Annotated in this window: 168 protein-coding genes, 1 other RNA gene and 1 pseudogene; 57 read left to right on the top strand and 113 right to left on the bottom strand. The window is 48.4% G+C overall.

Features of this window, described 5'->3' with window-relative positions; all coding sequences use genetic code 11:
* Positions 1-484: 484 nt before the first annotated feature.
* On the bottom strand, positions 485-1,351 hold the full coding sequence (pssA, locus tag DU002_RS15015; RefSeq protein ID WP_114339214.1) for a CDP-diacylglycerol--serine O-phosphatidyltransferase: 867 nt from the start codon (positions 1,349-1,351) through the stop codon (positions 485-487).
* A 94-nt stretch (positions 1,352-1,445) separates the two neighbouring features.
* Here pssA and DU002_RS15010 point away from each other — a divergent pair, with 94 nt between their 5' ends.
* Positions 1,446-1,901, top strand: a complete 456-nt coding sequence (locus DU002_RS15010) for a hypothetical protein (RefSeq protein ID WP_114339213.1) — start codon at positions 1,446-1,448, stop codon at positions 1,899-1,901.
* Between the two features lie 87 nt (positions 1,902-1,988).
* Here the strand turns inward: DU002_RS15010 and clpB are convergent, their stop codons facing one another.
* From clpB to rluD, 3 genes are all read right to left on the bottom strand, one after another.
* Entirely contained in the window at positions 1,989-4,562 is a 2,574-nt protein-coding gene (clpB, locus tag DU002_RS15005) for an ATP-dependent chaperone ClpB (protein ID WP_114339212.1), read from the bottom strand.
* A gap of 91 nt (positions 4,563-4,653) precedes the next feature.
* The gene (gene pgeF, locus DU002_RS15000; RefSeq protein ID WP_114339211.1) at positions 4,654-5,394 is read right to left on the bottom strand and encodes a peptidoglycan editing factor PgeF; all 741 of its coding nucleotides are present in this window, start codon (positions 5,392-5,394) and stop codon (positions 4,654-4,656) included.
* Positions 5,388-6,362, bottom strand: a complete 975-nt coding sequence (rluD, locus tag DU002_RS14995; protein ID WP_114339210.1) for a 23S rRNA pseudouridine(1911/1915/1917) synthase RluD — start codon at positions 6,360-6,362, stop codon at positions 5,388-5,390. The genes pgeF and rluD overlap by 7 nt, the downstream gene beginning before the upstream one ends.
* Before the next feature lie 121 nt (positions 6,363-6,483).
* Here rluD and DU002_RS14990 point away from each other — a divergent pair, with 121 nt between their 5' ends.
* Together DU002_RS14990 and DU002_RS14985 are read left to right on the top strand one after the other, a co-directional pair.
* Positions 6,484-7,239: an outer membrane protein assembly factor BamD gene (locus DU002_RS14990; protein ID WP_114339209.1), complete on the top strand. Its 756-nt coding sequence runs from the start codon at positions 6,484-6,486 to the stop codon at positions 7,237-7,239.
* A gap of 189 nt (positions 7,240-7,428) precedes the next feature.
* Positions 7,429-8,019 carry a PEP-CTERM sorting domain-containing protein gene (locus DU002_RS14985; RefSeq protein WP_114339208.1) on the top strand — a complete coding sequence of 197 codons (591 nt, stop codon included), beginning with the start codon at positions 7,429-7,431 and terminating at the stop codon, positions 8,017-8,019.
* A gap of 72 nt (positions 8,020-8,091) precedes the next feature.
* Here DU002_RS14985 and DU002_RS14980 read toward each other — a convergent pair whose 3' ends face one another.
* Entirely contained in the window at positions 8,092-8,430 is a 339-nt protein-coding gene (locus DU002_RS14980) for a P-II family nitrogen regulator (protein WP_114339207.1), read from the bottom strand.
* 531 nt (positions 8,431-8,961) lie between these two features.
* Between DU002_RS14980 and DU002_RS14975 the strand changes: the two genes are divergently transcribed.
* On the top strand, positions 8,962-9,468 hold the full coding sequence (locus DU002_RS14975; protein ID WP_114339206.1) for a GspH/FimT family pseudopilin: 507 nt from the start codon (positions 8,962-8,964) through the stop codon (positions 9,466-9,468).
* Positions 9,469-9,611: 143 nt separating this feature from the next.
* Here DU002_RS14975 and DU002_RS14970 read toward each other — a convergent pair.
* From DU002_RS14970 to murJ, 13 genes and pseudogenes are all read right to left on the bottom strand, one after another.
* Positions 9,612-10,763: pseudogene (locus DU002_RS14970) on the bottom strand (IS3 family transposase).
* A gap of 474 nt (positions 10,764-11,237) precedes the next feature.
* Positions 11,238-11,543: a TapY2 family type IVa secretion system protein gene (locus tag DU002_RS19295; RefSeq protein ID WP_147271877.1), complete on the bottom strand. Its 306-nt coding sequence runs from the start codon at positions 11,541-11,543 to the stop codon at positions 11,238-11,240.
* 7 nt (positions 11,544-11,550) lie between these two features.
* Positions 11,551-11,964, bottom strand: coding sequence for a type IV pilin protein (locus DU002_RS14955; protein ID WP_233496511.1), 414 nt, complete (start codon positions 11,962-11,964; stop codon positions 11,551-11,553).
* Complete coding sequence (locus DU002_RS14950) at positions 11,961-15,494, bottom strand: pilus assembly protein (RefSeq protein ID WP_114339202.1); 3,534 nt, start codon at positions 15,492-15,494, stop codon at positions 11,961-11,963. The genes DU002_RS14955 and DU002_RS14950 overlap by 4 nt, the downstream gene beginning before the upstream one ends.
* A 12-nt stretch (positions 15,495-15,506) precedes the next feature.
* Positions 15,507-15,998 (bottom strand): hypothetical protein, encoded by a 492-nt coding sequence (locus tag DU002_RS14945; RefSeq protein ID WP_114339201.1) that lies wholly within the window; start codon positions 15,996-15,998, stop codon positions 15,507-15,509.
* Positions 15,995-16,999, bottom strand: coding sequence for a PilW family protein (locus DU002_RS14940; protein WP_158538077.1), 1,005 nt, complete (start codon positions 16,997-16,999; stop codon positions 15,995-15,997). Before DU002_RS14940 ends, DU002_RS14945 begins: the two co-directional genes overlap by 4 nt.
* 11 nt (positions 17,000-17,010) lie before the next feature.
* The gene (gene pilV / locus DU002_RS14935) at positions 17,011-17,580 is read right to left on the bottom strand and encodes a type IV pilus modification protein PilV (RefSeq protein ID WP_158538076.1); all 570 of its coding nucleotides are present in this window, start codon (positions 17,578-17,580) and stop codon (positions 17,011-17,013) included.
* Between the two features lie 255 nt (positions 17,581-17,835).
* Positions 17,836-18,786, bottom strand: coding sequence for a 4-hydroxy-3-methylbut-2-enyl diphosphate reductase (ispH, locus tag DU002_RS14930; RefSeq protein WP_114339199.1), 951 nt, complete (start codon positions 18,784-18,786; stop codon positions 17,836-17,838).
* Positions 18,783-19,238 (bottom strand): FKBP-type peptidyl-prolyl cis-trans isomerase, encoded by a 456-nt coding sequence (fkpB, locus tag DU002_RS14925; RefSeq protein ID WP_114339198.1) that lies wholly within the window; start codon positions 19,236-19,238, stop codon positions 18,783-18,785. The genes ispH and fkpB overlap by 4 nt, the downstream gene beginning before the upstream one ends.
* A complete protein-coding gene (gene lspA / locus DU002_RS14920) occupies positions 19,235-19,753 on the bottom strand; it encodes a signal peptidase II (RefSeq protein WP_233496510.1) in 519 nt (172 codons plus the stop codon). The genes fkpB and lspA overlap by 4 nt, the downstream gene beginning before the upstream one ends.
* The gene (gene ileS / locus DU002_RS14915) at positions 19,740-22,574 is read right to left on the bottom strand and encodes an isoleucine--tRNA ligase (protein ID WP_114339197.1); all 2,835 of its coding nucleotides are present in this window, start codon (positions 22,572-22,574) and stop codon (positions 19,740-19,742) included. The genes lspA and ileS overlap by 14 nt, the downstream gene beginning before the upstream one ends.
* A 45-nt stretch (positions 22,575-22,619) precedes the next feature.
* Positions 22,620-23,567, bottom strand: coding sequence for a bifunctional riboflavin kinase/FAD synthetase (gene ribF / locus DU002_RS14910; RefSeq protein WP_114339196.1), 948 nt, complete (start codon positions 23,565-23,567; stop codon positions 22,620-22,622).
* A 60-nt stretch (positions 23,568-23,627) separates the two neighbouring features.
* Positions 23,628-25,190, bottom strand: a complete 1,563-nt coding sequence (murJ, locus tag DU002_RS14905; RefSeq protein WP_114339195.1) for a murein biosynthesis integral membrane protein MurJ — start codon at positions 25,188-25,190, stop codon at positions 23,628-23,630.
* Positions 25,191-25,392: 202 nt separating this feature from the next.
* Here murJ and rpsT point away from each other — a divergent pair, with 202 nt between their 5' ends.
* Entirely contained in the window at positions 25,393-25,653 is a 261-nt protein-coding gene (gene rpsT / locus DU002_RS14900) for a 30S ribosomal protein S20 (RefSeq protein ID WP_114339194.1), read from the top strand.
* A gap of 236 nt (positions 25,654-25,889) precedes the next feature.
* On the opposite strand, the gene DU002_RS14895 is transcribed toward rpsT, so the two are convergent.
* Positions 25,890-26,207 carry an ArsR/SmtB family transcription factor gene (locus DU002_RS14895; RefSeq protein ID WP_114339193.1) on the bottom strand — a complete coding sequence of 106 codons (318 nt, stop codon included), beginning with the start codon at positions 26,205-26,207 and terminating at the stop codon, positions 25,890-25,892.
* A 221-nt stretch (positions 26,208-26,428) separates the two neighbouring features.
* Between DU002_RS14895 and DU002_RS14890 the strand changes: the two genes are divergently transcribed.
* Positions 26,429-27,223: a UDP-2,3-diacylglucosamine diphosphatase gene (locus DU002_RS14890; protein WP_114339192.1), complete on the top strand. Its 795-nt coding sequence runs from the start codon at positions 26,429-26,431 to the stop codon at positions 27,221-27,223.
* A 110-nt stretch (positions 27,224-27,333) separates the two neighbouring features.
* Positions 27,334-29,094: a lysophospholipid acyltransferase family protein gene (locus tag DU002_RS14885; RefSeq protein WP_114339191.1), complete on the top strand. Its 1,761-nt coding sequence runs from the start codon at positions 27,334-27,336 to the stop codon at positions 29,092-29,094.
* Between the two features lie 56 nt (positions 29,095-29,150).
* On the opposite strand, the gene DU002_RS14880 is transcribed toward DU002_RS14885, so the two are convergent.
* The 6 genes from DU002_RS14880 to rppH are packed head-to-tail and all read right to left on the bottom strand — an operon-like array spanning position 29,151 to position 35,091.
* Complete coding sequence (locus tag DU002_RS14880; RefSeq protein WP_114339190.1) at positions 29,151-29,819, bottom strand: response regulator; 669 nt, start codon at positions 29,817-29,819, stop codon at positions 29,151-29,153.
* A 21-nt stretch (positions 29,820-29,840) separates the two neighbouring features.
* Positions 29,841-30,635, bottom strand: coding sequence for a thymidylate synthase (gene thyA / locus DU002_RS14875; RefSeq protein ID WP_114339189.1), 795 nt, complete (start codon positions 30,633-30,635; stop codon positions 29,841-29,843).
* 11 nt (positions 30,636-30,646) lie between these two features.
* A complete protein-coding gene (lgt, locus tag DU002_RS14870; RefSeq protein ID WP_114339188.1) occupies positions 30,647-31,450 on the bottom strand; it encodes a prolipoprotein diacylglyceryl transferase in 804 nt (267 codons plus the stop codon).
* 15 nt (positions 31,451-31,465) lie between these two features.
* Positions 31,466-32,272 carry a sulfite exporter TauE/SafE family protein gene (locus DU002_RS14865; protein WP_158538075.1) on the bottom strand — a complete coding sequence of 269 codons (807 nt, stop codon included), beginning with the start codon at positions 32,270-32,272 and terminating at the stop codon, positions 31,466-31,468.
* Positions 32,273-32,277: 5 nt separating this feature from the next.
* On the bottom strand, positions 32,278-34,560 hold the full coding sequence (gene ptsP / locus DU002_RS14860) for a phosphoenolpyruvate--protein phosphotransferase (protein ID WP_114339224.1): 2,283 nt from the start codon (positions 34,558-34,560) through the stop codon (positions 32,278-32,280).
* 21 nt (positions 34,561-34,581) lie between these two features.
* Complete coding sequence (rppH, locus tag DU002_RS14855) at positions 34,582-35,091, bottom strand: RNA pyrophosphohydrolase (RefSeq protein ID WP_114339186.1); 510 nt, start codon at positions 35,089-35,091, stop codon at positions 34,582-34,584.
* 720 nt (positions 35,092-35,811) lie between these two features.
* On the opposite strand from rppH, the gene mutH reads away from it, so the two are divergent.
* Positions 35,812-36,492 carry a DNA mismatch repair endonuclease MutH gene (mutH, locus tag DU002_RS14845; protein WP_114339184.1) on the top strand — a complete coding sequence of 227 codons (681 nt, stop codon included), beginning with the start codon at positions 35,812-35,814 and terminating at the stop codon, positions 36,490-36,492.
* A 145-nt stretch (positions 36,493-36,637) separates the two neighbouring features.
* A complete protein-coding gene (locus DU002_RS14840) occupies positions 36,638-36,961 on the top strand; it encodes an isoamylase early set domain-containing protein (RefSeq protein ID WP_114339183.1) in 324 nt (107 codons plus the stop codon).
* A 142-nt stretch (positions 36,962-37,103) separates the two neighbouring features.
* Here the strand turns inward: DU002_RS14840 and yfbR are convergent, their stop codons facing one another.
* A complete protein-coding gene (gene yfbR, locus DU002_RS14835) occupies positions 37,104-37,757 on the bottom strand; it encodes a 5'-deoxynucleotidase (protein WP_114339182.1) in 654 nt (217 codons plus the stop codon).
* A gap of 209 nt (positions 37,758-37,966) precedes the next feature.
* Between yfbR and DU002_RS14830 the strand changes: the two genes are divergently transcribed.
* A complete protein-coding gene (locus DU002_RS14830; protein ID WP_114339181.1) occupies positions 37,967-39,220 on the top strand; it encodes a valine--pyruvate transaminase in 1,254 nt (417 codons plus the stop codon).
* 5 nt (positions 39,221-39,225) lie between these two features.
* Here the strand turns inward: DU002_RS14830 and DU002_RS14825 are convergent, their stop codons facing one another.
* Together DU002_RS14825 and DU002_RS14820 are read right to left on the bottom strand one after the other, a co-directional pair.
* The gene (locus tag DU002_RS14825) at positions 39,226-39,975 is read right to left on the bottom strand and encodes a lipocalin family protein (protein WP_114339180.1); all 750 of its coding nucleotides are present in this window, start codon (positions 39,973-39,975) and stop codon (positions 39,226-39,228) included.
* 19 nt (positions 39,976-39,994) lie between these two features.
* Positions 39,995-40,888 carry a Dyp-type peroxidase gene (locus DU002_RS14820; protein WP_114339179.1) on the bottom strand — a complete coding sequence of 298 codons (894 nt, stop codon included), beginning with the start codon at positions 40,886-40,888 and terminating at the stop codon, positions 39,995-39,997.
* 257 nt (positions 40,889-41,145) lie between these two features.
* Here DU002_RS14820 and DU002_RS14815 point away from each other — a divergent pair, with 257 nt between their 5' ends.
* The gene (locus DU002_RS14815; protein ID WP_114339178.1) at positions 41,146-41,499 is read left to right on the top strand and encodes a hypothetical protein; all 354 of its coding nucleotides are present in this window, start codon (positions 41,146-41,148) and stop codon (positions 41,497-41,499) included.
* Between the two features lie 27 nt (positions 41,500-41,526).
* Here DU002_RS14815 and DU002_RS14810 read toward each other — a convergent pair whose 3' ends face one another.
* Together DU002_RS14810 and DU002_RS14805 are read right to left on the bottom strand one after the other, a co-directional pair.
* A complete protein-coding gene (locus DU002_RS14810; RefSeq protein WP_114339177.1) occupies positions 41,527-44,889 on the bottom strand; it encodes a CHASE domain-containing protein in 3,363 nt (1,120 codons plus the stop codon).
* A 261-nt stretch (positions 44,890-45,150) separates the two neighbouring features.
* Positions 45,151-45,453, bottom strand: a complete 303-nt coding sequence (locus DU002_RS14805) for an ArsR/SmtB family transcription factor (RefSeq protein ID WP_114339223.1) — start codon at positions 45,451-45,453, stop codon at positions 45,151-45,153.
* Positions 45,454-45,616: 163 nt separating this feature from the next.
* On the opposite strand from DU002_RS14805, the gene DU002_RS14800 reads away from it, so the two are divergent.
* Positions 45,617-46,531 (top strand): permease, encoded by a 915-nt coding sequence (locus DU002_RS14800; protein WP_114339176.1) that lies wholly within the window; start codon positions 45,617-45,619, stop codon positions 46,529-46,531.
* Between the two features lie 95 nt (positions 46,532-46,626).
* On the opposite strand, the gene DU002_RS14795 is transcribed toward DU002_RS14800, so the two are convergent.
* From DU002_RS14795 to DU002_RS14780, 4 genes are all read right to left on the bottom strand, one after another.
* Positions 46,627-47,400, bottom strand: coding sequence for a hypothetical protein (locus DU002_RS14795; protein ID WP_114339175.1), 774 nt, complete (start codon positions 47,398-47,400; stop codon positions 46,627-46,629).
* Positions 47,401-47,597: 197 nt separating this feature from the next.
* On the bottom strand, positions 47,598-48,398 hold the full coding sequence (locus tag DU002_RS14790) for a hypothetical protein (RefSeq protein WP_114339174.1): 801 nt from the start codon (positions 48,396-48,398) through the stop codon (positions 47,598-47,600).
* Positions 48,399-48,505: 107 nt separating this feature from the next.
* Positions 48,506-48,769 carry a hypothetical protein gene (locus DU002_RS14785; protein ID WP_147271876.1) on the bottom strand — a complete coding sequence of 88 codons (264 nt, stop codon included), beginning with the start codon at positions 48,767-48,769 and terminating at the stop codon, positions 48,506-48,508.
* A 252-nt stretch (positions 48,770-49,021) separates the two neighbouring features.
* Positions 49,022-49,471, bottom strand: a complete 450-nt coding sequence (locus tag DU002_RS14780) for an aldo/keto reductase (protein ID WP_199405255.1) — start codon at positions 49,469-49,471, stop codon at positions 49,022-49,024.
* Position 49,472: 1 nt separating this feature from the next.
* On the opposite strand from DU002_RS14780, the gene DU002_RS14775 reads away from it, so the two are divergent.
* Positions 49,473-49,697, top strand: coding sequence for a helix-turn-helix transcriptional regulator (locus tag DU002_RS14775; protein WP_233496509.1), 225 nt, complete (start codon positions 49,473-49,475; stop codon positions 49,695-49,697).
* Positions 49,698-49,909: 212 nt separating this feature from the next.
* Here DU002_RS14775 and DU002_RS14770 read toward each other — a convergent pair whose 3' ends face one another.
* Complete coding sequence (locus tag DU002_RS14770; protein ID WP_114339170.1) at positions 49,910-50,497, bottom strand: TetR/AcrR family transcriptional regulator; 588 nt, start codon at positions 50,495-50,497, stop codon at positions 49,910-49,912.
* Between the two features lie 133 nt (positions 50,498-50,630).
* On the opposite strand from DU002_RS14770, the gene DU002_RS14765 reads away from it, so the two are divergent.
* Complete coding sequence (locus DU002_RS14765; RefSeq protein WP_114339169.1) at positions 50,631-51,674, top strand: alkene reductase; 1,044 nt, start codon at positions 50,631-50,633, stop codon at positions 51,672-51,674.
* 143 nt (positions 51,675-51,817) lie between these two features.
* On the opposite strand, the gene fusA is transcribed toward DU002_RS14765, so the two are convergent.
* Positions 51,818-53,848, bottom strand: a complete 2,031-nt coding sequence (fusA, locus tag DU002_RS14760) for an elongation factor G (protein ID WP_114339168.1) — start codon at positions 53,846-53,848, stop codon at positions 51,818-51,820.
* Between the two features lie 293 nt (positions 53,849-54,141).
* Positions 54,142-54,732, bottom strand: a complete 591-nt coding sequence (locus DU002_RS14755) for a hypothetical protein (protein ID WP_114339167.1) — start codon at positions 54,730-54,732, stop codon at positions 54,142-54,144.
* A 526-nt stretch (positions 54,733-55,258) separates the two neighbouring features.
* On the opposite strand from DU002_RS14755, the gene DU002_RS14750 reads away from it, so the two are divergent.
* A complete protein-coding gene (locus DU002_RS14750; RefSeq protein ID WP_158538074.1) occupies positions 55,259-57,805 on the top strand; it encodes a PKD domain-containing protein in 2,547 nt (848 codons plus the stop codon).
* A 144-nt stretch (positions 57,806-57,949) separates the two neighbouring features.
* On the opposite strand, the gene DU002_RS14745 is transcribed toward DU002_RS14750, so the two are convergent.
* The gene (locus DU002_RS14745; protein ID WP_114339165.1) at positions 57,950-60,244 is read right to left on the bottom strand and encodes a hypothetical protein; all 2,295 of its coding nucleotides are present in this window, start codon (positions 60,242-60,244) and stop codon (positions 57,950-57,952) included.
* Positions 60,245-60,551: 307 nt separating this feature from the next.
* Entirely contained in the window at positions 60,552-61,538 is a 987-nt protein-coding gene (locus tag DU002_RS14740) for a zinc-dependent alcohol dehydrogenase family protein (protein ID WP_114339164.1), read from the bottom strand.
* A gap of 131 nt (positions 61,539-61,669) precedes the next feature.
* Between DU002_RS14740 and DU002_RS14735 the strand changes: the two genes are divergently transcribed.
* Complete coding sequence (locus DU002_RS14735) at positions 61,670-62,566, top strand: LysR family transcriptional regulator (protein ID WP_114339163.1); 897 nt, start codon at positions 61,670-61,672, stop codon at positions 62,564-62,566.
* Positions 62,567-62,666: 100 nt separating this feature from the next.
* Here DU002_RS14735 and DU002_RS14730 read toward each other — a convergent pair whose 3' ends face one another.
* The 7 genes from DU002_RS14730 to DU002_RS14700 all read right to left on the bottom strand — a co-directional run bounded on the left by DU002_RS14730 (position 62,667) and on the right by DU002_RS14700 (position 72,982).
* A complete protein-coding gene (locus DU002_RS14730; protein ID WP_114339162.1) occupies positions 62,667-63,290 on the bottom strand; it encodes a 3'-5' exonuclease in 624 nt (207 codons plus the stop codon).
* A gap of 130 nt (positions 63,291-63,420) precedes the next feature.
* Positions 63,421-65,391: a putative bifunctional diguanylate cyclase/phosphodiesterase gene (locus DU002_RS14725; RefSeq protein WP_158538073.1), complete on the bottom strand. Its 1,971-nt coding sequence runs from the start codon at positions 65,389-65,391 to the stop codon at positions 63,421-63,423.
* Positions 65,388-65,672, bottom strand: coding sequence for a hypothetical protein (locus DU002_RS14720; protein WP_114339160.1), 285 nt, complete (start codon positions 65,670-65,672; stop codon positions 65,388-65,390). Before DU002_RS14720 ends, DU002_RS14725 begins: the two co-directional genes overlap by 4 nt.
* Positions 65,673-65,898: 226 nt before the next feature.
* On the bottom strand, positions 65,899-68,493 hold the full coding sequence (locus tag DU002_RS14715; protein WP_114339159.1) for a TIM-barrel domain-containing protein: 2,595 nt from the start codon (positions 68,491-68,493) through the stop codon (positions 65,899-65,901).
* Positions 68,494-68,654: 161 nt separating this feature from the next.
* Positions 68,655-69,506 carry a hypothetical protein gene (locus DU002_RS14710; RefSeq protein WP_147271875.1) on the bottom strand — a complete coding sequence of 284 codons (852 nt, stop codon included), beginning with the start codon at positions 69,504-69,506 and terminating at the stop codon, positions 68,655-68,657.
* 238 nt (positions 69,507-69,744) lie between these two features.
* Positions 69,745-70,788 (bottom strand): ribosome small subunit-dependent GTPase A, encoded by a 1,044-nt coding sequence (gene rsgA, locus DU002_RS14705; protein ID WP_114339157.1) that lies wholly within the window; start codon positions 70,786-70,788, stop codon positions 69,745-69,747.
* 361 nt (positions 70,789-71,149) lie between these two features.
* A complete protein-coding gene (locus tag DU002_RS14700; RefSeq protein ID WP_114339156.1) occupies positions 71,150-72,982 on the bottom strand; it encodes a metallophosphoesterase in 1,833 nt (610 codons plus the stop codon).
* 265 nt (positions 72,983-73,247) lie between these two features.
* Between DU002_RS14700 and DU002_RS14695 the strand changes: the two genes are divergently transcribed.
* From DU002_RS14695 to DU002_RS14685, 3 genes are all read left to right on the top strand, one after another.
* Positions 73,248-73,955: a hypothetical protein gene (locus tag DU002_RS14695; RefSeq protein ID WP_114339155.1), complete on the top strand. Its 708-nt coding sequence runs from the start codon at positions 73,248-73,250 to the stop codon at positions 73,953-73,955.
* Positions 73,956-74,013: 58 nt separating this feature from the next.
* Positions 74,014-75,867 (top strand): biofilm-associated metzincin protease Mep72, encoded by a 1,854-nt coding sequence (mep72, locus tag DU002_RS14690; RefSeq protein ID WP_114339154.1) that lies wholly within the window; start codon positions 74,014-74,016, stop codon positions 75,865-75,867.
* Between the two features lie 155 nt (positions 75,868-76,022).
* The gene (locus DU002_RS14685; RefSeq protein ID WP_114339153.1) at positions 76,023-76,226 is read left to right on the top strand and encodes a hypothetical protein; all 204 of its coding nucleotides are present in this window, start codon (positions 76,023-76,025) and stop codon (positions 76,224-76,226) included.
* A 69-nt stretch (positions 76,227-76,295) separates the two neighbouring features.
* Here the strand turns inward: DU002_RS14685 and DU002_RS14680 are convergent, their stop codons facing one another.
* The 5 genes from DU002_RS14680 to DU002_RS14660 all read right to left on the bottom strand — a co-directional run bounded on the left by DU002_RS14680 (position 76,296) and on the right by DU002_RS14660 (position 83,898).
* Positions 76,296-76,859, bottom strand: a complete 564-nt coding sequence (locus tag DU002_RS14680) for an N-acyl amino acid synthase FeeM domain-containing protein (RefSeq protein WP_147271874.1) — start codon at positions 76,857-76,859, stop codon at positions 76,296-76,298.
* Between the two features lie 167 nt (positions 76,860-77,026).
* Positions 77,027-77,758, bottom strand: coding sequence for a carbohydrate-binding protein (locus DU002_RS14675; RefSeq protein WP_114339151.1), 732 nt, complete (start codon positions 77,756-77,758; stop codon positions 77,027-77,029).
* Positions 77,759-78,345: 587 nt separating this feature from the next.
* A complete protein-coding gene (locus tag DU002_RS14670) occupies positions 78,346-79,524 on the bottom strand; it encodes a N(5)-(carboxyethyl)ornithine synthase (RefSeq protein WP_114339150.1) in 1,179 nt (392 codons plus the stop codon).
* Positions 79,525-80,024: 500 nt separating this feature from the next.
* Positions 80,025-80,300, bottom strand: coding sequence for a hypothetical protein (locus DU002_RS14665; protein ID WP_114339149.1), 276 nt, complete (start codon positions 80,298-80,300; stop codon positions 80,025-80,027).
* A 202-nt stretch (positions 80,301-80,502) separates the two neighbouring features.
* Entirely contained in the window at positions 80,503-83,898 is a 3,396-nt protein-coding gene (locus tag DU002_RS14660) for a DUF5060 domain-containing protein (RefSeq protein WP_199405254.1), read from the bottom strand.
* A gap of 390 nt (positions 83,899-84,288) precedes the next feature.
* Here DU002_RS14660 and DU002_RS14655 point away from each other — a divergent pair, with 390 nt between their 5' ends.
* From DU002_RS14655 to DU002_RS14645, 3 genes are all read left to right on the top strand, one after another.
* Positions 84,289-84,696: a hypothetical protein gene (locus DU002_RS14655; protein ID WP_114339148.1), complete on the top strand. Its 408-nt coding sequence runs from the start codon at positions 84,289-84,291 to the stop codon at positions 84,694-84,696.
* A gap of 160 nt (positions 84,697-84,856) precedes the next feature.
* Complete coding sequence (locus tag DU002_RS14650; RefSeq protein ID WP_114339147.1) at positions 84,857-85,279, top strand: hypothetical protein; 423 nt, start codon at positions 84,857-84,859, stop codon at positions 85,277-85,279.
* A 330-nt stretch (positions 85,280-85,609) separates the two neighbouring features.
* Positions 85,610-86,017 carry a hypothetical protein gene (locus DU002_RS14645; protein ID WP_114339146.1) on the top strand — a complete coding sequence of 136 codons (408 nt, stop codon included), beginning with the start codon at positions 85,610-85,612 and terminating at the stop codon, positions 86,015-86,017.
* A 276-nt stretch (positions 86,018-86,293) separates the two neighbouring features.
* Here DU002_RS14645 and DU002_RS14640 read toward each other — a convergent pair whose 3' ends face one another.
* From DU002_RS14640 to DU002_RS14600, 9 genes are all read right to left on the bottom strand, one after another.
* A complete protein-coding gene (locus DU002_RS14640; protein ID WP_114339145.1) occupies positions 86,294-86,716 on the bottom strand; it encodes an SEL1-like repeat protein in 423 nt (140 codons plus the stop codon).
* Between the two features lie 243 nt (positions 86,717-86,959).
* Complete coding sequence (locus tag DU002_RS14635; protein WP_114339144.1) at positions 86,960-87,181, bottom strand: hypothetical protein; 222 nt, start codon at positions 87,179-87,181, stop codon at positions 86,960-86,962.
* Positions 87,182-87,255: 74 nt separating this feature from the next.
* Positions 87,256-87,873, bottom strand: a complete 618-nt coding sequence (locus DU002_RS14630; protein WP_114339143.1) for a tetratricopeptide repeat protein — start codon at positions 87,871-87,873, stop codon at positions 87,256-87,258.
* A gap of 2 nt (positions 87,874-87,875) precedes the next feature.
* A complete protein-coding gene (locus DU002_RS14625; RefSeq protein ID WP_114339142.1) occupies positions 87,876-88,649 on the bottom strand; it encodes a hypothetical protein in 774 nt (257 codons plus the stop codon).
* A gap of 348 nt (positions 88,650-88,997) precedes the next feature.
* Entirely contained in the window at positions 88,998-89,381 is a 384-nt protein-coding gene (locus tag DU002_RS14620) for a hypothetical protein (RefSeq protein ID WP_114339141.1), read from the bottom strand.
* Positions 89,382-89,837: 456 nt separating this feature from the next.
* Complete coding sequence (locus DU002_RS14615) at positions 89,838-90,128, bottom strand: hypothetical protein (RefSeq protein WP_114339140.1); 291 nt, start codon at positions 90,126-90,128, stop codon at positions 89,838-89,840.
* Positions 90,129-90,156: 28 nt separating this feature from the next.
* Positions 90,157-90,603, bottom strand: a complete 447-nt coding sequence (locus DU002_RS14610) for an MbcA/ParS/Xre antitoxin family protein (RefSeq protein ID WP_158538072.1) — start codon at positions 90,601-90,603, stop codon at positions 90,157-90,159.
* Positions 90,600-90,827, bottom strand: coding sequence for a hypothetical protein (locus DU002_RS14605; protein ID WP_114339139.1), 228 nt, complete (start codon positions 90,825-90,827; stop codon positions 90,600-90,602). The genes DU002_RS14610 and DU002_RS14605 overlap by 4 nt, the downstream gene beginning before the upstream one ends.
* Complete coding sequence (locus DU002_RS14600; protein ID WP_114339138.1) at positions 90,824-91,135, bottom strand: hypothetical protein; 312 nt, start codon at positions 91,133-91,135, stop codon at positions 90,824-90,826. The genes DU002_RS14605 and DU002_RS14600 overlap by 4 nt, the downstream gene beginning before the upstream one ends.
* 464 nt (positions 91,136-91,599) lie before the next feature.
* On the opposite strand from DU002_RS14600, the gene DU002_RS14595 reads away from it, so the two are divergent.
* Entirely contained in the window at positions 91,600-92,070 is a 471-nt protein-coding gene (locus DU002_RS14595) for a hypothetical protein (RefSeq protein ID WP_114339137.1), read from the top strand.
* Between the two features lie 112 nt (positions 92,071-92,182).
* On the top strand, positions 92,183-92,587 hold the full coding sequence (locus DU002_RS14590; protein WP_114339136.1) for a hypothetical protein: 405 nt from the start codon (positions 92,183-92,185) through the stop codon (positions 92,585-92,587).
* Positions 92,588-92,696: 109 nt separating this feature from the next.
* Here the strand turns inward: DU002_RS14590 and DU002_RS14585 are convergent, their stop codons facing one another.
* Genes DU002_RS14585 through DU002_RS14565 form a run of 5 tightly spaced genes read right to left on the bottom strand, consistent with a single transcriptional unit; the run spans position 92,697 to position 99,811 of the window.
* Positions 92,697-94,304, bottom strand: coding sequence for a TnsD family Tn7-like transposition protein (locus DU002_RS14585; protein WP_158538071.1), 1,608 nt, complete (start codon positions 94,302-94,304; stop codon positions 92,697-92,699).
* The gene (locus DU002_RS14580; protein WP_114339134.1) at positions 94,267-95,229 is read right to left on the bottom strand and encodes a TniQ family protein; all 963 of its coding nucleotides are present in this window, start codon (positions 95,227-95,229) and stop codon (positions 94,267-94,269) included. Before DU002_RS14580 ends, DU002_RS14585 begins: the two co-directional genes overlap by 38 nt.
* The gene (locus DU002_RS14575; RefSeq protein ID WP_114339133.1) at positions 95,226-96,701 is read right to left on the bottom strand and encodes an ATP-binding protein; all 1,476 of its coding nucleotides are present in this window, start codon (positions 96,699-96,701) and stop codon (positions 95,226-95,228) included. The genes DU002_RS14580 and DU002_RS14575 overlap by 4 nt, the downstream gene beginning before the upstream one ends.
* Positions 96,694-98,955: a transposase gene (locus DU002_RS14570; RefSeq protein WP_114339132.1), complete on the bottom strand. Its 2,262-nt coding sequence runs from the start codon at positions 98,953-98,955 to the stop codon at positions 96,694-96,696. Before DU002_RS14570 ends, DU002_RS14575 begins: the two co-directional genes overlap by 8 nt.
* Complete coding sequence (locus tag DU002_RS14565; protein ID WP_114339131.1) at positions 98,945-99,811, bottom strand: TnsA endonuclease N-terminal domain-containing protein; 867 nt, start codon at positions 99,809-99,811, stop codon at positions 98,945-98,947. The genes DU002_RS14570 and DU002_RS14565 overlap by 11 nt, the downstream gene beginning before the upstream one ends.
* A 383-nt stretch (positions 99,812-100,194) precedes the next feature.
* On the opposite strand from DU002_RS14565, the gene DU002_RS14560 reads away from it, so the two are divergent.
* Both DU002_RS14560 and DU002_RS14555 read left to right on the top strand, forming a co-directional pair.
* Entirely contained in the window at positions 100,195-100,797 is a 603-nt protein-coding gene (locus tag DU002_RS14560; protein ID WP_114339130.1) for a hypothetical protein, read from the top strand.
* Positions 100,797-101,885 carry an XRE family transcriptional regulator gene (locus DU002_RS14555; RefSeq protein ID WP_114339129.1) on the top strand — a complete coding sequence of 363 codons (1,089 nt, stop codon included), beginning with the start codon at positions 100,797-100,799 and terminating at the stop codon, positions 101,883-101,885. Before DU002_RS14560 ends, DU002_RS14555 begins: the two co-directional genes overlap by 1 nt.
* 93 nt (positions 101,886-101,978) lie before the next feature.
* On the opposite strand, the gene DU002_RS14550 is transcribed toward DU002_RS14555, so the two are convergent.
* The 12 genes from DU002_RS14550 to DU002_RS14500 all read right to left on the bottom strand — a co-directional run bounded on the left by DU002_RS14550 (position 101,979) and on the right by DU002_RS14500 (position 117,084).
* On the bottom strand, positions 101,979-105,026 hold the full coding sequence (locus DU002_RS14550; protein ID WP_114339128.1) for a DEAD/DEAH box helicase: 3,048 nt from the start codon (positions 105,024-105,026) through the stop codon (positions 101,979-101,981).
* A gap of 73 nt (positions 105,027-105,099) precedes the next feature.
* Complete coding sequence (locus DU002_RS14545; RefSeq protein WP_114339127.1) at positions 105,100-105,870, bottom strand: hypothetical protein; 771 nt, start codon at positions 105,868-105,870, stop codon at positions 105,100-105,102.
* Entirely contained in the window at positions 105,863-105,997 is a 135-nt protein-coding gene (locus DU002_RS19555) for a hypothetical protein (protein WP_267897009.1), read from the bottom strand. The genes DU002_RS14545 and DU002_RS19555 overlap by 8 nt, the downstream gene beginning before the upstream one ends.
* A gap of 388 nt (positions 105,998-106,385) precedes the next feature.
* Positions 106,386-109,271: an aminomethyl-transferring glycine dehydrogenase gene (gene gcvP, locus DU002_RS14540; RefSeq protein ID WP_114339126.1), complete on the bottom strand. Its 2,886-nt coding sequence runs from the start codon at positions 109,269-109,271 to the stop codon at positions 106,386-106,388.
* Between the two features lie 88 nt (positions 109,272-109,359).
* Positions 109,360-109,749: a glycine cleavage system protein GcvH gene (gene gcvH / locus DU002_RS14535; protein WP_114339125.1), complete on the bottom strand. Its 390-nt coding sequence runs from the start codon at positions 109,747-109,749 to the stop codon at positions 109,360-109,362.
* Positions 109,750-109,796: 47 nt separating this feature from the next.
* The gene (gene gcvT, locus DU002_RS14530; RefSeq protein ID WP_114339124.1) at positions 109,797-110,891 is read right to left on the bottom strand and encodes a glycine cleavage system aminomethyltransferase GcvT; all 1,095 of its coding nucleotides are present in this window, start codon (positions 110,889-110,891) and stop codon (positions 109,797-109,799) included.
* Between the two features lie 235 nt (positions 110,892-111,126).
* Entirely contained in the window at positions 111,127-111,672 is a 546-nt protein-coding gene (locus tag DU002_RS14525) for an acyloxyacyl hydrolase (protein WP_158538070.1), read from the bottom strand.
* Positions 111,673-111,937: 265 nt separating this feature from the next.
* Positions 111,938-112,483: an acyloxyacyl hydrolase gene (locus DU002_RS14520; RefSeq protein ID WP_158538069.1), complete on the bottom strand. Its 546-nt coding sequence runs from the start codon at positions 112,481-112,483 to the stop codon at positions 111,938-111,940.
* Between the two features lie 173 nt (positions 112,484-112,656).
* Positions 112,657-113,841 carry an FAD-dependent oxidoreductase gene (locus DU002_RS14515; protein WP_114339121.1) on the bottom strand — a complete coding sequence of 395 codons (1,185 nt, stop codon included), beginning with the start codon at positions 113,839-113,841 and terminating at the stop codon, positions 112,657-112,659.
* A 22-nt stretch (positions 113,842-113,863) separates the two neighbouring features.
* Complete coding sequence (gene ubiH / locus DU002_RS14510; protein WP_114339120.1) at positions 113,864-115,102, bottom strand: 2-octaprenyl-6-methoxyphenyl hydroxylase; 1,239 nt, start codon at positions 115,100-115,102, stop codon at positions 113,864-113,866.
* A gap of 12 nt (positions 115,103-115,114) precedes the next feature.
* Positions 115,115-116,449 (bottom strand): Xaa-Pro aminopeptidase, encoded by a 1,335-nt coding sequence (gene pepP / locus DU002_RS14505; protein WP_267897008.1) that lies wholly within the window; start codon positions 116,447-116,449, stop codon positions 115,115-115,117.
* A gap of 59 nt (positions 116,450-116,508) precedes the next feature.
* Entirely contained in the window at positions 116,509-117,084 is a 576-nt protein-coding gene (locus DU002_RS14500; RefSeq protein ID WP_114339119.1) for a UPF0149 family protein, read from the bottom strand.
* A 169-nt stretch (positions 117,085-117,253) separates the two neighbouring features.
* Here DU002_RS14500 and ssrS point away from each other — a divergent pair.
* The 4 genes from ssrS to serA all read left to right on the top strand — a co-directional run bounded on the left by ssrS (position 117,254) and on the right by serA (position 120,091).
* Positions 117,254-117,434, top strand: a non-coding RNA gene (gene ssrS / locus DU002_RS14495) — 6S RNA.
* 23 nt (positions 117,435-117,457) lie between these two features.
* Positions 117,458-118,060, top strand: coding sequence for a 5-formyltetrahydrofolate cyclo-ligase (locus DU002_RS14490; protein ID WP_114339118.1), 603 nt, complete (start codon positions 117,458-117,460; stop codon positions 118,058-118,060).
* Between the two features lie 78 nt (positions 118,061-118,138).
* Positions 118,139-118,801: a ribose-5-phosphate isomerase RpiA gene (rpiA, locus tag DU002_RS14485; protein WP_114339117.1), complete on the top strand. Its 663-nt coding sequence runs from the start codon at positions 118,139-118,141 to the stop codon at positions 118,799-118,801.
* A gap of 60 nt (positions 118,802-118,861) precedes the next feature.
* Positions 118,862-120,091 carry a phosphoglycerate dehydrogenase gene (gene serA / locus DU002_RS14480; protein WP_114339116.1) on the top strand — a complete coding sequence of 410 codons (1,230 nt, stop codon included), beginning with the start codon at positions 118,862-118,864 and terminating at the stop codon, positions 120,089-120,091.
* A gap of 291 nt (positions 120,092-120,382) precedes the next feature.
* On the opposite strand, the gene DU002_RS14475 is transcribed toward serA, so the two are convergent.
* The 7 genes from DU002_RS14475 to tkt form a co-directional block, all read right to left on the bottom strand.
* Positions 120,383-121,156 (bottom strand): DUF481 domain-containing protein, encoded by a 774-nt coding sequence (locus DU002_RS14475; RefSeq protein WP_158538068.1) that lies wholly within the window; start codon positions 121,154-121,156, stop codon positions 120,383-120,385.
* 121 nt (positions 121,157-121,277) lie between these two features.
* Entirely contained in the window at positions 121,278-122,027 is a 750-nt protein-coding gene (locus tag DU002_RS14470) for a DUF481 domain-containing protein (RefSeq protein WP_114339114.1), read from the bottom strand.
* Between the two features lie 182 nt (positions 122,028-122,209).
* Complete coding sequence (locus DU002_RS14465; RefSeq protein WP_114339113.1) at positions 122,210-123,022, bottom strand: mechanosensitive ion channel family protein; 813 nt, start codon at positions 123,020-123,022, stop codon at positions 122,210-122,212.
* 156 nt (positions 123,023-123,178) lie between these two features.
* Positions 123,179-124,255, bottom strand: coding sequence for a class II fructose-bisphosphate aldolase (gene fbaA, locus DU002_RS14460; RefSeq protein ID WP_114339112.1), 1,077 nt, complete (start codon positions 124,253-124,255; stop codon positions 123,179-123,181).
* A gap of 130 nt (positions 124,256-124,385) precedes the next feature.
* Complete coding sequence (locus DU002_RS14455) at positions 124,386-125,549, bottom strand: phosphoglycerate kinase (protein ID WP_114339111.1); 1,164 nt, start codon at positions 125,547-125,549, stop codon at positions 124,386-124,388.
* Positions 125,550-125,559: 10 nt separating this feature from the next.
* Positions 125,560-126,615, bottom strand: coding sequence for an erythrose-4-phosphate dehydrogenase (epd, locus tag DU002_RS14450; protein ID WP_114339110.1), 1,056 nt, complete (start codon positions 126,613-126,615; stop codon positions 125,560-125,562).
* A 77-nt stretch (positions 126,616-126,692) separates the two neighbouring features.
* Positions 126,693-128,690, bottom strand: coding sequence for a transketolase (gene tkt / locus DU002_RS14445; protein ID WP_114339109.1), 1,998 nt, complete (start codon positions 128,688-128,690; stop codon positions 126,693-126,695).
* Between the two features lie 246 nt (positions 128,691-128,936).
* Here tkt and metK point away from each other — a divergent pair, with 246 nt between their 5' ends.
* The 6 genes from metK to DU002_RS14415 all read left to right on the top strand — a co-directional run bounded on the left by metK (position 128,937) and on the right by DU002_RS14415 (position 133,650).
* Complete coding sequence (metK, locus tag DU002_RS14440; protein ID WP_114339108.1) at positions 128,937-130,088, top strand: methionine adenosyltransferase; 1,152 nt, start codon at positions 128,937-128,939, stop codon at positions 130,086-130,088.
* A 239-nt stretch (positions 130,089-130,327) separates the two neighbouring features.
* Entirely contained in the window at positions 130,328-131,059 is a 732-nt protein-coding gene (rsmE, locus tag DU002_RS14435; protein WP_114339107.1) for a 16S rRNA (uracil(1498)-N(3))-methyltransferase, read from the top strand.
* A 4-nt stretch (positions 131,060-131,063) separates the two neighbouring features.
* Positions 131,064-132,014: a glutathione synthase gene (gshB, locus tag DU002_RS14430; RefSeq protein WP_114339106.1), complete on the top strand. Its 951-nt coding sequence runs from the start codon at positions 131,064-131,066 to the stop codon at positions 132,012-132,014.
* A 101-nt stretch (positions 132,015-132,115) separates the two neighbouring features.
* Positions 132,116-132,679, top strand: a complete 564-nt coding sequence (locus DU002_RS14425) for a YqgE/AlgH family protein (protein WP_114339219.1) — start codon at positions 132,116-132,118, stop codon at positions 132,677-132,679.
* Complete coding sequence (gene ruvX / locus DU002_RS14420; RefSeq protein ID WP_114339105.1) at positions 132,679-133,113, top strand: Holliday junction resolvase RuvX; 435 nt, start codon at positions 132,679-132,681, stop codon at positions 133,111-133,113. The genes DU002_RS14425 and ruvX overlap by 1 nt, the downstream gene beginning before the upstream one ends.
* Positions 133,114-133,251: 138 nt before the next feature.
* On the top strand, positions 133,252-133,650 hold the full coding sequence (locus tag DU002_RS14415; RefSeq protein ID WP_114339104.1) for a hypothetical protein: 399 nt from the start codon (positions 133,252-133,254) through the stop codon (positions 133,648-133,650).
* Position 133,651: 1 nt separating this feature from the next.
* Here the strand turns inward: DU002_RS14415 and DU002_RS14410 are convergent, their stop codons facing one another.
* The 3 genes from DU002_RS14410 to DU002_RS14400 form a co-directional block, all read right to left on the bottom strand.
* Positions 133,652-134,773 carry a transporter substrate-binding domain-containing protein gene (locus DU002_RS14410; protein WP_114339103.1) on the bottom strand — a complete coding sequence of 374 codons (1,122 nt, stop codon included), beginning with the start codon at positions 134,771-134,773 and terminating at the stop codon, positions 133,652-133,654.
* Between the two features lie 179 nt (positions 134,774-134,952).
* Complete coding sequence (locus DU002_RS14405) at positions 134,953-136,080, bottom strand: PilT/PilU family type 4a pilus ATPase (RefSeq protein ID WP_114339102.1); 1,128 nt, start codon at positions 136,078-136,080, stop codon at positions 134,953-134,955.
* 13 nt (positions 136,081-136,093) lie between these two features.
* On the bottom strand, positions 136,094-137,128 hold the full coding sequence (locus tag DU002_RS14400) for a type IV pilus twitching motility protein PilT (RefSeq protein ID WP_114339101.1): 1,035 nt from the start codon (positions 137,126-137,128) through the stop codon (positions 136,094-136,096).
* Positions 137,129-137,164: 36 nt separating this feature from the next.
* Between DU002_RS14400 and DU002_RS14395 the strand changes: the two genes are divergently transcribed.
* The 16 genes from DU002_RS14395 to DU002_RS14320 all read left to right on the top strand — a co-directional run bounded on the left by DU002_RS14395 (position 137,165) and on the right by DU002_RS14320 (position 158,542).
* The gene (locus tag DU002_RS14395; protein WP_114339100.1) at positions 137,165-137,854 is read left to right on the top strand and encodes a YggS family pyridoxal phosphate-dependent enzyme; all 690 of its coding nucleotides are present in this window, start codon (positions 137,165-137,167) and stop codon (positions 137,852-137,854) included.
* Positions 137,855-137,914: 60 nt separating this feature from the next.
* The gene (gene proC, locus DU002_RS14390; RefSeq protein WP_114339099.1) at positions 137,915-138,742 is read left to right on the top strand and encodes a pyrroline-5-carboxylate reductase; all 828 of its coding nucleotides are present in this window, start codon (positions 137,915-137,917) and stop codon (positions 138,740-138,742) included.
* 83 nt (positions 138,743-138,825) lie between these two features.
* Entirely contained in the window at positions 138,826-139,371 is a 546-nt protein-coding gene (locus tag DU002_RS14385) for a YggT family protein (protein WP_114339098.1), read from the top strand.
* A complete protein-coding gene (yggU, locus tag DU002_RS14380) occupies positions 139,371-139,673 on the top strand; it encodes a DUF167 family protein YggU (protein WP_114339097.1) in 303 nt (100 codons plus the stop codon). The genes DU002_RS14385 and yggU overlap by 1 nt, the downstream gene beginning before the upstream one ends.
* A gap of 65 nt (positions 139,674-139,738) precedes the next feature.
* Positions 139,739-140,188: a DUF4426 domain-containing protein gene (locus DU002_RS14375; RefSeq protein ID WP_114339096.1), complete on the top strand. Its 450-nt coding sequence runs from the start codon at positions 139,739-139,741 to the stop codon at positions 140,186-140,188.
* A gap of 99 nt (positions 140,189-140,287) precedes the next feature.
* Positions 140,288-140,881: an XTP/dITP diphosphatase gene (locus DU002_RS14370; RefSeq protein WP_114339095.1), complete on the top strand. Its 594-nt coding sequence runs from the start codon at positions 140,288-140,290 to the stop codon at positions 140,879-140,881.
* A 25-nt stretch (positions 140,882-140,906) separates the two neighbouring features.
* Positions 140,907-142,064 (top strand): radical SAM family heme chaperone HemW, encoded by a 1,158-nt coding sequence (gene hemW / locus DU002_RS14365; RefSeq protein WP_114339094.1) that lies wholly within the window; start codon positions 140,907-140,909, stop codon positions 142,062-142,064.
* Positions 142,065-142,195: 131 nt separating this feature from the next.
* Positions 142,196-144,058, top strand: coding sequence for a DUF885 domain-containing protein (locus DU002_RS14360; protein ID WP_407642954.1), 1,863 nt, complete (start codon positions 142,196-142,198; stop codon positions 144,056-144,058).
* A gap of 70 nt (positions 144,059-144,128) precedes the next feature.
* A complete protein-coding gene (locus DU002_RS14355) occupies positions 144,129-145,298 on the top strand; it encodes a GGDEF domain-containing protein (RefSeq protein ID WP_114339093.1) in 1,170 nt (389 codons plus the stop codon).
* 81 nt (positions 145,299-145,379) lie between these two features.
* Positions 145,380-147,617 (top strand): S9 family peptidase, encoded by a 2,238-nt coding sequence (locus DU002_RS14350; protein ID WP_114339092.1) that lies wholly within the window; start codon positions 145,380-145,382, stop codon positions 147,615-147,617.
* Between the two features lie 266 nt (positions 147,618-147,883).
* Positions 147,884-149,944: a methyl-accepting chemotaxis protein gene (locus tag DU002_RS14345; RefSeq protein ID WP_114339091.1), complete on the top strand. Its 2,061-nt coding sequence runs from the start codon at positions 147,884-147,886 to the stop codon at positions 149,942-149,944.
* Between the two features lie 210 nt (positions 149,945-150,154).
* On the top strand, positions 150,155-152,503 hold the full coding sequence (locus tag DU002_RS14340) for a M1 family metallopeptidase (protein ID WP_199405253.1): 2,349 nt from the start codon (positions 150,155-150,157) through the stop codon (positions 152,501-152,503).
* Positions 152,504-152,533: 30 nt separating this feature from the next.
* Positions 152,534-153,082 (top strand): DUF6702 family protein, encoded by a 549-nt coding sequence (locus DU002_RS14335; protein WP_114339090.1) that lies wholly within the window; start codon positions 152,534-152,536, stop codon positions 153,080-153,082.
* 156 nt (positions 153,083-153,238) lie between these two features.
* The gene (locus tag DU002_RS14330) at positions 153,239-154,627 is read left to right on the top strand and encodes an HTTM domain-containing protein (protein ID WP_114339089.1); all 1,389 of its coding nucleotides are present in this window, start codon (positions 153,239-153,241) and stop codon (positions 154,625-154,627) included.
* A 126-nt stretch (positions 154,628-154,753) separates the two neighbouring features.
* Positions 154,754-157,138 (top strand): MalT transcriptional regulator family protein, encoded by a 2,385-nt coding sequence (locus DU002_RS14325; RefSeq protein ID WP_114339088.1) that lies wholly within the window; start codon positions 154,754-154,756, stop codon positions 157,136-157,138.
* 297 nt (positions 157,139-157,435) lie between these two features.
* Entirely contained in the window at positions 157,436-158,542 is a 1,107-nt protein-coding gene (locus DU002_RS14320) for an LbtU family siderophore porin (protein ID WP_114339087.1), read from the top strand.
* Positions 158,543-158,587: 45 nt separating this feature from the next.
* Here DU002_RS14320 and DU002_RS14315 read toward each other — a convergent pair whose 3' ends face one another.
* The 26 genes from DU002_RS14315 to DU002_RS14190 all read right to left on the bottom strand — a co-directional run bounded on the left by DU002_RS14315 (position 158,588) and on the right by DU002_RS14190 (position 180,967).
* Positions 158,588-158,830, bottom strand: coding sequence for a hypothetical protein (locus DU002_RS14315; RefSeq protein ID WP_199405252.1), 243 nt, complete (start codon positions 158,828-158,830; stop codon positions 158,588-158,590).
* A 13-nt stretch (positions 158,831-158,843) separates the two neighbouring features.
* Positions 158,844-159,275: a GFA family protein gene (locus tag DU002_RS14310; protein ID WP_114339086.1), complete on the bottom strand. Its 432-nt coding sequence runs from the start codon at positions 159,273-159,275 to the stop codon at positions 158,844-158,846.
* Positions 159,276-159,388: 113 nt separating this feature from the next.
* Complete coding sequence (locus DU002_RS14305) at positions 159,389-159,604, bottom strand: DUF6500 family protein (protein ID WP_114339085.1); 216 nt, start codon at positions 159,602-159,604, stop codon at positions 159,389-159,391.
* Positions 159,605-159,826: 222 nt separating this feature from the next.
* Positions 159,827-161,065: an alpha/beta hydrolase gene (locus DU002_RS14300; protein WP_158538067.1), complete on the bottom strand. Its 1,239-nt coding sequence runs from the start codon at positions 161,063-161,065 to the stop codon at positions 159,827-159,829.
* 232 nt (positions 161,066-161,297) lie between these two features.
* Positions 161,298-161,540, bottom strand: a complete 243-nt coding sequence (locus DU002_RS14295) for a hypothetical protein (RefSeq protein WP_114339083.1) — start codon at positions 161,538-161,540, stop codon at positions 161,298-161,300.
* A 190-nt stretch (positions 161,541-161,730) separates the two neighbouring features.
* Entirely contained in the window at positions 161,731-162,201 is a 471-nt protein-coding gene (locus DU002_RS14290) for a hypothetical protein (protein ID WP_114339082.1), read from the bottom strand.
* Positions 162,198-162,737: a gamma-glutamylcyclotransferase family protein gene (locus DU002_RS14285; RefSeq protein WP_158538066.1), complete on the bottom strand. Its 540-nt coding sequence runs from the start codon at positions 162,735-162,737 to the stop codon at positions 162,198-162,200. The genes DU002_RS14290 and DU002_RS14285 overlap by 4 nt, the downstream gene beginning before the upstream one ends.
* Positions 162,738-162,974: 237 nt before the next feature.
* Entirely contained in the window at positions 162,975-163,742 is a 768-nt protein-coding gene (locus DU002_RS14280; protein WP_114339080.1) for a hypothetical protein, read from the bottom strand.
* A gap of 163 nt (positions 163,743-163,905) precedes the next feature.
* Positions 163,906-164,526 carry a DUF1294 domain-containing protein gene (locus tag DU002_RS14275; protein WP_114339079.1) on the bottom strand — a complete coding sequence of 207 codons (621 nt, stop codon included), beginning with the start codon at positions 164,524-164,526 and terminating at the stop codon, positions 163,906-163,908.
* Between the two features lie 889 nt (positions 164,527-165,415).
* Entirely contained in the window at positions 165,416-165,718 is a 303-nt protein-coding gene (locus DU002_RS14265; RefSeq protein WP_147271871.1) for a hypothetical protein, read from the bottom strand.
* A 122-nt stretch (positions 165,719-165,840) separates the two neighbouring features.
* Complete coding sequence (locus DU002_RS14260) at positions 165,841-166,518, bottom strand: hypothetical protein (RefSeq protein WP_114339076.1); 678 nt, start codon at positions 166,516-166,518, stop codon at positions 165,841-165,843.
* Positions 166,519-166,799: 281 nt separating this feature from the next.
* Entirely contained in the window at positions 166,800-168,326 is a 1,527-nt protein-coding gene (locus DU002_RS14255) for a PQQ-binding-like beta-propeller repeat protein (protein WP_114339075.1), read from the bottom strand.
* 497 nt (positions 168,327-168,823) lie between these two features.
* Complete coding sequence (locus tag DU002_RS14250; protein ID WP_114339074.1) at positions 168,824-169,720, bottom strand: hypothetical protein; 897 nt, start codon at positions 169,718-169,720, stop codon at positions 168,824-168,826.
* A 32-nt stretch (positions 169,721-169,752) separates the two neighbouring features.
* Entirely contained in the window at positions 169,753-169,953 is a 201-nt protein-coding gene (locus tag DU002_RS19290; RefSeq protein WP_147271870.1) for a hypothetical protein, read from the bottom strand.
* A gap of 194 nt (positions 169,954-170,147) precedes the next feature.
* Positions 170,148-170,651: a peptide deformylase gene (gene def, locus DU002_RS14245; RefSeq protein WP_114339073.1), complete on the bottom strand. Its 504-nt coding sequence runs from the start codon at positions 170,649-170,651 to the stop codon at positions 170,148-170,150.
* 164 nt (positions 170,652-170,815) lie between these two features.
* Positions 170,816-171,379, bottom strand: a complete 564-nt coding sequence (locus DU002_RS14240; protein WP_114339072.1) for a hypothetical protein — start codon at positions 171,377-171,379, stop codon at positions 170,816-170,818.
* Positions 171,379-171,768, bottom strand: coding sequence for an AHH domain-containing protein (locus DU002_RS14235; RefSeq protein ID WP_158538065.1), 390 nt, complete (start codon positions 171,766-171,768; stop codon positions 171,379-171,381). The genes DU002_RS14240 and DU002_RS14235 overlap by 1 nt, the downstream gene beginning before the upstream one ends.
* Before the next feature lie 378 nt (positions 171,769-172,146).
* A complete protein-coding gene (locus tag DU002_RS14230) occupies positions 172,147-173,997 on the bottom strand; it encodes an alpha-amylase family glycosyl hydrolase (protein WP_114339070.1) in 1,851 nt (616 codons plus the stop codon).
* A gap of 441 nt (positions 173,998-174,438) precedes the next feature.
* Complete coding sequence (locus tag DU002_RS14225; protein ID WP_114339069.1) at positions 174,439-175,722, bottom strand: hypothetical protein; 1,284 nt, start codon at positions 175,720-175,722, stop codon at positions 174,439-174,441.
* 174 nt (positions 175,723-175,896) lie between these two features.
* Positions 175,897-176,157, bottom strand: a complete 261-nt coding sequence (locus DU002_RS14220; RefSeq protein ID WP_114339068.1) for a hypothetical protein — start codon at positions 176,155-176,157, stop codon at positions 175,897-175,899.
* A gap of 140 nt (positions 176,158-176,297) precedes the next feature.
* On the bottom strand, positions 176,298-177,056 hold the full coding sequence (locus DU002_RS14215; RefSeq protein ID WP_114339067.1) for a heme ABC transporter ATP-binding protein: 759 nt from the start codon (positions 177,054-177,056) through the stop codon (positions 176,298-176,300).
* 2 nt (positions 177,057-177,058) lie between these two features.
* Positions 177,059-178,045: a FecCD family ABC transporter permease gene (locus DU002_RS14210; RefSeq protein ID WP_114339215.1), complete on the bottom strand. Its 987-nt coding sequence runs from the start codon at positions 178,043-178,045 to the stop codon at positions 177,059-177,061.
* A 47-nt stretch (positions 178,046-178,092) separates the two neighbouring features.
* Positions 178,093-178,974 (bottom strand): heme/hemin ABC transporter substrate-binding protein, encoded by an 882-nt coding sequence (locus DU002_RS14205; protein ID WP_114339066.1) that lies wholly within the window; start codon positions 178,972-178,974, stop codon positions 178,093-178,095.
* Positions 178,971-179,387, bottom strand: a complete 417-nt coding sequence (locus DU002_RS14200; RefSeq protein WP_114339065.1) for an ExbD/TolR family protein — start codon at positions 179,385-179,387, stop codon at positions 178,971-178,973. The genes DU002_RS14205 and DU002_RS14200 overlap by 4 nt, the downstream gene beginning before the upstream one ends.
* Before the next feature lie 81 nt (positions 179,388-179,468).
* A complete protein-coding gene (locus DU002_RS14195; RefSeq protein WP_114339064.1) occupies positions 179,469-180,029 on the bottom strand; it encodes a MotA/TolQ/ExbB proton channel family protein in 561 nt (186 codons plus the stop codon).
* Positions 180,030-180,082: 53 nt separating this feature from the next.
* Entirely contained in the window at positions 180,083-180,967 is an 885-nt protein-coding gene (locus DU002_RS14190) for an energy transducer TonB (RefSeq protein ID WP_147271869.1), read from the bottom strand.
* Positions 180,968-181,284: 317 nt separating this feature from the next.
* Between DU002_RS14190 and DU002_RS14185 the strand changes: the two genes are divergently transcribed.
* From DU002_RS14185 to DU002_RS14160, 5 genes are all read left to right on the top strand, one after another.
* A complete protein-coding gene (locus DU002_RS14185; protein WP_114339062.1) occupies positions 181,285-183,330 on the top strand; it encodes a TonB-dependent hemoglobin/transferrin/lactoferrin family receptor in 2,046 nt (681 codons plus the stop codon).
* Positions 183,331-183,340: 10 nt separating this feature from the next.
* Positions 183,341-183,802, top strand: coding sequence for a heme utilization cystosolic carrier protein HutX (gene hutX, locus DU002_RS14180; RefSeq protein ID WP_114339061.1), 462 nt, complete (start codon positions 183,341-183,343; stop codon positions 183,800-183,802).
* A gap of 4 nt (positions 183,803-183,806) precedes the next feature.
* On the top strand, positions 183,807-184,364 hold the full coding sequence (locus tag DU002_RS14175; protein ID WP_114339060.1) for a HugZ family pyridoxamine 5'-phosphate oxidase: 558 nt from the start codon (positions 183,807-183,809) through the stop codon (positions 184,362-184,364).
* 182 nt (positions 184,365-184,546) lie between these two features.
* Positions 184,547-185,923, top strand: coding sequence for a heme anaerobic degradation radical SAM methyltransferase ChuW/HutW (gene hutW / locus DU002_RS14170; RefSeq protein ID WP_114339059.1), 1,377 nt, complete (start codon positions 184,547-184,549; stop codon positions 185,921-185,923).
* Positions 185,924-186,448: 525 nt separating this feature from the next.
* Entirely contained in the window at positions 186,449-186,844 is a 396-nt protein-coding gene (locus DU002_RS14160) for a DUF6896 domain-containing protein (protein ID WP_147271868.1), read from the top strand.
* Positions 186,845-187,035 lie beyond the last annotated feature (191 nt).

Below are 187,035 nucleotides of genomic sequence, written 5' to 3'. Positions count from 1 at the left end.
ACTCAACTTATTACTTACATGTATTTCTACATGGTCGCTTACGTTTCGTTGAATAATCTTTGATTACTTCAACACCCGTGAGCGCCCACACAGATTGTCTGACCAAATTGTTAAAGAACGATGCTGTCGCATCTCGCCAAACCTTAGCTTGGCTGCCCGGTCAACTCATTCGTTGTCCGCGGCAAGGGCTGCGCATTCTACGCTTCTCTGCCCCGCTGTCAACCCAGTAAAAACATCTTTTTTACCAAGTGACCAGAAAGAAGATAAAAACTTAAACCGTTCGTTTCTTCCCGCTGCCTCGCCCTGAGCGAGTGAGGCGGCATTATAGGCACCTTAATCCTACCGTCAACGCTTTTTTTATGTGATCTAGTTCAAGTGGTCAGTATTCAACCAAATATAACTCTAAGCCCCTGAAAAACGTAAAACGCCCTCGAAATAGAGGGCGTTACGGCAATAAAAACTGTCCAGGGTAAATACAGCCGAACTATTTTTCCGTCTTTTCTTCTTTGTTCACTGCATCCGCTACGTCAGAGCTGTCTTTATCTTCCTGTTCTTTGTTTGAACTGGCCGCGGCCTGCGTTTCAAAGTCAGCGTCTTCTCCATCGCCAACGACATGCTCCATCTTTAGTTCTCGTACGCTACGTAACGTCACCACAGGGCCTGAAGCCGCATATAAGAAGAAAATAGCAAATAGCACCAATGCCGGATTGGTCGCGACGACGACAAAAATCAGTACAACCGCAAGAATAGCAACGAAAGAGACCTTCCCTTTCCAATCAACATCCTTAAAGCTGTGATAGCGGAAGTTACTCACCATCAATAAACCAGACGCTACAGTTATAACAGCGACTATCAAGCTAACATCTGCGCCAGCGATACCATAGTCACTACCTACCCAGACCATACCTGCAATAATGGCTGCTGCTGCCGGACTCGCGAGCCCTTGGAAGAAGCGCTTATCAGCGATCCCGACTTGAGTATTAAAGCGCGCCAAACGCAACGCAGCCCCAGCAACAAAGATAAACGCACTTAACCAACCAATCTTTCCTAAGTCTGCTAAGCCCCAATTATAAGCAACCAGAGCGGGCGCAATACCGAAAGACACCATGTCTGCCATGCTGTCATATTCCGCCCCGAACGCACTTTGAGTGTTAGTCATTCGCGCAACGCGACCATCGAGACCATCCATAATCATCGCAATAAAGATAGCCACAGCGGCGGCTTCGAAGCGCCCATTCATAGAGGCGACAACCGCATAGAAGCCAGAAAACAGCCCTGCGGTTGTTAATAAATTAGGCAGTAAATAAATACCACGATGCTTATGAGATTCTTTTGTCGTATGCTGATTCATATAAGAGTTTGAGACATTTAACAGTTCTTAATTAAGACACAAGATAGCATAGAGTGCTTTCTTTCCGCAGTGGTTATATAACAGGAAATAGTTGATGCAAACCAAGTTTCGCCAGAATAGCTTCGTGATAGCCGGGTTAATTACCTTGTTGTTTTCAGTTTATGCGGAAGCTAAAAACCTAGTGTATTTTTGGTACGACGAAGCTGGCGTTATTCATTTTGCCGAACAGCGCCCTACAGGGAAACGGGTTTACGCAGTTGAGATGCTTGACGCTCCCGCCGAAAAGAAAGAGAAAAAATACAGCTATGAATCGCTGTTTCAAGACGAAGCTGACGAGCAAGCAACAGAGACAGAATTAGAGAAAGCACAGCAAGAACGCGAGATGGCAGCACAGCGCTGTGATGCAGCAAAGCACTCGCTGTGGATACTAGAGAATAAGCATTTTGTGCGTCAAGAAAACGAAGATGGCACGCAAACCATGCTGTCTTATGAAGAGAAACAGGGAATTAAAAAACGTTCGCAACAGGAAGTCGATAAATTTTGCAACTAGTAGGCGCTGGCGCGCCTTGAGCAGCAATTAAAAACAGGAGCATAAGCTCCTGTTTTTAATTGCTGCTTTTTCTCTCTACAACATCATTCAATGCGAAAAGGTTAATTCACCATCCTGAGTGCCAATTTTTATCTCGGTTCCCGGTATATAGTCACCCTGTAACAGTTTCTGCGCCAATGGGTTTTCCAGCTCAGTCTGTATTGCACGCTTTAAGGGCCTTGCGCCATAAACAGGGTCAAAACCAGCTTCAGAAAGTAGCCCCAACGCCGCATCATCTATATCTAAGGACAGCTCTTTCAATTGCAAACGCTGTTTCAGGCGCTCGATCTGAATATGGGCAATGTTCTTAATTTGCTCCAACCCCAATGGATGAAACACCACAGTATCATCGATTCGATTAATGAACTCAGGTCGGAAATGATGACCAACGACATCCATGACTTGCGCTTTCATCTCTTCATACTGAGCATCTTGATGCTTATCCTGAATCAGATCCGAACCGAGATTCGATGTCATGATGACCACTGAGTTTCTAAAATCAACGGTACGACCTTGGCCGTCAGTTAAGCGCCCATCATCTAGCACTTGCAAAAGAATGTTGAAAACATCCGGGTGAGCTTTTTCGATCTCATCAAGCAAAATAACTGAATAGGGTCGACGGCGAACAGCTTCGGTCAGATAGCCCCCCTCTTCATACCCCACATACCCGGGAGGCGCGCCGACCAATCGAGCAACAGAGTGTTTCTCCATAAACTCCGACATATCAATACGCACCATGGCTTCATCGGTATCAAACAAAAATTGTGCTAACGCCTTACACAGTTCCGTTTTCCCTACCCCCGTTGGTCCGAGAAAAAGAAATGAGCCAATAGGTCTTGCGGGATCAGAAAGTCCTGCTCGTGAACGCCGAATCGCGTTGGCCACAGCCACCACCGCTTCATGCTGGCCAATCACACGTTTATGTAGGCCTTGCTCCATATTGAGTAACTTAGTTCGTTCCCCCTCAAGCATCTTGGCAACAGGGATCCCTGTCCAGCGGGAAAGCACTTCGGCTATCTCATTCTCTGTCACGCGATTACGCAGCAGTTTCATGTCCTGCATTTCGGCCTGGCTGGCAAGATCCAACTGCTTCTCTAACGCTGGAATGCGCCCATATTGCAATTCTGACATTCGGTTAAGATCGCTAGCGCGACGAGCCGTATCCAGCTCCATTCTTGCCTGTTCTAATTCAGCCTTAATGTTTTGCGTACCAGATAACGCCGCTTTTTCTGAAGTCCATACCTCTTCAAGCTCGTTATAACGAAATTCGCCCTCTTTCAGCTCCTCATCGAGCTTATTCAGGCGCTTTTTACTGGCATCATCCGCTTCTTTTTCCAGCGCCTGACGTTCCAACTTCAATTGAATAATTCGACGCTCTAAACGGTCAAGCTCTTCCGGTTTAGAATCAATCTGTATACGAATGCGTGAAGCGGCCTCATCAATCAAGTCGATCGCTTTATCTGGCAACTGGCGATCGGATATATAACGGTGAGACAAATTAGCAGCGGCCACAATAGCCGGATCAGTGATCTCTACCGCGTGGTGTAGCTCATAACGTTCCTTTAACCCGCGCAAGATGGCGATAGTGTCTTCCACGGATGGCTGATCCACGAGAACTTTCTGGAAACGACGCTCTAACGCCGCATCTTTTTCAACGTACTGACGGTACTCATCCAGCGTGGTGGCGCCAACACAATGCAGTTCGCCACGTGCCAATGCGGGTTTGAGCATATTCCCCGCATCCATAGCACCTTCACCTTTACCTGCCCCAACCATGGTATGGAGTTCATCGATAAACAGGACGACTTGACCTTCCTCTTTCGAAAGCTCATTAAGTACAGCTTTTAAACGTTCTTCGAACTCGCCACGATACTTGGCCCCAGCAAGTAGACTCCCCATATCTAATGAAAGCACACGTTTGTTTTTAAGGCCTTCAGGGACTTCACCGTTTATAATCCGTTGCGCCAACCCTTCCACAATAGCGGTTTTCCCCACCCCAGGTTCACCAATGAGTACAGGGTTGTTTTTTGTGCGCCGCTGGAGCACCTGGATGGTTCGCCGGATCTCTTCATCCCGGCCAATCACAGGATCCAATTTGCCCTGCTCGGCTCGTTCGGTCAGATCAACAGTATATTTATCGAGCGCTTGACGCTGATCCTCGGCATTTTGATCATCGACTTTTTGACCACCGCGGACTTGCTCTATTGCCTTTTCGACGGATTCTTTAGTCAGACCCAGCTCTCGTAACTGCTGACCAAGTTCGCCTTTGTCGTCAACCGCCGCTAATACAAATAGCTCACTAGAGATAAACTTATCTTTACGTTGCTGAGCCAATTTGTCGCATAGATTAAAAAGCGAGATAAGCGCCGACGACAATTGTACATCGCCACCGATCCCTTCAACTTTTGGAAAGCGATCAAGTGATGCGCCTAACTTACTACGCAATGCATTGACATCTGCACCGGCACTCTGAAGCAAGTGACGACCACTGCCACCTTCCTGATTAAGCAAAGACATCATTAAGTGGGCAGGCTCAATAAATTGGTGGTCACGACCTAAAGCCATCGACTGAGCGTCAGATATCGCGAGCTGGAACTTACTGGTCAACTTATCAATACGCATATTTGCCTCGACGGAGTAGCGACGTTTGACTTAGTAATTGGTATCTACAGAGGGATATTTCAAGTATAGAAGTCTGAAAAGCTGATCAAACTCAATCGCTCAGCCAAATAATAGAGGCCATACGACCTGTCACGCCATCTCGGCGATAGGAGAAGAAAGAAGCGGCATCCGTATAGGTGCATAAGTGGCTAAATGTGACATTCATAACGCCGATTGACGCCAATCTTTGTTGTGCCAGTAACGGCAGGTTTGCCAGATATTTTTCGCGATATTCAACAAACGCTGAGGCAGCCTCGGGGGACGCATCTAAAAATTGACTACGCACATCCTTGCCGACTTCAAATGCCTCAGGGCCAATACAAGGACCTAACCAGGCGACAAGAGATGCTGGGTCACCAGGATACTTCGCCACGGTCTTTTCAATGATGCCATCAACCAGTCCGCGCCAGCCAGCATGTATCGCTGCGATCCAATCGCCCTGCTGATCACAAAGCAATACAGGTAAACAATCTGCAGTCATGATGGCCAATGGCATCGACAGCGCTCGGCTGGTCATAGCATCGGCGGTTGGTGTTTCTCTATCAGAAGTACAAGAAACGTCCAAGATAGTAGTGCTGTGCACTTGATTCAACCAATACGGCGACTGGGGCAATTTAGCCGCCCCTTGCAGCATGGCTCTATTCGTTAGAACGGCATCGGGATTATCAGAAACATGCAAGCCTAGATTAAGGGAATCGAATGGTGGCTGGCTTATCCCACCTTGGCGTAAGGAATAGATAGCCCGCACTCGTTTCGGTGCAGGCCAATCAACTGGCTGCCACAACTTTACCACTGCGGTACCGGGTTCTCTTTAAAGTCAGCTTTAAACGCCGCCACCATATCAAGCATATCTTCAGGTACAGGAGCCTCCCAGCTCATAAACTCGCCGGTGATAGGGTGAACCAACTCAAGCTTGGCTGCGTGCAGCGCTTGCCGACGAAACCCTCTCAATACGCTTAACAACTCCTCTGATGCACCTCGCGGCGGCCTTGGACGACCACCGTATGTAAAATCACCAACGAGGGGATGCTTGATGTGAGACATATGAACACGGATCTGGTGGGTACGTCCGGTTTCTAGACGCAAGCGCAGTCGACAATGGGCGCGATACTTCTCCATCACCCGATAATGCGTCACAGACTCCCGTCCACCATGGACAACCGCCATATGAGTACGCTGCGTGGGATGTCGGCCAATTGGCGCATCAACCCGCCCACCAGCCGTAAGCAAGCCGTTAACCAAAGCCTCATACTCACGGGTTATCTCACGCGCCTGCAGCTGCTCGACAAGATGCGTTTGAGCGGGCACAGACTTCGCTACCACCATCAGCCCCGTCGTATCTTTATCTAAACGATGAACGATACCAGCGCGAGGCACTTCAGCAATACCAGGACAATGATGCAACAGCGCGTTCAACACCGTTCCGGCAGGATTGCCCGCGCCTGGATGAACTACCAAACCAGCCGGCTTATTAATAACCAGGATGTGCTCATCTTCAAATACGATATCCAGAGGAATATCTTCCGCTTCCCACTCCCCCTGCTCTTCCAGCTGAGTCTCAACGGTCACGCGCTCCCCGCCAACTAACTTAAACTTCGGAACAGTATGGACAGTTCCGTCGACACATACGTGCCCATCAAGTATCCACTGCTTGATACGACTACGAGAATAGTCAGGGAACAATTCGGCAACGATCTGATCCAAACGCTTGCCATTAAGCTCAAACGGCACTTCGCCATTCAAAGAGATTTTTTGCGCCATGAGCGACCTTATTAACACTATCAATAGCTCTTATTGTACAGTGCTATCCTGACTGGGGTACAATCCTTGCCCGAGAAAAAGCCTGTTCTAGGCGGTCAATTGGCATGATAACGATTAAATAATGAAAAAAGCCCTATTAACTTACGCACTTATCTCGCTATTAAGTGCTTGCTCGAGCAGTAACGACACCATTGAGCGTGTTCCAGAAAAATCGCCTGCCGCACTATTCGAAGATGCGCAAGAACTACTTGAAGTCGGCAACTTCTCTGGCTCAGTGAATACACTCGAGGCTCTTTCATCACGTTACCCTTTCGGCCCTCATGCGAATCAGGTGCAGTTGGATTTGATATATGCCTATTACAAACTAGGGCAGACAGCTCAGGCATTGGCAACCGCCGACCGTTTTATTCGCTTGAATCCAACCCATCCTGATAACGATTATGTGCTCTATATGCGGGGGTTAACAAATCTTGACGCCGATGACGAAATGCTACAAAGCCTGCTTGGTATAGACCGCTCCGATCGCGATCCAAATCTAGCACAACAAGCATTTGAAGATTTTTCTAAAGTACTGGGACGCTACCCGAACAGTAAATACGCTCCGGATGCACGCCAGCGGATGATTTATATTAAGGAACGCTTAGCCAAACATGAGCTCTCCGTCGCGCGCTACTACATCAAGCGTCAGGCCTATATTGCCGCAGCAAATCGTGGTCGATACATAATCGAAACTTTCTCCGATTCTAGTTCCACGGAAGGCGCATTAGAGGTAATGGTTCAAGCCTACGATAAGTTAGGCTTGCAAGATCTGAAAGCAGATGCACAAGCAACGCTACGCTTAAACTTCCCTGATAACCCTCTCGCTCAAAACAGCTAAAAATATAAGGCTCTCGGTAATTGGGAGCCTCAAAACAAACCAATACTTCACCGCCAGCATAATTTACACTGCAACCCAACACTCAACACACTTAAACTATTAACGACATGATTTTAAGGAGATTTATTTAATAGGCCTAAATTTTGCAAAGGTGCATTTTCTTTATTTAATTCTAATGGAATAGCTAAAATGCTACGCATCAAACAACTTTCAGTTAAAACTCTTTTTTTCCTCACTAGCTTATTACTGGCACAAACTGCAAATGCAGGCATTATCGTCGACCTAATCGGTGACAAAGACGGCTTTGGCATCGGCGTTCAAGATGGCGAAGGCTTCAGCTACAGCGATGTAGGTCCGGGCGATGGGGATGGCACAGATGTTTGGCGCAATGGCGACTACATCTTTTCACATACCTTTGACCTGACCAGTTTCGGTAGCATTGTTGACGCAACATTAGAAATATTCACTGGTGGTCAAGGGCTAAATGGCCAAAGCACAGTTTACTTGGATGGGGTTAATGTAGGTCTGCTAACTGATGGTGATAACACAGGGCCAGAGTATAACTACGCGACGCTAGATATCTTTCAGTTAACAGACTTTGCTGCTTTACTCGACAATGCTGCAGAAATACGTATTGATACTGTATCAAGTGGCGACGGTTGGGTTCTCGATTATTCAGAGTTAACCATCTACACAGCTGATGCAGAGGTTCCAGCACCAGCCTCAGTGTTACTCCTCGGTTTGGCTGCGCTAGGTTTCGTAGGCTATCGTCGTAAATAGTTAATAATAACGTAAGTAAAAAGGGAGCCGTCGGCTCCCTTTTTTTAATTCATTAAGCAACTACCGTTTAATTTAAACGGCGTCGGTACCCTCTTCACCTGTACGAATTCGCACAACACGAGACACATCAGAAACGAAAATCTTACCGTCGCCGATCTTGCCTGATTTTGCCGTATTGGCAATTGACTCAATGACACGATCCACATCTTCATCGTTAACAATCAAATCAATCTTCATCTTCGGCAAAAAATCCACCATATACTCGGCACCACGATATAGTTCAGTGTGCCCTTTCTGGCGGCCAAAACCTTTCACCTCGGTGACAGTCATACCCGTGATACCGATTTCCGCTAGGGCTTCGCGAACATCGTCAAGCTTGAACGGCTTGATTATCGCTTCAACCTTTTTCATTCTGAATTCCTCTTTACTTACCAATTAGTTCGACCAAATCCTGAGCAAATAGGATAACGACGACCTTTGCCAATATTTCGCTATATAATTTTGAGCCAACGACAGATTGACGCCCCTTGCGCACATAAAACCCACCAAACGCACAACATGACGAGCCACCCTTTCACTGTAACCAGCTGAAACAATTTCTGCTACTGATTTGTCCTGTTAGAGATAGTATTCGAGAATCAGATCAAGTTGATCGATTAGAGGTAACCAGCTCTTGCCGTTTTGCGCAGCAGAATTGTGCCTAAACAAACAGAATATAAGTGTTACCTTACGCTATTGCATAACGAAATACGCACTTCGTTTGGTGTGCGAAGGACCTGAGAAAAACACTAAAGAGAGGATTATTACCCTTGTGCTTACGGATCAGACTTACTTCACAGAACTTAATGTGAAATGGTAATAGAACTGTATTTATCACTAAAACGCTGGGCTCTGGTGTAATATAGGGTGCTGCAAAAAACATCTTAATGGTACGGGAATATCATGCGTAGTAAAGAGATTGGATTTACCCTCGTTGAGCTTTTAGTAACAGTCGCTATTGCAGTCATTTTGACAGCAGTAGCCGCGCCCTCGTTTGTTTCTACCTTGGAAAGTTCGCGAGCCAAAAGTACCATCAACAATCTCCATAACGCTGCCTTACTTGCCAGAGGTCAAGCTGTGACGAGAAAAATGCCCGCAACCTTATGCCCAATGACGGCTAACAACTGCGTTAATGACTGGAGCCAAGACATCGTCGTTTTTATCGATGCCAATGGTAATGGCACGCTGGACAACGCTACAGATACTTTACTGAAAAGAATGAATTCAATCTCGAACCAAGACAGTATCAACACTACTGTCACCAGAATCACGTTCACGGCACAAGGCACAACAAGCAATGTATCGACTATCAACTTCTGCCCAAACAAAGAAGCTACTAACGGTCGAGGCCTAGTCTTATCTATGTCAGGTAGAGCAAGAGTGATAAAAAATGGTATTAGTTGTATTTAGTGTATCGAAATAGAAGGAGAACTTGCTTCAAAACGAAAACCTCTTTCACACGATTATGTATACAAAAAGATATGTGAACACTCCAAAATTTATTACTAGTAGCACTTAGAAAGTGATCAGCCCCAGTAAAAGTGGACACCTGATTAAGCTACATTTTTCGTTTCAAAATTCTCTGGGCTGAGATAGCCAAGCGCGCTGTGCCTTCTCGTTTTGTTGTAATCAACTTCAATATAATCAAATACCACCTGGCGCATCGTTTCTCGATCCTTCATGAGTTCGTATTGAACCACTTCAACTTTCATTGAATGAAAGAAGCTCTCCACACAGGCGTTGCCCCAGCAGTTCCCTTTTAGGCTCATGCTTTGCTTAAAACCGTAACGTGCTAATAACTCACGATGAGCTGCGGATCAGTACTGGCTACCGCGATCGCTATGTACAATAACATCCCTGGGCAAGCCGCGTCGGAACAATGCCATTGTCAGCGCATTACACACCAGCTCTGCGGCCATTCGCGTAACCATTGACCATCCAATAACGGTACGGGAGTACAAGTGGATGACGACGGCCAAATACCAGCAACCTTCGCTAGTCATCAGATACCTGATATCTCCCGCCCATTTCTGGTTCGGATCACCACTGGCGCTAAAGTCCTGCTCTAACAAGTTAGGTGCCACAGGCAGCTAGTCACGGCTGTCCGTCGTGCATCTAAACTTGCGGGCAGCCTTGGACACGAGGCGCTGACGGCCCATGCTTTCAGCGATAATTTTGACGTTGACCCGGTCACCATTTTCAGCAAGCTCTACCTGTATGCGACGGGCGCCATCGCGTTCCTTGCCGGCGTCAAAAGCCTTCTTGATTTTAACGTCCCTGGAATCACGTTTAACTTGCCTAAAACTAGGCTGGTCGCCGTATTTACGTCAGATGTAATACGCACTTCGCGATACGCCTAGCACTTTCGCCATGCCCGTAGCTTGAATTGATACTGATGCTCAAGCATGAATTCGAACCGGTTTACTTTTGGTTTTTCGCGAAGTAGGTAGCCGCCTTTTTTAGGATGGCTAAATCCTCTGTTTGCTCTGCGAGTTGTCGTTTGAGTTTAGCTACCTCGCCGGCTAGCTCTGCTTATCGCTGGCTGGTGCTGGCGTTCTGTTGTCGTGCTGGCACGCCAGCCGTAATTTGTGAGCCATGGATCTTGAGCTTTTTAGCGGCGGCTGAGACGCCAATGTTACTGTCGAGTTTAAGTGCTTCGCCTTTAATTCAGCCGTGTGCACCTTATGTTTCTTCTTGGTTGCCACTGTTCACCTCGTTAAGCGATTTTACTCGCATAATGCGGTGCCCAATACTACCGGTGCAGATCAGCGTTATCAGCACCTCATCAAAAGATCGCTTAATAAAATAATCAGCAACCGAAACAAAAAAGAAGCTGATTGGCGATTTGTATGTTTGATCTAATTCAAACATACAGCAGAGATAACTTAGAAAAAGTCAAATCCCCATCTTCAATAACAGCAGAGCAGCATTGCTGTCAAAAACAAAGAAAGAGCAATAAGTACATGTAGATATGTTAATTGTCTGTCAACAATGCATAGCCACTATATTGTCACCACTGACAGGATGAAAATCATAAAATTAAATAAGCTTTTTAGTATAAACATCAACTAATCTCAGGAAAAATCGATAAAGTAAGGCAACCTATTAGCTGCCAACATCAGCAATATCCTGCTCAATCAATCGGAGAGGCTACTTTAGAGCTTATTAAAATAACCCATCTATTTCGGCGTCATCCCCTCTAACTCTCGCGCCGCAAGATTACTAAACGGTTCATCTTCCAGTTTACACTCAAGCTGTTTTTTTACTTTCAACTTAGTCACACCATCCTCAGCAAACACCACCATCGAAGCCAAGCGCTGCTCAATTCGCTCGTTCTCATTAAGAGAAACTGTGTAGCGAGCAATATGCATTACACCATTCTTTAATTGGAGATAGCACTTCCAATCCTGCAACGCTTGGTCAGCGTATACATGGCTTGGGACAATACCTATTAACGCAAAAAGTAAAAATAAATATCTTTTCATAATTACATCACCAACAATCAACAGGCCCTTTAGAGCCTAAATAATCTAATGTTAGAGTCGTGCAGCCACTATCACGCGCCGCTTGAGCTCCCTGCGCAGTCGCAACCAAGCGAAAATCGGTTGCGATACTACTCACAGGAACCGCATCAATTTTATAGTGTCCATTTTCAGTTTCGAATGGGTCGACGCTCATACCCAAATCGGTCATATCCTCCGTGTAGGAACGGTGGTCCAAGAAATACTGTTCCATCAACTGAGATAAACGTATTAATTCACGTTGACCTTCTGAGCGTGTATTCATCGCCACCTGTGCAGTATAAGAAGGGTACACAATCGCAGCCAAAATCCCCACGACAGCCACGGCAATCATCAACTCAATCAACGTAAAGCCTGCTAGCCTCTTAACTGAATAGAGCATCATTCAACTCCCTCTCGATAAGCAGACTGTGCCTTTATTACGGCATCAAAAGGCAAGTCCTGTGGTTCACCACTACAGTTTTGAACCGCAGGGTCACATGGACAATCGACTTCACAGGTTGGCGGATCCTCTTTAGGAACCTGAGGAAGTTCAGGAACAGGTTCGACTCCCCCAGCTGTTATTAACTTCACAGCCCCATCCTGAATAAAAATCGGTGGTGGATTGTAAGGTGGTAGATTTGTCGCAGGGAAAGCCACCCCAGCTTCAGTAATATCGCACAAGCTGTCTGCGTAGAGCACATTTGCGCCAAGACTTGGTTCGCACTGGCTATCTGTGCTATCTCCAGCAGGCGTAAAACCGCTATGAAACACGACACCACTTATAATACGTGCGGAAGAAAGCACTTTCTCACCTTGTGACGGATAATCAATAAAGCACCCTCGCTTTGCGTCTGCATCAGCTCTTAGCTCCAGCAAAGCGGAGTCATCTGCAGCTTCAGCTTCTAAGTTTCCATCCTTGAGGTCGAAAAGATCACTTATAGTGAGTGGCACTTTCTTTGCTGCATCATTCTTGCTCAATGGCAGCACATCTAAATCCCTCAGCATAAAGAACATATCTTGTGTAGTAACATCAAGTGGGTGGGAAACATTACCAGATCCAATAGTGACGTAATCAACGGGGATCTGTGCTTCGCTGTATATCTTGTTATTTTCTGCATCAGTAGTTTCGATGACTTTTCCACTTAAAGATCTTGCTACTACGGGACGAACGAAAAAGCGACGATCGTTCGTACTTAAATCACCACTCAACGTCGCAAACTTAAAAGCTCCGGCATCAGCTAGTGAATCACCAGGCATATCAATTCGCCAAATATTACCTCCTGTATCAGAGGCATAAATGCGATCAGCGAAGCCATCATAGTCACTATCCATTACTGATAAATCCGAAGGAATACTATCTGCAAGACCCGATATCTGAGTATTCTTACCACCAGTTTCTGACGATGTGAACTTCCATATCAGATGCCCAGTTTCTGCATCCACAAGGAAAACACCACGTCCCACATTATCGTCGGTGCCCACTCCAGGGTTGTCTTTATTAATATCATAGCCGGCACCGAAAACAAGCACAGGTTTGTCAGCACCATGGCTACGCAGATAAGTAATTGTTGGCTTAGACCAAGTTTGTGCTAACTCAACAAAGTCACCTTCTCCCCCTTCTATCTGCCACATTTTTTTAGGGGAACTAGGGACGGTCAAATCAAGTGCATAATAAAAGTGACCACCACGACGCATGCCAATAAAGGCCCAGACTTTTTCACCTGAATCAATCAACCCATCAAGATCGGTATCTTCAATGTAAACGCTTGCTGTACCATCCATGCCATAGATCTTACCGCTGGAGCGGCTATTGTGACGTAATGGCTTGTAGTTACCAATTAATTCGCTAGGAGCAAACGCCCAATCTTCATCGACTTCATCATCACCTAAATCTTTAAACAGATGAACAAAACCATAATTAGTTCCAATTAAAATTCGTAGATCCTGAGTTCCAGGCTTGTCCCCACCATAGTTAATAACGACAGGACGTGAATGCATAGGATCACCAAATTGGTATAGGTGACGATCTGAATTTGGCTCCTCATCATTAACATCAAGACCGCGCATCCAGTTAATATTCTCTGTCACTTCATCGTTGTCGGCACCAATAAGAGCCAACTGAGCCGCAGATGCGTTCGCCAGTACATTGGCGGCGGTGAACTCAATTAAGTCTGCGCCTCCAATATCAGTGAGTATGGTACGATCAGACTTTCCTTCCAGCATCTGAACAACTCCACCTTTAGAGGCATCAGGTCCATCTTTATCTCCTCCCCAATAGCTAGATGCCTCTTTCAAAATACCGCCTGAATTTGATAAGGCCAGCTCTTCATTCGCATCGATAACTTGCGTTCCGTCTGCATTTAACTTTAGCTTCTTAAGGTTGCCCAGCCAGCGAGCGCTTTGTGACGGTTTAAAGATTGAGTAATAGAGAACGTCAAGTACCTCTGTGCGATCAAAACTATTGGTGGCGACAGCTGGCGATGTGAGGCTGGCATTAACTTGCAAGATCTTCATGATGGCATCTTGCAATGCCGCAGTTAACTGAATGGCATCTTGCGCGGTGTAGTAATCACCACCTCCATTTTCGGCCGCAGCAGAAAGAATTTTTACTCCTTTAGAGTCTGCATCTTCAAATACGTCACCAAATCCAACGGTGTAAACAGAGGCTGTCTGCTTGCCACTGGCAGCGGTGTTAATATCCTGCGTATTCATCCAACCTGTTAATACAGGTAGATAGCTACGTTCAACGGCGGAAAAACGAGGATCAGTAGACTTGGCATAAGGAAGGTTTGTAACCAAAGAGTTGGCATGATTGTCCTCGGTAGGTAAACCATCAGTAACTAATATGACGCTGACACTGCCATCACAATTACCAAAAGGAGCGGTATAATTCCCCCCATTCCATATTGATGTATCAGCGTATGGCTGCTTTTTTTGGTTGGAAGGGACGTCACTATAAACCACCTTTTCGCCACCAAAATAACGTTTCACCTCATACATTGTTTCACACAAAGGTGTATTGGTGTTTGCGTCCAAGTCTTCGATTGTATCGGTGAGAGTCGATCGCTGAGCTTCTGTCATGTTTTCAGGTATACCCTTAACAATCCTTCCTCCCTGCGGGGTCGAATAATTTCGATTGAAAATAGTAAGACCAAAATCTGCAATTAACGTAGACGATATGACATCATTAATAGATTCTTTAGCTATGGCTAACTTAGTTCGATTCTCTTTTTGAATATCTTCGTTGTGATACCACTTAAGATAGTTAGCCATGTAGAGCGTAACAGGTTCACCTCCAGAAATTGCATTCTCATCTCTAAAGTCGCTGTAATAATCAGGGCTTTTTTTACTGCCCTGCCCATTGACAGGATACCCTTGTTCATAGCCAAGTTTACCGTTATTGGCGTTATCGCTCATTAGAATATCTTCAAGGCAATCGATAGGAAACTTAGTATCGGCGCTATTATTCTCTTTTAACTCTTCCCAGCTTCCACTATTCCCGCTAAATGTATACTGACGAATATAACCAGTGAAATACCCTTTTGTTCGTAGGCTTATTTCTGCCTGATTACAGTTGAAAATATCGAAATTAAAGCGACTTTGGTCAGCGGGTCCACCAGGCACAGGGGCTTGACCACCATCTAGAGAGCCCTTTACCCAATAAATGAAGTCATTTTTAAAATCATCCTCATCAAAACGCAAACTATGATCAGAACCTTCTGTTGAATAGGTAGAACTTGGATCGTAGGCTTGCTTAACCTCAATAGTCCCCCTCATACTGCCGCTGTTATCAAAGATAATCATAACCTTGGGCTTATAACCAGTTCGGGCACTCACCTCTTTCAAAAACAGCTCGGTATCATCCGCGACCGCTACCGAAGTCGCTATAGTGAGGGCAGAACCGAGCAGAATTCCTAACTGCTTAATCTTCATTATTTGGCGCTCCTAGTTCTGATTTGGATCGGGATAATACTGATAAATCAGAACATCCATGCCGCTGTCACGTGCAGCTTGCGTTGTATTAAACTTATGCTCAGCCAACACGCGAGCATAACGACATTTAATTAACTCTACTTCACTAGGCTTATGCCTTGGCCTACAACTATCAATGACTTGGCCACTTTCATCATCTGTAACTACGTTCAAATTTGCAGTTGTATGGTCCAGTGATGTATCAATATTAAGCTCGGTGTTAGTCGCAATATTAGTAAGCTTTCTATTACCGTCTAAGCGGCCTTCGAAGGCTTTCACTACTACATCGTCAACGCCGCCAGCTACAATTTGCCGAGATTCACTCTGAGCACTGGCAGCACCTGCTAACTTCAGATCAAACTGGCTATTTGATACCAAAACGACAGCCGTACTAGTAATTGCCACCAGCAGCAACAAGCCGATAATCAACACCGCACCAGACTGTCTAGTCATTGCGTTGTTCATAACAGATTCCTCAATGTAACCGTAGTGGATAATAATAAACGCCTGTGCCTATCAGTCTCAGGAATAACAATACTTCGCCCTCCCATTTGATAGGTAATGGGTTCATGCATATAGGTAGGATCAGGTTCTAGCGAGCGAGCTAAAACAAAGACCCTAACAGCAACAATGCGCTCACCAAGAACATCAGCACTATCCCATTGTTCGGCAGTTACATCGTCGGTATCAACAAAACCATTCGGGTGACCATCACCATTACTGTCTATGCCAAACTGGAAATGAATATTTTCAATGCCAGGCACCAACCCGCCGTCGGCTAAATCCATCTGTGGCGTGCCACCGACGATAATTAAGTTTCGCCTCTGGAGATAAGGCGCAGTTATCCCATCGTTGGTCACATCATCAATGTAGTAAACATGATGCTGATATTCATATCGCATGCCATTGGGAACATCTGCTGTTGTTGGCGTATCGGGGGTTCGGTAGAGTATCAAACGAGAGAAGTTAGTCATTCCATAAAAACGGTTAGCATCCTCGTTACCTGCAACAACTTCACTGGCTATCAATCGCTTTATCTGCAGTACGTCAGTTCCCACATTTGGAGAGTCACATGAAGAGGTCAATAGTGAATTGCCTGAAACCGAATGACCGGCCCATAAAGTTCGGAACTTAAGCCCATCTCCAATAGGGAAAGTACCGTTACGTCCTCCAGATTGAACACACTCTGGACTGGGGGTTACGACCCCCACAAAGCGCTCGACTGTAGGGGAGGAACTGTTAACATTAATGCCAGTGAAGTCACCATAAAAACCTGATTGGGCAATGTCCTCAGATAGTAGGTTCAATGCCAAACGAGCATTCTCCTGAATCTCACTAAAGGCACTAGTTTGATTTTCTAGTCGAGATTGACTGCTGATAAAGGCTATCACTCCACCCATCAAAAAAAGTCCAAGCACCATTGCAACCATTAGTTCAACTAATGAAAAGCCTCGTATGTTTTGCATATCTATTCCAATCATCGGCTGATAAAGGTTTCCACAATTAGCTGACGCCGAAAGGCATCGGCAGTACCGCATGCTTTTGCAAAACTGGATTTATTACTAGCTGCGTCTGATAATTCGGCCAAACCATGCCAAGCAATGACAACCGTTACAGTTCCATTAGACTGGGCAATACATCCTTTTGCCTGCGTTAAACCGCCAATGTTGACAGTTCCCTCTGTGACAGATGCACCGTCAAGCATTAGCTCCCACTGATAGAGGTCGTAATCTGCAGTTTCTGCGTCAGAACAAGAGGCGGCAAACCCGGCACAATCCCTTGGCACAGCCAATGTGCCGCCCCCAAAGACTCCATCATAACTACCTAATAAAGCTTGTGAAGGATTGGTTCGCATCCGTTCAAGTACATCGTTAGCCAATACTGTTGCCAGCGTACGTTGAGAAGATTCAAAAACCCCACGCTTCGCCACTGATTGCAGCATGCCAACCCCTAGAATACCAACTACTAACACCAATATTGCGATGAGCAATTCAAGCATGCTAAAGCCTGAAGCTCTTCGCTTGGAGTAATGCATCCGTTTATTCATAATCCTAATATTCACTGCCTTGTCGCCATACCTTGCAACGAAATGTAAAACTGACCCCATCAGTTTAACGCAAAAGTGTCAGCTTTTTTTACACGCTGTCACAAATCTTCAATGTATATGAGGTTTTTTTATTCAATTATTTACTAAAAAAACACAAAGCAAGATCGATTGACTATACCCCCGATAAACAAATGCCTTCAATAAATGAAGGCATTTGCGTGATCTACGTCCAGTATTTCTTTACTAAACAAATGATTAATCCGTAACGGTGTCAATCCTAAGTTCAGGAGGCACAGAAAAGGTAATGGTTTCTTCCCGCCCAGGGTTCTCTTCCACTTGCTCGCCACCCCAGGATTGCAGCTTTTCGATCACTTGTTTCACTAGCACTTCAGGGGCCGACGCTCCGGCTGTCACGCCAACACACACGACATCATCGGTCAGCCACGACTGCTGAATATTCTCTGCCGTATCGATCAGATAAGCAGGGGTATCATGCTTTTCAGCCAACTCGCGCAGACGATTGGAATTTGAGCTGTTCTTCGCGCCAACCACCAGCATTAACTGACATTTGGCTGCCAGATCACGCACTGCATCTTGACGGTTCTGGGTCGCATAACAGATATCGTCTTTCCGTGGCCCTTCAATATTCGGGAAGCGCACACGTAAAGCATCTATCACCTCGGCGGTATCATCGACGCTCAATGTAGTTTGGGTGACGTAGCACAGATGAGTTTCATTTTTCACAGGCAAGGAGGCTACGTCAGCAGGCGACTCTACTAAATGGATCGCACCATCAGCATTACTGTACTGCCCCATGGTGCCTTCCACTTCCGGATGTCCTGCATGACCAATCAGCACGCACTCATGGCCTTTACGGCTAGCGCGGGTGACTTCCATATGCACTTTAGTCACCAGCGGACAGGTGGCATCAAATATCTTCAGGCCACGTGATTTAGCTTCCTGCCGCACCGCCTGACTTACTCCATGGGCACTAAAGATGACAATACTGTCATCGGGGATTTCAGACAGTTCTTCGACAAAAACAGCACCGCGATCGCGCAAGCCATCAACTACATATCGGTTATGCACCACTTCATGGCGCACATATATAGGCGGCTGAAAGATATCTAAAGCACGCTCAACAATGCTGATGGCGCGATCAACACCAGCGCAAAAACCGCGGGGATTGGCGAGTAAGATCTTCATGATTTAGCCTCTGGCTGAGCCACAGTAATAACTTCGACATCAAAGGTAATCGTTTGACCAGCCAATGGGTGATTAAAGTCCACGGTGATCGACTCACCCGCCACGGCGCGAATAATGCCGGGAAGTTCAGCTCCGTTCGGCTGTGAGAAAGTCATTATCGCTCCCTCTTCTGGCGCCAAATCTGCGGGAAATTTACTGCGTTCAACATGATGTATCAGATCGGGGTTTGACAAGCCAAAAGCATCTTCCGGCTTAAGCTCAAACGCTTTTTGTTCGCCAGCACTCATACCAAGCAGACATTGCTCAAATGCAGGCGTTAGCGAGCCATCGCCCATCACCAGCTTGGCTGGTTGCTGGTTCAACTTGGTTGTTTCTGCAACCGAGCCATCGGCCAGTTTTAAGGTAAAATGCATCACTACTTCAGAATGTGGATCAATCACAGCCTTACTCATGACTTGCCTTTTGCTTCTTCATGTCTTGATTCACCTTTCAGCGCATCCAGGATCAACAATACAGCACCGATGCAGATGGCACTGTCGGCAATATTAAATGCAGGCCAATGCCAGTTGCCGATATAGAAATCGATAAAATCGATAACATAGCCGAGATACACCCGATCGATCAGGTTACCTATCGCACCACCCAGCACCAGTGAAAAGCTCACGCTTTGCAGCAGCATGTGACGGGAAATACCTTTGAGCCAATAGAGCAGTACTCCACTGATGGCAAAAGCGATAAATGCAAAAAACCAACGTTGCCAACCTCCCGCATCACTTAAAAAGCTAAACGCAGCACCTTCGTTATGAACATAAGTCCACTGTAGATAGGGAATAAACTCTACTGTTTCGCGATAAGTAAAGGTGTTGGCCACCCACAATTTAGTGGCCTGATCGGCGATCACGATGACAAGCGCCAGCCAGAGCCAGCGCAAACCAGTTTCCTGCCATGCTAACTTAGGCGAATTCACGAACTTCCCCTTCTCCAGTCACGTTGGTGATACAACGAGAGCAGATAGTCGGATGCTCAACGCTCTCTCCGACATCCTCACGGTGATGCCAGCAACGCTCACATTTCTCTCCGGCAGAACGGGCAACACCCACTTTCAGGCCTTCAACCTCACAATCGACGGCATCCGCCGGAGCGTCAGCCAATGGCATGACCGCAGCCTTTGAGGTCAACAACACAAAGCGCAACTCATCGCCAAGCTTGTCTAGTTCTCCCGCCAATGCTTCGTTGGCGTACAAAGTCACTTCAGCTTGCAGAGCGCCACCGATAGTCTCTTCGCGGCGTGCAGCTTCCAGCGCCTTGTTGACGTCATTACGGATCTCGATGATCTGTTGCCAGAAAGTATTATCCATCGCGATCCCTGAAGCAGGTAAACTCGCTAAATCATCGAACCAGGTATCAGTGAAAACAAACTCACCGCGCTCGCCTGGCAACAATGCCCAGATCTCATCAGCGGTAAAACTCATGATCGGAGCCATCCACCGCACCAAGCCTTCAGCGATCAAGTAGAGTGCTGTTTGACAGGAGCGACGAGCAACGCTGTCTGCTTTCGCGGTATATTGACGATCTTTAATCACATCCAGATAGAGGCTACCCAACTCGATTGAGCAGAAATGCATCAGCTTCTGTACCACTAGGTGGAACTGATAGCTGTCATAAGCTTCCAGGATCTCGGCTTGCAGATCAGCAGCTCGCCCCACGACCCAGCGGTCGAGCGCCACCATATCTTCTAAAGCGACCTGATCTTTCTTCGGATCAAAGCCATTTAGATTAGATAGCAAGAAGCGGGCGGTATTACGGATACGACGATAAGAATCAGCGGAACGCATCAGGATCTCATCGGAAACCGTCATCTCAGCAGAATAGTTAGCAGAGGCGACCCACAAGCGCAGAATATCCGCTCCCAGCTTGTTCACCACTTTTTGTGGCGACATCACGTTACCGAGAGACTTAGACATTTTGCGTCCCTGACCATCAACGGTAAACCCGTGCGTCAGCACTTGACGATAAGGCGCATGCCCTTTCATCGCTACAGAGGTCTTCAGTGACGACTGAAACCAACCGCGATGTTGATCTGAGCCTTCCAGATACAGATCGGCAGGCCCGCCTAAATAATCACGGTCATCGACGACTGCCGCATGGGTTACACCAGAGTCAAACCAAACGTCTAACGTGTCAGTCACTTTGCGATACTGTTCTGCACCCTCTTCACCGAGTAGTTCAGCAGGATCTAAATCGAACCAGGCTTGGATCCCCTCTTTCTCGACACGTTCAGCCACTTCGCCCATCAAACGAATAGCGTCTGGGTGCAGCTCGTTAGTGTCTTTATCAACAAACAGGGCAATTGGCACCCCCCAGGTACGCTGGCGTGAGATACACCAGTCAGGGCTGCCCTCAACCATTCCTTCGATACGACTCTGGCCCCAATCTGGTAACCATTCCGTCTTCTTGATCTCATTCAAGGCGGCGGCACGCAAACCCGCCTGCTCCATGCTGATAAACCACTGTGGTGTAGCACGGAAGATAATCGGTGTTTTGTGACGCCAGCAGTGTGGATAACTGTGCTCATACGCATGGTGATGCAACAGCGCATTACGTTCACTCAGCACATCAACCACATCGGCGTTAGCTTTAAACACATGCTTGCCAGCAAAAAATTCTGTATCAGGTAGGAACACGCCATTACCGCCCACCGGATTAACCACCTCGAGGTCATACTTTTTACCGACCACGAAGTCATCCTGACCGTGCCCTGGCGCGGTATGCACGCAGCCAGTACCGGAATCAGTAGTCACATGATCGCCAAGGATCAGCGGCACTTGACGATCATTGAAAGGGTGTTGTAACGACAACAATTCCAGATCGGCCCCTTTGGCATAACCCAAAGCATGAAAATGTTGGATGCCATAGCGATCCATGGCTGACTGCAACAGGTCATGGGCGAGGATTAACCGCTCTTTACCCTGCTCACCTTCAATCTGCACCAGGACATATTCAAGATCAGGATGCACAGCTACCGCTTGGTTAGCCGGCAAAGTCCATGGGGTGGTCGTCCAGATAACAGCTGAGATGGTACCTTCACCCACATGACCTTCAGGGTGATCAAATTTTGCTTCCACTGCCGCAGTATCAATCACAGCAAACTTCACATCGATGGCAGGCGACTGCTTATCTTTGTATTCCACTTCCGCTTCAGCCAGTGCTGAGCCACAGTCTGTACACCAGTGCACAGGCTTCGAGCCTTGCTGCAGATGACCGTTCTCGATGATCTTACTCAACGACCGAATGATATTGGCTTCAAAGCGGAAATCCATGGTCAAGTAGGGGTTCTGCCATTCGCCCAAAACGCCTAGGCGGATAAAGTCTTCACGCTGACCATCCACCTGCTTTTTGGCGTATTCACGGCATTTTTGACGAAACTCAGCGGCGCTCACTTTTACGCCCGGCTTACCGACCTTTTTCTCTACCTGCAGCTCAATAGGCAAACCGTGACAATCCCACCCCGGTACGTATGGCGCATCAAAGCCGGACAGAGTTTTCGACTTCACAATAATATCTTTGAGGATCTTATTAACTGAGTGACCAATATGAATATCGCCGTTGGCATATGGAGGGCCATCATGAAGAATAAACTTCTTGTGGCCAGCACGGGCTTCGCGGATCGCTTGATATAAGCCTTTTTGCTGCCATTGCTGCAAAGTTTTTGGCTCACGCTGTGCCAGGTTACCCCGCATCGGAAAAGCCGTTTCAGGCAAATTCAGTGTCGCTTTATAGTCAGTCATCTAAGTTCCGATCCCTCATGCAAGAGGCTTTCTGTGTTCGCAGTATTAAATCCGAGTGCCCAAACCATCGGCAAAACAAGCTTTGGCCTGTTTGACATCTAACTTGATTTGAGCTGTTAACTGTTCAAATGCTTCAAATTTTATTTCATCGCGCAACTTGCTTAGAAGTTGCACTTCAATCCTTTGGCCGTAAAGATCACCTGCATAATCAAACAGGTGCACCTCTAGCCGAGCCTGCTGTCCATTCATTGTTGGACGATAGCCAATATTAGCGACACCATCGCAATCAGGCTCTCCATTAAACAACCTAACCTTGACGGCAAATACGCCAGAAAGCGCAGCTTTATGCCGCTTCAAAGCCAGATTGGCTGTAGGAAAACCGAGTAAGCGGCCTTTCTTGTCACCATGACTGACACGGCCACTGATACTGTAGGGGCGGCCAAGCATGGTAGCTGCTTTATCCAATTGGCCATCGGCTAACGCCTGACGGATCAATGTGCTGCTTATTCGCTGTTGCTGCAAACGAAAGCTTTGTGTGCTTTCCACGCCAAAGCCGTAACGCTGTCCGGCCTCAACCAGCATTTTAAAATCACCGCGGCGTGCTTTGCCGAAACAAAAGTCATCCCCCACAACCAAATGCCTTACCCCCAGCTTTTCGACCAGTAGTTCACGTACAAATTGCTCTGGTTCCATACTCGCCAAACGACGAGAAAAGGTAATGCAGAGAATACGTGCCACAGCCAATTCGCTGAGCTGAACCACTTTCTCAGTCAGGCTGCACAAGCGAGGCGGTGCCAGATCTGGTTGAAACAGTTCCTGAGGTTGCGGTTCAAAGGTCATCACGGTCACAGGTAGCGACAACTCTCTTCCCTTATCCGCAAGGGACTGAATAACTGCCTGATGCCCTAAGTGCACACCGTCGAAGTTACCGATAGTTAGTACACAGCCATGATGCTGCGGCAATATATTATGCGCACCGCGGATCAGCTCCATTACTGCCCTAACCTTCTAACGACCCAAACCGCGGGATTATATACCACTCTTCCCATAGGATCAGCTTCCATGGGCAGCCAAGTGCCGAGGACGTATACCAAGCAACAGTAAAGCCAAGAGATAAACCACACCACCGCCAACGATAAGACCCGCTAGAGTCATCACTCGAGCCCCAAAATCCATCGCTATCCATTCCGCTTCAACCGGTTTCATCCAGTTAATCAGTACTGCCATCAACACCGCGGAGAGAATCATTTTGCTAAGAATGATTAGTGTTGCTGGTTGTAATTGAAAAACATCCAGCTGTTTCAGGCCGCGATAGAGTAACCCGGCATTCAACGTTGCCGAAAGACTGGTGGCGATAGCCAGACCAACATAACCAAATGGGATGGCAAAAATCAGATTAAAGAGCATGTTGCTAGCCATAGCGATGATGCCGTAACGTACCGGAGTTTTAGTATCCTGGCGGGCGTAGTAACCCGGAGCCAACACTTTCACGAGCATAAAGCTGACTAAACCGCTGCCATAGGCGATTAAGCTGTAACTGGCCATACGGCTGTCATTGACATCAAAAGCCCCGTGCATAAACAGCACCATAAGCATCGGTTGTGCCAGCACGATTAAACCAAAAGCGGCAGGAAAGCCGAGGCAGCACACCGTCCGCACGCCCCAATCAACGGTTGCCGCAAATGCCTCTTTGCCGGCAGAGACATGGCGCGAAGAGAGGTGCGGCAAGATAACCGTGGCGATAGCAATACCAAATAAACCCAATGGGAACTCAAGCAAACGGTCCGAGTAGTAGAGCCAACTGATCGAGCCGGTCATCAGAAATGACGCGATCAAGGTATCAAATAGCAGATTAATTTGGCTGACAGAAACACCGAACAGCGCCGGGATCATCAGAGTTCGGATCTTTACCACCCCAGGCGTATTCCATCCCCATGAAGGCCGAACCAACATTTTGGCTCTAATCAGAAACGGGATCTGAAAAGCAAACTGCACCATACCGCCGAAAAATACACCCCAAGCCAATCCCATTTCGGGTTGCTCTAACGAAGGAGACACCCAAAGTGCAAAACTGATAATAACGACGTTAAGAAACACTGGCGTAAATGCCGCCACGGCAAACTTACCCAAACTATTGAGCACCGCGCCCGACAACGCAGTAAAGGTAATAAACCAGAGATAGGGAAAAGTGATCTGCAGCAGCAGCGAAGCTCGCTCAAACTTCCCCGCGTTGGGGCCATCATTTACCCAGTCGAGAAACCAGCCGGTACCAAAGATCGCGGTCACCACTGGCGCACCAATCACACCGCACAAGGTTACTATGGTTACCAATACACCGAGCGTACCAGACACTTTAGCAACCAAGGCTTGCACATCACTGAGCTCCCCCTTCTCTTTGGTCTCAGTGAATACAGGCACAAAAGCTTGAGCAAACGCGCCTTCAGCAAATAGACGGCGAAGAAAATTGGGGATCTTATTGGCAAAGAAAAATACATCCGCCTCAGCCTTTGCCCCCAGCAGATTTGCAATCACAACATCACGTACCAAGCCAAGCACACGGCTGACTAATGTCATTGCACTAACGATGGCGCCAGAACGCAGCAAACTCTTACCCACGAACACTCCCTGAACGAAACTAGAACTTCAGCTACCCAGCGGCAAAGATTGCTGATAGAATTCCGCGCCATCTTAGCGCTGCTTTGCAAAGGAAACCAATACTGATTTCCTCAGCAAAAAGTGTTGATTGACTTTTGGTCGAAAAAGGAATACCCTCCTCGGCCTTTTGATAAACCCTCTGAACAAGTTTTAGGAGTCAACTTTGGCTAACATCAAGTCAGCTAAAAAGCGCGCAGTGCAGTCGGAGAAGAACCGTAAGCACAATGCTAGCCGTCGTTCAATGCTTCGTACTTACCTGAAGAAGGTAATTGTTGCAATTGAAGCTGGTGACAAAGCAGCTGCTCAAACAGCATTCGTAAGCGCACAACCTATTCTGGACCGTGCAGCAGCTAAAGGCCTGGTACATAAGAATAAAGCAGCCCGTCACAAGGCTCGCCTGAATTCTAAAATCCAAGCGCTGTAAGCGAAAAGAATTCGTCATTAAAAAAACCGGCCTCGGCCGGTTTTTTTATATCTGCAGATCCCTACCTTGTACATTACCACTTAACTCAACTTGCCACCTCAAACCGCCGTGGCCAGATCTGGCAAATTGGTGTCTCGATGAGCTGATCACAAAATTCAGGCATTAAAAAATCGGCCTTAGCCGATTTTTTTTAACAGGATGCGTATGCTCTCCTGCTGGCACACTAAGCAGCTTATTTAGGCTGCAGCAGCCTCTACAGGCTGTTCACAGTACATGCTATGCAACAGTGAAATCATCTGGCCAACTTCTATACTTGCCAGAGAATAATAGACTGTCTGTGCTTCTTTGCGCGTCTTCACCAAACCATCCCGGCGAAGCCATGCCAAGTGCTGCGATAACGCAGACTGACTCAAGTCTACTAATCTTGCGAGCTCTCCAACTGATAATTCACCATCATGTAGATGACACAGTATGTAGAGGCGCCGTTCATTTGCCATTGCCTTCAGCAGCTTCACCGCGGGTGCCGAATTGGTTCTTATTTGATCCAGGTTCATCTCCCTTCCCAGTACCTTATTTGCCGAAAAAGTGACACTATTCTATCAAGGAATCGTCAAAAAAACAGGAAAAAGCGTCATTTTTTTGTCGCATCGGTCACGTTAGCATCAAGTAAATCAAAATATCAGCGTCTAGTCATTTAACCGTCACCTCAATGTCACTACTTTTTCACATCCACTTTCTATCTTTCGATCAGCTTCCGAAAGAGAGGAAAAGTGACATGACAACACGAACGGTGCTCCATCACTACAGGGCGATTTGGTTATCAGATATTCATCTGGGTAGTCGAGATTGCCAGGCCAGTTACCTGCTCTCTTTTCTTCGTAGCATGAAAACTGACACACTATTTTTAGTCGGTGATGTCATTGATTTGTGGGCACTTAAAAAAAGGAGCTACTGGCCGGAGTCTCACCAAGCAGTACTCCATGAACTCGCCAAGCTAGCAAAAAATGGTACCCGAGTGATCTACATACCCGGGAATCATGATGAAGACCTAAGAGCCTTCACTCAGCTTCCCTTACTAGGTTTAGAGCTACACCTGCAATATGACTACACGACTCATCAGGGCAAAAAATTGTTACTGGTACATGGTGACCAATTTGACGCAGCGGTGAAATGTGGCCCTTTAACCACTTGGTTTGGTGATCGGGCCTATGACTTTTTGTTATGGCTAAATCGTAAAACTAATCAACAGCGCCGGAATTTTGGCTTTAGCTACTTTTCCCTCGCCAGTTATCTAAAACAGAAAAGTCGTAAAGCTGCACAAGCCATTGCGCGATTTGAGCAAGCAGCTATCCACGAAGCTAAGCGCCGCGGCTATGATGGCATTGTCTGCGGTCACATCCATGTGCCCCGTTTGCGCCATGAAGATGGCATCATCTATATGAATGATGGTGACTGGGTTGAAAGCTGCACAGCTTTAGTGGAGCAGCGCAATGGCGATCTTGAGCTATTACATTGGAGTGACCAGACACAGCAATTGGCTGAACTACCCATAAATCATCAAGCAGCTTAGTCTGTCGCCATGAGTCGCCAACACTGACATATTACTGCAAGAAAAACGCATCATTTCCGTCATCAACAGCAATTAACTTGTGAGCAGGAGATACCAACGGAAATAACGCTATGTTGTCAGTCGAAAAGCTGATCAATGAACACTACCCGAAACTGCAAGATAAACCCTGGCTGCATAAACCGGTCAAGGCGATGCTGCGCACTCTACTCAACGAACAAGAGTTCATCCGTTTCTCCGATGACTATCCGCATCTGCGAGGATTGGCGCTAATTGAGCAGATATTTGAACACTTTAACTTCACTTACACGGTCAAAGAGAATGAGCGGATCCGTATCCCCTCTTCCGGCCGAGTCGTTATCATTGCTAACCATCCCATTGGCTCTCTTGATGGTTTGGCATTGCTCCACTTAGTGAGCACCATACGTCAGGACGTAAAAGCGGTCGCTAACGAACTACTTTATAGTCTAGAGCCGCTTAGGGATCTGCTATTACCTGTTAACGCTATGGGTGGGGGCAGTAAACAAGCCCAACTGCGTTCAATCAGTGAATACCTCGACAACGAGGGCGCCATAATTATCTTCCCGGCGGGGGAAGTATCGCGGCTTAGGCCACAAGGGGTCAGAGACACACGTTGGCAAGGCGGTTTCTTGCGGATCGCCAGCCAAACTCAGTCACCCGTCGTTCCTGTGTTTATCAAAGGCAGAAACTCCGCGCTATTTTATGGCACCTCAATGCTATACAAGCCGCTTTCGACCCTATTGTTAGCAAAAGAGATGTTTCGCCAATCCAGTGGCTCTTTGTCATTAGTTATCGGAGATCCTATCCCTTTCGATGCGTACAAGGGTGATCAACTTGCTCGCCGGGCGAAGGTAAAACTGTTTAAACGTCATCTTTACCGCATCGGTAAGAACCAAAGCCCGCTATTTCGCACTGAAACAGCCATTGGTCACCCTGAGAATAGGAGCTACCTGCAGCAAGCCTTAAAAGCCTGTGAACTCTTGGGAGCCACACCTGACGGCAAGCAGATCTTACTTTACAAGGCTGGGGTTAATTCGACCATCATGCGGGAGCTAGGACGGTTAAGAGAAATCGCCTTTCGCGCTGTCGGTGAAGGAACAGGTCGCAAGCGGGATCTGGATAAATATGACAACTACTATGAGCACCTATTACTTTGGGATCCTAATGATCTAGAGATCGCCGGTGCCTACCGCCTTGCACCGACGGCAAAAATCGTTGCTGAACAAGGTATCAAGGGGTTGTATACCAGTTCGCTGTTCAGCTTTGACAAAGAGATGAGCCCCTATCTCGCCAAAGGGTTGGAGTTAGGCCGTAGCTTTGTCCAGCCTCGCTACTGGGGCAGACGTTCTTTGGACTATCTATGGCACGGCATTGGCGCATATATCAGCCGCTATCCCGAATGCCGTTATCTGTTTGGCCCTGTCTCTATCAGCAAAGAGATGCCAACCGCAGCACGGGATCTGATGATCCAGTTTTACCTGCAATACTTCGGCTCAGCATCGCAAATAGCAAGATCCCACCATCCCTATCGCGTTGCCGAAAATAGTCAGCTAGGAGTGACATTTTCCGGTGAAAACTACATCGAAGAGTTTGCTCTACTCAAAAACATGCTAGCGAACATGGGGTGCAGCGTACCGACCCTCTATAAACAGTACAGCGAAGTATGCGAGCCGGGTGGCGTGCGGTTCCTAGACTTTGGTATCGATCCTGAGTTCGCCGCCTGCATTGATGGCCTGGTGTTGGTAGATACCCATCTATTGAAAGAGAAGCGGCGTCAACGCTATATGCCAGATGCAGCGTTGGCCGAGCCAGCAACGCCTAACTCACCCAAAACGGCATTACCGATGCAATAGCGCATTAAAAAAGGCTCCAACCATGGAGCCTTTTAGCAAGCGGCTTGTGCAACAAACTAATCGGCGATCACCTCAAACATAGGTTGGTCATCCAGTAAGGCAACAACCTCTGCGATACGCTGGATCGTATTGCTGTTCAGACGAATGCCTTGATTAAGCATGATCTTCCCTTCTTTGGTTGTCACAGGCGCAGCCAATACCATGCCCTCTTCGAGGTGCTCCAGAGTAACCTTTTGTGGCTGCCCAACAGGTAGCTCATCGGCCTCTAGCGGCTCAACCACATCGGTACGGATCACCTCGTAACCTATCCTTGGGCGAGCCTTAAATTCGGCATTAATCGCTTCTGAGATCTTGTGAACCAGCTGCTCAGGTTTTGCCGGTTTAGCAACTATGCCATTCACATCCAGCGCGATAGCCGTGCCCAATACACTCGCCTCGGTATGGCTGGTCACCACTAACACCGGTGTTGCACTGGACAAGCCGGTCTGGTTACAACGGATACGTTTGACCAACTCAAGGCCATTCATACCGTCCATCTCAATATCAACCAATACCAGATCGATATTGCCCGCTTCCAGCATCGCCAGCGCTATCTCTGCACTTTGCGCAGTTTCAACATGGTGCAGCCCCAGCTGATTTAACACCCCAGCCATCATGTGAAGAATAATCGGTTGATCATCAACCGCTAATACTCTCAGTTCACTTAACGTCTTGTTTAAGCTCATGACAACTCCTACGCCGGCGCTTTAAATAGCGACGGGGGCTTTAATATGGGGATGGGATTCGTAACCAACAATCTCAAAATCGTCAAACTTATAGTCAAATATCGACGCTGGACGGCGTTTAATATTCAACTTAGGCAACGCTAACGGCTGCCGTGTCAACTGCAGCTTCGTCTGTTCGATATGATTAGAATAGAGGTGCGTATCCCCTCCAGTCCAAACAAAATCGCCCACCTCTAAGTCGCACTGTTGCGCCACCATATGGGTCAGCAAAGCATAACTGGCAATATTAAACGGTAGGCCGAGGAAGACATCACAACTACGTTGGTAAAGCTGACAGGAGAGTTTGCCGTCTGCCACGTAAAACTGAAACAGCGCATGGCATGGTGCCAAAGCCATCTTATCCAACTCTCCGACATTCCACGCCGACACGATGATACGGCGAGAATCAGGATCTTGCTTTATCTGCTCAATCACTCGACTGATCTGATCAACATGGCCACCATCAGGTGTTGGCCAACTGCGCCATTGCGCACCGTAAACAGGCCCAAGGTTACCCTCATCATCAGCCCACTCATCCCAAATAGAAACACCGTTTTCTTTTAAATAAGCGGTATTCGTGTCGCCTTGTAAGAACCAAAGCAACTCATGAATAATTGAGCGAAGGTGCAGTTTTTTGGTTGTAACCAAAGGAAAACCATCAGCCAAATTAAAACGCATCTGGTGGCCAAAGATAGAGAACGTACCGGTACCAGTGCGGTCATCTTTACGAGTTCCCTGCGCCAGCAGAGTCTGCATCAAATCTAAATACTGTTTCATAAATCCTACGTCTATGACTTAGCGGCTGCAGGAGCAGCACGTAACATCAGGTATGCGCCATATATTATCATGGGAAGCGAGAGCAATTGTCCCATCGTGATCATATTCATCAACACTCCCAAGTGTGCATCCGGCTCACGCACATATTCAACCAGGAAGCGGAAGCTGCCGTAGCCCAGCAGAAATAAACCTGCGACAGCGCCAGGCTTCCGAGTTTTCGATGAAAACCACCAAAGCAGCGTAAATAGCACCACACCTTCCAGGGCGAATTGATACAGCTGCGAAGGATGGCGCGGTACCCCGCCAGACGCAGGATCAGGAAAGATAATCGCCCATGCCACGTCACTCTGACGCCCCCATAGTTCGCTGTTAATAAAGTTACCCAGGCGCCCCAACCCTAAACCGATAGGGATCAATGGTGCGACAAAGTCAGCCACCTGCCAAAAGGTTTTCTGCTCTTTTCGGGCACGCCAAAACATCGCGGCTATAACCCCTAATAAGCCACCATGGAAAGACATACCGCCTTCCCAGATACGGAACAAATAGAGCGGGTTATCCAAAAACAGATCGAAATGATAAAACAACACATAGCCAATCCGCCCACCAAGGATCACCCCGAGAAAGCCATAAAAGAGTAAGTCACCAACCTGCTCTTTCGTCCACACGGAACCAGGCTTTTGCGCACGATAATTGGCCAATAGCATGGCGGCAGCAAATCCCAGCAGGTACATCATCCCATACCAACGTATAGACAGTGGCCCAATAGAAAAAATCACTGGGTCAATCTTAGCTAACACCATAAACTCATCGGCCATGTAACGATCCAATCTCTAAAACAGGAGTAATTTAACAGCAACCAAGAGCAACATGATTGCGACGATCTTTTTTAACCTACGTGTTGGCCAACGACTCGCCAACTTGGCACCTAACGGAGCACTAAACAACGCAGTGATAGCAATACCTAACACTGCGGGCAGATATACATAGCCAATACTGAATTCAGGCAAGTGGCTCACCTGCAATCCACTACTTATGTAACCCAGCGTACCCGCAGCGGCGACGATAATACCACAGCATGCCGAAGCGCCTATTGCGCGTTTCATGATCATACCGTGACTGCTCAAGTAGGGAACCAATAGCGTACCACCAGCGATCCCCAACAGTGCCGAAACACCACCAATGATCGTTGTTGCAACAAGCACATGGAACTTCCGATAGGGCTTACTCTGTTCACTCTTAGCTTGGCGTTGATCCAGCCACATGCGAATACTCATAGCGCCCGCAAACAGGGCAAACGCGAGCTCCAAAAACCAAGCAGGGATAAGTGCAGCCAAATAGCCAGCCATTAAGGCACCGCTGGCTAAACCAGACAACAGCAGCGGAATATTTTGCCACGGCACGTTACCCAATCGAGCATGGGCCAGGCAGGAAGAGAGTGAGGTGATAATGACCGCTGCGAGTGAACTGGCCAATGACATTGTCATCAGGTAGTCAGGCTGCACGCCCGCAAGTGGTAGAAGCAGATAAAAAACCGGCACTAATACCAGCCCACCACCAATACCCAGCAGGCCTGAGATAGCGCCCACTAAAACGCCCACAGGTAGCGAGCAGAGCAAAATAAATAATGCAGAAGACACTGGGACTATTTACCCGCGCGAACCAAACCACCCAGCCCTAATGTCTCAAGATGTTGTGACATGACACGCCTCACATCATTGGGAGACTCTAATGCCAGCACTTGATCTAAAACTTGTTTCGACTGGTCAAGGCGCGCTTTACGGATCACCCACTTAATTTTAGGAATGTTGTGAATGTTCATACTCAGTTGGCGATAGCCCATTGCCATCAAAAGCAATGCGCCGGCAGGCTCACCAGCCAATTCACCACACAAGCTCACTGGAATTCCGCACTTATGCGCTTGATCAAAAATATGCTTCAGTGCCAGCAATACCGCTGGGTGGTAGGAATCATAAAGCTCGGCTACACGGGAGTTATTCCGATCGACCGCCAACAGATATTGGGTCAAATCGTTAGATCCAACAGAAATGAAATCTACGCGAGACGCCAACGCTGGCAGTTGATAAATAATCCCAGGCACTTCGATCATCACACCGATTTTAGGCCGAGCTAACAGTTGATCGTTACCCTGCGCAGCGATCTCTTCGCTCACCTCACGGTAAGCTTGCCGAGTTAAGCGCAATGCTTCATCGACTTCACTGATACTGGTGATCATGGGGAACATGATATTCAGGCTATCCATACCCAAGTTAGCCCGCAGCATGGCGCGGATCTGCACCAGAAAGATCTCCGGATGATCCAGCGTCATTCGGATCCCACGCCACCCCAAGAAAGGGTTATCCTCATTGATAGGGAAATAAGGTAACGATTTATCCCCCCCCACATCTAAGGTGCGCATGGTGACAGGGCGGCCACAGTAACTTTGCAGCACTTTACGGTAGATATTGAACTGCGCCTCTTCCGATGGAAAACGATCCTCCATCATAAATGGGATCTCGGTACGATAGAGGCCAACACCATCGGCGCCAGAACTGTGTGCAATATCGGTATCAGCACTTAAACCCGCATTCAGATGAATACGGACTTCAAAACCATCAGGGGTGGTGGCGCTCAGATCGGCTTGCTTGGTATAGACGCTGCGCAGTTCATCTTCTTCGCCAATCAGCCGGCGATATTCACTCAGAACAGCTTCATTCGGCGAGACATAAAGTTCGCCGCTATAGCCATCAATAATAAGCTCTAAACCATCCAATTGCGCAACGGGGACTTCTTCAATACCCAGCAGCGCCGGTACCCCCATCGCTCGCGCCAAGATAGCTGCGTGGGAGTTATTCGAACCACGCATCGACAGTAAACCGGCAAGCTTACGCCTTGGGATCTCGGCTAACATCGACGCAGTGACCTCTTCTGCCACCAGGATCACTTCATCTTCAAGTTGCCGTTGATCGCGTTTATTCGGGTTAAGCTGCGCCAGCAGCCGCTGTCCCAGATCTCTAACATCACTGGCACGCTCACGAATATAAGGATCTGTCATCGCTTCAAACTGATCCACGAAACCTAGCAGCACCTTCTTCACAGCCGATTGCGCAGCCAGCCCTTGCTCGATCTCCGCTTCGACAGCATCGGCAATTGAGGCATCTTGCAGCATCTGCTGGTACATCTCGAAGATGGCAGCGACTTCAGGACTCACCAGTTCGGTCATACGATTGGCCAGCACCCGCAACTCCTGCCGAGTGGATGCCAACGCATGTATAAAGCGTTTGAGTTCAGCGTCTTTATCTTCTGCTTGAACAATGGGTACAGATTCCAAGCGATAGCTTGGCTCAGCAACAAACGCACGGCCAATAACCACACCAGGCGAGCCGGGTACCCCTTTAAGGGTTTTCACCCAACGCCGCTGACGTCCACTCGCCCGTTCAAGCACCCCACGCGCTTCTGCATGGGCAATAACCGTCGCCAACTGCGCCGCTAGGGTAACAAGAAATGACTCTTCGTTAGCACTGAACTGGCGGGCATCTGCATGCTGTACCACCAAGACACCCAACACTTTGCGGTGATGAATAATCGGTGTACCGAGGAATGCACAGAGCGTATCTTCTTTTGCTTCCGGGAAGAATTTAAAGCGAGGGTGTTGTTGCGCATTTGCCACGTTAATCGGCTCTTCTCGCTGTCCGACTAACCCAACTAAGCCTTCAGAGAATCCGATAGTGACTTGACCAACCGCAGCCTGTTCAAGTCCATCGGTGGCCATCAAGAGAAATTGTTGCTGCTCATAATCCGCTAAGTAGACAGAACAACAATCAACCGACATGGCGGCTTTGGTTTCAGCCGCCAACAGGTCTAGCGCATGCTCAAGATCGGAGGTTTGATTAACCTGCTGAACAATTCTTCGCAGCGTGGTCAACATCTCCATAGCAAAAACGCTCCTCTATCTATTCCGTCTACGTGGCCGCCGCTTATGCGAAGGCGGCTGAGCAGCAATGGCGAACTCTTTCATTGCGCGGCGATACACTTCCCGCTTAAAAGAGACGACCTGTCGAACCGGATACCAAAAACTCACCCAACGCCAACCATCAAATTCGGGGTGATGGCTTGCCTTGAGGTTAACGGCATCCTCTTTAGATTCCAGTCGAAGTAAAAACCAGCGTTGCTTCTGGCCAATACACATTGGAGATGAATCTCGCCTGATTAACCGCTTGGGTAGTTTGTAACGCAACCAGTTTTTGGTTGTCGCAATAATCTTAACGTCTTGCGGCTTTAACCCTACTTCTTCGTAGAGTTCTCGAAACATCGCCTGTTCAGCGGTTTCCCCTTCGTTTATACCACCTTGAGGAAACTGCCAGGAGTGTTGTCCAAAGCGACGCGCCCAAAACACTTGACCCAATCGGTTACAGATGACGATACCGACATTCGCGCGGTAGCCTTCTGAATCGATCACAATTCGCTGTATCCAGCTAAAAAACTTACATGTTTCGATTGTTCCACAATCAGTGGGTGGCGGCAATCATCCATTTCTGCAATAAGACCTGAGTCTCAGTGGATAAAATCAAGGCAAAAGGAAAGTTGTTCACAGAAGCAACGAATGCGATGAGAACTAATACACAATTTCTGTGAGTAAAACTGTGTTCTATCCTGTGGATAAAAATATCTGATGAAATTAAACGACAGGCAACAAAACTCAAACCACAAACTGGAAAGTATATTTTTTCCTTTAATATCAGAAACAAAAAAGCAGTTGAATGATCTTTTTTGACGATCAAAGATCGTTTCGAGGTGATCGAATCAGATCGAAAAGTTGCCCACAAAAAGATCAGAACAAAAATCAACCACAGTTGGTTTATCCACAAGCCATCTGGTTAGATAGTGAACCAAGAACCAGAGTTTGCTGCGCAACAGCAAATGTTGCGCAAGTATATCGTTGAGATATGGCGTTAATCTCGAGTTATCCAGAATTACTGTGGATAATCATGTGAGCAACTTACCTAAACTAAGTGAATAGTCTTTATAACTCGCAGTGAAAGCCATAACAAACACTAATAAAACAACACAAAATCAGCCAGTTAAAAAGATACTTGCCAGTTCAAACATAACCGCTGGTGAAGAAACAGCCATAGTTTTATGCTACCCTACTGCTTCACTTTTAACGTGAGTATCCACAGTGCAACCTCGTCCATCCGCGCCAACATCCCTTGATATATTAATTGCTCGCGCCGAAGCCATCGCTGGGCTTTCCTTGGCAGAGCTCGCGGAGCACTACAGCATCCAAATGCCGAAAAACCTGACCAGAGAAAAGGGCTGGGTCGGGCAACTAATTGAGTACGCTTTAGGCGCCGACGCAGGCTCCAGGCCGGAACCTGACTTCACCAAGCTCGGAGTCGAATTAAAGACCCTGCCAGTGAGTCACTTAGGTGAGCCGCTGGAAACCACCTATATCTGTGTCGCGCCGAGATTAGGACAAAGCGGTGTGTGCTGGCGACAATCACTCGTCTATAAAAAGCTAGCTCACGTGCTTTGGGTGCCAGTTGAAGCTGAACGACAACAGCCGTTACATGAACGCCGCATCGGCACGCCACTATTGTGGCAACCCACAGAACAACAGGAAGCCTTGCTGCAAGCGGACTGGGAAGAATTAATGGAGCTGATCGCGCTTGGACATTCAATCAGTGCACGCCATGGAGAATATTTGCAGCTCAGACCAAAAGCCGCTGACGGTTCAGTGACCACCAAAGCTTTTGATGATCAGGGCAAACCGATCCAGGCTCAACCGAAAGGGTTCTATTTGAAGAAAACCTTTACGCGCATGTTATTACAGCAAGCTTTTGTCACTGTTCCGATTTGAGTTTTGGCACGAATGATGAATAATTACACTAAAATGATGGGAATTTGACCGGTGTAATGAAAAATTCAATATTTGTACTTACACTGTTGCTAAGTCATTTTGCCGAGAAATGGATCCTAAGTTAGCTAAATGGAGGGGCATCACTATGTCCGTTAAGAAGCAGTTCCTAAAATCAAAGCCTGTAGTAAAGGTAACCTTTGAAGTAAGCAAAGAGGCCGCTCAAGACGCCAAAGATGTTTACTTACTTTGTGAACACAACGGTTGGCAGCGCGAACCGATGAAAGGCTTGAAAGCAGGTCATTTCAAGGCAACCGTCAATCTGCCAACAGATGAAAAAGCAGACTATGAATACCGCTTCTGCTTGGTTAAAGAAGACGGTACGGAAGTATTTGATAACGATTGGGAAGCTGAAAGTTATCGTCCTAGCCCCATGGGTGGAGATAACTCGGTCATCAGTGTTTCTGAGTAGATCACTGAGTACCACCTCAGGATAGAAACCGCCTTAATGGCGGTTTTTTTATCCTGTGGCACATACTGCTACAAAACAGCAGTGCCGCACCACCATTGTGCGCCAGCACCAAAGTGGTCGCTATTCAGGTTACAAAGTGAAGTTAAATAACTCGGCGTCGATGCAACGCTTTCTGCTCTCCATCACTGGGCATAAACGCCGCATCCACTAAATCATCAATAGTCAGCATAAAAGAAGGCATAAATTTCTCCATAAAGTAGCCAACCTCCGGCAGACGTTCACAATAGTCAGCCAACACCTTATCGAGCTTCTCTTTCGTTCCTTTGAATTCAGTATTGTTTGCCCGTAATTCTGACAATGCCTTAGCATAAGCAGACAAAATATCGGCCGCCTTAACAAATAGCCCCTCTTCACTGCCCTGCTCATGCTGTTGAATTAGCGGTCGATAGATATCAGCCATCTCCTCCGGCACCGTGTTTACCATCATGTCGCAAGCGATATGTTCCATTTCGCGGCATAGATTTAGCATTCTGTTATCACTGTACTTAATCAGGCTATTCACATCTTCGGTCAACACTTCCGGGCCATCGTGAAACAAGGCCAGGGTCGCTAATTTGTCTTCATTTACCTGAGGGCGGTCTGTGTAAACTGTATTGCGGATCACTCCTAGGCAATGCGCAAACATCGCAACCTGTAAACTGTGTTCAGCAACATTTTCAGAGCGGGTAGGATTCGATTTACTCCAGCGTTGGATGTTTTGCATGCGGGACATCAGAGCAAAAAACACATTTCGCATAACATACTTCCTTTAATCTCGAGCTAACTCAGACGAATGGTCTGCCACATAAAAGGCAGAAAAAGAGCGGCATTGGTAACATCATCTGTTCTCACTGCTGCATTAAAGACTAGAACAGCCATGGCTATCACTCCACCGAAACGTCGGACTAATCATCGATTTAGCCAACAATAACCACTAAGCTGTAGTTTTAACTACTCAGATCAGCCATGCCCAGTCACTTCGAAAAGAAATTTAGCCAGCCCTCTGCCATCTCATCGTTAATGGAAGACCTCAATCAAGGGGTGCAAAACGACCAGATGTTGATGCTAGGTGGTGGTAATCCGGCACAAATACCCGCCGTTAAGGCACTTTTTCAACGCCAAATCGAAGCGGCTGCCGAAGATCAAACTCTGCTGGAAGGACTAAGTAATTATGCCGGGCCGCTCGGTAAAGATAGCTTTCGCCAACATCTGGCAGAGTTACTTTCTAGTGTGTTCGACAGCGAGATACAGCCACAGCATATTGCCCTGACCAACGGTTCACAGAGCGCTTTCTTTGCCCTGGCCAACCTGTTCGCTGGACAGCGTGAGGATGGCTCGCTGAAAAAGATCCTGTTACCTATGTCACCGGAATATATTGGTTACAGCGATCTCGGGGTTAAAGATGACATTTTCACCAGCATTAAGCCGCAAATTAATCTTTTAGATAACCGCGAATTCAAATACCAGATCGATTTTGAACAGCTAGATATTACAGAAGATATCGGATTGGTGGTCACATCATGTCCAACGAATCCATCAGGCAATGTCCTAACCGAAACAGAACTTTCAGAGCTGGATCGTAGATGTCAGGCTGCCAACACGCCCCTGCTACTTGATTGCGCCTATGGTGCGCCATTTCCCAACATTGTGTTTTCAGAGCTTAAACTGCCCTTTAATGACAATGTGATCCTCTGTCTCAGCTTATCTAAACTCGGACTGCCTGGGGCGCGCTGCGGTATCATAGTCGCCGCTCCCAACATCATCAAAACATTAGCCAATCTTTCTGGCGTAATGAGTTTGGCGCCTGGCAATATCGGTCCTGTCATCGCCGAATCGATGGTAAGCAGTGGCGAGATAGTGAAAGTCAGTAATGAGTTAATACAGCCCTACTATCATGATAAAGCATGTTATTTGGCGGCAAAGCTTAAACAGGCGATTGACGATCCACGATTCCGGATCCACAAACCAGAAGGCGCTATCTTTCTCTGGTTGTGGTTCAAAGATCTGCCCATCAGTTCACAAGCACTTTACCTGCGCCTCAAAGAGAAGCGCTTAGTCGTGGTGGCAGGACAACATTTCTTTCCAGGTTTGCAGAGTGACTGGCGCCATCAGCAGGAGTGTGTTCGCCTCTCTTACGCCCAGTCAGAAGAGGTACTCGATGAAGCCGTCACAATCCTCGCCGCTGAGATCAAAGCCATCTACGCTGAGCATGACAAATAACGCGGTTATCCTTGTGATTTCACCTCAACAGGTACCAAATTAACCAACAGTTCTGGATCGGGATCGCCGTTGCGATTGATCGCGGCAGAATGCTTGGCGTGATGATGATGTCGCCCGCCAGCGTCTGCCAACTCAACCACAAGTTGGTAGTCATACCCTTGCTGCAGATCCGCATTCACAAAATAGAGCGAAAACGGCACAGTGCCGTCAGCTTGTTTGCTATGAATGCGGAGTTTATGCGACAGCAAACGATGGGACTCAGCCCCCACGGCACCATCACTTTCTAATGTAAACGTTAGCGTTGAATCGTTCTCCAGCTGCGCCACCGGCAACACCACTCGCCCAACAATACGGCTAACCGCATCATCGCGACGCAAATAGACACCTGAAAAGTAATCAGATTGGGTTTCTAACGTCATGGTGTGACGATCTAACTCCACCACCATCATCCGCTTAACCGTTGTGGTCAACTCAACGGCCGTATTGTCTTCATAGACAGCCAACAATATAGAGCCATTCTCCCAATCCCAATGCGCCGCTTGCACCGAGCCTATACCGAGGACGGATGCACGACCGTCAGCTTCTAATACAATCCCCTCGTAACCATCGCCTGCGGGTTGGGTACGCAACCATGCACCGACCAACGATGACTTATCTGGCGGCAACTCGAACTTAGAGGATGGCTCACAGCCAACGATTGCAAACAGCGCAATAAGCAAGCCGCCAATAATTGAGGCGCAACGGGAGAAAGGCATTGCTGGTTCCGCGAACGAATTACAAAGCCAACGCAGTCAAATCGAGACCACCTTGATTCGACTTTGGCGGACACCAGAAGTAAGCGGTGCCTTGAGGTTGGCTAAAGTTAAACAATCCATCAACAATGCCATCTTCCAACCCCAGCATCCGTTTCATTTGCGCTTCAAAGGGATAAAAGCTGTTAGCAAAGCAGACAAACATCAAACCACTGCCATGGGGATCTGACCATGGCATTGAGCGACGGGACATAAAGGCTTCCGGGGTGAAGCTTTCCTGCGCGGTGCGCTTCACATGTGCCGAAGGGGGCGCCTCAGAAAACTCAACGTTATCGCTCTGCCGACGGCCAATACAATCATCTTTAGCCCCCTGCGTCATCTGATCAAATTCACGCCAGTTATGCCGCCACAATTGTGCAGTCACGAAACTACTGCCCGCCAGTCCAGGTTGCTCACTGGCCAGTAAAGTTGCAGCCACAGCAGCCTCTCCCTCAGGGTTCTCTGTGCCATCTTCGTAGCCGGTCAGGTCCCGCCCCTCTTTATGTTTAAAGCCGTCGATTTTTTGCTGCAACTCAAAGCTACCGGCAAGCATCGTTTCGATCTCACGGGCGCGGTGCAACAGCTCGCCACGTTCGTCACCACGCAACCAGCACCACAAGGCGGCAGGTGTCGCAGGAGAGGAGACTCCAACCCCCGTCAACGCAGCCACCTCTTTCATGCCATCAACCGTGACGTTCAGCGCATTCAGCGTAGCCAAACCTATACCCACCACACAAGCTTCGCCATCGGCTGACGCCGCCAGCGCTTGTAGATCCGTGCAAAGCGTCTCCGTACTCCGTAGAGAAAAAGTCAGATAACAGCCAGCTGCAGGAACGGCGGCTAAGATGCCCGCTTGGGCCAAAGAAGATACGGTCATGCATCACTCCATAGTGATCAAAAAGAGAAAGAAGACTGATTTAAAAGCATAGCAAGCTCAAACAACAGGGCTTTTGATATAACAACTAATTCGAGCCATTTTGACCGCCAAGAGGCAGCGAAGTTCGACGCTCGCGGGCTGTCAATCAATGACTGCCCTATATTTAACTATGCTGTTAGACAGCACATGCATTTTCAAATAGCGATTCACGTTGGCAGTTCATCAACCTGGCAACAGCTAACCGCAGGAGAATAGCCATGGAACTAGACCATAAATATGTCGCGCGACTCAAGCATTGGACCATCTTTGAACTAACCGACATTAATGATGCCATGCTGCAACAGCAGATGGACGACCCATCACTTCACCATTATTTGTTAGTAGGGGAAGTCGAGTCAGACAACAGCGGACAATGGCAACCGGGAAGCATAGTGAAGTCAGGCTGGTTGCGGACTTGGGATCTTGAAGCTCACGAGGTTGAAGCGTTGACCGGGCGATTTCAGTTGGCTGGCGCGGCACTGCAGCAAAACCCACTGATTAAAGCGAGTACTAAACAGCTGTTAGAACAATTAGGCTTGAGACAAACAGCCACAGAGCCAGTAAGACACTGAGACCGATCGTCCGAAAAAATTATCTCGTTACGTTGCAGCTACTATTTCATCCAGTAGCTGCAACGCCAACGTTTCATCCATGTGCGTAATGGCGGTCAATAGTGCACTGCCATCAATATTATTAGCGGCCAATGCTAATGACACCTGCTGCAACATATCTTCATCAATATATTCCGATTGCTGTAATGATTGGCGCAGCTCGGAAAGCAGTGTCTCCAGGGGTTGAACCGAAGTATCGACAACCTCCTCCTGTTTAACCGTAAGCAGGTACTCCTCAACCGCAGCAAATGCACGCTGTAAAGCGTTACACAAGCGTTGCACCTCATCGTCATCCAGTTCGCCGTCATCTAAATAACGCTGCTCAAATGCCGCACTGAGCGCTGCGACTTCCTCCACACACAGATTGCCACTCACCCCTTTCAAACGATGCAAAAGATTGATCATCTCTTCTCTGTTCTGAACGCGATACTGCTGCTGTAGTTGCACCGAGAAGTCACAGAAGTCATCAACGAACATCGCTAGCAAACGTTGGTACAGCGCTTCATTTCCGGCGCGCACGCTTCCTGCTTCAGCATCAAGAGCTGCCATAGCTTGCCCTGCAGCGAGGTCGATCGGCGACGACTCTTCCCGCTCTGGCTCTACCAATGTTTCAGCCAGATGAATTTTGTCGCTGGGCTCACCTTCTAACCAGTAGGCCAATGTTGGGTACAAACGGTCGCCTTCAATCGGCTTAGTAATATAGTCATTAAAGCCCTGTTGATAGGCCTGCTCCCGATGGGCCTTCATGACATTAGCACTCACAGCAATCACAGGTAGCTCTGTCAATCTCGGGTTCAATCGGATCTGTCGGCACACTTCATAACCATCCATACCTGGCATCTGAATATCTAACAATACGGCGTCGAAGCGTTGTTGATGGAGTGCAGCCAATGCGGCAGGCCCATCCTCAGCCTGATACACCCGCACCTGTTGCGCCTGTAGTTGCGACTCCAGGATCTCTCGATTGACACCATTATCATCGACAATCAAAACATCTTTATCGGCGAGTACTGACAGATCAACGCTGGCAGGTGTCACCCCGGCAGCATCATTCGCTTGATCGTCTGCTGCCAGCAACGCTAGGCTGAATCGAAAACAGCTGCCTTTACCCTGCTGGGAATCGATCTCTATCGCTCCCCCCATCAGGTTCACCAAGCGCTGGCTTATACTCAACCCCAAGCCACTGCCACCGTACAATCTTGCCATAGACGCATCAGCCTGCGTAAAGGGCTGAAACAAATTTGCTATCGCCTCGTCAGCAATGCCAATGCCTGTATCCGTCACAGCAAACGTCAGCTGCCAACGTTCATCGGCTAACGCTCGGCCGCTCACCTGTAACTTGATCTCTCCCTGTTCAGTAAATTTCAAGGCGTTGGAAACCAGGTTAAACAACACCTGCGCCAGTCTTAATGGATCTCCCACCAAATTCGCTGGCACATCGTCAATCTCGATCGAAAACTGAATGCCTTTCTGTTGCGCTGCACTACTAAACAGCGCATCGACTTTGAGCATCACATCATCTAATGAAAAGGATACCTGCTCTATTTCTAGCTGCTCAGAGAGTATCTTCTCCATATCCAACAACTCATTTAGCAACTGAAGTAAGGTATCGGCAGAAACTTTAACCTGACCTAAACGCTTGCGTTGGTTCGATGACAGCTTATCGCTGAGCAACAGCTCAGTTAAACCGATAATGGCATTCATCGGCGTGCGGATCTCATGACTCATGTTGGCAAGGAACTGTGATTTGGCGGCATTTGCCCGCTCAGCCTCCTCCTTCGCCATGCGCATCTGCTCGGTACGCTCCACCACGGTTTTGCTGATCACTGCGTTGGTTCCCGTCATCACAAATGCGAATAGCTGCAATAAGCCTGTAAACAGCATCCCCAAAACCAGAGTGGACCAGCTGAACCAATCATCTTTTGCAGTAACAGCAGACGTTCTAGGAAAATAACTTAACTGCCACTGCCGATTATGGATAGGTATCACTTGTTGAAAAATGGGCAGTTCATCAACTCCAGCCCTCGCCACCAACGGCGCTCTTTGTTCCCCATCAGTAATGTCATCGACGTTGAAAACATAGCCGAGCTGTTCGGCCTGCACAGTTAAGTCAGCAAACAGATCGTTGGCACGAAAGACCGCTTCAACCAAGCCATCTGCAAACTCGCCCTGCTCCTCACCATGCAGCCACACAGGATAAAGTAATAAGAAGCCATAACTTGTACCTGTCTCTTGCACCAGCTGAATTGGCGGTGTAATGCTAAGTTCAGATTGCTGGATAGTTCGACTCACCACCCCCCTCGTCAGCGGGTGAAACAGCAGATCCAAACCCAATGCCTTTTCGTTGCCAATATATGGCTCGTTATAAAATATCGGGTAGTAAACATCAGCCGGCTGTCGACGCACCATCACACCGTTATCATTAAGCTGGGTAAACTGATAATCCTTAAAACCCGCCTGGATCGCCTGCGATTCATACGCCTGACGCTGAGCATGAGTGACTCTAGGCACCCAGGATATCGCCTTTATTGCCGGTAAGTTGCGACGGATCACGGTAACAAAATGAACAAACTCTTCTCGACGAACTTTTTCTGAAAATTGAAAAAAGGCAGTGAGAGACAACAAAGGCTCGGCACTTATTTCCAACATTTTTACCACTTCAGCATGTAACTGCTGAAAAGCAGCTTCACGTTCCAAAGTCAGCTTTTCTTGGTGGGCTTGCCGGCTCAGATTAAAACTCCAGGTCACCAACAAGAAGGTAATCAGTGTCGGTAACACCACCAAGAGCCGCCGGTGACGACCAAAGACTTTCTCGCCACCCAAAACCAGCAAGGTGAACGGCGCAAATAGCAAAGCACCGATACAATCACCGGTGTACCAGGTCAACCAGCTGCTGCGCCACGCTTCAGCGGGGATCACATCAAACCCAGTCAAAGCGGTCGCGCCGATCAGCGACGATATAAGGGTACTTACCGGCCCAACTAACAGGGTAAACAGAATGATTTTGCTTTGCTTAAGCAAGGGATCTGGAAAACCAACAAAACGGCGAACCAGCGCAGCACCAACAGCTGCGTGTAAGGTCGCCCCCAGCGACATAGTAGCGGGGAGAAGGAAACTCCCCCAACTGAGCGCACCCCAATTAATCTGCTGAGTAACGTAGAAGGAACCCAGCCAAATAGCAGGCCAAGCAATCCGGCCGAATAGCAGAACAGTGGCCAGAGCAAAACCTGCTGCAGGCCATATTGCACTGGCGGGGCTGGGTGGTATAGCAAAGTACGAGCCCAAGTTAGCCAGTAGTATGTAACCGAGACAAACCACGACAAAATGGGTCGCCTTTATGCTGATCCGCATGCCCTCTCCAATCAACCAACCTCCGCATATAGGATGCTAGTTTCAAACACCACCCTTGGGGACTTTGAGCCACCCAAAACGCAGCAGATAATTCAGCACTGAGTATAGTTGTTTGGTAGTTAGGTAAACCAATAAATCACTGGGATAAGCGCACTAACTCACAGATTTTTTTGAGGTTATTATCTGGCTCAGAGCCGAGCATCAGCCTCGAAAGAGCGTATGGGCGTTAACCGTACGCTAAACAAGCGCCCACACCGCACGCTATTTAGATTGCTCATACTCACCGATACAGCACTCATCTTGTAAGAAATCGATGACCGACTGCAATTGTTGATATTCCGCAACACAGTACAAGGTTCGCCCTTCTCGACGCTGAAAAATAAGCCCTGCAGAGCCCAAACTAGAGATATGGTGGGACAAAGTGGACCCCGGTACCCCTAACGCCTCCTGCAATACACCAACAGCAACTCCCTGTTCACCCGCTCTAACCACTCCTTTATAAATAGCAAGACGTGTTGGATGCCCGAGCTCTTTTAGCGCCTTAGCGACTTGTTCTATGGTCATCAGGATCTCCTCAAATACAGCGGTCATTGTGGCACTATTCACAAGCGTAATTGGCATACTTCGCCATATCTTATTTCGATATTACTAGAAATATCTTGACCTGACCATGTTGATATAATTATATTTCCATTATTCTAGAAATATAGATTGAGATGCATACCCGATGCTAAACTTTTCAATAGACCAAACCATGTTGATGGATACGCTCAACATGTTTCTGTTCCTTAGTCTGGAACTGACCTTACTGTTCCTAGTCATCAGCTATGCTGTCGGCGCTTTACAGACCGTGATCCCACCACAACGGATCCAAAGCATTCTCAGCAGCCGCAATGGCAAAGGTTTCTTAATTGCAGGATTTCTTGGAGCCATCACGCCGTTTTGCTCCTGCTCCACCATCCCTTTTCTGAAAGGGCTACTCAGGGCCAAAGCAGGATTTGGCACCATGATGGTCTTTCTATTTGCCAGCCCTCTACTCAATCCAATCATCATTGGCTTATTCGCCGTGACCTTTGGGGTCAAAGTGGCCCTTTTCTACTTCATCATTGCGATGGCTGTTTCTATCATCGCTGGCGTAGCGTTAGAGCAGTTGGGATTTGAAAAATATGTCAAACCAGAAGCGTATGACACCCCTAAGACATCTAAAGCATGCTGCGGAAAAGCGAAGTCGGAAAGTAAGTGGCTAACTATTTGGCGTTCGACCTGGAGCGACTTTAAAAAAGTCCTGCCCTACCTGATGGGAGGTATTGCGATTGGCTCAGCGATCTATGGTTTTATGCCTGCAGAACTCATTGCTAGCGTCGCCAGTGACAGTAACCCTTTTGCTATTCCAGTTGCCGCGGTGATTGGTATTCCACTCTATGTTCGGGCTGAAGCCGTGATCCCTTTAAGCGCAGCACTTGCTGCAAAGGGCATGGGGCTTGGGGCAGTTATGGCGCTTATTATTGGCAGTGCCGGAGCAAGCTTAACTGAAGTAGTATTGCTAAAATCACTGTTTAAGAATCAAATGATTATAGCCTTTCTGGTGGTCGTATTAGGCATGGCTGTCAGTGCAGGTCTGCTCTATCAAGCGATTTTCTAAATGGGTGCTCTATAACAAATAGAACATCAACGAATAAGCTGAGCATCGTCAACAAGATGCTCAGCTAAAACAGTATCACTGTCAGATCCCGGTAACTAAGCTGTTTCCCGTAACCGCTGCTCAATCATCCGCAAATCATATAAGTATTTAATAAGTTTTCGCTCTCCGCCGAGATAATGCATTTGTAATTCGTCATTACGCGCAGCCAACTCGGGTGACTGACGCTTTAACTTACCTGCATTTAATTCATCGTAAAGGATCTTTTCAATGGTAAAGCTCTTTACATAACGATGGATCGAGGTGACGTTTTGTACAAACTGAGTAGTCAGTTCCCGGACTTGCTGCCACTGAGCCGAAACGATGATTTCACCATTAAATTTTTGCTCTGCGATATCCAATAAACGATATTGGATTAGCAAACTCGCGCCGAGCATATAAATAGGCAAATTGTACTCAACATTACCGAAGTCATTGGGATTACGCTCATCGTAAAGCATTGCTAAACCTTGGGTCAGCCCCGAGCTTGGACCAATCGCATCGTTAATGGCGCTGGCCAGCGTATCTAAATCTCGGGCCGAAAACTCCTCCCCGCCTTCAGCTCGATTAACGTAACTCTCATAGTAGGTGTATGCAGGTTTAATCTTTGACCAAGCGATCCGCGCATTATTTAGTACGAAGTGCTCACTAACGGTTTTATCAATTACCTCTTCAATAGGTGGACCCTGGTCCTCCTCTTTTCCACCATAAAGGTTTAACACTGTTCCGATAGAAGCTGCCAGCAAGAACATCGGGACCCCTGCTGGTCCCATTGCCGCAGCAGCCCCTGAGAGCACTATAAATGCAGCGGATGCAATATCGTTTCTTTCCATGATTACTTTTCCCTAATCAAATAGGCGTGTGAAATAAAAGCGTAGTTGAGGATCATTCGTAATCTGAGAAATATTTACGCTCAAGCTTGGCCGCATTGTGTGCAAATACATTCAACTAAGCGATTATGTGGGTAAGCGTTATATTGGGTTGTAGAAGTCTAAAGGGCGGAGCATTGGATTAGGATCAACGCTGTAAATCACTTCACCAAGGGTTGATAGTGCTGTACCCGCTCTTGATACAGTTTGTCTAACGCATCGGCGATCGAGAGTTCAGCGTCTTTATCCAGATAACGCTCTATCTCATTGACCACGAAACGATGAGATTGCTTATGCTGCTTGGCAAATGCGGCGCACTGTTTTCTGAGTTCACGCTGAAACATGGCGTGTTCTTGTTGTTGCTGCCACGCCATCACGACCGCTTCAAGGTTATTGTCATGTTTTGCCATCCCTTCAACCAGTTTGGCCTGATTGATACGGTAGCTTTTACTGACCGCCACCAGTGCGTCTTTAACACTGGCATACTGCTCACCAAACACCTTGATCGGTGCGGCAGTTGGCACTAAGCCGGTCGCTTTGGCACCGTCAATTTCATAGGCAAATCCGACATAATTACTGCGCCGATGAGACTCTTCCCCCAGCTTTAATCCGGCAGCGATGCTGTGATGCAGAGAGAAATCCAGTTCCTCCAATTCATCTTCATTCCAGCGTAAAAACACACCGATCGCCTTTTTGTATTTACTGGCAATTTTGGTATGCACTAATTCACGACGCTGCTGTACCAATCCCATCGTGCAGCCTTTGAGCAACTTAATGCACTCCATACACGAGGGGACTTGCAGGTTATCTGCTGACAATTGCCGATATTGAAACGACTGCCAATGAGCTTTGGGCGGCGCAAAATCAAATTCAGTCGCGATACAACCACAGTAAAAGCAGGTGTGGAAGTCATTGGCATCGATGGCGCGTAACTGGCGATAGCGTTGATCTAACAGGCTCATACCGATTGACTGTGTGTCCGAAAAAGCAAGAATGCAGGCTCGTGATATTAACTCAGAACGCTCGCCACAGCGATGCTAAGTTAGATTAGCGAGCCACCTTGACATCGTCACAGCACGGCATAGATGAACAACGCCCCAGAGACACAGATAACCACGGTCGTCGGCAGGGCGGGAATGGCGACCTTGGTTCGTGGAACTCCGCTGATGACCCCGTGTAACAGGGTCATGACAAAAAATGTCAGCAGCAGCCAAATACCGATGGAAGCTGCAACTGCTTGCGCACTGTTACCATGGATGAGGACAGACCAGCCCAACAACGACAATGAGATCAGGAAAAAACCAAACAGCACCAATTTGTCGAATTTAGTCAACTTATCACCTTCCTGCCACAGGACGTATCCGCGAGCAGGCACGGACATATGCCACAGAGAGACCTATCGCGCTTTCACTACCGGCCCGAGCCGGTGTAACTGTCTGATTATAATATCTTTAAATTGTCTATCAGCAAAAATATTCTAAAGTAGGAACTAACTGCCAGAAGCAGATAGAAAGCAGACGTATCCAACACACGCGCTTTCTATCTTGTCACTCCCCTCTAGGCCTAAGCCCTAGGTGACAGCCCGTTAGGCCGTTGCAGCCTGCGCTGGCGTATCACCAAACAGCAGTGCCGAGGCTTGCTCAGGATACCTTGTACCTTGCACATTAAAGCGATTCAGGATCCCTTTGATCGCGTCGAGATCTGCCTGCGATAATACAATGCTCTCAGCCGTGGCATTCTGCTCCAGCCTCACCACACTGCGCGTTCCTGGTATCGGGGCGATGTGAGGGTGCTGCGCCAATAGCCACGCCAATGCCAGTTGCGCGCTCGTACAATGGTGTTGCGCTGCTAATGATTCAAGTTGCGTCACCAACTGCAGGTTCAATGTGAAGTTCTGCTCCGAAAACCTGGGATTAGCCAAACGCCAATCCCCCGCGGCCAAGTCACTCCGCTGCTTGATAGCTCCGGTTAGAAAACCCCGCCCCAACGGAGAGTAAGGCACAAAGCCGATGTTAAGTTCAGTACACAGTGCCAATATGAGTCCCAGCTCACTACACCAGCACTTTAAAGCGGTCACCAATGCATCACCACTGCAATACATCAAGACCATACGGTTGCATCACGCCCATCAGTTAGTGGCGGTGCAACAAACCAGTATCAGCCAAGCGGCCTATCAAGTTGGTTACCAAAGCGTGTCGCAATTCAGCCGCGAATATAAGCGCCTATTTGGCCAAATACCCAGCGAAGCTAAGGCTGGCTAAAGCCAATAGCGTAATGCCTTAGGTTACGGGACGAGGGCGAAAACAAGGTTCGCTTCCAGAAATATTAGGAACGAATGTTCCACATTGAAGATCGTCGCATTCACTTAAAAATTTACTTTTGCCTCAATAGCCAACGTAAATAACTCCCTGTTTTAGAGCCGATAACGGTACAGCTTGGCTTTAGGGAGTGGTTCTCGTTCTTCAAAAACATTTTAAGCTGCCCCACACACATCTTGATAGAGCTTATCAGCCAAGCGCTGCAGTACCTCGGCTTCGGGGTGGGTTTGCGCAAAGGTGCGCAAGCCGTAAATGCCCATAACGAAATAGCGGGCTAAGTGGGCACAATCTTGATCGGCACTAAGTTCGCCGTTGGTTTGGGCTTTTCGTAGCACATACTCAATCCCCTCCTGCCAGCTTGCCAAACTAGCCGAGGTAATGCTTTGGATCTCATCGTCCTGTTCAGCCAGCTCATTCAGCGCTTTAATAAGCAAACATGCCTGTTCTGACTCACAACTCAGACATTCCTGAACGATATGATCAAGATAGGTTTTTAACTGCGTCAGTACAGCTTGGTCGTCAGTGAAGAAAGCATCGAACTCTTTTCCGCGGTCCTGTATGTACTGTTCAATTGCAGCCAATAACAGGCCACGCTTATTGTCGAACGCACAGTAGATGGAGCCGGGGTGCAGACCTGTGGCCTTGGTAAGATCCTGCATACTGGTTTTGCCATAGCCTTTCGCCATAAACGCGCTCATGGCAGATCTCAGTACTTTCTCTCTATCGAATTCAGCATTACGCATCAGCAGGCCTTCACTCTCTGTGAGTCACATCTATTATCATTGTACTTATTTTTGAATGTTTGCTCAAAAACATTCTTGAATAAACATTCAAAACATTCTATCTTGAACAAACATTCAAGATTCAGAGGTCGTTATGACGGATATCCTTTTTCAACCCTATACCCTGAACCCTACCCTAACACTGAAAAATCGCATCCTGATGGCGCCACTGACCCGCTGCATGGCTGACGCAGACCTGGTACCGACCCAAGCGATGACTGAATACTATGGCCGCCGGGCTGAGGCAGGTCTGATTATCTCTGAAGCGACAATTATTCGTGCAGACGGCCAAGGCTATCCCAATACCCCCGGTCTATTTACCCCGGAGCAAATTGCTGGATGGCGCAAAGTCACAGATACAGTGCATGCCAACGGCGGCAAAATGTTCGCTCAACTTTGGCATACCGGCCGCGTTGCTCATCCCCACTTTTACCATGGTGAGCATGTGCTGGCACCTTCCGCTGAAGCAGTCGAAGGCAGCGTACCAAGAATGCGTGAACTGACTTACCAAGTGCCTAAGCCAGTGACAAAGCAAGAGATAGAGCAGCTGGTAGCGGACTATGCGCAGGCAGCAGCGAACGCCATAGATGCTGGCTTTGATGGTGTTGAGATCCACGGAGCCAACGGCTATTTGATAGACCAGTTCCTGCACCATGACAGCAACAAGCGCACGGATCAGTATGGCGGTAGTCCAGAAAATATGGCGCGCTTTGCACTGGAAGTGGTAGACGCCGTGATCGACCGCATCGGCAACGACAGAACCGCCTTGCGTGTTTCCCCTGGCGCCTACTTTAATATGGCCGCCGACGACCGCGACCGTGACGTATTTGACTACCTGTTACCGGCACTGGAACAACGTGACTTAGCCTTTCTTCACGTCGGGATCTTTGATGATGCGATGGAGTTCGGGTATTTAGGTGGCCGTGCTTCCAGCTACATCCGTAGTGTTTACCACAACACATTAGTGGGTGTCGGCAGCTACACCGCCGAGACCGGCAGTGAAGCAATAACAGCGAATAAGTTCGATCTGCTCGCGATCGGCCGGCCGTTTATCGCTAATCCCGACTATGTAGCGAAGGTGAAATCAAAAGCCCCGCTGGTAGCCTACAGCGACGAGATGCTTACCAGTTTGGTATAAGTTTTTTTACCGCGACCAAATCACCAATAAACAGAAAAAATCATCAAGGCTAACTGAAGGGTTAGCCTTGTTTTTGCCGTTGTCTGGTCGCGTTACAGATAAGTGGCACGGCTACCGCAAAACAGCGCACCACTTATCATCACTTAAGCGAGCTCTTGCGAACGATAGCCCTGACAGAGTGCTTTTTGTTGCGACACCGGCACCGGCTCAAAGTGACTCAGCGCCAAGGTGAAGTGCCCTTCGCCCTTGGTGATCGACTTTAGCCGTTGTGAGTAATCACTTACCTCGCTGAGTGGTGATTTACAGTGCACCGTGGTACGCCCGCTATTGCCGACATGGGTGTCAGTGATGACACCACGGTGACTGGCCATATCGGCTGATACATCACCCATGGCATCCGCAGGTACCGTAACAGCTAGATCCACAATCGGCTCAAGTACCACCGGCTTAGCTTTCGCCACCGCCTCAATAAACGCTTTTCTGCCAGCAGCGACGAAGGCGATCTCTTTCGAGTCTACCGAGTGATGTTTGCCATCGATCACCGTTACCTGCAGATCTTGCATCGGATACCCGGCAATAGCGCCCTCTTCCAAAATCTGCCGTACGCCCTTTTCAACAGCAGGAATAAACTGCCCGGGGATCGCCCCACCCACGACCTTGTCGACAAACCTGAATCCCTCACCTCTAGACAACGGTTTAACCGACAAGTGCACTTCACCAAACTGACCGGCACCACCGGTCTGCTTTTTGTGGCGATAATGCCCATCAGCTGCGACAGTGATGGTCTCGCGGTAGTCGATACTGGGCGTACTGGTTTCTACCGCTAACTTGTACTGGTTGCGCATCTTGTTAATCGCAGTTTTCAGGTGAAATTCACCTACCCCGGTCAGCAGGGTCTCGTTCAGACTGGCTTTATGAGACACACTCAGGCTGGGATCTTCGGCGGTTATTTTGTCGAGCGTTTCCCACAGTTTTTGCTCCTCACCTCGACGACTCGGCTTGATTGCCATACTAAACATCGGTGGCGGCAGGGTCAGACTCTGCAGATGAAAATGGTCTTCATCATGGGAATCATGAATGACCGAGTCGAAAACCAGCGCATCGATCTTAGCTATCGCCACCCAATCCCCCGGATCCGCCTGGCTAACCTCTACGCGCTCCTTCCCTTGCAGGCGAAACAGGTGGCCAGGTTTGAACGGTTTGCGGCCATCACCAATAAACAACGCGCTATCAGGCTTTAACCGTCCTTGGTGCACTCGCGCCAAGGCCAAACGTCCCATAAACGGATCGATAACCACTTTAAACACATGGGCAATAGCATGACTACCCGGCTCTGGAGATAAAGTGACCGGATTGTCGTAATTCATAAATAGTGGCGGATTGCCTTCAAGCGGGGTGGGCATTAACTCAGCTAACACTTGCAGCAAGGCATCCACACCGGCACCAGTGCGCGCAGACACAAAGCAGACCGGCACCAGATGCTGCTGGCGCAAGGCCTTTTCAAATGGATCATGCAACTGCTCGGGCTTAAGCTCGCTGCCCTGCTCCAGATAGAGCTCCATTAACGCTTCATCGAGTTCAACCACTTGGTCAATCAAAGCATCGTGGGCGCTTTCGACACTGCTAAACGCCGGTGTGCGATCGTATTGGGGATCAAAGTAACAATCGATGACATCATCACCGCTGGCCACAGGCAAGTTGATCGGCAACAAGGTGGGCCCCAACCGGGTTTGCAACTCATCCAATAAAGTCGCCAGATGTTCAGCATCACTGTCAATCTTGTTAATGATCACCATGCGACATTTCTTTCGCTCGCCAGCCGTTTGAAACAGCTTCTCGGCCACATTGCTCACCCCTTCGGTGGCGTCTACCACCAGCGCACAACTTTCCACCGCTGGCAACACGCTAATAGCACGGCCAATAAAGTCGGCTGATCCTGGGGTATCCAGCACATTGACCTGGTGGCCTTGATGCTCAAAATGCAGCCAACTGGTATCTATCGATTTTTGTAGCGCGCGTTCTTCAGCGTCGAAGTCACTCACTGTTGTGCCTCGGCTTAATTCACCGAGAGTATTGATGGTGCCTGTGTGAAATAGCAACTGCTCGCTCAGGGTGGTTTTACCAGCGCCGCTTTGGCCAAGCAGGGCAATATTTCGGATGTTATCTATGCTCATGTGGGCGTCTCCGTAGGCGTTATTTTTATATCGGAAATGCAATTAAAGAAGGGTAGCCCTCATCGGGGCCAGTTGTGGCTATGGGTCATGCGCCGTCTGGGAAGGAACCCGGAACACGGCGCGGCCGTTTTTGTCATAGGCAGCGTCCTCGGAACGAGTTAACACAAGTGTGCGCCCGAGACTCACTGAGATCGTTGACATTGATCAGCCATTAAAGCGAATAGTGCGGTGCAGATTATCCTCCGCGGCAACTTTAGCGCCCTACCTATATCGGCGGAGACAAATCGCACCGCTTAGCGAAACACCTTATCGAGAAAAGGCATGAAATAGCCCTTTTTATGGCTAGTAAATGCCGAATAATAGGTATGTTCCCCAAGTAGGTAGCGGTTTACTTCCCAGCGCATCGTTTTTGCCATCATTAAGGACTGAAACGTATAAAATAACTGGAAGCACAGATATCCGAGCAGCACTACGCCGAACCAGTCAGCCATGCCGAAACCTTGCTTTGTAACATTCTGATAGAGAGGTTGTATCGTCGAGAAAGTTAACAGAGAAATAAGTATAAACTTTGGCAACAGTAACGTCTGATACCGACGAACCATCATATCTTCGCTAGTAAAGTGAAGATTTTTAAGCGCATTTGAGACCTCCTTTACAGGGATACCGTGCAGGTTCGCCATCCAACGATTCTCTTCTGACTCCACTAGCACATCAGACGACTCTCGCCATCGATGAATTATCATGGACACAACAACCGAATAAACCAGCTTTATCAGTAGCAGGTAGCCAACGGCCGCAGGGTAACCTGCGATAGTGATAGCACCACAAGCTATAACCATCACCAAATATAGTGTTGGCCCGTAGTAATCTTCTGCATGACTCATGCCTAACTCCCTTCATTCACTTCTTCCAACCAAACAGCGCTGTCAGTATATCCTGTAATATCTCGTAAATTCAGTTAATTAGATCCTAATTATTGACTCCTGTAAGCACCAAGTTTCACCCGATGAGTGACTACTAGGCGCCTGTATCAAATGAGCTCTCCCACAGGCAAGCAACAACGGAGAAAACGGAGAATTCATAGCTCATAGAACACTAAACATACCGCCACAAAAGATACAGCTAACATTGACTAACAGTTGAACCCCTCTTGTTCTGGGCTCAATTCAGCACCTGCAAAGGTTATATTAAGCATCGGCACAACGCTGACGATGACCACATAAACAAAACCTAATACACCCTTGTTTTAAATGAATTTAATTTAACTTAGCGCAAAAACAGATCGATTTTTCCGCTGTTTATTTGCTCTACCTCTCGTATTTGGCTGAGTAAAAAAACAGCAAAAACTATCCATGCTAGCCTGCAGAACTCGGTGCGCAGATGCGCAAGGATAGATCCAAGGAACGCAAAATGATATCGGTACCCAAGCAGGCAGAATGCCGCCTCTGGCGGACAGTGTTAGGCCTCTTTTTACTGTTCAGCATGTCCAGTGTATATGCTGATAGCTGGCAGTTTAGAGGCACACCAAATAGCTGGGGCACAACCCCAATGGTAGCCAGCGGCAACAATGACTATGTCACCTGCCAGCAGTTCAGCGGCAGCAATCCGCGCTTTAAGATTGATCACTACGGTGATTGGAGTGAAAACTATCCCGATAGTGACTATCTGATAGAGAACAGCGGCAGTTACCAGATCACTTTTAACAGCGGTTCAAAGCAGGTTGATGCCACTGCCGTGGCTAAATGTGATGATGGGGATGACGGTGATAACGATACAAGTAACTTGGTGTTCTATTTCGACGCCAATGACTTCTCATCAGCCCCCACCATTTGGGCCTGGATCCCCAACGGTAGTGCGATCTCTGAACTAGAAGGTTATGGCTGGAATGCCCAGCAGGTTTTAACCATAGATGCTGACAGTGGCTATTACGTCTGGTCACTACCTGGTAAATACCAAGGGGAAATCGATTCAGGGCTTCAACTGAACTTTATTATCGACAAAGCCGATGAATTCAGCCGCAGCACCACCGGTTGCTACAGCGATAACCGCTGGTTCGACAATCTCGTAGATTGCCTTGAGCAGCCTTTCTCTCCATATATTGGCCCCTACCTCACACTGATCCAACCGACAACCACGGGCGCGTACAACACGGCAACCGTCCTTAATCCTGCCAGCAATATGGTGATCAATTATGAGCTGGCAGGCAGTCACAGCAACTTTACTGCCCAAGCCTACTTCCGCAAAGCGGGTGATACAGAATGGCAAGTACAGGCAGAGGACAACGTTGCCGATCTCGCACCGGGCTGGGGGAAGGTGCATCACATTACCCTAAGCAATTTGCAGGCGGATACGGAGTATGAGTACAAAGTCACCAGTCCTGCCGGCGAATTCTCCAGCCAATATGCCTTTATCACCGCCAAAAATGAGATGGACTACAGTCGCTTCCTCGTGGTTGGTGACATGCAAGATGAACAAGGCCAACAACGCTGGCATGACGTCGCCCAGGCGATCGTCAATGAGCATATGGATGACTTTGATTTCATCATCACCGTCGGCGACATGGTAAAAGATGATATTCCACAAAACGGCGAGCGTTTCTATTGGTGGAAGGTGTTCTTTGATAAAGGTCAGACACTGTTTGCTTCCAAAGCCATGCTGCCAGCCATGGGCAACCATGACACCCCAGGCAACAGCAACGTCAGCGACTCTGAACAGTATTGGAGTAACGCTGAGGACACTCGCTCATTTAGAAAATACTTCTATCTCACCCCGGATATGAGTTATCCCGATTACTACAGCTTCCAATACGGTAATGCCTGTTTTATGAGCGTGAACTCAGAGATCCCTGTGTTCTATGGCCGCTATCCTGAGCGCGACCACGGCAACAATGCAGCGGCCCAAGGCAACTGGCTGCAAGATGAAGTCAATCAAGCGCAATCATGTCCTTGGAGTTTTGCGTACTGGCATGTACCGGCGATCAACCCGGCTGGCGGTAAGGATGAGGTCAAATATCTACGCCCTTATGTGAACTACTTTAATCAAAAACTCGATTGGGCGATTACCGGCCATGTGCATGAGTACCAGCGCTTGAAGCCTGTCACAGCCACCAGTCATTCACTGGACTTCAAGGCTGAGTATGGCCGTGATGCGAATAAAGGGGTGGGCTATATGATCGCAGCGCCAGCGGGACAATGGCCCCGGAATAACAGCAGCAGTGATATGCATATCCTTGCCTATTACCCCCACAACAGCAATGGCGTCGCGTATGAGATCGGCTTTAGCATCATCAATATTTCGGGTAATCATTTTGACCTGAAAACCTATGGCATGGGCAGTGTTGGTACTCAGGAGCAGCCATCAGGCTACCGCTCCGGCAATGATCGTAGCAAGCAACTCATCGACGCTGTGTCTTATAGTAAACAGGGGCTAACCGCAGATGCCGGTGACGACATCACGGTGATGATAGGCAGCACAGTGCAGTTTGACGCCAGTGGCTCAACATCGGCTAACGGCAGCATTGTCTCCTATCAATGGTCCAATGGCTTAACTGGCATCTCCCCAACTAAACTCTATGCCGACGCTGGGACCTACCCTGTCACGTTAACGGTGACTGATGACAAAGGCGAAACAGCGACCGATACCATCACCATCACCGTCACTGACGACACCAATTACAAACAAGACTTTAGCAGTGTTGATTTTCGCGGCACAGCCAATGGCTGGAGTAAAACCGCCATGCGCTTAGTGGGCGATTATCGTTGGCAGATCACTGTCACAGTCACCGACAGCAACCCCAGCTTTAAATTTTACGCTGACGGTAAGTGGTATGGCGATAATGAGCCCGACGGCGAAACCCACAGCAACGAGTACGCCAATATTGCTATCACTCAGGGGCCAGGGACTTATCAGATCACTTTGACAGATAACATCCGTCGCTATCAGGTCAATAAACTCTAGGTTATTGAAACATCAGCGTGTTGCGGCATCGATGAATAATCGATGCCGCAACAACCAAGCCATCGATCAGGCTTGGTTGTTTTATCGTTGTCGGAACATCTCCCATCGCAGGCAGCCACCAAGATCAACTATGTGAGCACCCAGCTATAAAACATTTAAGCGCACTTGGTAACGGCAATCGCCACCGCTTAGTTCCAGCTTATAGTGACCATTCTTATACTCACTCGCATTTACATCAACCCAGTTAATTACTGATATGTCAGGTGCAGCCGGCACCATTGGCGTAATCAATAGTTGCCCAGATTGAATGGAGCCATCCGCCAATATTTCTGGCTGAACCGGCAGGTTTATCTGCCATATCGCTTCAACATCACTGGTAATCACGCACTGATCAAACACCATCACTTCGTCGGCCGTAAAAGTGATATCGCGCTGCCACGATGTAATGCTGTTGTTTTTACCGTAGACGGGACTCAGCTCCATCTGGATCGTGGTTGTATCACCCACAACTTGATAATCCATAGAGGATTCCGCATCCAGATTCTGGCGCACCGTTTCGCCATTTTCGACAAAACGTAAGGTGTTATGCACCTCGGTGGCTTGATGAATACCACTGTGGGACCAGATATTCTGGGTCACGGCTAACCACTCGTCTTTAAACAGAGAGAACGCGCCTTGGTCTCGAGAAGCGTGGGACTCATCATAAATACCTGCGACAACAGATAACCAAGTGGCATCGGGCTGCCAGGAGGATCGCACAAACAAGTGACCAGCACCTTTTGAGTGATAAACCAAGTCAGTAGGGGCAACCGGTTCCGGCTCTTGCGCTAATAGTGTGGTGTGCAAATTGAAGCCATAAACAATCTCCGTCACCGAATTATTATCCAACCACCATTTACCCCGCTTGGCCTCAGGCGAACCAATATTAAGCGAAGCAGCACGGTGTATCAGGTTTTCGTGGTAATCAAACAAACGGGGAAATGACACTCTGGATTGATCACCGATAGGTGCAAATTGATCCAACGTAGGCGTGGTGGCATGGATCCAGTAATCAATCGTTTGTCTTGCATGGGGCGACCGTCCAGCTAAATCCATGCCCGTGGCATCCTTCCAGATCTGGTACAGATCAAACAAGTTCCCTTGGGCGACGCCATAACCGGTACCTTCTCGACTACCGCCGCCCTCAAAATCTGCGAAGTAGGCGACTAACGTCGGTAGTTTTTGTTCTTTTAGCAGCGTTAGCCAGTGTTCATTTTTATCTGCCAAGCCCCAGGTCATGGTCGCTTTTAAGAAACTGAAGTGATAGTTGTTACCCGGTTGCGTGACCGCCCAGCCACTCCATGGAAATGGCTGTCCTCCCCACTCAGCCTCTTTATGATGCCAAACGTTCCACACAGCCTGTTCAGCATATTGGCGCCAACGCAGCTTTTGACCATCACTCAGCAACTCACCGCTATAAGCATAGGTGTATGCCAACTCAGAGATAAAACGACCGACATGAAGATAGGAGTCGGAGCTGACTTTCGGTTTTTGGCCTTCAGCGATCTTGGTTTCGGCGTCTAAAACCTGCTGCTCCACCAGCGTAATCGCGTGCTGAATATAACGTTCATCTGCCGTGAGGTAATAGAGATACACGGCATCGACAGGCGAAAAACCATAACCGGGGTTGCCGGCCACCGCACGCTCTACCCAGGCGGTAAAACGGCTCAGATCTTGATCTGAATCTTTGAGATGCTCCAAGAAAGAGAGCGAAAGCTCAGCAGAAACTTCACTGACTTGTTGCACAGTAACCTGCAACTCGGTACTTAATCCTTGCCATTGCACACTGCAAGTTGCTTGGCCTGGCGCGACCGCAGTCAACAGATGGCCAACCTGATCAGTACGTTCCCCACTCATTGAGACGGCATCACTGTCACACTGCCAGACTAAGCCTGAGCTAATTTGGGTAATTGAATCATCAGAATAATGAGCGAACACACCCACTGTTTGTTGTGTGCCCACAGTGAGCGTCAGCGGACCGAGGGGCGATGTGCGGATCAGATCAACAACCACAGAACTTTCAGCGACTGAAAAGCTCACCAATAAACTCAACTGCTGCCAATTTGCCGTGCAATCGGTGGTGCCAGATTGTTTTGCAGTGAGCAAGTTATTTTGATCAATCTCCACCGCCGATGAAACACATTGCCATTGCAGATCGGACGCGGAGACAGGCTGACTGCTACCATCATCATAGGCAACATTAAGCGCGAGTTGACTGGTGTCCCCCATTTTAAGCTCGGTTTTACCAGCGCTCAGGCTTAAAGCCATTGCAACAGGTGCATCGTCAACCGGAGTATCAGATCCACCTCCCCCACCGCCACAGGCAACCAACAGCAAAGAAGTCGCCAAGATAAAAAGTGGGGAATATTTAGGGCGCTGTTCTGTAATTCGTTGTATCACAACACATCCTTGTATCAGTATGTCAATTAGCGGCTAGCGGCCACTATCGCATATCAGATAAGGTAGAACTTTGTTGCAGTACAGCTCTGGAACAGATAACGAAACAGCCACAACGGCAATGCAGCAGGCAACGCACTGAACGCGGCAAACTCAGAGAAAATATTAATAAATCGCAGGGGCTTAATTGAGGTGAGCTTTTTTGCTAACACCTACAGGCGTTAGGCAGCATCAAGCGATGGACGACTTAGACAAGTTGTCACAACAAACAATGTGCCGAGAAATTCCCCGGCACTATCAGATCTGAACCCTAAACCTCGACAACAACCTTGCCCATCCCCTGACCACTGGCCAACCGGGCGTGAGCATCGCCCACTTGATCCAACGTGAATCGATTTTCGTCCAGCACTGGGCGCAAGCCGCCAGCCTCAGCGATCTCAGCCAACTTACGCAAAATATCGGCGTGGGCCTCACGATGGAAATCGTGCAACATGGGGATCAGCATAAACACCACGTGCAGCGACAACCCTTTAAAATGTGCTGTGGTTAAGTCCAGCGCCACCATAGAGACCGTAGAAGCCACTTGGCCATTCAGCGCTGCCGCTTCAAATGAGTTGGCCATATTCGCCCCGCCCACCGAGTCAAACACCAATTCAAACCCTGCACCACCAGTATGCTTCGCGACATAATCCGCGACAGATTCAGTTTTGTAGTTGATCGCTGTTGCACCGAGCTGTTCAATCAGTTCGGATTGTTGCTCTCCGCCACCTGTCGCATAGACTTCGGCGCCAAAATAGCGCGCCAGTTGCAAAGCCACGTGGCCGACGCCACCGGAGCCACCATGCACCAGCACTTTTTGGCCTTTAGCGATACCCGCTCGGATCAAGCCTTCGTAAGCCGTAATACCCACCAACGGCAACGCAGCCGCTTCGCGCATAGATAGGTTTTTTGGTTTATGAGCAATCAGGCGCGCATCAGCCACCACATACTCGGCCAAAGTGCCCGGCAGATCAGCTAAACCACCCACACAGCCGTAAATCTCATCACCGACACGGTATTCGGTGACACCCTCGCCCACGGCTTCAACGGTACCGGCAAGGTCCATCCCTAAAAGGGCGGGCATCTCGGGGGACAATGGCAGCTCACTTCCCATTTGGCGGATCATGGTATCGACGGTATTAACGCTGGTTGCAGCTATGCGCACCAGCACATGGCCAGGTTTAAGCTCTGGTTTAGGCAGTTCAGCCGCTTCAAATACCTCTGGGCCACCAGCTTGACGAATTATCATTGCTTTCATTGGGATGGATCTCTGTTGAGTTGTGTTTTACAACTCTAGTTACTAAAGTGGATAATGAAAATAACGCCAACTGTGTAATCAGTTTTTAGATTTAATTGATAATAGTTAGGCTCTCAACACAGAAAGCAGATATGAATATTGAACATCTACGGCTCTTTGTTCGCCTCACAGCCACCCGCAATATCAGTGTCGCAGGCCAAGAGCTAGGTCTATCTCCTGCCGTCGCCAGCACACATATCAGTAAACTTGAACAAAGTTTGGGGGTGCGTTTAGTCCATCGCACCACACGCAAAGTGTCGATGACCGAGGAGGGCAAAGCGTTTCTTCCCCACGCCGAAGAAGTTTTATCCAGCGTTGAAGCAGCTCGCGCCGCCGTCGGTGGCGGCAGCGCTATTCCTACAGGCACACTGCGCGTCGCCGCACCCGCCTCTTTTGGTCGCATGCACCTAATGCCTGCACTTAAAACGTTTCTAATCGACTACCCAGAGCTTGCTGTCGATTTTCGTTTCTCAGACACCATCGTCGATCTGGTCGAAGGGGGCTTTGATATTGCCATTCGCAATGCCGAACTCGAAGATTCGACACTGATAGCAAGAAAACTGGCGCCAGATACCCGCCGTGTCTACGCATCCCCTGATTATCTTGCCAAACATGGCGAACCTAGCACACCGGAGGATCTGCTAAAGCATGAATGTATCAACTTAATGGGACTGGAGAGCTGGGTATTTGAAACCCCCACAGGGAAGCAAACGATTAAGACCAAAGGAACCTTACGTACCGATAATGGTGAAGTCGTACGCGATGCTTGTGCCAACGGACTGGGCATTGCGTTCAGCTCCACCTGGTGTGCCTATCAACACGTTAAAAGAGGCGAGTTAGTGCCGATACTCCGTGACTTCCCGCTGGTATCAGGCACCGCCATTTGGGCGGTTTACCCCACTTCGCGCCTGCTGGCACCTAAAGTCAGAGCATTTATCGATTATTTTGCAGCGCACTTTGGCAGCACGCCCTATTGGGATAAACAGTGAAAAGCTCGCCAGCGCGAACAGCATAGAACTCGGTTGGCAATCCACACATAAAAAGCGCAAGCCAGTTAAAGCTGCATTCAGCGTCTATACCACAATCCGCTTAGTTCTGTGCGTGCAGAAATTTAGGTACGGCCGCTTTGCTTTTACTGCAGATCTGCTGCATCAATTTAAAACTTGGCGCTTGCAGCTGGTAGCTTTGTTGTAGCTCTTCAAGCAGGCAGTTCCACAACTTGGCGGTCATTTCTGAATCCGCCAACGCTCGGTGAAACACCCCGTCGTTGGCAATATTTTTATATGCCACCAGGCTGCCTAGCTTATGGTTAGGTGCATCAGGAAAAAGCCGTCGGGAAAGCAACATTGAACAGCTGAATTCACCGCTATAGCGGCACCCTATTTGCGCGAATTCGGCATCAAGAAAGCGCTGATCAAATGACGCGTTATGGGCAACGAGGTTGTGCCCGCCGATAAAGTCATAAAAACGGGTCATGACCTCTTCACACGGAGCTGCGTCTTTAAGCATCTGGTTGCTGATACCCGTGTAATCTTCAATAAACCGACTGATGCGAAATCCAGGGTTCATTAACTCCTGAAAACGCGCCACAGGTTGCCCCTTTTCCAGCATCACCGCACCAATTTCAATCGCCCGGTCACCCTGATTCGGCGAAAGGCCTGTGGTTTCAAAATCCAGAACAATAACGGTATTCGCGGGCGCAGAGGTACTCAAAGGGCTAATTCACGTTGCGGAGAGATGGCTTAATTCTACCGACCGACAACCCAATAGAGAAGCGACGTTAACAAAGAATTATCGACAATAGAGGACAAAAACTCTCTCCGTTGCCTGGCGCCACCGACAATTAAAGCGGCATCAAAGCCATCTCTTTTTCGTTAAGCCAGCGGGTCACTTCATCAGGCGGCATTGCTGGCGCATACAACCAGCCTTGCATGGCATCACACTCAAGATCTCTTAATAGGTCGAACTGCGAACGCAGTTCAACCCCTTCAGCGAGCACTTGCATACCTAGATTATGGGCTAAGTTAATAATGCCATTCACGATGGCGACTTCCGCGTCGCTTTCATGAATATCTTTGATAAATGAGCGATCAATTTTGATCTTGCTGACCGGCAGAGATTTCAAATAGGCGAAAGAGGAGTACCCCGTGCCAAAATCATCCAAAGAGACGGTAAAGCCACAGGCGTTAAACTGGGTGATGGTTTCAATCGCCTGTGCGACATTTTTAATCAGCGTGCCTTCGGTGATCTCAAGCTCAATCAACGAAGGATCGACTCCTTTCTCGGCTGCGATTTTTGAATAACTGTCACAAAGATGAGATTGATAAAATTGCAGCGCTGATAAGTTGATGGCAATGCGGGTATTCAACCCCTGCTGTTGCCATTTTTTTAGCTGCTCGCAAGCGGTCACCATAACAAACTCAGAGATGCCGTGGATCATGCCGTTTCGTTCAGCCAATGGGATGAAGCGATCAGGCGTGCTTCGAGGCCATCGAATCAGTGCCTCAAACCCCATCACCTGCTCGCTTTGCAGGCAGATCTGCGGTTGGTAGTTCAGTGTGAATTCTTGCTCCTCAATCGCAGTAAACAGTTGCTTGCTGGTTTCCCGCTCCCACACCAGATCCACATACAACGAGTCTGAAAAGAATTCGTAGCAGCGCTTCCCTGAAGCTTTGGCCGAATACATAGCAAGCTCTGCATTTTTCATGATCTCTTCAGCACTGACGCCTTCGTCTGGGAACAGACACAATCCGATACTCGCGCTTAATTGAACATGACTACCGGCAAGATCAAACTCCTGCTGTCCCAACGCATCAAGCAAGCGCTGACACCCTTCCATCAAATAGTGTTGATTACAGCCCCGAACAATAATCGCAAAAGCATCACCCGACGCTCGGGCAACCATTTGCTCCCGGAACCAATGGGTACCATGAAGTACCTCGGCAAATGATTTTAAAGCTTCATCTCCCAACGAGTGCCCTAGGGTATCGTTCAAAGCACGAAAATCATCAATATCCACAAACGCCAGCGCACATTGCTGACCACTTTCTGCCGCTTGGGAAGAGACGGTTTTCAATCTGTCGAGTAATAGGTAGCGGTTCGGTAGCCCGGTCAGTAGGTCTGTGGTCGCCAGTTTGATCAGCTCTTGCTGAGACTCATATCGCTCGGTGATATCAACACCAATGTCCCACGACTGCCATTCAGGAATAACCTCAGCGTTTTGTGGCAAGCAATACCAGGAAACAATACGTTTGGATCTGTCCTTGCGATAAAGCAAGCTATTCACATCACCGTCTGAAAGCTCACTGAGGGTCGCAGCCATGGCAGGAGGCAATTCGTCGCTAGGGAAGATAGCGTTAGTAATGTCGCGATTCCCAATCACCTCATCAGCGGCGTACCCACTCACCTGCTCTGCCGCTTTATTCCACTCAATCAATTCACCTGCATGGTTATAGGCGCGCAAAATCACCGGCATATTGGTTAGCACATCTCGCGTTTGCTGATAAGCCGCTTTTAATCGGCGCGCTTGCTCGGTCTGAATGAATATGTAGAGAAAAAGTCCCCACAGCACGGGTTGGAGAACTTGAAAATAGTCGTGAAAGAGCTCTCTACCACGATCACTTAACGCGACACCTTTAAACCACAATTCATACCATTCGATGGCACTGAAAAAATTTATATAGGTGGTGACAGCAATAAGTGAAAACAGCGCCCAAAACGCGCGCTTTTGCTTAACACGTTTATGCCTTAAGCTCAGCATGATCAAAGCTAAAAGAGAGAAGATTGAGGCAAAGAAATCTATGGCTGCAATCATCCATCTGCATCCTTCGCCATACCCTCTTCGGTGGCAAGAAAACACCATGCAGCCATCAGTACGGCGTTTAACAAAAAGCCGATATGCTCCAGGATATTAAAAAAGCCTGACCAAAATATGTGTTCAACGGCGGTACACACGGATCCAAAGACAAACGCAAAAAGTGAACCTAGGAGCAATCGTGAGTAGGGGATCTGAGCCAGGCTAGAGCGAAAGGCGAATACCATTCCCAACAGCCCAGAGCAGAGCAGAAGTACCAATATTTCTGCTTGCGACACCATTCTAACTCGCCATCCATATCATCCTAATTTCATTAGCTAAAAGGTAGCTGTCGACACCGGCTTATGCAAAGTAACTTAATGAGCAGATTAGTTTTTTGGTAACTTCGCAACATATTTAATGCAGCCAGTGAAGTTTATTGATGCGGCGACCTTCCATACAAAAATCGCCACCGCGCGGGCGTAAAAAAGGCGAGCCCAAGCTCGCCTACTTTAAGCCGTCGGCAATCTAACGAACAAAACGAATCGCTTGTTCTGCACCAACACTCACCTCGCCCAATACCGCCACTAAGCCACCCTTGAGAAGATACCAACCGATATCACCGCTCTGCGGGGTCACTTGTGGCAACTTTTCGCCATTCACTTCGACCTGACTAATGGTGTCTTCGGGGGTGACAAAAGTGACACTAAGCTGCCTTTGTGCTGCGGAGGACTTCGCAACCTGATTGGGACTCAGCGTAACCAGATAGCCGTCGGCTTGTGGCGCAAGCTCAATCACGGTTTCAGCGAGGCCATCATTTAGATAGCTCTGCGTCAGGCCGTCATCCTCATATAAGGAAAACTGGTGAGACTGACTATCGGCAACAACGTTCAGCTGCAGATTTTCAAACCATTGAATATCAGCTGCAGCCACTCGACCAAGATCGGCAACGTCTTCGCCCAGCGTCGGCACGATAGCACCGGCACGCATAAACAGCGGCGCACGGACAACGGTTTCGCCCTCACTCAACGGGCCCGTCACCGAATGTTGGAACACGGCTCCTGACGATTGCGTGACCTCAGCAAGATCGTAATAGTTCACCCATGAACCTGCAGGCAGGTAGCTATTCACCTGATCTTCATTATCTGTGATGGCAGTGAACAGCAAGCTCTCACCAATCATTTTGGTCTGGTCGACATCGCGCGCGTTGGCATCTTGCTGGAAGTGATACACCAGCGGTGGGAACATCGCCTCACCGGTTAAGGTGGCGTGGTGAGCCAAGCTATAGAGATATGGTGTTAAGCGGTAACGGGTACGCAGATTGGCCAAATTACTGACCTGATCACCGACTCGATCCGGGGCCGTCTCTTTACAGTTACATAGGTTTTCGGTGTGGGGGCGTAAAGGGATCTCCATCAACACAGAGGTCGCTAACCAACGGGTATAAAGGGTATCCAGATTCCTGCCAGAGGTACCGCCACGATGAAATCCACCAATGTCCGAGCCATAGTAGTCAAATCCGGACAGGCTCATGTTGGTCTGTGCGGGCATCTGCGCTTCTACAGCCAAAAAGCGGCTGGCGACATCTCCCGACCACATCGCCACACCGAAGCGCTGACTACCTGCGGCACCGGAACGACTGAGGATCCAAGGGCGGCGATCTGGATGGGTTGCAGCCGTCTGCTCGGCAATGCCCTGACTCCAATAGAAATTTAGCAGGTTATGTACGCTGGGATGATCAGTTCTCGGCTCGCCATACCATTCAAGTCCACTGTAAATACTGCTGTAATCATAGAGCTCAGGCTCGCCTAAGTCGGTCCAATGGCCCAAAAATCCATCATCGATGAGCGCTACCCTTTTCTCATTGTGCCAATCAACCCTCGCCGACGAAGAGGTCCAATCGATCATCCCACCGATCCCCCACCAGGGATTGGAGCTGAGCTTACTGGGCGTTGTACAAGGGGCTTCACAATCCATCGCCAACTGGCGCTTCTCTGCCAATTGCTGGTACTCCGGTAAACCAGCACCGACATAGCTCTCTTCAATATGTATCAGCGCAATATTTTGTTCTGCCAGCGCTGCCATTTTTTTCTCAGGCTCAGGAAAAGCCTCACGGTCCCAGGTCAACGAGCCCATCTGAGTATCTTCAGAGCTGGTCTCAATACCGCCAAACCATTGCAGATCCATCACGAATCCATCGATGGGAAATTGCGCCTGTTTCAGGCTAGCGAGTTTACTGTCGAGTTCTTGCCAATTGTCATAGCCATATTCGGAAACCCATAAGCCGAAAGCCTTCAACGGTGGCACAGGTGCGCGCCCAGTCAGATCTAGGTATCGACTGCGTAGCTGTTTTAGATCAGCACCGATAAACAGGAACACGCCTAACGACGGCTCTTCACTACTCACCTGCCATTGAGGTGATTCGAAATCAAACGACAACGGATAGTGTGTATCGAAGAACAGACCGTAGTTATCCATCCCCTCCCCGAGCACATAGGCCACGGGGATTTGGGTATCACCCGATGCGGCGATATCGGAATAGGTCATCGCGTTACCGGTAGAGGTTGCAGGTAAACGCTCCTCACCGAGCCAATTCGCACCGTCGTCACTGGTATCTAACTTCTGGCCCAAACCATAAATATGACTAAAGTTTTCCTGGCTCAGTGTCAGTTCAAGCTCGTCATCGTCACTTTCAGCCAGACAAAGACGGGTTAACGTGATCGGCTCAGGTTGACTCAAATCGGTGGTCAGCAAACAACCCTTCTCTAATGTCACACTCAACAAGGCAGTACTTAACGTCTGAGAAGAGGGATCATATTGATGACTGGCAGGTCCATCGAACTGTGTCTGCGCCAGCATGGGCGAAAAGTAAGGTTGTCCGGCAGACAATTCACTGTGGTAGGCGATATGAAGGAGATCATCATCCAACAATGTCACCATCACATCCCCCTGCCCACCAGTGATCAACAGTTGCGGCTGTTGCGCGTCGATATACTGTGATTGCAATGGGCCTTCAACCGAAGAGGAGCCTCCGCTGGAACAAGCGGAGATAGTTAAAGTGATGGCAGATAAGGTCACACTGGGGAGACCGCGTAGTAACGAATGAAGGCCAAGCATACTCATAGAGCGCTCCCTGCAATAGCGAAAGTGATAAACCAACGTAGGTAAAAGCAACCCCGCACTCTAACTTGAGCAATCCATAAATAAAGTGCTATCAGTCAGATAATTAGCATTGGTTTGATCGACTCCCTGCAAGAGCTACTCAAATAACTGATATCAACAATCTACTGTTTGGCTGCTAGCTTGACGACGGAGTCGACCAATGAGGCTGTGCTGGCGTCCCCCACCTCACGCAACGCATCTAAAGACCATTTGGTGATCAGCTCACTCACTTCAACCTTTGCCTTCCCCTGTTCTCCCTGATAGGTATCAGCCAGTATTTGCAGTTCAAGCAACTTTTGCTTTGCAGAAAATGGGATGTCACTGCGCGAAACTAAGGTCTCTATTTTTTCCACGGTCTGCAAGCTTGGCCCATCAATAATAATTGCAGCCCCATGACTAGCTATTGGTAACCACTCTTGGCCTGACTCTTCCGCCAGCTCAGCAAACAACGCTTCGGCCGCTGGCCCATCTCCTTGCGATACTGCAACCATGCCTAAGATCGCCTTTGCCGTAATCCGAGACTTCTGATATTTCCGGTCCAGCTCAACACCATTGGCCAATAGACGTGCTTTAGCAGCATATTCTGCACCCAACCCTTCCCACCCATTGCTGTACAGTGCCAGTGAAAATGCCGAGTAAGCGACATACTTGCCAGGGTCATCACTCGCCGCCTTCCGCGCGAGTTCTGCTTCAGCCAACGAGAACACGGGATATTGTCCTAGCGCTAATCCTACCGAAGCCATCGAATGCACCAGTTCCTTATGAACCTCATCGGCTTCAGCACTTTTCACCTTCTTGTTGTAAAGCTCCAAGCTGGGATCCACAGTGTGCTTTGAGAGCTTCTGAAAGCTAACATAACTAAATGATTTACGGGTTTCTTCATACTGTGCTTTTTCGCTTTTTTGCGTGCTTGCACAAGCAACCAAAAAAAGCACACTGACACTCATCATGACGACTTGAAGCGATGATCTCACACGACATCCTTATCTACTCGGGGATAAAAACGAACCAATTTTGACAACAGCTCCGTTAGACGGATGAAGTCTACTGAGCAAGCAAATAATTAGCAATATGCACACACGCTAATGCGAGTGAAGCAAAAAAAGCAATTAACCAACCCAGATATCCAATCCTATCTGATCTATGACTCTGGCCTCATTAACCTAAAAATAGTTGGGCAGTGCTGAACAAAGCCAGCACTGCCCATCTTGGCTATAAGCCTTTTTTAAAGTGCCGAGATTCAGACATGACCGATTTCACCATCTTGCCAAACTCCTTATCTTTTGCCCGCTGCTCTGCCAGAGAGGCGCTGTTTCTCGCTTGCTCTCGCATCAACTTGAAGTAGTTTGCCAAACGCCGCGGTGCCAATTCACCACGGTCGATCGCTTGTTGCACCGCACACCCAGGCTCACCGGTATGCTGACAATCGCCAAATCGACACCGCTGCGCCAATTCATCGATATCGGCAAAGGTCAGACTAACCCCCTGCTCACATGCCGTTAACTGCAACTCACGCATTCCCGGGGTGTCGATCAAAACCGCCCCCGATGGCATAAAATGCATCGAACGCGACGTCGTCGTGTGCCGCCCTTTGCTGTCATCCTCACGAATAGATCCGGTATCCTGGATCTCATTGCCCAATAAGGTATTGATCAACGTCGATTTACCCACACCGGAGGAGCCCAACAACGACAGCGTGCGCCCCGGTCGGCACCAGCTCAACAGCACTTCGCAACTAGTGCGATCTAACGCGTTGACCGATTCCACCAGCAGCAGGGGGTCTAAGCTTTGGATCGCTTGTCGTTTTTCATCCACATCGTCGCAAAGATCCTGCTTAGTTAATACGACGACGGGTTCAACTTCGGCCTCATGGGCAAGCGCTAAATAACGCTCAATCCGGCTCAAGTTAAAATCCTGATTTAGCGAGCAGACAATAAACAGCGTATCAACATTGGCAGCGATAAACTGCTCACCGAGCTTACTGCCAGGAGACTTGCGCTTGAACAGCGACTTACGATCCAGCTGACGCAAAAATCGATTGTCACCATCAAGCAGCAACCAATCGCCCAGCGCCATTGGCGGTAATGATGGAGTAATCGGCATCCGGCTCAATGCCTGTTCAGTGCGCACCACATATTCACTGCGGTGGTGGGCAACAACACGAGCAACGGTTGTCTGCTCAAACTCGTCTAACGTCAGTTGTTGTTGAAAAAAAGGTTGCCAACCCAATAGGTTGAGAGAAATTATAGAATTCATTTGTTTTCCCTACGCACGCAAAACCAACGTTGCGTGAGCACAGATAGATCATGCTTGGGGCAAACGAAAAATCATTGACCCCGGTGAGAGTACACCGGGCAAAGGAGAAGGAAATAGACGCGGATCTTTGTTTGTAGTGCTGACTATTTCTCGGCCTTCACCGGGTGGGTTTTAACTACAATCATCAATATCTCCTGTACTACTTCAACGCTTCATTAAGGGCAGGAATATAGCAAACAACGCATGATCTGTATATCGTAATCCACAACCATTGTATGGATACCCCACGACATCAACACTCCGTGAAAGTAGCGTCCCTCAAAGTAGGGACGCTACTAAACATGGCACTTTCACGCTAGGTTTATGGCCGCTTCAGACAAATATCATAAGTAGCGCCAGGGGTACCGCTCAGATAGGGGTAGTAATACCCTTCGGTGCTGGTATAGCTGAGCGATGTTGTCGATGAACGTTTCAGCTCCCACTGACTGCTCTTCCACTTATAGAAAGACATCGTCAAGCTGGTGCCAATATTCTCCATGCCGTGGGTACCATAACTGGATGCATAGTAATAACCACCGTCCACCGGGCTCGCTTTACCATCCGCGTTAAGCGTACCGTTGTAATGGGTGTATCCGCTTGGGCAGGTTCCACTGCCACCGCCACTCCCATCAGTGAGCGTCACCGTCACATACGAAGAGGCTGTACTCGCTTCACCACAGCTATTTAGCGCTGACACATTGAAGTAAACCACGGACTCCTGCTCGTCAGTCACACTGATTTTCGTATCCGTGGTTGTTGTAAACTCCTCCCACGCCCCCTTTGCTTCGTTCCAGCGCTTAACTAAATATCTGTCAGCACCACTCACGCCATCCCAAGAAATTGTATATGAACTGCTAGTGATACTGCTCGCCACGGGGGTGTTTGGCTTTGCCAGCGCTTCACATTGGCCACCATCCACCTGCATAGTAATTGTCACGTAGCCCGAAGTGCCACTTCGCTCGCCGCAATCGCTCAATGCTGTCACGGTCAAATAGACTTTCTCATCTTGCACACCCGTGACTTGCAAAGAGGTCTCTGCCACCGTCTTGTAATCTACCCATTCTCCAGCGGCTGAATCCCAACGCTTTATCAGATAGGAGTCAGCGCCAGCCACGCCAATCCAGGAAACAGTAAACGACGAAGTTGTGACATTACTGGCAACGGGATCGTTTGGCGTTGTAAGTAGATCGCATTGGCTACCACCTCCTCCACCAAATCCGGTATCAGAAATAGACCCGTTCTGATTAACGATTTGGATCAGGTCATCATTGGTAATTTTCAACGCTTGCAGGCGACCGCCATAATAACTCGCCATACCAACATCAACGCGCCATACCTTTCCGTCACAAGCCTGATTAATACTGCGTTGACGGGTATGCGCGATCACCATGCGCGACGCATTTAGCGCACTCAGAGTCTCGTTCAATTGCTGGCAATCACTGGCAGACAAGGTGTCGTCACCGTAATCACGATTCCACAAAGGGCCCGAACCGCCCACGGAAGACGGCTCGCGGGAGTACCCCTTCATCCACTCACTGATCTCAGCATTAATGTTGTCAATCCCGTAACGGGCATGGGAAGGAGTAATGCCACCATGCACAAATACGGTACGGCCAACCATCACAATGGCATTATGCTCCGACAGCACCTTGGCATAGGGTCCTCCAGGCTTAAAGGCAACAGCTCTGCCGCGTTGGCTCGATGGCAAGCTAACCACATCAGAATCAGTAATGCTGTTGTTGTAGTAGCCCTCAAACTGGCGAAAGCCTCCCGTCGTTACATAGCGAAAATCCAGCTCCACGTTCATGGTTTCATGATTGCCGTTAAGGACAAGCACTTGGCCGCCGCTTTGTTGTGCCTGAACAATCAGATTTTCAAACAGATCCAATATCTGCTTTTCAGTGTCGCCACGATCTAGCTGGTCACCCACTTGCACCAGTGTTTTGCTACCACCAATCCAATTGTTACTGCCATCAATCAGCTTTGCTGCACGCAATATGGACACCATGGCACTGTAATCGCCATGCAAGTCCCCAATCGCAAAAACCTCTTTTTCGGCAGGCAGAAAGGTAGAGGGTCTGGCAAAAGCGACATTAGCTACGCTAATTAGCAAAAATGACACAAATACGTTAAGCACAACTCTATTTAAATTCATGTTTACTTAATTCCGTTTATCTAATTAATTAGCCGCGAATAAAACCTCGAAAAATAAAAACACGCTCACTCACGAAACAACCATAAAACTTCTGAACAGCCGCCCACAAAGCAGTAATTTAGAAATATAAAAATAATAATAACTTCTATTTTTAATGCCAAACAGCCTTACATTACAAAGGTACCGGTGATAGAGTGTGTCAATAAATTGACACGCAATCAATGTTTTTAACTCGCTAATTAAGAAAGCTATTTTGGAGAGAACCATGGACAAATTGATCACCGCTGTGGTGTCAATTGTATTGCTTACATCATTCTTATTAATAAATTTTAAAGATTCACTATTTCCTGATGCTCAACCGCAACAAAATATGTCAACAGAGCTGCAATCATCCACACTCATCAATGATGCTGGAGAAGCACAACATGAAGGAGAACAACAAACATCAGCAACTGACTTAGCGCACCACTCGGTTGCTCAAGAGATGGAAATGTTGCCGCCTAAACTCAGCCCAGACGTTGATGATACTAGACTTTGGCAGACACAAACCTCTGTTCCATCGACTTATGCCTCGCTAGAAAATGAGCCGGTTGACAGAACCTACCTAAAGGTCAATCCAGATGTTCTATCAGCGATCGACACTGGTGATGAATTTGAGTTCTACATCCCACAAGTGAATGAACATTTTGAAATAAGTGCCGACGAAATTGAGTACCACAGTAATGGCGACAAAACGATTAAAGGCCAGGTGCAGGATCAATATGGTGAAGGCTACCCAGTGACAATCACGGTGGGAGAAAATGGTTCTTTCGCCAATATTTCGACACCCAAAGGTGGGTTTGTCATGGAAAGTGATAACCAGGATGGATGGATTGCATCGACAGTAGATATTCATAACCTTCAGGATTTCAACAAGCCTGATTATGTGGTTCCTAGTCAACCTGAGCCTTCAATACCAAGCCCGTCTAATTAAATCTACAAATAGAATTAAACAATAGAAAATAAATTTAATAATCACATAGGTAATACGGATGTCTTTCTCGCAAAAATTTGGAAATAGATCAAAAAGCGTTGCGCTTTCTTTGATCGGTTCAGTATCAATGATGGCGGTAACCACGGCGGTCGCTGCTAACGATATTGTTGATGTAATGGTGCTCTATGATACGGCTGCAGAGCAGGATCGCCGAGGTGCAATAGAAACCTACGTAAACCAACTTATCTCCTATTCCAATAGCGCCTATCAGACCAGTAACATGAATGTCAGGCTGCGTTTGGTCCATCAACAAAAACTCGCCGTGAATGGCGTAAACGCCGTGGATGGCAGTAGCTTAGACAATTTCCTCAATGACGCCACCGTCAAGGAGATGCGTGCCGAACACGGCGCCGATGTCGTCGCCTACCTCACAGTCGCTTCAGGCGGCGCATGTGGCTTAGGCTATGTCGGCTCTGGTGATGGACAGATGAGTTCCTGGTTTAAAAACTATGCATTCTCAATTTCTGGTTCAAACTGTGGTGCCTTAACCTTTGCTCACGAAGTGGGCCACAACATGGGCCTGGGCCACGATCGAAAACAGGACACCAGTGGTGGCATCTTCACCTATGGTCTAGGCCACGGTGTTGACTACCGCTTTGGTACCATCATGACCTACGCCCATCTGTTCAATACCAATAACTATATCGACGTATTCTCTAACCCCCGCATCAGTATCTGTGATGGCCTGCCCTGCGGCGTAGACAGAAACGCCGCTAATTCAGCGGATGCTTCCTACGCAGTAAACCAAATCTCAGCTCAAATGGCTGATTTCTACCCAACCAAGCATACCGATGGCGGTGACGGTGGTGACGGCGGCGATGGCGGCGATGGCGGTGACGGCGGTGACGGCGGCGGAGATACAGATCCGGCCGATCCGATCCGTGAAGTCCCCACTATCGACGGCAACCTAATCACCAATGCCAGCTTTGAAAATGGCTTAACACCGTGGTTCGGTCAATATGACGCCCAAGTCGCACTGGACCAGATCAAGCGATATACCGGCGAGCAAAGTGTGCGTTCGTTTAGTCGCCCATATAGCTATTCAGGCCCAGCATATACTTTGACAAACAGCCTGACACCAGGGAAAAAATTCAAAGTCTCTGCTGCAATGAAGTTAAAAGGGAACGGCTCACAACCGGGCTCAGCAACGATTGGTATTACCGACAACAATGGCTTCAGATTTATTAGTCTGGGTAAAATCGGTATATCTTCAGACAAATGGACAGAGATAAACGCCGAATTGGATCTAACGGATTCAACCAGCATCGAAAGTGCCTATATCCTGTTCTACGGACCTGAAGCGGGTCGCGAGTTCTACCTGGATCAAGTCAGCGTTGTCGCAGAAGACCAAGCCCCGACGGACCCAACCGATCCAACAGATCCAACCGATCCAACTGATCCAACTGAACCTGATAACCTGATCGATAACGGCAACCTTGAAGAGGGTAATGTCACTAATTGGACTGAAGGTTTTTGGGGAAGAATAAAACGAACTGCGAGCGCCCACAGCGGAAACTATGCGCTGCAAAGCTACCGTCGTTGGGCCTGGTACGATGGCCCCAGACAGTTGGTCACAACAAAATTAGACAACGGTAAGAGTTACGCACTTGAAGCATGGACTCGCATGGCTTCAGGCAGTGGCAACATTGAAGCTCGATTGACGTATGTCGATGACACGGGTCGTCATTGGATCAGGCTTGATAAAGTCAGCGCAACCACAGAATGGACCATGTTAAGCGGTGAAGTCACCTTAGAGCTATCGGGTGCACTGCAGGAAGCTGCGATCCACTTCTTTGGCCCGAACGCCGGTAGCAGCTTTATTGTTGACGACGTTAAATTAACAGAGAAGTAAACAGCACTTATTAGCAAAAACAGCACCCGTTCGGCACCAGCAGAACGGGTGTTTTCAAGCAAATAACATCCCTAATTAGTCTTACCACGCCGCAAACATCTTTACCGGATGACACATGATCTGGCATCGAACATCTCACCGCATTTAAACGTGATTTGGGCGGCGTAGCAGCCTACGTAGCCCTGACCAAAGGCGCGGCGTTTAGCTACACCTTCAACAACCTCACTGACGGCAGTTATCGCTTACTCACGCCCGATAGCGCGAATGGCACATATAACGAGACCAACGTGACCGTCAGCGGCGGCAGCTTCAGCGTCGACGTGGCAGCAAACTCATTTGCGGTACTTGAGATACAGTAAAACGCACAGATAAACCGATACACGATCAAAATGGCGGCAGGAGCATCCTGCCGCCATTTACTAACTTCCCTACGTTTGCCAAGCAGTTCCCAGAAAATCTTCTATATCAACCCGCATCAGCACTTGTGTCTTATCAGTGTAAAACTCATTGCTATAAGACTTCTTGCAGAGACTTCTGGCGTTGATCAATTTTTGATAAATCTTTTCGTGCTTCTCATAAAAAGTGAACAAACAGCACTCCAAGTTGTAGGCATCAGCAACGGCAAAGGTTTGCTTGAAAATTGAACGGATCACCTTAAGCTGATTTCTGAAGCTTGGATCTACAGCAACTCGCCAGCTGGACGCTAGGTTTCGACCTTCGTCACGAATAGATTGAGTTTCTTCAGGAAAAAACTTGTCAGTATGGAGTCCCGCTGGGCCATCAAAAGTAATACTGTTAGTACCAACGATGCGCCCATTCACTTCAGCCACAATCACCTTTGTTTTGGGCATGTTATCCAATTCAGGAAAGTGAATTAGTTGGCCACTTTTAGTGGCGGGTGTTAAGCCTGCGCCGACAAAAGCATCATGGGTCAGACGATAGACACTATCCATGTCATCAGTAGTCGCGATTCTCGTAGTGAGTTCAGACAAAATGCAGTCCCAGTAGAATAGTAACCACATATAATACAATGACTTTAAAGAATTAAAAATGGTAAGGAAGACGCTGAGGAAGCTAAAAAATGACGACACGCCGAGGATACCATCAACGCGTCGTCACGCTAACTAACGAGGGTAGTAATCTATATGATCAATACCTGCTAGCGGCTGTAATTACGGCCAAAGTTGTTGTCCCAATATTCATCACCATTCACGCGATAGCGAATTGCGAATTCAACATGCTGATTAGCAACTTCACTCTTTAGTGAGTAACGCCATTCCTCAGACGAGCCATCATTGTTTGAATCAACGTATCTGGCTTCAGCCGTTTCCACGGTTTGCCAACCATCGGTGGTGTAAACAACATCCACCTGCTTCTCGAAACCTAAGTTTTGCAGGTAGAGCGTGCCAGTCATGTAGTAGAAACCATCTCGAGAGCGATACCAATCATTCATCTTCTGGTTCTTAATCATGAAATCAGAATGCAGGATAAAGTTATTCTCAACTCGTCCACCTTCAACCTTGGTCAGAAGGTAGTCAGAGTGGTTGTTGTTATCCCAGAAGGTTTCCCCATTCACTTCGTACTTGATGGCAAACTGGTACTCAGACAAAGAATAGGGGCTCATCTCAGAAAAGCGCCATAACTCCAAGCCATTGTCTAATGACTCTGCGTAATTAGCTTCATACTCCTGCCACTCTTCACCGTTGATGCTAGCAACGACAGTGACTTTTTTGTCATAGGCCAGATTCTCAACCAGGATGTCACCTTTAAAGAAATTGGCAAATGAGAAATCAATAGTAGATGTGGCTTGTAGCAGCTTTACTTCTTGTGCATTAACCCCATGACCAAATAAAACAGCAGCGCCCAATAGCAATGATAAAACAGCTTTCATTAATTACTTCCTTATACAATCTAAACTAATAATATAATTGATACAAAGTATCATGTGACGATATAAATCCCGACCACTTGATACAGCGTAACACCTTACATGTGACAAAATTATTTATTCAAACGAATAAATAACTATCTTCAACCGATCACAAAACAAAAACAAAGGCACATCAAATCAATGAGCTAGATCAACACCGCTTAATATCAACTTAAACTTAACGTGGATAAAAATAATACAAACAAGAGATAGCTAACACATTAAACCCTAATATGGTTAGCGATACCAAAAGCCAACACAAACAACCTAAATGCGTCATCTAAGATATGTATATAGCCATTAGAGGAAACCTGAATATTAATTAGAAGAGATTAATAAGTAGAATATTGGTAGGCATCGGGGATGGTCACTGAGCGTGCAAGCCATTGCTCGAAAAGCAGATTAGCTCTGTGATTAGCAAAGCCAAAGATCTGTTTGATAGCTATACCAAACAGACCGACTGGAGAAAGGTAGCTTTACCCTCTAGCTGCAAGATGAGTCAATTCCTGCATTGCAACTAAGACGATTTTTATGGGCCAACAGACCTATTAAGCAAGCTGACTTTCTGCCTCCTCAGTAACAGGATCACGATATCGATGAGGAAACTGCACCGCACGCTTTTGAAATGACAAAATGGCGTCGTTCTTAATCACTCCATCATCAATATTGATCGCCCGTCTAATGGTTTCATCTTGCTGCCAAGCATCACGGCCAGCCAATACCGTGGGCAAATAGACAATAAGTGCAGCAGAGATAGAGCGTGTGGCGCTTTCCCATAGATAGCTCGGCGTATGATCCACTGCGTAATAGTCGACACTGCCATACTGGATTATCGGCGTCTCGAATGTGGTCGGTTTAGCAAAAAAGAACCCCATCCCTTCATCACAGCTGACATCAATAATCAGACTTTTCGGCTTAAGCTTGGCCCCCTCAGCTTGCGTCACAAAATCAATGGGATGTTCGGTATTCTGAAAAGTACCATTTACAATAATGTCAGCTTCACTGATCAACTCAGTCAATGGCCGCATAGATCCATCATGCTCTACCAGCATCATCCGTGCTTCGCCTGCATTGCCACTTCGAATTCTGGCATAGTTACAATCCAGCACCTCTTCACGAACCTCATGATCCGGACGCTGAATACAGATAGTGATATCTCTGAAGCCATGCGCTTTCAATGCGTAGATCGCGCCACGACTCACAGCACCAAAGCCGAAAATAATGATCTTACGTTGATTACCATAGTGACCATCAATCCCTTTCAGTTGCAATGCATGGATAACCCCGCAATAACCGGCCATCTCATTATTTTTATAGAAAGTATGGCGACCAGCCTGCCCGTCAGGAGACCAAACATACATATCTTCAAAGGCAATCAAAGTCTGCTTACGGTCAATCGCCGCCTGGGTGATCTCCTGCTGCTGCACACAATGCACATAGCCCCAAAGCGTGCCGCCCTCACGTAACTCTTGCAGATCTGCCAACACTGGCTTGTTAATAATAACCGAGCCAATTTCTGCCAAAATTTCATGGCGTGTGGCTATGCCTGCGGTCAGCGCTGCGATCTCCGAGTCTGCGATGCCAAATGGCGCACCATAGCCCTCTTCAAATATCAGTTGGCGCCGAAGTGCTTCAGGGATCCGAGTAAGGTGCTCAGGGTGGATAGGAAACCGGCGTTCATCTTGCTTTTTCGAAGTCCCAATGACTCCCACTAATGACGTGTTCATGTCGTCGTTACCTTGTAATTAAAATAATTCAATGAGTGACTGCATGGACACATTGTCAGTGTCGCCAATAGGCCTACGTACGTACACGCTGTGCTGTCGCAACCGTTACAACATCAAAAAACACAACGCTGTAAAAATGACGGGATAAAAACCTAACAATGCCTGGTTAAGGAGCGCCAGTCGCAGGTTGCAGCATCATGACGGCAGCCGAAGGGCAACGCATCAGGCAACTTGCTTTAAGCAATTATTAAGGGAGCAGGTGAAGAATGGAGAGTTCAGAGTACCATGAATACAGTAAACCACGTAGACAAGCTGTTACTCCCTCACAGGATCAAACATACAGCGCTCATTCCATATCGCACAATAAACTTTGGTTCAGACAAGAGGCGGGCTTTTCATAAATTCAGAGGTCATGCCTAAAATCGGTCAAACACATGGGCTACCGCCATTTATGAATTTTCTAAAAATCGCGTTATGGCAAGTCAGATCAACAAGTTAAATCAAGCGCGACGCACACGCACTACCTTCATAAACTCCATCTCAAATCCTGCCACTGACTTGGTCTCGGGGTAGTAACTAAGATTAACCCGCGCGCCCTTTAGAGACTGATATTGCTTCTGCCGCTTAAATACAAATGGCACCTCGTAACCTTCGATCATCAATGTGTGGCGGATCCAATCCCCCTCCTCCCGCTGTACATGGGAGTTCACCTGGCAATCATCGGTATGAATAAGCTCAGGCCGCTTTTTTAGTAGTTTTTCAGGGGTGGTTTTCATGACATAAGTACCGAAGAAAACAGCGTGCTGGTAACGTCAACTATATCAGCATCCCAGTTAAAACCAATCTCTGCGCAACTACAATCACTTCGGGCTTCAAGCGCCGCAAGACTTGTGGGTGTCGGACATTGTCTGGTGATCATATAGGACTGGCTCAACAAGCAGTGACTCAGAGCACGGTGCTCTGAGTCACTCAGCCAGCTTATTGAAGTGTCTCAGGAAGCGATGGATCTTTCGCGGTCGCAACACCGACACTGCTATGCCTGAAGATAAAACGGTCTACGTTGAACTTCGTCGAGCGGCCGCTCATCACAAACCGATACTCCGTATCCGCTTTCAGTTTGTACACCGGGTTATAAAACTCCCCATGTTTAGGGTTGAGCTGCGTAGCCCAGCCCCATCCAGTGGCGCTGCCACCAAAAATTTTAGTGTCGTTCTTCAGTAGTGCTAATGCGGCATTTTTTTCATGACTCGTACTGGCTTCAAAATCCCCTTCCAAACGGAAAAATGCATCATTGTTTTTGTCAGCAGCTTCGCCGTCTAATCGCTTATGCGCGCGGATATACAGTTGATAATCACCTGGCTGCGAGACTTTAAAGCGATAGGATATTGCTGACTGCGGGGCGGAATATGAATTTGGACCAGTGAATTCAACATGACCGGAACCGGTATACCCGGCTACCGCTTGCTTCACAATCCATTCACCCAACGCATCGGTGGTATGTTCGGCCTCAATAATCACCAGGCCATCCACATCAACGTAAAGGTCTTCGTCAGGGTCAACAGGTGGCACAACCGGAGGGATGACCAAATCATCATCTCGTCGCACCAAAACAACCCAATCAGAAGAAGGCTCCTGAGGCGGCTCACCCAAATCAACAAAGCCACCGCCAACAACACCCGTCACAGATCCCTGTTGCAGTTCCCCCCCGTTACGAGGGTCGAACCAGACAACTTCATATGTACCAGATGCACCATTCAGATCTAATTCCGTACTGCCACCCTGCTTCAAATAAACCACATAAGTGTCGTTCGCTTTATAGAAGCCATAGTCATTTTCAGCACTACTGATACTGTTGTCGTTAACCATATCCCAGAAAGGAACGTTATTGTTTTTAAAGAACTCAAGGCTATACCGGGTGACATCCCACCAAGCGTCTCGACTACGAAAATCTTCCAACGTTAAATCTGAGTGAGCATAATCGTAGCCAAAGTACCATTCGTTGCCGGCTCCCCCCGCCATCAACGTACCCCAAACACCATTTTTACGCCCATCGACCTGACTATCACCAGCGTTATCATCTGGCCGTAACGCAAACTTCGCATCACCGGGTTCATCGACCGAAATTATCCAGGCTTTCCCGGTCTCTTCTGAGCGCCGAATCCACTCCAGTACCTGACTATGAACATCGCTGAAGTCTGCTTGGCCCATTTGCATTGAAGCACCATGCAAATCAGATTGATCACCTAATAGCGGCCCATAAACCTGATCTTTTTGGCCTGGGTATGTGTGCAGAACAACAGGATGCTGATAAGGATCATTCGCGGCAAAGTAGCTCGCCATATCCTGTACTTGCTGAGTCGATTGCGTGTTCTCCTCACCTAAATTCCAATTCAATGCCAGGTGGTAGCCAAAACGGGCGATCAATTCACGGTAGTAAAGCTTGCGCTGGGCACCTAATTCGCCGTTATCAAGCAGATGATCATTTTCAGTTTCTTGAGTTTTGAAATGCAGGAAGATGCCGTTGTTCTGCATATGGGAAAAAACAACGTCCCACTGAGCTAAACGAGAAACATCAAAACGATAACGCTCATCATAATCTGTGTAGGGGAAGACGTTTTGGTCGTCACCCTCAATATTCATGGTCAGAAAAGAGATAACATTCTGACCTTCGCTGACGAGATAATTAACCGCGCCGATTAAGCCCTTTCCTTTATCATCCTGCCAAGTCGGATCACCGTTATTCCAGTCTGCAACATGGGGTTGCCAGGTTTTTATCTTATCGTCTTTATGATTGTCCGACTTAAAGTCACCGTCGAAGTCAGCATAAGCCAGCAAATTTTCAGGGGAATCAGAACCCTGTTTCAGAAAGTACTCTCCGCTTTCCGCAAAACGTAGATAACGTTCACCGACGTACTGTAAGCGCCCTTTACCGCGGAAATCCCTGCCAGTTTTGTCGCTATCAGCGACAACAAATACCCCTGAGACACCGTCAATGTCACCACCGGACTGCCCGGCTAATGCATTCGCATTTAGGGCAACATTCTCACCAGTGCGAAATGATACTTCATATTTCCATTCTCCCACCTTGTCAGGAGAGAAATGAACCCGCCATTGGTTACCTTCGTCCGCAGCGCTGTTAGCCGCATCACCGTCTGCAGCAAAAAATCCCGGCACCACATAACGGCTATCACCGTTAGAGAAAGTGACATCCATACGATAGTCCGTGAACGGGTTAATCGTGTCTGTTTCAGCCACTTCAGGCCCATTAAAGGAGATGGTAACCTTGTGCCATTGACGTAACTCACCCGTGATCACCTCATCACCGCCCGCAGCGGGAAGCTCTACACAACCGTCACTATCTACAACGCTACCTTCCGGTGTATTCGGGCATTGATCCACCGCATCAGCAACACCGTCACTGTCTTGATCTGTACCTTCAGTACAAATATCCAAACTAAACCAACGGGCGCGGGCGCTATCGGCGACATCACCATTCATCACCAAGCCATTGGCATGATTAGTAAACTCTAGTTGGATAAAGTCGTTCGTTTGTAATGAGAAAAATGCACTATTCAGCACATGAGTTTCGAGGCTGTACTCTGGCGTATCAGTGCCGTGTATGCGGGTATTAGTAGCCTGACCAACCGAGGTGCCATTAACTTTGAGCACATAGCTCGGCTCACCGTCCGCTTCTTGTATGGTATGCAGCTTAAATATCACATCACTATCGATACCAGTGTATGTCTGTTGTGCAGCAGCAGTCGCTCCCGATTCAGCTATTTGTAATAGCTCCAATCCGGCTTTGGTGTCTTTAGTCGCATTAGCAAAACCAGTGATATCGGCATATCGTGCAAAATCAACGGCCTTTATCTCAGTACACACCTCGGCAATGACCTCATTGTCGTCATCACCAACGGTATCGTCGTCATCACCAACGGTATCGTCGTCATCACCAACCGTATCGTCGCCATCGCCATCGCCAACGGTATCTTCGTCATCGCCAACTGTATCGTCGTCATCGCCAACCGTATCGTCGTCATCGCCAACCGTATCGTCGTCATCGCCAACCGTATCGTCGTCATCGCCAACCGTATCGTCGTCATCGCCAACCGTATCGTCATCATCGCCAACCGTATCGTCGTCATCGCCAACCGTATCGTCGTCATCGCCAACCGTATCGTCTGGAACGATCTCACATCCTTCACTATCAACAGTCATACCGGCCGGGGTATTTAGGCAAGAATCGACATTATCAATAATACCGTCTTGGTCTGCATCGGCTTGCATAACGGGATCATCACCGCCGCCTCCTCCGCAACCAGCACAGGCCATAGCAAGGCATAGAATCGACAACTTGAACGTATGAATAACCAACTTCTGAGACCTCTAGAGAATAAAAGAGAAAGAAGACAGTTAAAGCTCAAGACGCATAACTACTGGCCTCTAGCTCAACTCACCCTCGGACAAAGCGAACAAAAAAGTAACAAAAAATCAACAAGTTGACAACGCTCTAGAGAGAACCGGATAAGTATTCCATGAGTACGGTCAAAGAAAGCTGACCAGAAACGAACGTGCTGCGACTTCTGAGACATGACGACAGAGTCCGCTCATAAAAAAATCAATGAATTCAACTAACAGTAGAAGGTAGCATTATCGTCAAAGTAGAATCTTGCAGTGAGTAAGCTCCTGATGCTGATTCTAATTGCCAAACAAAAACTTTTTGGCCCCATCGCGGCACAAAAATTGGCTTAATGAGGTGAGATTGTGCGAAGAAAAAGTTACCTGATAGCGGCTTTTTTCAGCCTGCTAATAACAACGGCATGTGCTGAAGATGGCAGTCAGCAAGAAGCAGAGTTTGGCCCACTAAAATGCCTTGGCACCGAACCTTTCTGGTCACTGGAGTTAAAGGACAGGACAATTGTCTTAGAAGACATGGATAGCGTCCAAGGCCAGTTTAAATTAACCAAAGCTATCACCAGTAGCAATCACACCAACCGTTGGTTTTTAACTGCAACCGGTGCCGATAGCGCGTCGGTATCCGTGGCTCTCAGCAAAACCAATCAGTGTTCAGATGGCATGTCCGATTTCAGCTATGAATATGAAGTCATGTTGCTCACCCCAGAGCAACAACTACTAAGCGGTTGCTGTAACCGTATAGAATCAGCTAAATAAACGTCCAGTGCTGCCCGCCTAATCCCAAGGTCAATTTGAGCTTTGGGATAAAGCGTATCAGATGGGTACCGACGAGCATCAACTGCTGCCTGACTCCTTCAATCTGAGCCCAACTGCAGGGAATAACAAATAGGTCAACCTAGCGTATGAGTAGGGGAAGATGACAGTGATTAAGATAAGCCGAAGTTCAATCATTCTGGCGGTGGTGATGCTTGCTTACATCGCCTGGTCTCAGGTGGCTCTGTATCTAAAAGGGGAGGCACTTGCCATCGAAAAAGCAAGAGTGCTAAGCATTGCCGATCACTTGGAGTTCTGGAAGCACACCTTCTTGCAACAGCATGCCGCCATAGACGTTGAGGCGTTAAAGGGCGGTGTTCGGAATGTTCAATTGACCTTGATTGAACAAGAACAGATGACGCCAGAACAACAAGATAAAGTGTACGTGATGTATTACAACGCCCCTACAGACGAACAGCTGACCGCTTTAAATCGCTATCAATCTGAGCTCGTACTAAGCCGCTATTTTTACCTTGTCGTGAATGAGAATGGCCAAGTGACAGAGACCTTTTGGGACAAACCCTGATATTTCAAGGGTGATGGGGCTGACCCAATAGCAACGTATTGCAGTGAATAACAAGCGATGGTTGTCGGCCGAAGGTACTGTGCAAGCAGTAGTCATTCAGACCTATCAAGATCTTGATCGATTAGCGGCATTCTCACAAGCCAAGGTTGTCAGCGCATAAAAGAGGAAGCTATAGTCCCACAGGTCATGGAGGACCAAACAATGAACAGAACATATCACTCCCCTTTATACTTTCTCATTCCCTTAGCCCTTCTGGGCTGCTCAATATTAAGCGGGTGCAGCAAACCAGAGCCCTCAGTAGGTACTTCATATGCTAAAAATGGCTTTTCAATGGTACTGCCAAAAGATTGGGTGGTATTACAAGACTACTTCCCAGAAGCAACCCAACGCCTGATTACAATTTCAACATCCATTGGTTCAAGCGTAAGTATCGACATATTTGATACCCGCGCGAGCAGACCAAACTTAGAGCTGTTTCTGCAGCAACACATGTCTGACGCGATCCCTACAAGCGATCGTGATTCAGTGAAGATCTCATATGGTGAGGTAACTCGGCAGCAAGGCCGAGGATACTTTGTTGAAGTCCGCCTTGATGATGAATTCAATACCGCCTTCTACATCGAAATCGTTGAAATGATGTATGAGAATCACCAATCTTACGTCACCTTACATACGCCAATGGAAAGCAAAGACAAAGTGCTTGTGGAGTTCAATCAATTCATAGAGAACATCAACTGATCCGCTCCTGTAGTTTCAGACACCAAGGAGCAAACACAGATCCTATGCCACTTAATTTCAAGCTGAACTCCTTAAACTGTCGCAACGCAAAGGTGCCAATGTTGCCGCAAGAGATAGCTGCGATGGCCTGCACCTATCTTAAAAAGGAATAAGTGGCCGGATTTAACGGAGCAGGGAAAAATTAGCATTAATGCTCTCAGCCAGACAATCCAGCAACGTTGGAGACATGCCTCCGCTGGCTTATGAGAAACTTAGAAATTACAACTAACGAGTGGTCTACGAAAGGCTGGTCGATTCACTATGATTTAAATATCGATTGTATAGTTCAATCCCTCGAACATTATCCTTATCTACGAAGCGGCCTCGGCTATAAAGCCACGCTAAACTATCTATAGCTTGGGCATCTCCGGCCTTAACATGCTTTTCAACTTCAGCAACGTAACGAGAGCCATCGCCCGTATGTAAGCCAATTATGTGTAAGGATTCCCAATTTCCCATTTTATAGGATTTATCACACCAAACCTCTACCAAACCTGGATCTGGAGCATGCATTAGGCTTCTCTGACATTGCCTTGCAACCATGTCCATAGTGAGATTAGGATCATTAATATCATAATCTTTCCAGAGCCCAGTGTGAGCATGCACAGCACACGTAACTATCTGGAATAGAGAAACAAATACCCCAAACTTTACTACCATGCTAGCCTCCCTTCTCTATCAACACGCTTGGCCGGGAGGTGAACTTGAAAGGACTTTACCTTGGTATCTAACTCAACCTTTGGATGAGGGCGATAAAAGTACTTATCTTTCATCGAGTCTTTCTCATCAGATCTATCGATACAACTTGATTCCGAACGACAATAAAGCCCACCGACAATATCTATAAACTCTCATTTAAGATAAAGAATGGCATAGCCATTTCAAAGAACTCACAGCAGACTTTTACTGCTCGTCCTTCTTAAGGTTACCCTTTATTTTATCACTCAAGAAACCCCCCATAACCAAGCCAACCACAGCGACAAGACCACCCGCCACCAGCGAATCGAAACGAGCCCAAACAAGTAAACAGATAATGGCTAAGATAAGCACATAGGCTTCTAAAAAATAACCTGCAGCAAAAGATCTCACTGCCGACATAAAACCATTTCGTTTGTGCTCACTCATTTACAAAGCCCCTTCAATTGACGTTTTCAGGGCGTAGGAAAAACTGTTTAATTGGAACAGGCGCAAACGAAACCCTAGCACTTGCTGCTATCTATCTCGCAGATGACCTTCTTAACGTTCTCGTCATATCGCTGCATTGCTACTGCTTTATCTGGAACTTGACCAGAAACTTCTTCAAGCAAAAACTTGGCTCCTGTTTGTCCATTTTCGTAAGCCTTCTTCAGCCAGTAGTATGAAAGCTCAGTGTTACGAGGCAAAGCACACTCTTCATCAGAGAAACATGAGCCTAAGTAAAATTGTGTAAACGCCAAACCTGATTCTGCGGCTTCTGTCAGCAGCTCAAAGCCCTCAACATCATCGCTTGGATCTTCATTTTTGATATAGAGAAATCCAAGTAATTCGGCGGAATGCATTTCCCCCAGTGCCACTCCGCGCTTCAAGTACAACTTGGTGCCATCAAGGTCTTCTCTCTCGAGCAGTATGTTTGCATAGCGATATTGCGCTATAGGATTGTCGTTATCGGCAAGGGACTTTAATTTGGCCACCTCATTTTCATAGACGCCAGGTTCTAGAGAATCTAAACGCAAGCTCTGCACCTCTTGAGAGAAGTCTCTAGTTGGTGCAGTGACATCAGAACATCCAGCACCAAACAGCAGAACTAAAATTGAGGCCAAGAGAATGTATCTATTCATTTTTACCACTCACATTTAAGGTATAGGATGGCGTATCCATATTTATTATGTTCGACTTGTGAATCAGGGTGCACCTTGATACTGAGCTCAGGTATGGGAGATAGCTGAGGATTGCAGATTTTTGATATTTTTTCGCCAACATATTGAGTCGCACTCAAATCAACTACAGACATAACGTCGAGTACTTTATCAACTGTTAAAGAATACAAAGTAGGTGCCCTGCCAAAATCCCTGCGAACCTTCAGATACTGTATATTTATCGACACTACGCATCCTTTAGACTCTGGATGTTTATGCTTTGCTTTTTGGGCAATAGCTCTAGCATTACCTTTAACAAGATCGTAGAGAATCATCGCTCTACCTTTTTGCGAAATGACCCCAACAGCCATCGCCAGACCAGCGGTTGTTGTCGTTCTGCGGTACAACGACGTTGACGGCTGAATAGGCGCAAGCGCTCTAGTCGCTGATCTCGGGATACTGCTCAGTCCCTTCCAATGTAGGCGATCAGCCGCTCTAGCATTTCTAATGTTAAGGGTACGATCCAGTTCCGATAGAAGACTCTGCTTTCTTTTGGCGCCATTCAGATCATTAGGCAATTTCTCCAATGGTCCTGCTAACGAAGTTGGTTTGACAGGAGTGTCAGAAATATCAGAAAACTTAGGTTCTTTTTCTATTTGCTTACAGGCCTTGTACAAGGAGTCGACTGGGTACATATGATTGATGTAATCAGAAGAGAAGTTGTATGGGCCTTTGTGGGTCAGGACAGTGAATCTCATTATTAACATCCTTGTTGATTGGAAATCACAGAAGATAGAAGCAGTCCATTTGCTTCTTACGCATGCTGGTAGGCTGCGTAAAACAGAGTTGAAATCATAGTGTCCTCACAACTTGTAAGTCAATCTCGCAGCCCTCAACCCCCTCAAATTAAGGCCAACCTTAATATGGTCACTAGGAATTACTCGTCGGCGCTAGGCAAATCTTAAGCTCTCAGGTCGAAAATCAATGGCTCTGTTCCTTTTGATCTCGATCCTTGTTTCATTTGACAGCTAACGCGGCGGCCACAGGAAAAAGCCAGCGGCCTTTGTGCTCTAGGAGCATAGCAATGAGTTAGTAACTTGCATTGTTTATACACCGACAAGCTCGGAGTATTGCTTCTGAAGTACCGCACTTTCGCTCAACGGGGTTGGCCCGGACGGCATAAATACTGCCCTGGCTCCCGCACCAAGCGCAGCCTCTCTGAATGCACGAACTTCCACATTTGTATACCCGCCTTCCGCGTTACCGAGTAAGTGCAGAGTGATAACAGGTGCAACAGAAAGCCAGGTTTTTGGGCTAAGCTCCTGCACCAAGCTAGTAAGTGTTTTTTCGATTTCGACGAACTCACCCATTAAGGTGCGCGGGTGAGACAAAGCAGCGCATTTACGTTCGCAACGACGACCAGACGGAACGACCGACGCGATCATTTCCCCCGGCTTAACCTGCACGTACAACTGTTTCGATTTGAACACCGATTATCCCTTAGGTGTATAACGCTAAGTAGGAAGCAACTGCTTTATATCTCCACTTAGAGAACATGCTTCCTATCCCGAAAAACGTAAGCTAGCGAGAAGCTACTCATGCTCTTTCTTTAACTTGTTGTCTACTTTGATATTTCCTTTAAATTTTATCAATAGCCTCCCCCTATTTTGTACAAGGTTTTGACAAAATAAACACGAAAAACAAAAAAGCGAGCACCACTCTCGTAGCACTCGCTTTTTAAAGTCACTTCAACGCGCTTTTCAGCGCATCAAAAAATGATCACGTCAGATCTAGTTGGAAACTGTATACCAATTACGTCAGCTAGCTTTCAGTAGGTTAGGTTTTCCGCTCGAACAGTCTTAGTTGGAAACTTGAGTGCAATAATGAATGCCTTTCTTGCCTACTCAGGGTATTCAAGTTGGAAACCGTAAATTAGCGTAAAAAAATCAGTCAGTAGCGGCATGTTTAGAGCGCCTCTCGCTCCGATTGAAGGTCACACAATGCAGCTTTCGTTTTCTACACCACGCGATCGCAATCTCGTCAAAAACCTCGGCCGGAATTTCCAGGGTAAGCAGGCTTACCCGTGCGTTTTCAGCAGTTGTTTCACTGGAGAAGCTGAAGTCTTCCGGGTTCACAACCTCGATGGTTGCCGGGTTATGGTTATCCTTTTCAAAGGTAATTTCCTGATAGACCCCAAACCTTTCGTTACTCGTGTATGTCCACTCTTTCGTGCTCATGTCCGCTCTCCTGCAACAGAAACGCTGTTTATCGGCAGCTTCGCATCCGTTCAAGCATGTCGACGACGAGTTCGGTTTCATGAGGCAAGCATTCCAGCGGTGTGCGTCCCTGCAATGAAGATTTTGGCGTAATCAACCAGCGATTAGCTGCCTCCGGTTCTTTGAAGATTGCCATAAGTTGTGAGCAGAGTCCTGGCAGAGTAAGAAGCAAAGCTCCCAGCTCTTGGGTATTCAGACTCTCAAAATAGTCGTCACCACCCACTAAGTCTCGCTCATCAAGATCGGCAAAGCGCTTTCGAACAAGATCCCACTCCGACTGTTGCGCACTATCCAATTTCGAGCGCAACCGGCTAAGTTCCTGGTAACCTAAATCACCACAGAACCCCGACATTTCCGCATCGATGAGATGTATCAAAACCTCAACCTCCCTGTCGTTAAGCTCAACGACATTTCGATTCTCACTTGAACTTCTCATTCAAAACCACCTTCTAGCTTAAACTTCACATATGCTCGCAGTTCGTCCAATCCAAACCGGCCTAGCAGCGTCCTCGGCGTCATCCCACCATAGCTGGATATCGAAGCATTCGAGAACCAACTAACTATCTCTGAGTTTGCATGATGGCTTAACGCATTCATTGCAGCCTCATCGGACTGGGCTTCTAACAAAAGCTGATAAACCATTGAAAATTCGCGTGTCATGCCATCTCTCCTAAACTCCCTGTCTGAGCGACACGTTGCATGAGTGGCGTAAGCTCATCGAAGAGCTGCTCTAAGGCGGCATCATCAACATTTCCCGAGCTGACCATAAAAGGCGTGGGCGGTACGCCATCGCTGGCTTCAATTTTGTAGATCTCAATTGATCCATGAGGTTGAGCTATCTGAGCCATTTCTCGTACCAAACGAGACATCAAAAATCGATAACGAACGTCGATGCCGGGATCATCGAGCACTACTATCGATGGATAGAAGTCTGCGCTCAGATCACTCAATTGAAACGACTCGCCCATGCCTGCCTCCCTTTTGTCTGCATCATAATTTTAATCGCCTTATCAGCATGATGCTCGGGAGTGCCACTTAAGATTTCAGGAGTGCCACTAAAAATTTAAGGAGTGCCGCTTGAGGTTGCTGAACATGTAGTTTTACCAAGATTTTAATGGTCAGAAGTCATGTCAATGAACAGCATTAGCAGAGTCTTGGGATATAAAACAGCTTTGCCCCAAAGTCAGTAAGCCCTCACTATTCAAAAGATGGGGGACATACAGTGGTACTTAGATCTCGAGAGATTTTAACTGCTAACAGACCCATTGTTGCGTATTTTCACTTGATTGCCTTAATAATTATCTTTAGTGTCAATTACTTGGGCTTGATGGTTATCTAAATAATCATAGTGTTAGACGTGCGCATACTTGTTGGTATGATGTGAACGAAGCGTATGCGCACTATACAATTTATATGTTGCTCAGGAGGTTTAGTGCGCAAAGAAGACATTGATCATCAATTGAGAGAGTTAGCATTCGATTTCTTTTACTGGTTCTCACGTTTCGAATTTGCATTGAAAGAGAACAAATTTCTTAAATGTAATGAGCAAGGTAAGAATGCAGAGCCAGGGTGGGATAGCTTAGTCGAGTTTTTAGCCGAGGGATTTGAGCACACGGCTGAAACCAGTGAATTGCTCCAGCTGAATCCCAAAAGGCAAAAAGTGGGGGCGCACTCTGAGCTTGAATGGAAAGATGTGGGGTTCGATGATTGTAAGTCGGAACTATGTAGAGTTGTTCGCTTGCTGAAAACCGTCAGGAACAATCTGTTCCACGGTGGCAAGCATGGAGCTGAAGGATGGGATAATCCTGAGCGAACAGAAAGGTTACTTCGCGTAGGCAAGTCAATTCTCGATCAGCTGGCTCAGTTAGCTGATATAGAATCGGACTATACGCAGTTCTACTAGAACAAAACAACGCCTTATGGGCGCTTCGCGCCAAAGGATGGCAACTACAACGCGGCAACGCCGCTATCATCAACCCATTCAGCGGCGTAGGACCATTTGGTATTAATAAGCTATGAACGAAGCAATCGAAGAAATCTATAATGAGTTCGCATGGTTTCAGAATTTGACGCTAGGCGTTTTGTCATACTCATTGGCACTTACTTGTTTGGGTACAAACCAGCCAGGTGTCAACGCAACGATTTCCCTATTATTCTTGATTGGGCTGTACGATGCGTCTGTGCGTTACTACTTAACCATCTATGCACCGCAGATTCTCAAGCGACGCTACCCAAGCCTGACATTCACGAAGATTCCACGTCCGCCGCGTTTACCTGAAATAAAAAACACGATGCTCTACTTCACCGGTTCATTATTTCTATGTGCGATCGTATTTATGGAAGTGTATTTGGTTCTCAAAGGCTCTAGAGTGCCGTGTGAGTTTGAGAACTGGGCATCCTGCTATTTGCATGGTTCCTAACAAGGAACGACCGCAGGGACTTGCAGCGCCTGTCCCCAATACGGTTTTCCCCATCACGCACTAACTCGTTTCTGTCCATTAGTGTTTCCCCCCAGTTGCCGTACTTAAATCATTCAAAAATAATTCCCTCTTCAGTTCGTTTTGAGTTGGCAAAAGATATGGAAAGAGGAAACCGTTCGCGTTGACCCACTAGCCAGCCATGCCCTCCCAGTGCACGATCAATGTCAGACATCGACTTGAACTGTCCTTGTAGCCCTTGAAGTTGAGCCAACACGACCATGTCGCGCAACTCCCAGTTAATTCCGGACCTCGTTTTATGCGACTTAGGAGGCAGGTGCTTGTAAAGCCAGTCCTTGTCGTTTTTGTAGAGCCACATGTAAGCGCTGCAAGCCTGTTTTATGTTATTTCTAGAGGCATCTGGATTGGTTGCCATGTAGTCCAAAAGAGTCTTTTGGTTCACGCATCGTCGCCCCTGCATCACCAGGTAGTGACGCCACGCTGAGAGCCTTTCGTGGGACTGAATGATTTGCTCTACAGCCCCAACTGAAATCCCATAAAAATCTGCAATGTCTTGCCGGTGCATGCCCATGAATGCTTTGCGCCATACACCACGTTCAACCTCCTGGGTAATGTGCTGCCGTCGACGTTCAACGACTCTGTTTTGGCGTAACAGCAGTGTTTTTAAGTAGCCAATACTGCACTGAAGCTTTGCAGCGATTTGACGCATAGAGAGACCAGCGTCGAAGAGTTCCAATACTTGTGTCATATTGGCTAACACGTTGTATGCAGGGCAAGTGGCAACTGGATTTGCTTCGCGAAGCGGCCCATTAAAGAAATGTTCAGGAGTTTTAGCTAAGTAAGCCATCACTAGTGCATGGCGAATGTAATGCGTGGGTCTGCTGTGGTGAATGAGTCGTGGAACATAGTCGAAATCAGACAGCTCTGCTGGCAGCGCATTGACGGGCCAATGAAACAACTCAGACCAACATGCTATCAACTCAGGCTTTAAGTATCGCCAGCGAATGCGTCCTGCTTTGGTAAGCATCCCTCTCGTTTCCAACCATTGTTGGTAAAGGCCTGCCATTGGAATGACTGGGGTTTGCTGCCCCAGAAACAGATGCAGCTTGGCAAGGAATGTACTGAGCCTAACCTCAGCATCAGAGCCCAATACTATTTCGCCCTCGTCCCACAACGGCAGCAAGTATTGATGATTTACACCACCATCACCTGCTGGGGCGTGCTGTAACCGGCAATGATGAATTGGACAGGCGGTCACACCTTGGACCTGGTGGACGGTATGCCAATAAGCCACACCATAAGACTCTGCATCTTGCCTCATGCATTCGGGACAGCTTTTGAGGTAATGACCAAAGCTGAGTTTGTTAGCAGCTAAACGGCTTGCAACAATCACTTCGGACGCATCATATGTTGTTTCACTGCGCATCAGCTCTAGACGTTTCTGTTGCTCACCCACTCCAAAGGCGACCAAAGGATGGGCTGAGCCTTGAAGGCGTAGTTGATTAATATCGATGTGGGCCCATGCTGCCAGCGCATCCAGATGCCCCGGCAACATGGCATGAAGCCGCACTTCGACACGCCCAAATAGTGCCAGGTTCGTTTGCTTCCAAGAACCATACGGTGACGCTAAATGAGCGCGTGCAGCAAGACTGTAGCCGGACTCACCCGGTAACAGCTTTTGAAGGGGGTCGTGCTCCATCACCCACATCCCTAGTGGTTTGCTGAATGTAATACTCCACCATCAGGTGCAGCAACGGATGCACAGGCGCTGCGACTGATTCTATGAGATTCAATCGAGAGTTGCGCATCAACGGGCTGATCGCTCGGCTTTTATACTTGGTACGTTGCAGAAACAAGGCTTGGATATCCTGCTCAGAGAACATCTCGATAAAGTCCCATTGCCAAGCCAATATTTGCTCTCGCTCAGCTAATGTACGCTCAGTTTTCGCTGGCAAACCTGCAATCGCTCTGAGCTCCAGAATTGAATTAGCCAACCGTTCAGGTTGATAAGGGGTCCTGGCAAGTTCGAGGCTCGCTTGCTCGATGTGACGCAACGCATCTGACCAAGGCGGAGCTTCAGCCCCGATCCAGCTGCCACACTTTGGGCATACATTGTCATATGGCGGTATGTTCTGATGCTGGAGCAGCTTGATGTGCCAACCACACTCAGGGCAACTCGATGTCAACGCCATCTGATGCTTCTGGCAGTGAAAAACTCCCGGCAACTGGTGGTCTCTATGGAAGTACGGCACACCATACTCAGATTCATCCTCTGCCACACATTCCGGGCACCAACGCCAACGCTGAACATGCGTCGACAGCCGTCCCTTCATGTTCGGATTTTCATGCGCCGTTTGCCACTGAGCTTGTTCATCGGGGCGAAGAAACGCTTGCTGGTATAAATCCAAACCATGTTCACTTTTCTCGCCAACAAATCCATGCTGAATGAGTAGCTCCCAGGTTCGATGTGCATTGGTACTAAACAGTTGATGCGGGTGCTTACCAGTAAGTGAAACGCCAAGCTTCGCGATACCATCATCCAGAGCGCCAGTGCGGCTCAAGTAATACCAACGACCAGGTGCAGCTAAAACATCCTCACCAGGCAATGACGAGAGGTAACTCATTGGTCACCTCCTAGCATCTCCATAAAATTGTCCGGACTAAGCTGCTCAGACTCCTTGGACGCATCCACTTCATGAGCAGAGCGAGGCGGCTTAGCTGGCATCACCTTAACCTGGCCTTCTTTAATCGTGTACTGCTGCTTGTAGGCTTCGGCGAGCGCTTCAGATTGGCGCTCAACATCTTTCATGTTTGATAGCGCTTCACCTTCAGGGTCACCATTTATTACCTCGAGCAATTCCATTGCTTTGAGATCTTCATACTTATGGTAATCCCCATGGAGCAATGCATTCACAGGGCCGCTCAATGGTGCAAATTGCTGTGAGTACACATAGTCCAGTGCCTCGAGTGTTAACTTCTGACGCTCAGGGTCGCAATAAGACAAGAAGCGTAAGGTGGCCTGCGTGACCGACGAGGCAATCGCCGGGATCCCAGCAGATAGTTCATGGAGTTTAAGGCACAACATGTCATCATTGTCGCGACCGCCAGGAAGATCGATGGCTGTGACCAAATTGTGACAAAGGTTTTTCCAGAATGGAGAATCCACCGGGCAGCTTGCCAGGTTTAAAGAGCCTGCACGGATGGTCCGCCGGGTCACCGTCATTTCCTGCGTAAAGAGCTTTAATGCGCTGAACGTCCCAACAAAAATGGTCGATACGCCCAGGACATTCACCAACTCTTCGACAAACTTCATACTGGTTTTTTCATTAGTACCGATTTTGAGATCACTCGAAGTACGAGAGAAATTTTGCGCTTCATCGATAATCAAGCAGCCAATATGATGAATGATGATGCACTTCCGGACGGCGTTAATCAGATCCTTCACGTTACTGTTGCGATGCTGATAGGCGTAACTCTCGCCGGTGGCTTCATCAATAGCCACCAGGATGTCTAATAAGAAAGCCTTCTGGCCCTTGCGGTCATGGTGCTCAACGTACAAGTACGTCACCTGCTTAAGGTTGCATGGCACCAGCTCGCCGTCAGCAGTTTCGTATTGGGTATGGACTAGCTCCTGCTCAATAAAGCTAAGGGCTCGTTTGACCATGCTCGATTTCCCACGGCCAGACAACCCTGAGATAAGATAGGTATAACTACTTTCCAATAGGTTGAGGCGGCGGATACTCTGTGACTTGAGCGGCTGATCTTTATCGCGCTCAACGGCTGCCAAGGTGCGCTGCCAGTCAGGCCGCAGGGGGTTGCGCCCAATATAAGCGCACTCAATTGCCAACCTGATGTTTTCGTAGACCTCGAAAAACTCATCCTGAGTCACGTGAAGACTAAACAGATTCAGAATACTCGACCGTGTGTAATAGCCATGTAGTTCAGCTGGTACACCGGATAAGTCGAGGCCCCCTTTAAATGGCACCTTACACTGTTGCTGGAGCTTATGTTTTGAAAGCGGAAAACCCAAACCTTCAACCAAAGGGTTGCCCCGATGCATCGGGTTGGGATGCTTGATGTAATGAGCATTAGCCATGACTCACCTCCAACGCGGTTGCGTTTGGATTACCCCAAGATTGAGGTTGTGAGTTCCCAAAGTTGACCGCACCAGGCGTAACGACTTCTCCCGAGAATGCCACTTGCAGATCAACCTGATAATCGTGTTTTTGCAGTTCGCCTGCCATGTGCTGGCGCTCTTTGGTGCCTTTGGCAGGAGATTTCGCACGAGACTGTTTCAATTTGCGGACTTTACGCTGGGCTGCTTTTTCCATACCTCTGAGATCCGCATTCAGTAATACCTTGTGAATGAAGCCTTGCTCACGCTCGAGCTCCAGCTCATTTTTGAGAAGCTTGAGGCGGTGCAATACACTGGCCCAGGCTAGGTTTTTGTAGGCTTCGCTGCGTTCGGTCAAGTCGAGCTTATAAAGCTTTTTGGTGTCTTCATCACGCCACCAAATCGAATTGGTGGAGGTGTCGGAGTATCGGATCGTAATTGGCTTGCGGCCAAAATTCTTCGCCTCATCTAGGTGACCCAAGCGCTCGTATGCTCTTGAGTTGTAGTAAAGGCCATTGAAATATACGCCGCGCCCCTGGACCGAAGCCTTGCCTTCGGGTAACAAGCCAAACATCAAGCGATCTTCTGAAATGGTTGCAGGCGTGATCACACTGTGCCTCAAGCTATACTTCCACGCTGCTCGAGGGGTAAATGCAACACCATCGCGCTCCATCTCAAACGTCCGAGCATTCACTCGAGACACATGATTATTTTCGAACAAAATGGTTTTGATGAGGGCCTTCACCAACTCTTCGTAAGTGAACAAGGCGCGGCGACTGGCATGCCGATCTTCGCGGCGCGGAACTTTCTCCACCTTGCCCGCTTCGAATGTCAGTGTTTTGTCTTGTGTGGTATCAAATTTCTTTTCGACCGTCCCTTTGGCACAGCCCATGTAAAAAGCATTCAGGTTAACAATTTGAATACCTACACGCCCCTTGAGAATGGACTCCATGTTGTCATCAGAGTTTTCAGTTCCTCGGTCTGCCGTCAATTCACGGCAGACATGATGACAAGGCCAGTCCTCTGGCTTTATATCAAGGCCAAACTTCCTACAAAATTCCACCTTGTCACTAAAGGCGTTGAGAAGTGCTTGGCTTGCGCCGCACCAATCGGGCCCATGGAAACACACATGCATGCCAACCACCATGCCTGTGACGACGTCAATCACGACGTACAAAATTGGACGCCCAACTGAGAGCAACTCGTTCGAAAATTCATAGCGAACATACACATCGAGTACTGTGCTATCAATTTCATAGCGGCTAGTCGCGCCTCGCAGCCCATGCTTTGCCACGCCTGGCTTTGCCGCATGGTCGCGCATGTAATTCTTCTCGCCGACCTTTTTGCGGAGAAACGCAATATCGGGGATAAGCTTCTTCACCTGCCGCTTGAATGCTTTTGGAGAAATTAAGTGTCGACGCTCCAACGCCATGTGGAAATCTTGAATGATGTCGTCATCTGTCGCGCCATTTGGACGTATCTTCACCGAGCAGTGTTTCTCGATGTAGCTATCGTATAATTTCTCAAGAACCACTTCTTGCTTGTTAGCCAAGTTCCGCTTAAGAAACGACTTGATCTGCTCAACTTCGCTCTTGGTTACAAAGTTATACTCATTGCCATTTTGGGTGGCAGGGCCGGGCTTGCTACTCAGATCGTAAGAGCCATCCTCAAGTTGCTTTCTGGTGTCTTGAAGTTGGAAATTGGTGCCGCAAAAGTAATAGGTTGGTAACAGCGAATTGCGCATACCACCGTAGTAGAAATAACGGTTTAAGTTAGTCGTAATGTACTTCCGGCTCCGCCCAGACAACGCCTCTAAATGCGCCAGTATTCCAGCCGGATCTCCGTACAGATAACGGTGGAGCATCTCAGGATCGTCGAGCAGAGGCTTGAGCGCATCCCAGGCTTCATCTCTCATCTCAAGTGGATTTCTGAGTGATTTGCTTTTGCCTTTCGCATTGGACTTCACATGAGACAATTGCTTCGCAAGAAACCGCTCAACGAGCGCTTTATCCGGCTGATATAGCGACTCTGGAAAATCATGCAGTTCCAATTGCCACTGCTTTAATTTCAGCTTTTGTTCGACATACTCGATGTTTAGCACCGTTGGACGACGAGGTGCATCTATCGATACATCAGTGACTGCAACCTTCCCTTCTTGCTCGTTGATATCGACGATCAGAAGCTCGACGAACTTCTCCTTGGTGCCAACAGAGCCGATACGTTGATTAACCTGCATAGACTTCGACCTCCACAACTTGAGGCAAAGGACGGTTCAAATCAATTTCTGTAGTCCAATCGAACTCAATGAGGCGCTGGTAAGCAAAGAGCTGAAACAGACTCTGCACTTGATGCAGTGGCAGTTGAATATCACCAGAAACCTTCTCTAAAACTTGGCGAACTGTTTCATCACTCATCTGCTCAAATGCCACTTTAAGCTGAGACAGCACAACGACCTTTAGGTCATGGCTGACATCAGTTTCAGATTCATAGAAGAGATGTTCACGCAGGTATTTAAGGTTCTGTGTCACGCGAGGATCGAACGACTTCTCGGTCAATTGTGTCCAGGTGATCCCGCTGTGTAGGCAAAAAGTGCGCTCAATCTTTGCCTTAGCTTCAGTTCTCGCGACTGATTGGGGGCTGGTCAACTGAGGGTCCAGTGACTCTGAATATTTGAAGTTATAGGCATGCAATGATTTGTCTCGATGCTTCAACAAATAGTCGAGTGACATCGTTTTTGCTGGGCGGTGGCCATCGAAATCAGGTGCTTCCTGGTAGGACTGGGGGTGAACTATGTTCAACTCCTCAGCGATTTTTAGGGTCTGCTCTATGGGCAGTGGGTACTGCTCGTAGATTTCAACGACGTTCGGGTCGGCTTCGAAATGAAAAAATGGATTGAATTCACCACGGCTAAGGTAGTGGTGCGCACGATCAAGCTTTGGGTTGAATGCTATTTGGCCTTGTCCAATGGTGCTTGAGCTTCGAACCGTTGTCCAAGGACGATAGCCCTCTTTCTTTACACGTTTCAGGTAACGCTGGATTTTGTTGCGTTCCTTCTTCGTGACGATGGGTTGAATAACATGTTTTGTCTTCATTCGTGATCTCCTATTTATAGATTGAAGATCGCGAAAATAGACTAATGACGAAACAACATCAAACAGCTATCTTATTGTTATTATTACATTTTTATTCGCAAATGTTAATATCTCAAGTTGACTACTTTTTGCACTAACTAACAAAATCAGAGGCTTGGAAGTGAATTATTAGTGCCTACTTATAACCGACACAATATCTCTTATAACCCCGAGGAATATACCATTCTAAATTGATAGAACTTACACGCAAGATTTCACGCTCACACCAAACTAGCGCGACAGTACTTCTAGCAGTCGCAAGTTGACAAATTAAACCAAAAGCATAAAATGGGTTTACATTTCACAACTTTTGCATAATTTAACCCATCACCTGGACACAGCTTATGACCGAAAAACCCGAGTTTTACGCGCCAGACTTAACCGAGGAAAGGCTTCAAATTCTCAGTGAGAGACTACTGGAAGTTCTTGATGAAGCCCAAGTCTATGCTGAGAGCCCTAATGCGACAGCATGGTTCAAAGGCACAGCCAACTACGGCTTGCCTCAAGGTATGCTTATGCGCATGCATGAAAACAAAGACTACCCTTGGCTAACGCTGGCAAACAAAACAATGGACTACGCCGCGCGAATAGGTGGGACGCTGGTTCAATTTATTGTTGATGACCCACATGCTTCACGTAAACACCATCGCCTTAAAAGGAATGCGGTAGAGAGATATCAGTTCTCTTTAGATCTTGAAGTTCCAAGTGGTGACGAGCCGCTAATTTGGCGCTTCTATCTCAATCCATTTTCTGACGGGATGGAGTACTCTCCAACGATTTCGCTCTTGGGTTACGATAGCAATGAAAACATCGTCTGCCATTGGGAGCATGAAGTTGTTATTTCAGGGCCTAGATCTGTTGATGTTCCAGTAGCAGTAGAGATCGAAGAACCCGTTCTGACCCGAAAACAAGACAAACAGCCTAAGCAAGCAAATGAGAAAGAATAATGAACTTTGTGGCCGTTAATCATTTTAACGGTGAGCAACTGAAACTTGCACGTATGGCTTCAGGCTTGTCGCTTGCTGATGTAGGCACAGCTCTTGATGTCACGCGTCAATATGCATCTAGACTAGAGAACAATGCCACGCCTTCGGAAGATCAAATTGAGCTTCTCTGCAAGCTGCTATTGGTAAGCAGAGACTTTTTCTTCAGGCCAAGATTGAAGACGATAGAAGTAGAGCAGTGCCATTTCAGAAGCCTCAGATCTTCAACGCAAACGCTAAAGAAGACCATCATGGCCCAGGTCGAAATGCTCGACAGTTACTTTGTAACTGCTCTTGAGGATGAAGTGGGCTTTCCGGAAGTGAACATATTTGCTGCCGAGGATGGTGAATTCGATTCTGTACAAAGCATCGAGGTGCTAGCCGAACGCGCAAGGCGAGGCTGGGGGTTAGGACTGGGACCCATTTCGAATATGGTAAAACTCCTTGAGAAATTGGGGTGCATAGTCGTTAACTTAGTTGATGCGGATGAAAGAGTTGACGCCTTCTCTATCTATACAGGAAGACCTCTAATAGTAAGAAACACAACCAAACTAAGCCCTGGTCGGCTTCGTTTTGATTTTGCCCATGAGCTCGGCCACTTGATAATGCATCAAGGAATGGAAACAGGCTGTAGAGCAACTGAGCAGCAAGCCAATAACTTCGCAAGCGCATTCTTGATGCCTCGAAGCTCTTTTATTGCAGAGTTTCCTAGAGTCAGGGGAACCTATTTTAACTGGGAAGCAATGATAGACATGAAAGTACGCTGGGGAGTGAGCCTTAAAGCGATACTTTATAGAGCCAAGGCACTGGGTCTAATCACCACTGAAAAAGCTAAATCTGGCTATATGTACCTAGCCAGAAACGGGTTCACTAAGGTTGAGCGAGGTGATGACCTCATGGCAGTCGAGAACCCAACCATGTTACAAAGAGCAATGGACTTACTCGATAACCGTACACTAGAGAACTTGCTCGACAATAGTGGTCTGAATAAAGATATCTTGAGCTCAAGATATGATCTAAAGCTATCAAAGCCGCTCTTGCGCAGTGTCTAGTGCAACCAAAAGCGACTGTTAGAGGCCCCCTTCCAGCAGCAAGAGAAAGTGTTAATACCAAGAGGCTCCTAAGATTGAGCCTCATGGACTTAGCTACTCGGAAACAAAAACCTTTAGGTCAATGTCGTTAGCATTAGTAGTGGATATCCAACTGCTGAGCAGTTGGTATGCTTGAAGTGATTCACTATTCGCATTCTCCCCCATATTTAACTGCCCTTTAAAGTGACGCAATGAGAAGCTATTTGCCGCTACAACCCAAATTTCTTTTTTAACCAGGTTTGACTGCCTACGTTTCGCGATGATCCCCCAAACATGTTCTAGTTTTGCTTCTCTTGCTTGTTGATTATCAGCTTCAAACCTTTGTCCATCACACATTCGTATTCGTTCATACATTTCTTGCTCTGCTCCTACGTTTGGCCATGGAGCACTTAGCCTTCCCCAGTTTCCGGGCCTTAGTAATTCATGATTGCTGATTAGCATTTCAATATTCTTGATTGCTTGAGAGCCTACTTCAGCGAGAGCGCCAGCAGATGATCTTGGGGCCGTTGTCGAGCCACATTTAATATGGACATAGACTAGCTTGTTTTGTGACGAAAGGATAAAGTCCGCAGGTTCAGTCCCCATATCTGTATTGAGTACAATATCTGCATTGGGTATGTAAGAATCGAACGGTCCCAATTGTGTGCGTGTTGGATCAGCTAAACTATTTGCTTTTAATTTGTCTAGCAAGTAAAACACAGAATCAGAGCTAAACTCTTGATTTACAACTTGATAAACCCCGTTATCAATACCCTTCTCATTGAGCCCTTGCTTTGAAAGCTCAGGCAATCCAACAACCACATTAGCCATATTTGAATTAGAAAGGTCGAAACCATTAGCGACAGGCAATGTTGCTTGATAGAAGTTACCTTGTGAATACCCAACGCCTCCTTCGAGCAATACCTTGTGCAAATTATCAGTCATCAAATCGATGAAATTTGACTGCTCTCCCTCCGCTGAAACATAGCATAATTGATGTTCTGACCTCAGAACTAAGTATGGCTCTTCATCACTCAATTCTATTAAAACATGACTATCTACAATGTCAGGGAATAACAAAAAACCATTACCGTACTTCTTAAAAATGAAGTCATTATCTAGTTGATATACATTATCACCAATTGTGACATCAATAGGTGATGCGAAATCGCTGAAATCAAATATCACGCTTTCTATATTGAGCTCGATATTGACGGGAACAGGTTTTGCAAATGAATCAATGATGGAGCTATTAATTGAAGAGCTTCCAGAAATCACCTCATCCATCGCCTCAAGCCAATCAACCAGTTCATTCAGGCTAAATGACGACTCTTTCTGATCTGAAATGCGTCCAGAATCAACACCAATATAATAACTTCCTGACTTGTTATTGAGCTCGTTATATATGTCTAGCTTTGCGGTAGAGAGCCGATATGAAGAATTTGTTTGTTGATTTGAAATTTGATCTAAATCTCTCCCTTTGAAAGCCATGCTCTCTGGTCTCTTCCTAGTTGTGCTAATAGCTTTACTGCTCGCTTCTTTTGTTGTTGCTTTTTCACCCAATGACCAGACCTTAATCAACTTCTCCTGCGGAATTACCGAACCCAGCTTTAACTCTTTATCGTTGTTAAAACGCCTTCCTCGGCTATCGAAAACAGCTACAACGCCATCAGAAAGCAACTTAAAAAGAGTTACTTCAAAGGATGGTTCAAAGAACAATTGATCTTTTAGAAACTTTGAACGATTAAATGCAATTGAAACCACAATATGCATCCCACTTGGTGTTGGAAATCTTTTAGCTAACTCACCAGCTTTATTACAACGCCAGTAAATTATATCGGATAGTAATTCGATACTAAAATCTTCTTTAGAGCGCAAGAAACAAACAGATGCTCTCGGAATAACCAGAGAATGTTCTGGTTCGAAGTTGTTCAAGTTGAATTTACTAAGAAAACTATTGCCAAAGTAGCTCGCATTAGGAAATGCCTCCATGTAAGTCTCTATCAACTTACCTGCATCTAACGAATGTAAGAATTTTTGGACCTCTTTCGGGTTGCTTAGTGAAGAATCAAAACGCCGATAGTTCCTCCACATTTTCTCATTAGAGTTATGTCCGATTTCTATAACCTTTGGTTCGACATCACCAAAAACTCTAACGACGCGACCGATTGTTTGTACCAGCTCTCTCCCGCTGCGAACTGGGTAGGTAAGCACCATTAGCTTAGCTTGAGGGATATCGACGCCTTCATCCAGTTTACGTTGATGAATAAGAACCTCATAATTTGAATCACATAGCTTATTGGGAACAGTACTTCGAACGTTCTCGCGTTCATCTCCCGAATATTGCTCGTGAATAGCAAGAATATTAAAGTCTTGGTTTAACAGATAATAATATGCCTCTACATCACTAAATTTATCACATTTAACAATACACTTAGTGTCAGGATAATCATTCAAGAATCTTCGAATGCATCCATTTATATCTTGACTCTGTATTGACTCAAATATAGGCTCCTTCAATACCTCGTCTTCAAGCGCTTTGTCAAACGAGTAAATAAAGCTGTCTTTCGAGGATATATCGAATTGGAAAAGGTCATTTCGGTAGGGTGTTGCGGTAATGACTATTTTATGGGATTCGATTTCCCTTACTAACCCACTCCAAACAGGTGAAGGCTCAGCGTGCCCCTCATCAATAATCACCAGGTCGATTTCATTTTTAATTTCAGTAAACTTTTCAGGGCCAATGCTCTGTAGCTTCTGAAATGTCGAAACGTAGATACCCTTTGAAGATATGTTTTCTATATCATCGAAAACCGGTTTAAAACGCATTGTCAAGTTGTCAACCCGATCGCGAAAAAATTTCCCACTAACTTCTGAGAAAAGTTGGTCCCTAATAGCTTTTCGGTGGCATAGAATTAGCACTTTTTCTTGTTGCGCTTTTTGACTGACAACACTGATAACGCCTGACTTTCCAGCTCCTGTGGGCAAGCTAATCAGGCAAGCGTTTTTCTCTTCGTTTAACTCTCTCCTGACATAACGAAATGCAGTCGCGATACCATCTTTTTGGCAGCCTCTCAGGCTTTCCCAAAGCGCATCATCGATAGATAAACCGTTTTTTTTCATCAAACAGTCCTTGTCATATTGGTGCTTTCAACTTCAACTCGGTTAGATAGTTTTCAATATACAGCTATTGGTCTTAATCTGGGATATCAATAATCACATCGTTGACATCCCCCCCCTTGCCTACCAAGCCAGCGCTACCAACCAAAAAATATCTATGGAGCTTGTACCCTTCAGAATGTTGGCTTGCTCGTGCGAGATACCCTTTACTTTTGATATCCTCAATCAATCCTATTCCTTGAAGAAATCCCAAGGAATCATCTATTTGATAGAGGTCAATACCTGTTGCTTTACTTATCGCATTCCTAGAGACATCAATGTGCTTAAACCTATTAGTTCTGACTGTCAACAGATAGATAAACAGCTTTAGAGCATTCCGTTCATGCTCGTATCTATTTTTAATTGCATGAAATGCAGCCACCTTATTATCTAGTTTAATGAGTTCTCGTTTGGGAAGTTTTGCCCAGCCGCTATCTAAACTACCTTGAACAACGTATCGTATTTTGCGTGTAGTTCCTTCTTTGACAACAAGCCTGATTTCAATGAGCTTTCTAAGGCCATCCCGGACTAACTTTCTGCTCAAGGAGCAGCCTTCGCAAATGTCATCATATGTAAGTTGAGCTTCAGCTTGAGTCACCTCTTCAAATCGCATTAACCTTTCAGGTAGGTAAAACACTGGTGAAGTAACCCTCCTTCTTTTGATAGGATTTGCGAAAAGGCACATGTATAAAAAAATCTTGAGAGCTGCGATATCCTTGCTCACTGATGCCTTAGATGAAAAAGAGCTAGCCAGCTTTTCGTCAGTCACCCAACTTGAAGGCATTTTCACCCACAGTAGGTCAGCCATTAACCCCCTCCCATAGAGCTAACAGCGGCTGGCCAAAGAGGACAAGCAGCAGAATCAATATTATTAATTCTCGATAAATTCCAGCCAACCTCTCCAGCAAGCCAACCAGTTTTTCTAAAGTTTCCATTGGAACCTCTCTTAAATCGTCTAAACATGGTCCTTTCTAAATCACGTGGAGAGAAGCGTCTACAGTCTAGCGCCTAATCTTTCTAGAGAAGAGCTTTAGTCATATTGCGTTAAAACCTCTATAAATTATAACGTTAAATCATAGAGATAAAATACAGTTAGTTCACGGGGATACTCTATTAGTTCATATAAATACGGGTTGAACATAGCAAAAACCCATTTGGGGACGATTCGATCGGCATAGGGCCAGAACAAAAAAAGCGAGCACCACTTTCATGGGACTCGCTCTGAGAGGTATCAACCTAAGGTTGGTTTCCTACTTCAATTGCAGTTTCCAACTACAATTCCGCAGTTTCCAACTGCAATTGACGTGATCAAAAAACTAACCCCTACTCATACTCGCTCATTGGTACACACGCGCAGAATAGGTTGCGGTCACCAAACACATCATCGATGCGGTTTACCGATGGCCAGAACTTGTTGGCTTTAACGGCTGCTACCGGATAGACGGCGGTTTTGCGGTCGTAGCTGCGCTGCCAGTCGGTTTCGATAATGTCGTATTGGGTGTGCGGGGCATTCACCAGCGGGTTGTCGGCCAGTTGCCACTCGCCCTGCTCTACTTTGCTGATCTCTTCACGAATAGACAGCATCGCTTCGATAAAGCGATCCAGTTCCACTTTCGCTTCCGACTCGGTGGGCTCTACCATCAAGGTGCCTGCTACCGGGAAGCTCATGGTGGGTGCATGGAAGCCGTAGTCGATTAAGCGCTTGGCTACGTCCATCTCGCTAATGCCGGTGGCCTCTTTGAGTGGGCGCAGATCCAGAATACATTCGTGAGCCACACGATCGTTCTGGCCAGTATACAAGATCGGGAAGTGCCCTTTCAGCTTGGCCACCAGATAGTTGGCATTGAGGATCGCCACTTCGGTGGCTTTTTTCAGGCCGATACCGCCCATCAGCGCGATATATACCCATGAGATAGGCAAGATGCTGGCGCTGCCAAACGGTGCCGCTGAGACGGCGCTGTTGCTATTGCCCAGATCAAATTGCGTATGCCCTGCCACAAACGGCGCTAGGTGCTTTTTCACACCGATAGGGCCCATGCCCGGCCCACCGCCACCGTGGGGAATACAGAAGGTTTTGTGCAGATTAAGGTGCGATACATCGGCACCGATAAAGCCCGGTGAGGTCACGCCTACCTGTGCGTTCATGTTGGCGCCATCCAGATACACCTGACCGCCATGTTCGTGGACGATATCGCAGATCTCTTGAATAGTGTCTTCATAGACGCCGTGGGTAGACGGATAAGTGATCATGATGCATGACAGATTCTCGGCCACTTCGGCGGCCTTCGCGCGCAAGTCATCCATATCGACATTGCCCTGCTTGTCGCAGGCAACCACCACCACTTTCATGCTCACCATCTGTGCCGATGCCGGGTTGGTACCGTGGGCTGAGGCAGGGATAAGACAGACGTTACGGTGACCTTCGCCACGGCTCTCATGGTATTTGTGGATAGCCAGTAAGCCTGCGTATTCACCCTGCGCACCGGAGTTAGGCTGCATGCAGATAGCATCGTAACCAGTGATATTGACCAACCAATCAGACAGCTCATCGATCATTTCACGATAACCCACTGCCTGTTCTGGCGGGCAGAATGGGTGCAGTTCACCAAATTCAGGCCAGGTCACTGGGATCATCTCGGCGGTGGCGTTGAGTTTCATGGTGCATGAGCCCAGCGAGATCATCGAATGGTTGAGCGACAGATCTTTGTTTTCCAGCCGCTTGATATAGCGCAGCATCTCGGTTTCGCTGTGATAGCTGTTAAAGACAGGGTGTTGCAGCACTTTGCTGTCGCGGAGCAGTTCCGTCGGAATAGAGTGACTGCCTGCGCTGGTCAGTTCGGCGTCGAGTTCCACCACAGAAAGGCCATGGTTATCACCCAATAAGATAGCGAACAGTTGCTCGATATCTTCACGGATCACAGTTTCGTTCAGGCTGATACCGACCTTACCATCCAGATCTAAGCGGAAGTTAACCCCCGCTTGTTGCGCACGTTCAACTATATCGGCTTTGGCTGCGCCTAGATCTAAGGTCAGGGTATCAAACCAGTGGCCATTGACCGGAGTCATCCCTTTCTTGCTTAAACCTAACGCCAGAATATCGGTATAACGATGGATACGTTCAGCGATGGTTTTCAGCCCTTCAGGGCCATGGTAAACCGCATAAAACGCCGCCATGTTGGCGAGTAACACCTGGGCAGTACAGATGTTGGAATTGGCTTTTTCGCGGCGGATATGTTGCTCACGGGTTTGCATCGCCATGCGCAGTGCGGTTTTACCGTTGGTGTCTTTCGACACACCGATAATACGCCCCGGCAATGCACGCTTATATTTATCACGGGTAGCAAAGAAGGCAGCGTGTGGGCCACCATAGCCCATAGGCACACCAAAACGCTGGGCGCAGCCTAATACCACGTCGGCACCCAGTTCACCCGGTGATTTCAGTAGCAATAGGCTCATGATATCGGCAGCAACACAGGCGACGCCTTTGCCCGCTTGTACAGAAGCAATCAGCGCGCTGATATCGCTGATATCACCCTGACTGGTGGGATACTGGAACAGTGCACCAAACACATCTTTCTCGGTCACGTTTGCTGCGGGGCCAACTTCCAGCTCAAAACCAAACGCTTCGGCGCGTGTTTGCAGCACGTCGATGGTTTGTGGGTGTACGGAATCAGCCACAAAGAACAGGTTAGATTTACTCTTACCTGCACGTTTGGCTACTGCCATCGCTTCGGCAGCCGCAGTGGCTTCATCCAGCAGTGAAGCACTGGCCAGCTCCATGCCTGACAGATCCATACTCAGCTGTTGGAAGTTCAGCAAGGATTCTAATCGCCCCTGGGCGATCTCTGGCTGATAGGGCGTATAGGCCGTGTACCAACCGGGGTTTTCCATTACGTTACGCAAGATAACGTTAGGCACTAACGTCGGGTGATAACCCATACCTATGTAGGATTTAGCGATGACGTTCTTGGCGGCCACGTTTTTCAGGTAAGCCAGCACTTCCTGTTCGGTTTTAGTCTCTCCGGTCGCCAGTGGTTGTGGCAAACGGATCGGACCGGGTACCGTCTGGGTCATCAAATCATCAAGCGAACCGGCATCTGTTTGTTCCAGCATCTGCGCTATCTCAGCATCGCTGGGGCCAATATGGCGACGAACAAACATATCTTTTTGTTCCAGTTCATGAAGGGGGCGATTTGAAAGTGACGTCATCTAGGGGCACCTGTCTGAATTACTGCGTCAGGGATAAAAATCAATAAGGCCCCGGCAACCACCGAGGCCTTATCTATTATTCGATTAATTAATCTTCGTCGAGAGTGTTTTGGTAGCTCTCGGCATCCATCAAGGCTTCCAACTCTTCTTCGTCGGAAGGTTTGATGGCAAAGATCCAGCCATCGCCGTAAGGGTCGGCATTGATCTTCTCTGGCGCACCTTCCAGCTCTTCGTTCACTGCAACGATCTCGCCGCTGATCGGCGCGTAGATATCGGAAGCAGCTTTCACTGATTCACACACGGCGATATCGTCGCCGGCATCTACTTCATCGCCCACTTCTGGCAGCTCAACAAATACCATGTCACCCAGCAGGCCCTGGGCGTGTTCGGTAATACCTACCACGTAAGTACCGTCATGCTCATTCCGTACCCACTCATGGGTGGCGGCATATTTGAGTTCGCTAGGCACATTGCTCATCAGTTCTTCCTTCTTAAATTCTCTGTTCTTATAACCAATTCAGACGCTTAAACCACAGGCTTACCGTTTCGGACGAAGACCGGGGGAACCAGCTTTACTGTAACCCACTTTTTGCGCATTTCCACCTCAACTGAAGCAACCGTGACCGATGGAATACGCGCCATGGCGATACCTTTAGCCAGTGTTGGTGAAAATGTACCTGAGGTGATCATCCCCTTATGCTCGGAACCGTCTTCGGCAATAACTTTGACAGCTTGTCCGCCACGCAGTACGCCTTTGCTTTCGAGTAGCAAACCGACCAGTTGTTCCGTGCCCTCGGCGGCTTGTTTTTCCAGCACATCACGGGCGATAAAATCACGGTCAGTTGGTTCTAGCGCGACAGTCCAAGCCATGTTCGCAGCCAGTGGTGAGGTTTGCTCATCCATATCTTGGCTGTACAAATTCATACCGGCTTCCAAACGCAAGGTATCACGGGCACCTAAGCCACAAGGCGCAACACCAGCATCCAGCAATTGTTGCCATAACGCCGCAGCTTGATCTTGTGGTACAACGATTTCGTAACCGGCTTCCCCTGTATACCCGGTGGTGGCGATAAATAGATCACCCGCTTGCACACCAAAGAACGGCTTCATGCCATCAACGGCAGCATTTTGCTCGGCGCTGAATACAGTAGCAGCTTTGGCTTTGGCTTCTGGTCCTTGTACCGCGATCATCGCCAGCTCAGGGCGCTCTTTTACTTCAACCGCAAAGGCTTCAGCTTGCTGACGGATCCACGCCAGATCTTTTTCACGGGTCGCGGAATTCACTACCAGACGGAACCAGCTTTCACCAAGGAAATAGACGATAAGGTCATCAATCACACCGCCTTCCGGGTTACACATCGCGGTGTACAGGGCTTTGCCTTCAACTTTGAGTTTGGCAACGTCGTTAGCTAGCAGATAACGCAGAAAATCGCGGGTGCGAGCGCCGGTCAAATCAACGATGGTCATGTGCGACACATCAAACATACCTGCGGCTCGGCGAACAGCGTGGTGCTCTTCGATCTGTGAACCGTAGTTGATCGGCATTTCCCAGCCATGAAAATCAACCATTTTGGCGTTAGCGGCCAAATGCTTATCGAATAACACAGTTTTCTGCGACATTGCCATGCTCCAACGGGGGGGATCTGTTGGTCGCGGATTATACCTGTCGATATTAGTCGGAGAAATAGCTAACTGATGAGCTTTAGCATTGATTTAAGTCAAAACTGTAAAGTGTTGACGACATTTGGTCGCCAAATGCCAAGATACGTCTTCCCCCAGCCAGCTGCACAGCAAAAATAGACATTATCAAAGCCTGAGTTATGTCAGCTAGCCAAGGCGGTAATTCACCTGAAACTCAAAAGCGATAAGCAATATCGATGGCTAATACGTCAATACCTGGGTTGTTCTTATTGGTATCAGCGTTGGATGTGTGTTGATACGTTAAACCTAAATGCCACTGTTCAGAAGGAACGAACACCACACCGAGAAGAAATGTACCCTGCAGCTCACCACCTGCATCATAGTTTTCAGTTTCATCATCAAAAAGATAGGTTGGAGCAATACCTAACTTGATATACACAGGGAAATCCCTTTGCCGGACCTTGAATGTAGGGCCGATCGCCACATACCAAAAGTCGTCTCCGTCAATATCATACCGTCCACCAGTGAAAGTGATTTCAGTGCTAATACGCCAGTGTTCATCGACTTGCCAAAACCAGGGGGTTGCCAATGACGCATATATGGCAGCCACTTCTTCATCATGGCTGCTACTAAAATCAGCGCTACCGTATTTTACGCCCACACCCACCAATGGAAATTGAGTACGGGGTTCAGCTATTAAAGGAGAGGAATAACAAGCACAGAGACACGCGAACCAGCTCAACCGATGAGCAACCGACATAAAGCAATTCCCTTGTGACAACCAACTAACCTCGTTTAAATAAAATAGCTGACACGTAAAAATGCAAAAAAAGTAATAAGTTAAATAACTAGCCGGTACTGAATAGGTATGCATCGTCAGGAACCGCGCTCCAAACAGCCCCGTCACCTAAAACTCAGAGCTGGCGTCCTGACGTGGAGATGAAAAAGGCCGTAGGTAAGTAAAACGTCACGGTGCTAACGCTTAGTTTTATCGTCAGGACAGTAGAAAGAAGTGAATGCTCTATTTAAAAACGATAAGAAACGTCTAATGAAAGGATATCCATGCCGGGATTTTCTTTATTGGTGCCGGCATTTGAGGTGTGTTGATAGGTCACGCCAATATCTAACCATTTAACAGGATTGGCAAGCACGGTGAGGTGCGTTGTCATATGCAAAGGACCGCCTGCGTCGAACTCTTCGCTTTCATCATCAAACAGATAAGTAGGTGCGGTACCCAACTTCACCACCACAGGAAAATCTGCATACTGAAAACGTAGATCTACACCAAACATCAAGTAACCAAAATAGTCTTCATCGACCTTATAGCGACCCAATGTCGACTGAACCTCTGTGTCCATGCGTATATTATCACTGACTTGCCAATCCCACGGCGTGCCGAGATTAGCGTAAACGGCCTGATTCTCGATGTCATGGCCATCACTAAAGTCATCAATACCGTATTTCGCACCTAAGCCCAGTAAGGGAAATTCTTCAGTGGTATCCGCTTGCGACATCGGCGCAAATAAAAGACCCATCAAAGCAATAAGCCCGAGTCGGCTACTAGTGACCATTGAGAACATCCAACCCGCTAACCAGTTAAGTTAATGTTAATAAAAACAGCCTACCTAGGATAATTCAAGCAAAAACAGTTGGTTTTAAGGAGAGAAGACGGAATTGTTAGAGTTCAACCACGAAAATCACAAAATGCATTCGGTAATCAATCCCTTGCCTTGATCTATCCAAGCTACGATGTCACACCACGGATCGCCAGTTTCGCCAACAACGATTTGAGCGGCGACAACTCGTCAACTCCGCGCATACCTATGCCTCTGACGAACTTTAATGGTGCAATGTCCAAACTAAATAGACGCTTGATCCCTTCCATTGCAGCTATCATCGCCACGGTTTCAGCTTTGCGCTCACGTTCATAACTGCGTAGATGACGGCGTTGCCCAAGATCTTTATGTGCAGCTTGCAACGCTAACAGGTGAGTCGCCAGAGCACTGGCATCTTTAAAGCCTAAATTAACCCCCTGCCCCGCCAAGGGATGGATGGTGTGAGCAGCATCCCCCATCAACACCACACGATCACAGCTCCAGTCTCGCGCGTAGCGCATGGTTAACGGCAACGCCACGGGTGCATTAAGCGTTTCACAAAGGCCCAGTCGCATATCAAACGCGCTGGCGAGCGCTTTGTTAAACTCGTCAAGAGGCAGTGATGTCAGGCGCTGAGCTTCACTGGGCGGCAGTGACCAGACAATGGAGCTTAAATGCGGATCGGGTAGCGGTAAAAAAGCCAACGGGCCACTGGCAGAAAAGATCTGGTAAGCCGTGCTTTGGTGGGGCTGTTCGGTTTTCACTGTCGCAACGATGGCGTGATGATCATAATCCCAAAAGGTTAACGGCAGCTGTGCTTGCTTACGTAGCCATGAGTTAGCGCCATCGCCGGCCACGACCAGTGGTGCAGAAATAGGTTCGCCGCTATCAAGCAGTAGCCAGGCATCTCGCTCGCCGACGGTGAGCTTTTCCGGTGCCACCCCATACATTAATTGGATATTAGTGGCGTGGGTTAAACGCTGATGCAAAGCATAACAGAGGTGGCTATTTTCAACGATATGACCAAGATAATCGACGCCCAAGCCATCGCTGTTAAAGCCAATTTTGGCAAAGCTGTCTTTTTCCCAAACCGCCATTTCGCGATAGGCAGTTAGACGGCTTTGATCTCGATATTGCCATGCGCCAATACGTTGCAAAAAACTATCGCTGGCATGGTTCAACGCGCTGACACGATGACTGAACTCGCCACTCGGGACAACCGGTGCTTCGCCTTTATCAACCAAGGCCACACGAAGTTCACTGTCAGCCAGCGCCGCCGCCAAACTTAGGCCGACCATGCCGCCGCCGACAATGATCAAGTCAAAACTGCTCATCTATCATTCCTTAAAATCGTGATCACGTCGGCGAGTGGCCAGACAAGAACGAGCGGGCGACTAACCCCATACCCAGCTCTGCCACTGGTTTCTGTAATGGCGTAATAAACTGTAATGCGGCCAACCCGCTACTTCTGGATAGTGCCAAGACGCGAGAGCGATTGGAAAACAACCGACAAAGACCATCGGTAAACTGAACCACCTGCTGGATATCCGGCTCCCGCTGATCGCGATACTGCCGTAACAGCTCGTAGCTGCCAATATCACTGTTCACCGTTTTGGCTTGCCTAATCAACTCAACCAGACATTGAACATCTCGCATGCCCAGGTTAAACCCTTGCCCGGCAATAGGATGCAGCGCATGGGCAGCATTGCCCAGCACCACGCTGCGATGACGCACAATATGATCCGTACGCATCAGCTGCAACGGGTAACTGTCCCGTTGGCCAACCTTGTTAATTCGACCTAAACGATAACCAGCCACTTGCTGCAACTCAGCGATAAATTGTGTATCACTCAATTGCTGTACTTCGGCAGCGCGCTCTGCTGATAAGCACCACACTAACGAAGTACGGCCACCGCTCATCGGTAGCAGAGCCAGAGGCCCTTGACTGGTAAAGCGCTCAAATGCCCAGCCATTATGAGGCTGCTCACACATCAAATTAGCAATCACCGCAGTTTGCTCATAAGGGTAAAAACTGGCGGTGATCCCTAACTTGTCACGGGTTGTCGACTTCCCGCCATCAGCCACCACCAAGAGTTGACAGTTAAGTCGGTGGCCACTGGCTAAAGTTAACTGGGTGAGTTCCACCGCAGGCGCCACTGCAACCACAGTGTCAGGGGCAAACCACTGCACCTGCGGATGAGAGCTCAGCTTCGCCGTTATGCTCTCGCCAAATGGCTGTACTTCTAATACTTGGCCAAAACAACGGGCGCCGAGTTTTTCCGCATGGAGGTTAGCAGCACCAAAATGGCCGCGATCCGACACCTGGATATCGGTGATAGGCGCGGCTTTATCGCCCAGCCCCGACCACAGCCCCCACCGCTGCAGTTGACCCACGGTATTAGCTGACAACGCCAACGCACGATGATCAAAAGAGGGATGGTTATCACTATTCTGTGCGCTGCTTTTTAGCGCGGAGCCGTCAACCAACGCAATAGTCAACTCAGGTACCGCTTGCAGCAGGCCCCAAGCAAGGGTTGCCCCCACCATGCCGGCGCCAACAATAACTATATCTACCTGTGTCGTTTGCGCTGACATATGCCGATATCCTTAAGCAAGGGCGTTAGCGGCGGCCATCAAGGATTCGATATCGCTGATCTCCTTGATCGCGGCAGCGGTCAGCACTTCATGCCCTTCGGCAGTCACCAGCAGATTGTCTTCGATACGGATCCCGGTACTGCGCCACTGCGCGTCGACATCAGCGTCGGCGTCGATATATAAGCCCGGTTCAATGGTCAACACCATGCCTGGCGCAAAAGGCCGCTCAACATCATCGAGCTTATACTCACCCACGTCATGCACATCCAAGCCAAGCCAGTGGCCGATACCATGCATGTAATAGGGGCTAAATGCTTTCTCTTTGATTAGCGTGTCCAGCTCTCCGTTGAGAATACCTAGCTTAAGCAGCCCTTGGGTTAGCACCCGGATCGCGGTGTCGCCAACCTGCTTTAAAGTGTTACCCGGTTTAACCATGGCGATGGCGGCTAACTGCGCATCCAGCACCAGCTGATACAAGATTTTCTGTGGCTCACTGAATTGACCACTGACAGGGAAGGTACGAGTAATGTCAGCAGCATACATCTGCAGTTCACAGCCAGCATCAATCAGTACTAAATCACCACGGTTCAAACCGTCGCTATTTTCGGTGTAATGCAAAATGCAGGCATTGTCACCGCCACCGACAATGGTGCCGTAAGCAGGTGAACGAGCGCCACGCATGGCAAATTCGTGATGGATCTCAGCTTCGAGTTGATACTCCGTAGCGTCAGCATTGGCAAACGCCATGGCGCGGTGATGAGCATCACAAGAGATAGCAGCCGCTTCACGCATCAGAGCGATTTCAGCGTCCGATTTGATCAAACGCATCTCATGCAGCAGAGTCCGCGCGTCAAAAATTTCTGTCGGCGCTTTCCAGCCTTTTTTCGGGCCGCTACGTAGCAGAGTGAAGATATCAAACAGGCGTTGATCGAATTCCGGGTAAACCCCTTGGATCATATATACGCGCGACTTACCGTTTAACGCTTCACGCAGGCGTTCACTTTGCTCTTCGATGTCGAAGGTTTGATCGATGGCTAACACTTCTTTGGCCTGTTCAGGGCCTAAGCGACGCCCTTGCCATACCTCTGCCAGCTTGTTTTTACCACGGCATAACAATTGGGTTTGCTGCGACTCCCCTTTAAGTAAAAGCAACACAGCATCAGGCTCATTAAAGCCACTCAGGTAGTAAAAATCACTGTCCTGACGAAAGGGAAATTCGGTGTCACGACTGCGGGTCAACTCACTGGCTGCAGAAAATACAGCCACGCTGTTTTCCGCCATCTGTTCTAAAACACGCTGCCGGCGCTGAACATACTCTGCTGTCGAAATTTTTAGGGATGCGCTCACTACGTTACTCTCTTCAACGAAACCGGCTTCAATGAAACAGGCTGCAACAAAATCGGGAATTAATGCAATCTCGGCTTCGGCTCTGCGAGCCCCTTGCGATCACCAAATTCATTAAAGCAGTACATCGCGGACACGCGAAGGTACTCAACCACTTCAACGAAAGCCGATTCCACCTCTTCCGTATCCTCCCCTTCATCACCCAGTGATACCCGGGTCAATTCGGAAAGGTCACTAAGCACTTCCTTTAACTCATCAGACGCCTCTTCCAGCGAGCCACAAGCCAAAGCAAAACCCGCAAGAAAGCCATCAACCCAATCTGCCATCGCATCCACCCGCGACAGCAGTTCGGTTTCATCGTCTGGTAACAGTGGCGCAAACGCCATGGTGTCGTCGATCAACACCTGACACACCTGTTGATAAACACGGCCACACGCTTCTTCCAGATCTGATGGCAAGCCATAGCCTTCATTTATCGCATCGGCCAACGGCGCGCGCCAACTACGCCCATCCAGCGGCGTTCCACCACAAACCAGTCCGGAGATAACACCATGAACTTCAGCAGCAGAAGCCAACATTTGAAACCGAGTTAACAGTTCGCTGAAATCTTCAAAATCGTAAATTGAGTTCGCGCTCATCGCCCAACCATTTGCGTAATAAATTCATTGGATATCCTAGCATTGACCCGATGCCAGACCAACGGCAGTCAATGAGTTAGATGAAAAATCTATCTCCGTCATCTGTATAGGGTTGACTTCAGCCCCATCTGCCACAGACAATGGCGGCACAAGCGAAGCTTACCTTTTAGCTTTCCTGGTGTGTTTGCCAGCGGGTTACGTCCCTGAGCCGATATCCACATTTAAAGGGTTTTCTCGTCACTGCTATTGTGCATGCTCAGCTCGACTGAGACGCCTACGGCAGAGCAGGATTCCCGCCTTGAACCGGAGGGTTCAAGGGCTGACACTCGCAGCGGCACACTGGGAAACACCTTACTTTAGACAGCGATTATCATTGAATAGCAGCCGTCAACAAATACGTCAGCAGATCCGCCTGCGACGTCAACAGCTTTCAGATAGCGAGCAGCGCCTTGCCGCTGAAAGCCTGCTTAGCCAATTACAGTCGTTTCAACCATTTGTTGATGCCCAACGGGTGGGTATTTATCTCGCCAATGATGGCGAAATCGACCCCGATCCGATTATCCAATGGCTATGGCAGCAGCAACGGCAAGTGTATCTGCCACTGCTGCACCCTTTTTGTAAAGGCCACCTACTGTTTCTCCAGTATCAACACGATACCCTGCTGATACGAAACCGTTTTGGTATTCCGGAACCTAGCCTTGACGTGACGCAGATATCCCCCTTGAACGAGCTGGATATTATCCTCTGCCCTTTGGTGGCCTTTGATGCCAACGGCAACCGTCTTGGTATGGGCGGTGGCTTCTATGATCGCACCCTCAGTCGATGGCAAACCAATGCCAATAACAAGCCCTTGCCTGTGGGGCTGGCCCACGACTGCCAACATGTCGACAGCCTGCCGCATCAGCATTGGGATGTGCCATTGCCGACAATCATTACCCCGAGTAAACAATGGCAATGGACAATCAAATCTATTTAGACGTCTAGACTTCTACTGCGCAAGATTCTCGGCTATAATTCCGCCTCCTTCAGTCAGTACTCCGAGATAGGGGCAGGCATGACACAAGATGAATTGAAAAAGGCGGTCGGTTGGGCCGCACTTGAATATGTTGAAGAAGGCACCATTGTGGGTGTCGGTACCGGTTCGACCGTGAACCATTTCATCGATGCCCTTGCCACGCGCAAGCATGATATAGAAGGCGCAGTATCCAGTTCGGAAGCCTCAACTGAGAAACTCAAAGCTCTCGGTATTCCTGTGTTTGACCTCAACAGTGTCGGCGAACTAGGTGTGTATGTAGATGGCGCTGATGAGATCACTGAACATCTGCACATGATTAAAGGTGGCGGTGCCGCACTCACTCGGGAAAAAATCGTTGCCGCGGTGGCAAAGCAGTTTGTCTGCATTGCGGATCAAAGCAAGCTGGTACCGATTTTGGGGAACTTCCCCTTACCCGTAGAAGTTATCCCGATGGCGCGTAGCTATGTTGCCCGTGAGCTGGTCAAGCTCGGTGGCGATCCGGTATGGCGCGAAGGCGTTATCACCGACAACGGAAACTATATTCTTGATGTTCACAACCTAAAGATCATGGATCCACCAACACTGGAAACACAGATCAATCAACTGACCGGGGTTGTGACCAATGGCATTTTTGCTCGCCGCAGTGCAGACATCGCACTAATCGGCAGTGAGCAGGGTATCGCTAAGGTTACCCTAGACTAACAGCCAGCCCGCTCGGCGCGGGCGAAGCTCCGATTTATCCGTTTGGAATTAGGTTTCAGAATGCGCAAAATTTCGCTAGATAAACACAAAATCAAAATCCTGCTTTTGGAAGGACTGCACAACAGTTCAGTGGAAGTACTCAAGGCCGCGGGCTACGAGAACATCGTTTACCACAAAAGCTCGTTGTCCGATGCAGACCTCAAAGAAGCGATCAAAGACGTTCATTTCGTAGGTATTCGTAGCCGCAGCCAATTAACCGAAGAAGTGCTCGATTGCGCAGAAAAACTGGTGGCCATCGGCTGTTTCTGCATCGGCACCAATCAGGTAGATTTAGCGGCCGCAGAAAAGCGTGGCATCCCGGTATTTAACGCGCCGTTTTCAAACACGCGCTCGGTTGCTGAGCTGGTGTTAGGTGAGATCCTGTTATTGTTACGTGGCGTGCCTGAGCGCAATGCTAAAGCACACCGTGGTGAGTGGGATAAAAGCGCTGTCGGTAGCTTCGAAGCCCGCGGCAAAAACCTCGGCATCATCGGCTATGGCCACATCGGCACCCAGCTGGGTATTTTGGCTGAAACCATGGGCATGAAAGTTTCGTTCTACGATATCGAAACTAAGCTTCCTTTGGGTAATGCCAGTCAAGTAGCCAGTATGGAGCAGCTATTAGCACAGTCTGATGTGGTATCACTGCACGTACCTGAAACCGCACAAACCAAAGATATGTTTGGCGCCACTCAATTTGCCCAGATGAAGCAAGGTTCTATTTTCATCAATGCTGCACGTGGCACTGTCGTTGTCATTGACGAACTATGCGACGCGTTGCGGAGTAAGCAGGTATCAGGCGCTGCTATCGACGTATTCCCAGTAGAGCCTAAAGCTAACGGCGAAGAGTTTGAGAGTCCGCTACGCGAGTTCGACAACGTGATCCTGACCCCACATGTTGGCGGCAGTACGCAAGAAGCACAGGAAAATATTGGTATTGAAGTGGCGGGTAAACTAGCCAAATACAGTGATAATGGTTCAACGCTGTCTGCGGTTAACTTCCCTGAGGTATCACTGCCTGAACATGCCGGTTGTAGCCGACTATTACATATTCACCATAACCGTCCGGGCGTGATGAATCAGATCAACCAAGCGTTTGCCGCGAAAGAGATCAACATCGCTGCCCAGTATCTGCAAACCAGCGCGGATATAGGTTACGTCGTTATTGATATAGATACAGAGCAGGCAGATATAGCGTTAGCCGAACTGCGTGCGATTGACGGCACTATGCGCTGCCGTATCTTGCACTAAGTTACTCCGTCGGGGTTTACAGACCTGACAAGCAAAAAATACGGCGTCTAACTAAATAGTTAGGCGCCGTTTAAATTCCAAACCAAGCTAGAAATGGCTAAGCTTATTCACACACAGCTATTGTTTCTAAGCATCCTGCGTATACCGCAATAACCTTTAAGAAAGCACTCTTTTAGAGTAGACAAGCTTTTGAAATTATTGCGATATTTCAATATGAAATTTAGAAATATCGATCGCAAATAGAAGTATACAATTGAAAGCTTACCCTCGCTAATTGCGAGCAAGACCGCCTCAGAAACTATAGAGCAGGGTTAAGCTAGTACGGGTGTCAACTTCCTCTAAGGTTTCATCTTCAAAGCCATCATCATCCACGGGCTTACTTTGATAAACCATAAAGAAACTTAATCGAAGAGAAAGTTGACCAATTAACTCCGCCGAAAGAGCGGTTTCTGAACGGGTAATACGGTTCTCTTGACCAATCTCTGTAGAGAACACTTCGGTGAGAGTAGCAGTATCACTGACCTGCCACTCAAATCTAGCCGCACCCCGGGCGATCGCCTCCTTGTCCTTATCACCCGCCTCATTGCTCCGAAAACCCGGCCCCAGTTCCAAATCCAGATAGGCAATATCGGCCTGCCATGCGCGCCAGCCATACCCTGCTGAAATAGTGATCAGATTGCGCATACCGTTAAAGCGATCATTTTCGTAATCCCCAAGTGCAAAGGTATAACTACTGGTTTCGTTCCACTCTTTCTCTGCTTTCAGCGTTACCTTGTAACGCTCCTGCGAGGTAGATTCGTCATCTTTTTTAAAATCTGATTCGAATGCATAGCGATTACGCCAACCAATTAGGAAGTGATCAACCTCAATACGGCTACGATAGCTGGTGGTTTCTGTATTACCAGTAGAGTTATTGAAGCCTGCTTCGACAAAGCCAGCGAAACCTCGACGAGCCAAATCTTCATCACTGACTTCATCATCTAGTGGCGACCAAAGATCAGCGAAAGCGGAACAACTAAAGAGAGAGAAAAGAGACAAGATAAAAGGGATGATGACTAAGCGCACTCTCCCCTCCATCTAGATTACAAAAAACAACAATATGCGCCTATGTTACTCAAGGCTGACTGAATGGCAATCCTTGAGAGCACAGAGTGGAGCGAACATAGATCCGCTCCTTTTAACAAGATCAGAACTTATAAAGCAAAGTCACAGCCGTTCGAGTATCAGTACTATCCAGCTCTTCGCCATCATCCTCTTCCGCAGGATCGGTCTGGTGAGTAACAGTGAAAGAGACTTTCAAAGCCAATGAGCCAATCACGTTGGCTGTCAGCGCACTTTCAGAACGACTAATCGTATTGTTTTGACCAATTTCAGAACTTAGGCGTTGAGTGAACTTGGCTGTATCACTGATATCCCAAGCTAAGTTACCGGCAAGACGCGCAATCCATTCATCATCTTGCTCATTGGCATCATTAGTACGATAACCAGGACCACCTTCTAAGTCTAAAAACAGAGTTTCTGTTTCTAGAACCCGTTGACCATAGCCGACAGAGATAGTGTTGGCATCTTCCATACCGTTAAAGCGGTCGTTCTCATAGCTGTAACGGAAGAAGGTATAGCTGTTTGGGGCGAACTCCCACTCGCGGTTGCCCTGAGCAGAACCAAAGTAACGCTCTTCTTTGGTCTCTTCATCATCTTCTTTGTAGTCTGTTTCGATAACGTAGTTGTTGCGCCAACCAATCAGGAAATGGTCCACATCGATACGGGTGCGATAAGCGGTGGTCTCAGTGTTACCCGTCGTCATATTGAAGCCAAACTCAATACCGCCAGCAAAACCCCGTTTCTTTAATTCTTCTTCAGTTAAATCTGTTTCAGCAAAAACAGGTGCTGATAACAAGGATGCAACCGCCAGCACAGGCAATACAAAACCTTTCATAAAATTCCTCTAACTTTTTCTGGGGCAACACTTTGTTATGGTAATGGGTGTGTTACTTATATGTGACGTGAAAACTAGGTTAATAATTCGACGGGGATTATGCCTGTATTCAAGCAAAAGCTCTAGCACTGTTGCAGTGCTAGGCGCCTCTGCAACAAGTGCTTTACTAATTCAGCGCAACATTACGGCTTGCTGAGATGCACATCCATCTGCGGGAATGGGATAGTGACACCTGCTTCGTCATACGCCTGCTTAATCTGCTCATTAAGATCAAAGAAGACCGTCCAGTAGTCAGGGGTATTCACCCAGCAACGTACAGCAAGATTCACCGATGAATCCGCCAGTGCAGCGACGCCAATAGTGAAATCATCATCTAGCACGAGGGCGTGTTGCTTCATCACTTGCTCCGCAACACTCTTTGCCTTAGCTAGATCGCTGTCATAAGAAACGCCGATCACTAAATCGACCCGGCGCTTAGATTCACGACTAAAGTTAGTAATCGCACCACCGGTGACCTGTGCATTGGGTACCACAATCACTTTGTTGTCTGGCGTTTTCAGTACCGTCGAAAATATCTGAATAGATTCTACGCTGCCCGACTTGCCGCCCGCTTCCACGTAATCGCCCTTATTAAACGGGCGGAAAATAACAATCAGCACACCGGCGGCAAAATTAGATAACGACCCTTGCAGCGCCAAGCCGATAGCCAAACCGGCCGCAGCAATAACTGCCGCAAAAGAGGTTGTTTCAATACCCAACTGAGACAAGGTGACGATCACGGTTAACGTCATCGCCGCGTAGTAAACCAGATTGCCAATAAAACCGACTAACGTCGCTTCTACAGATTTAGCGTTCATCATTTTTTCGACAATATTACGCACAGAGCGGGAGATCAGGCGTCCAACGAAAAAGATGACTAAGGCCAGCACCACATTGGTGATCAATGCTTGCAACATTGGCTGGCTGTCAGTGATCAAGACTTCAATTTGTTCCATGGGAGTCATTCCTTACTTTTGATTCTTATACGTCTCTCTGAATATGAGACCCCTGTACAACTCTTCCCAGGCGATCCGTCCCATAGTGTGAGCTAGAATCGACCATAAAAAAACCCGCCTAACGGCGGGTTTTTAAAAATGCTAAAAACAGTTCAATTACAGAACGTCAATCGCATTCAAGTCAGCAAATGCTTTTTCCAGGCGAGTAACCATGCCAGCCTGACCAGCACGCAGCCATACGCGAGGATCGTAATGCTTCTTGTTAGGTGAATCGTCACCATCAGGGTTACCGATCTGACCCTGCAAGTAAGCTTCTTTCTCTTTGTAGTAATCCATCACACCTTCCCAAGTAGCCCACTGGGTGTCAGTGTCGATGTTCATCTTGATTACGCCGTAACCGATAGACTCTTGGATCTCTTCTTGAGTAGAACCAGAACCGCCGTGGAATACGAAGTTCAAAGAGTTAGCAGGCAAACCATGCTTCTCTGAAACATAGGCCTGAGAATCACGCAGGATGGTTGGAGTCAGAACAACGTTACCAGGCTTATATACACCGTGTACGTTACCGAAAGACGCTGCGATAGTGAAACGTGGGCTAACTGCGTTCAGTTTCTCGTAGGCATAGTCTACTTCTGAAGGCTGGGTATACAGCAAAGAAGTATCCATGTCTGAGTTATCAACGCCATCTTCTTCACCACCAGTACAACCCAATTCGATTTCCAGGGTCATGCCGATTTTGCTCATGCGCTCAAGGTACTTGGCACAAGTTTCGATGTTTTCTTCCAGGCTCTCTTCTGACAAGTCGATCATGTGCGAGCTGAACAGAGGCTTACCAGTTTCTGCGAAGAACTTCTCGCCAGCATCTAACAGGCCGTCGATCCAAGGCAGCAATTTCTTAGCAGCGTGGTCAGTATGCAGGATAACTGGAACACCGTAAGCTTCAGCCATCTGGTGAACGTGCTTAGCACCAGCAATAGCACCCAAGATTTGCGCTGTTTGACCTTCGGCTTTCAGACCTTTACCAGCGAAGAATGCAGCACCGCCGTTAGAGAACTGAACAACAACAGGTGCTTTCACCTTTGCTGCCGCTTCCAAAACACCGTTTACAGAGTCTGTGCCTACACAGTTAACAGCAGGCAGAGCAAAGTTGTTTTCTTTAGCGATGGCGAATACTTTCTGAACATCATCACCGGTAACAACACCAGGCTTTACAACGTCAAAGATCTTAGACATAACAAATTTCCTAATTGAGATACGTTTTCTTAGTGTTCCAAATTGTGACTCAGTTCCATCACTTATGGTTTGCTAACAAATGTAGCAGGAACACAGCAAAAGGCGGGTAAACAACACCCGCCAGCTTGAATTAACCTTTCGCGCGTTCTTCCAGCATTGCTACTGCTGGCAAAGTTTTCCCTTCAACAAACTCAAGGAAAGCGCCGCCGCCAGTAGAGATGTAAGAAACATCTGCTTTAATACCGAACTTGTCGATAGCAGCCAATGTGTCACCACCACCAGCAACAGAGAAGCCTTCGCTCTCTGCAATTGCTTTAGAGATAGACAGTGTACCTGCTTCGAAGTTCTTGAACTCAAAAACGCCGACTGGACCATTCCACAAAATAGTCTTGGCATTCTTCAGGATCTCAGCCAGTTCAGCAGAGCTGTTAGGACCAAGATCGAAAATCATGTCGTCGTCAGTCACTTCACTCACGTCTTTAATTTCTGCTTCAGCATTTTCGTCGAATGCTTTGGCACAAGCAACATCAGTAGCAACTGGGATAGAGCACTCTTTCATCAGCTTTTGCGCTGTAGGGATCAAGTCAGCTTCATAAAGTGACTTACCTACATTGTGGCCAGAAGCCGCGATGAAAGTGTTAGCAATACCACCGCCAACAACCAGTTGGTCAGCAATTTTAGACAGTGACTCAAGTACTGTCAGCTTGGTAGATACTTTAGAACCACCAACGATAGCCACCATTGGGCGCGCAGGCTCAGCCATTGCTTTGCCTAATGCATCCAACTCACCCGCCAACAAAGGGCCAGCACAAGCAACAGGCGCATACTGAGCAACACCATGGGTTGAACCCTGTGCACGGTGAGCCGTACCAAAGGCATCCATCACGAATACGTCACACAGTGCAGCGTACTGCTTTGCCAGACCTTCTTCGTTCTTCTTTTCGCCTTTGTTAAAGCGAACATTTTCCAGAACAACCAACTCGCCAGCTGCAACGTCAACGCCTGCCAAATAGTCTTTTGCCAAACGTACAGGTGCTTTAACAGCGTCCGCAAGGTAGTTAACTACAGGCTGCAGTGAAAACTCTTCAGCGTATTCGCCTTCAGTTGGGCGACCTAGGTGAGAAGTCACCATCACTTTTGCACCGGCTTTCAGGGCAATTTCGATGGTAGGCAGTGATGCTAGGATGCGCGCATCCGAAGTCACTTTGCCATCTTTCACAGGTACGTTGAGATCTGCACGGATCAGGACGCGTTTACCGGCCAGATCCAGATCAGTCATTTTAATAACAGACATGGTGATTCCTCTATGTTCGACTGAAGTTAAGCGAATTGGGTTGAGTTTGGGAGACCGCATTCATTATAGACCGACATGTATCAATCATCCGGTTTGCGAATCCCCATTCGTTGTCACACCAAACTAGTAATTTGATCAAATGATGGTGGCTGACTCGTGTTTGCGTTCCATCCACAATCGATGAGTGTGGATCATGATTAAAGTCAGCAGAAACCAAAGGTTCGTCAGTATAAGACAGGATTTGGGAGAATTCTCCCTTAGCTGCGCTTTGTAGTAATTGATTTACATCACGGATCGATACTTTCTTGTGAACTGTAACCGACAAGTCCATCGCAGTCACGTTAATCGTCGGCACTCGCACGGCAATTGCCTCAAATCGACCCGCGAACTTCGGCAAGATCCGCTCCACTCCCACAGACAACTTGGTATCAACAGGAATAATGGAGTGGCCAGCGGCGCGAGTTCGACGTAAATCCGGATGATAGGCATCAATGACGGGTTGATCATTCATCGCCGAATGGATGGTCGTGATCGCGCCAGATTCGATGCCAAACTCATCATCCAATAGCTTGATCACAGGCACGATGCAGTTGGTGGTACAAGAACCGTTAGATACGATCCGATCTTCGGCCTTCAATACAGCTTCATTAACGCCCCAAATAACGGTGGCATCAACGTCTGCTTCGGTACGGGCAGGTTGCGAAAACAAGACCTTTTTCGCGCCAGCAGCAAGATGTTGCTCTGCGTGTTCACGGCGATTAAAACTACCGGTACATTCAAACACCACATCAATAGCCAACTCATCCCAAGGTAGCTGAGAGATATCGGCCTGCTGTAAGAGTTGAATATCATCATCACCCACCCGCAAAGTCGTCTGTTCCAATTCTACTGAACAGTTAAAACGACCATGGGTAGTGTCATAGCGAGTTAAGTGAGCAATGGCGTCAACATCAGCCAACTCATTAATCGCTACCACCTTAATATCTTGTTCGCCACGCTCATAAAGTGCACGCAGTACACTGCGCCCAATACGGCCATAGCCATTTATCGCAACTCTTATCGTCATACCACAGTCTGATAGGTGCAATTTAAGAAGAGATATAAAAAGACGAGCCTAAGGCCCGCCTTTAATATCGAGTGGAATTAGCCCAATAACTCGCGGCAATTTTCCAAAACATTTTTGGTGGTGATACCAAACATCTCGAACAACTGATCCGCAGGAGCGGACTCACCGAACGTTGTCATACCAATCACCCGACCATTCAGGCCAACATACTTGTACCAGTAGTCGACTATTCCGGCTTCAACGGCGACGCGGTTACTTACCGCAGCAGGCAATACAGCTTCTTTATACGCTGCGTCCTGGGCGTCAAACACGTCCGTTGATGGCATTGAAACGACACGCACCTTGCGGCCTTCCGCAGTCAACGTGGCATAGGCTTCAACTGCGAGTTGAACCTCAGATCCGGTAGCAATCAGGATAAGCTCAGGCTGACCTTCACAATCCTTCAACACATAACCACCGCGGGCGATATCAGCAACCTGCTGTGGGGTACGGTCCTGATGAGCCAAGTTCTGGCGAGTAAAGATAAGGCTAGTAGGCCCCTCTTTACGTTCAATCGCCGCTTTCCAAGACACAGCTGATTCAACCGTGTCACATGGACGCCAGTTTTCCAGATTAGGTGTCATACGCAAGCTGGAGATCTGCTCTACTGGCTGGTGCGTCGGACCATCTTCACCCAAACCGATAGAATCGTGGGTATAAACAAAGATGCTACGCTGCTTCATCAACGCGGCCATACGTACCGCATTACGAGCGTATTCAACGAACATTAAGAAAGTGGCACCGTAAGGTACGAAACCTTTGTGCAGAGCAAGACCATTCATGATGGCTGACATGCCAAATTCACGCACACCGTAAAAGATATAGTTGCCGTCAGCATCATCAGCAGTGAGGCCTTTCGCCCCACTCCACAATGTCAGGTTAGAACCCGCGAGATCGGCTGAGCCGCCCATGAATTCAGGTAACAATGGGCCATAAGCATTCAGGCAGTTCTGACTTGCTTTACGGGTCGCAATGACTTCGCCTTTGGCTTGCAGGTCAGCAATGTACTGATCTGCTTGCGCTGAGAACTCAGCAGGCAGGTCACCCTTCATGCGGCGCTCATACTCAGCAGCTAACTCAGGGTGTTCGCCACGATAAGCAGCAAATTTGTCATGCCAAGCGGCTTCTTCGGCCTGACCCGCATCTTTCGCACTCCACTGCTCGTAGTGATCAGCAGGGATCTCAAATGCACCATGCTTCCAACCAAGGAATTCACGTGATGCAGCGATCTCTTCATCGCCTAATGGCGCACCGTGACAGTCGTGGCTACCAGCTTTATTCGGCGAGCCGTAACCAATCACGGTCTTACAACAGATAAGGGTTGGCTTGCCAGTTTCTGCACGCGCCGCATCGACTGCTGCTGCAATCGCTGCTGCATCATGGCCATCAACCGCTGGAATAACGTGCCAGCCGTATGATTCGAAACGCTTGGCCGTGTCATCGGTAAACCAGCCTTCAACTTCACCGTCAATTGAGATGCCGTTGTCATCCCAAAATGCAATCAACTTACCTAGACCCAAGGTGCCAGCCAATGAACAGGCTTCATGGGAGATACCTTCCATCAAGCAACCGTCACCGAGGAAACAATAGGTGTAATGGTCAACCACATTATGAACACCACGGTTAAACTGCGCGGCCAATGATTTTTCTGCGATCGCAAAACCAACCGCATTGGTAATGCCCTGACCCAGTGGACCGGTGGTAGTTTCTACACCCGGCGCATAACCATATTCAGGGTGACCCGGGGTTTTAGAATGCAGCTGGCGGAAATTTTTCAAGTCATCAATGGAGAGATCGTAGCCTGTAAGATGCAACAGGGAATACAACAACATAGAACCGTGGCCGTTGGATAATACGAAACGATCGCGGTCAACCCATTCAGGATTAGTTGGGTTGTGCTTCATATAATCGCGCCAGAGAACCTCCGCGATATCAGCCATACCCATAGGTGCGCCGGGGTGACCCGACTTAGCTTTTTGTACACCATCCATGCTCAGTGCACGGATTGCGTTGGCAAGATCACGACGAGAAGGCATCGAATACTCCCAGCTCTATAATTTGAAGTGTCTGAAAAAATGGACGCATATTGTCAATGTTTCTGTGTACATTAGCAACGAAATTCTACGCCTCTATATATGTAATCTATTATTTACGTTTACACGTACAACAAAGCGGTTATGCGCTTTTTTTACGATCGGGGCTAGCACATTTGCAGCTCTCTTGGTTAGAATAGACGTCTAGACGTTCATACATATATAAGTCTATCTATCTGGATGACACCCATGGCACAACATTTATTTACCTCCGAATCCGTTTCTGAGGGGCACCCCGACAAAATCGCAGATCAGATCTCTGATGCTGTTCTCGATGCAATTCTCGAACAGGACTCTATGGCACGCGTAGCCTGTGAGACCCTGGTTAAAACCGGCATGGTGCTAGTGGCAGGCGAAGTCACTACTGAAGCATGGGTAGATATCGAACAACTGGTACGTGATACCGTTCGAGATATTGGCTATGTGCACTCGGATATGGGCTTTGACGCTGACTCCTGTGCTGTCGTTAACGCTATCGGTAAACAATCGCCTGATATCGCTCAAGGTGTTGACCGCGGTGATCCTCGCGAGCAGGGGGCTGGTGACCAGGGCTTGATGTTCGGTTACGCCAGCAACGAGACTGATGTCTTGATGCCTGCGCCAATTACTTATGCCCACCGCCTCGTGAAGCGTCAGGCTGAAGTACGTAAGAACGGCACACTTCCTTGGTTACGCCCAGACGCTAAAAGCCAGGTAAGTTTTGTTTATGAAAACGGCAAGCCTGTTGGCATTGATGCTGTGGTGTTATCGACACAGCACTGTGACAGCGTCAGCCAAAGTGACCTGGTAGAAGCGGTTCGCGAAGTCATTATCGATCCGGTATTACCCCGCGAATGGCTAAACGACAAGACCAAGTACTTCATCAACCCCACCGGCCGCTTTGTTATCGGTGGCCCGATGGGTGACTGCGGCTTAACTGGCCGGAAGATCATCGTTGATACCTACGGTGGTATGGCTCGCCACGGTGGTGGGGCGTTCTCCGGTAAAGATCCATCAAAAGTTGACCGTAGCGCCGCTTACGCTGGCCGTTACGTGGCAAAAAACATTGTTGCTGCTGGGTTGGCTGAACGCTGTGAGATCCAGGTAAGTTATGCCATTGGCGTAGCCGAACCGACCTCTATCAGCGTCGAAACCTTTGGTACAGGTAAAGTGGCTGACGAGCTGTTAGTTAAACTAGTTAGAGAGCACTTTGACCTGCGTCCATATGGTCTCACTGAAATGCTGGATTTAGTGCAGCCTATCTATAAAGAAACCGCCGCTTATGGTCACTTTGGCCGTGAGCAGTTCCCTTGGGAGCAGGTTGATAAAATTGACGCTCTGCGCGCCTCTGCAGGCTTATAGTTGACTGACTAAATTTGCCGCTCCCCGTGCATTAGCACACCCCACAAAGTGCTGTGGGTGCCATGCACTTGCGGCAAGGCTCACCCCGCGTAGTGTTTTGGGTGTACCGTTCATCCTGAACATAAAGGTAAGCGAAAGCTTGCCTTTTTTGTTTATACTGCGTTGATTGATCACGAAAACAGGCTTCGCTTTCTTCGCACTGCTTTTCAATATCGTTTGGTCAGGATAAGAGTTACATCATGCGCAACATTCGACTATTTCACCCAGAACCGCTGACATCTCCGTCAACGGTCGAGCTAAGTAGTGATGCCGCGGGTCACGTGGCGCGCGTACTCCGAATGCGCCTCGGCGATCCGGTGACGCTATTTAATGGCGACGGTCATGAATACCAAGGAACGCTTTCCGACGTCGGCAAACGCAATGTGTCTGTGCAGATACAGCAAGCCCAACCCGCAGATCGGGAAAGCCCACTTGCGATCCATTTAGGCCAAGGAATAAGCCGTGGTGAAAAGATGGATATCACAATTCAGAAGTCAGTCGAGTTAGGCGTACGAGAGATCACACCACTGATTACTGAACGATGCGGCGTCAAGCTCAACAATGAACGCTGGGAGAAAAAAGTCGCACATTGGCAGAAAGTAGCTATCAGTGCCTGCGAACAGTGTGGCCGCAACAGAGTGCCGCGTATCAATTCGCCCCAGCCGCTATCGGAATGGTTGGCCAGAACAACTGACGCCACTCGTCTCACTTTGCATCCTCATACCGATACCAGCTTTAGCAACATGGCGGCGCCTGGGGATCAGGTAGAGATACTTATCGGCCCCGAGGGCGGACTCTCCGAGCAGGAGATTACCGTCGCTGAGCAAGCGCAATTTTTTACCGTCAAACTCGGTCCTCGCATATTACGAACAGAAACCGCGGCGTTGGTTGCAATCAGCGCTTTGCAACTCAGATTTGGTGACTTGGGATAACAGAATGACTATTACCGTCGGTATCGTGATGGACCCCATCACAGAGATAAATATCAAGAAAGACAGCAGCTTTGCCATGCTAATGGCGGCACAGGCCCGTGGCTGGCAATTGCGCTATATGGAGATGGCGGATCTCTATCTCGACCAAGGCAAAGCCTATGGCCGTATGGCACCACTGCAAGTGCAACAAGACGCAGAAAACTGGTTCGCTTTAGGCGCGGCCGAAGAGTTACCGTTGACGGAACTTGATGTGGTATTGATGCGCAAAGACCCCCCCTTTGATACCGAGTATATCTACGCCACCTACATGCTAGAGCGGGCCGAAGATGAAGGCGTGCTGATCGTCAATAAGCCCCAAAGCCTGCGCGATGCCAACGAAAAGCTGTTTACAGCTTGGTTTCCCGAGTTAACACCCCCTACGCTAGTCACCCGTCGAGCTGATAATATTCGTCGTTTCTATGCCAAACATGACGACATTATTCTAAAGCCGCTGGACGGCATGGGCGGCGCTTCGATTTTCCGGATCAAACCCAATGATCCAAATCTAGGGGTGATCATCGAAACCCTGACGGAACATGGTCAACGCTACTGTATGGCGCAAGCGTTTATTCCAGACATTAAAGATGGCGACAAACGGATCCTGATGATCGATGGTGAACCGGTCCCCTACTGCTTGGCGCGTATCCCCGCCAAAGGAGAAACCCGTGGCAACCTCGCCGCTGGCGGCAGAGGTGAAGCACGGCCTCTGAGTGAAAGTGATTTGCGTATTGCCCGCGCCGTTGGGCCGACGTTAAAAGCCAAAGGGCTGATCTTTGTTGGCCTGGATATCATTGGTGAAGGGCTGACTGAGATCAACGTCACCAGCCCAACCTGTATTCGTGAAATAGAAGCGGCATTCGATATCGATATTGCTGGTCAGTTAATGGACGCTATTGCGCAACGATTAGCCAACTAATCCTTTTTCAGTATGGCGGCTAAGGAATTATGGCCGCCTTAGCTGAGTTTTACGCCAGCAACTGCCATAATAATAGTGTCTGTAGTAACCGAGTGAAATGTATGGAAAGTCTGCGCGATCACCTGCTTATTGCCATGCCGTCGCTGAAAGATCCGTTTTTTTCACGCAGCGTCACCTATATCTGTGAGCATGATGACAAAGGGGCGATGGGTCTCATCATTAACCAACCCGCGCCCATCACCGTTAGCGAGCTACTCAAGCAGGTTGAACACCTTGACTTGGATGACCTGCCTGAAACCACCCGCCAACGCAAAGTCTTTTCCGGTGGACCAGTCAGCCCTGAGCGTGGTTTCGTCCTGCACTCCGCCCAGCACGGCTGGACCAGTAGTCTGAAGGTCAGTGACCAAATAATGGTGACCACCTCGAAAGATATTTTAACCGCCCTGGGCACAGACAAAGCACCGGAGCAATATATCATCACTCTTGGCTACTCTGGCTGGTCTGAAGGGCAGCTCGAAGAAGAGTTGGTTCGCAACAGTTGGCTCACGATCCCCGCCGATGATGAACTGATTTTTAGTACCCCAGCGGATCAATTATGGGAAGCCGCAGCCAAACGGTTGGGTGTCGACATCTGGAATATCAGCCCAGAAATAGGTCATGCTTAATGGGTTCACAAGCGGCACAAAGAACCCTGCTGGGCTTCGATTTTGGCACGGGTAGCATCGGTGTGGCCATCGGCCAAGAGCTGACAGGTACCGCATCACCGCTGCCCGCGCTGAAAGCCAAAGATGGTATACCAGACTGGGATCAGCTCAAACGTCTAATCGAGGAGTGGCAACCCGATCTATTAGTGATTGGCCTACCACTCAACATGGATGGCACAGAGCAGTGGATAACCGCCAGAGCCAAAAAATTCGCCGGACGATTACATGGCCGCTTTGGCACACCGTTTGAGATGCAGGATGAACGCCTGACGACGGCAGATGCAAAAGAAAGATTGTTTGAGCTGGGTGGCTATCAAGCACTCCAAAAAGACAAAATTGATAGTGTATCGGCAGTACTCATCATCGAAAGCTACATGCAACGAGCCTATCAGTAGCTAAAGAGAAGCCACGAGCCTAATCAACTTCACAACTTCACGTTTCTTAATATTGTCTGATGCCGATATCCGTTAGCATAAACTGACATTCTTGGTAGCAAGCAGTATCGTAGCACAACGGATTTGGACAGCAGTTGAATGGCAAGCCAAAATATTTGTTCCGCACTGATTTTGATAAGCCTGTTGTCGGCGTGCTCAGGTAAACCCAAGGCGGAACTTCCCCAAGCGACACTTAATTACGAAGCCTTAGATGACGGCTCAATTAAGTTTGTTTACACGCTACCCTTTACCACTCCCACCCTGAATACCAAGAAGAAACGTCAGCAACCTCAAGGGGGGCAATACCGCAGCCTGCGCGAACCACAATCCCCCGTAAACGCAGCTTTAACCGGTATCACAGATCCTGAAATGGAAGAGCAAGCAGAGGTCGGGCTGGATAGCGCATTAGACGAACAGGAACTCTGTTTCGAATCGCTAACTATTAAGCAACGGCGCTGGACCACCGCAGGCTATCAACTAACCGGGTTCTGCCGTTAACCTATTTTGTCACACCCAAATACCTGTCTTTGATCTGCTGCCACTCATCCGTATCTATCAAGTTCAATATTTGTTGGTTTAACAGTTCTCTGGTGGGATCATTTGGCGGTAACGCAATACCATAATCCTGACGCAGGAACGTTTGCGGCAACACCCTCAATTGATGGGCAAAACTCGCATTAATTTCATACCGTAGAATCGGTAAGTCATACACCATGGCAATCACCTTGCCATCTGCAAGTAGCTTTAAGCCCTCTTCAACGGATGCCACTTCTTCATGACGAACAAACTGTTCATGCAGATAGATAGAACTGGTGCTGCCTTTAACAGAGACCACCGGTTCACCATACAGGTCATCAATACCAGTAATAGACTGTTCCAATTGTTCCACCGTTAAAGAGGTGGCGATGGCCGCAGTAAACCCGGAAATAATAATGATACTGGCAAACATCCAGATTAAACCGACAATCCGTCCCAGCAGGGTTTTTGGCGCTTTATCTCCATACCCTACGGTAGTCATCGTTACTGCTGACCACCAAACACCCGCTCCAACCCCTTTGATTGGCGCAACAGAAAACTGCTCATTGTGTTTACGCTCTGCCAACCAAACAACCACTCCGACAATGGTAAGTACAGCTAGCAAAGCACCTGCCGCTTTAATAAATGGGCCGGAGAAGAGAGCTTTGACCGCACTTATCCAACTAACCGACTGGCTTTTCGCCACAGCGATACCTAATCCAGAAGTAAGAAAGGGGTGGGTAAAGTCAACAGATTGTTCCCGCTCTGCGGTGATGGTTAGAGCAGCGGCAGCAGCAGAGATCTCGCTACGCGAGGCCGCCAACAGCATCTCATCGATCTCCATCTCTCTAAACTCAAGTTGAATACCAGATTGATCAGCAATATGACGAACCAGTTCGATCGTAATGCCATGCCAACCATCTTCGGTTTTAATAGCGAAAGGCGGGGCGTCACGTGTCGCTATCACCAAGGTTTTATGTTGCGCGGTTACCGCATCAGCACTCACTTCCGCAGCAGCCGATGGCACCCAAACAGCACAGCCTATAAGTACGGAGGCAAACCAAATCCAAGTGCTTACAACACGGCTTAAACAATCTCTATCCATCTTGCTATCCCCTTCCCTTTCCTGCCCGCAGCGGTGGACAAAAGAGTAGAATTTATAAGTTATTTATATCAATAGCTTATGACAATAGCATCGTCAATTAACCAACCTTGCATTAACCATAAAAAAAGCCCCGAGATTAATCTCAGGGCTTGTTAATAGTTCTACTAAATTGATGTGGACTAAAAATCGTCATCATCGTTGTCGAGCGTCACACCATCGAGGAAGCCGGAGCCGCCACCGGGTTCATCGCCCTGCAGTTTGATCATTAGACGTAGATCATTAGGCGAATCAGCATAATGTAGCGCATCAGCGTAACTGATTTCACCTGCCTGATAGAGGTCAAACAGTGCCTGGTCAAAGGTCTGCATCCCCTGTTCTCGGGACTTGGTGATCGTCTCTTTAATCAGATGCATCTCGTTCCGACGAATATGCTCACCAATCATCGGCGTATTCAGCAAGATCTCGATCGCCGCTCTACGGCCGTTGCCATCACGACGAGGCACTAACTGCTGCGCCACGATGCCCCGCAGGTTAAACGACAGATCAAACAGCAACTGGTTGTGTTTCTCGGTTGGTGCCAAATGCATAATACGATCCAACGCTTGGTTCGCGTTGTTAGCGTGCAAAGTAGCAAGGCACAAGTGACCGGTTTCGGCGAAACTCAGGGCGAATTCCATGGTTTCCATGGAGCGGATCTCACCAATCAGGATCACATCCGGCGCCTGACGTAAGGCACTTTTAAGGGCCGCATCAAACGATTCCGTATCCAGTCCCACTTCCCTTTGCGTCACCAAGCTCTTTTCATGCTGATGAACAAATTCGATAGGATCTTCAATGGTCAAAATATGACCGCGGGAGTTGCGATTTCGATGCCCTAGTAGTGCCGCCAACGAGGTTGACTTACCAGTACCGGTGGCACCCACGAACAACAATAAGCCTCGCTTCGCCATCACCGTCTCTTTCAGAGTCGGCGGCAACCCCAACGAGTCAGGGTCGGGGATCTGAGTTTCAATCTTACGACAAACCATACCCGCGCTATCTCGTTGCCAGAAGGCACTGATACGAAAACGACCAACCCCCGCTAGCGGAATGGCGAAATTACACTCGCGCTCGTCGTGAAATTGCTGTTTCTGCTTCTCGGTCATCGCGCTTTCAACGATCTCAAGCGCGCGCTCTTTACTCAGCGGTGTTTCCGCCAACGGCGTCATTTCGCCATCAATCTTGGCACTGGGTGGAAAGCCAACGGTAATGAAAAGATCCGACGCCTTTTCATTACTCATTCTCGTCAGCAGTTGATTCAGCAGCATCACCTACACTCCCTTAGATAGCGTTCTTGTCATGAGCTTTCAGACGCGCATCATCCGCAGTAACAATACCGCGACTAACCAAGCCCTGCAGACACTGATCCAATGTTTGCATGCCATGGGCCATACCCGTCTGGATCGCCGAGTACATCTGCGCCACTTTATCTTCACGGATCAGGTTACGGATCGCTGGGGTACCGATCATGATTTCGTGGGCGGCGACTCGACCACCACCCAGTTTTTTCAATAGTGTCTGGGAGATAACCGCACGCAATGATTCAGACAGCATTGAACGTACCATCGCTTTCTCTTCCCCAGGGAATACGTCAACAATACGGTCAATAGTTTTTGCGGCAGAGGTGGTGTGCAATGTACCGAATACCAAGTGGCCGGTTTCTGCAGCGGTCAATGCCAAACGGATGGTTTCAAGGTCACGTAATTCACCCACCAGAATAACATCCGGATCTTCACGCAACGCAGAGCGCAGTGCGGCATTAAAGCTGTGGGTATCGCGATGGACTTCACGCTGGTTGACCAAACACTTTTTGTTGTCGTGAACAAATTCGATAGGATCTTCGATGGTGAGAATATGGTGATGTTTGTTGTCATTGACGTAATCGATCATCGCCGCCAGCGTCGTCGACTTACCAGAGCCGGTCGGCCCGGTCACTAACACAAGGCCACGAGGCAGATCAGAAATCTTCTTAAAAATCTCTGGTGCACCTAAGGTCTCCAGAGTCAAAACTTCCGTCGGAATGGTACGGAATACAGCACCAGCGCCACGCCCCTGATTAAATGCGTTAACACGGAAGCGAGCCAGATTAGGCACCTCAAATGAGAAATCCACTTCGAGATGTTCTTCAAATTCACGGCGCTGCTTATCATTCATGATATCGTAGATAAGTGAATGAACTTCTTTATGTTCTAATGCCGGCACATTGACTCGACGTACTTCACCATCAACACGGATCATCGGGGAAACACCGGCGGACAGATGTAAATCTGATGCATTATGCTTAACAGTAAACGCCAGTAATTCGGTAACATCCATAGCCTAGCTCCAGAAGGTATCGGTAATTAAATTCTTATGAGTGACTTAACAGTTCGCCTGCAGAGTTCGCAACAGCGCATCAATGCAGCCTGTACAGAGGCTGGTCGAGAGGCAGATAGCGTTACGCTATTAGCCGTCAGTAAAACCAAGCCTGCCGCAGCAATCCTCGAAGCAGTCGCTGCCGGACAGCGCTGTTTTGGTGAAAACTACGTACAGGAGGCGGTCGACAAAATAGTCGCCATCGCCAACCCGCAGCTTGAATGGCATTTCATCGGTCCGATCCAGTCAAACAAAACCCGCTTATTAGCAGAGCACTTTGACTGGGTGCAAAGTGTAGACCGTATTAAGATAGCCAAACGCCTTAGCGAACAACGTCCGAGCCACCTTACGCCGTTAAAAATTTGTATTCAAGTCAATATAAGTGACGAACCTCAAAAGGCCGGGATCTCGCTTGAGGCCTTACCAGACTTGGCTCAACAGGTCACAGAATTACCTAACTTACAGCTTCGCGGGCTGATGGCGATCCCCGCTGATGTTGATGACTATCAGGCTCAGCGCGCACAGTTCAAGCGGCTAAATACTGCTTTTATCAATTTGCAGCAACACCACCCAGAATTAGACACGCTATCCATGGGGATGAGTGGCGATCTGGAGGCTGCCATTGCCGAAGGTGCCACCATGGTTCGCATCGGTACGGCGATATTTGGGGCTCGCGCGCCAAAATAGCCGCCACTGTTTCATAATGAACACGCACAATCGAATTAGCGATCAAATAAGGATCCAAAGATGTTTGACCAGCAGGAAAAAATCACCTTCATTGGCGGCGGCAACATGGCCCGCAGTATTATTGGCGGTCTGATCAAGCGCGGCTACCCTGCCCATTTAATCACGGTCACCGCCCCGACGGACAGAACCCGTCAACGGATGGCCGATGATTTTGGTGTGAATACCGCAGAAGATAATGCCAAAGGTGCGAAAGAAGCTGATGTGGTGGTGCTGGCAGTTAAGCCACAACTATTAGACATTGTTTGCGAACGCTTGGTCGCCGATATGGGCGGCCACGGTGATAAACTCTATCTGTCTATTGCCGCCGGCGTCACTGTTGACACCCTGCAAGCCTATCTTAGCGGTGCTCCGCGTATTGTCCGCACCATGCCTAATACACCCTCATTATTGGGGCTTGGCATGACAGGGTTGTACGCCCCTGCAGGCACGAAGCAGGATGATAAACTGTTCAGTCAATCGTTAATGGCCGCCGTCGGTAAAGTGGTCTGGGTGGAAGAAGAAGCCGGTATCAATCATGTTATCGCTGCGGCGGGTAGTGCTCCGGCCTATTTTTTCCTATTCATGGAAGCGATCCAAACTGAAGCTGAAAATATGGGCTTTGATGCTGAGACGGCACGCTTACTGGTGCAACAAACCGCCCAAGGTGCAGCGCAGATGGTCACAGAAAGCGATCTTCCCATATCCACATTGCGCTCGCAGGTAACATCAAAAGGCGGCACCACTGCTGAAGCTCTGAGAACTTTTGAAGAGGGCGAGTTGTCTACCTTAGTCGCTAAAGCGATGCGAGCGGCAGTTGCCAGAGCAGAACAGATGGCTAAACAGTTTTAGTCATCGAATCACTTAAGTTATCGGTGCTTGTAGTTTAGGCTGTTGCCAAGTGCAGGCATTTTCATATTTGGGAGAGTCATTTTATGGCGAGTCAATCCGCCTTTGTATTTCTAATCGATATCCTGTTCAATCTATACCTGATGGTAGTGATTTTACGGGTATGGTTACAGCTGGTCAGGGCTGATTTCTACAACCCATTCTGCCAGTTTGTAGTGAAAGCCACTCACCCCGTGGTGGGACCATTACGCCGGGTACTCCCCGCCATAGGACGATTAGATACTGCCAGCTTAGTATTTGCCCTGGTCATCGCCTGTGTCAAAGTTGTGGTGCTCGCTCTTATTGCCAAAGTACCGTTTGATGCCTTATTTATTCTGATGGCGGGCGGCATCACTTTGGTCAAGGAGATCTTCTCCATCGTCTTCTATGTGCTGATTTTACGCGCTATTCTGAGCTGGGTAAGCCAAGGGTATAACCCCATCGAAGCGGTGATGGCGCAGCTAACCGAACCAATGTTGGCACCGATCCGCCGAATTATTCCTCCCATGGGCGGACTGGATCTGTCGATGTTGGTACTGATTATTGCCCTGCAGTTTCTAAAGATATTACTGTTTGGCGGCAGCATGTTCTGATGCAAGCTGTCACCCGCACCACAGAAAGCCTTGAGCTGCGACTCTATGTGCAGCCCAAGGCCAGTCGTGATAACTGGCAAGGCATCCATGGCGATGAAATCAAACTGGCTATTACTGCCCCGCCTGTAGATGGTAAGGCCAATAGCCACTTGATTAAGTTTCTAGCAAAACAGTTCCGGGTCGCTAAAAATCAGGTACTACTGCTAAAAGGTGCAACCGGTCGACATAAGCTTTTGCGCATATTGCAACCACAGCAGATCCCGCCGCAGATAGCCGCACTGCTGACTAACGAAATCAATTAACCACTTCTATACTAACTACTAATCATCTGCACTAAGTACTAATCATCTGACTAAGGTAACCCATCATGCTGCGCCAAAAACTTTACCGTGGACTCGGCTCCCTACTGTTACTACTGCTAGCGATCACCAGCCAATCCGCCTTTGCCAATGTAGAGAAATTCGGCGACATACACGTGCATTATGTAGCGTTCTCCAGCACATTTTTAACCCCTGCGATAGCCAAAGCTTATGGTATTACCCGAAGCCGCACTAACGGGCTGGTGAATATCTCAGTACTCGATACTGGCAAAGAGGGTAGCCCTGCTGTCGCCGTGAAGATCAAAGGGAAAGCACGAAATTTAATAGGCAACCAAGTGACACTTAAATTTAAAGAGATCCGTGAAGAAAACTCCATCTATTACATCTCACCGATAGCGTACAGCAACGAAGAAACTTTCCGTTTCGAGATTGAACTCACCCATGACGACGGCACTGTCAATACGGTCAAGTTTCAACAAAAATTTTACGCCGATTAGGCCAATACAGCCCCGCTTCCCGCACTGCTGATACCGTTGGGTGTCAGCAAGCCATGCTGTACAATGCGCAGCAACTGTCGCTAATCAGGTTCGCTGCTCATGCAAAAAATCGTTCTCGCCACCGGCAATCAGGGCAAAGTCAAAGAACTCAATCAAATGCTTGCTGGGTTACCGTTTGATATTATCGCGCAAAGTGCATTCGATGTGCCTGATATCGCAGAAACCGGCACCACCTTTGTCGAAAATGCCATCATCAAAGCACGCCACGCGGCAAAAATCACCGGCCTACCGACTATCGCCGATGACTCCGGATTGGAGGTCGATGCTTTATTTGGCGCGCCGGGGATCTACTCTTCCCGCTATGCTGGCGAGCCGTCCAACGACAGCAACAACATAGATAAACTGCTGCTCGAGCTGAGTGGTAAGCCTGCTGCCGAGCGCAAAGCTCGCTTTCAATGTGTTCTGGTTTATATGCGCCACGCTGATGACCCAACACCAGTGATCTGCCAAGGTACATGGCAAGGGGAGATAGCTGTAGCGCGTCAAGGAGAGCAAGGCTTCGGTTATGATCCAGTGTTCTGGGTACCTACCGAACAGTGCATGGCCGCGGAACTTAGCAAGCAACGAAAGAATCATCTCAGTCACCGTGGTCAGGCGTTAAAGCAACTGTTGGCTCAACTCACTCAAGCCTAATCAGGCTGCAATTCGGAAACATATTGTGCAGACACTGCCGCCTCTCAGTCTTTACGTCCATGTCCCTTGGTGTGTGCAGAAGTGCCCCTACTGCGACTTTAACTCCCACACACTCAAAGGCGGTGTACCGGAAGCTGACTATGTCGATGCGTTACTCGCCGACCTGACGCAAGATCTACACTACGTGCAGCAACGCGAGCTAACGACTATTTTCATCGGTGGTGGCACCCCTAGCCTACTGTCAGCCGAAGCGATCGAACGTCTATTACAAGGTATCGCAAAACGTATCCCGCTTGCCAATGATTGTGAGATCACCTTGGAGGCCAATCCGGGGACAGTGGAAAGCGACAAATTTGCACAATTTCAACAAGCAGGGATCAATCGCATCTCTATTGGCGTGCAAAGCTTTCAACCACAAAAGCTACAAGCGCTGGGCCGCATCCATGGTCGTAACGAGGCAATTAATGCAGCACAAATGGCGCAACAGGCCAGATTACAAAGCTTTAATTTGGATCTAATGCATGGCTTACCGGATCAATCGGTTGCCGATGCGATGGCTGACCTAACCCAAGGCATCGCCTTAGCTCCCCCGCACCTGTCCTGGTATCAACTAACCATTGAGCCAAACACCCTTTTTCACAGCCGTCCACCCACCCTGCCTGACGACGACATCCTATGGGATATCTATGAAAAGGGTGATGAAAAACTGCGGCAGGCGGGGTATCAGCAATACGAAGTATCGGCTTATTTCAAGTCAGACAGCCAGGTGGATTACCGCTGCCGTCACAACTTGAACTACTGGCGATTTGGTGACTACCTGGGGATAGGCTGTGGTGCCCATGGCAAGATCACTTTACCTGTCGAAGGGCGGATTATTCGCACCAGCAAGATTAAACACCCGAAAGGCTATCTTGAAGCCAGCAACGGCTACCGACATCAAACACAAGCAATCGCCGTTGCAGATCTACCGTTTGAATACTTTATGAATCGACTCAGGTTATTTGAAGCTTTTCCGCAGAACGAATACAGTAAACTGACTGGACAGGCGATGAGCCAGATTGAACCCATTCTCGCCAATGCCGAGGCGCAGGGGCTGCTGAGTTTAACTGAGGAAAGTATTCAGTTAACTGCCAAAGGCCATCGTTACCTCAACAGCTTATTAGAGATGTTTTTACCAGAGTAAAAGCAGGTAGATCAGTCGCTGATGCAGAAAGCTGTCGGCAGTTTATTGTAGGCTTCCGCACTGCAAGCCTGATATTGTCAACATTATCGCCATGAGGCATCGAGTGTAGTATTAAAATGGACTTCCTATTTATGACCCGACATATGCGTAAATTAAAGCTTCTGCTGGTCGCCGCTTCCCTGATTTCATTATTGTCGGCCTGTGAACCAAAACCTGAGCCACCAACACCTGTTATCGATACCAGCGTAGAACCGACAGATGCCAAACAAGCGGCATACAACACTGAAGTGAATAAGCTCATTGACGAACTCTATATGGCTCAACTTGAGCGCAGTCCGGAGATGCTCACCATACTTGGCATCAAGCAAGATTATGACAAGTGGGATGATCGTTCAGAAGAGTATGCCGCGCAAACACAGCTGCTATATCAAGAACACCTGAGAAGAGTGCAAGATATCGACAGTAGTGAACTGGTAGGTGAAACCGCCCTCTCCTACCAGCTGTTCAAGCAATACCTGCAAGATGAAATCGATGACTACAAATGGCGCTACCATAGTTACCCGGTCGAGCAGATGGACGGCTTGCAATCACACGTACCATCTCTGTTAATCAATCAACATACCGTCACCAGCGAAGAGGATGCCCTCGCCTATGTTGCCCGTCTTTATGGGGTACCGGGGCTGTTTGAACAGCTGCTGGCGCAACTGAAAAAACGCGAAGAGCTCGACATCATCATCCCCAAATTTATTATTCCACTGGTGATCAGTGACAGTCAGAGCTTACTCACCGGCGTGCCATTTGAAGAGGCTGACCAAGACAGCACCCTGTTCGCCGATTTCAAAACTAAGTTATTGGCACTCGATCTGGATGATGAACGCGAACAAAAACTGCTGGATGCTGCCGCATTGGCTTTGACAGAGCATGTTGCCCCGGCCTACGAAAAGCTGATCGCTTACCTGCAACAACTAGAGAACAAAGCGGATAATCATGCGGGCGTGTGGAAGCTTCCAGACGGCGCGCAGTTTTATCAAAGTACACTACATTTCCATACTTCAACCGATCTCACTGCCGAGCAGATACATGAGATAGGGCTGCAAGAGGTAGCGCGTATCCACACCGAAATGCGCCAGGTGATGCTGAAAACAGGTTTCACCGGATCATTACGGGAGTTTTTCCAGTTCATGCGCGAAGATCCTCGTTTCTATTATCCCAACACAGATGAAGGGCGCGCGGCATATCTGCAAGAAGCCACGGCACTGATTGATAATATGAAAAGCCGTTTAGACGAACTGTTTATCACTCAGCCGAAAGCAGATCTTAAGGTCAAGGCGGTCGAGCCATTTCGCGAGAAGACCGCCGGTAAAGCATTTTACGAAGCGCCTTCACTAGACGGTAGCCGACCCGGAACCTATTACGCCAACCTCTACCAAATGAGCAATATGCCCAGCTATCAGATGGAGGGCCTCGCCTACCATGAGGGGATCCCGGGGCATCATATGCAACTGGCGATCGCGCAAGAGCTAGAAAGTTTGCCGCTGTTCCGTCGCTTGGGTGATTACACCGCTTACATTGAAGGCTGGGGACTCTATTCCGAGCTACTGCCAAAAGAGATTGGCCTCTATCAGGACCCTTATTCCGACTTTGGCCGACTGGCGATGGAACTATGGCGAGCCGCCCGTCTAGTGGTTGACACCGGGCTACACGAAAAACGTTGGCCCCGCGAACGGGCGATCGCCTACCTTGCGGAAAATACGCCTAATGCACTCAATGACGCGGAACGCGCTATCGACCGTTATGTCGTCATGCCAGGTCAGGCCACCAGCTACAAAATTGGCATGATTAAGCTGCTTGAACTGAGAGAAAAGGCCAAACAGGCACTCGGAGAAAAATTTGATATCAAAGCCTTTCATGATGTCATTTTGACTCACGGCGCTTTACCTTTGAACGTGCTGGAAACTCAGGTAGACAGCTTCATTGAGCAAAATCAAAAGTAACCGATTGGAACCGCTTTACCGTCACATTTAAAGCTGATAATTTGGCCTCTTGTCCAAGGAGGCCAGTTTAGTGAAGCAGGAAGCGAGCCATTCATCAGGGTTATCATCACTGACCCGATCATCATCTCTGAATATCGAATCACTCGAACTGTCTGAGATCCGTCTGCAGCAACTGCATCTCTACGTAGATAATCACCAGCACGATCGTCTGCTGGCGCCCATGCTTTCATTGATCACCGGCTCGGTACTAAGCGTCTGGGTCAGTTGGCAGGTGGCCGCACTATGGATGCTGATCTCTTTTCTGATCACCCGCAATTATCTGCGGGTCTACAGTAACTTCAAAAAAAGCGCACCGCAGGCAAAAGATGCCTATCAATGGGAGCGGCGTATCGCCATGGCCCATGGTTTACATATGCTGCACTGGGCTGGACTATCGATGTGGGCCTGGCAACCCGGTAACTTCGCCAACCATATCTTTATCGCCATGATCGTCATGGGCTTGATGTCCGCCACCACCGCCATGAGCTCGCCTTCAAAACGTCTGTTTCTGCTCGATATGCTGCCCATCATCATTATTGCATGCACACGACCATTATTTGAGCAGGGGCTGCTCTACAACTCGATGGCCGCACTCAGTGTTTGCTTCTCTATTTTAATGATCCATGTCGGCCTGCAGATTCACCAGAACCTACTGAAAATGCTCTGTTTACAGCAGGAGCGTAAACAACTGATGATGGAACTGGAGAACATGGCCACCACCGATGCTCTGACTGGTACCAGTAATCGTCGCGCCTTTATGACCTTCGCACGCGAAGAGGTAATACGTAGCCAACGTTATCAGCACCCCCTGAGTCTGTTAATGATCGACATAGACCATTTCAAGCGCGTAAATGACAACTTTGGCCACGCCATGGGTGATCAGGTGATCCGCGTGGTTGCTGAGATAATCAGCGAAGAGTGTCGTCATTCAGACCGTGTCGCTCGACTCGGCGGCGAAGAGTTCGCCCTGCTATTACCCGAATGCGGGATCTGCCTGGCGGAAGTAACCGCAGAGCGCATCCGCCAGCGCATAGCTCAAACCTTGGTATCCCACGGCGATCAGGCCAGCAATATAACGATCTCTATCGGCGTCGCCGAACTGACCGCGGCGCAACGAGATATCGATTCATTGCTGGATTTAGCCGACAAACGGCTATACCGGGCAAAGCAAGCTGGGCGTAACCGGGTGGAAACAGCCTAACCAGATAGCAAATCTCTCGCCGACTTGCCCTGAGTCAAAAAAAAACGCAAAGTGACCTCGCTGCTATCATTCGAGGTCACTATGTACAACTTCAGCCACTTTTCTCGCCGTACCTGTCTGACACTTTTCGCATTCAGCCTGAGTTTGCCACTGCAGGCAGAGATGCTTTCAGTTGATCGCATCTTCAGCGATCCCTCGCTATCCGGCACTCCTCCGAAAAAGCTACAACTGGCTCCCGATGGCTCACAAGTCAGCTTTATTCGCCCCCGCGAAGATGATTACAACGCTTACGATTTATGGAGTTACCATCTGGAAACAGGTAAAACCGCTAAGTTAGTCGATGCAGCAGAGTTAACCGGCGGCGCTGAAACACTATCGGATGAAGAGAAAGCACGCCGCGAGCGTCAACGTATTTTCGGTAGCGGTATTTTGGAATACCAATGGTCTCCAGACAGCAAAACACTGCTATTCCCCCTCGCTGGTGATCTCTACCTTTACCAATTAACGGAGCAAAAGTCGCTCCAACTGGTGAAAACTGACGCGTTCGAAACAGACGCTAAAGTCAGCCCCAACGGCAACTACGTTAGCTTTGTTCGCGATCAGGATCTGTACTTGGTTAACCCTGTCACCGCAGAAGAAACCCGCGTCACGACAGACGGCGGGGGCACCATTAAGAACGGCATGGCAGAGTTCGTTGCGCAAGAAGAGATGGGGCGAATGACCGGCTACTGGTGGTCACCGGATGAAACCAAGCTCGCTTTTATTCGTGTAGATAACAGCTCGGTCGACCGCATAGTACGCAGCGAAATCTACGCTGAAGAGATCAAACAGATAGAACAGGCATACCCTGCCGCCGGTCGCCCCAATGTCAGCTACAAACTGGGTATATATCAACTCAGTGATAAAACCACGCAATGGATAGATCTTGGCACTGAAGTCGATTTTTACCTGCCCCGCGTGCGCTGGAGCAGCACCAGTGAGCAGTTAAGTTATCAATGGCAAAACCGCAGCCAACAACTGCTGAAGTTAATGCTCGTAGATACTAAAACCGGTAACCAACGAGAAGTACTGCGGGAAACCTCCAATACCTGGATCAACCTGCATAATGATCTGCGTTTTCTTAAAGATGGTCAGCATTTTATTTGGGCGTCAGAGCGGGATGGTTATAAGCACCTCTACCTCTACACCATGGAAGGAAAACTACTGCGCCAACTTACCCAAGGGGATTGGATCGTCGATAAACTCGAAGCCATTGATGAAACCAAGGGCCTCGTCTTCTTCACCGGTCGCAAAGATTCCCCACTGGAGAAGCACCTTTACTACGTCGCCTTGAGTGGCGAACCAAGAATCAAAAGAATTACCCGGTCGCGCAGCTACCATGATGTCGCGTTTGCTAAAGATGCCAGCCACTATTTAGACACATCCTCCACCGTAAACATGCCTCCACAAGTCAGTTTGCATCAAACTCTCGGCAAACAGGTGGCTTGGATCGACGAGAATCGCCTCAATAGCCGTCATCCACTGACGCCTTATCAAGATCAGTGGTCCCGTCCCGAGTTTGGTGTTTTAGACGCCGAAGATGGGCAAGAGATGCAATACCGCTTGTTCAAACCAGTCAACTTTGACCTATCACGCAAGTATCCAGTGATTGTTCGAGTGTATGGCGGCCCTCACGCACAACGCGTCGTCAATAAATGGAGTTGGCAAAATCTATGGACGCAGGTGATGGTGCAGCGCGGGTTTCTCGTATTTGAACTGGATAACCGCGGCTCATACAATCGCGGAAAAGCGTTTGAAGATCCTATCTATCGTCATCTCGGTAAAGTCGAACTGAAAGACCAGATCAGAGGTGCGCAATATCTTAAATCATTGCCTTATGTCGACGGTGACCAGATCGGTATCTTCGGTCACAGCTACGGTGGCTATATGACTCTCATCAGTATGTTCGAGGCGAGTGACATATTCGCCGCAGGTGTCTCTGGTGCGCCGGTGACAGACTGGCGACTATACGACACCCACTATACTGAGCGCTATCTCGGCCACCCGGCGGGAAATGGTAAAGGCTATGATGCCTCAGCTGTGTTCCCGTATGCGCCCCAGCTTAAAGGCCCGCTGTTGATCTACCACGGCATGGCGGATGACAACGTGCTATTTACCCATAGCACCAAACTATACAGCCAACTGCAACAAGCGATGCTGCCGTTTGAGATGATGAACTACCCTGGTAAGAAACACTCAATCCGCGGCAAAGAAACCCGCATTCACTTGTACCGAACGATACAACAGTTCTTTGAACGGCACTTAATGCCGGAGCTGTAAATAATACGAAAACTATCGCCTCTTTCTAGAGCTGGAAAGAGGCGAATCACCAGCCAATAAAACTTGATGTTCTTCTCATATTGATCAATTGCATCCCGTAATGCCCCGCAATAATGTTCATACCCAGACAGAAAATATCTCCGTTGCACTAATATCGATAAATAGCTGATGTTTAAGCTGTAACTAACAGCTTATTTAGATAGGGGTATGACGCTTTCTCAATGTTTACTCAAGTCATTACAGCAAGTCGATCGTAAGGGAGACAGATGAAAACAAACACGCCAATCACCAATCGCGAAAAAAGTTTTACCGATGGATCGACCTTGGTATCAGTCACTGATCTACAAGGTGTCATTCAATATGCCAATAGAGACTTTATCGAAGTCAGTGGCTTCGATGAAGCAGATCTGATTGGCCAAAACCATCATGTTGTTAGGCATCCCGATATGCCGCCCGCCGCCTTCGAGCATATGTGGAGTACGCTCAAAAACAACCAGCCTTGGCGTGGCATGGTGAAAAATCGTTGTAAAAATGGCGATCACTACTGGGTTGATGCTTATGTCACTCCCGTTTTTAAAGGGGAACAAAAAACGGGCTATCAATCAGTACGCAGCTGCCCAAGCAGAGAGCAGGTAGCAGACGCAGAGCGTTTGTACGCGCAGATGCGTGCCGATACGCAAATGAAAATGCCAGAAAAAAATCGTTGGAAAGATAAGAGTATTAAGTTCCGAGCCACTATTTTTCTTACTTTGCTTGCCGCTGCCACCATCATGGCATTCGCGCTATCACTCCATCACATTGCAATAGTGAACGAACTTGTCACGCCCCTGCTGACAGATAAATCTATGCCCACCGACGGTTTGGTCCTCTTAAAACAACTCGCTGATTACAATCAAGGCAGACTGCTATGGTATTTATTCGCGTTGTTACTCACAGTCGTTGGTGTGATGGGCTTTTGGATCATGATCAACCGCAATATCACGGCACCTATGCTCAAGCTAACCAAGCACGTGCGTAACATGGCCAGTGGCACCATGACCGCAAACATTGATCTTGACCAGAAAGATGAAATGGGTGAGAGCTATATGGCCCTGAAACTATTGCAGTCTCGCCTGAAGACCGTCTTAGGTCAGTTCAGCGAATCGTCACAACAGTTAGTCAACTCTGCAGATGGCTTGTCAGAGGCCAGCCACAACACGCTTCACGGCATGCAACAGCAGCACAGGGAAACCGATCAAGTCGCGACCGCGATGAATGAGATGAGTGCGACCGTTCATGACGTTGCCAACAACACCACCTCGGCTTCTGAAGCATCAAATGTGGCGCAACAAGAAGCAAGCAAAGGCGCCAGTATCGTCAGTGCAACCCGCGCTTCTATTGAAGCGTTATCGCAAGATGTATCGGAAACCGCGACCGTCATTAACCAGCTAGCGGTAAACAGCGATCAGATCAGCTCAATCACAGATACCATCAGCTCGATTGCCGAGCAAACCAACTTGTTAGCACTGAACGCCGCTATTGAGGCGGCACGTGCCGGTGAGCAAGGCAGAGGATTCGCCGTGGTTGCCGACGAAGTCAGAACACTGGCATCAAGAACGCAAGAAGCAACGAACGAGATCCGCAGCATGATTGAAAACCTGCACTCAGGGATCACTTCGGCAGTCGATGTGATGGCAACTGGAACCGACAGAGCGTCGGAAGCCGTTGAAAAAGTACAGGCCACAGAACAAAGCTTTGACATTATCAGCACCGGTATCAATCAGATTAACGACATGAACATGTTGATCGCCACAGCGGCAGAACAACAATCCGCGGTAGCGGAAGAGATGAATCGTAACGTCCAATCAATCAGTGAACATTCGAACCAAACTGCGAAAGAGTCAGAGCGAATGCAAAACGACACCTTGGTATTAACTGATATGTCGCAACGGTTACTCACCCAAATAAGGCAATTTGATCTTGGACGCAGCGCCTTAGCTTTTGACTTTGATGGCGCAAAGTCAGCTCATTTAGCATGGAAAACCCGTGTCAGAACTTACTTGAATGGTGATACCTCAGTTCTCACGAAAGAGCAGGCCTGCTCCCATCGTGACTGCAAATTAGGACAATGGTACTACGACAGAGGACAACAGGAGTATGGCGATATCGCATCATTTAAAGCCATAGAACCACCCCATGCCAAGCTCCACCAGACGATTAAAGAGATCATCGCTGCCAATGAGGCTAACGAAGTAGATAAGGCAGAAAAACTGTATCAAAACCTCGAACCACTATCACAAGAGATCGTCTCTTTACTCGATGCCACAGAGCGCGCCGCAACCAAGTAGCTCCAAGGCTAAGCTTTGAAAGCGCCAGCCTTGAATGGCTGGCGCTTTCAATTAACACCGCTCCTTTACACAACAAAGAGTTACAAAAAAATCCACGGGAAATACCCGCACAACTGCGCTCAAACCTTGCCCATCGGACAACATTTCGGCAACATGCAGCCTCAAATAAGAAAAAAATAATATAAATCATCCTCTCCAGGGAGCAGAAGTATGCAGTGGTATCTATTCGCTGGGTTGGCTATGGTAGCCAGCGCGGTGTTACCTGTTCACGCCCAGACGTGGACCAAACAACCGTTTGATGACAAATTCCGTCAGCTAGAAGAGATCTTGCCAACGCCGAATGACTATCGTACCGGCTCTGGTGCGCCCGGCCATAAATATTGGCAACAACAGGCGGACTACACGATCCAGGTAAAACTGGATGAAGAAGAGAAGCGCGTTACCGGTAGTGAGACCATCACTTACACCAATAACTCGCCAGATCGGCTCTCCTACCTATGGCTGCAACTGGACCAAAATCGCTTCGACAAAAACTCTGACTATAACTTGAGTATGCGGGCGCAAACCCGCTATGTGCTCAAGCCCTCTAACGCGGGTGACAAGCAATCGCTGAAAGATTTTCGTGGTCGCACTAGCCGTCAGAGTTTCGAAGGCGGTTATCAGATCAGCAATCTAAAAGGTGCGAATGGCAAGCCGCTGCGCCATATCATCAATAAAACCATGATGCGTATCGATCTGGATCAGCCTTTGCTGCCGGGTCAACAGTTCAGCTTCAGCCTGGACTGGGAATACAACATGGTTGAAGCCAAGACCCATGGTGGCCGGGGTGGTTACGAGTGTTTTGAAAAAGATGGCAACTGTATCTTCCTGGTCGCGCAATGGTTCCCTCGCATGGCCGTTTACGATGATGTTAATGGCTGGCAAAACAAACAGTTTCTTGGCCGCGGGGAGTTCTCCCTCGAGTTCGGCAACTACGAAATCAGCTATGACGTACCCGCTGATCATATCGTTGCCTCCACCGGTACCTTGGTAAACCCCGAACAGGTGCTCAGCGGGCCACAACAAGACCGCTTGAAAAGAGCTGAGACAGCGAAAAAGCCGGTGATGATCGTCACCGAAAAGGAAGCTCGCGCTAACGAAGAAGACGACACCAGCAAACGCAAAGTATGGACATTTAAAGCAGACAATGTCCGTGACGTTGCCTGGGCCAGTTCACGTAAGTTCCTGTGGGATGCATGGGGCGTGAAAAGCGGTGACAACACCGTTTTAGCGATGTCGTACTACCCGCAAGAGGGTAATCCGCTGTGGGAGCGTTACTCCACCCAAGCCATTGCCCATACTATAGAACAATACAATAAGTACAGCTTCGATTACCCCTACCCTGTGGCCATCTCGGTCAACGGCCCGGTGGGTGGCATGGAATATCCAATGATGACCTTCAACGGTCCTCGTCCGGAAATTGACAAAGAAGACGAGAGCAAACGCACCTACTCTCGTCGCACCAAATATGGTCTGATCTCGGTGATCATCCACGAAATTGGCCATATCTACTTCCCCATGATCGTCAACTCAGACGAGCGCCAGTGGACCTGGATGGATGAAGGTCTTAACACCTATCTGCAATTCCTGGCTGAGCAAGCGTGGGAAGAGAACTACCCTTCTCGCCGTGGCGAGCCGCGTAAAATTATCGATTACATGGTCAGTGCTAAACAGGTACCGATCATGACCAACTCAGAGAGTATTCTGCAGTTTGGTAACAACGCTTATGGCAAACCTGCCACGGCGCTGAACATTTTGCGCGAGACCATCATGGGTCGCGAGCTGTTTGATTATGCCTTCCGTGAATATTCACAACGTTGGAAGTTTAAACGCCCAATGCCTGCAGATTTTTTCCGCACCATGGAAGACGCCTCTGCAGTCGATCTGGACTGGTTCTGGCGCGGCTGGTTCTACAGTACAGATCATGTAGATATCAGCATCGACGATGTGCGGATCATGCAGGTGAATACCGACGATCCTGAAATTGAAGCAGAATGGAAACGAGAGCGCCATGAAGCGGCACCGCGCTCGTTAACCGAGCAGCGTAATGAAGAGTTGCATCGCCGTGTTGACGACTACAGTGAACTCAAAGACTTCTATAACGAACATGATGAGTTCACCGTTTCACCGAAAAGTACCAAAGATGCCGAAGGCAAACTCAAGCCCTACGAAGAGTGGGAGCGGGAGCTGCTGGAAACGGAAGGCAATTTCTACCTGCTCGACTTCAGCAATGTTGGCGGCTTGGTGATGCCGATTATCCTAGCCATCGAATATGACAATGGCGATGTGGAAGAGCTACGAATTCCAGCCGAAGTATGGCGTCAGGATCCGAAACAGGCATCAATTCAATTGTGGCGCGAAGAGGTAATCACTCAAGTGACCGTTGACCCACATTGGGAAACTGCTGACGCAGATATCAGCAATAACTTCTTCCCCCGCAAGATCCTGCCATCACGGTTGGAACTGTTCAAAGACAAGAAGAAGCGTAACCTGATGAAAGAGATGCAGAGCGAAGAGTAATACTCGCCGTTCAGTAAAAGCCGACGCATAATGGCGTCGGCTTTTTTGTTTGCCCGCTTTAAAAGAGAGTTAAAGATGCTTATCGCCTTGCGCACACTATTTATTGCCTTGCTGCTGGGTTTCACCAGCACAACAGTCGCTCACACCTATCACGCCACACTGACCGACATGGTAGTCAATCAACAAACTGGCCAGCTGGAAGTGATCCACCGCTTCTTCGCCGATGATGTCGCTAAGGTACTTAGTGCAGAAAGCAAACAGACCATCCGCTTTGATGATGCACTCACCTCCGAGCAAGTCAGCCTAATACGCAGCTATGTGGAGAATCACTTCAAGCTTTATGATGGCAACAACAATGAAAAAGCACTGCTTTGGGTAGGCACAGAGCTAGACACCCATTACCTGTTCATCTATCAGGAAGTCGCTGCTCCCACATCCTTTACCGGTTATCAGCTGCAAAACAGCTTGCTCTTTGGCCATCTCCACCAGCAGGTGAATACCGTTAATATTCGGCTGAGTGAAGCGCTTAGCTCACTGGTCTTTACTCCTGACACGGTGCGCTTGCCACTGCAAAACTAACCCTATTAAGGTCCGCCCTCTCTCTATGGTTTTAGGCGGAGGGGGTAGCTCCCTTACGTTACAGATCACAGTGCTGTCACAGCAATATTCTCCTAGCAGTGAACCACTGGCACACTGAGTCGTATTAAGACTTATTGCTTTTTCGATCTGACCCTCATGCTGAACAAACTAACAGACTATTTTTTCCGCCCGATAGATGCTGCCTCTATCGCCGTGTTCCGCATCGGCTTCGGCTTTGTCATGTTCGCCGATGCCATTGGCCATCTTGGTTTTGTTGATCTGGACAGTATGTATGTCACACCGGTCCTGTTCTTTAAATATTACGGTTTTGAGTGGGTACCGGTACTTAGAGAGGGCGTCTACTGGGTTTACGGTGTGTCGGCGATCGCGTCACTGGGATTAATGTTCGGCTGGCACTATCGACTGAGTGCTGCCATCGTCGCCATCTGTAATGCCGCCATTTTTTTACAGGATCAAGCACAGTACTTGAACCACCTTTATCTGCTGATCCTGTTCAGCAGCCTAATGGTTTTTGTACCTGCCCATCGGTACTGGTCATTGGATGCCAAACGCCGCCCCAATATCGCCAGTGATACGCTACCAACCTGGTGCCTGATCCTGTTAATCGTGCAGCTAGAGATCATTCTCATCTATGCCGGCTTGGTTAAAATCAACCCCGACTGGCTGCAGCTTGAGCCACTCGCTTCATGGCTGGCCAAGCGCCAGGCTATGCCCCTAGTCGGTCAGCTCTTTGTTGACCCGACCGCGGTTGCCATTGCCGCCTATGGCGTCATCGCGCTGCATCTGGTCGGCGCCCCCTTATTACTGTTTAAACGCACACGCCTTTATGTAATTGGTGTGTACGCCTGTTTCCACACGCTGAATCACTTCGTGTTTGATATCGGTGTGTTCCCCTGGGTTACCTTGTTTGCCAGCCTGCTCTGTTTCTCTCCTGACTGGCCGCGACAGTTTTGGGCTAAACTCCGCCGCTTGCCCTACCACGCGCCACAGCTCACCCCCATTGCACTGCCCGGCACTCAGGTGAAAACCGCAATCACGCTCAGTGTATGCGCCTGGCTAGTTTTTCAAACCTTAGTGCCTGCCCGCAATCTGCTCTATCAAGGTGAAGTTGCCTGGAATGAGGGGGGGCACAGATTCAGCTGGCGAATGAAACTGCGCAGTAAGCAGGGCTCGGCGACTTTCTATGTCAAAGATCCTGTCAGCGGTAAACAATGGAAGTTTAACCCACGGCCAATACTTAATAGACGACAGAATTTTAAGATGCCCTGCCAGCCAGATATGATCTGGCAAATGGCACAATACGTGCAAAAGATATGGGCACCACAACAATTATCAGTGAAGAATGCAGAGGTCACCGTACGCAGCCACTGTCGTTTAAACTATCGCAAGCTAGCCATGTTTATTGATCCCAAAGTCGACCTGACCAAAGTACCGCGAGACTTAGGCAACAATGAGTGGGTACTTCCCCTGACGCAGCCGTTAAAGCCAAAACATCTCCCGGACTGGTTTCCTGTCAGTCATTAGGCGATCGTGCAAATGAAAACAGGGGGCAATACGAAAGATGGGAGTTGGCTAGCAATACCTAACGAAATATACTGGTAAAACAGTGTTCTAGACTAAGCTGGATATGGCTAAGGAAAACGATTTCGGATGCAGGCAACGCTTTTGTCACAGTCAAAAATCAGTCTCGGCGACGAGTGGCGCTTTCAACCACCGGCACTGCCCAGACCGCTGATTATAAAGCAGAAACTACTTAACCAGTTGGCAGAAACGCCATTGGTTGCTTCCGTAGTGGCCCCTTCTGGCTATGGTAAAACCGTATTGTCGGCACAGCTATTCGCACAATGGCAAGGGGTGCGCGCCTGGTGCACCTTCGCCGACATAGATCTCCGCTTACATGATTTAGTGAGAATACTGATCGGTGCCTGCCAGCACGCACTGCAGTTTGATGAAGCGCTGCTGCAACGCATTCAACAAGGGTTAATCGATGATCCGAAATCACTGCTCGAATCCCTGTTACAACAACTGGCCGACAATCCCACACCCACCCTGCTGATACTGGATAATCTGCCAAAAATCGATACTCAAGATACGCTTAGCGCTCTAGACCAATTGATTGAACAATGGCCAAAGCAACACAAACTGTTGATCAATAGCAGTGCAACGGAATGGCAAAAGCATCTATCAATCACCAATATCGCAGCGCTCTGCTCACCCGCTTTAAATACCATTCGGTTCGATGACAAAGAAACCATCGCCCTGCTCGGTGATAGCTTATCTCCCGCATTACAATCGCTGGCACTGCCATTTATCGATGGCTCACCTGCAATCACCTGGATCGCCAAAAATGCTTGTCTCAACAAGCAGGAACTGGAAGCGATCAATAGTCCAGAAGAGCTCATAGAGCACGGCCAGAGAAAGATCACGGCAGCACTGCCCCCTGCTGCCCGTGAATTTATCCTTGCCAGTTCACTCATGGATTATTTCAACCTGACCTTAGTCGAGCAGATGCTGGAACATGATTGCCACTCACTACTTCCAGGGTTATTAAAGCAACAGCTGCTATTGGGGCAAAATGACGATCAGGGTTGGTTTCACTTTCATCAGTTATGGCGAGTAAAGCTGCGACAAGTACTACTAAGTGAAAATGCCGATCTAGCCAAAGGGCTAGTGCGCCGGGCAGCCACATGGTGGATGAATCATAAGCAACCGCGACAAGCGATTTATCTGGCCCGTACCACTGACGATGTGCAACTGATGCAACAGCTTGTGGCTGAGCACGGTTGGTTAATGTTCCAGCGGGGCTACCACCAACTGCTGAAAGAGACGCTGTTGGCAATACCAGAAACGATCCGAAAGCAGGATCCCGCCCTGCTGATGGTGGCAGCCAAGGTATTGTTGATTGACGATGTGCCCGCCGCTCATCAGGCACTTGACCAGCTAGCTGCACATATTGTTGATAATAGCGAAGCCAGTCGGGCAATTAAGGTCAGCCACGCCTGCCTTACCGCCACCTATGCATTGAAAGAGTGTGATCTTCCCCTGTTACGACAATATGCCAAAACCGCTTATGAACTAGCACCAGTAGCGCCAGACATTCTGGTACCGTCGGCCTATGCCGCGTTGGCAGAGCAGCTATGGCTAGAAGGCGATATCGAGAAAGCCAGATTCCTCTGGCTGGGCGCACTGCAAGAAGCGAAAAAGCGCAACTATGTCACCGACCTCCTGTGGCAACTGCACTTTGTTGCTACCACCTTTTTCTATCAGGGCAATGCGGGCGCGGTGGCACGTTTTTACAATGAAGCCCACGAGCTCGAAAAGCGTAACCAGCTGGTATATAACGACGCACTTTGGTGTATCTATCGCACGGAAGCGGAACTGGCGCTGCTACGCGGTAACTGGGAGGTCGCGATAGCCGATACCCAACAGGCGATGCATATCACCCGCAGCTGGCCAGAAGAGGCACAGCTGCCTTGCCTGGTATTAACCGCCTTGCACCACCTCGCCACCCAAGGTGATAACCATGGCTTTGCGGAGCAGATCGCACAGATAGAACGTATCACCCACGACTATCAGCATCATCCTTTCGTCAGGCACCGCGCGGAACAATTACTGCTGCACTGTTGGCATAAACAAAACGACGGCGTAAAAATGCAACGCTGGCTCTCTGAGCAGCTCAATCAGATCCATGGCCGGACACTGTTCGACCTCCATCACCGCCGCAATATCGCCCAAGCACATCTCTACTGTGGCGATATTGAAGCAGCTGAGGAGTTAGCAGAACAGACAGCAATCATGGCTGCGGAATACACCGCACACGCAGAGCAACTCAGCGCCCAATTTATCTGGCTACAAACTCAAGCATCCGTCGCCACAACCGAAATAGATGTTTATCTGCATACACTACAGCAGCAACAGCGCTTGGGGGAAATCACCCTCTACGCTGAAATATTCAGGGGCTGGTTACCCCGCTTTAATATCGGCGATGAAAGCTACCGGATAATTCAGGCCCACCTGCCGCCGAGTAACCATTAGCCATACTCATTAACGGACGATTGCGGGGCTACAAGTCATATAGCCCCCTGCCGCCGTCAGTTTTCGGCAATGAAATAGCCACGCCGTTAACTCCTCTCCACCAACATAAAGTGGTTACGGCTACGCTTCCGTCGTAACAAAAATCCGCACCTCTGCGAAAACAGCCCCGAAAAAACGGTTTGCGTTGATTTGCATCAACCGAACACCACGAATACAAATCGAACTTATTCTCATTGTCATTAAAATAAAAATTCATTGGTCTCTGTTTATCTTTCACTCATCAGGGAAGTGGTCAGTATGAATAAGCCCCTTATCGCATCTGCAGTATTGTTTACTTTGAGCAGCGGAAACGCACTCGCAGCCGATCCAAAAACCGAGATCGAGCGTCTAAAAGATCGCCTCGAACAGTTGGAAAAAGCGCAGGATGAGCAAGCTAAAGCGAATGCACCCGCCAGCGAATGGAACAAATACATCACCGTATCAGGGGTCGTTGAAGTAGAAGCTGGCTATGCCGATCCGTTTGCAGGCGACAGCGAGAGCGATATTGTACTGGCGACCGCAGAGCTAGGGGTCACCGCTATAGTGCATCCATGGGTTGCAGCCGACATCGTTTTCCTTTACGAAGAGGATGAGACAGATCTTGAAGTAGACGTTGCCACTGTCACCATCGCTAACCCTGATGGCTCTTGGCATCTGCTCGCTGGTAAACAATATCTGCCGTTCGGAAACTATGAAACAAGCGCCATATCTGATCCGCTGACACTAGAAATTGGCGAGATCCTTGAATCAGCAGTTCTGATTGGCGTCGAAAATAGTGGCTTCCATATAGCTGGCTACGTATTTAACGGTGACCTCGACGAGGACGGTGATAACCAGATAGATAGTTTCGGTGCCACCGCTGGATACCGTTTTGAAAACGATAACAATGCGTTTGCTGCCAACGTCGGCTACATCAACAGTATCGGTGATGCAGATGCGCTAAGTGACACCCTCCCCTCCAGTGAAGTGCAGGAGTATGTCGGCGGTATCGCCTTCGACGCCACATACAGCTTCAGTGATTTCACCCTGATCGGCGAATATGTATCAGCCACAGACAACTTTGCAGCAGACGAAATAGCCTTTCACGGCAAAGGGGCTGAGCCGTCAGCCTGGAACCTGGAAGTTGATTACGCTTTTGCAATAGCCAACATGGGTGCCGTAGCGGCATTGGCTTATCAGGGCACTGATGAAGCGGTGGCTCTGGAGTTACCGGAATCGCGCATTGTTGCTGCGCTGTCGCTCGGTATTTTTGACAACACTGCGTTGGCGTTTGAGTACGCCTATGACACAGACTACGACGAGTCGGATGGCGGTACTGGTGAGAATGCCAGCACAATCACAGTACAGCTAGCTTACGAGTTCTAGCACCAGCTGAAAAAGATCAGTCGCCAAGGGCTCATGCCTGCCGATTCATCGACAATTCCGCCCATGGGTCTTTGCGACCCTTTCGCTGCCCCGCTTATAGTTGCCGGTTAACCTGGCCATGAGTTGCTGTTGCTCGGCAAACGAAATTGTTTCTAGTTGGCTCTGTAGCTTCACCGCTTTTGCACCGGTAAATCGGGTAGCAAATTTTCTACGGTGATAGATCTCCAGCGTTTCATTTTTAAAGGTAACGAACTCAAACCCGAGATCGCCCGCAAAAGACTCCTTCATCGTTTATCTAATCCTACTCGTTATTAAGCTGCTCAATGTGAGCCTGCAAACCATGCTCTGGAAAGGCGAAGTGGGTGTCTGCATCAGGGTTAGGTTTATCCCACGACGCTTTTGAGCCAACAAAAAGATGGGAGATCACCTCGGCATCCCCGATATCCTCAATTAACCCCGCAGGCACCCAATAGTATGGGGTATCTCGTAATGGGTTAGGCACTGGGGAGCCACATTGCTGGCAAAAATCCGAACGAAAGCCGGTCTGTTTTACCCAGCTTCGGATCTGCGACTGACCCTTAACAAGCTTAAATAGAGAGGTCGGTACGATAGTCGCAGCATTGGAATAGGTACCACTTTGCTTCCGGCACAACTGACAATGACACTGATACAGTTTGATATGATCTTTGTTGATTTCAAACTCAACACTTCCGCAAAGACACTTGCCAATCATTGGGTAAACTCCGATTTAATATTTAAAAGATGATGCGTTTGCTGACAGAAACGTTAGTCATAAATACAAAACTCATCAGCCTATTCTTCCTTGCTTGATAGATCTTATGTTTACTAAACGGACTCAATCATTCCCTTTATTTTCAATGCTTTTTCAAAGTGATCTAACTTATTTTCCATGATCCACCATGTCGCCGCTTCCATCAGCAATTCAGGATCATCATTCTTATTTGCGAAAAAAGCATAAAAAGATAAGCCGACATTTTCACCTTTGCTGGCAATTTTTTTGTCGCAGACCTCGATGATCTTTCTTCTTAAGCTTTCTTTCATCTTCCTTGCCGTTCCATTTCATAGGTTGTGATATGGCAAGACCTAAGTGTCAGGCCGTAATGTGAGCCTGAAGTACCGGCAAAGAGATACCATTTGCACAGCAGGACCAAGTATTGAGAATTTGTCTCATATTCGACCAATCATTTCCATACACCGAGCAGAAAACAAAAAAGCCCAACGCAAAGCTGGGCAAATGAGAGAAAACCAGAAAGAACAAACGTCTTACGAGTCTGCTGTTAACAGCCATTTCAGTGCTACAGGAAAGCGAGCAGACCATGAGCGTTCGTTATGACCACCGGTTGGATCTTCAACGATCATCAATTGTTGCTCGGGGAATTTCTGCTCTTTCAACAAACGTTTCATCATGCGCATCTCATCAATAGCGGGTGGCTCCTCAGCCCCTCCATCCATGTACAAACGTAATTGAGCAGACAGATCGCCCTCAGTCACCAGCTCTTTGATTCCAGGGTACTTAGCATCTCCCAAGTTGACCCAAACCGAAGGGGAAAACGCCCCCACCATACCAAAGGTATCTGGTTGTGTTATTCCAGCATACAGTGCAAACAAGCCACCAAAAGAGCTGCCTGCGATGCCTGTATTGGTTGCGCCTGACAAGGTGCGGTAATTACTGTCGATATAGGGCTTCAGCGTCTCCTGAATAAAGTCAATAAACTGATCAGCAACGGACTGCTCTGGCTGGCCCATAAAGCCAAAGTCCCAAGGGATATACTCATTGGCTCGTTTCGGTCCGTTGTAGATACCAACAATAATCACTGGCGGCATGGTGCCTGCGGCAATCTCCTTATCCAGGATCTCATCAATGCGCCACTCGCCAGCGAATGAAGTAAATTCATCGAACAGGTTCTGACCATCGGTCATGTAGATGACCGGATATTTCTGGGTGGAGACACTCTGATAATCAGGAGGAAGATAGATAACTAGATCTGTCGTTCTACCCAGCTGAGGCATATTGAAATCAGCCACTTGATGAACGTTTGGGCTGACGGTATCACCCAGCTTTAAGTCTGTAGGGAAGTCCTCCCAGTTTTCAATCGTGATCTCTACCTGCTCATCAGCGCCTTTGTATTGGTAAAAACGGTCAGGTCTTAACTTTCCTGATTCAGCAACCTCTTTTAGCCGCTCATCACTGCGACGGGCAAAAAGAAAATAGAAATGATCGACATTAGGCTGAGGCACCTCCAAGTAATAGAAGCCGTCCTCTTCACGCGTGGCAGTATATTTCTCTATCACACCTAGATTAAAAAAATCATCGAAGTCTGAAATCATAAAGATCTCGTCCTCTGATGGCGTAGAGTTCGGCACCTTAATTTTAAAGGTAACGCTAGCGATAACCTCTGGCTGACTGGCTGGCGGCGTCGATTCGCAACCAACCAAAGCCCCTCCCAAACTCAACACACCAGCAAGTGCGTAGCAAAACCAAGCCTTATTTATTTTCGTCATAGAAGATCCTTCTTTTAGTGAGATTTGAAGTTTGTATATGAAGGTACTGCTGTGGCTATTTTGCATGGAATGATAGCAACTAATCTGTTCAAGAAATGATAGATAAATGTAAGAAAGTGAAAGAGTTGAACAGACCCTAATGAAGAACTTCAACCCCTCGATCTAGCAAGGCAAAGTACCCATCGCTTATCGAAATTCACTCTTCATAGGGAGAAAGGTTAAAAAGCTAGCGCTATCGCTCCTGCGCATAGTAGTGATTGTGATGCACATGGACTGCTCTATCCGGTATTGAAGGGGGTACCTCTGGCTTATCATCCGCCTCAAGGCTAATGGTCTTGATATCACTGACCGCGATCCATGTATTGCCACACTTCAGAAATTTTGCCCCACCATTCGCTGACTTTGCCAACTCATCGGCATCTCCACGGAGACATTTATGCTCCTTGCCGTCCTTTGTAATGATTGTTGCTGCCATCGCTCTGCTCCATCGATAAATGAGACTAAAGCCTAGGGTAGGTTGGCAGCCTTTACCAATAGTCGTGGAGCGCATGTTGCATTTCGTAGGCAGAGGTAGCTGAATACGGAACGGTATTACAGCACCAAATTTACGCTTAACGTGAACGACGGTATAGCAAGCCGCTCCCGCTAATGCCAGCATCCATCCACTATTTAACGATGGCCACTAGCAGTGCTGTGAACGATGAAAGCAGTGCTGTCCCGACCGCCACCAGTACTGTCCAACGTGTGGCTTTGTTTCTTTGCTGCAAATCAGCCTTCATTCGGGACTCTTGCCGCTCATTGCTAACCATTTCAGCCACTAAACTTAGCATCAGGGCGATAGAATCAGGTGGCAAAGGCTCGTTGTAATTGTTGCTTCCTTCGCCTTTACGACGCAGCGCATAACGCAAATGCACCGTAAACAAACGCTCTCCGGTATGCTGGCTGCGATTAATGGATTGTCGGAAAAATCCGGGATATGCCAACAGAACTCGTTCTACCTCTTGATGGTCCATAGCCAGGCTACCGGCAATATCGCGAGGAGTTCGATTCTTGTGCTGCGTCGCAGAGAGGTGCGAAATAAGCGCCACTAAAAAATGATAATCCTGAATGAAGTTAACGCTATATGCGTCCGTCATACATGCTTCCTTGGCCGGCTAAACTCTTTCATACGATCTAGTCTAGCTAGATTCTCAGCGTTCCTTTGTGGATCTGGATCTGGGATAGCAACAATACTCGCCAGCCAGGCAACATACGCGTCCGGCATAGCGTGAAACTGCGCACCTAAGATAACGAACTGTTTATACCACTGGTACGGAACTAGCGAGTGATCGACATACTGTCGATCCGCGACGTAAGTAAACGGCATATAGGTCGTACCATGTAACACTAAATTCAGCGATTGCTGGTTATACCCAAAGCCAAGGCTTTCTGCATGATCGAGGGGCTTTTTGTCACAGGCATCCAACTCATAGATGACGCCATGCACCACATTTTCCAAATTCGACGTCCTTAAAAAACTACACTTTCCTGACTGGTCAGTGCCGCGCTTCGCAAAGGTAAGCTGCGCCGCTTTCACTTCAACAACACCAAGCACTTCTGCGGAAGATGCGCGCTCTTTCAAGCGGAGCGGATGTAGGTTTGATCCGTAGGCAAAGTAATGCAACTTAGTCATGATAGCTCTCAGGATTTTGCAAAACATGAATAGAAAAAGCGAAGTTACGGAAACTATTTTAGTCACTAATCTTGCTGGTTGATTTGCACCGATACGCGCATTTTTGCACGTGCAATGCTTTCACACGCAACTAGCAGATAACGCCATATATCAGCCAAATGAAACTCCGGACAAGCGTTAGATTACTGCCGAGCGGTGTGGCTTTGGCAGAAACAAGCTAAATACACTTCTCGTTTATTAGTAGCCTCTTTCAGCCTCCCGCTGTTGCAAAAACTCTTTTAACGAGCGCTGCTGACAACGCAACGTACCGCCCATCACACCCGCCAGTAACGCCGCCCCTTCGGTGACTGCGTCGTCGCATTCAACTTCAATCACAGGTACCTCCTGTTGCACCTGCTGCAATGCTGCCCCCCGAATAGGTGTCCCTGCAGGATGCATGATAGAAGTGGTGTATGCAGACTGCTGATACTGAACGGGGGCTTCCAACGCTTGCAGTTGCGATCGCAGTTGCCCGCGGCGGGAATACGTATCAACAAGAGCTGCGTCTGACGCTTTCGCTGGCTGGTCAAAAATACTCTGCGGCACTGCTTTGGCCTCGGGAGCAAAACTCTGCAGCGGCTTCTCGGGCTGAACCGCGTGCTCCTCCACTGGAGCTAGCTCCTCTGGCGGCGGTTCCACAGCCACCATCACTTTTGCTGGCGGGATCTGTTCAACGTGAGATGCTTCATCATCCAAAGGTTTTGGCAAAGCCTGGGGCGCGGATTTGGCGTCGGGCTTAACATCGTTGGCGGTGTTCGGTGCTGGTGTCGATGCTGTCGGTGTTGGTATCGGTGCAATAGGCGTGGGAATAGGCTTTGGCTGCTGATGAAAAACGTACACATCGATCGTCGGCGCAAGCGGAGCAGACTTAAACACCGGCATAGTGAGCTTATTAAACAGCATCAACAGCGCAGCGTGAAAAGCGATTGACCAGACAATCGTCTTACTGCTTAACTTCCATGCCATCACCCTGCCTACACCCTACATCACTGCTACAGGTTGTTCGGCCATGTTTTTTACATAAAGTTCACTTTTGTAACAAAGGGTTGAGTAGGCAGGGAGAAACTAAGTGATTGATATTGGAAAGTGGGGGGATACTCGAATAACTCATCCATCGGCAAGCCTGCCATTAGCCTAATGTACCTAAAACAGAGCGCAATAGCGTCGTGCCTTCTTGGGTTAGAAGCCATGAGAACATTGCAAGATTTATCACCACAGTGAACCAAAATACGTGTTTAAACGCTGATTTCTTAGACTTATGCCTTAACTTATTTTGCGCATAAAAGGCACCAGGCCAGCCCCCCATCAAACCAAATAAATGCAGCGTACTTTCCTGCGTTCGCCATCGATTGTTTTGTGCGGCCGACTTGTCCAAAGCGTACGCAAAGAATGTGACAACACTGACCGCGATATAAAAATAAAGAACCTCTAATGGCAGTCGTCCGGTGCCAATAACAAACACTAAAAACGCGCAAAAACCGATGGTGATAGCCGCCCCCAGCTTACGGGGGTTTCCGTTGCGCTTTTTACTTGTTTTTCGATCAGCCACAAGACGGATATTCTCAGCTTTATAGCGCCCATCTTTTTGCTGCTTTTTCTCATAAACAATCAGATCGCCATCCACTGGTCGGCGTGAACAACGGGTAAACGACTTAATATGAACAAAAGCCCGCTCGCCGCCCCCATTGGGCTCGACAAAGCCGAAGCCCTTGTCATCATTCCAGTGAGTAAGCTTGCCTTGAAACTTCAATTTAATGCCTTACGTTGAACCAAAACTTAAGAAAGAAAGCACTGTGTCTATAAACCCAAGCCCTTACAAACGAACAGCATTCCTTATCAAATTAACAAACAAACCTGTGACCTCACTACTTACTTCAGATCGTCAATAAACGATCGAGCTTCACGTAAGCTTGCCCCAGAAAACTGCCGATACAGACGGATAGCTCGGATCCTTTGGCCTGACTCCTTCGCCTCGATGACTTCCCTCGGAAGCAACGCCACGGGATCATAGTTAACATCTAAATGACGCATTAAGATGTCAATCTTAGATTCCAACCGCTTTATTTTTATTGATTGCTCATTCAGCCGTTGGAGGCCAAGTATAATGATGAGCGACAAAACGCTCAGTGATGAAATCCATTCCATAGTCACAATAGTTCCCTAATAACGAATATAACGCCACAAGCACTGACAAAGCTTAACTGTCTCGCAGCATTGTGTGCTTTATTCCCGAACAGTCCAGCACAAGTTTAGTACGCAGTATTGTTAAGTGATGCCCTATACGACCTCTCAAGCGCTTGCAGTTTCTCTCGATAACCCATGCCACAATGAGACCCTAGCATTTCAACGAAATCCCCTTGATATGCAATATCGAACAGCTTTAATAGTAACTTTGAATCTTCGTGACTATGCAAAAAGCGGCGCTCCTCACTAGTTAAGTCACTTGAATCAAGTAGCGAAAGCTCAATGTATAGCGCCACAACAGATTCGAATATGGTAAATGTTAGGACCTCAAACTCAGCCGGCGAGGATATCCAATAGCATTCATCGTCGTCATTAAGTCATCGTGTCGAATGAGTGCCCCTCTACTTTTGTAACAAAGGGTTGAGAAGGCAGAAAAAGGTTCAATCGATAAACAACTACTTAGTTATGCTTTCTTGGCTTTCAATCATTTTTCCCTTGGCCGAGCCTATAACGTAAGCGACAAACATTCCGGCAAAAAAGTAGAGCCAAGCATAGTTTGACGGTAGCTCTGAATGTAGCTGCAATGTCCCGAACCCAACAGCCAACCAGATAACCAGACACACCAGCTGAAATACAAACGCAGTAACCCATAGCCACTTAGCAACAACCGGCTTGCCTGGTTTTGAGGTATTGACGAAAGACACCAGCGCCATCGCCGTCAGTAGCGGCATTAAAATAATGAAATTCTGAGATGTCACTTCTATTTGGCCTCCGGCCAGCTAACGCTTCCAACAAACAAATGAACTCATGCCCCTGGCGAGGCAAACAACGCAAAATCTAAGCTAGTTAGCTATCGCGCCGAAGGCTTATCTCACCACGACTAGCCTTGTTCTTGCTGCATTTGCAACTTGATATCCTCCAGCGCTAATAACACAGATTTACGAACATCATCCTTCACGTAGTAAAGCAGATCTGACAACGAGTAAGTGTCCTTAAAGCCACGCCCTTGATAAGTCTTACCGTCGATTGTAATCGCAATATGAGTCACTATCGGGGTCGACTCAAAATCAGGTGACTCCCCCAACTCAAAGACACTGAACTCACCATTATCTTCTCCCTTACAGCCGACGACATCATCCCCCTCGTCCATCGCTTTGGCTCGCATATCTTCAGAGATCGCTTCGCCGAGAAATCCGAGCCCGGCACTAAAGGCTGCTGTTTTATTCTTCCAGGATGGCAACTGACGATTAAAGTAAACATCAAAGCGGTTCAGCGATACCTGCTTATCACCAGTTTTCAGCTCTGTTTTTACGTAGCGATCGACAAACTGTAAGGGCGACGGTGCCAAGTCCTCATTGTCCAGCAGGGTAATACCGTGGCTGCAGGAGAAAACATTCAGCTTGCTAGTCCCAACTGATTCCTGTTTAATCTCGATAGTGACCTCACTCATCGGTGAAGACACGCCAAGAATGACCGGCTCATTTAACATCGAGTGATGTGCACAACCCGATAAACCAATCGAAGCAAACAGACCGATCCCACGCAACAACTTCTGCATAACTCACTACCCATAACAGTTTGATTTACAATGATGAAACCGAAGAAGACAGGAAAAAATAAATGGAAGCAAGGAGCTAGATCAATAACTTTGGGATCGCACAAATACAGCATTAAATATTAAATTCATCCGCCTTAAGGCCAGCCGCAGCGAAATGCCCCAGTAAAAAAGGCGAGCCTCAAAACCAGACTGTGCGCCACTGCTTACACCCATTTAGAATCAATGACTCTGACCCCTTTGATATTGATATGCCTTTGATAACCCCTTTGATATTTGGTTTCCTACAAATCGAATACCGAGTGCAGACTAAGCAAAGTACGTTGTAACTCTGGTCGCATTTCGTGATTCGATGACAATGCAGCTGCACTTTCATCTGCGAATTGCAGTATTGTGCGCTTAAAACCCTCTGCCACGCCCGGATCGACGCATATCGACAGATGGGTCAGCGCTATAGCAATCATGTGATCAAACTTGGGCTGTAACGACACTAATTTCTGCAGAGCAATCTTTAACTCAGCAACCAGGTCTGTCATCAGCGCTTTCACCAGCGGGCCTTGGTCTTTTTTCATGGCTTGCAGCTGCGGTTTAACGGCCTGCATCATGTCAGCCAAATCAACACGCTGTCCAATCGTAACGATGAGCAATAGATACAGAGCTAACGGCAGCTCTTTAAGGCTTTGCCACTGTTCGCAATTAAACTGTGAACGTAACGCCATCTCGCTCTGCTTCGCGCTTGTGGTCGGCGATAAATCGGGCAATTCAAACCAATGCAAACGGCCTGTTTCGAAGTCTCTCGTTACAGTTCGAGCCCCTTCGGCAATGTGCATCCCTATAAACTCAGCGCCGTTTTTGTCCAAGTAGCGATAAGTAACGCGATGAGAGCGCTTGTCATAGTTAAGTAGTCGATTACCCGCTGCTGCATAGAACATGTCATTGTCGGCCGTTATCAGTGCTCGAATCTTGAGGCCGGGAATATCTTCCATATCAAATTGCTCGAGCAAATAGCCATCACTCAACCGCAACCGAAACAGGCGCTGATAAACGCACCCGGGCAAAACATAACAATAGGTCACGCTGTCGCTATCGCTGCACACTTGATAAACACTGCAGTACACTGATATGCCGCCAGCAAATAAGGCAGTTAAGTCAGACAGGTCTCGCAAACCAAAGCGCCAGCGAACTGCATTCGATGCAATATCCAACGCGGCAAGCTCACCACCAGAGTGAATAACCAGACAATCACCTAGGTACTCACAGAAATGGATCCCGGCGTTATCGATTACTTGCTGTAGGTGGTTGCTCCAAACGATAGATTGATCTTGCTGTGACAAACAAAGTAATTCGCCATCACGCAACTGCAATATCCAATACCTATCATGCGCCCAGCAGGATCTCGCGCTCGCCAGTTTGTCATCTGCCCAGATCAACTTGCCTGATTCTACCGCTCGGCATTCCAATCTTTGTAAATCGCCTTTGCTGACAAGGATCATTTCATTCTGGCTGACGGCAAGCACATCGCCTTCGAATTCTGGTAGTTGCCATAACAGTTCACCATTCGAAAGCGCTAAACAAAGAAGGCCACTTTCACTCGGCAACCATAGGCGATCAGCTATGACTTCCCCTTGATACACACTCGACTGTGCTTGATACGACCACACCAGCTTGGCATCCGATATCCGGTAGCAATGGACCATCGCGCCTCTGGAAACAACCCAGAAGTCTCCAGATTGCAGGTGATTGTTGACGTAACCAGAGCCTTGCAACTGCTGTTGTTCAACTAATTGTGGCGTTTTTACTTTTCGCACCATTGGCTATCCCTTGCTGAGTAAGAAACCGACTTAATCTGAAAATAAGATGATCCGCATATCGAGTGAATCTGAGTCGCCACTTTTGAAATTCAGCCGACTTGAACAATTCCTAGATACACACCATGCAGCCCATGTAGCTAAAACACCCAATCGAAGCGCGAATAATCAAAGAATAAGATGCGGTAGTCGATGATATCCCTAAAAATATCCAAGTGAACACGTATGAGCAATATCCTTTTTATTTAACCAGTGTTTCTGTGACAAATAGATAAATGAATTGAATTCAGAACTTCAAACTACCTAGCGTCCGCAGCCATGATAGATAGGAGCGCAGCGGAAATGACTCCCTGTAGCTGCGATTGTTAGTGTCATAGGTGGGAACCCCACTGCGCCATGGCTGCACATTGGTCATCATCGCGTCGAGCGGGTGTTATTTTCTTGTCAGCTGTCCCTTTCCAGAAAAACTTCCCATAACCGTACTCTCATGGCTTCGTTCCTCAGGGATCGGGGATGGGCTCAAAAGCCAATTTGATGATCTGCATCGCTTCAATCAACGGATCTAGAAACCAATGGCGCAGATAGAGATACGCAAAGTAGAAAAGGGATAAGAAAAAGGCGATGAGGCCGTAAATAACGAATTGGTAGCCAATGGGTAGCCCGTTGTCGTCCAGAAGCTGCTGGTTCTGTTCGGCCAGGTTGTCTTTAAGCTGGCGTAAATCATTCAAAGACAGATCAAGAAGCTCTAAATCAGCCTTGATGCTGGCGTTAAGTACTAAAAGGCGATCCGTGAGCTCTTCTAACTGCTCAACCTCTATCGCCTGAATGCCATCTTCGATCATTTTGGCCACTTCGCCACTCAGCAGAGCGACTTCACCAAATGACTGGTTAATCGAATTAACCAGCACACTTAATGCATTATTGGCTATCGCATCAAGCAGCGGTTTTAGAAAACCCGCTAAGCCAAACAAAGCGCTAGAGACCTTATTTGCGGCACGCACCAGCTGATCCGTTTCTCGTTTCACTTCATCCAGCGCTGAGTTAATTTTGGCTGCATCCGCTTTTATCTTGGCCCACTCAGCTTTGAACGTGTCGTCAATTATCCGTTTATCTTTTTCTACCTCTACTTTTACTCGGCTGTAGATCAGTGCCCATTGCTCCTCCACCCGCTTTAGTTCTTGAGCGCCAGAGAGCTGTTTAATCTTATCTTCAATCTTGTAGTAGGCATTGCCAATTAAGACTGAATCCGCCTTGATTATTTCACTGTAGTGTTTGACTCCCTGATGAATGTGAAAGATCGCCATCGCCACACAAGCCAAAATCACCAGTGGCATAAACACCATGAGCAGTTTTGAAATGCCGTGCGTCAGTCGAAAGGCGCGTTTAAAAATCATCATATAGGTCTGCTTGATGCGAGTTGATCCAACTTTTAGCCTAGCCATTGGCGTGAACGAACAGGCCGTAAACGCTGCTTACCGAAGGAATTTTTGACTGGGCGCAACGCTTGCTTTGGTTGTATTGAGTGTGATTTGCTGATGTCGAAATAGTTGCCGACAATTAAAGGTTTGAGGAAGGTTTCATGACGGCTCATTGGCAGGGCAAAATCACCGAGGAGTGCTATATCTGTCAAGAACCGTTCAATACAGGTTGTGATCGCATTGGATCGTTATAGCTGTCAGCAGCAGAAAACCATCCTCACTGAGCCCCCCATTCCCAACGTTCTAAACAAGCATTCCTGAAATCCTGTAAGACACAATGATAACAGCACAAAATCTGAGTCAGTTAGAGACTGCATCTGGGGTCAATGACTCTGAACGCACGTGACTAAGAGTGTGCTTTGACGTATTTTTTAACCTTTTTCATAGCCATTTGACGCTTAAGGGGCGAAAGATAGTCAATAAACAGATTACCCGATAAATGGTCAATTTCGTGCTGCATCACGATAGCAAGAAAGTCATCTCTTTCAATTGTGATTTGGTTCCCTTCACGATCTAAAGCTGATACTACAACCGAAGTAAAACGCTCTACATCTGCATAGTAGTCAGGAACAGATAGACAACCTTCTTGACCCAACGCTTTATCAGTACCACTGACAACTTCAGGGTTTACCAGTATTAAGGGACTATCTCGATTATCTGATAGATCTATGATGACAACCGCTTCCTTACGACCAACCTGAGTGGAAGCCAAGCCAATACCGTTGTCAGTAGCATAAAGTGTTTCCAACATATCATCGATTAAGGTCTGCACACTTTCGATATCCTCAACTTTTTCAGCCTGAACCTTAAGCCTTGGATCTGGTGCCGTGAGAATGTCTAAAACTGCCATATTTACCTTTTAATTCTTGTTCGTCTGGGCGGACACCCGTACCGAAGAGCCTAAACAAGCGTTCCCGAGTTGCTGCAATGATAACAGCACAAAATCTGAGTCAGTTAGCCACCGTGTCGAGTGGCTATCCCGGCTCACGGAATCAATGGCGCTCGCACCTTTGATCATACTTTGTAACTAGCAACTTCTTTAAAAATTAGCCCTGTATAACCATGGCCTTGTATTGCACAGAACAGGTTATTCATGATGTCTTCATCGTCTACCCGGGAGTCAACGCAAAAAGTTTCCGAATAACGCCCTTCTGGGATTTTAAAAATACAACTACGCGGAAGTTTATCTGGATAAAAGACAGCTTTCTCAATACCCACATTTAGAACAGGCACCATAAACTCGCTATTATCAACATCGAGTATATTCTCTTGCCTATTGATAACATTAAGGAGGTACCATAATTCATCATTAACATCGAATGGGATCAGTTCGGCGGAGTCTTCCCATAATTCGACTAATTCTGTAGCAACTTTCTTTGAGATCGCAAAAGTAGAGGTGTTGATATAAGAGATATCTGGAATAGGCTTATTGCTATCTTGTGCCCATTGCGCTTGAAATCGCTTAATATTCCCTATTCTAGATTCACCATTAAACTTCCAATCATTCACATCATAATCGTCAACTGAATACATAAAGCGAAAGTTCGTATCTGGTTCAATTTGCAAGACTCGTTTCATTAGAATTTAAACCTCCCTTTCTGCAACTGATCTGCGATTACTCGAAGAAAAACTCTACAATCCTCTTCCGACTGCGCCGCGCCAATCATACGAGTCACATTCACATAATAAACTTCGGTATGGATCTTAGCATGGTTAGGTGCCTCAGAAAGTTCAGGATGAGGCATGTACTTGGAATTCCTAGGTAAAAACACTCCATTATCAGGGTCATCAATACGAATTTTCCACTGTGCCAATATTTTTCTCGCTTGTCTGGCTTCCATATGGCCGCCAGAAACAATGGCATGTGCGGCGACACCTGGAGGGCGCGATTTACCCGTCGCTTTCATATGACTAGATAAGCGATTGGGCTTATGTTTTTCAGAAAGATAATCCGACTCCCCTTTCATGAACTTCCTATCGTGCTGATACAGGGAAAGTGAGCGCAATCCATAGAGCACGGTTTTAGAAGCTATTTTGTTGTACAACCGTGCCGCATGCATAGCGACTTCAGCTTAAGCGACTGACAAAGTCGTTGAGTCACAACATCGCCACGCGGTCATTACTGAGTACGGTGCGTTCAGCTTGATAGTGCCAATGGCTGGCGGTCACTTGCTGGGTGAGTAATTGTTCAGGCGCTCTAGAGGCGGTAATTTCGCCATTCGCTAATAGGCTATCCTTCTATTCTGGCAAAAATTAGCGGTCATCTATCAACGAAGGTGAGTCACAAAAAAGCCCGGCACGTGGTCGGGCTGGTATGTTGAAAGCAACAACGGTGAGATAAACGATTAGTACCTCTCAAGCACCACTGCGCCATAGGCCGGGATATGCAAGTCCTGGATATCATGGTGCTGATCGCCGTGGCGGGTGGCCTCGGTAAAGTCCCAGATATTAAACGCTGGCCAACTCGTGTTTGCTAACTCTTTGTAATAGCCAGATACGCCTACCGAGTAGTGCCACCAGGTCGTTGGACCAAAATTCAGCACGATCAGGTACTTTCCGCCATCACGGGTAAACGCAGCGATACAGTTGTCGTTATGGAGATGGCAGATCTGGATATCTCCCCATGAAAAAGCTGACATATTAGATCGGCGGATCTCAAACATCCGTTGGAACCAAAGCAGGATCTTTTGCTGATAAGGCATGGTCTCGTAAGTGGTCAAACTTAAACGGTGATCCCACCAGCTGCCACCACCTTCAGGCCTGCCATTCTGACCAAACTGAAGCCACTCGCCACCCTCCTGGCCCATAAAGATCATCGGGATCCCGCGGGAGAAGATCGTCATAGCAGCCGCCAACTGGGACATATTCCAGCCCATACCGTTACGGCCAATCTTCGCCACCCGTTTATCTTCGTTGCCCACTTCATCGTGTGACTCAGTGTAATTCACCGCATCCTGCCAGTTATCGCCAAACGGTGTCAGCACCTTGCTCAGCTCGTCCAGATGCCCACCTGCCAATACGGACTTAGCATGATCGTGGAAACTGTCACACCACTGAGCATCGAATGGCCCATGCCAATCTCCGCCCCAATTGCTGTGCGTGTGTTCTTTGGTCACATACCAGTTATCTGGCAACTCCTCGGCAATCAATAACAAGTTGGGATCCAGCTGTTTCATTCGATAGCGAAGCTCTTTAATAAACGGCCAACCACTGACACCGCCTGGATAACGCACATGGTTCGCCCACATATTCCCCTGATGGAGGATATGGGTCATATCGAAACGGAAACCATCGATATGGAACTCTTTGGCCAGATACAACAAGCTATTGATAAGAAAATGACGGGTCACATCACTGCCGAAGTTAAGCATCGGCCCCCAAGCCGTATCCCCAGAAACATACTCAGCTTGATTGAGCTGCCACAGTACGTTGTCTCGATTACCTATATGATTCAGCACCACATCCAAAATCACCGCCATACCATTTTGATGCGCCGTATCGACTAGCTTTTTCAGATCGTCCGGCGAGCCGTAGGAGTCCTCAATGGCATAGAAAAATGTGCCGTTGTACCCCCAGCTGACATTGCCAGCGAAGGCATTCACCGGTAACAGCTGCAATGCGGTTGCGCCGGTATTTTTGATATAACCGGGCAGCTCTGCCGTCACCGTTTGCAGCGGATTCAACTCAGGGTAACGCCCACTAAAGCGCAGCGGGTGCAGCTGATAGATGCAGTAATACTCCCAGCCGGGACGCTGCCAATCGCCATCCTGCCACGGGTAATCAGACGCCGACACCAGCGAATTGCCATCTAAACCAGTGTGCTCAAGGCGACGGGCGGCGGGGTCTTGGTAGTAAAACCAAAGCCCGTTTGCCTGATACTTCACTCGAAAACGATAGCGCTCACCATCTTTGGGCCGAACAGTGCCAGCCTTGGAAACCGAGCGGTAATACCAAAACTTTTTACTGGGTAACACACTCAATTCGATCGGGTTAATTTCCCAATCAGTAAAATCCCCCAGCAGCTGAACCTCGACGGCATGAGAGGCCACATGAAACACGGCATACCACTGGTCTTGCTCGACCACTAGGCCAGGCGCGTAGTGTTCAAAAATATCATATTCAGATAGCAACGATGCTGCGATAGGATCGGCAAGATCTCCATCTCTTGTTGCCGCAGGCTGTTTTGTCTCAGACATAAATACCTCCGAAAGCAGTTGGAAATAGGACCGGACGGAACGTCCCGGACAACTCCCGAGGTACACCAGCACCACATCCTCTGGTGCTATCAAAGCTTAGTAAGTAACCACAACTTTAATAAGGTTAAATTTGGACAGGGTTTACTGCACGCAGTGCCAATATTGTTCGATTTTGATTTTTAAACATGGTGGAGCAATAGTGTCTGCGCTTCACTAGCGGATTTTGCGGCAATTTCGTGGGGCAAATGGATTTCGCTGAACTTCCCTCCCCCTCCAGCTGACAGACATACCCAAAAAAGCCGATTGTTCGCACTGTCAGCAGCAGAAATCATCGTCGCCATGGCTGCACATTGGTCACCGCCGCGTAGATTGGGTGTCCCTTCCCAATACTCTTTCAACTCATGCTGTCTCGTGTCTGTTGAAAGGTGGCCGGTTAGGCACCTAGTCTGGGTTAAGTTGACGAAGCTGCTCACCAGAGAAAACAGAAACGTTATCCGGTTGTATTCGGATGGGGTATACGAAGTACCGTGCGCCCTCTGCGCCGTCAGCGGGGCGATACAGTCTCCCCAAGTCGCGCTTGATAGGCTGTAAGCTTCCTCGCTTTCCCATCAGAACCGTCTTCCGTGAGAACTTCTTGGTTCCCCAGGCTCCCGCATCGCCTATTACCTTGTCTAACACCTCGGCTGGAAATTGCTGATCCTTTTGGTCTTTGTGTCCCAGCACTAATTCAAGAAGATACACTTTATAAGTGTATACAGGCGCGATAACGCGACCAGATGTTTCCCTATGGATCAGCAAACCGACAGTCGCTATGTGCTTTCCATTGCCGTCTAACTTTATCTTATCAATTGCGTTGCGGCGACAGGACTCCAGAATGTCGTCTTCACTGTGATTTCCCTGGGGGTAGAAAGCCAACTCGCCAGCCTTTTGGATTTTGGCAAACTGAGGGAGCAGTTTGCTCCAGCAGGTGAGTTTAAATGCTTCTTGCAGTGCTCGCCTCATCTCATTCCGCCGCCCTGCAGAGGGCGGCGTAAGAGAAGAAAAGTAATCGAGCAGCGTTTTGCTTTTGCAGGCATTTTCAAACAAGCGATCTTTTTCGTATAGCAGACTTAAAAATTTATCGTTCAGTGAGTCATGTAACCCTGCGGCAGAAAGATGTAGGTGATTTTCATTTTGTATCGGGGTATAGCCGCCATGAACAGGCCTCCCACTGCCTGATCGCACAATAAACAGCAAGCTTTGCTGAAAAGCATTCACTGCAGGAACGAATCCTGCCAAGTTGGCAGTCACCGTATTCAAAAAATCCAGTAATAGGTCGCTTTCTTCAATCCCTGCTTGTTCGTCCGGTTTGATTGAAAAAACATGCACGATGCTGGACAGCTGAGAATCACAACTATCCCTCAGGTTTTGTATCTCATCTGTGATTTCCTTGAAATAATTCGCCATATCAGACTTCTGAGTTACCCAGAGTTCGATGGTATCCATCATTGGCTTAAAAGCAGTCTCATAATTTGAATACTTTTCTTGCAACGATTTTTGGGCTTGATAGAAGGTCGTTCTCGTCAGTTTCCGTAAATCGCCCATTGGGTCCATACCCATGGCTTTCGTAATATCGTTGTAGGTAATCGAGTTATATACGCCCCGTGGAAATCCTATTGATACGCCGTTTTCTCCATACTTGGAATCAAGTTCGGGCAGCATTATTTGATAGACCGGATTGGACATGGCTACGCTCCTTGTGTGTCAACACTTAGAACTTGATACTAGGCGCTGTGTATTAGTTTGTCTGCTTCGCATTCTTACAGGCAGGAATAAACACCTCCGTCTTATTTGACTTTGGTGTCTACTGAATCGGATCAACTACAATTTAGCGGCAGTAGCAGTTGTTAGTATTGAAACCTAACCATAAATAGGAGGTTCCATTGGCGCCATGTTATGGATATCAAGCGCAGGCTCTATTGGCTTCAAGGGTGTACGTAAAAAACTCTTAACTGCCGTGAAGCCAAGTTGCAATGAGATAAGCGCACAGATGACGGATTCAGGAGGATAGGTAAAATACGTTACGCCAGCGGTAAAAGTACACACGTAATGATAACTTCCGGCAAACGCCAAAAAGCCGAAAAACACACTACCGATAGATAAACAGGCTATTTTGTTCATTCGCAACTCCTTTTGAATCTGAGAGGGGTTGGACAAGCTCCCTCCATCTAAGCCAATTTTGAAAGTTGACTCTACCCTGTCGCACAGAGACGGATAAGGTCAAGATATCATCAGCTTAAGCGACTGACAAAGTCGTTGAGTCACAACATCGCCACGCGGCCATCACTGAGTACGGTGCGTTCGGCTTGGTAGTGCCAATGGCTGGCGATCACTTGCTGGGTGAGTAGCTGTTCAGGCGCGCCTGAGGCGATGATTTTGCCATTCACTAATAGGCTGCCCTGATGGCAGTATTGCAGCACCTGGTTGAGGTCATGCAGTACGGCCATCACGCCGTAGCCTTTCTCTTCCGCCAGTTTCCGGGCGAGCTTTAAAATGGCGTGTTGCTGACCTAGATCCTGCGCCGATGTTGGTTCATCGAGTAGTAACAGCGGTGTGGATTCAGCCTGACTCAGTTGCAGTAAAACGCGCGCCAGTTGCACTCGCTGGCGCTCACCGCCAGACAATGACGGATAGCTGCGATCGGCAAAGCCGAGGCAGTCGGCTTGCGCCATCATTTGCTGCACCTGTTTTTGCCCCTCTTGGCGTGAGAGTGTCAGTGGCGTTAAGCCCAGCGCCACCACTTCTTGCGCGGTAAACGGGAAGCTGAGTTGGCTGGCTTGCGGCAAGACACCTAAGTGGCGCGCTCTGGCTAGCGCAGGCCACTCCGACAATGCTCGGCCGTGCAGCTGGATATCGCCGCTAGCGTCCATATCACCGCTGATCACTTTCAGCAGAGTCGATTTGCCTGCGCCGTTGGGGCCAAGCAGCCCCACCATCTGCCCGGCACTGGCAGTAAATCCATCCACATTTAACAGCACGTTGCCCGCCACCTGACAACGGACATGATTAAGTTGCAGCATGGTTAACCCCAGCGTTTGCGTTGCTGGATCAGCAAAGCCAAAAAGAATGGTGCGCCAAGCAGCGCGGTTAATAGTCCCACCGGCAGTTCGGCCGGTTGCACTAGAATACGAGCCAGCAGATCGGCGGTAACTAACAAGCACGCCCCTAATAGGGCTGATAGTGGCAGTAGCGCGCGATGATCCGGCCCCGTGGTCAGGCGCACTAAGTGGGGCACCACCAAGCCAATAAATCCGATAATACCGGCGCAGGCAACCGTCACCCCCACGCCGATGGCACAGAGTACAATCAACTCCAGCTTTAAGCGTTCAACCGCAATACCCAGATGGCGCGCTTCCGCTTCGCCAAGCAACATGGCATTAAGCGCGCCCGCGCGGCGCTGAAAGGCAAAAGCCACCGCCAGCATGGTGACAAAAGCCAGCCACAGGTTGGCCTGCCCTGCCCCAGCCAATGATCCCATCTGCCACACGCTGAGTTCGCGTAGGCTTTGGTCATCGGCAAAGTAACTGAGAAAACCAATCGCTGCCCCCGCAAAGGCGGCAATGGCCACTCCCGCCAGCAGCAATATCAATACCGATGTGCCCTGGGACGATTGCGCTAAGCCATACACTAATAAAGTGGTGAGTAGCCCCATCACAAATGCTGCGGTAGGTATCGTCCACGCCCCCCACGCTGCGGGAAATACCACGATGGCCAATATCGCGCCGACCGCCGCGCCCGATGACACGCCGATAATGCCAGGATCGGCCAACGGATTACGAAACAACCCCTGCATCACGGTGCCACATTGTGCCAACGTCGCACCCACGCAGATCGCCAGCAATAAACGCGGCAATCGTAGCTCTAATACGATCACCTGTTGATACGGTGCCAGTTGGCTCATGGGTTGTTCAAACCAGCCACCGAAAACAGCATCGAACAGGGTCTTTATACTTTCACTGGCGGGCAATGGCATCGCTCCAGACACCAACGACAGTGCGGCACCCACCATTAACAGCGCACTAAGTGAACTGGCGGTATAACCGAGAGACCAACGCTTCAAAGGGTTTTCTCCAACTGCGCGCTGGTACGCTTGGCTTCTGCCACGGCCGCCATACTGAGCCCAGCGACCAGACTACTGCCATCAACAGCAATAATGCGCTGCTGCGATCCCGCAGGGGTGTGCTGCAAAATCGGGTTTGCCGTGAGTAAGCTGGTTACCGCTTGGTCTGTCACTTTGCCCGCCACCAAAATCACCGTCGGTTGCATACTCAACAACGACTCGGCTGAGACATTGCGGTAGTTATCAAACTCAGCGACATTTTGTGCACCAAGCAGGTCAATAAAGGCATCACCCCCGGTACCCGCTCCGGCTAAACGCAGTTTGCTCGGATCCATCGCCAACAAAAACGCCACCCGCTGCTCACTGCGGTCCACTTCATTAAGCAGTCCCAACTGGCGATTCAATTGGATCAGCAATGCTTCACCTTGCTCGGGACGATTTAATGCCGCCGCAAGTTGCTGAATGTTATTCGCCAGATCAGTGGGAGTATCGGCACTGGGCAGTTGTACCAGTTGCACCTTGGCGCTCTCCAGCGCCTGTACTGCCGCCGGCGGCCCCATATGCTCGCTACCCACCACAGTGGTGGGCTTTAAGCTCAGCAAACCTTCGGCAGACAGGGCGCGGTGGTAGCCCACACTTGGCAGTTGCTTACCCTGCGGCGGCTGGCTGGTAACATCGATTGCCACCAGTTCATCAGCCAGCCCCATGGCAACGATCAGATCGGTCGCACCGGCATCGGTACTCACCAGCCGTTCGGCGGCATACAAATTGGCGCTGCTGGCAACAAGCAGCGTGGCACTCACCGCAACGGTGCAAATTGTGGTGCGTAAAGCCCGTCCGGCCGAGGTAAAAACAGAGGGAGTCAGTGAAGTTTTCATGGTTGGCTTTCTTCCATCAAGATCTGGGTATTTTCAACTTGGTGTGCATTGAGTAATGCCAGTAATTTCAACAGCGGTTCCACCGGACTGTTTTTGTCAGCGGCGATCACCACGGCTTTGTCATTGTCGCGAATACTCGCTATCAGCGCCGTTTTGAAGGCTGGCCACTGCTCAAAATGCTGCTCATCAATGGCAAAGGCTGGCGACGATTGTTGCAGTACCAAAGTCAGTGGCTTATCTGCTGCCGGTTGCGCAGTCACTTCGCTGTCACTGGCAGGAATATCTACCGGCAGCGACAACAAGCGGCTATTGGCTGTTAACAGCAGAAACACCACCACGATAAACACAATGTCTATCAACGGGGTCAGTTCAAGGCTGGTGCTCAGCTCACTATGGGAAGCAGTCTTTATCATCAGTATTTGTCTTATTGGTTACGACTTATCTACGCTGCGTTTGGGTTGTTAGGTTTGTTTGGATTAGCACGCTGGCAACGATTAAGCCGTCGCAGGCCACACGCCTATGCCGACACCATCCAGTTTCAGGTTGTCGACATTGATGCCGTGCTCAGCAATCGCCACCAGCTTGTCTACCCACAACTGAAAGCCATGCACACCGAGTACGGCTGGTACGGCGATAATCAGGCCGACGGCGGTGGTTTTCATCGCCATGCCCAACCCTTCGGCTAACATGGCTGGCTCTATCGGCCCGCTATGCACGCCAATCACATCAAACACCTGGATCAAACCGATCACAGTGCCTAGTAAGCCAAGTAGTGGTGCCACCAGGGCAATGATCTGTAATAGACGAATGCCACTGGCGAGGCGTTGTTTCTGACCATGCAGCCACACCGCCACAATCTCTTCCCGTAACGGTTTGGCATACTCTTTATGGGCATGCAGCAAAGCCATGCCACCGGCTGCCAAGGTCCGCTTGTAGCTGTGATAACTGAGCATCACCAAGCGTTCCATGATGATCATGGCGGCCACCAGGGCGCAGGCGACCAAAGGCAATGCCAGTGGTCCAAGTTCAATCTGTAGTTGACTGTAATTCATCATTTTTCAACTTATTAGTTCAGTGTTTGTTATCGGTTTCGTTGGTTGCTGCGGCGTTATTGCAATGAGAATTCAACCGGCACCCGCAGACGCGAGGCGATGTTTACCCCCGCCGCTTGATGGGGATGAAACTGCCAACGCGCGACGGCCTTCAATGCCGACTCATCAAGTACATTCCAGCCCGAGCTTTGCGCGATTTCACGTTTCGCCTGCTTGCCTTCCGCATCCAGCCAGATATCGATCAATACAACGCCTTCCCGCCCCCGCTTACGTGCCACAGTGGGATAACGGGGCGGTGTCGGTGGGGCAGCAAACAGCGGCTGAACAAACTCTGGCTCTTGATGGGCACCATCCGCTTGCGCTGCAGCGGCCAATGCAGGGGTACTCGGCTCGGAAACATCATCGGATTCGAGCGGCTCAACGGCTGCCAACGCTGGTTCTGTGGGGGTTTTGTGTGCAGGAGTAGCCTTTGTCGGCACCGCCTCTGTCGGTACAGCGTCCGTAGGTTCACTCGCTGTTGGTTCACTCGCAGTGAGCACCGCCTCTGCTGGCTCAGTCTCGATTGGCCGCTCAGGTTCAGCTAACGGTTTTTGTGGCGACACAGGTTTAACTTCCGGCTTGGGCTCAGGCTTGATCACTGGTTTGTTCTCGGCAATGAGTGCCTTGGTGGCGCTTGGCTCGGTCATATTTACTGCGGCATCGGTTGGCTTAGCTTGCTGCGCTTGTTTCTCGGCCACAGGGGATTTAGCCGCCGGCACAGCAAAATTAACACTCACCGCCAAGGCGCTAGCACTGGCGTTTGCACTCGCACTGGCAAGGGGGGCAGGAACCACTTGTGACGAAAGCCCAAATAAGACCAGCACTAAACCAAAAAACAGCAGCGCCCGCATCGTCATCAGCGGCCACTGCGTCTTAATGTATCTGTAGAGACAAAAACTCATATCCAACCCTGGTAGCACTTCATCAACGGCGTGATACCCCGAGCTTTAACATGGCTTGCATGCCTTAACGCCGATCACACCCTCAGCCGAAATAAAAACCATGACAGCGAAGATGGAGCGATAGTAACTGGATAAAGATCAAATGTAAATGCGAACCATTTGTATTTGCATTTGATCTTTTTGATGCTAAGGTGCCGCCCTAACAGATGGCCTGAGTAACACGTTGAGCAGCGTTCTCAACTCAACCGCAGTCACCGGGCCCACTAAAAAACCACCAACTAAACCTGGGTTATCAACCAGTTACTTTAGGGACGATTATGCAGTTAAAACCTTTAGCCATACTGATTGGCAGTATGTTCAGTGCCTCTAGCTTTACCGCAACAGCTGCCGATGAGCAGCAGAACGATGGGCTACTAGAGATTAAACCCGTGGTGGTAAGCGCTACCCGTATGGCGCAAGAGGTAGACGAAGTGTCTCGCCCTATTGCCGTGGTTGAGAAAGAAGAAATAGACACCATTCAGCCACAATCGGTGGCACAGGTGCTGAAAAACGAACCCAATATCAGTGTCAGTGGTGGCCCGCGCGCCAACAACCAAAGTGTCAATATCCGGGGTTTAACCGGCAATAAAGTGCTGCAAACCGTTGATGGTGTGCGTCAGGTATTTGAATCAGGACACCGCCCCAGTTACTTCCTCGATCCTGAGCTACTACAAAGTGTTGAAGCGATCAAAGGCCCATCAAGCAGCCTGTGGGGCTCTGGCGCGGTAGGTGGCGTAGTCGCACAAAATACAGTTTCCGCTGGCGATCTACTGACCGCAGAACAAGATCTTGGCGGCTTCGTTAAGCAAGGGTTCAACTGGAACAACGACCAGTCAACCACCACCGGCGCACTGGCGGGACGCACCGACTCGCTCGACTGGTTACTCAGTGGCTACTATCGCGACAGTAATGACATAGAATTGGGCAGCGGTGAGTCGCTGGCTGGTTCTGCATCCCGTGACAAAGGCGTGTTGGCAAAAACCGAATGGCAGATCGATGACGCTCAATCTCTGGCATTCAATCTCAGAACCGCGAATAGCTCCGGCAACGTGCCCTCCAATGGTTCGGCTGACTTCAATGGCACCAGTAACTTCTTGATTAATCGCGATCAAGACACCACAAACCTGTCTGCCGACTACCGTATCGACACCGATTCGCCGCTGATCAACGCTCAGGTAATGGCCTACTGGAATAACGTCGAGATGGACGAATACCGCATCAGTGATGGTCGCAGCGACAGTACCGATCTGGACGTTTATGGCTTAAACCTGAATAACTTATCACTGATCTCTGTCGAAGGGTTTGGTGACATCTCCTTGCTATACGGGGTGGACGGCTATCGCGAAGAGTTCAGCGCCTCACGTCAAGGGGATGATCGCCCGACACCGCCAGAAGCAGATACCGATGTTTGGGGCGGCTTTGTGCAAGCCAATATCCCATTCGCTGAGAGTTGGCAGCTAGAAGTCGGTGGCCGCTATGACTACTTTTCAACCGAAGCCAAAAACCTCGGTCAGGACCGTTCCGATAACGACTTTTCACCGTCAGCGGCATTGATCTGGCAAACCACTAACTGGTTACAGCTGACCCTGCGACATGATCGAGCCTTCCGCGCTCCGAGTTCCGAGGAGATGTATTCCACCGGCACTCACTTCTGTATGGGCCCGGGCTTTTGTAACACCTTTGTTCCCAATCCAGACTTGAAAGCGGAGCAAGCAGCCAATACCGAACTGATGGCGCAAATGAACTTCGCCGGTGTATTTACCGGAGCTGACAGCCTCAATATCACTACCTCCATCTTTGAAAACAAAGTGGACGACTTTATTGAACAGATCGTTACCGATCCCAGCTTTGCCCCGCCGTTCCCAGATCCCGGTACAACCACTTGGGTGAACGTCGATGAAGCCACCATTAAAGGCTTCGAGATCGCCGCCGATTACCACCTCGACAGCTTCAAGCTGGGCTTGGCCTACGGCATAGTGCGCGGTGAAGACGACAACTCCAGTGACGACCTCACCAACATACCTGCCGACACCTTCAATGCTGATATCAGCTATGGCTTCTGGGCTGACCAAATCACCACAGGCGTCCGCCTCACGCACGCCAGAGAGCAGGATAAAACCCAGTATGACGGCAACAGCGATGGCACCACCTATGGCAGCTATACCGTGGGTGATATCTATGCCAGCTGGACACCCAGCAGCATCAAGGCGCTGAAAATCGACCTCACGCTGAACAACGTGACTGACAAAGATTATCGTCAGGCCTGGAGTGAACTCGACGAAGCGGGTCGTGAAGTCATCTTATCCACCAAGTACAGCTTCTAAGGCAATCAATATGATCACTGCAAGCATCGACAATATCGAGCACCCGGAAAGCCTGCCGGGTGAGCAAGCACAAGCACTGCTGACCCTACTTAGTCAGTGGCGTAATACCACCACCATCATCATTGTGGCGGGCTGCGTGTTTGAGTTCAAAGGCACCTTTCCACCCGGTGAGCTGGGGCACGGCTACTTCAACCTCAATGGCGAACTGCCGGGGCTTCATGGCCACCTGAAACTGCAAGCGATCCAAAACATTCGCTTGATGGCCAAACAACATCGCGGCATGGACAGCTATGCCTTTGTGTTTGAAGACCGCAAAGGCGGCACAATCTTTAAGATCTATTTAGGGCGGGATGCCAACGGCACGATCCACCCAGAGCAGTTAACGGCATTTCTAGATATGAAGCGCACAGGAAAGTTGCCGGAATTAGCCACAGGTTCAACAGCACCCGTTGAAAAAATTGCAGAGGGATAAACAGATGTCGAGTGAACGTATCGCAGGGCGTATTAGCCCAGAAATCATGGCCATGTTGAATAACCGAAAAAGCCTGTTCCTCTCTTCACTGACCAGTGAGGGCGAGCCCTATGCGTCACATGCGCCCTATGCGGTCGGCGACGAGTGTTTATATGTATTACTGAGTGAGATCGCGGTACACGCCATCAACTTACAGGCTAATCCGCAGGCCTCGGTGCTGATCATTGAAGATGAAGACAGTGCGAAAGAGCTGTTTGCTCGCCAGCGCGTCAGCTACAGCATGACCGCCGAACTGCTGCCGTTCGAAAGCGATGATTGGCTAAGCAGCCGCGACATATTGTCGGCTCGCCACGGTGAGCGTATCGAACAGCTAAGCCAGCTGCGCGATTTCAAACTGTTTCGCCTGACGCCGAAAAGTGGTCGCTTCGTTAAAGGCTTTGGTAAAGCCTTTGCCTTTACCGGTAAAAGCCTGACAGGTGAAGCCATTGCCCACCTGCGTGACGGTCATAAGAAGCGCGATGACGTAGCCGCACCAGCGCCTACACCTGAGCATGCGGCCTAGCGGCCACAGTTGCATTCGCTTGACCTAGCCACGCCTGATCCAGGCTTTAGCTACGGGTTAAATCACATGGGTTAAATCACTTGGTTTAACCCGTCATATTTAGCCGCCAATTTTAACCGCCATCCTGACCACAACAGATTGGCCAACATCACAACATTTTACGTTTTCCGAGGGTATTCACCATGTCGGCATCTTATCAACACACTCAGTCCGTTCAGCCAACTGCACCTTCCCCTACGCTGACCGAAGATATGACAGGACGTCCCTCCCCTTCGCCACTGCAGTACGCCTTTAGCGGCAAAACAAGCGCCCATGCAGGACGGGGTGGACAACCGCCGTTCGCCGCCGAGGTAGCACAACAGCAGCTAACCAATCTCTTCGGCACACCAGTCAAAGCGCAGGGCAAACGCGCCCTCTATGTGCATATTCCGTTTTGTCGGGTGCGCTGCAGCTTCTGTAATTTCTTTAAATACGCCTCGTCACCCCAGTTGATGGAGCAATACTTTCAATGTCTGCTCGTCGATCTTGAGCGCAAAGCCGCGCAGCCATGGTCGCAAAGCCAACCTTTTGATGCCGTATATATCGGTGGTGGCACACCCACCGACCTCACCGCCGAGCAGATCTACAGTTTGGGCGAGCGGATCCGTGCCTGGTTGCCACTGCGGGACGATTGCGAGATCACGCTCGAAGGACGGCTGAATAAATTTAATCAGCACAAATTTGAGCGGGCGTTAGCAGGTGGCTTTAACCGTTTCTCGTTTGGCGTGCAGAGCTTTGACACACAGGTAAGAAAAGCGGCGAAACGGCTTGATGATAGAGAAACATTGCTTAAGCAGCTGAAAAGCCTGACCGCCAGTAACAGCGCCACCATTGCCATTGACCTAATGTATGGCCTGCCCCATCAAACCACCCAAAGCTGGCAGCAGGATCTGGAAGACACCCTGGAAAGCGGCGTCGATGGTGTTGACCTGTATCAGCTACTTAATTTCCAAGGCACCGGCATTCAGCGGGCGTTGGACAACGGCCAGCTGGACAGCTTAATGGACACACCGCAGCGTGCCCTGCTGTATCGCCAAGGCGCAGACTACCTCAATCAGGCTGGGCTAAAACAGCTCAGCTATTGCCACTGGGCCAGCACAGATAAAGAGCGCAGCCGCTACAACCGTTTGGCCAAATCCGGTGCCGAAATTCTCGCCGTCGGCGCGGGCGCTGGCGGTAATATCGGCGGGTTAAGCTACATGCAGCCACGGGATATCGAGCCTTGGCAAACCGCCTTAGAAGCGAATCAATGGCCGGTGGCCATGATGATGGCCAAAGGCAAACAACATCAGCGCAACGCACGCATTGTCGGTGCTTGTGACCAAGGTGCTGTCTCCGCAGAATTACTTGGTGAGCAAAGGTTCAAACATGCCATCCCACTGTTTTCCGCTTGGCAGCAAAATGGGTTGGCTATGCTGGACGATGAAAAAGTAACGTTGACCCTGGCAGGGCAATTTTGGTCAGTGAATATGGCTAATGGTCTTTTGGCCTATCTGAATGAGAACCCATTGGCGGCATAATGCGATTTTGGAGCATGTCTCAAGCCGATATGCTCCTTAGTTGCAGTCGCTCATACTCGCTCTGATAGCAATGAAGTTGAGGGCTCAATGTAATCTTGCCGCGGCAATGTGCCAACTTCGGTTATTCGACGCTAACTCAGTTCTGCCCCATTCCTTGCTAGAGATACAAGTCGCCAGTTAATCGTGGCATTGCTTTTCTTATTGAAGCTAGGATCAGGCTCCACCCCATTCGCCTCTGCCACTACTTCCCGTCAATGACTACGTCATAGCAATCAATGCGGGCTGCCTTAAACTGCTCAATTCTGTGAACAATAGCTTCACCAGCATCAAAGCCGGTAATCTCTATAACTCGACGTGATTTGGCTAGCTGTTTAGGCTTCTCATAATCTTGATTTGGTTCAGATTCTTGCGTGGCTCGCTTGCTGTATGATTGTTCGATGTTTTTCTGATAGTTATTAGTTCGACGATACCTACGCACCTCCTACCTTGTAAGGTCGTACTAATACACTGTTACGTGTATAAATTATGAATCAAACGTTACTAAAACTTATCTCGCTGTTTCTTTCTAGAGTGCGTGAAGCTGAAGAAATAATGAAGGAAGCCTTCGATATTGAAGAACCTATGTATTTCCGACAGGCTGGCATTGCTCGTGTAGGGAAAATAGATTCTTATTCATATTCCTTTCACGGTATTGGTTGTTACTTTGAGTTTGGAGATTTTGAAGTAGATTACGACTATGCGGAAGATGGTCGAATTGATGGGTTTGATTTGTGGCGCCTCTCTCGTTTCGGGGAACAGTATGATGAATTCAAAGATTATATAGCTTCGGGTAAAATCGAATTAGATTTCAATACGGCAGATGCCTCCGAAGAGATAGTAGAGTTTGAACAAGGTAATTTGTATCATCTTAAAAACACGTAACAAGACAATTAATGATCGCCAGCAAAGCTGGCCGGACCGTCGCTGCGCTCCGGCCCATTATTGTAGGCGCTGGAGGATCCCCTCATAAATCCCCCAGTCCAGCTGTGTGAACCAGCCTTAAAAATTCATTCATAGCCCAGCGTATTCGCTGCTCTGAGATAACAAAGTCCGGCCGTCTCCGAACTTCTTTA

This window comes from Corallincola holothuriorum, assembly GCF_003336225.1.
GTDB classification, from domain to species: Bacteria; Pseudomonadota; Gammaproteobacteria; order Enterobacterales; family Neiellaceae; genus Corallincola; species Corallincola holothuriorum.
This window is presented reverse-complemented; position numbering and strand designations above follow the sequence as displayed.

Bases quoted from the DNA above. Each gene is read 5' to 3' on its own strand.
- DU002_RS14295 (WP_114339083.1), bottom strand. From the start codon at position 161,540: ATGGCAGCAACAATCATTACAAAGGACGGCAAGGAGCATAAATGTCTC.
- DU002_RS14250 (WP_114339074.1), bottom strand. From the start codon at position 169,720: ATGATGATTTTTAAACGCGCCTTTCGACTGACGCACGGCATTTCAAAA.
- DU002_RS14560 (WP_114339130.1), top strand. From the start codon at position 100,195: ATGACCGAAAAACCCGAGTTTTACGCGCCAGACTTAACCGAGGAAAGG.
- DU002_RS14350 (WP_114339092.1), top strand. From the start codon at position 145,380: ATGTACAACTTCAGCCACTTTTCTCGCCGTACCTGTCTGACACTTTTC.
- DU002_RS14565 (WP_114339131.1), bottom strand. From the start codon at position 99,811: ATGAAGACAAAACATGTTATTCAACCCATCGTCACGAAGAAGGAACGC.
- DU002_RS14630 (WP_114339143.1), bottom strand. From the start codon at position 87,873: ATGAATAGATACATTCTCTTGGCCTCAATTTTAGTTCTGCTGTTTGGT.
- DU002_RS14395 (WP_114339100.1), top strand. From the start codon at position 137,165: ATGAGTGACTTAACAGTTCGCCTGCAGAGTTCGCAACAGCGCATCAAT.
- DU002_RS14610 (WP_158538072.1), bottom strand. From the start codon at position 90,603: ATGAGAAGTTCAAGTGAGAATCGAAATGTCGTTGAGCTTAACGACAGG.
- DU002_RS14205 (WP_114339066.1), bottom strand. From the start codon at position 178,974: ATGAAAACTTCACTGACTCCCTCTGTTTTTACCTCGGCCGGACGGGCT.
- DU002_RS14500 (WP_114339119.1), bottom strand. From the start codon at position 117,084: ATGAGCGCGAACTCAATTTACGATTTTGAAGATTTCAGCGAACTGTTA.
- DU002_RS14525 (WP_158538070.1), bottom strand. From the start codon at position 111,672: ATGTCGGTTGCTCATCGGTTGAGCTGGTTCGCGTGTCTCTGTGCTTGT.
- DU002_RS14755 (WP_114339167.1), bottom strand. From the start codon at position 54,732: ATGAGTCATGCAGAAGATTACTACGGGCCAACACTATATTTGGTGATG.
- def (WP_114339073.1), bottom strand. From the start codon at position 170,651: ATGGCAGTTTTAGACATTCTCACGGCACCAGATCCAAGGCTTAAGGTT.
- DU002_RS14570 (WP_114339132.1), bottom strand. From the start codon at position 98,955: ATGCAGGTTAATCAACGTATCGGCTCTGTTGGCACCAAGGAGAAGTTC.
- DU002_RS14700 (WP_114339156.1), bottom strand. From the start codon at position 72,982: ATGAATTTAAATAGAGTTGTGCTTAACGTATTTGTGTCATTTTTGCTA.
- DU002_RS14260 (WP_114339076.1), bottom strand. From the start codon at position 166,518: ATGCAGAAGTTGTTGCGTGGGATCGGTCTGTTTGCTTCGATTGGTTTA.
- proC (WP_114339099.1), top strand. From the start codon at position 137,915: ATGTTTGACCAGCAGGAAAAAATCACCTTCATTGGCGGCGGCAACATG.
- mep72 (WP_114339154.1), top strand. From the start codon at position 74,014: ATGTCTTTCTCGCAAAAATTTGGAAATAGATCAAAAAGCGTTGCGCTT.
- pssA (WP_114339214.1), bottom strand. From the start codon at position 1,351: ATGAATCAGCATACGACAAAAGAATCTCATAAGCATCGTGGTATTTAT.
- DU002_RS14215 (WP_114339067.1), bottom strand. From the start codon at position 177,056: ATGCTGCAACTTAATCATGTCCGTTGTCAGGTGGCGGGCAACGTGCTG.
- DU002_RS14385 (WP_114339098.1), top strand. From the start codon at position 138,826: ATGGCGAGTCAATCCGCCTTTGTATTTCTAATCGATATCCTGTTCAAT.
- DU002_RS14955 (WP_233496511.1), bottom strand. From the start codon at position 11,964: ATGATGCTCTATTCAGTTAAGAGGCTAGCAGGCTTTACGTTGATTGAG.
- DU002_RS14230 (WP_114339070.1), bottom strand. From the start codon at position 173,997: ATGTCTGAGACAAAACAGCCTGCGGCAACAAGAGATGGAGATCTTGCC.
- DU002_RS14345 (WP_114339091.1), top strand. From the start codon at position 147,884: ATGAAAACAAACACGCCAATCACCAATCGCGAAAAAAGTTTTACCGAT.
- lgt (WP_114339188.1), bottom strand. From the start codon at position 31,450: ATGGCCGATGAGTTTATGGTGTTAGCTAAGATTGACCCAGTGATTTTT.
- DU002_RS14830 (WP_114339181.1), top strand. From the start codon at position 37,967: ATGCCCAGTCACTTCGAAAAGAAATTTAGCCAGCCCTCTGCCATCTCA.
- DU002_RS14320 (WP_114339087.1), top strand. From the start codon at position 157,436: ATGAATAAGCCCCTTATCGCATCTGCAGTATTGTTTACTTTGAGCAGC.
- ptsP (WP_114339224.1), bottom strand. From the start codon at position 34,560: ATGTTGACCACGCTGCGAAGAATTGTTCAGCAGGTTAATCAAACCTCC.
- gcvH (WP_114339125.1), bottom strand. From the start codon at position 109,749: ATGAGCAATGTGCCTAGCGAACTCAAATATGCCGCCACCCATGAGTGG.
- fusA (WP_114339168.1), bottom strand. From the start codon at position 53,848: ATGAGCATAGATAACATCCGAAATATTGCCCTGCTTGGCCAAAGCGGC.
- DU002_RS14975 (WP_114339206.1), top strand. From the start codon at position 8,962: ATGCGTAGTAAAGAGATTGGATTTACCCTCGTTGAGCTTTTAGTAACA.
- DU002_RS19555 (WP_267897009.1), bottom strand. From the start codon at position 105,997: ATGGAAACTTTAGAAAAACTGGTTGGCTTGCTGGAGAGGTTGGCTGGA.
- DU002_RS14990 (WP_114339209.1), top strand. From the start codon at position 6,484: ATGAAAAAAGCCCTATTAACTTACGCACTTATCTCGCTATTAAGTGCT.
- DU002_RS14650 (WP_114339147.1), top strand. From the start codon at position 84,857: ATGACAGTGATTAAGATAAGCCGAAGTTCAATCATTCTGGCGGTGGTG.
- DU002_RS14465 (WP_114339113.1), bottom strand. From the start codon at position 123,022: ATGGAACAAATTGAAGTCTTGATCACTGACAGCCAGCCAATGTTGCAA.
- DU002_RS14195 (WP_114339064.1), bottom strand. From the start codon at position 180,029: ATGATGAATTACAGTCAACTACAGATTGAACTTGGACCACTGGCATTG.
- DU002_RS14775 (WP_233496509.1), top strand. From the start codon at position 49,473: ATGAGTCCCAGCTCACTACACCAGCACTTTAAAGCGGTCACCAATGCA.
- ruvX (WP_114339105.1), top strand. From the start codon at position 132,679: ATGGGTTCACAAGCGGCACAAAGAACCCTGCTGGGCTTCGATTTTGGC.
- DU002_RS14795 (WP_114339175.1), bottom strand. From the start codon at position 47,400: ATGGAAAGAAACGATATTGCATCCGCTGCATTTATAGTGCTCTCAGGG.
- DU002_RS14575 (WP_114339133.1), bottom strand. From the start codon at position 96,701: ATGGCTAATGCTCATTACATCAAGCATCCCAACCCGATGCATCGGGGC.
- DU002_RS19295 (WP_147271877.1), bottom strand. From the start codon at position 11,543: ATGAAAAGATATTTATTTTTACTTTTTGCGTTAATAGGTATTGTCCCA.
- rpiA (WP_114339117.1), top strand. From the start codon at position 118,139: ATGACACAAGATGAATTGAAAAAGGCGGTCGGTTGGGCCGCACTTGAA.
- clpB (WP_114339212.1), bottom strand. From the start codon at position 4,562: ATGCGTATTGATAAGTTGACCAGTAAGTTCCAGCTCGCGATATCTGAC.
- yfbR (WP_114339182.1), bottom strand. From the start codon at position 37,757: ATGCGAAATGTGTTTTTTGCTCTGATGTCCCGCATGCAAAACATCCAA.
- DU002_RS14330 (WP_114339089.1), top strand. From the start codon at position 153,239: ATGCTGAACAAACTAACAGACTATTTTTTCCGCCCGATAGATGCTGCC.
- DU002_RS14520 (WP_158538069.1), bottom strand. From the start codon at position 112,483: ATGGTCACTAGTAGCCGACTCGGGCTTATTGCTTTGATGGGTCTTTTA.
- DU002_RS14235 (WP_158538065.1), bottom strand. From the start codon at position 171,768: ATGAAAGGGGAGTCGGATTATCTTTCTGAAAAACATAAGCCCAATCGC.
- DU002_RS14840 (WP_114339183.1), top strand. From the start codon at position 36,638: ATGTCCGTTAAGAAGCAGTTCCTAAAATCAAAGCCTGTAGTAAAGGTA.
- DU002_RS14600 (WP_114339138.1), bottom strand. From the start codon at position 91,135: ATGGGCGAGTCGTTTCAATTGAGTGATCTGAGCGCAGACTTCTATCCA.
- hutW (WP_114339059.1), top strand. From the start codon at position 184,547: ATGTCGGCATCTTATCAACACACTCAGTCCGTTCAGCCAACTGCACCT.
- DU002_RS14790 (WP_114339174.1), bottom strand. From the start codon at position 48,398: ATGAGCCTGTTAGATCAACGCTATCGCCAGTTACGCGCCATCGATGCC.
- DU002_RS14635 (WP_114339144.1), bottom strand. From the start codon at position 87,181: ATGAGTGAGCACAAACGAAATGGTTTTATGTCGGCAGTGAGATCTTTT.
- DU002_RS15010 (WP_114339213.1), top strand. From the start codon at position 1,446: ATGCAAACCAAGTTTCGCCAGAATAGCTTCGTGATAGCCGGGTTAATT.
- DU002_RS14770 (WP_114339170.1), bottom strand. From the start codon at position 50,497: ATGCGTAATGCTGAATTCGATAGAGAGAAAGTACTGAGATCTGCCATG.
- DU002_RS14335 (WP_114339090.1), top strand. From the start codon at position 152,534: ATGGCGTCGGCTTTTTTGTTTGCCCGCTTTAAAAGAGAGTTAAAGATG.
- serA (WP_114339116.1), top strand. From the start codon at position 118,862: ATGCGCAAAATTTCGCTAGATAAACACAAAATCAAAATCCTGCTTTTG.
- DU002_RS14720 (WP_114339160.1), bottom strand. From the start codon at position 65,672: ATGGTGTCGCAAGCAGAAATATTGGTACTTCTGCTCTGCTCTGGGCTG.
- DU002_RS14550 (WP_114339128.1), bottom strand. From the start codon at position 105,026: ATGAAAAAAAACGGTTTATCTATCGATGATGCGCTTTGGGAAAGCCTG.
- DU002_RS14580 (WP_114339134.1), bottom strand. From the start codon at position 95,229: ATGAGTTACCTCTCGTCATTGCCTGGTGAGGATGTTTTAGCTGCACCT.
- DU002_RS14305 (WP_114339085.1), bottom strand. From the start codon at position 159,604: ATGAAAGAAAGCTTAAGAAGAAAGATCATCGAGGTCTGCGACAAAAAA.
- DU002_RS14515 (WP_114339121.1), bottom strand. From the start codon at position 113,841: ATGAGCAGTTTTGACTTGATCATTGTCGGCGGCGGCATGGTCGGCCTA.
- gcvP (WP_114339126.1), bottom strand. From the start codon at position 109,271: ATGACGTCACTTTCAAATCGCCCCCTTCATGAACTGGAACAAAAAGAT.
- DU002_RS14280 (WP_114339080.1), bottom strand. From the start codon at position 163,742: ATGGCATGGAAGTTAAGCAGTAAGACGATTGTCTGGTCAATCGCTTTT.
- rsmE (WP_114339107.1), top strand. From the start codon at position 130,328: ATGCGCAACATTCGACTATTTCACCCAGAACCGCTGACATCTCCGTCA.
- DU002_RS14715 (WP_114339159.1), bottom strand. From the start codon at position 68,493: ATGAGTATGCTTGGCCTTCATTCGTTACTACGCGGTCTCCCCAGTGTG.
- epd (WP_114339110.1), bottom strand. From the start codon at position 126,615: ATGACGATAAGAGTTGCGATAAATGGCTATGGCCGTATTGGGCGCAGT.
- ileS (WP_114339197.1), bottom strand. From the start codon at position 22,574: ATGACTGACTATAAAGCGACACTGAATTTGCCTGAAACGGCTTTTCCG.
- DU002_RS14605 (WP_114339139.1), bottom strand. From the start codon at position 90,827: ATGACACGCGAATTTTCAATGGTTTATCAGCTTTTGTTAGAAGCCCAG.
- DU002_RS14225 (WP_114339069.1), bottom strand. From the start codon at position 175,722: ATGTCCAATCCGGTCTATCAAATAATGCTGCCCGAACTTGATTCCAAG.
- DU002_RS14810 (WP_114339177.1), bottom strand. From the start codon at position 44,889: ATGCGGATCAGCATAAAGGCGACCCATTTTGTCGTGGTTTGTCTCGGT.
- DU002_RS14885 (WP_114339191.1), top strand. From the start codon at position 27,334: ATGTTGTCAGTCGAAAAGCTGATCAATGAACACTACCCGAAACTGCAA.
- DU002_RS14405 (WP_114339102.1), bottom strand. From the start codon at position 136,080: ATGCTGCTGAATCAACTGCTGACGAGAATGAGTAATGAAAAGGCGTCG.
- DU002_RS14410 (WP_114339103.1), bottom strand. From the start codon at position 134,773: ATGGATAGAGATTGTTTAAGCCGTGTTGTAAGCACTTGGATTTGGTTT.
- DU002_RS14890 (WP_114339192.1), top strand. From the start codon at position 26,429: ATGACAACACGAACGGTGCTCCATCACTACAGGGCGATTTGGTTATCA.
- gshB (WP_114339106.1), top strand. From the start codon at position 131,064: ATGACTATTACCGTCGGTATCGTGATGGACCCCATCACAGAGATAAAT.
- DU002_RS14545 (WP_114339127.1), bottom strand. From the start codon at position 105,870: ATGGCTGACCTACTGTGGGTGAAAATGCCTTCAAGTTGGGTGACTGAC.
- DU002_RS14470 (WP_114339114.1), bottom strand. From the start codon at position 122,027: ATGAAAGGTTTTGTATTGCCTGTGCTGGCGGTTGCATCCTTGTTATCA.
- DU002_RS14740 (WP_114339164.1), bottom strand. From the start codon at position 61,538: ATGAAAGCAATGATAATTCGTCAAGCTGGTGGCCCAGAGGTATTTGAA.
- ispH (WP_114339199.1), bottom strand. From the start codon at position 18,786: ATGAAGATCTTACTCGCCAATCCCCGCGGTTTTTGCGCTGGTGTTGAT.
- DU002_RS14945 (WP_114339201.1), bottom strand. From the start codon at position 15,998: ATGAACAACGCAATGACTAGACAGTCTGGTGCGGTGTTGATTATCGGC.
- tkt (WP_114339109.1), bottom strand. From the start codon at position 128,690: ATGCCTTCTCGTCGTGATCTTGCCAACGCAATCCGTGCACTGAGCATG.
- DU002_RS14400 (WP_114339101.1), bottom strand. From the start codon at position 137,128: ATGGATGTTACCGAATTACTGGCGTTTACTGTTAAGCATAATGCATCA.
- yggU (WP_114339097.1), top strand. From the start codon at position 139,371: ATGCAAGCTGTCACCCGCACCACAGAAAGCCTTGAGCTGCGACTCTAT.
- DU002_RS14315 (WP_199405252.1), bottom strand. From the start codon at position 158,830: ATGAAGGAGTCTTTTGCGGGCGATCTCGGGTTTGAGTTCGTTACCTTT.
- DU002_RS14310 (WP_114339086.1), bottom strand. From the start codon at position 159,275: ATGATTGGCAAGTGTCTTTGCGGAAGTGTTGAGTTTGAAATCAACAAA.
- ubiH (WP_114339120.1), bottom strand. From the start codon at position 115,102: ATGTCAGCGCAAACGACACAGGTAGATATAGTTATTGTTGGCGCCGGC.
- DU002_RS14190 (WP_147271869.1), bottom strand. From the start codon at position 180,967: ATGAGTTTTTGTCTCTACAGATACATTAAGACGCAGTGGCCGCTGATG.
- DU002_RS14980 (WP_114339207.1), bottom strand. From the start codon at position 8,430: ATGAAAAAGGTTGAAGCGATAATCAAGCCGTTCAAGCTTGACGATGTT.
- DU002_RS14415 (WP_114339104.1), top strand. From the start codon at position 133,252: ATGGCAAGCCAAAATATTTGTTCCGCACTGATTTTGATAAGCCTGTTG.
- DU002_RS14815 (WP_114339178.1), top strand. From the start codon at position 41,146: ATGGAACTAGACCATAAATATGTCGCGCGACTCAAGCATTGGACCATC.
- DU002_RS14325 (WP_114339088.1), top strand. From the start codon at position 154,754: ATGCAGGCAACGCTTTTGTCACAGTCAAAAATCAGTCTCGGCGACGAG.
- fbaA (WP_114339112.1), bottom strand. From the start codon at position 124,255: ATGTCTAAGATCTTTGACGTTGTAAAGCCTGGTGTTGTTACCGGTGAT.
- DU002_RS14370 (WP_114339095.1), top strand. From the start codon at position 140,288: ATGCAAAAAATCGTTCTCGCCACCGGCAATCAGGGCAAAGTCAAAGAA.
- DU002_RS14340 (WP_199405253.1), top strand. From the start codon at position 150,155: ATGCAGTGGTATCTATTCGCTGGGTTGGCTATGGTAGCCAGCGCGGTG.
- DU002_RS14210 (WP_114339215.1), bottom strand. From the start codon at position 178,045: ATGGTGGGTGCCGCACTGTCGTTGGTGTCTGGAGCGATGCCATTGCCC.
- DU002_RS14240 (WP_114339072.1), bottom strand. From the start codon at position 171,379: ATGAAACGAGTCTTGCAAATTGAACCAGATACGAACTTTCGCTTTATG.
- DU002_RS14160 (WP_147271868.1), top strand. From the start codon at position 186,449: ATGAATCAAACGTTACTAAAACTTATCTCGCTGTTTCTTTCTAGAGTG.
- ribF (WP_114339196.1), bottom strand. From the start codon at position 23,567: ATGGAGCTGATCCGCGGTGCGCATAATATATTGCCGCAGCATCATGGC.
- DU002_RS14940 (WP_158538077.1), bottom strand. From the start codon at position 16,999: ATGCAAAACATACGAGGCTTTTCATTAGTTGAACTAATGGTTGCAATG.
- rsgA (WP_114339157.1), bottom strand. From the start codon at position 70,788: ATGAATTCTATAATTTCTCTCAACCTATTGGGTTGGCAACCTTTTTTT.
- DU002_RS14800 (WP_114339176.1), top strand. From the start codon at position 45,617: ATGCTAAACTTTTCAATAGACCAAACCATGTTGATGGATACGCTCAAC.
- DU002_RS14590 (WP_114339136.1), top strand. From the start codon at position 92,183: ATGAACGAAGCAATCGAAGAAATCTATAATGAGTTCGCATGGTTTCAG.
- DU002_RS14825 (WP_114339180.1), bottom strand. From the start codon at position 39,975: ATGCCTTTCTCCCGTTGCGCCTCAATTATTGGCGGCTTGCTTATTGCG.
- rluD (WP_114339210.1), bottom strand. From the start codon at position 6,362: ATGGCGCAAAAAATCTCTTTGAATGGCGAAGTGCCGTTTGAGCTTAAT.
- DU002_RS14765 (WP_114339169.1), top strand. From the start codon at position 50,631: ATGACGGATATCCTTTTTCAACCCTATACCCTGAACCCTACCCTAACA.
- DU002_RS14880 (WP_114339190.1), bottom strand. From the start codon at position 29,819: ATGAGCTTAAACAAGACGTTAAGTGAACTGAGAGTATTAGCGGTTGAT.
- DU002_RS14285 (WP_158538066.1), bottom strand. From the start codon at position 162,737: ATGACTAAGTTGCATTACTTTGCCTACGGATCAAACCTACATCCGCTC.
- DU002_RS14375 (WP_114339096.1), top strand. From the start codon at position 139,739: ATGCTGCGCCAAAAACTTTACCGTGGACTCGGCTCCCTACTGTTACTA.
- gcvT (WP_114339124.1), bottom strand. From the start codon at position 110,891: ATGTCGCAGAAAACTGTGTTATTCGATAAGCATTTGGCCGCTAACGCC.
- DU002_RS14750 (WP_158538074.1), top strand. From the start codon at position 55,259: ATGATATCGGTACCCAAGCAGGCAGAATGCCGCCTCTGGCGGACAGTG.
- DU002_RS14255 (WP_114339075.1), bottom strand. From the start codon at position 168,326: ATGGTGCGAAAAGTAAAAACGCCACAATTAGTTGAACAACAGCAGTTG.
- DU002_RS14625 (WP_114339142.1), bottom strand. From the start codon at position 88,649: ATGAGATTCACTGTCCTGACCCACAAAGGCCCATACAACTTCTCTTCT.
- hutX (WP_114339061.1), top strand. From the start codon at position 183,341: ATGATCACTGCAAGCATCGACAATATCGAGCACCCGGAAAGCCTGCCG.
- DU002_RS14615 (WP_114339140.1), bottom strand. From the start codon at position 90,128: ATGAGCACGAAAGAGTGGACATACACGAGTAACGAAAGGTTTGGGGTC.
- DU002_RS14805 (WP_114339223.1), bottom strand. From the start codon at position 45,453: ATGACCATAGAACAAGTCGCTAAGGCGCTAAAAGAGCTCGGGCATCCA.
- DU002_RS14425 (WP_114339219.1), top strand. From the start codon at position 132,116: ATGGAAAGTCTGCGCGATCACCTGCTTATTGCCATGCCGTCGCTGAAA.
- DU002_RS14670 (WP_114339150.1), bottom strand. From the start codon at position 79,524: ATGAACACGTCATTAGTGGGAGTCATTGGGACTTCGAAAAAGCAAGAT.
- DU002_RS14950 (WP_114339202.1), bottom strand. From the start codon at position 15,494: ATGAAGATTAAGCAGTTAGGAATTCTGCTCGGTTCTGCCCTCACTATA.
- DU002_RS14200 (WP_114339065.1), bottom strand. From the start codon at position 179,387: ATGATAAAGACTGCTTCCCATAGTGAGCTGAGCACCAGCCTTGAACTG.
- DU002_RS14300 (WP_158538067.1), bottom strand. From the start codon at position 161,065: ATGACGAAAATAAATAAGGCTTGGTTTTGCTACGCACTTGCTGGTGTG.
- DU002_RS14675 (WP_114339151.1), bottom strand. From the start codon at position 77,758: ATGAAAGCTGTTTTATCATTGCTATTGGGCGCTGCTGTTTTATTTGGT.
- DU002_RS14175 (WP_114339060.1), top strand. From the start codon at position 183,807: ATGTCGAGTGAACGTATCGCAGGGCGTATTAGCCCAGAAATCATGGCC.
- thyA (WP_114339189.1), bottom strand. From the start codon at position 30,635: ATGAAACAGTATTTAGATTTGATGCAGACTCTGCTGGCGCAGGGAACT.
- DU002_RS14555 (WP_114339129.1), top strand. From the start codon at position 100,797: ATGAACTTTGTGGCCGTTAATCATTTTAACGGTGAGCAACTGAAACTT.
- DU002_RS14640 (WP_114339145.1), bottom strand. From the start codon at position 86,716: ATGGTAGTAAAGTTTGGGGTATTTGTTTCTCTATTCCAGATAGTTACG.
- fkpB (WP_114339198.1), bottom strand. From the start codon at position 19,238: ATGAGTAAGGCTGTGATTGATCCACATTCTGAAGTAGTGATGCATTTT.
- pilV (WP_158538076.1), bottom strand. From the start codon at position 17,580: ATGAATAAACGGATGCATTACTCCAAGCGAAGAGCTTCAGGCTTTAGC.
- DU002_RS14455 (WP_114339111.1), bottom strand. From the start codon at position 125,549: ATGTCTGTTATTAAAATGACTGATCTGGATCTGGCCGGTAAACGCGTC.
- DU002_RS14290 (WP_114339082.1), bottom strand. From the start codon at position 162,201: ATGACGGACGCATATAGCGTTAACTTCATTCAGGATTATCATTTTTTA.
- DU002_RS14585 (WP_158538071.1), bottom strand. From the start codon at position 94,304: ATGGAGCACGACCCCCTTCAAAAGCTGTTACCGGGTGAGTCCGGCTAC.
- DU002_RS14695 (WP_114339155.1), top strand. From the start codon at position 73,248: ATGGACAAATTGATCACCGCTGTGGTGTCAATTGTATTGCTTACATCA.
- DU002_RS14220 (WP_114339068.1), bottom strand. From the start codon at position 176,157: ATGAACAAAATAGCCTGTTTATCTATCGGTAGTGTGTTTTTCGGCTTT.
- metK (WP_114339108.1), top strand. From the start codon at position 128,937: ATGGCACAACATTTATTTACCTCCGAATCCGTTTCTGAGGGGCACCCC.
- DU002_RS14735 (WP_114339163.1), top strand. From the start codon at position 61,670: ATGAATATTGAACATCTACGGCTCTTTGTTCGCCTCACAGCCACCCGC.
- DU002_RS14725 (WP_158538073.1), bottom strand. From the start codon at position 65,391: ATGATTGCAGCCATAGATTTCTTTGCCTCAATCTTCTCTCTTTTAGCT.
- DU002_RS14360 (WP_407642954.1), top strand. From the start codon at position 142,196: ATGACCCGACATATGCGTAAATTAAAGCTTCTGCTGGTCGCCGCTTCC.
- DU002_RS14185 (WP_114339062.1), top strand. From the start codon at position 181,285: ATGCAGTTAAAACCTTTAGCCATACTGATTGGCAGTATGTTCAGTGCC.
- DU002_RS14820 (WP_114339179.1), bottom strand. From the start codon at position 40,888: ATGACCGTATCTTCTTTGGCCCAAGCGGGCATCTTAGCCGCCGTTCCT.
- DU002_RS14985 (WP_114339208.1), top strand. From the start codon at position 7,429: ATGCTACGCATCAAACAACTTTCAGTTAAAACTCTTTTTTTCCTCACT.
- DU002_RS14645 (WP_114339146.1), top strand. From the start codon at position 85,610: ATGGTACTGCCAAAAGATTGGGTGGTATTACAAGACTACTTCCCAGAA.
- DU002_RS14665 (WP_114339149.1), bottom strand. From the start codon at position 80,300: ATGAAAACCACCCCTGAAAAACTACTAAAAAAGCGGCCTGAGCTTATT.
- DU002_RS14895 (WP_114339193.1), bottom strand. From the start codon at position 26,207: ATGAACCTGGATCAAATAAGAACCAATTCGGCACCCGCGGTGAAGCTG.